General features: G+C 53.9%; 224 protein-coding genes, 4 tRNA genes, 1 other RNA gene, 7 pseudogenes and 4 riboswitches (1 of these 240 running past the window's edge). Of the genes and pseudogenes, 135 read left to right on the top strand and 101 right to left on the bottom strand.

The features are described 5' to 3' along the window. From J3348_RS07290 to J3348_RS07275, 4 genes are all read left to right on the top strand, one after another. A protein-coding gene (locus tag J3348_RS07290; protein ID WP_207698660.1) for a UDP-N-acetylglucosamine 1-carboxyvinyltransferase crosses the window boundary here: on the top strand, window positions 1–1,132 show its 3' portion. Its footprint begins 173 nt before the window's first position; 1,132 of the gene's 1,305 nt are visible here — the last part of the coding sequence; its start codon lies off the left edge, out of view; the stop codon is at window positions 1,130–1,132. Between the two features lie 108 nt (window positions 1,133–1,240). Further along, window positions 1,241–2,413 (top strand): cell division protein FtsZ, encoded by a 1,173-nt coding sequence (gene ftsZ, locus J3348_RS07285; RefSeq protein ID WP_044954030.1) that lies wholly within the window; start codon window positions 1,241–1,243, stop codon window positions 2,411–2,413. Window positions 2,414–2,448: 35 nt separating this feature from the next. Then, window positions 2,449–2,988, top strand: a complete 540-nt coding sequence (locus J3348_RS07280) for a hypothetical protein (RefSeq protein WP_005944431.1) — start codon at window positions 2,449–2,451, stop codon at window positions 2,986–2,988. Between the two features lie 148 nt (window positions 2,989–3,136). Next, window positions 3,137–5,485 (top strand): diguanylate cyclase, encoded by a 2,349-nt coding sequence (locus J3348_RS07275; protein WP_207698659.1) that lies wholly within the window; start codon window positions 3,137–3,139, stop codon window positions 5,483–5,485. Between the two features lie 65 nt (window positions 5,486–5,550). Here J3348_RS07275 and J3348_RS07270 read toward each other — a convergent pair whose 3' ends face one another. The 9 genes from J3348_RS07270 to J3348_RS07230 form a co-directional block, all read right to left on the bottom strand. Next, complete coding sequence (locus J3348_RS07270) at window positions 5,551–6,132, bottom strand: hypothetical protein (RefSeq protein ID WP_005944427.1); 582 nt, start codon at window positions 6,130–6,132, stop codon at window positions 5,551–5,553. Window positions 6,133–6,134: 2 nt separating this feature from the next. Beyond that, window positions 6,135–6,356 carry a PC4/YdbC family ssDNA-binding protein gene (locus tag J3348_RS07265; protein WP_044954026.1) on the bottom strand — a complete coding sequence of 74 codons (222 nt, stop codon included), beginning with the start codon at window positions 6,354–6,356 and terminating at the stop codon, window positions 6,135–6,137. 96 nt (window positions 6,357–6,452) lie between these two features. Further along, window positions 6,453–6,881: a hypothetical protein gene (locus tag J3348_RS07260; RefSeq protein ID WP_242702912.1), complete on the bottom strand. Its 429-nt coding sequence runs from the start codon at window positions 6,879–6,881 to the stop codon at window positions 6,453–6,455. Between the two features lie 66 nt (window positions 6,882–6,947). Beyond that, window positions 6,948–9,752, bottom strand: coding sequence for an SMC family ATPase (locus tag J3348_RS07255; protein WP_207698657.1), 2,805 nt, complete (start codon window positions 9,750–9,752; stop codon window positions 6,948–6,950). Further along, window positions 9,749–10,891: an exonuclease SbcCD subunit D gene (locus J3348_RS07250; protein WP_044954024.1), complete on the bottom strand. Its 1,143-nt coding sequence runs from the start codon at window positions 10,889–10,891 to the stop codon at window positions 9,749–9,751. The genes J3348_RS07255 and J3348_RS07250 overlap by 4 nt, the downstream gene beginning before the upstream one ends. Window positions 10,892–11,104: 213 nt before the next feature. After that, the gene (locus J3348_RS07245; protein ID WP_207698656.1) at window positions 11,105–11,575 is read right to left on the bottom strand and encodes a peptidoglycan-binding protein; all 471 of its coding nucleotides are present in this window, start codon (window positions 11,573–11,575) and stop codon (window positions 11,105–11,107) included. A gap of 51 nt (window positions 11,576–11,626) precedes the next feature. Then, entirely contained in the window at window positions 11,627–12,256 is a 630-nt protein-coding gene (locus tag J3348_RS07240) for a stage II sporulation protein R (RefSeq protein ID WP_242702911.1), read from the bottom strand. Window positions 12,257–12,321: 65 nt separating this feature from the next. Continuing rightward, window positions 12,322–13,689, bottom strand: coding sequence for a PFL family protein (locus J3348_RS07235; RefSeq protein ID WP_242702910.1), 1,368 nt, complete (start codon window positions 13,687–13,689; stop codon window positions 12,322–12,324). Window positions 13,690–13,707: 18 nt separating this feature from the next. Next, complete coding sequence (locus tag J3348_RS07230) at window positions 13,708–13,977, bottom strand: ACT domain-containing protein (RefSeq protein WP_005944416.1); 270 nt, start codon at window positions 13,975–13,977, stop codon at window positions 13,708–13,710. Window positions 13,978–14,209: 232 nt separating this feature from the next. Here J3348_RS07230 and J3348_RS07225 point away from each other — a divergent pair, with 232 nt between their 5' ends. Genes J3348_RS07225 through J3348_RS07210 form a run of 4 tightly spaced genes read left to right on the top strand, consistent with a single transcriptional unit; the run spans window position 14,210 to window position 17,025 of the window. Next, entirely contained in the window at window positions 14,210–14,689 is a 480-nt protein-coding gene (locus J3348_RS07225; protein WP_005935606.1) for an Lrp/AsnC family transcriptional regulator, read from the top strand. After that, the gene (locus J3348_RS07220; RefSeq protein WP_005944411.1) at window positions 14,689–15,873 is read left to right on the top strand and encodes an aminotransferase class I/II-fold pyridoxal phosphate-dependent enzyme; all 1,185 of its coding nucleotides are present in this window, start codon (window positions 14,689–14,691) and stop codon (window positions 15,871–15,873) included. Before J3348_RS07225 ends, J3348_RS07220 begins: the two co-directional genes overlap by 1 nt. Before the next feature lie 10 nt (window positions 15,874–15,883). Next, window positions 15,884–16,759, top strand: coding sequence for a 4-(cytidine 5'-diphospho)-2-C-methyl-D-erythritol kinase (gene ispE, locus J3348_RS07215; protein WP_097781615.1), 876 nt, complete (start codon window positions 15,884–15,886; stop codon window positions 16,757–16,759). Window positions 16,760–16,818: 59 nt separating this feature from the next. Further along, a complete protein-coding gene (locus tag J3348_RS07210; RefSeq protein WP_143405596.1) occupies window positions 16,819–17,025 on the top strand; it encodes a DUF378 domain-containing protein in 207 nt (68 codons plus the stop codon). Between the two features lie 197 nt (window positions 17,026–17,222). Here the strand turns inward: J3348_RS07210 and J3348_RS07205 are convergent, their stop codons facing one another. From J3348_RS07205 to J3348_RS07195, 3 genes are all read right to left on the bottom strand, one after another. Continuing rightward, on the bottom strand, window positions 17,223–17,870 hold the full coding sequence (locus J3348_RS07205; RefSeq protein WP_044954019.1) for an AhpC/TSA family protein: 648 nt from the start codon (window positions 17,868–17,870) through the stop codon (window positions 17,223–17,225). 93 nt (window positions 17,871–17,963) lie between these two features. Then, a non-coding RNA gene (ssrS, locus tag J3348_RS07200) (6S RNA) lies at window positions 17,964–18,168 on the bottom strand. 22 nt (window positions 18,169–18,190) lie between these two features. Next, window positions 18,191–18,502 carry a DUF1292 domain-containing protein gene (locus J3348_RS07195; RefSeq protein ID WP_097776541.1) on the bottom strand — a complete coding sequence of 104 codons (312 nt, stop codon included), beginning with the start codon at window positions 18,500–18,502 and terminating at the stop codon, window positions 18,191–18,193. A 239-nt stretch (window positions 18,503–18,741) separates the two neighbouring features. Here J3348_RS07195 and J3348_RS07190 point away from each other — a divergent pair, with 239 nt between their 5' ends. After that, window positions 18,742–19,485 (top strand): peptidylprolyl isomerase, encoded by a 744-nt coding sequence (locus J3348_RS07190; protein WP_242702909.1) that lies wholly within the window; start codon window positions 18,742–18,744, stop codon window positions 19,483–19,485. 230 nt (window positions 19,486–19,715) lie between these two features. Here J3348_RS07190 and ruvX read toward each other — a convergent pair whose 3' ends face one another. Then, window positions 19,716–20,147, bottom strand: coding sequence for a Holliday junction resolvase RuvX (gene ruvX, locus J3348_RS07185; RefSeq protein ID WP_044954016.1), 432 nt, complete (start codon window positions 20,145–20,147; stop codon window positions 19,716–19,718). A 141-nt stretch (window positions 20,148–20,288) separates the two neighbouring features. Here ruvX and J3348_RS07180 point away from each other — a divergent pair, with 141 nt between their 5' ends. From J3348_RS07180 to J3348_RS07060, 25 genes are all read left to right on the top strand, one after another. Continuing rightward, window positions 20,289–23,645, top strand: a complete 3,357-nt coding sequence (locus J3348_RS07180) for a PD-(D/E)XK nuclease family protein (protein WP_207698653.1) — start codon at window positions 20,289–20,291, stop codon at window positions 23,643–23,645. Further along, window positions 23,642–27,364, top strand: coding sequence for a UvrD-helicase domain-containing protein (locus tag J3348_RS07175; RefSeq protein WP_207698652.1), 3,723 nt, complete (start codon window positions 23,642–23,644; stop codon window positions 27,362–27,364). Before J3348_RS07180 ends, J3348_RS07175 begins: the two co-directional genes overlap by 4 nt. 401 nt (window positions 27,365–27,765) lie before the next feature. Then, a complete protein-coding gene (gene infC / locus J3348_RS07170) occupies window positions 27,766–28,344 on the top strand; it encodes a translation initiation factor IF-3 (RefSeq protein WP_005944384.1) in 579 nt (192 codons plus the stop codon). A gap of 18 nt (window positions 28,345–28,362) precedes the next feature. Then, window positions 28,363–28,566, top strand: coding sequence for a 50S ribosomal protein L35 (gene rpmI / locus J3348_RS07165; RefSeq protein ID WP_005928215.1), 204 nt, complete (start codon window positions 28,363–28,365; stop codon window positions 28,564–28,566). Between the two features lie 54 nt (window positions 28,567–28,620). Next, the gene (gene rplT, locus J3348_RS07160; RefSeq protein WP_005928218.1) at window positions 28,621–28,971 is read left to right on the top strand and encodes a 50S ribosomal protein L20; all 351 of its coding nucleotides are present in this window, start codon (window positions 28,621–28,623) and stop codon (window positions 28,969–28,971) included. A 203-nt stretch (window positions 28,972–29,174) separates the two neighbouring features. Next, window positions 29,175–29,957, top strand: coding sequence for an RNA methyltransferase (locus J3348_RS07155; RefSeq protein WP_207698651.1), 783 nt, complete (start codon window positions 29,175–29,177; stop codon window positions 29,955–29,957). Beyond that, window positions 29,954–31,090, top strand: a complete 1,137-nt coding sequence (dprA, locus tag J3348_RS07150; RefSeq protein WP_207698650.1) for a DNA-processing protein DprA — start codon at window positions 29,954–29,956, stop codon at window positions 31,088–31,090. The genes J3348_RS07155 and dprA overlap by 4 nt, the downstream gene beginning before the upstream one ends. A gap of 128 nt (window positions 31,091–31,218) precedes the next feature. Further along, window positions 31,219–33,303, top strand: coding sequence for a type I DNA topoisomerase (gene topA / locus J3348_RS07145; RefSeq protein WP_097781621.1), 2,085 nt, complete (start codon window positions 31,219–31,221; stop codon window positions 33,301–33,303). 12 nt (window positions 33,304–33,315) lie between these two features. After that, a complete protein-coding gene (gene trmFO, locus J3348_RS07140; protein WP_207698649.1) occupies window positions 33,316–34,689 on the top strand; it encodes a methylenetetrahydrofolate--tRNA-(uracil(54)-C(5))-methyltransferase (FADH(2)-oxidizing) TrmFO in 1,374 nt (457 codons plus the stop codon). Window positions 34,690–34,704: 15 nt separating this feature from the next. Beyond that, complete coding sequence (gene plsX / locus J3348_RS07135; protein WP_207698648.1) at window positions 34,705–35,721, top strand: phosphate acyltransferase PlsX; 1,017 nt, start codon at window positions 34,705–34,707, stop codon at window positions 35,719–35,721. Between the two features lie 18 nt (window positions 35,722–35,739). Beyond that, window positions 35,740–36,414, top strand: a complete 675-nt coding sequence (gene rnc / locus J3348_RS07130) for a ribonuclease III (RefSeq protein WP_005944374.1) — start codon at window positions 35,740–35,742, stop codon at window positions 36,412–36,414. After that, window positions 36,415–39,972, top strand: coding sequence for a chromosome segregation protein SMC (gene smc / locus J3348_RS07125; RefSeq protein ID WP_207698647.1), 3,558 nt, complete (start codon window positions 36,415–36,417; stop codon window positions 39,970–39,972). A gap of 31 nt (window positions 39,973–40,003) precedes the next feature. Further along, on the top strand, window positions 40,004–40,954 hold the full coding sequence (gene ftsY / locus J3348_RS07120; protein ID WP_005944371.1) for a signal recognition particle-docking protein FtsY: 951 nt from the start codon (window positions 40,004–40,006) through the stop codon (window positions 40,952–40,954). A gap of 13 nt (window positions 40,955–40,967) precedes the next feature. Further along, entirely contained in the window at window positions 40,968–41,603 is a 636-nt protein-coding gene (gene rdgB, locus J3348_RS07115) for an RdgB/HAM1 family non-canonical purine NTP pyrophosphatase (RefSeq protein ID WP_207698646.1), read from the top strand. Window positions 41,604–41,860: 257 nt separating this feature from the next. Next, window positions 41,861–42,157, top strand: coding sequence for a YhbY family RNA-binding protein (locus tag J3348_RS07110; RefSeq protein WP_005944364.1), 297 nt, complete (start codon window positions 41,861–41,863; stop codon window positions 42,155–42,157). 2 nt (window positions 42,158–42,159) lie between these two features. Further along, on the top strand, window positions 42,160–42,843 hold the full coding sequence (nadD, locus tag J3348_RS07105) for a nicotinate (nicotinamide) nucleotide adenylyltransferase (protein ID WP_207698645.1): 684 nt from the start codon (window positions 42,160–42,162) through the stop codon (window positions 42,841–42,843). Continuing rightward, window positions 42,794–43,372 carry a bis(5'-nucleosyl)-tetraphosphatase (symmetrical) YqeK gene (gene yqeK, locus J3348_RS07100; RefSeq protein WP_005944360.1) on the top strand — a complete coding sequence of 193 codons (579 nt, stop codon included), beginning with the start codon at window positions 42,794–42,796 and terminating at the stop codon, window positions 43,370–43,372. Before nadD ends, yqeK begins: the two co-directional genes overlap by 50 nt. Window positions 43,373–43,510: 138 nt before the next feature. After that, the gene (locus J3348_RS07095; protein ID WP_242702908.1) at window positions 43,511–44,884 is read left to right on the top strand and encodes an LCP family protein; all 1,374 of its coding nucleotides are present in this window, start codon (window positions 43,511–43,513) and stop codon (window positions 44,882–44,884) included. A gap of 22 nt (window positions 44,885–44,906) precedes the next feature. Then, window positions 44,907–45,290 carry a ribosome silencing factor gene (rsfS, locus tag J3348_RS07090; protein WP_005944348.1) on the top strand — a complete coding sequence of 128 codons (384 nt, stop codon included), beginning with the start codon at window positions 44,907–44,909 and terminating at the stop codon, window positions 45,288–45,290. A gap of 248 nt (window positions 45,291–45,538) precedes the next feature. Then, complete coding sequence (leuS, locus tag J3348_RS07085; RefSeq protein WP_207698644.1) at window positions 45,539–48,088, top strand: leucine--tRNA ligase; 2,550 nt, start codon at window positions 45,539–45,541, stop codon at window positions 48,086–48,088. Window positions 48,089–48,309: 221 nt separating this feature from the next. Beyond that, window positions 48,310–48,486, top strand: a complete 177-nt coding sequence (gene rpsU / locus J3348_RS07080; protein WP_005928271.1) for a 30S ribosomal protein S21 — start codon at window positions 48,310–48,312, stop codon at window positions 48,484–48,486. Window positions 48,487–48,594: 108 nt separating this feature from the next. Then, window positions 48,595–49,098, top strand: coding sequence for a YqeG family HAD IIIA-type phosphatase (locus J3348_RS07075; protein ID WP_207698643.1), 504 nt, complete (start codon window positions 48,595–48,597; stop codon window positions 49,096–49,098). Beyond that, a complete protein-coding gene (locus J3348_RS07070) occupies window positions 49,095–49,961 on the top strand; it encodes a TIM barrel protein (RefSeq protein WP_207698642.1) in 867 nt (288 codons plus the stop codon). The genes J3348_RS07075 and J3348_RS07070 overlap by 4 nt, the downstream gene beginning before the upstream one ends. 119 nt (window positions 49,962–50,080) lie before the next feature. Then, window positions 50,081–50,638, top strand: a complete 558-nt coding sequence (efp, locus tag J3348_RS07065) for an elongation factor P (protein ID WP_005928281.1) — start codon at window positions 50,081–50,083, stop codon at window positions 50,636–50,638. Window positions 50,639–50,726: 88 nt separating this feature from the next. Continuing rightward, the gene (locus J3348_RS07060; protein ID WP_207698641.1) at window positions 50,727–51,335 is read left to right on the top strand and encodes a CD1247 N-terminal domain-containing protein; all 609 of its coding nucleotides are present in this window, start codon (window positions 50,727–50,729) and stop codon (window positions 51,333–51,335) included. Between the two features lie 42 nt (window positions 51,336–51,377). Here J3348_RS07060 and J3348_RS07055 read toward each other — a convergent pair whose 3' ends face one another. After that, window positions 51,378–51,662, bottom strand: coding sequence for a hypothetical protein (locus tag J3348_RS07055; protein WP_097775268.1), 285 nt, complete (start codon window positions 51,660–51,662; stop codon window positions 51,378–51,380). 241 nt (window positions 51,663–51,903) lie between these two features. Between J3348_RS07055 and J3348_RS07050 the strand changes: the two genes are divergently transcribed. Next, a complete protein-coding gene (locus J3348_RS07050; RefSeq protein ID WP_005944322.1) occupies window positions 51,904–52,806 on the top strand; it encodes a GDSL-type esterase/lipase family protein in 903 nt (300 codons plus the stop codon). Window positions 52,807–52,856: 50 nt separating this feature from the next. On the opposite strand, the gene J3348_RS07045 is transcribed toward J3348_RS07050, so the two are convergent. Then, complete coding sequence (locus tag J3348_RS07045; protein ID WP_005944320.1) at window positions 52,857–54,518, bottom strand: formate--tetrahydrofolate ligase; 1,662 nt, start codon at window positions 54,516–54,518, stop codon at window positions 52,857–52,859. A gap of 212 nt (window positions 54,519–54,730) precedes the next feature. Continuing rightward, window positions 54,731–54,817, bottom strand: a riboswitch (ZMP/ZTP riboswitch). Window positions 54,818–55,050: 233 nt separating this feature from the next. On the opposite strand from J3348_RS07045, the gene J3348_RS07040 reads away from it, so the two are divergent. From J3348_RS07040 to J3348_RS07025, 4 genes are all read left to right on the top strand, one after another. Then, window positions 55,051–56,202: a cysteine desulfurase family protein gene (locus J3348_RS07040; protein WP_207698640.1), complete on the top strand. Its 1,152-nt coding sequence runs from the start codon at window positions 55,051–55,053 to the stop codon at window positions 56,200–56,202. Between the two features lie 355 nt (window positions 56,203–56,557). Then, the gene (gene thiI / locus J3348_RS07035) at window positions 56,558–57,757 is read left to right on the top strand and encodes a tRNA uracil 4-sulfurtransferase ThiI (RefSeq protein ID WP_207698639.1); all 1,200 of its coding nucleotides are present in this window, start codon (window positions 56,558–56,560) and stop codon (window positions 57,755–57,757) included. A 7-nt stretch (window positions 57,758–57,764) separates the two neighbouring features. Further along, window positions 57,765–59,084 (top strand): competence/damage-inducible protein A, encoded by a 1,320-nt coding sequence (locus tag J3348_RS07030; protein WP_154259332.1) that lies wholly within the window; start codon window positions 57,765–57,767, stop codon window positions 59,082–59,084. Between the two features lie 33 nt (window positions 59,085–59,117). Further along, window positions 59,118–60,032: a hypothetical protein gene (locus J3348_RS07025; protein WP_097781635.1), complete on the top strand. Its 915-nt coding sequence runs from the start codon at window positions 59,118–59,120 to the stop codon at window positions 60,030–60,032. A gap of 160 nt (window positions 60,033–60,192) precedes the next feature. Here J3348_RS07025 and J3348_RS07020 read toward each other — a convergent pair whose 3' ends face one another. The 7 genes from J3348_RS07020 to J3348_RS06990 all read right to left on the bottom strand — a co-directional run bounded on the left by J3348_RS07020 (window position 60,193) and on the right by J3348_RS06990 (window position 68,493). After that, entirely contained in the window at window positions 60,193–61,413 is a 1,221-nt protein-coding gene (locus tag J3348_RS07020; protein ID WP_207698638.1) for a M20 family metallopeptidase, read from the bottom strand. A gap of 77 nt (window positions 61,414–61,490) precedes the next feature. Next, window positions 61,491–64,331: a preprotein translocase subunit SecA gene (gene secA, locus J3348_RS07015; protein ID WP_207698637.1), complete on the bottom strand. Its 2,841-nt coding sequence runs from the start codon at window positions 64,329–64,331 to the stop codon at window positions 61,491–61,493. Between the two features lie 396 nt (window positions 64,332–64,727). Then, entirely contained in the window at window positions 64,728–65,378 is a 651-nt protein-coding gene (locus J3348_RS07010; protein WP_207698636.1) for an HAD family hydrolase, read from the bottom strand. A 19-nt stretch (window positions 65,379–65,397) separates the two neighbouring features. Further along, the gene (locus J3348_RS07005; RefSeq protein ID WP_005944292.1) at window positions 65,398–65,922 is read right to left on the bottom strand and encodes a QueT transporter family protein; all 525 of its coding nucleotides are present in this window, start codon (window positions 65,920–65,922) and stop codon (window positions 65,398–65,400) included. Window positions 65,923–65,929: 7 nt separating this feature from the next. Then, window positions 65,930–66,030: riboswitch (PreQ1-III riboswitch) on the bottom strand. 224 nt (window positions 66,031–66,254) lie between these two features. Next, the gene (locus J3348_RS07000; RefSeq protein WP_005944288.1) at window positions 66,255–67,145 is read right to left on the bottom strand and encodes a DegV family protein; all 891 of its coding nucleotides are present in this window, start codon (window positions 67,143–67,145) and stop codon (window positions 66,255–66,257) included. Further along, complete coding sequence (locus J3348_RS06995; RefSeq protein ID WP_005944287.1) at window positions 67,136–67,642, bottom strand: tRNA (cytidine(34)-2'-O)-methyltransferase; 507 nt, start codon at window positions 67,640–67,642, stop codon at window positions 67,136–67,138. The genes J3348_RS07000 and J3348_RS06995 overlap by 10 nt, the downstream gene beginning before the upstream one ends. Before the next feature lie 14 nt (window positions 67,643–67,656). After that, window positions 67,657–68,493, bottom strand: a complete 837-nt coding sequence (locus J3348_RS06990) for a bifunctional hydroxymethylpyrimidine kinase/phosphomethylpyrimidine kinase (RefSeq protein WP_242702906.1) — start codon at window positions 68,491–68,493, stop codon at window positions 67,657–67,659. A 183-nt stretch (window positions 68,494–68,676) separates the two neighbouring features. Between J3348_RS06990 and J3348_RS06985 the strand changes: the two genes are divergently transcribed. Beyond that, window positions 68,677–68,880 carry a hypothetical protein gene (locus J3348_RS06985; RefSeq protein WP_044954007.1) on the top strand — a complete coding sequence of 68 codons (204 nt, stop codon included), beginning with the start codon at window positions 68,677–68,679 and terminating at the stop codon, window positions 68,878–68,880. 54 nt (window positions 68,881–68,934) lie between these two features. On the opposite strand, the gene J3348_RS06980 is transcribed toward J3348_RS06985, so the two are convergent. The 4 genes from J3348_RS06980 to J3348_RS06965 form a co-directional block, all read right to left on the bottom strand. Next, complete coding sequence (locus J3348_RS06980) at window positions 68,935–69,408, bottom strand: pilin (protein ID WP_207698635.1); 474 nt, start codon at window positions 69,406–69,408, stop codon at window positions 68,935–68,937. A gap of 208 nt (window positions 69,409–69,616) precedes the next feature. Further along, window positions 69,617–71,167, bottom strand: coding sequence for a 4Fe-4S dicluster domain-containing protein (locus J3348_RS06975; RefSeq protein ID WP_120080052.1), 1,551 nt, complete (start codon window positions 71,165–71,167; stop codon window positions 69,617–69,619). Between the two features lie 250 nt (window positions 71,168–71,417). Further along, window positions 71,418–72,713: a tRNA (N(6)-L-threonylcarbamoyladenosine(37)-C(2))-methylthiotransferase MtaB gene (gene mtaB / locus J3348_RS06970; protein ID WP_097775282.1), complete on the bottom strand. Its 1,296-nt coding sequence runs from the start codon at window positions 72,711–72,713 to the stop codon at window positions 71,418–71,420. A gap of 176 nt (window positions 72,714–72,889) precedes the next feature. Then, window positions 72,890–73,252: a twin-arginine translocation signal domain-containing protein gene (locus J3348_RS06965; protein WP_207698634.1), complete on the bottom strand. Its 363-nt coding sequence runs from the start codon at window positions 73,250–73,252 to the stop codon at window positions 72,890–72,892. A gap of 215 nt (window positions 73,253–73,467) precedes the next feature. On the opposite strand from J3348_RS06965, the gene J3348_RS06960 reads away from it, so the two are divergent. From J3348_RS06960 to plsY, 8 genes are all read left to right on the top strand, one after another. After that, window positions 73,468–74,706, top strand: coding sequence for a D-alanyl-D-alanine carboxypeptidase family protein (locus J3348_RS06960; RefSeq protein ID WP_120080056.1), 1,239 nt, complete (start codon window positions 73,468–73,470; stop codon window positions 74,704–74,706). A 213-nt stretch (window positions 74,707–74,919) separates the two neighbouring features. Continuing rightward, window positions 74,920–76,251 (top strand): glucose-6-phosphate isomerase, encoded by a 1,332-nt coding sequence (locus tag J3348_RS06955; protein ID WP_207698633.1) that lies wholly within the window; start codon window positions 74,920–74,922, stop codon window positions 76,249–76,251. Window positions 76,252–76,302: 51 nt separating this feature from the next. Further along, a complete protein-coding gene (locus J3348_RS06950) occupies window positions 76,303–76,707 on the top strand; it encodes a hypothetical protein (protein WP_005944262.1) in 405 nt (134 codons plus the stop codon). A 141-nt stretch (window positions 76,708–76,848) separates the two neighbouring features. Further along, window positions 76,849–77,349: a YceD family protein gene (locus J3348_RS06945; RefSeq protein ID WP_005944260.1), complete on the top strand. Its 501-nt coding sequence runs from the start codon at window positions 76,849–76,851 to the stop codon at window positions 77,347–77,349. Between the two features lie 26 nt (window positions 77,350–77,375). Continuing rightward, window positions 77,376–77,555 carry a 50S ribosomal protein L32 gene (gene rpmF / locus J3348_RS06940; RefSeq protein ID WP_005920250.1) on the top strand — a complete coding sequence of 60 codons (180 nt, stop codon included), beginning with the start codon at window positions 77,376–77,378 and terminating at the stop codon, window positions 77,553–77,555. Window positions 77,556–77,648: 93 nt separating this feature from the next. After that, complete coding sequence (locus J3348_RS06935) at window positions 77,649–78,980, top strand: DUF512 domain-containing protein (RefSeq protein WP_165852562.1); 1,332 nt, start codon at window positions 77,649–77,651, stop codon at window positions 78,978–78,980. 30 nt (window positions 78,981–79,010) lie between these two features. Continuing rightward, the gene (gene der, locus J3348_RS06930; protein ID WP_005944256.1) at window positions 79,011–80,354 is read left to right on the top strand and encodes a ribosome biogenesis GTPase Der; all 1,344 of its coding nucleotides are present in this window, start codon (window positions 79,011–79,013) and stop codon (window positions 80,352–80,354) included. Between the two features lie 27 nt (window positions 80,355–80,381). Further along, window positions 80,382–81,044 carry a glycerol-3-phosphate 1-O-acyltransferase PlsY gene (gene plsY / locus J3348_RS06925; protein WP_207698632.1) on the top strand — a complete coding sequence of 221 codons (663 nt, stop codon included), beginning with the start codon at window positions 80,382–80,384 and terminating at the stop codon, window positions 81,042–81,044. A gap of 66 nt (window positions 81,045–81,110) precedes the next feature. Here plsY and J3348_RS06920 read toward each other — a convergent pair whose 3' ends face one another. The 4 genes from J3348_RS06920 to J3348_RS06905 form a co-directional block, all read right to left on the bottom strand. Next, complete coding sequence (locus tag J3348_RS06920) at window positions 81,111–81,698, bottom strand: transporter (protein WP_097781646.1); 588 nt, start codon at window positions 81,696–81,698, stop codon at window positions 81,111–81,113. An 84-nt stretch (window positions 81,699–81,782) separates the two neighbouring features. Beyond that, window positions 81,783–82,784, bottom strand: a complete 1,002-nt coding sequence (locus J3348_RS06915) for a substrate-binding domain-containing protein (RefSeq protein ID WP_097775289.1) — start codon at window positions 82,782–82,784, stop codon at window positions 81,783–81,785. 23 nt (window positions 82,785–82,807) lie between these two features. Further along, window positions 82,808–84,427: a DUF5046 domain-containing protein gene (locus J3348_RS06910; protein ID WP_120080059.1), complete on the bottom strand. Its 1,620-nt coding sequence runs from the start codon at window positions 84,425–84,427 to the stop codon at window positions 82,808–82,810. 141 nt (window positions 84,428–84,568) lie between these two features. Beyond that, a complete protein-coding gene (locus tag J3348_RS06905) occupies window positions 84,569–85,951 on the bottom strand; it encodes an MATE family efflux transporter (protein WP_242702905.1) in 1,383 nt (460 codons plus the stop codon). A gap of 373 nt (window positions 85,952–86,324) precedes the next feature. On the opposite strand from J3348_RS06905, the gene J3348_RS06900 reads away from it, so the two are divergent. Then, window positions 86,325–87,134, top strand: coding sequence for an RICIN domain-containing protein (locus tag J3348_RS06900; RefSeq protein ID WP_207698630.1), 810 nt, complete (start codon window positions 86,325–86,327; stop codon window positions 87,132–87,134). A 71-nt stretch (window positions 87,135–87,205) separates the two neighbouring features. Here J3348_RS06900 and J3348_RS06895 read toward each other — a convergent pair whose 3' ends face one another. After that, window positions 87,206–87,856 (bottom strand): Crp/Fnr family transcriptional regulator, encoded by a 651-nt coding sequence (locus J3348_RS06895; protein WP_207698629.1) that lies wholly within the window; start codon window positions 87,854–87,856, stop codon window positions 87,206–87,208. Window positions 87,857–87,942: 86 nt separating this feature from the next. Here J3348_RS06895 and J3348_RS06890 point away from each other — a divergent pair, with 86 nt between their 5' ends. Next, entirely contained in the window at window positions 87,943–88,671 is a 729-nt protein-coding gene (locus J3348_RS06890; protein WP_154260283.1) for a 4Fe-4S dicluster domain-containing protein, read from the top strand. Window positions 88,672–88,734: 63 nt separating this feature from the next. Here J3348_RS06890 and J3348_RS06885 read toward each other — a convergent pair whose 3' ends face one another. The 3 genes from J3348_RS06885 to J3348_RS06875 form a co-directional block, all read right to left on the bottom strand. Further along, window positions 88,735–89,610, bottom strand: coding sequence for a hypothetical protein (locus J3348_RS06885; RefSeq protein WP_242702904.1), 876 nt, complete (start codon window positions 89,608–89,610; stop codon window positions 88,735–88,737). Between the two features lie 116 nt (window positions 89,611–89,726). Continuing rightward, window positions 89,727–89,818, bottom strand: a tRNA-Ser gene (locus J3348_RS06880). A 130-nt stretch (window positions 89,819–89,948) separates the two neighbouring features. Further along, a tRNA-Ser gene (locus tag J3348_RS06875) sits at window positions 89,949–90,040 on the bottom strand. Between the two features lie 247 nt (window positions 90,041–90,287). Between J3348_RS06875 and J3348_RS06870 the strand changes: the two genes are divergently transcribed. Further along, window positions 90,288–91,307, top strand: coding sequence for an alpha-hydroxy-acid oxidizing protein (locus tag J3348_RS06870; RefSeq protein ID WP_005945594.1), 1,020 nt, complete (start codon window positions 90,288–90,290; stop codon window positions 91,305–91,307). A 53-nt stretch (window positions 91,308–91,360) separates the two neighbouring features. Here the strand turns inward: J3348_RS06870 and spoIID are convergent, their stop codons facing one another. Beyond that, entirely contained in the window at window positions 91,361–92,365 is a 1,005-nt protein-coding gene (gene spoIID / locus J3348_RS06865) for a stage II sporulation protein D (RefSeq protein WP_207698628.1), read from the bottom strand. A gap of 246 nt (window positions 92,366–92,611) precedes the next feature. Between spoIID and J3348_RS06860 the strand changes: the two genes are divergently transcribed. The 24 genes and pseudogenes from J3348_RS06860 (at window position 92,612) to J3348_RS06745 (ending at window position 116,979) form a co-directional block, all read left to right on the top strand. After that, a complete protein-coding gene (locus J3348_RS06860) occupies window positions 92,612–93,982 on the top strand; it encodes a citrate synthase (RefSeq protein ID WP_118526256.1) in 1,371 nt (456 codons plus the stop codon). Then, window positions 93,982–94,767 (top strand): hypothetical protein, encoded by a 786-nt coding sequence (locus J3348_RS06855; protein ID WP_154255669.1) that lies wholly within the window; start codon window positions 93,982–93,984, stop codon window positions 94,765–94,767. The genes J3348_RS06860 and J3348_RS06855 overlap by 1 nt, the downstream gene beginning before the upstream one ends. Window positions 94,768–94,965: 198 nt before the next feature. Further along, entirely contained in the window at window positions 94,966–95,997 is a 1,032-nt protein-coding gene (gene gap / locus J3348_RS06850) for a type I glyceraldehyde-3-phosphate dehydrogenase (protein ID WP_005945602.1), read from the top strand. 499 nt (window positions 95,998–96,496) lie between these two features. Next, window positions 96,497–96,895 (top strand): hypothetical protein, encoded by a 399-nt coding sequence (locus J3348_RS14470; RefSeq protein ID WP_207698627.1) that lies wholly within the window; start codon window positions 96,497–96,499, stop codon window positions 96,893–96,895. An 89-nt stretch (window positions 96,896–96,984) separates the two neighbouring features. After that, the gene (locus J3348_RS06840) at window positions 96,985–97,425 is read left to right on the top strand and encodes a glycosyltransferase family 4 protein (RefSeq protein ID WP_347565371.1); all 441 of its coding nucleotides are present in this window, start codon (window positions 96,985–96,987) and stop codon (window positions 97,423–97,425) included. Window positions 97,426–97,828: 403 nt separating this feature from the next. Continuing rightward, window positions 97,829–98,857: a glycosyltransferase family 4 protein gene (locus tag J3348_RS06835; protein WP_347565370.1), complete on the top strand. Its 1,029-nt coding sequence runs from the start codon at window positions 97,829–97,831 to the stop codon at window positions 98,855–98,857. A 90-nt stretch (window positions 98,858–98,947) separates the two neighbouring features. Continuing rightward, the gene (locus J3348_RS06830) at window positions 98,948–100,174 is read left to right on the top strand and encodes a glycosyltransferase (RefSeq protein WP_207698626.1); all 1,227 of its coding nucleotides are present in this window, start codon (window positions 98,948–98,950) and stop codon (window positions 100,172–100,174) included. Continuing rightward, window positions 100,152–101,006: a capsular polysaccharide synthesis protein gene (locus J3348_RS06825; protein WP_207698625.1), complete on the top strand. Its 855-nt coding sequence runs from the start codon at window positions 100,152–100,154 to the stop codon at window positions 101,004–101,006. Before J3348_RS06830 ends, J3348_RS06825 begins: the two co-directional genes overlap by 23 nt. A gap of 50 nt (window positions 101,007–101,056) precedes the next feature. Then, window positions 101,057–101,986 carry a capsular polysaccharide synthesis protein gene (locus J3348_RS06820; RefSeq protein WP_207698624.1) on the top strand — a complete coding sequence of 310 codons (930 nt, stop codon included), beginning with the start codon at window positions 101,057–101,059 and terminating at the stop codon, window positions 101,984–101,986. Between the two features lie 41 nt (window positions 101,987–102,027). Next, window positions 102,028–103,212, top strand: a complete 1,185-nt coding sequence (locus J3348_RS06815) for a glycoside hydrolase family 99-like domain-containing protein (RefSeq protein WP_207698623.1) — start codon at window positions 102,028–102,030, stop codon at window positions 103,210–103,212. Continuing rightward, a complete protein-coding gene (locus J3348_RS06810; protein ID WP_207698622.1) occupies window positions 103,209–104,468 on the top strand; it encodes an O-antigen ligase family protein in 1,260 nt (419 codons plus the stop codon). The genes J3348_RS06815 and J3348_RS06810 overlap by 4 nt, the downstream gene beginning before the upstream one ends. Beyond that, on the top strand, window positions 104,465–105,607 hold the full coding sequence (locus J3348_RS06805) for a polysaccharide pyruvyl transferase family protein (protein WP_207698621.1): 1,143 nt from the start codon (window positions 104,465–104,467) through the stop codon (window positions 105,605–105,607). The genes J3348_RS06810 and J3348_RS06805 overlap by 4 nt, the downstream gene beginning before the upstream one ends. A 17-nt stretch (window positions 105,608–105,624) precedes the next feature. Beyond that, window positions 105,625–107,025, top strand: coding sequence for an oligosaccharide flippase family protein (locus J3348_RS06800; RefSeq protein ID WP_207698620.1), 1,401 nt, complete (start codon window positions 105,625–105,627; stop codon window positions 107,023–107,025). 21 nt (window positions 107,026–107,046) lie between these two features. Then, window positions 107,047–108,246: a Coenzyme F420 hydrogenase/dehydrogenase, beta subunit C-terminal domain gene (locus J3348_RS06795; RefSeq protein WP_207698619.1), complete on the top strand. Its 1,200-nt coding sequence runs from the start codon at window positions 107,047–107,049 to the stop codon at window positions 108,244–108,246. 123 nt (window positions 108,247–108,369) lie between these two features. Next, on the top strand, window positions 108,370–108,945 hold the full coding sequence (locus J3348_RS06790) for an acyltransferase (RefSeq protein ID WP_242702903.1): 576 nt from the start codon (window positions 108,370–108,372) through the stop codon (window positions 108,943–108,945). Window positions 108,946–109,049: 104 nt separating this feature from the next. Beyond that, window positions 109,050–109,947: pseudogene (rfbA, locus tag J3348_RS06785) on the top strand (glucose-1-phosphate thymidylyltransferase RfbA). A gap of 47 nt (window positions 109,948–109,994) precedes the next feature. Next, window positions 109,995–111,014, top strand: coding sequence for a dTDP-glucose 4,6-dehydratase (gene rfbB, locus J3348_RS06780; protein ID WP_207698618.1), 1,020 nt, complete (start codon window positions 109,995–109,997; stop codon window positions 111,012–111,014). A gap of 14 nt (window positions 111,015–111,028) precedes the next feature. Further along, entirely contained in the window at window positions 111,029–111,943 is a 915-nt protein-coding gene (gene rfbD / locus J3348_RS06775; protein WP_207698617.1) for a dTDP-4-dehydrorhamnose reductase, read from the top strand. 15 nt (window positions 111,944–111,958) lie between these two features. Continuing rightward, window positions 111,959–112,567, top strand: coding sequence for a dTDP-4-dehydrorhamnose 3,5-epimerase (gene rfbC / locus J3348_RS06770; protein WP_207698616.1), 609 nt, complete (start codon window positions 111,959–111,961; stop codon window positions 112,565–112,567). A gap of 81 nt (window positions 112,568–112,648) precedes the next feature. After that, window positions 112,649–113,551, top strand: a complete 903-nt coding sequence (locus J3348_RS06765) for a sugar phosphate nucleotidyltransferase (RefSeq protein ID WP_207698615.1) — start codon at window positions 112,649–112,651, stop codon at window positions 113,549–113,551. A gap of 6 nt (window positions 113,552–113,557) precedes the next feature. Beyond that, the gene (locus tag J3348_RS06760) at window positions 113,558–114,169 is read left to right on the top strand and encodes a VanZ family protein (RefSeq protein WP_207698614.1); all 612 of its coding nucleotides are present in this window, start codon (window positions 113,558–113,560) and stop codon (window positions 114,167–114,169) included. Window positions 114,170–114,351: 182 nt separating this feature from the next. Next, window positions 114,352–115,758, top strand: coding sequence for an RES family NAD+ phosphorylase (locus J3348_RS06755; RefSeq protein WP_207698613.1), 1,407 nt, complete (start codon window positions 114,352–114,354; stop codon window positions 115,756–115,758). 73 nt (window positions 115,759–115,831) lie between these two features. Then, window positions 115,832–116,581, top strand: coding sequence for a phospholipase D-like domain-containing protein (locus J3348_RS06750; protein ID WP_207698612.1), 750 nt, complete (start codon window positions 115,832–115,834; stop codon window positions 116,579–116,581). Window positions 116,582–116,604: 23 nt separating this feature from the next. Beyond that, window positions 116,605–116,979, top strand: coding sequence for a DUF5945 family protein (locus tag J3348_RS06745; protein ID WP_347565369.1), 375 nt, complete (start codon window positions 116,605–116,607; stop codon window positions 116,977–116,979). A 69-nt stretch (window positions 116,980–117,048) separates the two neighbouring features. On the opposite strand, the gene J3348_RS06740 is transcribed toward J3348_RS06745, so the two are convergent. Both J3348_RS06740 and J3348_RS06735 read right to left on the bottom strand, forming a co-directional pair. Then, window positions 117,049–117,600, bottom strand: a complete 552-nt coding sequence (locus tag J3348_RS06740) for an ImmA/IrrE family metallo-endopeptidase (protein ID WP_207698610.1) — start codon at window positions 117,598–117,600, stop codon at window positions 117,049–117,051. A gap of 45 nt (window positions 117,601–117,645) precedes the next feature. Continuing rightward, window positions 117,646–118,047, bottom strand: coding sequence for a helix-turn-helix transcriptional regulator (locus tag J3348_RS06735; RefSeq protein WP_207698609.1), 402 nt, complete (start codon window positions 118,045–118,047; stop codon window positions 117,646–117,648). Window positions 118,048–118,331: 284 nt separating this feature from the next. Between J3348_RS06735 and J3348_RS06730 the strand changes: the two genes are divergently transcribed. The 7 genes from J3348_RS06730 to J3348_RS14205 all read left to right on the top strand — a co-directional run bounded on the left by J3348_RS06730 (window position 118,332) and on the right by J3348_RS14205 (window position 122,268). Next, a complete protein-coding gene (locus tag J3348_RS06730) occupies window positions 118,332–118,538 on the top strand; it encodes a hypothetical protein (protein ID WP_097776605.1) in 207 nt (68 codons plus the stop codon). A gap of 408 nt (window positions 118,539–118,946) precedes the next feature. After that, on the top strand, window positions 118,947–119,072 hold the full coding sequence (locus J3348_RS14375; RefSeq protein WP_278251696.1) for a hypothetical protein: 126 nt from the start codon (window positions 118,947–118,949) through the stop codon (window positions 119,070–119,072). Window positions 119,073–119,373: 301 nt separating this feature from the next. Beyond that, window positions 119,374–120,159, top strand: a complete 786-nt coding sequence (locus J3348_RS06725) for a toll/interleukin-1 receptor domain-containing protein (RefSeq protein ID WP_207698608.1) — start codon at window positions 119,374–119,376, stop codon at window positions 120,157–120,159. Between the two features lie 2 nt (window positions 120,160–120,161). Then, entirely contained in the window at window positions 120,162–120,584 is a 423-nt protein-coding gene (locus J3348_RS06720) for a hypothetical protein (protein ID WP_207698607.1), read from the top strand. A 181-nt stretch (window positions 120,585–120,765) separates the two neighbouring features. Then, the gene (locus tag J3348_RS14210; protein WP_242702902.1) at window positions 120,766–120,960 is read left to right on the top strand and encodes a hypothetical protein; all 195 of its coding nucleotides are present in this window, start codon (window positions 120,766–120,768) and stop codon (window positions 120,958–120,960) included. A 143-nt stretch (window positions 120,961–121,103) separates the two neighbouring features. Next, window positions 121,104–121,487 carry a VOC family protein gene (locus tag J3348_RS06710; protein ID WP_207698606.1) on the top strand — a complete coding sequence of 128 codons (384 nt, stop codon included), beginning with the start codon at window positions 121,104–121,106 and terminating at the stop codon, window positions 121,485–121,487. 1 nt (window position 121,488) lies between these two features. Then, the gene (locus J3348_RS14205) at window positions 121,489–122,268 is read left to right on the top strand and encodes a hypothetical protein (RefSeq protein ID WP_242702901.1); all 780 of its coding nucleotides are present in this window, start codon (window positions 121,489–121,491) and stop codon (window positions 122,266–122,268) included. Between the two features lie 131 nt (window positions 122,269–122,399). Here J3348_RS14205 and J3348_RS06700 read toward each other — a convergent pair whose 3' ends face one another. Beyond that, window positions 122,400–123,227 (bottom strand): alpha/beta hydrolase, encoded by an 828-nt coding sequence (locus J3348_RS06700; RefSeq protein WP_207698605.1) that lies wholly within the window; start codon window positions 123,225–123,227, stop codon window positions 122,400–122,402. Window positions 123,228–123,532: 305 nt separating this feature from the next. On the opposite strand from J3348_RS06700, the pseudogene J3348_RS06695 reads away from it, so the two are divergent. From J3348_RS06695 to J3348_RS06680, 4 genes and pseudogenes are all read left to right on the top strand, one after another. Further along, window positions 123,533–123,925, top strand: a pseudogene (locus J3348_RS06695) (ATP-binding protein); the annotation flags it as partial. 33 nt (window positions 123,926–123,958) lie between these two features. Continuing rightward, window positions 123,959–124,216: a DUF6870 family protein gene (locus J3348_RS06690; RefSeq protein ID WP_207698603.1), complete on the top strand. Its 258-nt coding sequence runs from the start codon at window positions 123,959–123,961 to the stop codon at window positions 124,214–124,216. Between the two features lie 302 nt (window positions 124,217–124,518). Continuing rightward, window positions 124,519–126,126, top strand: a complete 1,608-nt coding sequence (locus J3348_RS06685; protein WP_207698602.1) for a recombinase family protein — start codon at window positions 124,519–124,521, stop codon at window positions 126,124–126,126. Window positions 126,127–126,142: 16 nt separating this feature from the next. Beyond that, the gene (locus J3348_RS06680; protein WP_207698601.1) at window positions 126,143–126,604 is read left to right on the top strand and encodes a hypothetical protein; all 462 of its coding nucleotides are present in this window, start codon (window positions 126,143–126,145) and stop codon (window positions 126,602–126,604) included. Window positions 126,605–126,754: 150 nt separating this feature from the next. Here J3348_RS06680 and J3348_RS06675 read toward each other — a convergent pair whose 3' ends face one another. Next, a complete protein-coding gene (locus J3348_RS06675) occupies window positions 126,755–127,099 on the bottom strand; it encodes a helix-turn-helix transcriptional regulator (RefSeq protein ID WP_207698600.1) in 345 nt (114 codons plus the stop codon). A 268-nt stretch (window positions 127,100–127,367) separates the two neighbouring features. On the opposite strand from J3348_RS06675, the gene J3348_RS06670 reads away from it, so the two are divergent. The 16 genes from J3348_RS06670 (at window position 127,368) to J3348_RS06600 (ending at window position 141,730) form a co-directional block, all read left to right on the top strand. Beyond that, a complete protein-coding gene (locus tag J3348_RS06670) occupies window positions 127,368–128,357 on the top strand; it encodes an AAA family ATPase (RefSeq protein ID WP_207698599.1) in 990 nt (329 codons plus the stop codon). Further along, window positions 128,341–128,832 (top strand): hypothetical protein, encoded by a 492-nt coding sequence (locus J3348_RS06665; RefSeq protein ID WP_207698598.1) that lies wholly within the window; start codon window positions 128,341–128,343, stop codon window positions 128,830–128,832. The genes J3348_RS06670 and J3348_RS06665 overlap by 17 nt, the downstream gene beginning before the upstream one ends. Next, a complete protein-coding gene (locus J3348_RS06660; RefSeq protein ID WP_207698597.1) occupies window positions 128,829–130,652 on the top strand; it encodes a recombinase family protein in 1,824 nt (607 codons plus the stop codon). Before J3348_RS06665 ends, J3348_RS06660 begins: the two co-directional genes overlap by 4 nt. A gap of 14 nt (window positions 130,653–130,666) precedes the next feature. After that, window positions 130,667–131,485, top strand: coding sequence for a hypothetical protein (locus J3348_RS06655; RefSeq protein ID WP_207698596.1), 819 nt, complete (start codon window positions 130,667–130,669; stop codon window positions 131,483–131,485). Then, a complete protein-coding gene (locus J3348_RS06650; RefSeq protein ID WP_207698595.1) occupies window positions 131,482–131,871 on the top strand; it encodes a hypothetical protein in 390 nt (129 codons plus the stop codon). Before J3348_RS06655 ends, J3348_RS06650 begins: the two co-directional genes overlap by 4 nt. Before the next feature lie 60 nt (window positions 131,872–131,931). Further along, window positions 131,932–132,246, top strand: a complete 315-nt coding sequence (locus tag J3348_RS06645) for a helix-turn-helix transcriptional regulator (RefSeq protein ID WP_207698594.1) — start codon at window positions 131,932–131,934, stop codon at window positions 132,244–132,246. Between the two features lie 145 nt (window positions 132,247–132,391). Continuing rightward, window positions 132,392–132,802: a BrnT family toxin gene (locus tag J3348_RS06640; RefSeq protein ID WP_223474369.1), complete on the top strand. Its 411-nt coding sequence runs from the start codon at window positions 132,392–132,394 to the stop codon at window positions 132,800–132,802. A 7-nt stretch (window positions 132,803–132,809) separates the two neighbouring features. Beyond that, window positions 132,810–132,983, top strand: coding sequence for a hypothetical protein (locus J3348_RS06635; RefSeq protein WP_223385778.1), 174 nt, complete (start codon window positions 132,810–132,812; stop codon window positions 132,981–132,983). 334 nt (window positions 132,984–133,317) lie between these two features. Then, entirely contained in the window at window positions 133,318–133,542 is a 225-nt protein-coding gene (locus J3348_RS14465; protein ID WP_347565374.1) for a phage antirepressor KilAC domain-containing protein, read from the top strand. Between the two features lie 4 nt (window positions 133,543–133,546). Beyond that, a complete protein-coding gene (locus J3348_RS06630) occupies window positions 133,547–133,732 on the top strand; it encodes a hypothetical protein (RefSeq protein ID WP_207698593.1) in 186 nt (61 codons plus the stop codon). A 41-nt stretch (window positions 133,733–133,773) separates the two neighbouring features. Continuing rightward, on the top strand, window positions 133,774–133,956 hold the full coding sequence (locus J3348_RS06625) for a hypothetical protein (protein WP_207698592.1): 183 nt from the start codon (window positions 133,774–133,776) through the stop codon (window positions 133,954–133,956). Window positions 133,957–134,287: 331 nt separating this feature from the next. Next, on the top strand, window positions 134,288–135,496 hold the full coding sequence (locus J3348_RS06620; RefSeq protein ID WP_005945608.1) for a phosphoglycerate kinase: 1,209 nt from the start codon (window positions 134,288–134,290) through the stop codon (window positions 135,494–135,496). A gap of 107 nt (window positions 135,497–135,603) precedes the next feature. Continuing rightward, window positions 135,604–136,374 carry a triose-phosphate isomerase gene (gene tpiA / locus J3348_RS06615; RefSeq protein ID WP_005945612.1) on the top strand — a complete coding sequence of 257 codons (771 nt, stop codon included), beginning with the start codon at window positions 135,604–135,606 and terminating at the stop codon, window positions 136,372–136,374. Window positions 136,375–136,471: 97 nt separating this feature from the next. Next, a complete protein-coding gene (gene gpmI / locus J3348_RS06610) occupies window positions 136,472–137,998 on the top strand; it encodes a 2,3-bisphosphoglycerate-independent phosphoglycerate mutase (protein WP_207698591.1) in 1,527 nt (508 codons plus the stop codon). A gap of 230 nt (window positions 137,999–138,228) precedes the next feature. After that, a complete protein-coding gene (locus J3348_RS06605; protein ID WP_207698590.1) occupies window positions 138,229–140,829 on the top strand; it encodes a TetM/TetW/TetO/TetS family tetracycline resistance ribosomal protection protein in 2,601 nt (866 codons plus the stop codon). Window position 140,830: 1 nt separating this feature from the next. Continuing rightward, window positions 140,831–141,730: an NAD(P)H-hydrate dehydratase gene (locus J3348_RS06600; RefSeq protein WP_207698589.1), complete on the top strand. Its 900-nt coding sequence runs from the start codon at window positions 140,831–140,833 to the stop codon at window positions 141,728–141,730. 54 nt (window positions 141,731–141,784) lie between these two features. On the opposite strand, the gene J3348_RS06595 is transcribed toward J3348_RS06600, so the two are convergent. Continuing rightward, window positions 141,785–141,940 carry a hypothetical protein gene (locus J3348_RS06595; RefSeq protein WP_005945627.1) on the bottom strand — a complete coding sequence of 52 codons (156 nt, stop codon included), beginning with the start codon at window positions 141,938–141,940 and terminating at the stop codon, window positions 141,785–141,787. Between the two features lie 358 nt (window positions 141,941–142,298). Here J3348_RS06595 and J3348_RS06590 point away from each other — a divergent pair, with 358 nt between their 5' ends. The 6 genes from J3348_RS06590 to J3348_RS06565 all read left to right on the top strand — a co-directional run bounded on the left by J3348_RS06590 (window position 142,299) and on the right by J3348_RS06565 (window position 148,497). Then, window positions 142,299–144,173, top strand: coding sequence for a beta-glucoside-specific PTS transporter subunit IIABC (locus J3348_RS06590; RefSeq protein ID WP_242702900.1), 1,875 nt, complete (start codon window positions 142,299–142,301; stop codon window positions 144,171–144,173). Then, complete coding sequence (locus J3348_RS06585; protein WP_005945633.1) at window positions 144,170–145,624, top strand: glycoside hydrolase family 1 protein; 1,455 nt, start codon at window positions 144,170–144,172, stop codon at window positions 145,622–145,624. Before J3348_RS06590 ends, J3348_RS06585 begins: the two co-directional genes overlap by 4 nt. 39 nt (window positions 145,625–145,663) lie before the next feature. Beyond that, the gene (locus J3348_RS06580) at window positions 145,664–146,500 is read left to right on the top strand and encodes a PRD domain-containing protein (protein ID WP_005945634.1); all 837 of its coding nucleotides are present in this window, start codon (window positions 145,664–145,666) and stop codon (window positions 146,498–146,500) included. 82 nt (window positions 146,501–146,582) lie between these two features. Next, entirely contained in the window at window positions 146,583–147,515 is a 933-nt protein-coding gene (locus J3348_RS06575) for an AEC family transporter (protein WP_005945635.1), read from the top strand. A 52-nt stretch (window positions 147,516–147,567) separates the two neighbouring features. Continuing rightward, window positions 147,568–147,981 carry an SseB family protein gene (locus tag J3348_RS06570; protein ID WP_005945636.1) on the top strand — a complete coding sequence of 138 codons (414 nt, stop codon included), beginning with the start codon at window positions 147,568–147,570 and terminating at the stop codon, window positions 147,979–147,981. A gap of 39 nt (window positions 147,982–148,020) precedes the next feature. After that, a complete protein-coding gene (locus J3348_RS06565) occupies window positions 148,021–148,497 on the top strand; it encodes a pyridoxamine 5'-phosphate oxidase family protein (protein WP_044954198.1) in 477 nt (158 codons plus the stop codon). A 204-nt stretch (window positions 148,498–148,701) separates the two neighbouring features. Here the strand turns inward: J3348_RS06565 and J3348_RS06560 are convergent, their stop codons facing one another. Further along, window positions 148,702–149,604 carry a LysR family transcriptional regulator gene (locus tag J3348_RS06560; protein ID WP_005945638.1) on the bottom strand — a complete coding sequence of 301 codons (903 nt, stop codon included), beginning with the start codon at window positions 149,602–149,604 and terminating at the stop codon, window positions 148,702–148,704. A 185-nt stretch (window positions 149,605–149,789) separates the two neighbouring features. Here J3348_RS06560 and J3348_RS06555 point away from each other — a divergent pair, with 185 nt between their 5' ends. Both J3348_RS06555 and pyrB read left to right on the top strand, forming a co-directional pair. Then, window positions 149,790–151,091: an adenylosuccinate synthase gene (locus tag J3348_RS06555; protein WP_207698587.1), complete on the top strand. Its 1,302-nt coding sequence runs from the start codon at window positions 149,790–149,792 to the stop codon at window positions 151,089–151,091. Further along, a complete protein-coding gene (gene pyrB, locus J3348_RS06550; RefSeq protein WP_347565368.1) occupies window positions 151,088–152,035 on the top strand; it encodes an aspartate carbamoyltransferase in 948 nt (315 codons plus the stop codon). The genes J3348_RS06555 and pyrB overlap by 4 nt, the downstream gene beginning before the upstream one ends. Before the next feature lie 72 nt (window positions 152,036–152,107). Here the strand turns inward: pyrB and J3348_RS06545 are convergent, their stop codons facing one another. The 4 genes from J3348_RS06545 to J3348_RS06530 form a co-directional block, all read right to left on the bottom strand. After that, entirely contained in the window at window positions 152,108–153,040 is a 933-nt protein-coding gene (locus J3348_RS06545) for a carbohydrate kinase family protein (RefSeq protein WP_207698585.1), read from the bottom strand. Between the two features lie 94 nt (window positions 153,041–153,134). Further along, complete coding sequence (gene pyk, locus J3348_RS06540) at window positions 153,135–154,091, bottom strand: pyruvate kinase (protein WP_097775314.1); 957 nt, start codon at window positions 154,089–154,091, stop codon at window positions 153,135–153,137. Window positions 154,092–154,337: 246 nt separating this feature from the next. Further along, window positions 154,338–155,729 (bottom strand): sodium:alanine symporter family protein, encoded by a 1,392-nt coding sequence (locus tag J3348_RS06535; RefSeq protein ID WP_207698584.1) that lies wholly within the window; start codon window positions 155,727–155,729, stop codon window positions 154,338–154,340. 198 nt (window positions 155,730–155,927) lie between these two features. Continuing rightward, the gene (locus J3348_RS06530; RefSeq protein ID WP_097775315.1) at window positions 155,928–157,259 is read right to left on the bottom strand and encodes an MATE family efflux transporter; all 1,332 of its coding nucleotides are present in this window, start codon (window positions 157,257–157,259) and stop codon (window positions 155,928–155,930) included. Window positions 157,260–157,568: 309 nt separating this feature from the next. On the opposite strand from J3348_RS06530, the gene yfcE reads away from it, so the two are divergent. Together yfcE and J3348_RS06520 are read left to right on the top strand one after the other, a co-directional pair. Further along, window positions 157,569–158,114, top strand: a complete 546-nt coding sequence (gene yfcE / locus J3348_RS06525) for a phosphodiesterase (protein WP_207698583.1) — start codon at window positions 157,569–157,571, stop codon at window positions 158,112–158,114. Further along, on the top strand, window positions 158,114–158,950 hold the full coding sequence (locus J3348_RS06520) for a DNA glycosylase (protein ID WP_207698721.1): 837 nt from the start codon (window positions 158,114–158,116) through the stop codon (window positions 158,948–158,950). The genes yfcE and J3348_RS06520 overlap by 1 nt, the downstream gene beginning before the upstream one ends. Window positions 158,951–159,042: 92 nt before the next feature. On the opposite strand, the gene bilS is transcribed toward J3348_RS06520, so the two are convergent. The 3 genes from bilS to J3348_RS06505 form a co-directional block, all read right to left on the bottom strand. After that, the gene (bilS, locus tag J3348_RS06515) at window positions 159,043–159,534 is read right to left on the bottom strand and encodes a flavodoxin family protein BilS (RefSeq protein WP_005945663.1); all 492 of its coding nucleotides are present in this window, start codon (window positions 159,532–159,534) and stop codon (window positions 159,043–159,045) included. A 63-nt stretch (window positions 159,535–159,597) separates the two neighbouring features. Beyond that, a tRNA-Ala gene (locus tag J3348_RS06510) sits at window positions 159,598–159,673 on the bottom strand. Window positions 159,674–159,814: 141 nt separating this feature from the next. Further along, window positions 159,815–160,444 (bottom strand): energy-coupled thiamine transporter ThiT, encoded by a 630-nt coding sequence (locus J3348_RS06505; RefSeq protein ID WP_097775318.1) that lies wholly within the window; start codon window positions 160,442–160,444, stop codon window positions 159,815–159,817. A gap of 82 nt (window positions 160,445–160,526) precedes the next feature. Further along, a riboswitch (TPP riboswitch) is annotated at window positions 160,527–160,626 on the bottom strand. A 110-nt stretch (window positions 160,627–160,736) separates the two neighbouring features. On the opposite strand from J3348_RS06505, the gene J3348_RS06500 reads away from it, so the two are divergent. Then, on the top strand, window positions 160,737–160,985 hold the full coding sequence (locus J3348_RS06500; protein ID WP_005945675.1) for a sporulation transcriptional regulator SpoIIID: 249 nt from the start codon (window positions 160,737–160,739) through the stop codon (window positions 160,983–160,985). A gap of 50 nt (window positions 160,986–161,035) precedes the next feature. Here J3348_RS06500 and sigG read toward each other — a convergent pair whose 3' ends face one another. The 3 genes from sigG to J3348_RS06485 all read right to left on the bottom strand — a co-directional run bounded on the left by sigG (window position 161,036) and on the right by J3348_RS06485 (window position 163,952). Further along, window positions 161,036–161,803 carry an RNA polymerase sporulation sigma factor SigG gene (sigG, locus tag J3348_RS06495; RefSeq protein WP_154255663.1) on the bottom strand — a complete coding sequence of 256 codons (768 nt, stop codon included), beginning with the start codon at window positions 161,801–161,803 and terminating at the stop codon, window positions 161,036–161,038. Window positions 161,804–162,359: 556 nt separating this feature from the next. Beyond that, entirely contained in the window at window positions 162,360–163,064 is a 705-nt protein-coding gene (locus J3348_RS06490) for a sigma-70 family RNA polymerase sigma factor (RefSeq protein ID WP_118526123.1), read from the bottom strand. A gap of 48 nt (window positions 163,065–163,112) precedes the next feature. Further along, complete coding sequence (locus J3348_RS06485; RefSeq protein ID WP_207698582.1) at window positions 163,113–163,952, bottom strand: sigma-E processing peptidase SpoIIGA; 840 nt, start codon at window positions 163,950–163,952, stop codon at window positions 163,113–163,115. Between the two features lie 248 nt (window positions 163,953–164,200). On the opposite strand from J3348_RS06485, the gene J3348_RS06480 reads away from it, so the two are divergent. Both J3348_RS06480 and J3348_RS06475 read left to right on the top strand, forming a co-directional pair. Next, window positions 164,201–164,620 carry a hypothetical protein gene (locus J3348_RS06480; protein ID WP_207698581.1) on the top strand — a complete coding sequence of 140 codons (420 nt, stop codon included), beginning with the start codon at window positions 164,201–164,203 and terminating at the stop codon, window positions 164,618–164,620. 414 nt (window positions 164,621–165,034) lie between these two features. Beyond that, a tRNA-Ala gene (locus J3348_RS06475) sits at window positions 165,035–165,110 on the top strand. A gap of 179 nt (window positions 165,111–165,289) precedes the next feature. Here J3348_RS06475 and J3348_RS06470 read toward each other — a convergent pair. From J3348_RS06470 to J3348_RS06435, 8 genes are all read right to left on the bottom strand, one after another. Beyond that, window positions 165,290–166,888: a recombinase family protein gene (locus J3348_RS06470; RefSeq protein WP_097792688.1), complete on the bottom strand. Its 1,599-nt coding sequence runs from the start codon at window positions 166,886–166,888 to the stop codon at window positions 165,290–165,292. Window positions 166,889–167,026: 138 nt separating this feature from the next. Next, a complete protein-coding gene (locus J3348_RS06465; protein ID WP_015565653.1) occupies window positions 167,027–167,212 on the bottom strand; it encodes a hypothetical protein in 186 nt (61 codons plus the stop codon). Window positions 167,213–167,319: 107 nt separating this feature from the next. Next, on the bottom strand, window positions 167,320–168,138 hold the full coding sequence (locus J3348_RS06460; protein ID WP_112145130.1) for a DUF6551 family protein: 819 nt from the start codon (window positions 168,136–168,138) through the stop codon (window positions 167,320–167,322). Then, window positions 168,129–168,806, bottom strand: coding sequence for a type II toxin-antitoxin system PemK/MazF family toxin (locus tag J3348_RS06455; protein WP_117529634.1), 678 nt, complete (start codon window positions 168,804–168,806; stop codon window positions 168,129–168,131). The genes J3348_RS06460 and J3348_RS06455 overlap by 10 nt, the downstream gene beginning before the upstream one ends. A 134-nt stretch (window positions 168,807–168,940) precedes the next feature. Continuing rightward, window positions 168,941–169,168: a hypothetical protein gene (locus tag J3348_RS06450; protein WP_015565651.1), complete on the bottom strand. Its 228-nt coding sequence runs from the start codon at window positions 169,166–169,168 to the stop codon at window positions 168,941–168,943. Between the two features lie 446 nt (window positions 169,169–169,614). Then, window positions 169,615–170,103 (bottom strand): sigma-70 family RNA polymerase sigma factor, encoded by a 489-nt coding sequence (locus J3348_RS06445; RefSeq protein WP_117529633.1) that lies wholly within the window; start codon window positions 170,101–170,103, stop codon window positions 169,615–169,617. Between the two features lie 519 nt (window positions 170,104–170,622). Beyond that, window positions 170,623–171,948: a BTAD domain-containing putative transcriptional regulator gene (locus J3348_RS06440; protein ID WP_207698580.1), complete on the bottom strand. Its 1,326-nt coding sequence runs from the start codon at window positions 171,946–171,948 to the stop codon at window positions 170,623–170,625. Between the two features lie 207 nt (window positions 171,949–172,155). Beyond that, a riboswitch (cyclic di-GMP riboswitch) is annotated at window positions 172,156–172,247 on the bottom strand. Between the two features lie 12 nt (window positions 172,248–172,259). After that, the gene (locus J3348_RS06435; protein ID WP_117529631.1) at window positions 172,260–172,571 is read right to left on the bottom strand and encodes a helix-turn-helix transcriptional regulator; all 312 of its coding nucleotides are present in this window, start codon (window positions 172,569–172,571) and stop codon (window positions 172,260–172,262) included. Between the two features lie 359 nt (window positions 172,572–172,930). Between J3348_RS06435 and J3348_RS06430 the strand changes: the two genes are divergently transcribed. The 14 genes from J3348_RS06430 to J3348_RS06365 all read left to right on the top strand — a co-directional run bounded on the left by J3348_RS06430 (window position 172,931) and on the right by J3348_RS06365 (window position 189,005). Next, window positions 172,931–174,067, top strand: a complete 1,137-nt coding sequence (locus J3348_RS06430; RefSeq protein WP_181969038.1) for a site-specific integrase — start codon at window positions 172,931–172,933, stop codon at window positions 174,065–174,067. A gap of 209 nt (window positions 174,068–174,276) precedes the next feature. Next, window positions 174,277–174,852 (top strand): FHA domain-containing protein, encoded by a 576-nt coding sequence (locus J3348_RS06425; RefSeq protein ID WP_015565647.1) that lies wholly within the window; start codon window positions 174,277–174,279, stop codon window positions 174,850–174,852. A 22-nt stretch (window positions 174,853–174,874) separates the two neighbouring features. Beyond that, window positions 174,875–176,125 (top strand): DUF975 family protein, encoded by a 1,251-nt coding sequence (locus J3348_RS06420; RefSeq protein ID WP_207698579.1) that lies wholly within the window; start codon window positions 174,875–174,877, stop codon window positions 176,123–176,125. Window positions 176,126–176,135: 10 nt separating this feature from the next. After that, a complete protein-coding gene (locus J3348_RS06415) occupies window positions 176,136–176,978 on the top strand; it encodes a DUF4234 domain-containing protein (RefSeq protein ID WP_117529628.1) in 843 nt (280 codons plus the stop codon). Then, window positions 176,968–177,990, top strand: a complete 1,023-nt coding sequence (locus J3348_RS06410) for a tetratricopeptide repeat protein (protein WP_117529627.1) — start codon at window positions 176,968–176,970, stop codon at window positions 177,988–177,990. The genes J3348_RS06415 and J3348_RS06410 overlap by 11 nt, the downstream gene beginning before the upstream one ends. 21 nt (window positions 177,991–178,011) lie before the next feature. Further along, entirely contained in the window at window positions 178,012–180,171 is a 2,160-nt protein-coding gene (locus J3348_RS06405; RefSeq protein ID WP_207698578.1) for a serine/threonine-protein kinase, read from the top strand. A 14-nt stretch (window positions 180,172–180,185) separates the two neighbouring features. After that, the gene (locus J3348_RS06400; RefSeq protein WP_015565642.1) at window positions 180,186–180,323 is read left to right on the top strand and encodes a hypothetical protein; all 138 of its coding nucleotides are present in this window, start codon (window positions 180,186–180,188) and stop codon (window positions 180,321–180,323) included. 18 nt (window positions 180,324–180,341) lie between these two features. Beyond that, window positions 180,342–181,217 (top strand): PP2C family serine/threonine-protein phosphatase, encoded by an 876-nt coding sequence (locus J3348_RS06395; RefSeq protein ID WP_117529625.1) that lies wholly within the window; start codon window positions 180,342–180,344, stop codon window positions 181,215–181,217. 18 nt (window positions 181,218–181,235) lie between these two features. Then, entirely contained in the window at window positions 181,236–182,309 is a 1,074-nt protein-coding gene (locus tag J3348_RS06390) for an FHA domain-containing protein (RefSeq protein WP_117529624.1), read from the top strand. Between the two features lie 34 nt (window positions 182,310–182,343). Beyond that, complete coding sequence (locus tag J3348_RS06385) at window positions 182,344–183,825, top strand: protein kinase (protein ID WP_117529623.1); 1,482 nt, start codon at window positions 182,344–182,346, stop codon at window positions 183,823–183,825. After that, a complete protein-coding gene (locus J3348_RS06380; protein ID WP_015565638.1) occupies window positions 183,825–184,706 on the top strand; it encodes a protein phosphatase 2C domain-containing protein in 882 nt (293 codons plus the stop codon). The genes J3348_RS06385 and J3348_RS06380 overlap by 1 nt, the downstream gene beginning before the upstream one ends. Before the next feature lie 76 nt (window positions 184,707–184,782). Continuing rightward, window positions 184,783–185,106, top strand: coding sequence for a hypothetical protein (locus tag J3348_RS06375; protein WP_015565637.1), 324 nt, complete (start codon window positions 184,783–184,785; stop codon window positions 185,104–185,106). Window positions 185,107–185,209: 103 nt separating this feature from the next. Next, window positions 185,210–188,506, top strand: a complete 3,297-nt coding sequence (locus tag J3348_RS06370) for a lectin-like protein (protein ID WP_117529621.1) — start codon at window positions 185,210–185,212, stop codon at window positions 188,504–188,506. Window positions 188,507–188,810: 304 nt separating this feature from the next. Next, window positions 188,811–189,005 carry a DUF3873 family protein gene (locus J3348_RS06365; RefSeq protein ID WP_117529620.1) on the top strand — a complete coding sequence of 65 codons (195 nt, stop codon included), beginning with the start codon at window positions 188,811–188,813 and terminating at the stop codon, window positions 189,003–189,005. A gap of 52 nt (window positions 189,006–189,057) precedes the next feature. Here the strand turns inward: J3348_RS06365 and J3348_RS06360 are convergent, their stop codons facing one another. The 8 genes from J3348_RS06360 to J3348_RS06325 all read right to left on the bottom strand — a co-directional run bounded on the left by J3348_RS06360 (window position 189,058) and on the right by J3348_RS06325 (window position 197,237). Then, on the bottom strand, window positions 189,058–190,440 hold the full coding sequence (locus J3348_RS06360; protein ID WP_207698720.1) for a relaxase/mobilization nuclease domain-containing protein: 1,383 nt from the start codon (window positions 190,438–190,440) through the stop codon (window positions 189,058–189,060). Window positions 190,441–190,495: 55 nt separating this feature from the next. After that, window positions 190,496–190,774 (bottom strand): hypothetical protein, encoded by a 279-nt coding sequence (locus J3348_RS06355; RefSeq protein WP_117506243.1) that lies wholly within the window; start codon window positions 190,772–190,774, stop codon window positions 190,496–190,498. Window positions 190,775–190,883: 109 nt separating this feature from the next. Then, window positions 190,884–191,216: a plasmid mobilization relaxosome protein MobC gene (mobC, locus tag J3348_RS06350; RefSeq protein ID WP_207698577.1), complete on the bottom strand. Its 333-nt coding sequence runs from the start codon at window positions 191,214–191,216 to the stop codon at window positions 190,884–190,886. Then, the gene (locus J3348_RS06345; protein WP_242702899.1) at window positions 191,213–192,826 is read right to left on the bottom strand and encodes a helicase C-terminal domain-containing protein; all 1,614 of its coding nucleotides are present in this window, start codon (window positions 192,824–192,826) and stop codon (window positions 191,213–191,215) included. The genes mobC (J3348_RS06350) and J3348_RS06345 overlap by 4 nt, the downstream gene beginning before the upstream one ends. 73 nt (window positions 192,827–192,899) lie before the next feature. After that, window positions 192,900–193,088 carry a transposon-encoded TnpW family protein gene (locus tag J3348_RS06340; protein WP_097779733.1) on the bottom strand — a complete coding sequence of 63 codons (189 nt, stop codon included), beginning with the start codon at window positions 193,086–193,088 and terminating at the stop codon, window positions 192,900–192,902. Between the two features lie 106 nt (window positions 193,089–193,194). Continuing rightward, window positions 193,195–195,060 (bottom strand): AAA family ATPase, encoded by a 1,866-nt coding sequence (locus J3348_RS06335; RefSeq protein WP_207698576.1) that lies wholly within the window; start codon window positions 195,058–195,060, stop codon window positions 193,195–193,197. Between the two features lie 12 nt (window positions 195,061–195,072). Next, a complete protein-coding gene (gene mobQ, locus J3348_RS06330; protein ID WP_347565373.1) occupies window positions 195,073–196,644 on the bottom strand; it encodes a MobQ family relaxase in 1,572 nt (523 codons plus the stop codon). Window positions 196,645–196,913: 269 nt separating this feature from the next. After that, complete coding sequence (locus J3348_RS06325) at window positions 196,914–197,237, bottom strand: DUF3847 domain-containing protein (protein WP_005924694.1); 324 nt, start codon at window positions 197,235–197,237, stop codon at window positions 196,914–196,916. 80 nt (window positions 197,238–197,317) lie between these two features. Between J3348_RS06325 and J3348_RS06320 the strand changes: the two genes are divergently transcribed. From J3348_RS06320 to J3348_RS06295, 6 genes are all read left to right on the top strand, one after another. After that, window positions 197,318–197,857, top strand: coding sequence for a sigma-70 family RNA polymerase sigma factor (locus tag J3348_RS06320; RefSeq protein ID WP_223383315.1), 540 nt, complete (start codon window positions 197,318–197,320; stop codon window positions 197,855–197,857). Next, window positions 197,850–198,545, top strand: a complete 696-nt coding sequence (locus J3348_RS06315) for a DUF4367 domain-containing protein (RefSeq protein WP_005924698.1) — start codon at window positions 197,850–197,852, stop codon at window positions 198,543–198,545. Before J3348_RS06320 ends, J3348_RS06315 begins: the two co-directional genes overlap by 8 nt. A 171-nt stretch (window positions 198,546–198,716) precedes the next feature. Next, entirely contained in the window at window positions 198,717–199,103 is a 387-nt protein-coding gene (locus J3348_RS06310) for a hypothetical protein (protein WP_223383317.1), read from the top strand. Window positions 199,104–199,259: 156 nt separating this feature from the next. Continuing rightward, on the top strand, window positions 199,260–199,652 hold the full coding sequence (locus J3348_RS06305; RefSeq protein WP_223383318.1) for a hypothetical protein: 393 nt from the start codon (window positions 199,260–199,262) through the stop codon (window positions 199,650–199,652). An 11-nt stretch (window positions 199,653–199,663) separates the two neighbouring features. Further along, the gene (locus J3348_RS06300; RefSeq protein WP_015536562.1) at window positions 199,664–200,371 is read left to right on the top strand and encodes a hypothetical protein; all 708 of its coding nucleotides are present in this window, start codon (window positions 199,664–199,666) and stop codon (window positions 200,369–200,371) included. A gap of 210 nt (window positions 200,372–200,581) precedes the next feature. Further along, on the top strand, window positions 200,582–201,523 hold the full coding sequence (locus J3348_RS06295; RefSeq protein ID WP_207698574.1) for a trypsin-like serine protease: 942 nt from the start codon (window positions 200,582–200,584) through the stop codon (window positions 201,521–201,523). 776 nt (window positions 201,524–202,299) lie between these two features. On the opposite strand, the gene J3348_RS06290 is transcribed toward J3348_RS06295, so the two are convergent. From J3348_RS06290 to J3348_RS06130, 34 genes and pseudogenes are all read right to left on the bottom strand, one after another. Next, the gene (locus tag J3348_RS06290; protein ID WP_015536560.1) at window positions 202,300–202,581 is read right to left on the bottom strand and encodes a DUF6061 family protein; all 282 of its coding nucleotides are present in this window, start codon (window positions 202,579–202,581) and stop codon (window positions 202,300–202,302) included. 89 nt (window positions 202,582–202,670) lie between these two features. Next, window positions 202,671–202,988: pseudogene (locus tag J3348_RS06285) on the bottom strand (toprim domain-containing protein); the annotation flags it as partial. A 60-nt stretch (window positions 202,989–203,048) separates the two neighbouring features. After that, entirely contained in the window at window positions 203,049–203,780 is a 732-nt protein-coding gene (locus tag J3348_RS06280) for a DUF4366 domain-containing protein (protein ID WP_207698572.1), read from the bottom strand. Next, on the bottom strand, window positions 203,764–204,036 hold the full coding sequence (locus J3348_RS06275; RefSeq protein ID WP_207698571.1) for a DUF4315 family protein: 273 nt from the start codon (window positions 204,034–204,036) through the stop codon (window positions 203,764–203,766). Before J3348_RS06275 ends, J3348_RS06280 begins: the two co-directional genes overlap by 17 nt. A 12-nt stretch (window positions 204,037–204,048) precedes the next feature. Then, complete coding sequence (locus J3348_RS06270) at window positions 204,049–205,806, bottom strand: C40 family peptidase (RefSeq protein ID WP_207698570.1); 1,758 nt, start codon at window positions 205,804–205,806, stop codon at window positions 204,049–204,051. Beyond that, a complete protein-coding gene (locus J3348_RS06265; RefSeq protein ID WP_207698569.1) occupies window positions 205,799–208,165 on the bottom strand; it encodes a VirB4-like conjugal transfer ATPase, CD1110 family in 2,367 nt (788 codons plus the stop codon). The genes J3348_RS06270 and J3348_RS06265 overlap by 8 nt, the downstream gene beginning before the upstream one ends. Next, window positions 208,140–208,499, bottom strand: coding sequence for a PrgI family protein (locus J3348_RS06260; protein ID WP_207698568.1), 360 nt, complete (start codon window positions 208,497–208,499; stop codon window positions 208,140–208,142). Before J3348_RS06260 ends, J3348_RS06265 begins: the two co-directional genes overlap by 26 nt. Before the next feature lie 15 nt (window positions 208,500–208,514). Further along, window positions 208,515–209,381 (bottom strand): VirB6/TrbL-like conjugal transfer protein, CD1112 family, encoded by an 867-nt coding sequence (locus J3348_RS06255; RefSeq protein WP_207698567.1) that lies wholly within the window; start codon window positions 209,379–209,381, stop codon window positions 208,515–208,517. 226 nt (window positions 209,382–209,607) lie between these two features. Further along, a pseudogene (locus J3348_RS14200) lies at window positions 209,608–209,703 on the bottom strand (Maff2 family protein); the annotation flags it as partial. Window positions 209,704–209,790: 87 nt separating this feature from the next. Then, entirely contained in the window at window positions 209,791–211,398 is a 1,608-nt protein-coding gene (locus J3348_RS06245; protein ID WP_005933734.1) for a recombinase family protein, read from the bottom strand. A 134-nt stretch (window positions 211,399–211,532) separates the two neighbouring features. After that, entirely contained in the window at window positions 211,533–211,724 is a 192-nt protein-coding gene (locus J3348_RS06240; RefSeq protein WP_005946147.1) for a transposon-encoded TnpW family protein, read from the bottom strand. Between the two features lie 12 nt (window positions 211,725–211,736). After that, window positions 211,737–212,576, bottom strand: coding sequence for an ATP-binding protein (locus tag J3348_RS06235; protein WP_207698566.1), 840 nt, complete (start codon window positions 212,574–212,576; stop codon window positions 211,737–211,739). Continuing rightward, complete coding sequence (locus tag J3348_RS06230) at window positions 212,573–213,313, bottom strand: phage replisome organizer N-terminal domain-containing protein (protein ID WP_006573561.1); 741 nt, start codon at window positions 213,311–213,313, stop codon at window positions 212,573–212,575. Before J3348_RS06230 ends, J3348_RS06235 begins: the two co-directional genes overlap by 4 nt. Further along, window positions 213,303–213,497 carry a hypothetical protein gene (locus tag J3348_RS14195; RefSeq protein ID WP_006573562.1) on the bottom strand — a complete coding sequence of 65 codons (195 nt, stop codon included), beginning with the start codon at window positions 213,495–213,497 and terminating at the stop codon, window positions 213,303–213,305. The genes J3348_RS06230 and J3348_RS14195 overlap by 11 nt, the downstream gene beginning before the upstream one ends. 174 nt (window positions 213,498–213,671) lie before the next feature. Continuing rightward, window positions 213,672–215,291 carry a relaxase/mobilization nuclease domain-containing protein gene (locus J3348_RS06225; RefSeq protein WP_207698565.1) on the bottom strand — a complete coding sequence of 540 codons (1,620 nt, stop codon included), beginning with the start codon at window positions 215,289–215,291 and terminating at the stop codon, window positions 213,672–213,674. Beyond that, the gene (gene mobC, locus J3348_RS06220; protein ID WP_008818019.1) at window positions 215,263–215,661 is read right to left on the bottom strand and encodes a plasmid mobilization relaxosome protein MobC; all 399 of its coding nucleotides are present in this window, start codon (window positions 215,659–215,661) and stop codon (window positions 215,263–215,265) included. Before mobC (J3348_RS06220) ends, J3348_RS06225 begins: the two co-directional genes overlap by 29 nt. A 440-nt stretch (window positions 215,662–216,101) precedes the next feature. After that, window positions 216,102–216,527, bottom strand: coding sequence for a hypothetical protein (locus J3348_RS06215; RefSeq protein WP_055155944.1), 426 nt, complete (start codon window positions 216,525–216,527; stop codon window positions 216,102–216,104). A 42-nt stretch (window positions 216,528–216,569) separates the two neighbouring features. After that, window positions 216,570–216,767 carry a helix-turn-helix domain-containing protein gene (locus J3348_RS06210; protein ID WP_005921293.1) on the bottom strand — a complete coding sequence of 66 codons (198 nt, stop codon included), beginning with the start codon at window positions 216,765–216,767 and terminating at the stop codon, window positions 216,570–216,572. Beyond that, window positions 216,745–217,245, bottom strand: coding sequence for a sigma-70 family RNA polymerase sigma factor (locus J3348_RS06205; RefSeq protein ID WP_207698564.1), 501 nt, complete (start codon window positions 217,243–217,245; stop codon window positions 216,745–216,747). Before J3348_RS06205 ends, J3348_RS06210 begins: the two co-directional genes overlap by 23 nt. Before the next feature lie 116 nt (window positions 217,246–217,361). Further along, a complete protein-coding gene (locus tag J3348_RS06200) occupies window positions 217,362–218,066 on the bottom strand; it encodes a zf-HC2 domain-containing protein (RefSeq protein WP_207698563.1) in 705 nt (234 codons plus the stop codon). Next, complete coding sequence (locus tag J3348_RS06195; protein WP_003533443.1) at window positions 218,059–218,571, bottom strand: RNA polymerase sigma factor; 513 nt, start codon at window positions 218,569–218,571, stop codon at window positions 218,059–218,061. The genes J3348_RS06200 and J3348_RS06195 overlap by 8 nt, the downstream gene beginning before the upstream one ends. 257 nt (window positions 218,572–218,828) lie before the next feature. Beyond that, window positions 218,829–218,957: pseudogene (locus J3348_RS06190) on the bottom strand (Maff2 family protein); the annotation flags it as partial. Window positions 218,958–219,092: 135 nt separating this feature from the next. Then, window positions 219,093–219,185, bottom strand: a pseudogene (locus J3348_RS14460) (Maff2 family protein); the annotation flags it as partial. A gap of 90 nt (window positions 219,186–219,275) precedes the next feature. Beyond that, a complete protein-coding gene (locus J3348_RS06180) occupies window positions 219,276–220,892 on the bottom strand; it encodes a recombinase family protein (protein ID WP_207698561.1) in 1,617 nt (538 codons plus the stop codon). 111 nt (window positions 220,893–221,003) lie between these two features. After that, window positions 221,004–221,192: a transposon-encoded TnpW family protein gene (locus J3348_RS06175; protein WP_020995296.1), complete on the bottom strand. Its 189-nt coding sequence runs from the start codon at window positions 221,190–221,192 to the stop codon at window positions 221,004–221,006. Window positions 221,193–221,206: 14 nt separating this feature from the next. Next, window positions 221,207–222,049 carry an ATP-binding protein gene (locus tag J3348_RS06170; protein WP_207698560.1) on the bottom strand — a complete coding sequence of 281 codons (843 nt, stop codon included), beginning with the start codon at window positions 222,047–222,049 and terminating at the stop codon, window positions 221,207–221,209. Continuing rightward, complete coding sequence (locus J3348_RS06165) at window positions 222,046–222,804, bottom strand: phage replisome organizer N-terminal domain-containing protein (RefSeq protein ID WP_102268111.1); 759 nt, start codon at window positions 222,802–222,804, stop codon at window positions 222,046–222,048. Before J3348_RS06165 ends, J3348_RS06170 begins: the two co-directional genes overlap by 4 nt. Before the next feature lie 111 nt (window positions 222,805–222,915). Beyond that, window positions 222,916–223,302, bottom strand: coding sequence for a cysteine-rich VLP domain-containing protein (locus J3348_RS06160; RefSeq protein ID WP_102268109.1), 387 nt, complete (start codon window positions 223,300–223,302; stop codon window positions 222,916–222,918). After that, window positions 223,292–224,920, bottom strand: a complete 1,629-nt coding sequence (locus J3348_RS06155; protein WP_102268107.1) for a relaxase/mobilization nuclease domain-containing protein — start codon at window positions 224,918–224,920, stop codon at window positions 223,292–223,294. Before J3348_RS06155 ends, J3348_RS06160 begins: the two co-directional genes overlap by 11 nt. Beyond that, the gene (mobC, locus tag J3348_RS06150) at window positions 224,892–225,290 is read right to left on the bottom strand and encodes a plasmid mobilization relaxosome protein MobC (protein ID WP_102268105.1); all 399 of its coding nucleotides are present in this window, start codon (window positions 225,288–225,290) and stop codon (window positions 224,892–224,894) included. The genes J3348_RS06155 and mobC (J3348_RS06150) overlap by 29 nt, the downstream gene beginning before the upstream one ends. Window positions 225,291–225,873: 583 nt before the next feature. Continuing rightward, window positions 225,874–226,086 carry a helix-turn-helix domain-containing protein gene (locus J3348_RS06145; protein ID WP_002586615.1) on the bottom strand — a complete coding sequence of 71 codons (213 nt, stop codon included), beginning with the start codon at window positions 226,084–226,086 and terminating at the stop codon, window positions 225,874–225,876. After that, window positions 226,079–226,501, bottom strand: coding sequence for a sigma-70 family RNA polymerase sigma factor (locus J3348_RS06140; RefSeq protein WP_002586616.1), 423 nt, complete (start codon window positions 226,499–226,501; stop codon window positions 226,079–226,081). The genes J3348_RS06145 and J3348_RS06140 overlap by 8 nt, the downstream gene beginning before the upstream one ends. 171 nt (window positions 226,502–226,672) lie before the next feature. Next, window positions 226,673–227,440 carry a class I SAM-dependent methyltransferase gene (locus J3348_RS06135; RefSeq protein ID WP_002586626.1) on the bottom strand — a complete coding sequence of 256 codons (768 nt, stop codon included), beginning with the start codon at window positions 227,438–227,440 and terminating at the stop codon, window positions 226,673–226,675. 50 nt (window positions 227,441–227,490) lie between these two features. Beyond that, a pseudogene (locus tag J3348_RS06130) lies at window positions 227,491–227,945 on the bottom strand (tetracycline resistance ribosomal protection protein Tet(W)); the annotation flags it as partial.

Here is a 227,945-nt window from a genome sequence, read left to right as displayed (position 1 = left end):
GCAGGGTGCGGGCTGCACGGCCCGCTGGCAGGGCAGCGACATCACGGTGCAGGGCGTGCCTTCCACCTGCCGCCTTGCGCCGGAAGCCGCCGCGCGGATGCGGGCATCCATTTTGTTCTGCGCACCGCTTCTGGCACGGCTTGGCCGGGTGGAAACGGTGCTGCCCGGCGGGTGCCGCATTGGTGCAAGGCCGGTGGACCTGCATCTTTCCGGCCTTGCGCAGATGGGCGTGCACTGCCGGGAGGAGGGGGCAAGGCTGATCCTGACAGCGCCTGCCGGACTGCACGGTGCGGACATCACACTTGGGTTCCCCAGCGTGGGTGCTACCGAGACCCTGCTTCTGGCAGCAGCTGCGGCGCAGGGCGAGACGGTCCTGCGCGGGGCCGCACGAGAACCGGAGATCAGCGATCTGGCAGCATTCCTGAACCGCTGCGGCGGCTGTGTACAGGGCGCGGGCACCAGCACCATCCGGGTGCAGGGCAGACGAATGCTGTATAGCTGCAGCTTTGCGCCCATGGCCGACCGCATCGTGGCATCCACCCTTGCCTGTGCCTGCGCGGCGGCAGGAGGCCGGGTGGAACTGACCGGCTGCAGGCCGGAGACCTATGCACCGCTGCTGGAAATTCTGGCACAAATGGGCTGCAGGGTAGAAACAGAGCCGGAAAGTGCGGTCATTACCCGGCTGGGCGCGCTGCACGGCGCGGGCAGAGTGTTTACCGGGGTATACCCGGCACTGGCAACAGACGCAGCGCCGCTGCTTGCTGCTGCCATGCTTGCCGCCGACAGCGCCAGCAGCATCGAGGATGTGGTGTTTGAGCGGAGATTCGGCTGTGCAGAGGGTTTTGCGGCTTTTGGAGCCGCTGTGCAGGTGCAGGGACGCACACTGGACATCCGGCCGGTGCGGCAGCTGCAGGGCGCGTGTGCACGTGCTGCGGACCTGCGCGGAGGCGCGGCACTGGTGGTGGCCGCGCTGGCGGCAAGGGGACAGAGCCGCATTACCGACACCGGTTACATCGACCGCGGATATGCCGGTTTTGCACAGATGCTGGCGGAACTTGGTGCCCAAATTGAGCGGGAAATGCCGCGGGAAAGCGCCAGCGAGAAAAAAACACCTTCAAAAAAGCAAAATTGACTTGCATTCAGGGCAAAAAGATGATACGATACAGTTATATAAGTGTAAGCAGATAATTTCTGTGCGCTATGCGCAGTTTTACGATAAAATCCGATGGAGGACAAAGTTATGGCACTCATGCTCGATGAAGAAATGGACGAAAACGTTACGACGATCAAGGTGATCGGCGTGGGCGGCGGCGGCGGCAACGCTGTCAACCGCATGGTCAGCGACGGCCTGCAGGGCGTCGAATTTATCGCAATGAACACCGACCAGCAGGCTCTGGCCAAGAACCACGCTGCCACCAAGGTGCAGCTGGGTTCCAAGCTGACCAAGGGCCGCGGTGCCGGTGCAGACCCCGAGATCGGCCAGCGCGCCGCTGAAGAGAGCAAGGACGAGATCGCAAATGCGCTCAAGGGTTCCCAGATGGTGTTTATCACTGCCGGTATGGGCGGCGGCACCGGCACCGGTGCAGCACCCGTTGTGGCCGAGGTGGCACATGATCTGGGCATCCTGACCGTTGGCATCGTCACCAAGCCCTTCTCCTTTGAGGGCAAGCGCAAGATGGGTCTGGCAGAGCAGGGCATTGCAAACCTGCTCATGCATGTGGACAGTCTGATCGTCATTCCCAATGAGCGCCTGAAGATGATCAGCCAGGAAAAGATCACCCTGATGAATGCCTTCCAGGCAGCCGATAACGTGCTGCGTCAGGGCGTTGAGTCCATTTCCGCTCTGATCAATGTGCCTGCCTTCATCAACCTGGACTTCGCCGACGTGCGCTCCATCATGAAGGATGCCGGCTACGCACACATGGGCGTGGGCAGTGCCAAGGGCGCAGGCAAAGCCGAGAACGCCGCAAAGGCTGCCATTTCTTCTCCGCTGCTGGAGACCAGCATTGCCGGTGCACACGGCGTGATCATCAACATCACTTCCAGCCCGGACATCGGTCTGGAGGATGTGGAGACCGCAGCAGGTCTCATTACCCAGAGCGCACATCCCGATGCAAACATCATCTGGGGTACTGCGTTCGACGAGAACCTCTCGGACGAGATGCGCGTGACCGTGGTTGCTACCGGTTTTGACAACAAGAGCGCAAGCGACCTGCGCAGCAGCATCAGCAATGCAATGGGCGGCGCACAGTCCACTCCGTCTGCTGTGTTCAGCAGCGAGACTGCAAGCCCGGCAGCTTCTGCCGCAGGCGGCGCTGCACCGGCACCCACTGCTGAAAAGCCCGTGGAAGAGGACAACAGCGATAATGGCTATTACGACCAGCTGATGGCCATGCTGAACAAGCGCAGATAAAAAGCTGGCCGTCATAAGCAGATCAGGCGTATCGGATGGATCGGAGGGACACCATGGCGCAGGGCAGGCAGCAGAACAATGGTTCGCGGCAGCGCTGTGCCCAGTCTGCCGCGGCAAAGGCTCCGGCAGAGCCGCCCAAGGCGGTGTGTGCCCAGCTGGAGCAGATGAACCGAAAGCTGGCAGCGGCCAGTGCGGAAATTTTGCGCTATCAGACTCGTCTGTTTGCCTGTGAACGGCAGATGGCCGCGCTGCGGCAGGAAAATGCCCAGCTGGAAGCGGCCTGTGAGCAGGCGCGGCAGGAGGCTGAGTGCGCGAGCGCTCATGCAGAGCAGCTACGTCAGGAGCTGGCCCGCCATGCGGAAGCTGTGCGGCCTGTGCCGGTTGCGGCACATACGTCCCCGCAGCCGGAACCATCGGCAGCGCAGAGTCCGCGGCCGGAGCCGGAGGCCGAACAGCCCCCACAGCCCGGGCCGGAGGCTCCGCAGCCTGCTCAGCCGGACTGGAAGCCCCAGACCAGATTGGAGCACCTCTCGGTGGAGCTGATGAACTGGTTCGACGATATGATGGGCGCATGACGGAAAGCTGGATGACCTGCAAAAAAAGCAGATATGAGTGAAATGAAAAGCTGCTGCAAAGCGCAAAGCTGTTGCAGCAGCTTTTTTGTGGTCCGGTAGGAAACGGAAGACCCTGCGGCCGGAAGTACAGGAGCGAGGATCGGTTGAGATGGAACCAAAACAGAAAATACTGATCGTGGATGACTCGGAGATCAACCGCGCCATGCTCAAGGAGATTCTGGGCGAGAGCTACGAATATCTGGAAGCCGAGAACGGCCTGCGCGCGATCGAAATTCTGCGCAGACGCACCGATATCGCGCTGGTGCTGCTGGACCTGATCATGCCGGAAATGGACGGCTTTGATGTGCTGCGGGTGATGCAGTGCTATGCATGGCAGGAGGAAATCCCGGTCATTGTGATCAGCGCGGCAGAGGACACCCGAAGCGTCGAGCGCGCCTATGATATGGGCGTGGCCGATTACATCCGCCGCCCGTTCGAGCGGGTCATGGTGCTGCGCCGGGTGAAGAATGCGCTCATGCTTTACGCAAAGCAGAAGCGCCTTACCCGCCTTGTGACCGATCAGGTGTACGAAAAAGAGCACAACGGTGTGCTGATGATCAGCATTCTGAGCCATGTGGTGGAGTTCCGCAACAGCGAGAGCGGCCAGCATGTGCTGCACATCCGCACCCTGACCGGCCTGCTCCTGCATCAGCTGGCGCAGAAGACGGACCGCTACCAGCTGGACGAGAGTGATATCTCGCTGATCAGCACAGCGTCGGCGCTGCACGATATCGGCAAAATCATGATCCCGGAAGAGATCCTGAACAAGCCCGGCCGCCTGACCGAGGAAGAGTACGCCGCCATCAAGACCCACACCACCGAGGGTGCCAGGATCCTGAAGGGGCTTGCCATCGGGCAGGACGAACCGCTGGTAAAGGTGGCACACGCTATCTGCCGCTGGCACCACGAGCGGTGGGACGGCGGCGGCTACCCGGACAGGCTCAAGGGCGACGAGATCCCCATTGCAGCACAGGTGGTGGCACTGGCCGATGTGTACGACGCACTGACCAGCGAGCGCTGTTATAAGCAGTCCTACAGCCACGAAAAGGCCGTTGACATGATCCTGCACGGCGAGTGCGGTAGCTTCAATCCGCTGCTGATGGAATGCCTGAAAGAATCCTCGGAGTTGCTGCGCACAGAGCTGCAGCGCTCGGAGTATGACCGCGGTTTCCGCCACGAGACCCGCCGCCTTTCGGAGGAGATCCTGCACCGCGAAGCTCTGCCCCGTGAGGATCGTGCCCAGCGCCTGCTGGATCTGGAACGGGAGCGCACCGCTTTTTATGCCGAGCAGCGCGGCGGTATTCAGTTCGATTACGATATACTCAGCGGCAGCGTGACCGTGGTGAACCGCTACGAGGACCCGGTCAACCGAACCCAGAAGCTGGACTTTGATAAGGGCATGGGCCTGACATTTCTCCCCGGCAAGGACCGCCGCAAGCTGCTGGATGCCATTGCAGACGCAACGCCGGAAGAGCCGGATGCCGCATTCTTGGTGCTGATCGCGGTGGATCAGGAATACCGGCTGCACCGGCTGGTGATGCACACCATGTGGAGCCGCGCCGGTGTGCGCCACTGCGTAAGCGTGGTGGGCCAGATCACAGATGACCATGCCCGCCTGCAGGAGCTGATGCTGGGCGATGTGAACAGCGACCAGCCGGAAGCACTGCTGGAACGCCTGAAGGGCATTTTTGACATCGTGCGTCTGGTGGACCCGGAAAGCACCAAGGTGCTGAGCCTGGGCAAGGATGGCCGGCTGACCGAGATGCCCGGCACCTGCCACATGGTGTGGAACAAATCGGGCCGGTGCGAAAACTGCATTTCCAGTAAGGCCCTTGCCCGCAAGGAATCCCTGAACAAGATCGAGTTCAAGGACGATCAGGCTTATTTTGTCATGGCAAAGTATGTGGAAGTGGGTGGACGCGGCTGCGTGCTGGAAATGGTGTCCAAGCTTTCGGACGGACGCTGGCTGGATATGGGCGGCCGCCGGATGCTGCTGGACCGCGGCTCCAACTTTGACCGCAGCGCCTTTGTGGATTCGCTGACCGGGGCATACTCCCGCCAGTACTTCGAGTGCTTCCTTGCGGAGAGCGAACAGGTGGAAGGCGTAGTGATGATCGACGTGGATCACTTCAAGGAGGTCAACGACCGGTTCGGCCATCTGGTGGGCGATAAGGCCCTACAGAGCGTGGCACAGTCCATCCTGAGCAACCTGCGCCAGACCGATGTGCTGGTGCGCTATGGCGGCGATGAATTCCTGCTGCTGGTGCCGCACATCCGGCCCGGGGAACATGTGATACAGCGCGTGCGGGAGGCTGCGGCGAGTGCCAGAGTGGAAGGCTACCCGGAGCTGGAGCTTTCGGCCAGTGTTGGCGGTGTGTGCGGTGTACATCCGCTCACCGAGGCCATCCGTCAGGCGGACGCAAAAATGTACCAGAATAAGGCCGAGCGCAAAAATTAAACAAAACAAAGCCCGGACAGGCTGCAGTGTCGCACTGCTGTGCCTGTCCGGGTATTTTTGTTTTTTCAGCGCACAGCGCTGGTGCGGTGCTCCATCAGATAGGTGGCTTCCAGATCAGCGATGTGCAGCTTGACGGCAAGGGGATACTTGTCGTAGGCTTCCGAGATGGCAAAGCAGCCGCCCCGGGCCGCATCGTCAAAGCCGCCCATGTGCCAGCGGATGGCAACGGCCTCCTCGATGTGCAGTTTCATGAACCGCTCGATGAGGAACACGCTCTTTTCGCCGTGGCCGTAGGGGAACAGATCCTCCACGCTGTAGCTGGGCACCTTTTCCCACTGGCCGGTCGCTTCGTTTTTCACGTTGCGGGTGCCGGGCTTGTAGTAGTTGGCCTTGCACAGATCGTGCAGCAGTGCACAGATGGCAAAGGTCTCCTCGCTGTCGCCCTCGGTAAAAAAGGTGTCGTGCAGCGCATGGTAGACGTTCAAGCTGTGCATACACAGCCCGCCCTCACACGCACCGTGGAACCGGGTGGAGGCCGGTGCCGTAAAGAAATCCGTCTTATGGTCCAGCCAGTCCAGCAGCTTTTCGCTGCCGGGGCGGGTGATGTGCTGCTGCCAGATCTGCAAAAACTCTTCGCGGCCGCCCATGCTTACAGCTCCAGATCGTCCAGAAGGCCCTTGAGGATGGCCATTTCGTCGTGGCTCAGGGAAATGCCCTTGCCCATGCGGGTGCCGTCCGGGGACCAGTCGCGGATGTCGTACTTGGGTTCGCCGTCGTTCCAGCTGATGAGGTTCAGCTGACGCTCCCAGCCGCGGGGACGCTCCGAAAGAACTGCAATGCGCTGAACAACTTCATATTTGATCTCTGCCATGATGCAAAACCTGCCTTTATCTTTGTTTGCTACCATAATAAGGGAAGCGGACGCAGATTTCAACAGGTAGAGCAAAAATAATTTGAAAAATTTTTGTTAGCCGTAAGGTGCATCCTCACGCCAGTCCACAAGGCTCAGCACCTGAGAAGCATCCTCCTCCGGGGCCGGATGGCAGGAATGGGTGTGCTGGTCGGTGCTGAACAGTCCGGGTGCATAGTGGGCCATCACGCTGGTCTGCACATCCCCGGCCAAAAATTCCCGGGCGTTCTTCTGGTAACAGGCGGCCGGGGTGCCGTTGGTCATGGGCACACCCTGCGGGGTGCTGTTTGTGTCCGGGTGCGGGGTCTGGCCCGGTGTTTCGATCTGCGGCGGCACCTGTGTGCCGGGGGCAGCGGGGTCGCCTGGCAGCAAGATATCCGGCTCCCTGCCTAGCGGCGGGCTGCAGCGGGTGCAGCTGTTTTCCGGTGCGGCGGCAGTGCCGGGCTGGTGTTCCAGCTCGTGGCGGATAAAGGGCGTCAAGCTCATTGGAAAATCACCTCCGCCCATAGGATGCCCCGGAAAGATGTAACTTATAAAGAGGCCTGCGGTGTTTCACACGATCAATTCTACGGTAGAGCCGCCGGTGCGGGCTTTGCGCACCACAACCTGTCGGTCGATGCGGTCTTTCAGAGCACCTACGTGGGAGATGATGCCCACCAGCCGGTCGCCCTCGGTCAGCCCTGCAAGTACGCGCATGGCCTGTTCCAGCGATTCGTCATCCAGACTGCCGAAGCCCTCGTCGAGGAAGAGCGTGTCCAGACGGATGCCGCCTGCCGCGCTCTGTACTTCGTCCGAAAGGCCCAGTGCCAGCGCCAGCGATGCCTTGAAGCTTTCGCCGCCGGAAAGGGTTTTGACGCTGCGGCGGGTGCCGTTGTAGTGGTCGATGATGCCAAGGTCCAAGCCGGACTGGCTGCGCTGGTTCTCGGCACCAATGCGCTCCAGCTCGTACTGCCCGGCGGTCATCTGCATCAGGCGGGTGTTGGCGTGGCGCAGGATGCGGTCCAGATAGTTCATCTGGATGTAGGCTTCCAATTTGATCTTCTGTTTGCTGGTCAAGGTGCCGCCCGCCGTGGCGGCAAGGGCACTCACCCACTGCCAGCGCTGTTCCAGTTGGGTGCGGGCGGCAGCGGCTGCGCGGTATTTTTCTGCCGCAGCGCAGTTGGGCAGCAGCTGTGCTGCCAGCTGCTGTTCCTGCTCGCGCAGAGCGCTCCGGGCAGCGGTGAGCCGGGTCTGCCGGACCTGTAACTCTTCCAGCGGTTGTGCGGGCACGGCCTGTGCTGCGGCGGTCTGCTGCGCCTGCAGGGCATCCACGGCGGCCTGCGCGGCGGCCTGCGCCTGCTCCGCCCGCTTGAGGACAGCCTGTGCCTGCTCCATGCCGGTGCGCAGGGCGGTGCGGCTGGCTTCCAATGCATCCAGCGCGGCCTGTGCCTCGGCCCGCTGCGGGTAGGGCAGGGCTGCACGAGCGGCAGCGGCCTGCTGTTCCAGCGCATCGGCGCTGGCATTCTGCGCGGCGGCGGTGCTGTCAGCTTCAGCGGCGGCCTGTTCCAGTGCCGGGCGCTGGCGGCTTTTTGCCTGACGGTCGGCCTCCAATGCGGTGCGGCGGGCGCAGTCTGCTTCGGCCTGCCGAAGCGCGGCGACACACTCGGCCTGTGCTGCGTGCAGGGCACAGGCTTCTTCCGTCAGGACAGCGTTCATCCCCTTGAAGGTCAGCTGCACCGTCCCATCCGGGGAAGTGAAGCGCTCTGGCAATAGGCTCTCAGCATCCCGGCGCAGGGAGCGGCGGGCTTCGTCGGCTGCGGCAAGGGCGCTCTGTGCGGCAGTGCTGGCAGTCTGGGCCAGTGCATCGGCCTTTTCGGCTTCCTGCTTGGCGGCATCCACCTGCGCCTGCGTGGGGGCTGTGTGGGGCAGTTGGGCCTTTGCCGGGTGGTGGACGCTGCCGCACACGGGGCAGGGCGCACCCTCGGCCAGCGCCTGCGCCAGCAGTCCGGCCTGTGCGTCCAGAAAGGCTTTGTCCAGCGCATCCCGCCGGGCATGGGCCTGCTCCTTGGCTTCGGCGGCAGTGCGGTAGGCATCCTGCGCACGGTGGGCCTTTTGTGCCTGCTGCTGGCAGGCGGCAAGCCGCTGGTTCAGGGTGGTAAGGGCGGTGCTGCGCTGGGCCAGCTCCTTTTCCCGGTTCTGCAAGGCCAGCAGCCGGGTGGGAGCATCTTCCAGCGCGGTCAGCTCCTTTTCAGCAGCGGCCAGCGCTGTGTCCAGTGCGGCCAGCTGGGTGCGTTTCGCTTTGGCCTTGGCAGCGGCCAGCTGGGCAGCATCCCGCGCGGTCTGCTGCTGATGGCACAGGGCATCCAGCTCATCGTAGGCGGCAAGGGCCGTCTGTGCCTGCGTCACCTGGCCGGCAAGAACATCCAGCTGGGCGGCATCGCCTGCGTGGCGGGCGCTCTCGGCACGGGCAGCTTCCAGCACAGGCAGGGCAGCGGTAAGCTCTGCCTGCTTTGCGGCCAGCTGTGCGGCCAGCTGTCGGGCCTGCTGGGCAGCACCCAGCTGACGTTGTACTTCGTCCAGCTTGGCTTCGGTGTCCTTGAGGGCAGCAGCAACGGTCTCCTGCGCGGCCTGCTGGCGGGCCAGCAGACCTTCCAGCAGGGCAAGGGCCGTCTCCGGCTCGGTCTGGGCGTTCAGTGCGGCAAGGGCATCGGCATCCGGGTCGTCGGGAGAAAACCGGATGCCGGAGAGCAGACTGTCCAGCTTTGCATTCTGGGTGGTGCGCTGCTGGCTGAGGGCGGCGCTTTCGGCCTGCAGGCGCTCTTGCAGCCGGGCATAGCGCTGGGTGCGGAACAGCTTGCGGAAAATGCGGCTGCGCTCCTCGGTGGAAGCGTTGAGCAGCTTTGTGAACTGACCCTGCGCGATCATGGCGATCTGGCAGAACTGGCTGTAGTCCAGCCCGATGATCTCCTGCACGGCGGCAGTCACATCCTTGGCTTTGGTCACCGGCGGACGGCCATCGGAATAGGTGAGGGTGGCATCCGCTTTTTCGGTGGTCATGCCCTCGCCGCGGTTTTTGGGGCGCTGGTACTCCGGGTTGCGGCGCACGGTATAGCGCTGGCCGTTCACCTCAAATTCCAGCTCCACAAAGGTGGGTGTTTTAGGGCCGGCATACTTGCAGCGCAGCATGGTGCCCTCGCGTACGCCGCCGCTGGAATGATCGTACAGCGCATATGTAATGGCATCGAACAGGGTGGTCTTGCCTGCGCCGGTATCGCCGGTGACAAGGTATAAGCCGCCCCTGCCCAGCTTTGCCAGTTCCAGAACCGTCTCGGCGGCATAGGGGCCAAAGGCCGAAAGAGTGAGCTTCAGCGGTCTCATGCGTCCTCACCCTCCTTCCAGATCTCCTCAATGAGCTGCTGGCAGAATGCCGCCTGCTCCGCCGTCAGCGGCTGATTGTTCTGCAGCTGGTAGAACGCCGAGAAGTGTTCCAGCGGTGTGATGCTCTCGGCGCGCTCCGGTGCGGTGATCTCCTGATCTTCCCGGGTGCGGAGATTATCGTAGTCCAGCCGCATCAGGTTGGGGTAGATCACCCGCAGGCGGGCCAGCGCGTCCGGCACGTCCTGCTCATCGGTCAGGGTAATGTGCAGGTAGTCGTCCACCGCAGTGCCGTCGTAATTGCGGCGGTCGGTCAGCTCCATGTAGCTGCCGCGCACTTCCCGCAGGTCGTGCTTCGGGGTAAGCGGCGCGGTGGTGATGGAAACTTCGCCCTTGAGACCGAACTCCACAAAGGTGGCGCTCTTGTGCTGGCCTGCTTCCGAAAAGGAGTATTTCAGCGGGGTGCCGCAATAGCGCACGGCATCGCGGCCCACCTTCTGGGGGCTGTGCAGGTGGCCCAGTGCCACGTAGTCAAAGGCATCGAACAGGTTGGCATCCACGCTGTCCACACCGCCCACCGAGACTTCCTCGCTCTCACAGCAGGCGGCACCGGCTGCGAACTGGTGGGCCACCAGCACGCTGCGGTGGGCCGGGTCCGGCGGGCAGTGGCGCAGCACGCAGGCAAGGGCATCGTTGTAGCTCTCCACAGGCTCGTCCGGCCAGACATGCCGCACCATGGCGGGCTTGAGGAAGGGCAGAAGGTACACATCCAGCGTGCCGTATTCGTCGGTGAGGGGGATGGGCACCGGCGCACCGGAGAACACCGGGCTGACGTACACCCGGCTGCTTTGCAGCAGAGCAGAGCCGAAGGCGATGCGGTCGGCGGAGTCGTGGTTGCCGCTGATGGCGAACACCGGCAGCTGCCGCTCAGCCAGCTGGGTCAAAAACCAGTCCAGCAGGCGCACGGCTTCGGCAGGGGGAACGGGTTTATCGTAGAGGTCGCCCGCCAGCAGCACACCGTCCACGGGTGTGCTGTCCAGCAGGGAAAGGATCTGTTCCAGAATGTACCGCTGGTCGTCCAGCATGGAGAACTCGCACACCCGCTTGCCCAGATGCAGGTCGGAAAGATGCAGAAAACGCAAACGGAAACACCGCCTTTTCAGAGTTTTCTTTATTATACAGCAGGGCGGGGGTGGGGGCAAGGAAAACTCCCCCAGTCATCGCTGCGCGATGCCAGCCCCCTCGGGGATGGGGCCTTTGGCAGTGCGGAAAAGCTTCCGGTTTTGCCAGAGGCTCCCTCTTTGAGGGAGCTGGCACGGCGCAAGCCGTGACTGAAGGAGTTCGCTTCCCTTAAATCAGAACATCTTCTCCCACGTTTCTTCGCCGACCACGCCGTCGGCGGTAAGGCCGCTGCGGCGCTGGAACCGCTGCACAGCCGCTGCCGTTGCTGCGCCGAACCTGCCGTCGGCGTTCAGCCGTTCACCCAGTGAATTGAGCTTCTGCTGCACCAGACGCACCGTGCCGCCGGAAGAGCCGCTGCGCAGGGCAATGCCGGGGTAGGGCACATGCAGGCCGTGCTTGGCCGTGTAGCGGGTGTAGAGCACGTTCCATGTGTTCGCGCCCACCTTGCCGTCCACATTCATCTTGTTTTTGAGTTGGAACTCCTTCACGGCGTTCTCGGTGGAAATGCCGAATTTTCCATCGGCCTTCAGCTCGCCGTACCATGTGCAGGCATCGCGTACACCGTTGAGCCAGGTCTGCACAAGAGCTACGTCCGGCCCGGAGGAGCCGCGCTGGAGCAGGGAATAATAAGCAGGAATCGCCATAATGATCACACGCTCCTTTCGCCACATGCTATGCGGCGAAAGCGCCGGGCGTTACCCCACAAGCACCACATCCTCCCGGCGGGCGGTGCGCTGCTGCACCCATTCCACCAGCCGGAGCCGGAGGATGTACTCCCCGCACACAAGGTCGTTTTCGGCGGGCCGGGCGTAGCTGCCGCAGGCAGAGCGGCACAGGCCCGGGTAGAGCACGCACCACCAGTTGCGGCCTTTTCCGGCACCGAGATCGATGCGCAAAGCGTCGTACCGCCCGGCGGGAAGAGTGCCGGAACCATAGCGCCGGGTGGCAAAGTACATATTTACCAGCTGCACCCGCACCGGCGTGCGGATGTTCAGCTGTGCCAGCGCGTGCCGGGCCGTGAGCTGCAGCTCAAATAGATGCTGCGCCGCCCAGGCGATCGCTTCCGGCTTGCTCTGTGCCGGGCAGGCGGTGTCCAGATAGGCAAGCACGGCATCCCGCACATGGAGCTTTGCGCTCTGGCTGGCAATGGAATCGCTCTCAGCCCGGATGTGCAGGCGCAGGGTGTCGGCGCACACCAGCGCCCCGGTGTCCAGCTGGGTGCGGCCCCATGCAAATGCCTGCCATGCGCCACACAGAGCAAGGGCGAGAAACAGGCCAAGGCAGAGCAGAGCCATCTGAGAACGTGTAAGCATTCTGGATAACATAAAAACAGACCCTTCTTCTGGAAATGTTATCCAGAGGATGGGCCTGTTGGAGTAGATTTATTCTCTTAGTTCTTCAGCGACTGCATGGGGGCAGGCAGGCGGCCGCCGCGGTTGATGAACACGGACGGGTCGTGCTGGTTCACGGCCATGATGGGGCCATAGCCCAGCAGACCGCCAAAGTCCAGCACCTCGCCAGCCTTGCGGCCAATGGCGGGAATGACGCGCACGGCGGTGGTCTTGCTGTTCACCATGCCGATGGCGGCTTCGTCAGCGATCAGGGCGCTGATGACGGCCGGGGTGGTGTCGCCCGGGATGATGACCATATCGATGCCCACCGAGCAGACGGCGGTCATGGCTTCCAGCTTTTCAATGGTCAGGCAGTCGATCTCGGCGGCGTGGATCATGCCGGCGTCCTCGCTGACCGGGATGAAGGCACCGGACAGACCGCCCACGTGGTTGGAGGCCATCACGCCGCCCTTCTTCACGGCATCGTTCAGCAGGGCGAGGCAGGCGGTGGTGCCGCAGCAGCCGCAGGTCTCAAGGCCCATCTCTTCCAGAATGTTGGCCACACTGTCGCCGATGGCGGGGGTAGGTGCCAGCGAAAGATTGATGATGCCGGCGGGCACACCCAGTGCCTGAGAAGCCAGATTGGCCACCAGCTGGCCCACGCGGGTGATCTTGAAGGCGGTGCGCTTGACCAGCTCTGCCACCTCGTCGATGGGGGCATCCTTGGGCAGGCGGGCCAGTGCAGCGCGCACAGCGCCGGGGCCGGAAACGCCCACGTGGATCTCACAGTCCGGCTCGCCGGGGCCGTGGAATGCACCGGCCATGAAGGGATTGTCCTCCGGTGCGTTGCAGAACACCACCAGCTTTGCGGCACCGATGCACTGACGATCAGCCGTCAGCTCACTGGCCTTCTTGACGGCCTCGCCCATGAGCTTGACGGCGTCCATATTCAGTCCTGCCTTGGTGGCACCGATGTTCACCGAGCTGCACACGATATCGGTCTCGGCCAGTGCGCGGGGAATGGACTCGATCAGGCGGCGGTCACCGGCAGAAAAGCCCTTGTGCACCAGAGCACTGTAGCCGCCCACAAAGTTTACACCCACCTTTTTACCGGCGGCGTCCAAGGTCTTTGCAAAGTCCACGGGGTCGGCATCCGGGCAGGCACCCAGCAGCATGGCGATGGGTGTGACACTGATGCGTTTGTTGATGATGGGAATACCGTACTCGGCACTGATATGCTCCACCGTGGGCACAAGGTTTGCGGCCTTGGTGGTGATCTTGTTATAGATGTTCTCGCACGCCTTCTTCGGGTCTGGGTCGATGCAGTCCAGCAGGCTGATGCCCATGGTGACGGTGCGCACGTCCAGATTGTCCTGAGTGAACATCTCGATGGTCTCGAGGATGTCACCGGTATTAAACATACTCATAGCTGTGTACTCCCTCCATCAGATGGTGTGCATGGCATCAAAAACTTCCTGACGGGTAACATTGATCTGCATGCCCATCTCGGCAGCCAGCGCGTCGGTGCGCTTGTGCAGCTCTTCGTGGCTCACATTGCAGTTGCTGATATCCACCAGCATGATCATGGCGAACATGCCCTGCAGGATGCTCTGAGTCACGTCCTCGATATTGATGTTCAGTTCGGTGCACAGACCAGCGACCTTGGCAACAACGCCCACGGTATCGTGACCAATGACGGTAATGAATGCTTTCATCGTTTCCACCCTCGTTTTCCTTTTGATGAACGGTGCCGCAAGCGTTCCGGCACACTCTTACTCTTCCAGTATAGCAGATTTGGCAAAATTTGAACACACTTTTTGTAAAAAAGAACAGACACGAGGGGAAAAAGACATTCTATCCCCAAAATTGGGTGCAATCTTTTACAGCTTGTGCTATACTTATAAATAATTTATTTCCCGATTACGGGCTGAGAAGGAGCAAAATACTATGGAACAGCTTTTGAAGATCCTGGAAGACAATGCGCGGCTGCCCATTGAGGATATCGCCACGATGCTGAATAAATCCCCCGCCGAGGTGGCGGCCATGATCGATCTGGCCCGGGCGCAGGGCATCATCAAGGGCTACAAGACCCTTGTGGACTGGGAAAAGGCTGGTGTGAACCGTGTGGAGGCCGTCATCGAGCTGAACGTCAGCCCCAAGAAGAGCCGCGGCTTTGACGAGATCGCAGCCACCATTGCCGCCTTTGACGAGGTGGAGAGCGTGCTGCTAATGAGCGGCGGCTACGACCTGCAGCTGGTGATCAAGGGCCAGACCTTCCAGGAGATCGCCCTGTTCGTGGCAAAGCGCCTGTCTCCGCTGGACGATGTGCTGTCCACCGCCACCCATTTTGTGCTGCGCACCTATAAAAAGGAGGGCCGCCTGTATCAGGACGAAGAAATCGATGAAAGAGAGTGCACGGTGCTGTGATGGACTACGATAAACTGATCGCGCCTGCCGCTGAGGCCATGCGCCCCTCCGGCATCCGCAAATTTTTCGATTTGGCTGCCGAAATGCCCGAGTGCATCAGTCTGGGCGTGGGCGAGCCGGACTTCAAAACGCCATGGGCCGTGCGCGAAGCCGGCATCGAGAGTCTGGAGCATGGCCGCACCCGCTACACCTCCAACGCAGGCCTGAAGGAGCTGCGCGCCGAGGTGGCAAAGTATCTGGAGCGCCGCATGGGCCTGCACTACGACCCGCTGCACGAGGTGCTCATCACGGTGGGCGGCAGCGAAGCCATTGATATGTGCATCCGCACGCTGGTGCAGCCCGGGGACGAGGTCATCATCCCGGAGCCCTGCTTTGTGTGCTACGAGCCCATCACCACCCTGTCCGGCGGTGTGCCGGTGCATGTGGCTTGCCGTCAGGAGGACGAGTTCCGCCTGCGTGCCGATGCGCTGAAAGCAGCCATCACCCCCAAGACAAAGCTGCTCATCATGCCGTTCCCCAACAACCCCACCGGTGCGGTGATGGAGCGCGAGGATCTGGAAGCTGTAGCTGAGGTGCTGCGCGGTACCAACATCATGGTGCTCTCCGACGAAATTTATGCAGAGCTGAACTATGGCCTGCGGCCTCATGTTTCCATTGCCACCCTGCCCGGCATGGCCGAGCGCACCATCGTGGTGAACGGCTTCTCCAAGACTTACGCCATGACCGGCTGGCGTCTGGGCTATGCCTGCGGCCCGGCACCCATCATCCGGATCATGACCAAGATCCACCAGAGTGCTATCATGAGTGCCCCCACCACCAGCCAGTACGCCGCCATCACTGCTCTGAAGGAGTGCGACGGCGAGATCGACCGCATGCGCGACGAGTACAATATGCGCCGCCGCCTTGTGGTGAAGTCCTTTAACGATATGGGCCTGACCTGCTTTGAGCCGCGCGGCGCGTTCTACGCCTTCCCCTGCATCAAGAGCACGGGCATGAGCAGTCAGGATTTCTGCACGAAGCTGCTGGAACAGAAGCATGTGGCCATCATCCCCGGCGACGCCTTTGGCGCTTCCGGCGAAGGCTATGCCCGCATTTCCTACGCCTACAGCGTGGAGCATCTGAAGGAAGCGCTCCGGCGCATCCGGGAATTCCTGCAGGAAAACGGTATCTATCACGGCATCTGAGGAGGAACAAATGGCAAGGCTGAACTGCGTGACCGTTCTGGCCCCCGCAAAGCTCAATCTGGCGCTGGACGTGGTGGGCCTTCTGCCGAGCGGCTACCATGATCTGGACATGACCATGCAGGCCATCACCCTGTACGAGCGGGTGGTGCTGCGCCGCAGCCCCTACCTGAACCTGCGTCTGCCGGGCAGTCTGGTGGCCCCCAATAACAAAAACACTGCCATCAAGGCAGCGCTGGCCTTTTTTGATTACACCGGCCTTCTGGCGGGCGTGGACATCACCATCTATAAAAATACCCCGGTGCGGGCGGGCATGGCGGGCGGCAGTGCCGATGCTGCCGCTGTTCTGGTGGGCATGAACGAGCTGTACGGTGCGCACCTTTCCATGAGTGAGCTGTGCGCGCTGGGCGCAAAGATCGGTGCGGATGTGCCCTTTGCCCTGATGGGCGGCACCTGCCGGGTGCAGGGTGTGGGCGATTTTCTCAAGGCGCTGCCGCCGGTGCCGGAGTGCTGGTTCACGGTGGTGATGCCGGACTACGGCGTTTCCACCCCGGAGGCCTTTGCGGCCTATGACCGGGTGGGCAGCAGCATCCACCCGGACTGCGGAGCGCAGGAAGCCGCTATCCGTGCCGGAGATCTGGATGCCCTTTGCGCCGCCGCCGGCAATGCGCTGGAAGAGTGCAGCGGAGCAAAGGATACCGGGGCCATCAAGGCCCTGCTGCGGGAGCATGGCGCTGTCACCGCCCTGATGACCGGCAGCGGTGCGGCGGTGTTCGGCGTATTCCGGGACGAAGGGGCCGCACGGGCTGCTGCACAGGCCGCAAAGCGGCGCTGGAAGCAGGTGTACGTGGCGCAGCCTGACCGCGGCGGCGCACGGGTGAGCCGATAAAAATGCATAGACCTCCTTCCCACGGGGCATACTGCCCGCAAAGGAAGGAGGTCTTTTTTGTGCAGACCTTTTATAAAATCTGCCTGATCTTAATGATCGTGGGCGGCATCAACTGGGGCCTTGTGGGGCTGTTCCAGTTCGATTTTGTGGGCTGGCTGCTGGGCGGCAGCGCATCCATCTGGTCGCGCATCGTGTTCACGCTGGTGGGCATTGCAGCCCTGTGCGGCATCCCGGGGCTGTTTTCGGACGATAGTTCTGAAAATTGAAAGCGGCCTCGCCCTCTCAGGCGCTGACGCGCCAGCTCCCCCAAAGTGGGAGCCTTTGGCAGTCAGTGCGGACTTCATCGTTATGCCAAGGCCTCTCCCTTTGGGAGAGGTGGATTTGCGAAGCAAAGACGGAGAGGGCGAGCTCGCTAAAACAAAAGCACCTGCGGTTGATTCTGCAGGTGCTTTTGCTTGTTGACTCAATTACTGCTTCCGTCAAGATCATCCCAGCCTACCAGATCCGGCAGGGTGAGCGTCTCGTCGGAGCAGTGGGGGTGTGCACGCCGCTGGTCCTCGGCCATGGTGCGCACCACCTCGCGGGTGATCTCGCGGATGGCGGCGCAGTCCTCCGGCAGGTCGGTCTGGCTGCGGCCGGAGTGGGTAAACAGGATCTTACCCATGTGGCCCACTACCAGCGTCAGCGGCAGCTGCTGTGGAGCATTGCTGTTGTAGCGGTAGCCCTGCTCTTTGGCCGCTTTGTAGATGCGCTGGGCCGCAAAGCTCCAGCTCAGGATGCCGCGGGCCTGTTCTACGCCAAGGTAGCCGTACAGCACCCCCGGCGCGTCGCAGATGAGGGTGAAGGGAAACTCGGCCCCCTGCGTGGCCTTTGCCACCATGCGGGGCGAGGAACGCACCACGCAGGCCAGCCGCACGCCGCGCAGTCTGGGCAGGGTCTGCAGGTAGCGGGTCAGATATTCCCGGGTGACAGGGTGGTCAAAGGCAGGCAGGAAGATCATGACCAGAGGGTGCTCCCCTTCGCACAGCTTGTAAAAATCATTGCCCGGTGTGGTGGGGGTATCAAAGGTGAAACGGGGGATGGAGGTGCCCACCAGATGTTCTGACTTCATGCCGCAATGCACATCCTTTCAAGATAATAAAAAAATCCACACACTGCATCTCTGCAGAAAGTGCAGAGGACAGCGGTGGATGGATTGCTATAAAAAGATCCCGCCCGGTCGTCTGCGGTCAATCAAACCTACCCTTACGGACAGGTGGGTGCCCTGTCTCCGGGTTCGCGCTTCCTCATCGAGCCTTCATGGTCGCCCCATGACGGGGAGGTCTGCAATCCACCGGGGAACTCCAGGCTCCCGTTGAATGATTAGTAGGATCATATAAACCGCAACAAATCGAGCCGGGCAGGAAGTTTTGCCGGGTAATTTATCTGGAATTATTCTTCGATGTCGTACTCGTCGCTCAGGCGCTCTTCAAACAGCTTGCCCAGCTCCAGCAGCAGCTCGTCGTCGTCCACGACATCCAGATACTCGCCTTCATCGTCTTCGCCGACGCTCAGGATGACCAGCTGAGCGTTCTCAGCCTCTTCCTCGGTCTCAGCGTATTCCACAGCAGCCAGATAATGCACGCCCTTGTAGTCCAGTGCATCGATCACCTCAAATGTGATCTCGTTGCCGTCCTCATCCTCCAGGGTCATCAGGTCGGGCTGATCTTCTTCGGTATTAGGGTTCTTGATTTCGTCAGACATAGATATTGTCTCCTGTATCGTGTCATAAAACGGGCTGTTTGTGCGCCGCCCGCTTGGCCTGCATATAGTGTAGCGTTTTTTTGCCTGCTCGTCAAGATGCTTTTTCGCACAGAAATTGTGCGGCAAATTTTCACGCATTTGCTCTCGCACTCTGCGGCAGAATATGATATACTATCCTCTGAATCTTCTGTGCACGGTGTGTCGTGCAGGTTACTATAGAGTATGGAGCGTGGGCGGAAATGATGCATAAAAAAAGATGGGCGACGTTTGTGCTGGCAGCGGCGCTGGTGCTGACGGGCTGCAGTGCCGGGAGCTTTCTGCACTTTGGCAAAGGCAGCGGCGGCAGTACAGCCCAGAAAATCGACCGCCCGGCAGTGGAATCGGCAGAGCTGCAGTTTGCCCACCCTGCGGCGGGGGACACCATTGCGGTGTTCGATACTTCGGCAGGCGTGTTCAAGGCGGTGCTTTTCCCGGACAAGGCCCCGCAGGCCTATGATAACTTTGCAGGCCTTGTGCAGGCAGGCTACTACAACGGCCTGACCTTCTCCCGCGTGGAGAGCGGCTTTGTGGTGGAAGCCGGGCAGGGGGCCGACGGCAGGGGCAACACCATCTGGAACGGCAGCCGCTACCCGGCTGAGACCACCGACAGCCTGCACCATTATTCCGGTGCCCTGTGCATGGGCACGGATGCTTCCGGCGAGTGCGCCAGCGTTTTTTACGTGATGCAGACGCTGCCGGGAGACCAGTCGGTGACGCAGGAGCTTGTGGACCAGATGAACAGCGCCGGCTACCGCGCGGAGGTGGTTTCGGCCTATCAGACCGCCGGCGGCGCGCCTTATCTTGACTACACCGATACCGTGCTGGGGCAGGTGTACGAGGGCATGGACGTGGTGGATGCCATCGGCCAGACCGCCGTGGACGAAAACCAGAAGCCCTGTGAGGACATCACCATCAACAGCGTGAGCATCGAGACATATCAGTGAACCAAAAGGCACCCGCAGCGTTCAAAACTGCGGGTGCTTTTTTATAACTCCTTCAGTCGCCTGCGGCGACAGCTCCCTCAAAGAGGGAGCCCTTGGCAGTGCGGCAAAGTTTTCCTTTTCGCCAGAGCCTCCCTCAATGAGAAAGACTTCCCCCGGCCGGGGGAAGATGTCACGCAAGTGACAAAAAGGGGAGCAGTGGCATCGCGCCAGCGATGACGGAAGGAGTTGAATCAGATCTCCCCCGGGTGCTCCTTCCGCCACGCCAGATAGTCATCCAGAATGACCGTGGCGCTCACAGAGTCCAGAATTTCCTTGCGCTTTGTGCCAAAGGTGCCGCTTTCGTCCAGAATGTCGGCGGCGGCGCAGGTGGTCTGGCGCTCGTCCCACATGCGCACCGGCAGGCCGCTCCAGATCTCGACCGTCTTTGCCAGCTTGCGGCTCTTGATGGCGCGTTCGCCCTCGGTACCATCCATGTTCAGCGGCAGGCCGATCACGATCAGCTCGGCTCCGATCTCCTTGGCCACTTCGCACACCCGTGCCGCCACCTTGTTGCGGGCTTTCAGGGTGATCTGCGGTGTGATGGCCGTTGTAAGGAACTCGGTGCGGTCACAGGTGGCAAGGCCGGTGCGGCTGTCGCCGTAATCAACAGCTAAAATTTTCATACAGGCTTCCTCTCTTGTGTGGAAAAGTTTGTCGGTTCAAGTGTACCACAGCTGCAGGCTAAAGGGTAGATAATAACACTTTTTTTGAGAGGATTTTCGTGTTACAATAAACACAGATCGTTTTCAAGGAGGAAGTGCCCCATGCTCAAACTGGTTTTAGGCGGCTCCGGCAGCGGCAAGACCACCCTGCTCTATTCCCGCATCAAGGCCCGGGCCGAACAGGGCCGGCGCAGCATCCTTCTGGTGCCGGAACAGTTCACTTCCAGCACGGAGGGCCGCATCTACCGGGAGCTGGGCGATGCTCTTTCCGGCATGGTGGAAAGCTTTTCCTTTACCAGTCTGGCCGAGCGCATCCTCTCTGCCGAGGGCGGCGCGGCGGTGCAGACCCTTTCGGACGCGGGCCGCGCCGTGCTGGTGCGCCGCGCGCTGGAAGAGCTACAGGATCATGTGCATTACTACTACCGCCACCGCCGCAGTGCGGCCTTCTGCCAGATGGCGGCCCAGACCATCGACGAGCTGAAAAGTGCCGGCCTTTCCGGCGCACAGCTGGCAGAGCTTGCGCCGGACTGCGGGCCGGAAAGCGGCAAGCTGAGCGAGCTGGCACTGATTTTTCAGGGGTACGAAACGCTGCTGGCGGGCACCGGCATGGACCCCGCCGACCGGCTGGAGCTGGCGGCTGACCGGCTGGAAGCCGCTCTTGCCCGGGGCGAACTGCCGGACTTTCTGCGGGAGCGGGAAGTGTTCATTGACGAGTTCGATACCTTCAACGCACCCAAAAAGCGGCTGATGGGCGCGATGCTGGCGGCGCTGCCCACCGTCACGGTGGCCCTGTGCGACGACGGTGCGCCCATGGTGCCGGGGGATATGGGGCTTTTTTCCGGCGCAAAGCAGGTGGCCGCACAGCTGCGGCAGCTGGCCCGCAAAAACGGTGCTGATGCGGCAGTGCCGGAGCTGCTGCGCCGCGACCTGCGCCATAAGGATGCGCCCGGCCTTGCGGCTGTGACAGAGCTTTTGGAGACTGGCACCTGTGAGGTGCCGCCCGCTGCGCCGGAGGTGCGGCTGTTTGCCGCTGCCAGCCGGGAAGAGGAAGCCCGCTGCACCGCTGCGGCCATCCGCCGCCTGATGCGGCAGGGCGTGCGCTGCGGCAAAATGGCCGTGGTCTGCCGCAATATTCCGGATTACCGTGCGGCCATCCGGTACGAGTTCCGCATGGCAGATATCCCGCTTTACTGCGATGAACCCACCACCCCGGAGTTCAGCGCTCCGGCTACGGCGGTGCGTGCACTGCTGGCACTGCTGCGCGGTGCGGATATGACCGAAAACCTGACCATTCTTGCCAAGACCGGCCTGTGCGCTCTGGCCGAGCCGCAGGTCTGCGCGCTGGAAAACTATGCCTATACCTGGTCACCCAATGCGGCGGCATGGCGCACAAAATTTGAGAAAAGCCCCAAGGGCTTCGGCGAAAATGAACTGTCCGATGAGGATGCAAAAACGCTGGAGGATGCCGAGACTGCCCGCCAGCTGCTGGTAACAGCCGTGGACGAACTGCGCAGCAAGGTGCGGGGCGGCAGCGCCGAACAGATCAGCCGGGAACTGTATTTCTGCCTGAAAAAGCTGGGTGCAGAAGAGCAGCAGGCAGCGCTGGTGGAAGCCGTCCGCACTGCCCGGGGCATCCCGGCAGCAGAGGAAGCGGCCCGCGAGTGGAACGTGGTGATGCAGTTGCTCAATGAGATGGCCCACCTGCTGGGCGGGCAGGGTGTGACCTTTGCAGAATATGAGGACCTGTTCAGCCTGCTGCTGCGCTCTTCGGACCTTGGGCACATCCCGCAGACGCTGGATGCCGTGGTGCTGGCAAGCGCGGGCAAAATGCGTCTGGACGCGCCGGACTATGTGTTCGTGCTGGGCCTTGCGGAGGGCGAATTTCCCTGTGCACCGTCCGAGACGGGCCTTCTGACCCACGCCGACCGCGATGTTCTGATGGCAAAGCAGATCGATCTGCCGGACTGCTTTGAGAACCGCGTGGTGCGCGAGCAGGTGTGCGTTTACAAAGCCCTCACCGCACCGGCAAAGGGGTTGTGGCTCAGCTGGCCCAAGGGGCAGGGCAAGACCCTGTGCGCAGCGCTGGAACCCATCGTGGAGGCCCTGCACCCGGCGGCACCGGAGCTGGAGCTTCCCGACCTTGCAGCCACCCCCGCCGATGCACTGGATACGCTGGGCGGCTGGCCGCTGACCGACACGGAACGCGCCAGCCTGACTGAGGCGCTGCGTCTGCCGCAGACGGATGCGCCCCGGGGCCTTGCTCTGCTGCGCCGCATGGAGGAGGACCCGCCCCGGCAGGTGAACGACCTGTCCGCGTTGAGCGGCCTGCTGGGGCAGCGGCTGCGCATCTCGCCCAGCCAGCTGGAAAAATACTATACCTGCCGTTACGGCTATTTTTTGCAGTATGTGCTGGGCCTGAAGCCCCGCAGACGGGCCGAGCTTTCTGCCGACCAGAGCGGCACCCTGATGCACTGGGTGCTGCAGATGGCGCTGGACCCGCACCCGGATGCGGATAATCCCTGCGCCGGGCTGGCCCCATTTCTGGAGCTGGACGATGATGCCATGGCAGAGCTTGCCAGCCTGCTGGTGGATAAATATGCAAAGCGTTATCTGCCGGAGGATACGGCCCGGTTCGCCTATCTGCTCTCGCGGCTCAAAAAAAGCATGACAAGCCTTTTGTGCTACCTGCGGGACGAACAGAAGCAGTCCTGCTTCCACCCGGCAGCCTGTGAGCTGCGCATCGGCTCCGGGGAGGATGCCGTGCCCGGGCAGGTGTATCATCTCTCGGACGGGCGCACCGTGCAGCTGGTGGGCACGGTGGACCGTGCCGACGAGTGGGTGGAGGAAGACGGCACCCGCTGGGTGCGGGTGGTGGACTATAAGACCGGCACCAAAAAACTGAACCTGAAAGAGGTATACTGCGGGCTGGACTGCCAGATGCTTTTGTATCTGTTCAGCCTGACGCGGGATAAGAGCGGCCGCTTTACCGGTGCGGAACCGGCAGGCGTGCTGTATCTGCTGGCAGACCCGGCCCCCAAGACCACCAACCGCCAGCAGGCACAGCAGGACGTGCAGTACGAGCTGGACGGCCTTGTGAGGGACGAGCAGAAGGTGTTCGATGCCATGGATGCGGATGAGACGGGCCGCTACCTGCCCTTTGGCTACCGCAACGGTGCACCCAGCCCCAGCCAGAAGGATAAGCGTGCCGATATTGCAAAGCTCAACCGCATCCAGCTGCATCTGGATGATCTTGTCACCCAGATGGGCCAGCAGCTTTACGATGGGCAGATCGCTGCAGAACCGCTGGTGGCCGGGGCGGGCAGGAACCCCTGCGTCTGGTGCGACTACAGCTTTATCTGCTGCCACGAGACCGGCATCGGCGAGCGGGCACTGGAAGCCCCGGCCAAACCCTTTGAGCCGGAAGAGACTGAGAACGAGAAGGAAGGTGAGCAGGCATGAGTGAACCCAAATGGACTCCGGCCCAGCGCGCTGCTATTGAGGACCGGGGTGGTGCGCTGCTGGTGAGCGCAGCGGCGGGCAGCGGAAAAACAGCCGTGCTGACCGAACGCGCCGTGCGGCTCATCACCGATCCGGACCACCCGGTGGATGCGGACAAACTGCTCATCGTCACCTTTACCAATGCGGCGGCGGCAGAGCTGCGGGCACGCATCGGGCAGGCACTGCTGCGGCTCAGCCAGCAGCAGCCCCACAACACGAGCCTGCGCCGCCAGCGGATGCTTTTGCAGCGCGCACCCATCTGCACCATTGACGCGTTCTGTCTGGACCTGCTGCACAAGCACTTTCAGGCACTGGACATCCCGCCGGATTTTGCCCCGGCAGATCCCGGCAGCGTGGAGGTGCTGCGGGCTTCGGCGCTGGCCGAAACGCTGGAAAATGCCTACCGCGACCCGGACTTCTGTGCCTTTGCAGACCTTTACGGAAAGGGCCGCACCGATCAGGCCGCAGGCAATACCATCCTGCATGTGTACGATTTTCTGCGCGCTCTGCCGGACTACGACCGCAGGCTGGACGAATATCTGACACCATGGCAGCGGGAAAACGGCTTTGCTTTTACCTGCTGGCATGATCTGCTGCTGGCGGAAGCGGCCCGCTGCGCAAAGGCCGCGCGGGAACTGCTGACGGCAGCGCTGGCAGACTGTAAGGAAGATTTTGTCCTTGCACAGGCACAGGCCGAGGAAAAAGGCAAGACCGCTGCGTCCAAGGCAAAGGCCGTGGCCGGTGTCAACGATAAATTTGCAGAGCCGCTCTCCCGGCTGGAAAGCGCCGCCGCCCTGCTGGGCGAGGTGGAACGGCTGGCTGCGGCAGGGCAGTGGACACCGCTGTACGATAAGCTGACACCCTATGTGCTGGGCATGGAGGAGATGCCCGGCTTCAAGGGCATGAAAAAACGGCTGACCGGCGATCATAAGGCGGCGGTCAGGACCCGCGCAGACGAAGCCGCCAAGCTGTTTGAGCACATTACAGAGCTTGTCTCCTGCAGCGAGGAGGAAGCCGAAGCGGACCGCAGAGCGGCCCTGCCCCGGCTGCGGGCGCTGTTTGCCGCCGTGCGGGATTTTGATGCCCGCTTCTCGGCAAAGAAAAAGGAGCGCAAGCTGCTGGAATTCAGCGATTTTGAGCATCAGGCCCTGCGGCTGCTGCGCACACCGGATGGCGTGTGCACCCCGCTGTGCCAGAGCATCCGGCAGAACTATGCCGCTGTGATGGTGGACGAATATCAGGACACGAACGCTTTGCAGGATGCCATTTACCGCTGCCTTGCTTCCCCGGCGGGGGATGACCTGTTCCTTGTGGGCGACCTGAAGCAGAGCATCTACCGCTTCCGTCAGGCCGACCCAAGCATCTTCCGGACGAAGCTGGATGTCTGGGCCCCTCTGCCCGGCGGCACGGCACGGCCCCGCCCGGCAGAGGGAACGCCGGGCAACGATGCTCTGCTGGCGCTGGATGCGAACTTCCGCTCCGCCCCGCAGGTGGTGGCAGGCATCAACTTTATCTTTGAACAGCTCATGACCCCCCAGCTGGGCGATACGGCTTACGGCGACGGCCAGCGGCTGGTGTGCGGTGCACCCGGCGAATACGCCGGCAGCGTGGAAGCGCACTTCCTGCCCGACGACACCGCTGAGACCGACGCGGCGTGGATCGCCCAGCGCGTTGAAGAACTGGTGAAAAACGGCGAACCAGTGCGGGACGGCAGCTCCACCCGCCCGGTGCAGTACGAGGATTGCTGCATCCTGCTGGCGGCGCGCGGCGACTTCCTCGCTTATGAGGAAGCGCTCACGGCCCGGGGCATCCCGGTGTATGCGGATGCGCGCGAAAACTTGATGGAAGCAGCGCACATCCGGCCGCTGATCTCGCTTTTGAAGGTCATCGACAACCCGGCGCAGGATATCTACCTTGCCGCCGCCATGCTGGGGCCGATGTTCGGCTTTACGGACGACGACCTTGTACGCCTGCGTGCCCAGAGCGCCGCAATGCAGAAAAAGGCGCAGGAGGAACAGGGCGCGAAGGAAACGGGCAAAAGGGCTTCCCGCATGAGTCTGTACGGCGCAGTGCTGCAGGTGGTGCAGAATGGTGATGAAACTCCGTTTACCCGAAAGGTGAAAGACTTTTATGACCGACTCACCGCACTGCGGCGCATGGCCCGCAGTGCCCCGGCAGAACAGCTGCTGGAAGAGATCTTTGTCTCCACCGGCTATCTTGCTGCGCTGGGCGTACTGGAAAACGGTGCGCACCGCCGGGAAGATGCCCGGCGCTTTGCGGCTTTCTGCGCACAGACCGGTGCAAACGGCATCTCGGCGCTGGTGCGTGCCATCGACGCGGCGGCGCAGGCCGGTTCTACCGGGCAGGACACTGTGCCCGGCGGTGCGCGGCCTGGCTGTGTGACCATTATGACCATCCATCGCTCCAAGGGTCTGCAGTTCCCGGTGGTGTTCGTGGGCGACACGGCCCGGCACTTCAACCTGAGTGACACTTACCAGCCGGTGCTGCTGCATCGGGAATACGGCGCGGGCCTGCGCCTGCGCCCGGAACAGGGCGAGAGCATGTACAAGACTGCAGCCTACGCAGCCCTTGCCAGCGTCCATGCGCAGGAAACGCGCAGCGAGCAGATGCGCCTTTTATATGTGGCGCTCACCCGTGCACAGGATAAGCTGATCCTCACGGTGCCGCTGGGCATGACCAAGACCGGCAATCCCTTTGCCAAGGCGGCAGCATTCCTTGCTGCGGGCGCGGGAGAAACGCTGAACCAGCAGGCGGGCAGCTTTGCCGACTGGCTGCGTGCAGCGCTGCTGGTGCATCCCTTCGGCGGGCCGCTGCGGCGGCTGGCAGGAGATCTGGAACTGCCCTTTGTGTTTACGGAAAGCGAGATCATGGTCACGGTGCAGGAAGCTCAGCCGGAGCCGGAAACACCGGAACAGGAACCGGAAGCGGCAGAGCCTGTCCCGGCAGACCCGGCATTGGTGGCTCAGCTGCAGGAGGGCTTTGCATGGCGATATCCGGCGGCAAAACTGGCCGCGGTGCCCGCCAAGGTCAGCGTGACCAGCATCGTGCACAAGGCCGAGCAGACCACGCTGGAACGGCCTGCTTTCCTCTCCAAAGACGGCCTGACCGCCGCCGAGATGGGCACGGCTCTGCACGCTTTTCTGGAACATGCGGACTTTGCCTCCCTTGCTGCTGCCAAAGCGGCGGGCACGCTGGAGGAAGCCATCCTTGCAGAGCGCCAGCGGCAGGTGGACACCCAGCTGGTGGCCCCGGAAATTGCGGAAAAACTCAATGCAGGCCGCATCCGCCGCTTTGCCGAGAGCGAAGCCTTTGCAAAGATCTGCGCAGCCGAAAAGGTGCTGCGGGAGCTGGCCTTCATCACGGCGCTGCCCGCGTCGGCCGTGCTGACGGCACAGGGAGCTTCCGCGCAGGAAGCCGCTGCCGTGCAGGATGAGCAGGTGCTGGTGCAGGGCATTGCAGACCTTGTGCTGGTGTTTCCGGATCATCTGGAACTGCTGGATTACAAGACCGACCGCCGCAAGACCGAAGCGGACTTCCTGAGCGCCTACCGCCCGCAGCTGAACCTCTATGCCCTTGCCATCGATAAGCGCTTTGCACCGAAGAAGGTAACGTATAAGGGCATCTACTCGCTGGAGCTGGGGAGGCTGATCGAGGTGTAAACTCCTTCCGTCATCGCTGCGCGATGTCACTGCTCCCCTTTTTGTCACTTGCGTGACATCTTCCCCCGGCCGGGGGAAGTCTTTCTCATGGAGGGAGGCTTTGACAGTCCGGCAGGCTTCCCGTTTTTGCCAAAGACTCCCTCCTTGAGGGAGCTGGCGCACGAAGTGCGACTGAAGGAGTTGATTCATATTTTTCCCGCAAAACGCATAAAAAGTGCTTGACAGCGCTTTCTGCCTGTGGTAAAATAACCGGGTAAAGAAAGCAGCTACGGCCTGTGCCGCGCTCGCCTTGCGAGGGAAAGATCCCCCGGGCTATACCTGAAGGCAGTTCATTGTGAGTGGACTGCGGCTTTGAGTGAATTTTTGCGCGGCTGTCCTGAAAATGGGCGGCCGCGTTTTCTATGCCAAATATTGCAACAAAATGGATTTTGTTTGGAGGTGCATTCATTATCGCTACCGCTGGAAAGTCGAAGGAACTGGAGATCAACGGTCAGATCCGTGACCGTGAGGTCCGTCTGATCGGTGCAGACGGCGAGCAGAAGGGCGTTGTGTCCATTCAGGTGGCCATGCGCGCTGCTGAAGATGCTGGTCTGGATCTGGTCAAGATCGCACCGCAGGCTGTTCCGCCTGTGTGCAAGGTGCTGGATTACGGCAAGTACCGTTTTGAACAGCAGAAGAAGGAGAAGGAAGCCAAGAAGAACCAGAAGGTGGTCGAAGTTAAAGAGACCCGCCTTTCGCTCAACATTGACACCAACGACTTCAATACCAAGCTGAACCAGACTGCCAAGTTCCTGGCAGCTGGCCACAAGGTTAAGGTTTCGATCCGCTTCCGCGGCCGTGAAATGGCGCACAGTGCTCTGGGCGCAGACGTGCTGAAACGTTTTGCCGAGGCTCTGCCTCAGGCATCCACCGATAAGCCGCCGGTGCTCGAGGGCCGCACGATGTCCATTCTGCTGATCCCGAAACCCAATAAGGACTAATTTTAGGAGGAAACTAAAATGGCTAAGATGAAACTGAAGACGCACTCCGGCGCTAAGAAGCGCTTTAAGCTGACCAAGAACGGCAAGATCAAGCGCGGCCACGCATTCCGCAGCCACATCCTGACCAAGAAGACCACCAAGCTGACCCGTGGCTACCGTCAGCCCAGCTACGTTGATAAGACCAACGCAGCTACCATCAAGAGCATGCTGCCCTACGCCTAAGAGCGAGCCGCAGGCAAACACATTCTATTGAGACAACTAAAGGAGATATAAAAAATGGCACGTATCAAGGGCGCAACCATGACTCACAAACGTCGTAAGAAGATGCTGAAGCTGGCCAAGGGCTTCTACGGCTGCAAGAGCAAGCACTTTAAGATGGCCAAGCAGCAGGTCATGAAGAGCGGCAACTACGCTCTGGCTGGCCGCCGCATGAAGAAGCGTCAGTTCCGCAACCTGTGGATTTGCCGCATCAACAACGCAGTTCGTCCTCTGGGCATGAACTACTCCACCTTCATGGCTGGTCTGAAGAAGGCTGGCATCGAGCTGAACCGCAAGATGCTGTCTGAGATGGCTATTAACGATCCCAAGAGCTTTGCAGCTCTGGTCGAGACCGTCAAGAACGCCTGATTAGGAACTTGAATCGTGACGCCCGCGCGTATACGCGGGCGTCCGTTTTGTATCCGGGGTTCTTACGGCAGGGGAACATGTTTTTCAGGGCAGCGCCCTGCCGCAGGAACGCTTTGTGGCAGACGCTGCCCTTTTTGCATTTTTTGAACAAGACGGCAGACTACTTTTTGAACGACAGTACAGCGAAAGGTTGAATACACACGATGGACGAAAAAATCACCAGCCGGGAAAACGCAAAGATCAAATACGCCTGCCGCCTTTCTTCCAGCGCGGCATTCCGCCGCAGCGAGGGCCGCTTTCTGGCCGAGGGCCGCAAGCTCTGCCCGGAGCTTGCCCGCGGTGCGCAGCTGGAGACCTTATTTTATACGGAGAGCGCTATGGCAAAGTGCCCGGAGCTTGCCGGGCTGCCCGGTGAACACTACCTTGTGGAAGACCATGTGGCCGATAAGCTGGCCGATGTGGGCACCCATCAGGGAGTGTTCGGCGTGTTCCGCACCCCGGTGCACACACTGGACGAGGTGAAGACCGGCGGGCGGTATCTGGCGCTGGAACGGGTGCAGGACCCCGGCAATGTGGGCACCCTGCTGCGCTCTGCTGCGGCCTTTGGTTTTGACGGTGTGATCCTGAGCGACGGCTGTGCCAGTGTGTATGCCCCCAAGACCCTGCGCGCTTCCATGGGAGCCGCCGTGCGCATCCCGGTGATCGAAGCCGGTGCCATGCCCGATGCCATCACCCAGCTGCGCGCAAAGGGTATCACCTGCCTTGCTGCCGCGCTGTACAAGTCTCAGCCGCTGAGCGCGGCGCAGGCAAGCTGCCCCGGCGGCGTCTGCGTCGTCATCGGCAGCGAGGGGCAGGGTCTGACCGATGAGACCATTGCTGCCTGCAGCAGCACGGTGCGCATCCCCATGACCGACCGGGTGGAAAGCCTGAACGCCGGCATTGCGGGCAGCATTCTGCTGTGGCATTTCCGGGAGGAAAGCCTATGAGCGGCCTTGCAGGGCAGACCAGCCTTTTCCCGCCGGAGCCTGCCCCGGACCCGCTGCTGTGCTGGCTGTGGCTGGCCCATGTGCTTGGCCCGGCCAGCGTTCACGCGGGCCGTGTGCTGGATGCCTTTGGCGGTGCACAGGAAGCATGGGAAGCGCGGGACACCGCTGAATTCCGTGCTGCAGCCGGGGATGCTGCCGCGCTTCGCGCACAGCAGCTGGACCCGGAACAGTATCACGCACTGGTGATGCGGTGCGATGATCTGGGTGTGCGCATCCTGCCGTTTGACGATCCGGACTATCCGCTGGCGTTTTCCCGCATCCCGGATATGCCGCTGGTGCTCTACTGCACCGGCGATCCGCTCTGGCTCAACGAGCCGGGCTCGGTGGGCATCGTGGGCAGCCGCAAGCCTACCGAATACGGTCTGAACGCAGCGGCGGACATTGGCGGGGAACTGGCCCAAAGCGGCGCTTTGATCGTCAGCGGCCTTGCGGACGGGCTGGACAGCGCCGGGCACCGCGCTGCTGTCAAAAACAATTGCCCTACCATTGCTGTGATGGGCGTGCCCATCGACCGCACCTATCCTGCGGCCAATGTGGTGCTGCGGCACAAGATCGAGCAGAAGGGCTGCGTGATCAGTGAGTACCCGCCCCGCAGTGAGGGCGTTGGCCCAAATGGATTTTTGCAGCGCAACCGGCTCATTGCGGCGCTCAGCTCTGCATTGCTGGTGGTGGAAGCGCAGGAAAAAAGCGGCACCATGTCCACCGTGTCTCACGCCGAACGCTATGGCAAGCCGGTGTTCGCGGTGCCGGGCAGCATCTACTCGCCCAATTCCGCAGGCACAAACGGCCTTTTGCGGGACGGCAGAGCGCGTGCCGTGTGTTCTGCTGCGGACCTGCTTGGCCCGCTGGGCCTGCGCCGGCAGAGCGCAGCGGCGGTGACGGCAAAGCAGCCGGAGCCTCTGAGCGAGAATGAGCGGAAGGTGCTTTCCTGCATTGGGCCGCAGCCCCTTGGCATTGAGGAGCTTTGCGTGCGCAGCGGCCTGCCCACAGCGGTGCTGCTGGGCACCCTGATGAAGCTGGAGCTTTCCGGCCGGGTGCTGTGCATGCCGGGCAAGCGGTATGTGATAAAATAGTATAATTTCTGCTGGCGCAGCACACAACAGCTGTGGTATGATATAAAAATAGAGAATCCCGTACTGTGCAGTTGCACGGTGCGTTCCTGATAGAGAAGAAAGAAAATTTGAAATGGGAGTAAACTCGAATGGCGAAACTGGTTATCGTGGAGTCGCCTGCTAAGGCGAAAACCATTGGCAAGTATCTGGGCGATGATTACGAGGTCACCGCAAGCATGGGCCATATCCGTGACCTGCCCGCTTCCCAGCTGGGCATCGATGTGGAGCACGGCTATGCCCCACAGTACATCAGCATCAAAGGCAAGGAAAAGCTCATCAAGGAATTGAAGAGCAAGGCCAAACACGCAGACGGCGTGCTGCTGGCAACCGACCCGGACCGTGAGGGCGAAGCCATCAGCTGGCATCTGGCAAACATTCTGGGGCTGGACCCCCACGAGCCGAACCGCGTGACCTTTGACGAGATCACCAAAAAGGGCGTGAAGGAGGGCATGGCCCATCCCCGCGCCATCGACGAAGATCTGTTCAACGCACAGCAGGCCCGCCGTGTGCTGGACCGTCTGGTGGGCTACAAGCTCAGCCCGTTCCTCTGGCGCAAGGTGCGCCGGGGCCTTTCCGCAGGCCGCGTGCAGAGCGTGGCCGTGCGCCTGATCGATGACCGCGAAAAGGAGATCGAGAGTTTCAAGCCCGACGAATACTGGAACGTGGATGCCACCCTCGGCGCAGGCCACAAGAGTTTTACCGCCCGGCTGGCCACCGATGCCAGCGGCAAAAAGCTGCTGCCCAAAAGCGAAGCCGAGGCCCGCGCCATTGAAAAGGGTCTGGAAGGGGCCGAGTACGTGGTGGCAGAGCTGAAAAAGGGCAAGCGGGCAAAGCAGCCCACTCCGGCTTTTATCACCAGTACCCTGCAGCAGGAGGCATCCCGCCGCTTGGGCTTTACGGCCACCCGCACCATGCGCGCTGCCCAGACCCTGTACGAAGGCGTGGACATTGCGGGCCACGGCACCATGGGTCTGATCACCTACATGCGTACCGACAGCCTGCGCATCTCGGATGAAGCCGTTGCCGCCGCAAAGGAATATATCGCAGGGGCCTACGGTGAAGCCTATATCTGCCCCTACAAGCGCACATGGAAGACCAAGAGCGCCACTGCCGCACAGGATGCCCACGAGGCCATCCGTCCCTCGGTGCCGTCCCTGACACCGGACGAGGTGGACAAGAGCATCAGCGGCGACACAGCAAAGCTCTACCGCATGATCTGGAGCCGCTTCATGGCCAGCCAGATGGCAGACTGTCAGCAGGACACCGTGTCTGTCACGGTCAGCGCGGCGGACTACCGTTTCAAGGCCAGTGGCTATACCGTTACCTTTGACGGTTTCACCGTCCTGTACGAGGAAGCCACCGACGAAAAGGAAAAGAAGGAGACCGCCCTGCCTCCGCTGGAGCAGGGTCAGGTGCTGAAGCTGCGCGACCTGAAGAGCGAGCAGAAGTTCACCCAGCCGCCCGCCCGCTACACCGAAGCGACCCTCATCAAGGCACTGGAAGAAAACGGCATCGGCCGTCCTTCCACCTACGCACCCATTATCACCACCATCATCGACCGCGGCTATGTTGAGCGCGACCAGAAAAAGCTCAAGCCCACCCTGCTGGGCCGGGCGGTGGATGGCCTGATGCTGGAACAGTTCCCCCACATCGTGGATGTGGACTTCTCCGCCCAGATGGAAAAGAATCTGGATAAGATCGAGAGCGGCAAGGCCGACTGGCACAAGACGGTGGATGACTTCTATCAGGGTTTTGCGGCAAGCCTCGAGCAGGCCGAAAAGAACATGGAAGGCAAGAAGGTCAAGGTGCCGGATGAGCCTTCCAGTGAGGTATGCGACCTGTGCGGCCGGCCCATGGTCATCAAGGTGGGCAAGTACGGCAAGTTTTTGGCCTGCAGCGGCTTCCCGGAGTGCCGGGGCACAAAGCGGCTGGTCAAGGATACCGGCGGCATCTGCCCCAAGTGCGGCAAAGGCCGTATGCTGGAGCGCAAAAGCTCCAAGGGCCGCATCTATTATGGCTGCGAGCGCTACCCGGACTGCGACTTTATGACATGGGACATGCCGGTGCCCACCAAGTGCCCCAAGTGCGGCAGCACCATGTTCCGCAAAGGCTCCAAGCTGTATTGCGCAAAGGAAGGCTGCGGCTACGAGATGCCGGTGCCGAAAAAGGACTAAAAGGATAAAACTATGAACTATAAAGTAACCGTGCTGGGCGCGGGTCTTGCGGGCTGTGAAGCCGCCCTCTGGCTGGCTGGCAAGGGCGTGCAGGTAGACCTGTACGAACAGAAGCCCGTGCATTTTTCGCCCGCACACAAAAGCGCAGGCTTTGCAGAGCTGATCTGCTCCAATAGCTTGAAAGCTGAGCGGCTGGACTCTGCTTCCGGCCTGCTGAAGGAAGAAATGCGCCGGATGGGCAGCCAGCTGTTGACCGCCGCCGAGACAGCCCGCGTGGCCGCTGGCGGTGCGCTGGCGGTGGACCGCGACGCATTCAGCGCCGAAGTGACCCGCATGGTGGAAAGCTGTGAAAATATCACCGTCCACCGGGAGCAGGTGGAGCACATCGATGCATCTGCCCCCATTCTGGTGGCTACCGGCCCATTGACCGATGGCGCACTGGCCGATGAGATCGGGGCCTTGACCGGGGACGAGCGGCTGCACTTCTACGATGCTGTGGCCCCCATCGTCACCGCCGAAAGTCTGGACTACAACAAGGTGTTTGCCGCCTCCCGCTATGACCGGGGCGAGGCCGACTACCTGAACTGCCCTTTCAACAAGGAAGAGTACGAGAAATTCCACGCGGCTCTCGCGTCTGCCGAGCGCGCCCCGCTGCACGACTTTGACACCGGGGCCGAGCAGTCTGCTCAGCCCGACCCGGATGCCCACGGCAAAAAGGCCGATACCGTCACGGTCTACGAGGGCTGTATGCCCATCGAAATTATGGCCGCCCGGGGTGCCGACACCATGCGCTTCGGCCCGCTGCGCCCGGTGGGCCTTGTGAATCCCAACACCGGCCACCGTCCATGGGCCAATGTACAGCTGCGCGCCGAGAACAAGGAGCGCACCCTGTATAACATCGTGGGCTTCCAGACCAACCTCAAGTGGGGAGAGCAGAAGCGGGTGTTCAGCATGATCCCGGGCCTTGAGAATGCCGAGTTCGTGCGGTATGGCGTCATGCACCGCAACACCTTCCTCGATGCGCCCCGGGTGCTCAGCGCCCAGCTGTGCCTGAAAGAGCACCCCAATGTGTTCTTTGCAGGGCAGATCACCGGCTTTGAGGGCTATATGGAAAGCGCTGCCTGCGGCCTGCTGGCGGCCCGCAGCCTGTATGCCCGGCTGGAAGGCAAAGAGCTGCCCGCCCCGCCTGTGGATACCATGTGCGGTGCGCTGGTGCAGTACCTGACCACCGAGAACAAGCACTTCCAGCCCATGGGCGCAAACATGGGCATCCTTCCTCCGCTGCCGGAGGAGAGCCGCCCGCGGGACAAGCGCCTGCGTTACATGGCACAGGCTCAGCGCGCTGTTGCCAGCTTCCAGCACTGGCTGGATGAAACTTCTCTTTAAGAAGGGAGAAAAGCTATGAAGATTATCGTGGACATGATGGGCGGCGACAACGCCCCTCTGGCTGTGCTGGAGGGTGCCGCACAGGCCGTGAAAGAGTACGGCATCACCGTCGTAGGTGTGGGCGACGAAGCGCTGGTGCGCAGGACCGCACAGGAAAACAGCATTCCGCTGGACGGCATTGAGCTGGTGAACTGCACCGAGGTCATCGACATGTGTGATGAGCCTGCCCGCGCCATCCGCCAGAAGAAGGATTCCTCCATCGTGGTGGGCCTGAACATGCTCAAGGACGGCAAGGGTGATGCCTTTGTTTCCGCCGGCAGCACCGGTGCGCTGCATGTGGGCGCAAGCCTGATCGTGCGCACCCTCAAGGGCATCAAGCGCCCGGCTCTGGCTACCATGGTGCCCGCCAAAAAGCAGGCCTATCTGCTGCTGGACTGCGGTGCCAATGTGGAGTGCCGCCCCGAAATGCTGGCAGCTTTTGCCGTGATGGGCAGCTGCTATGTGAACAGGGTGGAGGGCCGCCGCAGCCCCAGCGTGGCGCTGGCCAACAACGGTGCGGAGGAGAGCAAGGGAACCCCCATGCTCAAGGAAGCCCACCAGCTGCTCAAGACCACCCCCGGCATCCGCTTTGTGGGCAACATCGAGCCCCGCGATGTGCCGGGTGGCGAAGTGGACGTGGTGGTGTGCGACGGCTTTACCGGCAATGTGATCCTCAAGCTGACCGAGGGCGTGGCAAAAATGCTGCTGGGCATGCTGAAACAAATGTTCCTCGCAAACCTCGGCGGCAAGCTGGCCTACCTGCTGCTCAAGGGCAGCGTGGCAGACCTGAAGCACCAGATGGACAGCGAGGAGTACGGCGGCGCACCCTTCCTGGGGGCCAAGCAGCCGGTCATCAAGGCCCACGGCTCTTCCAAGGCCAAGGGCATCAAGAACGCCATCCGTCAGGCAAAGATCTGCGTGGAGAACGATCTGTGCGGCACCATGCAGTCTGCGCTGGACGAGCTGGCTGCGGCACAGAAAACTGAGGAATAAAAGGGAGTAAAAACGACCATGAGCCATCAGTTGGAAACAATTATTGGTTATAAGTTCAAAAACCCGGAGCTGCTGGAGATCGCGCTCACCCATACCAGCTATGCCAACGAGAGCCGCACCCCGGTCAAGCACAACGAGCGGCTGGAATTTCTGGGCGACAGCGTGCTGCAGATCGTCTCGGCAGACTATCTGTTCCACGCCTATGCCGACCGGCCGGAGGGCGATCTGACCCGCATCCGCGCCAGCCTTGTCAGCGAGGGTGCACTGTTCCAGTTCGCGCAGGAGATCGATCTGGGCGAGTACCTGCGCCTTGGCCGCGGCGAGGAGCGCTGCGGCGGACGCACCCGCCCCAGCGTGGTGTCCGATGCGTTTGAAGCGCTGATCGCGGCTTTGTATCTGGATGGCGGCATGGATGTGGCCCGCAGCTTCATCCTGCCCTTTATCACCGAGGGCAAGCACGCCGAGGCCGACTACAAGACCCGCCTGCAGGAGATCGTGCAGCAGAACCCGGAAGAGCGGTTGAGCTATGTAGTAGAAAGCGAGTCCGGCCCGGATCACGACAAGCATTTCGTGGTGGCGGTGCGGTTCAACTCTGACCGCGTGGCCCGTGGCGAAGGCCGCAGCAAAAAGGCCGCTGAGCAGTGCGCCGCAAAAGAAGCGCTCAAGCTGCTGGGCGTGATAAAGGAAAAGTAAATGGTATTCAAGGAACTGGAGATCCAGGGCTTCAAGAGCTTTCCCGATAAAGTCAAAATTCGGTTCGACGCAGGCGTTACCGGTGTGGTGGGTCCCAACGGCTCCGGCAAGTCGAACCTTTCGGACGCAGTGCGCTGGGTGCTGGGCGAGACTAGCTCCCGCCAGCTGCGCGCGGCAGGCAAGATGGAGGACGTGATCTTCGGCGGCACCCGGCGGCGCGGAGCCATGGGCTTTGCGCAGGTGCGGCTGACGCTGGATAACGCAGACCACACCTTTGATGTGGATGCGGACGAAGTGACCATTGGTCGCAAATATTACCGCTCCGGCGACAGCGAGTATACCATCAACGGGCAGGTGTGCCGGTTGAAGGATGTGTACGAACTTTTGCTGGATACCGGCATTGGCCGCGACGGCTACTCGGTCATCGGGCAGGGCCGCATTGCGGAGATCGTGGCCGCAAAAAGCAGTGAGCGCCGCGAGATCTTTGAGGAAGCCTGCGGCATTGCCAAGTACCGCTACCGCAAGACCGAGGCGGAACGCCGCCTTGCTGCGGCGGGCGAAAACCTTGAACGCCTGCGGGACATCCTTGGCGAGCTGGAAAGCCGGGTAGGCCCGCTGGAAAAAGAGAGCGCCAAGGCAGAAAAGTTCCTCGAGCTGGCCGCACAGCGCAAAACGCTGGAAGTGACCCTGTGGACCGACGGTGTGCACCGCGCGCGCGAAGCCGTGCGCCAGCAGGTGCGGGACTACGAGACAGCACAGGCCGACTACGAGCGCTTTGACCGGGAGACGAAAGCCGCCGAGCAGGAGGCTGAGGAGATCCGGATGCAGGCACAGCAGCTTACGGTTGCTGTTGAGCGCCTGAATGGGGATATCCGCAGCATCACCGAGCAGATCAGCGGGTCGGAGAGCCGTATCGCTGTGCTGGAAAACGACATCCTCCGCAACGAGGAGAGCGCCGCATCCCTGAAGGAAGAGATCAGCGCCGGGGAACAGGACAGCACCGAGGCACAGGCCGCCTTGCAGCGCCACCGTGCCGTGGCAAAGACCATGGAAGCGGAGGGCGAAAAGCTGGCGGCAGAGATCGAAGCGTTAAACGCGGAGATCGCACGTCTGACCGATGCCAGCAGTGCCAGCGGTGCCCGCAAGGATACCCTGAAAGCGGAACTTGCCGGCCTGACAGCCCGGCGCACCGAAGCGCAGGTGGCGCAGGCCGCTGCCGAAGCTGCCGGGGAAACAGCCCGCCAGCGCCTGCCTGCCCTTGAGCAGAGCGTGCAGGAAAGCACCGCCCAGCGGGACGAAGCAAAGCAGGATCTGGACGACACCATCAAGTATCGCCGGATGCTGGAAGAAAACGAGAAGCAGCTGGCAAATGTCCGTTCCGGCGTGGAACTTAAGCTGAAAGGCCGCAAGGCTGCGCTGGACGATGCCGACGCAGCAGAGCAGTGCCTTGGCCGTGAGCTGGATGCGGCCCGCCAGCGCCTTTCCGTGCTGCGGGAACTGGAAAAGAACATGGACGGCTACCAAAACTCGGTCAAGGCCGTCATGCGTGCTGCCGGTGCACGCCGCCTGCGGGGCATCATCGGGCCGGTGTCCGCCATCTTAAAGGTGGAGCCGGGCTGTGAAGTGGCTGTGGAAACGGCTCTGGGCGGTGCGCTGCAGAACATCGTGGTAGAGAACGAAGCCGCTGCCAAAGCGGCCATTGCCCTGCTGCGCAATGACAATGCAGGCCGCGCCACCTTCCTGCCGCTGGATACCGTCCAGCCCGGCGTGTTCCGTGGCCGACTCTCCGGTACGGCACGGCTTGCCTCCAGTCTGGTGCAGGCCGACCGCCGGTATGACAACATCGTATCGAACCTGCTGGGCCGCATCATCGTGGTGGACGACATCAACGAAGCTTCTCGCGTGGCGCGGGACAACGGCTTTCGCAGCAAGGTCGTGACCATGGATGGTCAGGTGATCAATGCAGGCGGCAGCTTTACCGGCGGCAGCGTCCAGCGCAGCGCAGGCCTGTTCACCCGCAAGCAGGAGATGGAAGAGCTGCGGGTGAAAGCGGCCAAGTTACAAAAAGACTGCCTTGCTGCACAGGAAAAGACCGACCGCTGCAAAGAGCAGGTGGATGCCCTTCAGGCAGAGCTGACCGCCACGGCCAGTGAACAGATCACCGCCGCCAACGACAAAGTGCGTGCCGAGGCAGAGCAGAAGCGGCTGGAAGCTGCTGCCGCCCAGCTGGAAACGGCCCGCAGCAACGGCCAGCAGCAGATCGATGCTTTGCAGGCGGCCTTGACAGAGAGCCGTGGCAAAGCAGAGGAAGCTGCCAGCCTGCAGGCCCGGCTGACGGCAAAGATCGACCTGCTGACGGCGGAGATGAACCGAATTGCCGAAGGTGACGACAACTTTGTGGCCCAGCAGACCGAACTGAGCCAAAAGCTCAGCGCAAAGCGGCTGGAACAGGTGACCCGCCAGAAGGATGCAGAACTGGCCTACAGCCAGATCGCAGCGCTGCAACAGCGGGCACAGGATGCCGCTGCCCGCCGCGCCACGCTGGAAGAAAGCCTTGCGGCACTGGCACAGCGCAGCGAGAGCTGCCGGGCAGAAATTGCAGCCATCCGGCAGGCAAAGTCCGACAGCCAGACCGAGATCGCCCAAAAAGAAAAGGCCATCCGGGAAGCCACGGAACAGCGGCTGGAACGCCAGCAGGCTGAAACAGCAGCATTGAGCCGGGCGCGTACTTCCTCCGACAGCCGCGAGGAAATGGGGCGCGAGATGGCCCGCCTTGCAGAGCGCAAGGCCGCTGCCGAGACCGAGTACGACCAGACCGTGGCAAAGCTGTGGGATGAATACCAGCTCTCGGTCAGTCAGGCAGAGAACCTTTGCGTGGAGTTTGAAAGCCTGACGGCCCTGCGCGCACAGGTGGCCGACCTGCGCGGCAAAATTCGCGCCCTTGGCAGCGTGAATGTGAGCGCCATCGAGGAATACAAGGAGGTCAAGGCCCGCTACGATGCCCTGATGCATCAGGTGACCGATGTGGAGGAAAGCCGCAATGAGCTGACCCGCATGATCTCCAAGCTTTCGACACAGATGCGGGAAATCTTCTCCGACAGCTTCCGTGCCATCAACGAAAACTTTGGCCGCGTATTTACCGAGCTGTTCGGCGGCGGCGAAGCCAGCCTTGTGCTGGAGGATGAAAGCGATGTGCTGTCCTGCGGCATCGGCATCCGGGTGGCACCGCCGGGCAAGGTGATCAAAAATCTGGAAGCGCTTTCCGGCGGCGAGCAGGCGCTGGTGGCCATCAGCATCTACTTTGCCATTCTGGCGGTCAACCCGGCCCCGTTCTGTATTCTGGACGAGATCGAAGCCGCTCTGGACGATGCCAATGTGGTGCGTTTTGCCCAGTACTTACGCCGGGTGAGCGACAAGACCCAGTTCATCGTCATCACCCACCGCCGCGGCACAATGGAAGCCGCGAATGTGCTTTACGGCGTTACCATGCAGGAGGACGGCGTGTCCAAGCTGCTCAAGCTTGATCTGGAACAGGTTGACGCAACGCTGGTTTCCTGATATATATTAAAGAAAAAGATAGGAGGACACCATGGGGTTCTTCGGATTTGGCAAGAAAAACAAAGAAAAAGAACAGGAAAAAATGAAAACGGGTCTGGAAAAGACCCGCACCGGTTTCTGGGGCAATATCCTCAACACCCTCACCGGCAGCGTCATCGACGATGATATGTACGATGATCTGGAAGAGCAGCTCATCCTTGCAGATGTGGGCGGCGAGGTGGCCGTGCGTCTGGTGGATAAGCTGCGCGACCGTGTGCACGAAAAGGGCCTGAAGACCGGCGAAGAGGCGGCGGATGCCCTGCGCGACATCATTGCCGAGGAAATGACACCGGATGCCGAGATGGATCTTTCCGGCAAGCCGGCCGTCATTCTGGTCATTGGCGTGAACGGCGTGGGCAAGACCACCAGCATTGCCAAGCTGGCCGATCACTACACCCGCGAGGGCAAAAAGGTGATGCTGGCCGCAGGCGATACTTTCCGTGCCGCAGCCAGCGAACAGCTGGAGATCTGGGCCGACCGCGCCGGTGTGCCCATTGTGAGCGCAGGCGAGGGCGCAGACCCGGCGGCTGTCATTTTCGACACCGTAAAGTCTGCCACCGCACGCGGTTATGACATGGTCATTGCCGACACCGCAGGCCGTCTGCACAACAAGGCAAACCTGATGGCAGAGCTTTCCAAGATCAGCCGCAGCGTCAAGAAGGCCAGCCCGGAAGCCAGCCTTGAAACGCTGCTGGTGCTGGATGCCATCACCGGTCAGAACGCCATCAGTCAGGCCAAGGAATTCTGCAAGGCTGCAGATGCTACAGGCATCATCCTGACCAAGCTGGACGGCACCGCCAAGGGCGGCTGCGTGGTGGCGGTCAAGCAGCGTCTGGGCCTGCCGGTGCGCTTCATCGGAGTGGGCGAGGGCATCGACGACCTGCTGCCCTTTACCCCGGAGGGCTTTGTGGAAGAGCTGCTCCCGCGCCAGTGGAAGCACTAAGGAGGATCGCAGCATGAAAATTTGTGCAGCTACCGGCAACGCCGGAAAGCTCCGCGAACTGCGCCGCATTCTGGAAGCGCAGGGCCACGAGGTGGTCAGCCAGAAGCAGCTGGGCATCACCATCGAGCCGGAGGAGACCGGCACCACCTTTGCCGAGAACGCCCTCATCAAGGCTGAAACCATCTGCAAGGCATGCGGTCTTCCCACCATCGCCGATGACTCCGGCCTGTGCGTGGATGCGCTGGGCGGTGCGCCCGGCGTCTACAGTGCCCGCTACTGCGGCCGCCACGGCGACGACGAAGCCAACAACGACAAGCTTCTGGATGTCATGCAGGCTGTGCCTGCCGGGCAGCGGGGTGCAAAGTTCGTGTCCGCGGTGTGCTTCATCCTGCCGGATGGGCGGCATCTGACCTGCATGGGCGAGTGCCCGGGCAGCATCGCCTTTGAACGGCTGTGCGGGGACTACGGCTTTGGCTACGACCCGCTGTTCATCCCCGCCGACTGCGGCGTGGGAAAGCACGATAAGCGCCCCAACACCGAGGGCCGCAGCTACGCCCAGCTGACCCCGGATGAAAAGGACGCCATCAGCCACCGCGGCAATGCGCTGGCGGTGCTGGAACAACAGCTGCCGGGATTTCTGGCAGAATGAACTCCCCCAGTCTGCTTCGCAGACAGATTCCCCTTTTTGTCACCTACGGTGACATCTTCCCCCGGCCGGGGGAAGTCGTCCTCGGAGATGGGGCCTTTGGCAGTCCGGCAAGCGTTTCGTTTCTGCCAAAGGCTCCCTCTTTGAGGGAGCTGGCAAAGCCGCAAGGCTTTGACTGAAGGAGTTTCTCACCACAAGCGGAGACAATTCTAAATCGTTTCTTTATCGAAATATCAACCTCAAAATAAAGGAGAAAAACTATGCTGACAAGCAAACAGCGCGCCATTCTGCGCGGCAAGGCAAACACCATGGACCCCGTTTTCATCGTGGGTAAGGGCGAGATCGACGAGACCATGATCCAGGGCGTGAAGGACTGTCTGGATGCCCGTGAGCTCATCAAGCTCAAGGTGCTGGAAAACAGCATGTACAATGCCCGTGAAGCTTCGGTCAAGCTGGCTGAGGCCACCGGTGCCGACTGCGTACAGGTGATCGGCTCCAAGTTCGTGCTGTATCTGCAGAAGAAAAAGGACAGCGCTTACGCCGACCTGCTGAAGTAAAAATGAAAGTTCTTCTCTACGGCGGTACATTTGACCCGCCCCATAACGGCCACCTGAACAATCTGCGCGCTGCCGCTGCCCGCGTGCAGCCGGATAAGGTGGTGGTGATGCCTGCCGGGCTTTCGCCCTTCAAGCAGAAGACCTCTGCGCCGGGCGCACTGCGGCTGGAAATGTGCAGCTGCTTCCATGCACTGGAAGAGGATGCGGACACCATCCCGCAGCTGGAGGTCAGCGGCTGGGAGATCGAGCAGGCCGCTGCCGGAAACCGCAACTATACGGTGCTCACGGTGGAAAAACTGGCTCGGGAAAATCCCGGGGCACAGCTGTACCTTGCCATTGGCAGCGATATGCTGCTGAGCTTTGACGGCTGGCACCGCTGGCAGGATATCCTGCGCCTTGCCCATCTGGTGGTCACCAGCCGCCATCTGGGCGACGACCCCGAGCTGCACGCAAAGGCTCTCCGGCTGGACCCCACCGGGGCACGCATCCTGTTTGCACCGGTACAGGCGCTGCCCATGGCCAGCAGCGACATCCGCACCCGTCTGACTGCAGGCGAAGGGTGTGAAGCTGAGCTGCCGGAGGCGGTGCGGGCGGTCATCCGCCGGGAGAAACTCTACAAAAAGGAAGTATCAGCCAATGAACCTCAAACAGGCAAAGGAGCTTGTGCGCGGCCGCTTGAGCGATAAGCGCTATGAGCATACCTTGAATGTAAAAAAAATGGCCGTCAAGCTGGCAAAGATCTACGGTGAGGATGAGGAGCGCGCCGCGCTGGCAGCCCTGCTGCACGACTCCGCCAAGGAAATCAGCAAGGATGAGATGCGCGAGATTCTGCGCGCTTACCCCCAGTATGCCGAGGGCGGCGAAGAGCGCCCGGCCCCGGTGTGGCACGGCGTGTGCGCCGCCATTCTGGCCCGCACCCAGTGGGGTGTGACCGACGAAGCGGTGCTTAGCGCTATTGCCTGCCACACGGCGGGCAAACCCGGCATGACCCGGCTTGACAAAATTTTGTATCTGGCCGATATGACCAGCGCGGAGCGGGATTGGCCCGGCGTGGAAAAGCTGCGCAAGCTGGAAAAAAAGAATCTGGATGCCGCTATGCTGGCCGCGCTGAAGCAGACCAACGATTTTGTGCTCTCGCAGGGCAAGCCCCTTGACCCGATGTCCAAGGCTGCCTATGAGGATATCCTTGCCCGCAGCGGGAAGAATGAACGGTGAGAGCACAGCTGCTCTGAAACAAGCGGAAACAGAAAACGGATTGCAGATTTCGTCGGATAATGCTATACTTAAGAGCATGACAGGTCTGCAGGAACATTTTTTTGCAGGACCGCGAAAATCTGGAGGATACAAAAAAGCATGAGCCAGACGCCACGCCATATCAATACTTCGCGTTCTCTGAACCGGCCGGATCCGGCAGCAGCCGCACCGCGCCACGCTGCATCCAGCACGGATGCAAAGCAGAGCGCAGGCGGTGCACACAATGAGCCGCCGCGCCGCCCGGCACAGGGAGCAGGGCAGAAGCCGCCGCGCCGCCGCAAAAAGAAAAAGAAAATGCCCCTCTGGCTGCCTTTTGCAGTGGTCATGGCCATCATCGCGGTGATCTCCGGTGTGGTGGTGTACGGAGTCAGCCTTGTAAACAAGGTGGAGGACAGCATCCGCCCGGACGACAGCACCCCTACCATTGAGGAAGAGGTCAAGACAGCCGAGGAATACAAGGGCGATGTGGTGAACATTCTGGTCTGCGGCATCGACTATGAAGAGGGCCGCAATTATTCCAACGACCCCACTTCCAACGACGGCATGACCGACATGATCCTGTACGTGCAGTTCGACATCAAGAACGGTGCACTGCGGATGCTGCAGATCCCCCGCAACAGCCTTGTCACCACCAAGAACAAAAAGATCACCCTTTCCAATGGAAAGACCTACGCCGCCACGAATTATCAGATCAACTCGGTGGCAATCTCCAACGGCGGCAGCATCGCCGCTCTGGCCGATGTCATCTACGATCAGTTCCGACTGCCCATCGATTACTATGTGACGGTGGATATGCAGGCACTGGTGGATATGGTGGATAACTTTGGCGGCATTGAGGTGTATATCCCTCATGATATGTCCTACGGCGGCAGCAAGCTGCTCAAGGGCTACCGCAATCTGAACGGTGCATCGGCAGAGTTCTTTGTGCGCTGCCGCCACGGCGACGGCTACGCCAATTCCGATATCGACCGCCTGAACATGCAGCGCTATTTCTATGCCGGCCTGTTCAAGCGTGCCCGCGCCATGGGCGTTACCGATATCCTGAACCAGCTGCCGCTGGTGTTCAAGAACTATATCAAGACGGATATGGACATTTCCACCATTGCAAAGCTGGTGGTGTCTTTCCTCAAGCTCGACAGCTCCAACATCATTCTGGCGCAGACGCCGGTATTCATGGGCGTGCCCAACGTGGGCAAGACCGACACCTTTGCCGGTTACTCCTGCGTGGTGCCGGATGCGGGTTCCATTGCAAACCTGCTCAACCAGTATTTCTGCACCTACACCGGCCCCATTGATGTGAGCGAAATGAACCTTGTCACCGACGAGTGGCCCCACGGCAGTGCATCCACCGATGCCAACGTGCAGTATATGGGCCGCATCGATAAGGAGTCGGACGATGCCATCCTGAGCGGCGATACAGACCTTGATGGCGCTGTTACCACCGACGGTCAGGCCGCAGGCTCCGCAAACTGAAACTGACAGAAAGGAAAAACATATGGAGAACTTCAACGACAGCAAGGCGCTTGCCATTGAGATCGCAAAGATCCTGGATAAGAAAAAGGCCCACGATGTGCGCGTGCTCAAGGTGGAAAGCCTGACCGTGCTCACCGATTACTTTGTCATTGCCTCCGGCACTTCCACCACGCAGGTGGCGTCTCTGGCCGACGAGGTGGAGTACGAGCTTTCCCAGAAGGGTCTGGAGCCCTACAGCACGGAGGGCTACGACTCCAAGAACTGGGTGCTGCTGGATTATTCCAACGTCATCGTGCACGTATTCGTGCCCAACACCCGCACCTATTACGATCTGGAGCACCTGTGGGCAGATGGTGAGCCCATTGATATCTCCGAGTACCTCACCCCCGACAGCACCCTTGAATGATTCAGGCAAACAGCTGTCTACCTGAAAAAAGAACCCTCTCAGTCAGGGCGTCCGCCCTGACAGCTCCCCCGAAAGGGGGAGCTTGCGCAAAAGAGGGAAGGCTGCGGTCTGCACAAAACCTCTCCCCTTCGGGAGAGGTGGCATCGCGCAGCGATGACGGAGAGGGTTTTCTGGCAAAGGCAGATAGCTTGAAAGCATACGCCCCCAAGCAACGGTATTTTGGATAAAGTCTGGAGCTGATTAACAACATGAAGTACGATTACAAGGCAGTTGAAGCCAAGTGGCAGAAGGTGTGGGAGGACGAAAAGACCTTCCATGTCGAGATCGACCACAAAAAACCCAAGTTCTATGCACTGGTCGAGTTCCCGTATCCGTCGGGTGCCGGCCTGCATGTAGGCCATCCCCGCAGCTACACCGCGCTGGATGTGGTCAGCCGCAAGCGCCGTCAGAACGGCTACAATGTGCTGTATCCCATGGGCTGGGACGCTTTTGGCCTGCCCACTGAGAACTTTGCCATGAAGAACCACATCCACCCGGCCATTGTCACCAAGAACAATGTGGACCACTTCCGCAGCCAGCTGAAGGCTTTGGGCTTCTCCTTTGACTGGGACCGTGAGATCAATACCACCGACCCCGAGTACTACAAGTGGACCCAGTGGATCTTCCTGCAGCTGTATAAGCATGGTCTGGCTTACAAGAAGGAAATGAACGTTAACTGGTGCACCGGCTGCAAGTGCGTGCTGGCCAACGAGGAAGTTGTCAACGGCGTGTGCGAGCGCTGCGGCAGCGAGGTCGTTCACCGCGTCAAGAGCCAGTGGATGCTCAAGATCACCGCTTATGCCGATAAGCTGATCGATGGTCTGGACGGTCTGGATTACATTGAGCGCGTTGCCACCCAGCAGAAGAACTGGATCGGCCGCAGCCACGGCGCAGAGGTCAACTTCGGCACCACCGCAGGCGATACCCTGACCGTGTACACCACCCGCTGTGACACCCTGTTTGGTGCCACCTACATGGTCGTTTCTCCGGAGCACGCTATGGTCAAGGAGTGGCTGGACAAGGGCATCCTCAAGAATGCCGATGCCGTCAAGGCCTATCAGGCCGAGGCAGCCCGCAAAAGCGACTTTGAGCGCAGCGAGCTGAACAAGGAAAAGACCGGTGTCAAGCTGGAAGGTGTCATGGGCATCAACCCGGTCAACGATACCGAGATCCCCATCTTTATCTCGGACTACGTTCTGTCCACCTACGGCACCGGTGCCATCATGGCTGTGCCCGCCCACGATACCCGCGACTGGGAGTTTGCCAAGAAGTTCGGCCTGCCCATCATCGAGGTGGTCAAGGGCAATACCCCGTCCAATCTGGACGAAGCCGCCTTCACCGATGTGGCCACCGGCACGCTGGTCAACTCCGGCTTCCTGAACGGCCTGTCCGTCACCGATGCAAAGAAAAAGATGATCGACTGGCTGGAGGCAAACGGCAAGGGCTGCGATAAGGTCAACTACAAGCTGCGCGACTGGGTGTTCAGCCGTCAGCGTTACTGGGGTGAGCCCATCCCCATGGTCAAGTGTGAAAAGTGCGGCTGGCAGCCCCTGCCCGAGAGCAGCCTGCCCCTGACCCTGCCGGACATCACCGATTTTGAGCCGGGTCCGGACGGAGAATCTCCGCTGGCCCGCCACAAGGACTGGGTCAAGACGACCTGCCCCTGCTGCGGCGGCCCCGCTACCCGCGAGACTGACACCATGCCCCAGTGGGCCGGTTCTTCCTGGTACTTCCTGCGCTACATGGACCCCCACTGCAAGGATGCCATTGCTTCCAAGGAAGCTCTGGAATACTGGTCTCCGGTGGACTGGTACAACGGCGGCATGGAGCACACCACCCTGCATCTGCTGTACAGCCGTTTCTGGCATAAGTTCCTGTATGATATCGGCGCTGTGCCTTCTCCGGAACCCTACCAGAAGCGCACCGCTCACGGCATGATCCTGGGCCTGAACCCCCACAGCTTTGTCAACCTGCCCGCTGAGGAGCAGGAAAAGCTGCTGAAGGAGTACGGCAGCCAGAAGGCCGCTGAAAAGGCTCTGGAAGAAAAGTACGGCGAAATGTCACGCCACCCCATCGTGAAGATGTCCAAGTCTCTGGGCAACGTCATCAACCCGGACGAGGTGGTGGACCAGTACGGTGCTGACACCATGCGTCTGTACGAGATGTTCATGGGCGACTTTGAGCAGGCTGCACCGTGGCAGACCTCTGCCATTGCAGGCTGCAACCGCTTCCTGGACCGCGTGTGGACGCTGAGCGACAAGCTGGTGGAGGGCGAGGGCTATCGCCCGCAGGTCGAGACCCTGATGCACCAGACCATCAAGAAGGTGGGCGCTGACATCGAGACCCTGAAGATGAACACCGCCATTGCCCAGCTCATGACGCTGGTGAACGCCCTGTACGACAACGGCGGCGCGACCAAGGCCGAGCTGGAGACCGTTGTTCAGCTGCTGAACCCGTTTGCTCCCCACATGACCGAAGAGCTGTGGGAGAAGCTGGGCCACAGCCACGACGAGCAGCTGGCTTACTACCCCTGGCCCAAGTACGAAGAGGCCAAGTGCGTGGAAAGCACAGTGGAGATCGCTGTGCAGGTGAACGGCAAGGTGAAGGCCCGCCTGAAGGTGGCTGCCGACATTGACGCTGCTGCCGCCATTGCTGCCGCCAAGGCTGACCCCGCTGTTGCTGCCGCTCTGGAAGGCAAGCAGCTGGTCAAGGAGATCTACGTCAAGGGCCGTCTGGTCAATCTGGCTGTCAAGGGCTAAACCAACCGATACCCTGCCGAAAGGCTGGATATACAACTACCCGCAGAGGCGGACTGGCGCATAAAACACCCGGGAACGTTTATTCAAAATCTTTTCAAAGATTTTGCGCAAAAAACTTTCAAAAAAAGGTTGACGAACCGGAGAAAATGCGCTATACTGTCTACTGTTAGTTACCATGTAACAACGAAATTCCTGCCTCACGGTCCAAGGGAGGGAATAAGATGTCGGAAATTCGTGTTAAAGAGGGCGAGTCGCTGGAAAGCGCACTGCGTCGCTTCAAGCGCAGCACCGCTCGCAGCGGTGTGCTCGCAGAGGTCCGTAAGCGCGAGGCTTACGAGAAGCCGTCTGTCAAGCGCAAGAAGAAGTCCGAAGCAGCCCGCAAGCGCAAGTTCAAGTAATTGATCACTTGAAGTCGCTGTTGCTTTAGATTTCATACGCGTTGCTAACGCCGATGTAGGGGAGCCTGTATTGCAGGCTCCCCTATTTTCATTGCAGGGAGAAATACTATGCTCATCACCCCCGAATACGTTTTCAAGGATGTCACCCACATCACGCCGGAATGGCTGGCGGCAAAAGGCATCGCTGCGCTGGTGCTGGATATCGATAACACCCTCACCGCCGACCGCAGTCAGGAGCTGCCGGAAGATGTGGCCGTGTGGCTGGACACTATGCGCAGGGCGGGTGTCAGGCTCACCATCGTGTCCAACGGTGCGGAAAAGCGGGTGCGGCCCTTTGCCCAGAAGCTGGGCCTTGCGTACCTGTACCGCTCCGCAAAGCCGCTGCCCTTTGCTCTGATGGCGGCGCAGCACCGCATGGGCGTGAAGCACCGTCAGATGGCGATGGTGGGCGACCAGCTCTATGCCGACCGCATGGCGGCAGCGCTGTACGGCATTCCGGGCCTGATGGTGGTGCCCCGCGGCCCGGACCTCGGTGCGCAGGTCATCCTCAAGCGTAAGTGGGAGAAAAAACACTGGCAGAAATACTATGACCGGGGAGGCAAGACTCTGTGAGCGATTGGAAGATCCGGTTCGGCACCGCAGGCACCAGCGACAGCTTTGCCGCCCAAGGCTACAAAAGCAGCTTGGATGTGCCGGAGTACACCGCAAAGATGGGACTGAACGCCTTCGAGTACCAGTGCGGACGGGGCGTGCGTCTGGGGCTGGACAAGGCTGCAAAAATGGCCGCACTGGCCGCGCCAAAGGATATCCTGTTCAGCGTGCATGCACCGTATTATATCAGCATGTCCAGTCTGGAAGAGGAAAAGCGGCTCAACAGCATCCAGTATCTGCTGCAAAGTGCGGCGGTGTGCAAAGCGCTGGGCGGCAGACGCATCATCTTCCACTCCGGCAGCTGCGGCAAGCAGAGCCGGGAAGCGGCCCTTGAAAAAGCGCTGGATACCATGCGCCGTGCCGTGGAAGCGCTGGACGAAGCAGGCTTTGCCGATATGACTCTCTGCCCGGAAACCATGGGCAAGATCGGCCAGCTGGGCACACTGGACGAGGTGCTGGCGCTGTGCAGCGTGGATAAGCGCATTATGCCCTGCATCGACTTCGGCCACCTGAATGCCCGCACTCTGGGCGGCATCCGCTCGAAAGAGGACTACGCTGCCATCCTTGACCGCATGGCGGAAAAGCTGGGGGACCAACGGGCAGAACGGTTCCATGTGCATTTTTCCCGCATCGAGTATTCGGCGGGCGGCGAAAAGCGCCACTGGACCTTTGCCGAGACCCAGTTCGGCCCGGAGCCGCAGCCGCTGATGGAACTGCTGGCTGAGCGGAAGCAGCAGCCGGTTATCATCTGTGAGAGCGCAGGCACGCAGGCTGAGGATGCCGGGACTATGCAGCAGATGTACCATGCAGCGTGCAAAACGTAAAAAATTTTGTGTTTTTATCGTCTTTTTTGCCGAAACCCCTTGCCAAATGCAAACGGATTGGGTAAAATAAATAGAGATATGCGTTAAGCATTTGAGATTAAACTAATGGAGGAATTCCTATGATTTCTGCAGGCGAGTTTCGCAATGGCGTGACCTTTGAGCAGGACGGCCAGGTTCTTCAGGTCGTTGAGTTCCAGCACGTGAAGCCCGGCAAGGGCGCTGCCTTTGTCCGTACCAAGACCAAGAACGTGATTACCGGCTCTGTGGTTGAGACCAGCTACAACCCGACCGCAAAGTTCCCGCAGGCTTTCATCGAGCGCAAGGACGTGACCTATAGCTACGAGGATGGCGATCTGTACCACTTCATGGACAACGAGACCTACGATGACATCCCCGTCAACGCAGCCGATGTGCCCGATAATTTCAAGTTCTGCAAGGAGAACGAGCTGTGCAAGCTGCTGAGCTACAAGGGCAAGGTGTTCAGCGTCGAGATCCCCAACTTCATCGAGCTGGAAGTTACCCAGACCGAGCCGGGTGTCAAGGGTAACACTGCCACCAACACCCTGAAGCCCGCTACCGTCGAGACCGGTGCTGAGATTCGTGTGCCTCTGTTCATCAACGAGGGCGACCACATCCGCATCGATACCCGCACCGGCGAGTATATGGAGCGCGTCTGATCCCTTTAACGCCAAACCGGGCTGCGGGCAACCGTTTGCCCGGTTTTTTTAAAACTCCGATTTTTCTCATTTTAAGGAGGGCATTCGTATGGAACTGAACAAAAAGGCAGCTTATCTGCAGGGTCTGGTCGATGGTCTGGGCATTGATGATACCACCAAAGAGGGCAAGATCATCAAGGCCATGAGCGCACTGCTGGGTGAAATGGCTGAGGTCATCGAGAGCGTGGACGAAGATCTTTCCCGCGCCTACGACCAGATCAACGACCTGAGCGATGAGCTGGAAGATCTGGAAGCAGATCTGTACGAGGAGGAGGACGAAGACGGCGAAAGCGAGGACGCTGAGGATGAGGACTCCGACGGCGACGACGATGACGATGCCAAGGATGATGACATCGCCAGCGAGCCGTTCTATGAAGTGGCCTGCCCCAACTGCGGCGAGACCGTTTACGTCAGCGAGGATGATCTGGATGCAGGCGAAGCCAACTGCGCGCACTGCGGCGTGACCTTTGAGGTCGCTCTGGAAGGGGATGGCGAAGAGGATGCCGAAGAGGATGCCGAGGATGGCCCCGTGCAGTACGAAGTGACCTGCCCGGACTGCGGCACCACCGCCGTGTTTGAGGAAGACGAACTGCTGGACGGCGCACCCAAGTGCCCGAACTGCGGCAAGCCACTCGACTTTGAAGTGACCGAAGAATAAGCAAAAAAGACCGCTGCACTCCGGTGCAGCGGTCTTTTTTGTTTACTGTGCGTTTGCCTTCTGCAGCCAGATGCTGCCGATGTCCAAAGCGTTGTACAGGCCGATCTTGGTAGTCTGACGCATCACGCGCTCCTGCGGAGCCTTGGTGGTGTCGGTAGAGAGCAGCATCAGGTGGACCTTGTCTGCAACCTGCTGATCGCCCACAGGCTTGGTGGTCGTGATCTGCAGATAGAGCACATATGGGTCGGTCATATTGCCGTAGTACAGCTCATTGTCCTTGCGGACGAGGGGCTTGCCTTTATAAGTCAGTTTTGGAGTAAATGCCATCGTGAAAGCCTCCCTATCAATAGTAGTTCAGTTCAGTATAACACATCTATGGTACAGGATGCAAGCTTTTGACCCGATAGAAGGCGGGCTTTTTGCACACAATGGCATGCCTGCGTGCAAAATAAATCTGCAATTTTAGGCACTCTGGCAGAAAACGGGTCTTGCCGGAATGCACAGATATGGTATACTAAGAACGAGAAAGCCCGCAGCATAGCCCGGGCAGAAAAGTGAGGGAGACAGCATGGCAGACTATCAGGAATACCGGCGGCGCGTGTTGCGCAAACGCTGGCGCAGGCGGTTCATGGCGACAGCTTTGCTGCTGCTGCTTTTGCTGGTGGGAGCCATCGGGATGTTGTGGAAGAGCCTGCACCGGGAACAGCGGCCCTCCGGCGTTGGGCAGAACACCATCCTGCAGGAGGTAACACAGGATAATACTTGGAACACGGCCTCCTACGCGGTGGCGCGGCAGCTCACGGTGCAGACGCTTGCAGACAGCGCGGCCACTGCGCTGGATTTCCGTATGGCGGCGCTGCCAAAGAGCAGCACGGCTGTGGGCAAGGAATGGTTCAATGACGTGAGCTTTGTGGGCGACAGCCTGACGCAGGGCATGCAGCTGTACGAAGAAGGAATGCAGAACGCCATGTTCTGTGCGTACAAGGGTGTTGGGCCGAACGTGATCGTCAACGGCACCACCTGCAAGCGTACCGACGGCGTGGCTGAGGTGCCGCTGGAAGCGTTGACCGCCCAGCAGCCCAGAGCTATTTATGTTCTGTTGGGCACCAACGTGCTGGGCCGCGATACCGATTATAGCAGCTTTTTGACCTATTACCGGCTGATGCTGGACATGCTGAGCCAGACACTGCCAAATGCAAAGATCTATGTGCAGTCCATCACGCCGGTGCGGCCGGAAGTATGCCAGAAGTCCGGCCATGAGGGCTTGAACCGCGACCGCCTGTGCCAGATCAACAATGAGCTGGCAGCCATTGCGCTGGAAAAGAACTGCTATTTTCTCAACTTGTGGGAAGTGCTGGCAGATGAAAACGGCGACCTGATCGAAAGCTACGCCCAGCCGGACGGCTACCATTTGAGACCCGCCGGGTATGCCGTATGGACGGATTATCTGTGCAGCCACACAGAAGGATAAAAAATAAGAGGTTCGTTCACTGAGCGAACCTCTTATTTTTTACTTGAAACTTAGAACAGGCCGGTGATCTTGCCGTTGGCATCCACATCGATGCCCACAGCGGCGGGCTTCTTGGGCAGGCCCGGCATGGTCATGATATTACCGCAGATGACCACCACAAAGCCTGCACCGGCAGCAAGGCGCACCTCGCGCACCTCCATGGTAAAGCCGGTGGGGGCACCGATGAGCTTGGCGTTGTCGCTGAAGCTGTACTGGGTCTTGGCGATGCAGACAGGCAGATTACCGTAGCCCATGTCGGTGAGCTCGGCCAGTGTCTTGCTGGCGGCGGCGCTGTAGTTCACGCCGTCGGCCCGGTAAATTTTGGTGGCGATGGCGTTGATCTTGTCCTTCAGGGGAATTTCCAGCGGGTAGGTGTACTGGATGGGACGATCCTCCAGCACCTCCAGCACCTTCTCGGCCAGAGCTTTGCCGCCCTCGCCGCCCTTGGCGAACACCTCGCTCAGCACGCAGGGAACACCCTGCTCGGCGCACACCTGCTCCACATAGGCCTGCTCTTCGGCGGTATCGGTGGGGAAGGCATTGATGGCGACCACCACCGGCAGGCCGAAGCCATTTTTCAGGTTGTCGATGTGGCGGATGAGGTTGGATGCACCGGCCTTGACGGCTTCGAGGTTGGGCTGGCTCAGGTCGGCCTTTGCCACGCCGCCGTGGCTCTTGAGGGCACGCACAGTGGCCACCAGCACGCAGGCAGAGGGAGCGATACCGGCGTAGCGGCACTTGATATCCAAAAACTTCTCTGCGCCCAGATCAGCACCAAAGCCTGCTTCAGTGATGGTATAGTCGGCCAGAGAAAGGCTCAACTTGGTAGCCAGCACGCTGTTGCAGCCGTGGGCGATGTTGGCAAAGGGACCGCCGTGGATGATGGCGGGGTTGTTTTCCAGCGTCTGTACAAGGTTCGGGTCCAGCGCGTCCTTCAGCAGGGCGGTCATGGCACCGGCAGCACCGATCTCACCGGCGGTGACAGGCTTGCCGTCGTAGGTGTAGGCGCACACGATCTTGGAAAGACGCTCCTTCAGGTCGGAAATGCTGGTGGCGAGGCAGAAGATCGCCATCACCTCGCTGGCAACGGTGATATCAAAGCCGTCCTCGCGGGGGGTGCCGTTCACCTTGCCGCCCAGACCGTCCACGATGAACCGCAGCTGACGGTCATTCATGTCCATGCAGCGCTTCCATGTGATGCGGCGGGGGTCGATGTTCAGCGGATTGCCCTGCTGGATGCTGTTGTCGATCATGGCGGCCAGCAGGTTGTTGGCCGTGCCAATGGCGTGCAGGTCGCCGGTGAAGTGCAGGTTGATATCCTCCATGGGCACCACCTGTGCGTAGCCGCCGCCGGCTGCGCCGCCCTTGACACCGAACACGGGGCCGAGGGACGGCTCACGCAGGCAGAGCATGGTCTTTTTGCCCAGAGCGTTCATGGCATCGGCCAGACCCACGCTGGTGGTGGTTTTGCCCTCGCCCGCCGGGGTGGGGCTGATGGCAGTGACAAGGATCAGCTTGCCCTGCTTTTTGGCATCGTGGATCAGGCGGTGATCGATCTTGGCCTTGTAGCGGCCATAGGGGATCACGTGCTCATCGGAAAGGCCCAGCTGGGCGGCGATCTCGGTGATGGGTCTCATTTTGGCTTCCTGTGCGATCTCGATATCGGTTTTCATCAGACATCCTCCTTTGGAAGTCGTTTTTACAAGCATTGCATGCTGCCTGAACGGCCTTTTTGCTCGCATCCTGCGTTGCTTTCCCTTGCAATCTGTCAGGATTGCTGCGGAAAATCGCCTTGTCTGCGGGCAAAAAATCCCGCCATTCAACGCACCCTGCTTATAAAAACAACTTCCGACAACAAAAAAGGCAGCTTTGCGCAGCAATTGCGCAAGGCTGCCCAGACGGTCGGCATTGACTCTCCCGCCATCCCTGCACTGTGGTGCTCCACAAGGTTCCGTCAGCAGAGATACGGTCTCTATGCAGTAAAGATAGCACAATGCCGGGGTGTTTGTCAAGGAAAAACATATACGAACTTGTCGGGGCGAGGCCCCTCCATCTTGCTGCGCAAGACCGTTCTGTCGCTTAAAAGCCCCACTGGGGCTTTCATTGCTGCGCTGCGCTCGCAAACGCGAATATTTTGCGTTCTACAGCTTTCTGTGCTATAATTAAACTGGATTATTATAAAAACAGAAAGCAGGAATCCCTTTTATGCTGCAAAACCCTGAATTGCATTATCTGGATAACGCCGCTACCACCATGGTGGCTCCCGAGGTGGCGGATGTCATCGACAAGGCCATGCGGGAACACTGGGCAAACCCGTCCAGCCTGTACGGCCCCGGTGCCCGCAGCGAGGAAGCGCTGAACGCCGCCCGTGCCGCTGTGGCCCGTACACTGGGCTGCAAGCCAAAGGAGCTGTACTTTACCTCCTGCGGCAGCGAGAGCAACAATCTGGCCCTGCTGGGCGCGGTGCGCACCCGCACTTTCGGCAAGGGCATCGTGGTGTCCGGCTTTGAGCACCCCAGCGTCCAGCGCCCGCTGGAAGAGCTGGCGCAGCAGGGCTACAATGTCACGGTGGTCAAGCCCCGCCCGGACGGCACATTGGATATCAACGAAATGCTGGAGCATGTGGACAAGAACGCCATCCTCGTGGCCTGCATGATGGTGAACAACGAGGTGGGCACCCGCAACGATGTGGAACGCCTTGCCGCCGAGGTCAAGCGCCGCAACAGCCGCACCATTGTCCATGTGGACGCAGTGCAGGCGTGGATGCGTGTGCCCATCAAGCTGACGAACATCGACACCCTGTCGGTGAGCGGCCACAAGATCCACGCTCCCAAGGGCATTGGTGCGCTCTACCTTTCTGACCGTCTGGTGCAGGCGTTCCGGCCGCCGTACCTCGGCGGTGAGCAGGAGCGCGGCCTGCGCCCGGGCACCGAAAACCTGCCCTACGCCATGGGTCTTGCCGCAGCCGCCACCCGTCTTGCCAAGACCATGAAGAGCCGTGACACCGCTATGAAGGCCCTGAACCAGCGTCTGCGGGACGGCCTGAAAGCTTTTCCGGAGGTGGAGCTCAACAGCCCGGAAAACGCGGTGCCCGAGGTGCTGAACTTCAGCGAGATGTGCATCAAGAGCGAGACCATGCTGGCGTGGCTGGCTGAAGCACAAATTTACGTTTCGTCGGCCAGCGCCTGCGGCCGCGGCCAGCCCAGCCATACGCTGGCGGCAATGGGCAAAGACCCGCTTGCCATCGACACGGCCATCCGCGTGTCCTTCTGCGGCGACAACACCCCGGAGGATGTGGATGCTTTCCTCAACCGCTTTGAGGACGGAATGAAGAGCTTGCAGAGGATCCGGAAGTGATTCCACAGGCAGGACCATCTGGAATGGCCGCCGCTTTGCTCTGGCCATGTTTAGAGGAAGGATCATTCTGATTAGGGCGTTTGTCGTGCCCTGCGGGGCACTCCAAACGCATTTTTACGGAAGGGGTCCGGACCGGCAGATGCAGCAAATTGTTCCTCTGTATTTTTCGTCAGGATACTTTCGCGAATAGGAGGATGGATGCCGCTGACCGTTACGACCCTGCCCGTGAAAAAGTGTTCTGGAAATGACCGCAGTCATTTTCAGAACACAAATATAAATATTAAAATTTCCGCTGAGAATGGCCAGAGCGCAAGCGGAGGCCATGTTAAATCGTAACCTAGGAGATACAACATTTATGCATGAAATTATCATGGGCTATCAGGGTGAAATGTCCCTGAAAGGCCTCAACCGCAACCAGTTCGAGTCGGCGATGATGAAAATTCTGCGCTACCGGCTCAAGACCGTGGGCAAGTTCAAGGTCTACTGCACCCAGTCCACCTTTTACATGGAGCCTGAGGAAGAGGACGTGGATATGGACCTCGCCTTTGACCGGGTGAGCAAGGTGTTCGGCCTTGCGGCGCTCAGCCGCGCCGTGGTCTGCGACAAGGACTTTGACACCATCTGCCAGACCGCTGAGGATTACCTCGGTGCCAGTCTGCACGGCATCCGCACCTTCAAGGTGGAAGCCCGCCGCTCCGACAAGACCTACCCCATGACCAGCCCTGAATTGATGCGGGAGCTGGGTGCCTATCTGCTGGGCAAACACAACTACCTCAAGGTGGATGTGCATAACCCGGATTTCAAGGTGATCGTAGAAATTCGTGATTACGGTGCCTACATCCACGGCCCCAAAGTGCCCGGCGAGGGCGGTCTGCCCGTGGGCACCAGCGGCCGTGCATTGAACATGCTGTCTGGCGGCATCGACAGTCCCGTGGCAGCTTACCGCATGGCAAAGCGCGGTCTGGCACTGGACCACATCCACTTTGCGTCTCCGCCGTACACTTCGGAGCGTGCAAAGCTCAAGGTAAAAGCTCTGGCGCAGCTCACCAGCATCTATACGGGCAGCTCCAATCTGTTCGTCGTGCCCTACACAAAGCCGCAGGAGTACATCCGGGATAATGCTCCGGATGTGCTGTTCACGGTGCTGATGCGCCGCAGCATGATGCGCATTGCCAACGTTATTGCCAAGAAGCAGGGCTGCGAAGCCCTTGTTACCGGCGAGAGTCTGGCTCAGGTAGCCAGCCAGACCGTCAAGGCCCTGCAGTGCACCGATGCTGCGCAGGATCTGCCCATCCTGCGCCCGCTCATCGGCATGGACAAGACCGAGATCGTGGAGACGGCACGCCACATCAACACCTTTGAGACCAGCATCCTGCCCTACGAGGACTGCTGCACCATCTTCACCCCGCCGCACCCGAAGATCCGCCCGGAGCTGGCCGAAATTCTGGAAGCCGAAGCCGCCATGCCCGGTCTTGCCGCGCTGGAAGCCGAAGCCGCAGAGAACGCCGAGCGCATCCGCATCCGTATCACCGATCAGGTAGAATTTGAGGGTTGATTTATCCATGACAGCAGAGATCATCAGTGTGGGTACCGAGCTGCTGCTCGGCAACATTTTGAACACCAACGCCCAGTATCTGAGCCGCGAGCTGGCGGCACTGGGCATTACGGTCCAGCGCGAGAGCACCATCGGCGACAACCACGACCGTCTGGCAGATTTTGTCAACGAAGCAAAGCAGCGGTGCGACCTGCTGGTGTTTACCGGCGGGCTTGGCCCCACCGCAGACGACCTGACCAAGGAGACGGTTGCCGGCTGCTACGGCGACACGCTGGCCTTTGACCCGGAAGAATGGCAGAAGATCGTGGATTTCTTCACGCGCACCGGGCGCAAGACTACCCCCAACAACCGCAAGCAGGCCATGGTGCCGGTGCACGGCCACAAGATCATCAATAACCACGGTACTGCCCCCGGGGCATGGTTCGAGCAGGATGGCCACTGCGCTGTGCTGATGCCCGGTGTGCCTCACGAAATGAAGGCCATGTGGGAGGAGAGCGTGCGCCCGCTGCTGCTGGCCCGCCAGAACTGCACCCTGCATTCCATAACGCTGCGGGTGCTGGGCGGTGAAAGCGCTATTGAATACCGTGTGCGGCATCTGCTGGAAAATGCAAACCCCACCGCCGCCATCTACTGCAAAACCGGCGAATGCGAGATCCGCATCACGGCCCGGGCAGAAACCGACAGTTCAGCCGAAAAAATGTGCCGCGCATACGCCACAAAGTTCTATGATCTGCTGGGTGATGCGGTGTATGATGAGGATGTGACCGGTCTGGAAGAGACTCTGGTGCACACCCTGAAGAAAAAGGGGCTCACCATTGCCACGGCAGAAAGCTGCACAGGCGGCATGATCGCCCAGCGGCTGACCAATGTGTCCGGTGCAAGTGAGGTGTTCGGCTTCGGCTTTGTTACCTACTGGGAGCAGGCCAAGGCAAAGATGATCGGCGTAGACCCGGCGGCGATCGCAAAGTACAATGTGGTGTCCGCACCGGTGGCAGCACAGATGGCACTGGGCGCAGCTGAAGCTGCCGGGGCCGATATCGCTGTCAGCGTCACCGGTCTGGCCGGCCCCAACGGCGGCGATGCCGTCCGCCCGGTGGGCACGGTGTATCTGGGTGCGGCCTGCGGTGAGACCGTCTATGTAAAAAAGCTCTTCGTCTCCCGCCCCGACCGTGCGCTGGTGCGTGCCCGCGCGGCACAGGCGGCACTGGAACTGGCGCTGCGTCTGGCTCAGGGCAAAGTTCCTGCAGATACACAGGCACTGGCAAAAAGCGCCCGGCATGATGCTGCAGCTCTGACGGCACTGGACAGCACCTTCCTCAAGGGTTAATACGAGCGGCCCCGGGCCGCGGGGGTGAAGCAGTTGATACACGAAGAAAAAACGCAGACCACCTGTGTGCTGCGGTTGTTTGGCGCACCGCTGTGGGAGGTACAACAGGCAGTGCAGCAGACAGGACTTGCTGCCCAGTGCCGTGGCCGTGGGGCAGAGGTGCTTGCGGCCCTGCAGGCCGAAACGCCTGCCGGGCTGGAAAAGGCCCGCAAGGCCCTGAACGGCCGCTTTGCGGCAGAGCTCTATGGAGAAGGGGAGATGACCCTTGTTCATGCAGCGGTGCAGGCGCTGGAAACGCACCACAGGCTGCTGGTGTGCTGCGATGCCGACGCAGGCACTCTGCTGGAAGCCCGGATGGAAACGGTGGCCGGCGCAGAAAAAGTGTTTGATTTTGGAGCCATGAGCTATGCCGATGCAAAGGTGCGGGAAAAGCTGAGTGCAAAGGTCTGCCGGGTCAAGGGCGGGCCGGTGCCGGCAAAGCTTACCCGTGTGCGGGCAGCGCAGCGCCTTGTGGGTGCAGACTTTGCAGCCGGGTGTCTGGAGCGCGCCGAGGACACGGTGCTGTTTCTGGGCAGCCGGAAAGGCTGCTGGGTGCGCACAGTGGCCAATGCAGATACGCCTGCTTTGTGGCTGCTGGATATGATCCGCCGGGCGGCCTCCGGTCTGCCGCAGGCGGCGGGGACAAGCTGGCAAAAATACGGCAGGGCCATCCCGGCAGATGCCCTGACGGCGCAGCGCCTGCCGGACAAGCCGGAGCCGGATGCACCGACAGCAGCGCCGCGCAAACGGCACAGGGTGCGGAATGCCCTGATTTTTCTGCTGATTCTGGCACTGGCCGCGTTTGCCGCTGCGTGGTATTACACCGGCGGCGACCTCGCCGCCCTGCCGCAGAGACTGCAGAGCCTTGGTGCCGACAGCCTGCCCCATGCGGGGGCAAAACTGATATAAAAAAGACCCCGGAGGGTGCGAACCTTCCGGGATTTTTTGTTTATAAAGGCGTTTTTTTAAGAGATGCAGTGTGCTGCTCCGAACCCATCCGTGAAAAAGAACCTCCGGAAAATCCGCAGATTTTTCGGAGGTTCAAATAAATGATAAATTTTCCGAATGGTTATGCCTTGTGGTCGCTCAGCCACCGCAGAGCCATATAAACATAGGCTGCAGAGCCCACGTACAGCACGCTGTCGTCAAAGCGTACCTTGGGGTGGTGCTGGCCGTAAACATAGCCCTCCTTGGCGTTGCCTGCGGAGAGAAACATGCTCACGGTAGGCACTTCATGACTGACAAAGGCAAAGTCCTCGCTGCCGCCGCCGGGCTTGCCGCCGGTGAGAACGGTCATATCCATGGCACCACGGCCCAGCAGTTCGGTCATATAGGTCAGGGCATTCTTGGCAAGAGGCGTATCCACCACCATGCAGGGGCAGTGGTCGCTGAACTCCACATCAGCAGTGCAGCGATAGGCTGCCGCCACGCCCTGCGCGATCTCGGTCATGCGCTGGTGGATCTGCTCGCTCACGGCACCTTCGGGGTCCACCGTGCGGATAGTGCCCCACATATCGGCAGAATCCGGGATGACGTTGGATGCCTTGCCAGCTTCAAACCGGCCCGTGGTGAATACGCCAAACTTGGCGGGGTCCAGCTCACGGCTGTTGATCTCCTGCAGGGCAATGTGGATGTGGGCCGCTGCGGTGATGGGGTCGATGCAGGCGTTGGGCATGGAGCCATGGCCGCCCTTGCCGTGTACGGTGATGTGGTACTGCTCACAGCTTGCCATGGTGATGCCGCCGCCCGGCACCAGCACGGTGCCCACGGGCAGAGGCATCCCGGCCAGAACATGGAACATGACCGCGGCGTCCACCTTCGGGTTTTCCAGCAGGCCGTTTTTCAGCATGTCCAGCGAACCCTGAAAGATCTCCTCTGCAGGCTGGAATTCCAGCTTGATGGTGCCCTCGATCTCGTCCTCGTGTTCTTTGAGCAGCTTTGCCGCACCCAGCATCATGGCGGTGTGCATATCGTGGCCGCAGCCGTGCATCCGGCCCGGGATCTCGGAAGCAAACTCCTCACCGGATTCTTCCTGAATGGGCAAAGCATCCATGTCACCGCGCAGCAGGATGGTCTTGCCGGGGCGCTTGCCGCCCGCTAGCGCGAGTACGCCGCACTTGCCGCAGTCCTGCGGGGTGTAGCCCATCTCGGTCAGGGCTTTTTTGACCAGCGCTTTTGTCTCGGGCAGGTCAAAGCCTACCTCCGGGTGGCGGTGCAGGGTGCGCCGCCATGTGCGCAGCTGGGTTTCCAGTTCCTTTGCGGATTCGAGCAGTTTTTCTGGTGTGATCATTCCAAAATCAACTCCCTCTATTTTATCAAAAACCTCCCAGACCCTGCCTTATGGCAGAGTCTGAGAGGTTTTTTTACTTAGTTTTCGTTCGTCGATGTGCCTTCGGGGTGGTACTTGGCGCAGGTGCACTTTTTCCACTTCAGGCCGCTGCCGCAGGGGCAGGGGTCGTTGCGGCCAATTTTGATGACACGCACAGGCTGGCCGTGGGGTGCACCCTTGGCACCGGGTGCACCGTTGCCGGGCACAAAGCCTTCGCCGGTGGGCTTTGCCACCTGCTCACGCTTGGGGGCAGCACCGGCCTGACGGATCTCGATGGTCAGCAGCATCTTCACACTGGACTCACGGATGGAATCCACCATCTGGTCGAACATGTCAAAGCCCTCGATGCGGTACTCCACAACGGGGTCCTTCTGGCCGTAGCCGCGCAGCGCAATGCCCTGACGCAGCTGGTCCATGTTGTCGATGTGGTCCATCCACATGCGGTCCACGCACTTGAGCAGGCAGATGCGCTCCAGCTCACGCATGATGGGAGTACCGTAGCGCTGCTCCTTGTCGGCGAGGATCTTCATGCCGCGGTCATAGAGCTGGTCGGCAATGCCCTTGCGGGAGATAGCGTCAAAGTCGGCCACGGTGTAGTGGAGGTCTTCCTCGGTGGTCAGCCAGCCCAGATAGTGGCGGCGCAGGGCACCAAAGTCCCAGTCGTCCTTCACATCACCGGCCAGGAACTGGTCGCAGCTGGAATCGATGTTCTCGCGCAGCATCTTGTGCATTTCGGTGCTGATATCCTCGCCATCCAGCACCTTGCGGCGCTGACCATAGATGATCTCGCGCTGCTGGTTCATCACGTCGTCGTACTTCAGCACGTTCTTGCGGATCTCGAAGTTGCGGCCTTCCAGCTTTTTCTGGGCGCTTTCCAGCGTGTTGGTGATCATGCGGTTCTCGATGGGAGTGTCCTCATCGATCTTGAGGGTATCCATCAGGCTGGAGACGCGGTCGCCGCCGAACAGGCGCATCAGGTCATCTTCCAAGCTCAGGTAGAAGCGGGAAGCACCCGGGTCGCCCTGACGGCCGGCACGGCCGCGCAGCTGGTTGTCGATGCGGCGGCTCTCGTGGCGTTCGGTGCCGATGATGAACAGGCCGCCTGCAGCGCGCACCTGCTCAGCTTCGGCATCGATCTGGGGCTTGCACTGGGCGTACAGATCATCGAAGCGCTTGCGGGCAGCAAGGATGTTGGCATCCTCGGTATCGCCGTGGCCGTTGGCTTCGGTCAGCAGCATTTCCACTGCAGCCGGGTCGGCATCCTCGGGCTTTTCCGGGTTCAGCAGGTTTTCGCAGAAGTGTTCCTTGCGCATCTGGGCCTTGGCCATGAACTCGGCGTTGCCGCCCAGCATGATATCGGTACCACGGCCTGCCATGTTGGTGGCAATGGTAATGGCACCCTTTTTGCCGGCCTGCGCCACGATCTCGGCCTCGCGCTCGTGGTTCTTTGCGTTCAGCACGTTGAAGTCGCGGGTGTATTTCTGCAGCATCTTGGCAAGGGTCTCACTCTTTTCCACGCTGACCGTACCCACCAGCACGGGCTGGCCCTTCTGGTGGCATTCCAGCACCTGCTGGATAACGGCATTGTATTTGCCGTTGACCGTCTTGTAGATGGCATCCGGATAATCGATGCGCTGACGGGGGCGGTTGGTGGGCACCGTAACGATGTTCAGGCCGTAGATCTCGGTGAACTCGGTGGCTTCTGTCTTGGCGGTACCGGTCATACCGGACAGCTTTTTGTACATGCGGAAGTAGTTCTGGAAGGTGATGGTAGCCAGCGTTTTGCTCTCGGCGGCGATCTTCACGCCCTCCTTGGCTTCGATGGCCTGATGCAGGCCTTCGTTGTAGCGGCGGCCGATCATCAGACGGCCGGTGAACTCGTCCACGATGATGACCTGACCATCCTTGACCACGTAATCGATGTCCCGCTGCATCACGCCGTAAGCCTTGATGGCCTGATCGATGTGATGGGCAAGGGTCATGTTCTCGGCGGCGGCAAGGTTTTCGACCTTGAAGTAGGCTTCCGCTTTCTTGATGCCGCTGGCAGTCAGGGTGCAGGTCTTGTGCTTTTCGTCCACGACGTAATCACCGTCGGTCTGCTCGTCGGTAGAGACCTTATCCTCCAGCTCTACCACCACGCTCTTGCGCAGGGTGCGCACAAAGCGGTCCACCTGTGTGTACAGGCTGGAAGAATCCTCGCCGCGGCCGGAAATGATCAGGGGCGTGCGGGCTTCATCGATCAGGATGGAGTCCACTTCATCGACGATGGCATAGGCGTGGCCGCGCTGCACCATGTTGGCCTTATAGGTCACCATGTTGTCGCGCAGGTAGTCGAAGCCGAACTCGTTGTTGGTACCGTAGGTGATGTCGGCAGCATAGGCGGCGCGGCGTGCATCGCCGTCCATGCCCTGTGCGATCAGGCCGACAGAAAGGCCCAGCCAGCGGTAGAGCTTGCCCATCCACTCGCTGTCGCGCTTGGCAAGGTAATCGTTGACGGTGACAACATGCACGCCCTCACCGGTGAGGGCATTCAGGTAGGCGGGCAGGGTAGCCACAAGGGTCTTGCCTTCACCGGTCTGCATCTCGGAAATATCGCCGCGGTGCAGGGCAATGCCGCCGATGACCTGCACAGGGAAGTGCTTCATGCCCAGCACGCGCCATGCGGCTTCGCGGCAGACGGCGAAGGCATCGGGCAGGATATCATCGGTGGTCTTGCCGTCGGCCAGCTGCTGCTTGAACACAGCGGTCTGTGCCTGCAGGTCGGCATCCGGCATGGCGGCATATTTTTCTTCCAGAGCCAGCACCTGCTTGGCAATGGGGTTGATCTTTTTCAGCTCCCGGTCCGAGAAGCTGCCAAAGAGTTTTTCAACAAGGGACATTGGTAACACCTCATAGATCAAATTCGGGAAAATGCTTCCCGGAGATAGACATAAATACACACATATATGATACACCAAAGCGGCAGACGCGTCAAACCTGCAAGGTTATTTTAGCCGGATTTTGAATGAATTTTCTGTAAATTTGCGCTGGAAGGGGGTTCATAAAAGGAAAAGATATGTGGTGGAGGCGAACAGCCTCGCCCTCTCCGTCTGCTCCCGCTGGTCGCATCCACCTCCCCCAAAGTGGGAGGCCTTGGCAATCCACGCAAAGTTTCCGGTTTCGTCAGAGGCTCCCCCTTTGGGGGAGCTGGCGAGCGAATGCGAGACTGAGAGGGCGAGCCAGCTAAAACAAAAAACACCTCTGATTTTTGCAAATCAGAAGTGGTCAGATGTACATTATAAGGTTTCCAGCAGCTGCGGCAGCTGTGCCAGATCGTCGATGACATTCGGGCACACAGCCTCGAGCCGCGCGCGGGACTGGTGGCCGCCGGTGTAGAGCACGCATTTTGTGCCAAGGGCCTTTGCAACTTCGGCATCATGCTGGGTGTCGCCCACCATCACGCAGGCAGCAGGGGCGATGCTGCTTTGTGCAAGCCACTGTTTGCCCACCTGCACTTTGCTTACGCCATAGATGTCTGCAAGGCCGAGCAACTCAGTAAAATAGCCCTGCAGGCCCCGTGCGGCTACCTGCTCGATCAGGTAGTCCCGGCGGGAGGCGGAAAGCACGCTCTGCCGCCAGCCCCGGCGCGAAAGTTCGGCCAGCGTTTCGGCAGCGTGTGCAGAGGGGGGACAGGCATCCACGCCTGCGTTATAATGTTCCATAAAGCGCTCGGCCAGCTCTGCATAAGGGTGCTTTGCAAAGTTGAAACCGGCGCGGATGTAATATTCCTCAATGGGAAAACCGAAAATTTCCCGATAAGCGGCAAGATCGTACCGCTGCGGATAACCGTGGGTCTCCAGCATCCAGTTGAGACAGCTGTGGGTGAAATCAACATCATCCATCAAAGTGCCGTTCCAGTCCCAGAAGATCATACCGTTTGCCTGCATGGAAACCTCCTTGCGGTCATTAAGCTGCAAAAATTTTGCGCAGGGCCTTGCTGCTCTCGATGATCTTCACCAGCAGCACACCCAGAACGGTGCAGCTGATGAGCTCGCCGATACCTACGGAGATGCCGTTGGTGATGCAGGCCAGCCAGATGGGAGCGCTGGAGGTGGGGTCCGGGAACATGACGGCAATCTCAATGCCGATGATCACGGCATTGAACAGCACCGGCGGCAGGGAAGCCGCCACAGCCAGACCCTTGATGCGGATGTTCCGCAGCTTGTAGGTGACAAGGCAGGCCAGCAGGGTGGCAAGGGTGCCAAAGATGACATCCACGATGGTAGAGCCCAGCAGGTTTGCCAAAAAGCAGCCCAGTACCACACCGGCAATGTACTCGGCACCGAACACCGGCAGCAGGCAGAGCGCCTCAGCCACACGCACCTGTACCGCACCATAGGAGAGCGGCTGCAGAGCCATGCAGAGAACAACATAAATGGCTGCGACCACGCCGCAGCGCACCAGTTTACGGACGGAAGGATTCTGATTCATGATAATACTCCAGCGGGATGATTTTGACCGCACAGGGCCGCCAGCCCCTGTGGGTTTGGCCCGGCATGGTTCGAGACACGCCGGGGAGCCTAAAATCCTAAGTTGCTCTGAAAGGATGCCGCACAAAAAGCACAGCAAAAGGCAGTATAGCATAATTTTTGGCAGATTGCAACGAATTTTCGCGGAATCAGGTACAGATGCAGTTTTTGGTTTGGACTCTTCCGGTGAAAAAGAGGTTCCGAAAAGCCCGCAGGCTTTTCGGAACCTCAAAATAAAAATAAAATTACCGCTGAAATAGCCAGAGCGAAAGCGGAGGCTATTAAAATCGTGTGTTACCCTCTGGGGTGTCCGGTGTATACCAGAGCCACCGTGTCGGGGCCGGTGTTGGCGGAAACGACGCCGCCCAGCTCAAACACCAGCAGCGGCGGCTTGCCAAAGGCCTTGCGGCAGGCCTTTTCCAGATCGGCGGTCTGCGGGATGTTGGTGTGGCCGATCATATAATCAAAGTTCTCCACGCCTTCGCTGCGCTGTTTGCACAGCTCCACCATGGCGGGCACCACCTTGTCATCGCCGCGTACCTTGGCTTCCACCTTGGTCTTGCCGTCGATCAGGGTGATGATGGGACGAATGCCCATCAGCTCGCCCATAACAGCAGCAGCGGCAGAGATGCGTCCGCTCTTTTTCATCTGCTTCAGGCTGTAGGGGCCCAGAACGATCTCCATGCAGTCCATCTGCTTTTCAAACTCCCGGATCACATGGCTGATCTCTGCGCCGTTCTTCAGCTTGCGGGCCATTTCGCACAGATACCAACCGAACACCATGGAATAGGTGTGGGGGTCCAGCAGATGGATCTTCAAGTGGTGCTCCGGGCGCTCTTCCCGCAGCATCCCCTGTGCCATGAGGGCGTTATTGTAGGTGGAAGAGCCGGATTTGTTGATGGGTACATGAATGACATCCGTATAGCCCTCGTCCACGTACTGGCAGTATTTTTCGCAGAACTGGATGGGGGTGATGGCGGCAGTGGAGGGCACGCCCTTAGCGGCACGCATCTTATCGTAAAATTCGGTGTTGGTGCAGCTTTCACGCTCCACGTAGTCCACATCGTCCAGCAGGATGTGGAAGCTCATGATGTCGATGCCGTATTTTTCGGCCATCTCCTGCGGGATATCGCAGGAGGAATCGGTCAGGATCGCAATCTTGCTCATAATGTCCCTCATTTCCATTCGTAGTCTCGTAAGTGTCCGTGGTCCAAAAGCTCCGGAAAGTCCCACTGGCGCAGCACTTCATACACGCCCACGGCCACGCTGTTGGAAAGGTTCAGGCTGCGGCAGGTGTCGCGCATGGGCATTCGGATGCAGTGCTCCTGATTGGCGGCAAGCAAGGCTTCGGGCAGGCCGGCATCCTCGCGTCCGAACACGAGGTATGCACCGTCCGGGTAGCTCACATCGGTGTAGCGCTGCGGTGCCTTGGTGGTAAAATAGTAATAGGGGCCGCTGTTTTTGGCAAAGAACTCGTCCAGACTGTCGTAATAGCTGATGTCGAGGTAGTGCCAGTAATCCAGACCCGCATGCTTGAGCTTTTTATCATCGATGGCAAAGCCCATGGGGCCTACCAGATGCAGCCGACAGGCAGTGCAGGCACAGGTGCGGGCCACATTGCCGGTGTTCTGCGGGATGCGCGGCTCCACCAGAACGATGTTCAAGGTTGGCTTTTCGTTCATCGGTGTACCTCCCCTTATTCTGCCGAGCTTGCCGGGCACAGGCGCGGCAGAAGCGGCTCGAACCAGACCCCGTAGCGGGTATCCTGCGCGGCGGGCGTGTTCTGGATGGAAAGCGCCACGAACTCGGCAGCGTTGTCGGCGGCGGCACTCAGGGCGTTGCCCTGCAGCAGCGAGCCGATGAGCACCGCACCGTACAGGTCGCCGGTGCCGGGAAAGCTGCGGCTGATGTGCAGCTTTTTGATGAGGAAGCGGTCTTTTCCGCTGCCTGCACAGCCGATGTATTTGCCCAGCGGCAGGCCGGTGACGACAGCCCCGGGGGCCAGAGCGGTCAGCTCGTCAGCCAGAGCCTGTGCGGCTTCATCGGTGAGCAGCTCGGTCTGCGGCTGGCGCTGCAGCAGGATCTGTGCCTCGGTGTAGTTGGGCAGGATCAGATCGGCAGCACCGCACAGTGCACGGATGCGGTCGATCAAAGCAGGCGTTACGGTGGAGTAAGCCTTGCCGTTGTCGCCCATGACCGGGTCAACGATCTTTTTGGCTGCGGGCCAGAGGGCAAAGGCTTTTTCGGCCAGTGCCACCTGATCCTCACCGCCCAGATAGCCGGTATAGATGCAGTCAAACTCCACGCCGAGCGCATGGTAATGCTCCAGCGCCTGTTCGCCGTAGGCGCAGCCGTCCAGCCGTGCAGGTGTGCCAAGCCCGCCTGTGTGGGTGGAAAGCACCACCGTGGGCAGGGCTACCGGCTGCACGCCCATGACCGACAGCACCGGCAGGATCACTGCAAGGCTGCAGCGGCCCATGCCGGAAAGATCGTGGATGCAAAGGACTTTTTTGGGTTCAACAGGGTGTATCAAATAAGGAACCTCCTTACCAGTATGCGGAATGAGCAGTGCGCTTTTTAGCCGGGCACACCCGCCCATTAAAACATCGTAGAACAGTATACCACAAATTTCTGCATAAAAAAAGCGGATACCAGATAGTTTACAGGAAATAATAACGCCGGAGACCGGATCTTTTTCACCGAAAGGAGTTTTACTATGAAACATGAATCCACCAGTTCTTCCGGGATGCTGCTTGGCATGGCCGCGGGGGCGGCACTGGGTGCCGTGGGCGTGATGGCCGCCACCCAGAACCAGCGCCAGCTGCGCCGCACCACCCGCAAGGTGATGAAGGGTGCCGAGAACGCTGTGCTGCAGCTGGACAAAATGGTTGGCGACTTTGTGGAAAAGCACATGGAGTGATAAAAGCAAAGAACGGCGTTCCGGTGGGGAACGCCGTTCTTTGCTTGAAAAAGCTTACTTGTTCCAGATGCACATGCGGGCCGCGGTGTTGATCTCGCCCAGCACGCTCAGATCCATCTGAATGTTGCAGGTAACGGTGAGTGCCTTGTTCACATCACTGCCGGTCAGCACCGAGGCGGGCATGTTCTTGATGGTGAGCACGCCGGTGCCCTTGGCAACATCGCCGGAGACGGTGCCGGTGTAGGTCACATCACCAATGGTCAGGCCGGACAGACAGCCGGTGACACCCATCTTGCTTACCTGCTGGATGGGCAGGGTGAGCGTGTAGGTGCCGTTGGACTGGCGGGTGAGGGTGACATCACGGCTGGCATCGATGCCGGTGTTGGCCATGGATTCCTTATCGGATTTTTCTTTCCAGAATTTAATGCCTACGTTCAGGCTGGAAGCAGCGCTTGCACCAAAGGTGAACATGCACAGCAGCAGCACTGAGAGCAGGGCGGCGCTTACGCGCTTATAAGTGTTCGTCATGAATGATCTGCCTTTCCTGCCACAGAGGCGGCGTTGAACAATTGCGGTAATACCGGTTTGTCAATGCTAAAATAGCATGGCTGTGCAAAATTGTCAATCCGCTTCGTGAAGCTTTCACAGAAATGTTGCACATTGATAAAATATGGTGGGCGAAAATGACGAAGAACCGCCCCTCCGGCAGGAGAAGCGGTTCTTGAAAAATCAGCGCTTAAAGTTCAAAGTCGGGGTCGTCCTTCAGCACATGGATCTCGCTCATAAAGGGGCTCTGCTCCGGGTCGGCGAAGGGAGCTTCCTTGACGTACTTGTTCAGCTGGATGGCCGTGCGTGCGGGGTCGGCAATGGTGCCTGCGCCGCCGATGCAGCCGCCCGGGCAGCCCATGCCTTCCAGCAGGTAGCCATTGTACTTGCCGGCCTTGGCCAGCATGAGCAGCTTCTTGCATTCGGCAAGGCCCTGTGCAGATGCGATCTTGACATCCATATCCGGGTGCCATTCCTTGATCTTATCGGCAACAGCCTTGGCAACGCCGCCGGACTGTGCAAAGCCGCGGCCTGCTGCGGATGCAGCGTGCAGAGCTTCGGCCTCGTCCACTTCCAGCAGGCTGGTGTCCACGTCCTTGGCCTCGATGATACCGGCCAGCTCTTCAAAGGTGAGCACGAAGTCCACATCGGAGCGGACGGTGCGGCGGGAAGCTTCCAGTTTCTTTGCGGCGCAGGGTCCAATGAAGCACATACGGGCCTCGGGGTCCTTTTGCTTCATCATGCGGGCGGTGAACACCATGGGGGTCATGGTCATGGAGATGTTCTTGGCAAGATCCGGGAAAGCGGTCTTTGCCATCATGCTCCATGCCGGGCAGCAGGAAGTTGCCATGAAGCTGAGCTTCTCGGGCACTTCCTCCAGGAAGTCGTGTGCTTCGTCCACGGTGCACAGGTCGGCACCAATGGCAACCTCCACCACATCGTAGAAGCCGACGGCCTTCAGGGCGGCCTTGAGCTTGCCGGTGGAAGCCAGACCCGGGAACTGGTTGATGAAGGCGGGAGCCACCAGCGCGTAGATGCGGTCGCCGCGGTTGAAGCCCTGGATCAGCTGATAGATCTGGCCCTTGTCGGCAATGGCACCGAAGGGGCAGTTGACCAGACACTGGCCGCAGGAAACGCACTTGCTGTAATCGATCTCGGCGCGGCCCAGCTCATCGGAGTGGATGGCACCCATGCCGCAGGCTGCAGCGCAGGGACGCTCGGTCTTGACGATGGCGTTGTAGGGGCACACGCCGACGCAGCGGCCGCACTTGATGCACTTGTCCTGATCGATGATGGAACGGCCGCTCTCCCATGTGATGGCCTTCTTGGGGCACACTTCCATACAGGGGTGGGCAAGGCAGCCCTGACACAGGTCGGAGACCTTGACCAGCTTTTCCGGGCAGCGGTTGCAGGCAAACTTGATCACGTTCACCAGCGGGGGATCATAATACTTATCGGCGATGGAAGCATCCTCCAGACCGGAGACGACGCTGTTGTGCTCGTCCATGCGGCGGGTGGGCAGGCCCATGGCCAGACGCACGCGCTCCTCAACGATGGCGCGCTCCAGGAAGATGTCCTTGCGCAGCTTGCCTTCCTCGCCGGGGATGATGGTGTAGGGGATCTTGCGCATCAGGTGGTTGGCCTGCTCGCCCTTGACGTTGGCGTAAGCCATGCGTGCCACCTCGGTGAACACCTGACGGCGGATCTGGATGACCGTGGTATTGATTCCTCTGAAACTCATTCCAATTCTCTCCTTGCTTTGCTAAAAACAAACGGGCTGCACCCGGCTGCCGACAGCGTTCTGCCGCGCAGGGCGGGCGCGTTACAGGGCACATTGGTAACGCACTGCTGCAAACAGCGCTGTGCCCGGGATGATCCACTTTCATTTTAGCATAAAGCGTGCCGGATGAAAAGGGATAAAACGCAAAATTTGTTAAAAATTTGTTGTATTCGTCCTCGTGTACAGAATCAACAGTTTTTTGCGCGTAAACTCAGCAAAGTGCTGCACGGACGCGCTCGCCGTCGTATTCGCCCAAGCGTACATGCACGATCTGCCCGCTTTCGTGGCCGGGGGCGGACACCACCACCGGAATGTACAGCCGGGTATAGCCGGTGAACAGCGTGCCGGAAAGCGGGGTCTCCAGCAGCACATCGTCCTCGGTGCCCACATAGGCGGCCAGCACTTCGCGGCGCACCTCCTCGGCAATGCCGTTCATCACGCGGCTGCGCTCCTGCTTTTCCCGCTCGTGCACCTGCTCCGGAAAATCGTAGGCCGGGGTGCCGCTGCGGCGGGAGTAGGGGAACACATGTACCTTGAGAAAGCCGATCTTTTTCAAAAATTCGCAGCTCTCTTCAAAATCGGCCTGCGTCTCGCCGGGAAAGCCGCAGATGCAGTCGGTGGTAAAGCTGACCGGGCGCTCCCCGTAGGCGGCGCGCAGCTGGTCCACCACCTGTGCATACTGCTCGGCAGTGTAAACGCGGCGCATCCGGCGCAGGGTGGCAGTGCAGCCGCTCTGCAGGCTCAGGTGGAACTGCGGGCAGAGCTTTTCCACGGCGGCAAGGCGGGTGATGAACTCCGGCGTGAGCATATCCGGGTCCAGACTGCCCAGACGGATGCGCTGGATGCCCTCCACCTGAGCGCAGTGCTCCACCAGCTCCACAAGGTTGGTGCCGGTATCCAGACCATAGCTGGGCAGGGAGATGGCACTGAGCACCACCTCGCGGTAGCCGGAAGCCGCCAGCTGGCGCAGTTCGGCAAGGATGCTGGCTTCGTCGCGGCTGCGCACCGGGCCGCGGGCGCGGGGAATGACGCAGTAGGCGCACTGGCGGTTGCAGCCGTCCTCTACCTTGATAAAGGCACGGGTGTGGGTCTCGAACCGCTCCACGGGCAGCTCTTCAAATTTTTCGCCGCGCTGGTGGGGCGTGATGGCCACAATGCGCTCATGGCCGTCCAGCAGCTTGAGAACGTTATCTAAAATGGCCTTGCGGTCGCCGTTGCCGCACACAAGGTCGGCCTCGGTGAACTGGGCGGCTTCCTCCGGGAAAGCCTGCGGGTAGCAGCCGGTAAGCACCGTGACCGCGCCGGGGTTCTCGCGCTTTTTGCGGCGCAGCCACTTGCGGCTTTTCTGGTCGCCAAAGTTGGTCACGGTGCAGCTGTTCACCACAAAAACATCCGCAGGCTCGTTCTCCTGCGCAATGGTAAAGCCGTTGGCGCGGAACATCTGTTCCAGCGCACCGGTCTCGTTCAGGTTGACCTTGCAGCCAAGGGTATAAAAACAAACTCGCATGAGGGGGTATCCTTTCGACAAAAACGGGGTGGTGTTTGCATTGCTCTTTATTATATATCACAGCGGCGGTGCGGCGCAAGACCGGATGCACAGCAGCAGGCACTTTTTTGCTGGAAAGCGGGCAAAACAAAAAGAGACGGGCAAACGCCCGTCTCTCAAAGAGAACTTTGGTGGGATTAGTGCTGGGTCTTGGCTTTGACAGTGATCTCCACGTGAGCGGCAGCCTTCTCAGTGGCTTCCTTGTACTCAACGGTGTCAAACTCAATGCCGCTGATGTCGATGTGATAGTAGGTGGTCATCTGGGTAGCAACATTCTTCTTACACTTATCGGCATTCTTGTAAGCGTCGCCGGGCCACAGCAGGACGTTCAGATCCTTGGTTGCATTGATGAAAGTGGTGGTAACTTCTGCCGGATCACCAGCAACGAACTTGACGGGGGTGAAGGTGGTCAGGCCACAGCCGGTGAACATGGAAGCGCTTGCAGCAGCAACAACGGTCAGGCCAGCCATCTTCAGGAAAGAACGACGAGACAGAATCATAATAGTATCCTCCTAAAAAATAATTCCACAAATTAAAGCAATACGGCCTTTTTGGGCCATCTCCAATTTACACTATAAGGGGGACAAAAGTCAAGACCTTTTGTAGAAAAAGACAAAATAAAAAATGCGGGCTGCGGTGCGGGCGCAGGATATTCTAAACAAAAAGGCCCCTGCATACTCTCTCAGCAAGAGACATTGCGCAGGGAGGGACCGAAATGGAGCGGAAAAACTTGGCGCTTTTGTGTGCAGGGGTGGTGTGCTTCTGGCTGTTTGCGCTGGCCTTTGGCACGGCGCAGGGCAATGGGCTGCGGCAGCAAAACCCGGCGGTGCAGGCGGCTGCAGACCAGACCCAGCCGGTGCAGCCCGCGGCGGCACAGCCTGCCTTGGAGCTGCCCTGCCGCGCCGCCTGCCTGATCGACCAGCAGACGGGCACCATATTATATGAAAAGAACGCCGACCAGCAGATGCCCATTGCATCCATTACCAAGGTAATGACCCTGCTGCTCACCTTTGAAGCCGTGCACGACGGCCGCATTGCCATGGACACGCTGGTGCCGGTAAGTGAACACGCCTACCACATGGGCGGCAGTCAGATCTGGCTGGAGCCGGGGGAGCAGTTCACGCTGGACGAAATGATCAAAGCCATTTGTGTGTCCTCTGCCAATGATGCCGCTGTGGCTGTGGCAGAGCTGGTGGGCGGCAGCGAGCCGGGCTTTGTGCAGATGATGAACGCCCGCGCCGCAGAGCTGGGCATGGTGAACACCACCTTCCACAATGCCTGCGGGCTGGACACCGAAGGACATCTTTCCACCGCCCACGATGTTGCCATCATGAGCCGCGAGATTTTGAACACCTGCCCGGAGGTGCTGCACTATACCGGCATCTGGACGGACACCCTGCGCGGAGGTGCCACCCAGCTGGTGAACACCAACAAGCTGCTCAAGCGCTACAACGGCATCACCGGCCTGAAAACCGGCACCACCAGCGGCGCGGGCGTGTGCATCAGCGCCAGCGCCACCCGCGACGGGCTGGACCTCATCGCCGTGGTGCTGGGGTCGCTCTCCAGCTCGGAGCGGTTCACAGCGGCTACCACCCTGCTGGACTACGGCTTTGCGGCCTACGCCGCCGTGCCGCTGCCCGCCATGGAGGACCGGCCTCTTCTTATAAAAGTAAAGGGCAGTGCAGAGGAAAGCGTACCGCTGGACTACACCGCTCTGCCCGAAACGCTGCTGATGCCCAAGGAAAACGCCGCCGCCCTTACCGCGCAGCTGGATCTGCCGCAGGAGCTGGAAGCACCGGTGCAGCTGGGCCAGACCGTTGGCACGGTGCGCATCCTGAGCGGGGAGACCCAACTGGGCGAGTACGAGGTGCGCGCCGCTGCCGATGCTGAAAAAATGGACTTTGGCACCGCTTTCGGCCTGTTGTGGGACGCTTTGACCGGCTGCGAAAGCTGAATGCACGCTTCAGCGTACAAAAGCGCACTGCGGTAAGCTGCGTGGAACTGTCTGTGTGAACAATTCTGGATGAAGAAACAAAAAAACACTATTAAAATTGTATGAAATCCAAGGATTTTGACCTTGACTTTGCCCGGAGGGAACGGTACACTTATACCAAGATATTTCCTCGCAGGGCAAAGGCCCGGCAAATCGTTTGGAGGTTATAATAAAATGAGCGTCGCACTGAACACAAAACACCTCTCCAGCTTTATCAGCGAAGAGGAATATGCAGCCATCTATCCGCAGGTGGAAGCTGCCCATAACCAGCTGGAAGCAAAGTCCGGCCCGGGCAATGATTTCCTCGGCTGGATGTATCTGCCCCGTGATTATGATAAGGAAGAGTTCGCCCGCATCAAGGAAGCCGCCGCAAAGATCCGCGAGGATTCCGATGTGCTGGTGGTGGCCGGCATCGGCGGCAGCTATCTGGGCGCACGCGCTGTCATCGAGGCCGTCAAGGGCCAGTTCCACAACGAGATGGAAAATGGCCCCAAGATCTACTTCTGCGGCAACAGCATCAGCCCCACCTACCTGAACAACATCATCAGCCTGTGCAAGGGCAAGCGCTTCTCCATCAACGTCATTTCCAAGTCCGGCACTACCACCGAGACTTCTCTGGCATTCCGCGTACTGCGTGAACTGCTGGAAAAGGAGATGGGCGTGGAAGAAGCCAACAAGCGCATCTACGCCACCACCGACCGTGCCAAGGGCACCCTGAAGCAGCTGGCCGACGCACAGGGCTGGCCCACCTTCGTGGTCCCCGACGACGTGGGCGGCCGCTACTCCGTGCTGAGCGCTGTGGGCCTGCTGCCCATTGCTGCTGCCGGTATCAGCATCGACGACCTGATGAAGGGCGCTGCCGATTCCATGGAGCGCTTCTCCGTTCTGAGCAAGGACAACGATGCTTACAAGTATGCTGCCATCCGCAACATCCTGTACCGTAAGGGCAAGAGCGTTGAAATTCTGGAATGCTACGAGCCGGACTTCGCCCTGATGAACGAGTGGTACAAGCAGCTGTTCGGCGAGAGCGAGGGCAAGGACAACAAGGGCCTGTTCCCCGCAAGCTGCATCTTCTCCACCGATCTGCACTCCATGGGTCAGTTCATTCAGGAAGGCTCCCGCACCATGTTCGAGACCATCGTGGACGTGAAGAAGCCTGCACAGGATCTGTTCATCGACCCGCTGGAAGGCAACTTTGACGGCCTGAACTTCCTGGCAAACCAGAACATGAGCATTGTCAACCGCAAGGCCATGGAGGGTACCATTTTGGCACACACCGACGGCGGCGTGCCCGAAGTGCTGATCGAGGTGGACGACCTGACCGCTTACAATGTGGGCTACCTGATCTACTTCTTCTGGCGTGCATGTGCCTGCAGCGGTTATCTGCTCAGCGTCAATCCCTTCAATCAGCCGGGCGTTGAGAGCTATAAAAAGAATATGTTTGCTCTGCTGGGCAAGCCGGGCTACGAAGGCCTGACCGCCGAGCTGGAAGCAAAGCTGAAGTAAATAAAAATGATCTCCCGCCGCAAGGCGTGGAAAATACAGGAGGACTGAACTATGATTAAACTGATTGTTGGTACCAAGGGCTCCGGCAAGACCAAGGCTATGATCGACCAGATCAATGATGCGGTCAAGACCTCCAAGGGCAACGTGGTCGTCGTTGAAAAGGGCATGAAGCTCACCTACGACATCGCTCCTGCTGCACGTCTGATCGACCTGGACGAGTACAAGATCTCCGGCGGCGAAATGCTGTACGGCTTTGTTGCCGGCCTGATGGCAAGCAACTACGATATCACCGACCTGTACATCGACGGCATCCTGAAGGTGCTGGATCATGACATCAACCGTCTGGGCGTTGTGCTGGACGAGATGGCAGCCATTGCAGGCGACAGCGTGAAGGTGACTGTTACCGTCAGCGCTGACGAGGCTGCACTGCCCCACGATGTGAAGAAGTACCTGTAATTCCGGAAAATCGGGATCTGAACCACTTTGAACAGGCAGAGAACCGGGAAATTTAAATTTTTTCGGTTTTCTGCCTGTTTTGGTGTTGACAAAGGGCTGCGTTGGCGCTATACTAACAAAGCAGCCTTTTAGAGGTGTACTATGCAATTTGACCTGAGAAAGTTTATCGCCACCGGCAGACAACCCTATCATGCAGAGTTTCAGTGTGATTTATCTGCACATGATTATGCCGGGGCAAGGATCCCGCAGCCGGTCACCGTTGTTTTTGAAGCGGAGACGGACGGCGACGAGGTCCGGATGACACTGCGGGCAAACGCATCGGTGCACGGAGAGTGCGCCCGCTGTCTGGACCCGGTCATTCGGGAGGAGACGGTCGATACGGAGTGGACGGTAAAGGAACGGGATCTGGATGACCCGGATTTTGACCTTCCGCTGGACGAAAAAGGACATCTGGATGTAGATGAATGGCTCAATCAGGAGTTTATGTTCCAGATTCCCACGGTGCTGCTTTGCAGTGCCGACTGCGCCGGGCTTTGCCCCGTGTGCGGCAAAAAGAAGGCGGAATGCACCTGCCAGCCGGCAGAGCATGCCGAAGCTCCCGTAGACACAAGGCTCGCAATCCTTAAATCACTGCTGAACTGATAAACCCATCAAGGAGGTGCAAAAATATGGCAGTACCTAAGAGACATCTTTCCAAGGCCCGCCGCGACAAGCGTCGCAGCAATGTTTGGAAGCTGGAGGCCCCCGCACTGGTCAAGTGCAGCAACTGCGGCTCTCTGAAGCTCCCCCACCAGGCATGTGGCAACTGCGGTTACTACAAGGGCGAGGAAGTCATCAAGAAGGCCTAATTTGCGCGTAATTGGTGGCATAATGGTGTTATGTACAGAAGGGGAGGGCGCATGCCTTCCCCTTCTTGTTCTGTCTGAAAGGAGGTGGATGCGGTGGCAATGAAGATCGCACGGGTGGAACCCGGCAGCGAAGCGGAAGTGCTGGGCCTTGGCCCGGGTGACGAGCTTCTGAGCGTGGACGAAAACGAGCTGAACGACAGTCTGGACTACGATTTCTACACCGACAGCAAAAGCTTCCACCTGAAAGCAAGGGTGGCAGACGGCATCCGCGAGTGGGATGTGCAGCGCACGGAGCGCGGCCCCTTTGGCTGCGATTTCCAGACCTATCTGGGCGATCAGAAGCACTCCTGCTCCAACCACTGCATGTTCTGCTTCATCGACCAGCTGCCCCCCGGTATGCGCGAGAGCCTTTACTTCAAGGACGATGACGAGCGGCTTTCCTTTTTGTTCGGCAACTATATCACCATGACGAACATGCAGGACCACGAGATCGACCGCATCATCAAGATGCACATTTCGCCCATCAACATTTCAGTGCACACCACGAACCCGCAGCTCCGTGTGCGGATGCTGGCCAACAAGCGCGGCGGCGAGGTGCTCAAGTATCTGCCCCGTCTGGTGGAGGGCGGCATCGCCGTCAACTGTCAGCTGGTGCTGTGCCGCGGCATCAACGACGGCGACGAACTGCGCCGTACCCTCTCCGACCTTTTGGAGCTGACCCCTATGGTGCAGAGCATCGCTGCGGTGCCCTGCGGCGTGACGGATTACCGCGAGAAGCTGTTCAAGCAGACACCGTATGATGCAAAGACCAGCGCCGAAGTCATCGACATCATGGAAGAATTCGGCGATGAGTGCAAGCGCCGCCACGGCAAGCGCATCATTTATCCCAGTGATGAATGGTACCTCAAGGCAGGCAGGCCCATCCCGCCGGAAGAGTTCTACGAGGACTTCGACCAGCTGGAAAACGGCGTGGGCATGATGCGCCTGTACGCCTCGGAATTTCTGGCGGAGCTGGAAAAGCCCCACCGCATCTACGGCACCAAAAAGATGGACGTGGTCACGGGCGAAATGGCTTCGCCGCTCATCCACCAGATGATGGCTGAGCTGCACCGCCAGTACCCCATGGTCGAGGTGACGGTGCATACCATCAAGAACAAATTCTTCGGCGGCAATGTGGGTGTGGCCGGGCTTGTAACGGCGACCGATATCATTGCTCAGTGCGAGGGCAAGCTGACCAGCGGCACGCTGGGCGTGCCCGCCGTGATGCTGCGGGAGGAAAAAGACACCTTTCTGGACGACATCACCACTGACCAGCTGGCCCAGCGCCTTGGCGTGAAGGTGGAGGTGCTGCCGACCTCTGGCGGCGACGAAGCCCGCGCCCTGCTGCGCAGCGGCCTGCACATTGCAAGGAGAAGAAGAGCATAAAACCTTTTGTTATAGAAAGGAGGAACCCCTATGAGCAAACCAATCGTAGCAGTGGTGGGCCGCCCCAACGTGGGCAAATCCACCCTGTTCAACAAGCTGTGCGGTCAGCGCCTTGCCATTGTGGAGGACACGCCGGGCATTACCCGTGACCGCATTTTTGCCAACTGCGAGTGGAACGGCCATGACTTCCTGCTGGTGGACACCGGCGGTATTGAGCCAAAGGCTACCGAGGGCATTCTGGCTCACATGCGGGAGCAGGCCCAGATCGCCATTGACACTGCAGACTGCATCATCATGGTGGTGGACGTGCGCGACGGCCTGACCGCCGCGGACGAGGATGTGGCCCACATGCTGCGCCGCAGCCACAAGCCCATCATTCTGGCCGTGAACAAGTGCGACAAGGTGGGCGATGCCCCCATGGAGATGTACGAGTTCTACAACCTCGGCTTTGACGAGGTGATGCCCATTTCGTCCGTGCACGGCCACGGCACCGGCGACCTGCTGGACGCTGTGTGCGCCCATCTGGACTTCAGCGAGACGGTGGTGGAAGAGGACCGCATCCCGGTTGCCATCATCGGCCGCCCGAATGTGGGCAAGTCCAGCCTGACCAACCGCATTCTGGGCGAGAACCGCATGATCGTGGCAAACGAGGCGGGCACCACCCGTGATGCCATTGACACCCCGGTGGACAACGCTTACGGCAAGTTCATCTTTACCGATACCGCCGGTCTGCGCAAGCGCAGCAACATCACCGACGGTCTGGAGCGTTATATGGTAGTGCGCGCACTGGCCGCTGTGGAGCGCAGCCGCGTGGCGCTGATCCTTGTGGATGCCACCGTCGGTTTTACCGAGCAGGACAGCAAGGTGGCCGGTTATGCCCACGATCAGGGCAAGGCGTGCATCATCGTCGTCAACAAGTGGGACGCGGTGGAAGGCAAGGAGACCAACACCATGGAGCTGCAGCGCCGCGATTATGCCGAGTGCTTCAGCTTTATGGGCTATGCTCCTATCATCTTCATCTCGGCTCAGACCGGCTACAACGTGAACAAGCTCATGCAGCTGATCCGCGATGTGGACAGCCAGAACGGTGCCCGCGTGCCCACCGGCGTGCTGAACGAGATGCTGGCCCGCGCCACAGCCCGGATGCAGCCGCCCAGCGACAAGGGCCGCCGCCTGAAGATCTTCTATCTGACGCAGGCATCCACCCGCCCGCCCACGTTCGTGGCCTTTGTGAATTCGAAGCAGCTGTTCCATTTCAGCTACCAGCGGTATCTGATCAACCAGATCCGCGAGAACTTTGGTCTGGAACACACCCCCATCCGTCTGGTGATCCGCGAGCGCGGTTCCGGCGAAGTGGGCGCAAAGGACGTGTAAGCGCCCGCAAAGGAGGCATCCGTTTCTATGATGAAAGCGATCCTGATCGCCGCAGCCACCATCTTGCAGGCGTACCTGCTGGGCAGTGTGGATACCGGCATCCTCGTCAGCAAATTCGTATATCATGACGACGTGCGCAATCATGGCAGCGGTGCGGCCGGCATGACCAACATGCTGCGCACCTTTGGCAAGAAGGCTGCCGCCATGACCGCGACAGGCGATGTGCTCAAGGGCGTGCTGGCCGTGTGCATCGGCCGGTGGCTGTTCCACATGCTGCCCGCCGATACCGGCGTTTCGCCGTATCTGGGTGTCTATCTGGCCGCTATCTTTGCAGTGCTGGGCCATCTGTACCCGCTGTACTTCGGATTCAAGGGCGGAAAGGGTGTGCTGGTGGCAGCTGGTGCCATTCTGGCCATCCAGCCGGTGCTGCTGCCGTTTCTGGCCATTATCTTTCTGGTGTGCCTGATTCCCACCGGCATGGTGTCGCTGGGCAGCGTGGCCATGGCAGTACTCTACCCGGTGCTGACCATCATTTACGGTTCCCTGCAGGGCTATGCCGCCGGTGATATGCTGGTGTGCGCCATTGGCTCCGGCTTTATGTCCGGCATGGTGATCTATATGCACCGCGCCAATATCCAGCGCATCCGTGAGGGCAAAGAGTACCGCTTCGGAAAGCACAATAAAAAATAAAAGCATTATAAAATGCCCCGCAGCCTGCTGGTTTTCCGGCAGTGCTGCGGGGCATTTTTGTTTATGTTATTTTGGTTCCGGGGCGGCCTGCTCAAAATCGTACTCGTCAAAAGTCTCTTCTTCGGAAGGAATGGCCTCGGCCACCTCGGCCTTGGCGCGCTCCTTCAGGCGGGAGAGAAACGCATCGGCGGGGATGCCGCTCTGGCGAGGTGAAAGATCCGGTGCCGGATGGCCGTCCGGCAGGTGGGCACCAAAGGCCGGCACAAAGAAGAACTTGCGCACAATAAAAATCAGGGCGATGGCTCCCACGCTGAGCAGGTTTTCTACTGCCGAGTCATGGCCCACTACCAGATGACGGGCAATGGCGTAGAGCAGCACTTCCAGACTGCTGCCGGGGCTGTGCTTGGCCAGCATTTTGATGAACTCGATGCCGATCACGATGTCAAGGCTCCGCTCCAGAAAAATGCGGATCTCCACTTCGTTGCCGTCAAACAGCAGGCCAGGCATCCACTTGATGAGCGGCACAGCGCTGAGCAGCAGGCCGATGAGCACAAGGCCGGAGAGCAAAATTTCCAGCAGACTGGACGCCTGAATGATGCGGTTGCGCAGCTGGGTGCGCCAGCGGCTTTCCACATGGGAGGAGGAATTGTCCATATTGAGCCTTCCTTTGCAAAAAAGTTTCAACATTCATGTGTAATATTGTAACAGAAATGCAGAAAGCTGTCAATTGCTGGAAGATCAGACGGCACTGTTCGCTGCAGTGGCGGGTGCCACCGCTACATAGCCGGATTTTTTGATGCAGTCCTGTCCGGCGGCGGTATCCAGCCAGTCGTAAAGCTGGCGTTCCGGGCTGTCGGCGGCAGCGTCCGCATGGAGAACGGCATAGAACTCGTTGCACAGCGGGTAGCTTTCGCTGGCGATGGTGTCGTTGGAAGGGGTCACGCCGTCCACGGCCAGCAGACGCAGGCCGGGCTGGGAGTACATCTGGTCGATGTAGTAGTAGACCGAGAAGCCGATGGCATTGGCGCTGTTGTTGTAGGCGGCGATGCTGTCCACCAGCTCACCCATGGCGGCGGGAGCCAGCTCGGTGGGCGGGTCCATCAGTTCGCCGCCCTGAATGAGCAGCTTGCGGAACAGGGTCTGGCTGCCGGAGTCTTCGCCCCGCTGGAAGGGCACGATGGCAAGATCCTCGCCGCCCACTTCCTTCCAGTTGGTGATCTTACCGGCATAGATATCCTTCAGCTGCTGCCGGGTCAGGCTCTTGACCGGATTGTTCTCGTTCACGATGAACACCAGTGCGTCCCGGCCAATGGGTTTCTGTTCCAGCTGGGCGTTTGCTTCTTTCAGCTCTTCCTTTACGTAGTCCGGCGCTTCGTAGACCACCAGCATCCTGGCAGTGTACTCCTCATCCGGGTACAGGCCGAAGTTTTCCCACGCATAGGCCGTGGTGCTGACCGAAATGCCGCTCTGGGCTACTTCCAGATCGATGCCGGTGGTATCGGCCATCATCTGGGCCATCAGCGGGATGCAGGCAGTGCTGCCGTCCAGCTTGGGAAAATCTTCCACGGTAAACAACCCGATGGGTTCAAGCTCGCTCACGGAAGAAGCGGGTGCTTCCGGCGAGGTGGAAGCGCTGCTGGCGGGGGTGTCATCCCCCTTGCAGGCAGTGAGAATGCCTGCGGCAGAGCAGGCGGCAAGGCCAAGCAGAAAGCTGCGGCGGGAAATTTTAGCATTTTTCATAAGGCGTTCCTCCAAAGTCTGGCTCAGTAGCCCATTTCATCGTCGGCGTTGATGGAAGAGAAGATGCTTTGGCAGTAAAGCCATTTGCCGTTCGTGTCCATCCAGCCGTAGTAAAAGCCGCGTTTTGCAACGAACACGTGTTCTGGCAGCTGGTTCAGGCTGTTGTCGTAGTAGCTGTAGCAGCTGCCAAGGCCATAGAACACAATGTTGCCGTTTTCATCCAGCACGTCACACATTGAGCCGTTGCTGCTGGGCGCATTGGCGTTGCCACAGTACAGCGGCCTGCCCTCCGGTGTGGTGATGAGATAGTTCAGGGCATAGTACTTGTCCTGCAGATGGGTCAGGTCGGAGACAAGGCCCTCGGGGCCGTACACGCGGGTGGCGGTGGTCTCAAAGTTATCGTTATCCCGCAGCTCCAGCCAGACGTAGCCGTCACCCTTGTTATCCATCATCACGCTTTGCTGGCCCTCCACTGGCTCCACGGTGGTATCAGTGATCAAATCGCCGGTTTCGGTGTTGAACACCTTCAACCGTCCGTCCTCATAGTAAAGGGCGATGGTGTCGCTCATGACGCTGGAAGCGTACAGCGGCGTCACCTCACCGGTAACAAGGTCGTGCAGATCATAGCCGAAGTCGCCGCTCGTGCGCCATGTGACCACATAGCCCGGGAAATAGCTGCTGGGCTGGTCGTCGAAGGTGCCAATGAGGGTGCGGTCCACGGTGGCGAGATCCCGCAGCTCGTAGCGGCCATCGCTGGTCTCGAAGCAGGCGGTGCCGCTGCCGCATACCTGTCGGAAGCCGGTGAAGCCTTCGCCGGTGGCGGGGTTATAGAGCGTTTCGTCCGTTGGTTCGCCGCTGGCGTGGCAGGTGTCCAGCTCCACCCAGTCGGTCAGGTTGTCCGGTGCATAGGAAAGGCTCAGGGCAGTAGTGGCATCTGCGCCGTAAGTCTGTGTACCGTCCTTCGTCTGTATAATGACCCAGCTGTGCAGGGCGGGTTCATCGTCCCATGCGTCCTCGGCAAGGTCTGCTGGGCGGGCATAGCAGGTGAACACCAGCCTGTCCCCGCACACGATGCAGCGGTATGCGCCATCCGGCACGGGCAGACGTTCGCCGGTGGAAAGGTCGATCACCTGACAGGTGCCGTAATCGTCGTAGCCGTTTTCGTAGCTGCCGTTCACGGCGTGGGCTTCCTGCAGCACCAGCAGACCGTTCTGCATGGAGGCGTTCTGCTCCCCCTCAAAGGTCATGACTTCATTGCCGTCTTTGTCAAACAGGCCGCTGCGCCGTCCGCAATAAGCGTCCGGGTCGGCCCAGGTGCGGAACCAGTAGTTGGTCTCACCGGTCACGGTGTCCTGCAGAAGGTTCACGTTCTCGCTGCGGAAGGACTGGTACAGCACCTTGCTGCCGCACAGAACGGTGCAGGCACCGCCGGAATTGTCGTAACCGTAAAGCATCCGCAGCTTTCCGTCGTCCAGCCGGGAGCTGTCGTAAAGCGGATCCCCGTGTGCATCGGTGGGCACTGAGGAAGCAGGAGCAGCAGGCTTGCCGGAAGCGGGCGGCAGCACGCTGCAGCTGCAGCCAAGGGTAAGGCACAGGGCAGCGCATACAGCAGAGCTGCCTATGCGGCAAACGTTACGCTTCATAAAGATCACTCCTTACAGTATGGAAAGGAACAAAGTTTAAAAGAAAGCCGGAAAGGTTTTCCAGTTCAATTATAATACGAAACAGCCGCGCATTCCATTGCAGGAAAACGCGGCTGTTGATTACAGTTTTATGACAGACTTTCAGGACTGTGCTTTGGCTTTTTCAGCATCGTCCATCCGGTCCAGCTGCTTGAGGAAGGCCAGCAGGAACGGCAGGGAAACAATAAAGGTGAGCGCATCCGCAATGGGCTGGCAGATCTCTACGCCTACAAGGCCGAAAGTGCGGGGCAGAATGAGGATGAGCGGGATAAAGAACACGCCCTGACGGCAGCAGGCCAGAAAGGTGGCGCGTCCGGCTTTGCCCACGCTCTGGAAGGTCATGTTTGCCACCACAATGACCGGCTGCAGCAGAATGGCAAGGCACTGATAGTGGAAGGCGGGCAGCGCCACGGCGGTAACATCCGGGTCATCACGGAACAGGCGGATGAGGGCATCACTGTTGACCCAGCACAGGCTCACCAGCACCACCAGCATACAAAAGGCTGCACCCATGGTGAAGATGGCCGCCTGCCGCACCCGGCGGAACTTGCGTGCACCATAGTTGAAGGCAGCTACCGGCTGCAGGCCCTGTCCTACGCCGATGGCGACCGAAATGATGAACATGAAAATGCGGGAAACGATGCTCATGCCGGCCACAGCGGCATCGCCGTAGCTGCGGGCGGCAATGTTCAGCAGCATGCCGCCGATGCTCTGCAGGCCCTGACGGCCAAAGCTGGGCGCGCCGCCCACCAGGATCATACCGAACTCCCGCGCTTCACGGGTGACGGCAGCAATACGGAACTGACTGACGGTTTTGCCCCGCAGGAACATGGACAGCAGGATGCAGAAGCTGATGCTTTGGCTGAGAGCCGTAGCAATGCCTGCACCGGCGGTGCCAAGGCCCAAGCCGAACATAAAGATGGGGTCCAGCACAATGTTCAGCACGCCGCCGGTCACAAGGCCGATCATGGCAAAGTTCGCCTTGCCCTCATAGCGCAGGATGTTGTTCATCACAAGGCTGGAGATCATAAGCGGGGCTGCAATGAGGATGGGCCGTGCATAAGCGCAGGCGTGGGGCAGAATGGTCTCGGTGCTGCCCAGCAGCATCATGAAGCTGGGCAGAGTGGCAAGGCCCACAACGGCCAGCACCACGCCAACGGCCAGAGCAGTAAAAAAGCTGGTGGAAGCAAAGCGGGTGGCAGCCTCAGTGTTCCGGCTGCCAAGGCTGCGGCTGATGATGGTGCCGGAGCCGTGGCCCAGTGTAAAGCCAAGCGCCTGAATAATGGCCATCAGGCTGGAAACAATGCCCACCGCACCGGAAGCGCTGGTGGAGATCTGGCCCACAAAAAAGGTATCGGCCAAGTTGTAGATGCTGGTGATGAGCATACTTAAAATGGTAGGGGCGGCAAGACCGAGGATCAGCTTTGGAATGGGTGTCTCGGTCATTTTTTTGTATTGCTGAATGTTGAGCTCGTCTGCTGACATGAAAGAACCTCCTTTTATCATAAGGAATAGGTCAAGAAAAGCCGCCCAGCAGCAGAGCGGCAGATAATTTGAATGTGTGCACGGGATGCACGTTCCATAGTATAACGCAGCTGCGGCAAAAAGTCGAGAGCCGAACCGGTACAGAATGGTGCCTGAAATGCCCATGGAGCGGGAGAAAAACGGACGGAAAGCTTGACTGTTTTTGTCTGTTTTGCTAAAGGCTGGTCGAATTGCTTGTAGAAAATCACGATATGTGGTATCATTTACCATAAGGGAAACAAAAGAGCCTGTGCATCTGTACAGGCTGCATACAAAATACAAGCGGCAGCCGCAGGCAGAGCCGGGCGGCTGCGATCCATAGGAGGAACAAACCATGAAAACTGTTGCACAGACCGTGATCGAAGCCGATCACTTTTACACCATTGCCGCGCACACCGGCAACGTCATTCAGGCCGTGGAGGGCACCAAGGAAGCCGGTACCGTCCGTCTGGGCAAGTACGAGCATAAGCCTGAGCAGGAGTGGAGCTTTATCCGCGTGGGTGACGGCGTTTACCGCATCCGCAACCGCGCATCCGGCAAGCTGCTGGACCTGACCATGACCGGCACCGCCAACGGCACCTGGCTGCACCTGTGGGAGGATGTGGGCGGCACCTCTCAGATGTGGACCGTTCAGCCCACCCCGGAAGGAACTGTACGCCTGCGCTCTTCCTGGGCCGGCGGCAAGTGCGTGGACACCGTTGGCATGGGCGCTGCGGTTGGCACTGTGCTGCAGATCTGGCAGGAGGTGTCCGGCGCAGATGACCAGCTGTGGACCATTGCCGAGGTGAAGGAGCGCGCAAAGCGTGCCGCAAAGAAGGCCGAGGCGCCTGCTGTGGAGGCTTCCGCTGAAGCTGCACCCGCTGCAGAAAAGGCACCGGCCAAGAAGACTGCGGCCCGCAAGCCCCGCACCACCCAAAAGGCGGCTGCCGCCAAGGCAGAAGCTGCAGAAGAGGGGAAGGCAGAGACCGCAGCACCGGCAGAAAAGCCCGCAAAGCCTGCCCGTAAAACCGCTGCAAAAAAGACCGCCGCCAAGGCTGCCGAAAAAGCAGAGCCTGCAAAGGCAGAAGTACCTGCAGAGGAAAAGCCCGCTGCGGAGAAGCCCAAGCGCAAGTGCGCACCCCGCAAGAAGAAGGAGACGGTCTGATCTCGTTCTGTTGACCTGTTAAAATGAAAGCGCCCGCCGGAGGTCCAGCCCTGCCCGGCGGGCGCTTTTGGTTATTCTGGAAGCTGCTTTAAAACAAAGCGGTTTTTATCAAATTCCAGCAAACCTTCGTCCCGCATTTTGCACAGCTCTTTGGAGAGGGCGCTGCGGTCCAGATTGAGGTAGTCGGCCATCTGCTGGCGGTTGAAGGGCACCTCGAACGCCATCCTGCCGCAGCGTGCTGCCTGTGCGGAAAAATAGGTCAGCAGCCGTCCGCGCACAGTCTTGGGCGTTGTGCAGAAGATGCGCTGCGAAAGGCTGAGGTTCTTGCGCATGGACACCGCCAGCAGGCGGCGCAGCAGCTTGTCCTGCAGTGCTGGCTCGATCCGCGCATCGGTAAGGGCGGCAGTGTGCAGGAACAGTATTTCGCAATGTTCGGCCGCAACAGCATCCACCATCAAGGCCTCACCGCAAAAGGCGTAGGTCTCGGCAAAGGCCTGCCCGGCACCTACGCTGCTCAGGATGCTTTTGGTGCCCCAGAGATCCAGATTTTCAATGTGCACGGAACCACGCAGCACAATGCCGATCTCCCGCACGCAGCTTCCGGCGTGGAAGATGACCTCGTGCTTTGCAAACTGCCGGGTGCGCAGGTGCCCGGCAGCGGCAAGGGTATCCAGCTCGGCTTCTGAAAGATCCTGAAACAGGGGCGACGCGATCTTTTTCATAAAAATCCTCTTTCTGTGGTTATAACAACCGAAAGCACGGTCTGATTATAGTATACTCAGAACATCAAAGCAAGGAGGATTTTTCCATGATCCGCAAAATCATTCATATAGACGAAGAAAAATGCAACGGCTGTGGTGCCTGCGTCACCGCCTGCCACGAGGGTGCCATCGGCCTTGTGAACGGCAAGGCCAAGCTGATGCGGGACGACTACTGCGACGGCTTTGGCGACTGCCTGCCCGGATGCCCTACCGGTGCCATCACCTTTACCGAGCGCGAAGCCGCCGCTTATGACGAGCAGGCTGTGCTGGAAAACAAGCAGAAAAAGGCCGCTGCCGCCCAGCAGCAGGCACAGCCCGCCGCACCGGCGTTCCATGGCTGCCCGGGCAGCATGATGAAACAGTTCCACCGTGAGCAGACCGCACCTGCCGCAGCCGCAGTGCCCATGCAGTCCCAGCTGGCACAGTGGCCTTGCCAGATCAAGTTGGTGCCGGTGAACGCGCCCTACTTTGACGGTGCCAAGCTGCTGATCGCCGCCGACTGCACCGCCTATGCCTACGCCAATATCCACGAGGAGTTCATGAGTGGCCATGTGACCATCATCGGCTGCCCGAAGCTGGATGCTGTGGATTACAGCGAAAAGCTGACCGAGATCATCCGCAGCAATGATATCAAGAGCGTGACGGTGCTGCGCATGGAGGTGCCCTGCTGCGGCGGGCTGGAGCACGCTGCCATCACTGCTCTGAAGAACAGCGGCAAGTTCATCCCGTGGAATGTAGTCACCTTCTCCACCGATGGCCGCATCCTCGACCGGTAAAATGACAGAACAAAAGCCAGAAACGACTGCTGCCGTTTCTGGCTTTTGATGTTTGCGGAAAGATCAGCCCGCGTTCTGTACGCTGTTGGCAGCGGTCTGCACGAACTGCAGCACGCTCTGGATGGTATCGCGGATCTGCACCAGCGTCTGGATGTCTTCGTCCTTCATGCGGGATGTGGGAGCAGTGAGCACCACGGTCTGGGCACTCACGGTGCCAGTGAGCTGGATGCTGACCCCGTGTTCCGGGATGGTGAGCAGGATGTGCACCGGGATGGCATCCGCAAAGAACCTGCTCTTTTCCAGCCCGATAACAAGTACCGGTGCATTGGCGCTGGCATCACCGGTATCCAGCTGAAAATAAAGGTAGCCGTCCTTTGCGCCTTCCGGCTGTACGCGCTGCAGCTTTTTCTGCGGCAGCTCAAACTCGGTCATGTCCTGCAGGCTGGTGGCTGTGGTGTCCACACCCAGCAGGCTTGCCAGCTGGGCCTGCGAGATATAACTGCCAAGGCTCCAGTCCGGCAGCAGAAGGCTCGCCAGCGGGTAGCTGCCGGTGATGGAAGAGCGGATATTTTTGTACAGCTGCCCGACATCGTATAAGGTCTCGCTGCTGCTGATATACACCCGGGTGAGCGGGCCTGCCGGGATAACGGCATCCGGGGCCGAGATGCTCAGCTGCAGTGCGTCCGGCGCATACAGGCCGTTGACGGTGCCCTTGGTGGAGCCTGTCTTTTGCAGGATGGTGTAAAGGGCAGGGGAATCGGCTGTGGATGTGATCTCATAATCAAAGGTAAAGGCCGCGCCTGCCTGCAGCGCTTTCACCCGGCGGGCTATCAGACTGTACCCGGTTGCAGCGGCCACGACTGCAAGCAGTACAAGGATGAGCACTGCAATCAGGACCACATAGCCCACGCCGTGCTTTTTTCGTTTGGAAGATGCCATAAAAAATCCTCCCTCAGATGTTTTATTCAGCATAGCGGAACAGCGGACAAAAGTCAAGGCAGAACAGGGAAGCGCTGGAAAAACAAAAAATCCGAAACCGTAAGGTTTCGGATTTCTGGCGGAAAGATGGGGATTCGAACCCCAGAACGCTTTTGACACGTTACACGATTTCCAGTCGTGCGCCTTAGACCAACTCAGCCATCTTTCCATATTCGGTTGTACGCCGCAGCGCCACACTATAATACCTGAAAGGTGCGCATTTGTCAAGCACTTTTTTTTTTAAAATGAAAAATGAGAAGATAAAACAAAAAATCCGAAACCGTAAGGTTTCGGATTTCTGGCGGAAAGATGGGGATTCGAACCCCAGAACGCTTTTGACACGTTACACGATTTCCAGTCGTGCGCCTTAGACCAACTCAGCCATCTTTCCATATTCGGTTGTACGCCGTAGCGCCACACTATAATACCTGAAAGAACCGCTTTTGTCAAGGATTTTTTGAAAAAAATGGTTTTTTTCAAAACGACATCTCTGTGCAGGCAAAAAACGGCAAAAAATTCAGGGATGCAGCAAAAACCCTTGACGAAGCGGTTGAACCGGACTATGATGAAGCAGGAGAGTACTGCGGCGGGAAATCTTTGCGGCCGCAGAGTGGAATAAAAAAGGAGGATGCTTTCTTATGACTTATCCTGAAGTGCTGGCCAATGCCCGTGAGTGCATTGGCAAATACTGCAAGGCCTGCCCGGTGTGCAACGGCGTGGCCTGCAAAAACCAGATCCCCGGCCCCGGTGCCAAGGGTGTGGGCGATACGGCCATCCGCAATTATAATAAGTGGGCCGAGATCCGCGTGAACATGGACACCCTGTGCGAGGGCGGCACCCCGGACACCCATATTGAGCTGTTTGGCAAGAGCTTCAAGTACCCGTTCTTTGCAGGCCCGGTGGGTGCTGTGAACCTGCACTACTCCGAAGCCTATACCGATATGACCTATAATGATGTGCTGGTGCGCGCCTGTGCAGAGAACGGCATCGCTGCATTTACCGGCGACGGCACCAACCCCACCGTTATGGAGATGGCCACCAAGGCCATTGGCGCAGCAAACGGCTGCGGCGTGCCCACCATCAAGCCCTGGAACATTGATACCATTAAGGAAAAGATGGCCGAGGCCAAGGCCAGCGGCTGCTTTGCCGTGGCCATGGATGTGGACGCAGCCGGTCTGCCCTTCCTGAAGAACATGACTCCGCCCGCAGGCAGCAAGAGCGTGGCAGAGCTTGCCGAGATCGTCAAGCTGGCCGAGCGCCCCTTCATCGTCAAGGGCGTTATGACCGTTAAGGGCGCACTGAAGGCAAAGGAAGCCGGCGCGGCTGCTATCGTGGTGTCCAACCACGGCGGCCGCGTGCTGGATCAGTGCCCGGCCACTGCCGAGGTGCTGCCGGAGATCGCAGCAGCCCTCAAGGGCACCGGCGTGAAGATCCTGGTGGACGGCGGCATCCGCACCGGTGTGGATGTGTTCAAAGCACTGGCACTGGGTGCAGACGGCGTGCTGATCTGCCGCCCGTTCGTCACGGCTGTGTATGGCGGCGGCGAGGAAGGCGTGAAGTGCTACATTGATAAGCTGGCCGGTGAGCTGGCTGACACCATGCAGATGTGCGGTGCGCATTCTCTGGCCGAGATCACCCCGGATATGGTGCGGGTATAAGAAAAAGAGTGAATAGAAAAGCGGTCTGTGCCTTTGCGGTGCGGGCCGCTTTTTCATCCTTGCAGCTGCGTGCCGGGGTAGTAGTGCGCCAGAATATCGGCATAGCTTTTGCCCTGCTCCGCCATGGCCTTTGTGCCCCACTGGCTCAGGCCCACGCCGTGGCCGTAACCCCGGGTGGTAAAGCTGAAATTCCCGCTCTGGTACTGTACCGTAAAGCATGTGCTGCGCAGGCCCAGCGCCCGGCGCAGGGTCGTGCCGGAAACGGTCTGCCCGCAGACCGTGACGGTTTTTGTGTATCCGGCGCTGGTCAGCGCTGCCGGGCCGAACCAGCCCTCCGGCGCGGCGAGGTCGGCAGAAATGCCAAGGCCTGCAAGGGCCTGCTGCACCTGCTCTGCGGAAAAGGTGACGGTGTATTCGTAGTTGTCAGCGGAACGGTCGGTGCTGCTGTCCACTGAAATGAGGTAGGGCAGGGCGGAACCCCATACATTTTCGCTGGCCTCGGTCTGCCCATTGGAAATGGCAAAGTAGCTGGCGCAGGCAGGAGCGTTCTCATAATAAAGTATCTCATCCAAGACCTCGTCCACAAGGGCGGAGAGGCGGGCGTAATTCTGCTCGTAGGCGGTGCCCCAGTAGCTGCGCAGCACCGGCTCGGTCAGGCAGCCCTGCCGCCGGGCTGGGTCGGCAGTGAGCCAAGCGCCGCTTTGCAGGGTGGTGTGGTCCCGGCAGTAGAGCGCATAGCTGTGGGCGGCAACGGCCTGTGCCTTGAGCGCTTCGTCCGGCCAGCTCACCGGCATCTCGGCGGCGACAGCACCCAGAACGTATTCCTGACGGGAAAGCTCCAGCACCTGTCCGGTGGCCTGATCCTCCACCAGAAAGGTCTCGGCATCCGCAGAAGGCACGGCACTTGGCGGCTGCGCAGATGCTGCAGGCGAAGATACGGCAGAAGATGCGGGCTCTGCCCCGCTGAGCACGGCGCGTGTGACCCGGTAGGCAGCCAGCGGCAGAATGCTGCCCAGCACCAGCAGGACCGCAAAGATTGGCAGAAAAAACTTTTTCATAGTCCCAAACCCTCCGACAGCGGTGTTTTTTTAATCAGAATACCGGATATACCCTGAAAAAAGATGCGAAACAGGGAAAAAACCTTTTGTGGTGCAAGCGCAAAAAAGCACCAAACCGGCTTTTTGTGCGCTGAACGGTGAAGTTAATGCTTGAATTTACTCGTCAAAAGCGATAATATAGAATTATACCCATCATTGAGGGTGGGCGGGAAAGTATATAAATAGGATGAAAGGAGAATTCCCCTTATGAATTTTGCACATTCGGAGGTGGCAACGCTGGACCCGAACACGATGCGGACTTTGTGTGAGGAATATGTTGCCAACAACTACATCGATCCGGAGACGAGCGAACGTCTGGGGGTCAAGCGCGGCCTGCGCAACCCGGATGGCACCGGTGTGCTGGCCGGCCTGACCAACGTCTGCGACGTTGTGGGCTATAAAAAGGATCAGGAAGGCCATGTGATCCCCACTCCCGGCAAGCTGATCTACCGCGGTGTGAACATCAACGAGATCGTGGACGAGGCCTACCGCAATGACCGCTTTGTGTTTGAAGAGGTGATCTGGCTGCTGCTGTTCGGCAGTCTGCCCAACCGGGAGCAGCTGGACGATTTCTGTGAGATCCTGGCAGAGCACCGCGCCCTGCCGGAAGGCTTCATGGACACCATGAACGCCCCCTCGCCCAATATCATGAATAAGCTGCAGCGCTGCGTGCTGGGCCTTTACTCTTATGATGAGCACGCCGAGGATCTGAGTCTGGAGAACATCCTGAGCCAGAGCATCAATCTGATCGCCAGCATGCCCACCATGATGGTGAACGCTTACCAGATGAAGCGCCGCTACTACGATAAGCAGAGCATGTTCTTCCACCTACCCAAGCCCGGCCAGAGCACGGCAGAGCACATCCTCAGCACCTACCGTCCGGACCAGAAGTTCACCCACGAGGAAGCAAAGCTGCTGGATATGTGCCTGCTGGTGCACGCCGACCACGGCGGCGGCAACTGCTCCACCTTTACCACCCGTGTGTTGTCCTCCTCCGGCACCGATACCTACTCTGCAATCGCGGCGGCCATCGGTGCACTGAAGGGCCCCAAGCACGGCGGTGCCAACCTGATGGTGAACCGTCAGCTGAAGGATATCCTCAAGCATGTGGAAAACCCCGAGGACGACGATGAGGTGCGCGAGTATCTGCGCCGCATCCTGCGCAAGCAGGCGGGCGATGGCTCCGGCCTGATCTACGGCATGGGCCACGCGGTGTACACCATCAGCGACCCTCGTGAGGTGATCCTGAAGCAGCGCGCCCGCCATCTGGCCTACGACAAAGGCTTTGAGGAAGAGTATAATATGCTGTGCAGCATCGAACGGCTGGCCCCCGGCATCTTTGCCGAGGAAAAGGGCAGCACCAAGCCGGTGTGCGCCAACGTGGACCTGTTCAGCGGCCTGATCTACAACATGCTGGGCATCTCTGAGGATATCTACACCCCGCTGTTCGCCATTGCCCGTGTGCCCGGCTGGTGTGCACACCGCGTGGAAGAGGTGGTATTCGCCAACCGTATCATTCGTCCCGCTTACAAGTATCTGGGCGTGCGCCAGAAATATAAGCCGATTGAGGAACGCTGATGAATCCTTCTGTTTTGTTCGTTTTTATCCTGAGCATTCTGCTGGGCGTGCTGCGCGCGGCAGACCTTGCCTTTGGCACCGATGCCGTTACCGGTCTGTGCGTGGTCGGCTCGGTGTGGTGGCGCTATCTGGCACTGGGTATCGTGGTGCTGGCTGCAGTGCTTGTGGGCCGTACACAGCCTTCCCGCTCGGAAGCGGTGCGTAGCCGCAGGCCGCTGGCCGGTATTCTGGCTTTTGTCGGTGCAGTATGTTTTCTGGCCGCAGCGGGTGCACAGATCGCGCTGGGCGCAGCTTCCGGTCTGGGCGGCTTTGTGCGGTGCATTCTGGAATGCCTGTGCTCCGCGTGGCTCAGCACCATGGGCCGCTGCTGGCTCAGCCCCAACGAGTGGAAAAAGCCCTTTGGCGGGCTGTATCTGGCCGTGGCGGGCAGTCTGCTGTTCTACTGGAACGTGCTGCTGCGCTTTATGGAGAACAGCTCCAGCTGGCACCGCGTGACCCCTACAGCGGCGGTGTGGCAGGCGCTTGCGGCACTGGTGTTTTTGGCAGCGCTGGCCCGGGCGCTGCATGTCCCGCAGCCGGGCAATGGCAAAACACTGTGCGCAGCCGGGCTTGCCGCATTTGCACTTTGCCTGTGCTGGCAGCTGCCCTATGTACTGGTTTTGATGAGCGGCCTGAGCTGGGCCGCACCGGCTGTCTGGCCGGAGATCTTTGCCGGACTGGGCCTTTGCTGCGTGGGCGGCATTGGCGGAGCGTGCGTTACAGCCTGCTTGAACGGGGAGAGCTGACAAAAATGTTGGCACTCTGTTGGCGCAATTGCCGAAAAGCAGGGAATGAAAGGAATTAAAATCGTACAAAAGCAAAAAATGCAGTGAATGTCTTGTTAATTTTTTGGCAGACACTTGAAACTTTCTGCGTTTTGGTCTAAAATAAAGATACCGTGATTTATCCGATTATGGGTAAAATAATTAGGAGGTACTATTAACATGGCTGTTAGAGTTGCTATCAATGGTTTCGGTCGTATTGGTCGTCTGGCTTTCCGTCAGATGTTTGATGCTGAGGGTTATGAGGTCGTCGCAATCAACGACCTGACCAGCCCCAAGATGCTGGCTCACCTGCTGAAGTACGATACTGCTCAGGGTTCTTTCTGCGGCAAGATCGGCGAGGGCAAGCACACCGTCGAGGCTACCGAGGACTCCATCATTGTTGACGGCAAGGAGATCAAGATCTACGCTGTTAAGGACGCAAAGGACGCTCCCTGGGGCGAACTGAACGTTGATGTCGTTCTGGAGTGCACCGGCTTCTACACCAGCAAGGAGAAGAGCATGGCTCACATTCAGGCTGGCGCAAAGAAGGTCGTTATCTCTGCTCCCGCAGGCAACGATCTGAAGACCATTGTCTTCTCCGTCAACGAGAAGACCCTGACCGCTGAGGATCAGGTCATTTCTGCTGCTTCCTGCACCACCAACTGCCTGGCTCCCATGGCTAACACCCTGAACAAGACCTACCCCATCGTCTCCGGTATCATGACCACTGTTCATGCTTACACCGGCGACCAGATGATCCTGGATGGTCCTCAGCGCAAGGGCGATCTGCGCCGTGCTCGTGCTGGCGCACAGAACATCGTTCCCAACACCACCGGCGCTGCTAAGGCTATCGGTCTGGTCATCCCCGAGCTGAACGGCAAGCTGATCGGTTCTGCTCAGCGTGTGCCTGTTCCCACCGGCTCTACCACCATTCTGGTTGCTGTCGTCAAGGGCAAGGATGTCACCAAGGAGTCCATCAATGCTGCTATGAAGGCTGCTACTTCTGAGTCCTTCGGCTACAACGAGGATCAGATCGTTTCTTCCGATGTCATCGGCATGCGTTACGGCTCTCTGTTCGATGCTACCCAGACCATGGTCGCTAAGATCGACGATGACACCTATCAGGTTCAGGTCGTGTCTTGGTACGACAACGAGAACTCCTACACCTCTCAGATGGTCCGTACCATTAAGTACTTCGCTGAGAACTGCTAATCACAGCTCTACGCTCAAAAGTGCTTGAGATGCCGTGCTGAAGGACAACTAGTATTGGCTTTGCTGATACGAACATGCTGTGATTGGTACGACAACAGGATAACGAGTTCAACACCCTTCCTTTTGCGGGTTTCCGTGAGAAGAAGGGTGTTTTTTTGCTACAAAAAAGCAATGGAACGAGTTCCTTTCTAAAATGAATAGGTTGCAACAAAAAGACGGAATAAAGTACGGAAATCTTAGCCATGATGCAGGCAATGATACAGCTGCAAAGTATTGTACCCCAGAGGAAAAAATGGTAAAATATTTTTAGTGTCAATAAATACATTTACGAAATTGATATTGATGATTCTGGAAATAAAATGTCAATGAATTGCGGCGTAAATCAGTCAAAAACCTGGGCGTAAATGCGTCCGGGCTTTTTCTGATGTAAAGGAAACCGGGCCGGAGTTTGGCACGGTATGGGGATGAGATCCCTAAATGGGGAGACAGGAAAGGGAAAATGAAAGAGAAATTGAGGCTTGCTGTTTTTGGCCACAAAAGGTGGTCGAGAGAGAGCGGCGTGGAGATCGTGGTAAAAGAGCTGTGCACACGGATGGCGCAGCAGGGCTGTCAGGTGACATGCTACAACAGAGCAGGCCATCATGTGAGCGGTGCGGAATATGACGATGCTGGTAAAACGGAGTACGAGGGAATCCGTCAGAAGTCTGTTCCGACCATTGAACGGCGCGGGGCTAGAGATATAATACGCGGCTGTCATAATAGGGACAAGGGTACGGCAGAGAATGAAAGGCTCCGCAACCCGAAGTTCATATTTTCTTACCCGAAGAATGAACGACTGATCTTTCTGTGCGGCAGAAATGCCACGCAGGAAGAAATCTCGACCATGAGGGTGGGGTGACAGCCAGCGGACAGGCAAGCGAGCCTATCTGCTCTTTGTGTTAGCTGAAATATAGATGAAGAAATTGAGTGGGATTGTGGGAAAGATTTATGAGTAAGAAACTTGCGATTGCAATGTTCGGACAGAAGCGATTATCGAGAGAAGGCGGAGTAGAAATCGTTGTCAAAGAGCTCTGCACCCGAATGGCACAGAATGGCTGTGACGTGACCTGTTACAACAGAGCAGGCCATCATGTGAGTGGTGCAGAATATGATGATGCTGGTAAAACGGAGTACGAGGGAATCCGTCAGAAATCTGTTCCGACCATTGAACGGCGCGGACTTGCTGCAGTCAGCTCCTCCGCATTTGCGGCACTTTATAGTGCATTTGGAAAATACGATGTGGTGCACATCCATGCCGAAGGGCCGGCGTTCTTTGCATGGCTGCCGAAGATGTTTGGAAAAAGAGTTGTTGTTACCGTCCATGGGGAGTGTGAAATAATATGGACAACCAGAGAAAAGCCTGATTTCATGCGGGTTTGCGCGGCTTGACCTTTTCACCTCAACCTGTTTCTGCCTGTCGTGGTGCGTTATGGCCAGCGTGTTTTCAGGGGTTAATGGCTTCTGGTTGCGCTCTATACTTAACCCACCACAGCGAAAGCTGATAGAGCAGAAAACAGAATAAGAAGGTACGAAGGCAAGCCTGCGTATAGATTGTTGCTGCAATCTGTATACAGGCTTGTTGTTGTGCTATGAAGTAGGAAAGGTGAATAGTGAAAGACGAGCATGACAATTTAAGGAAAAGAACTGCTGGGATTGTGTATAAGCCTAGGACAAGAATAGAAACTATGGAATGACGGTTGGAGAGAAGTAATGGAAGAAAAAATCAGACTTGCGGTTTTCGGACAAAAACGAAGGCGGGATAGAGATTGTTGTAAAAGAGTTATGCACCCGAATGGCACAGAATGGTTGTGATATAACTTGCTACAATAGAGCAGGCCATCATGTGAGCGGTGCAGAGTATGACAAAACAATTGAATATGATGGCATCCGTCAAAAGGTTGTTCCGACCATTGAGAAGAAGGGACTTGCAGCGGTAAGCTCTTCCTTTTTCGCAGCACTTTGTAGTGCATTTGGAAGATACGATGTGGTGCATATCCATGCAGAAGGTCCTGCCTTTTTCTGTTGGATACCAAAACTTTTTGGCAAGCGTGTAATCTGCACTATCCACGGTTTGGACTGGGATCGCGAGAAGTGGCGCGGAAGCGTTGCATCCAAGTTCATTCGTGGCGGCGAAAAGAATGCTGTGAAATATGCGGACGAGATCATTGTTCTAAGCAAAGACGTGCAGAAGTATTTCTTGGAGACCTACGGAAGGGAGACACATTTTATCCCTAATGGTGTCAATCGGCCAGAGGTTCGGGAAGCAAAGCTGATCACGGATCATTTTGGATTGGAGAAAGATTCCTACATATTGTTCCTCGGTCGTCTGGTGCCAGAAAAGGGGATTCGATATCTGGTTGAGGCCTTCAAGAATGTCAAGACGGATAAAAAGCTGGTTATCGCAGGCGGCTCTAGTGATACGGATTCCTTTATGGAGGAATTGAAAGAACTGGCGAAGGGTGACGATCGGATTCTCTTTACCGGGTTTGTGCAGGGAGCAATGCTGGATGAACTATACAGCAACGCTTACATCTACACGCTGCCGTCTGATTTGGAAGGAATGCCGCTAAGTCTACTGGAAGCAATGAGCTACGGCAACTGCTGTTTGGTTTCGGATATTCCGGAGTGCACAGAGGTTGTGGAAGATAAGGCATTGATTTTCAAAAAGTCAGATGTAGAGGACTTGCGAGAAAAATTGCAAGATGCCTGTGACCATCCTGAAATGGTTATGAAAATGAAGAATCAGGCAGCTGACTTTATCTGCGAGAAATATAACTGGGATGAAGTTGTAAGGGAAACGATGAAGTTATATAGAAAATGATGAAAAAATTTGTTGATAAATATTTCTGCTATTTTTTATCTGAACAGGAGATATGAAATAAAGCAAACTCACAGAAAAGGAAATTAGGATATGCGGATTTTACTTGTAAATAAATTTATATTTCCCAAAGGTGGAGCGGAAACGTATACATTCGATGTAGGAAAAATGTTAGAAGAACATGGGCACGAAGTTCAGTACTTTGGCCTTGAGAATGAGAAAAATATAGTAGGAAATCGAGTAGGCTCATATGTGACGAATATGGATTTCTCTCAAGGAATAAAGGCAAATTTAAATGCACCTTTTCGTATTATCTACTCAAGAGAAGCGCGTAAAAAAATTCGTGCGGTTTTAGATGACTTTCAGCCGGATGTTGTACATCTCAATAATATACAGTATCATCTGACCCCTTCTATTATTTTGGAAATTAACAAATGGCGTAAAGAAACAAAAAAGGAATGTAAGATTGTTTACACGACACATGACTATCAGCTTGTTTGTCCCAGCCATGGAATGTTCGATGTGAACATGAAGCCGTGTGAACGATGCTTGGATGGTCATTATATTCATTGTCTTCAAACTAAATGTTTGAAAAATTCCAGAGCAAAAAGTCTCCTTGGAACGTTGGATGGATATATGTGGAAATATAGCAAAGTATACTCATATGTAGATGCCTATATTTGCTGTAGCTTTTTTCTTAAATCAAAACTTGACACGCAGAAAAGATTCCGTGATAAAACCATTGGGCTGCATAATTTCAAAAAAGAAATGCCTCACTTGGATAACATTCAAAAAAAGGGTTATGTATTAGAGTTTGGACATCTTTCACGAGATAAAGGAACGGATACGTTGCTTGAAGTAGCCAAGAAGATGCCCAATACCGAATTTGTGTTTATTGGCTATGGTCCGTCGGCTGATAAAATGAAGGATATTCCAAATGTGAAGTATCTGGGATTTAAGACTGGAGAAGAACTTTATCGCATTATTGCTGAGGCAGCAATCAGTGTCTGCCCGTCTGAATGGTATGAAAACTGCCCGTACTCCGTTATGGAGTCTGTACTTTTGGGTACGCCTGTTGTTGGATCTAAAATGGGAGGTATCCCCGAATTAATTGAGCCTGGTAAAACCGGAGAATTGTTTGAAGCGGGTAATGTGGAAGAACTGATGAAGGCGATAAAGAAGGTTCTTCAAACACAAGATGTACTGGAAAGATATACAAAGAATTGCAGTCAGGTGAAATATGAAACGACAGAGAGCTACTATATAAAACTGATGAAAATTTATCGAGGAGAAAAGAATGTGGAACAAATTTCTTCGTAACCCACTTCATATTGTCAAGGATTATGAGCTGAGAAAACTGCTTTGGCAATCGGGGGGTGGCACAGCGGTTTGTAAAAAATATCTGAAGTTCAGAGATACCGCTCCTGAAAAACTGACGTTCCCAGAAACCCAAGTAGATGAACCTATTTGGTTATTCTGGAATACAGGGCTGGATAAGGCACCTGAGATGGTAAGGACTTGCTATCAATCTGTAAAAAAATATGCCGGCAGACAAGTTGTTTTGCTTACAGAAAACAATGTGCAGAACTATATAAATATGCCGGATTATCTGAATGAGAAATTAAAAAGCGGAGTCCTTCCATTAGCGATTTATACAGATTTGATGCGTGTAGCATTATTAGAGCATTATGGTGGGACATGGATGGATGCAACAATACTGCTAACAGATGAAATTCCACAGGAAATATTAAATAGTGATTTTTTTGTGTTTCACAATTCACTCGGCGAAATTGATAATCCCGTATTGTATCCGGTCTGGTTCATCCACGCCAAGCAACATAATAGAACGATTTGTGAGATTCGTAATGTTCTATTTGCCTACTGGAAACGAAATAATCATGTACCAGAATATCTGTTTTCAAATATTGTAATTACACAAATAATAAGGTCATCACCAGAGGTTGAGAAAAAGATGCCTTATTTGAATAGTGACTACAGCGAATATCTGGTTAGAGTATTAGGAGATAAATTTACAGAGGAAAAATTTAATTGGATTAAGCGGCTTACTGGGATACATAAACTAACCTATAAATTAGAACCATCAATTGATAAGGAGGAAACAGTTTACCATTATCTGGTGCGGAATCTATGAGCCTTTTGAATAGTGGTTTCTGCAAGATAAAGGGAGACAATTAAATTATTATGCTGAATGACTACTATCAAAATATTGGCATGAAAGGCTTTATTCAAAGATATGGAATTGTGAATGCCGTCAAACGAGGGGCATTTATGTTTATCAAATTACATCTTGTCAAGGATTATGAGGTGCGGAAGGTATTGTGGCAGGAACATGCTTCATCCAAGATAAAACCATATTTAAAGTATAAAGACACAGATGTTCAGGGGCTTAGCTTTCCCAAAAATGATGTGGAGAATCCGATCTGGATTTATTGGAACAAAGGTATTGAACAGGCACCGATCATTGTTCAGAAGTGCTACGAATCTGTATGTAAACATTCCAATCAAAAAATCATTTTGCTGAACGATCAAAATCTTGCAGATTACATTCGATTGCCAGATTACATTGAAAAGAAAAAGGATACTGGACAGATTCCGATAGCGAGATATGCGGATCTAATGAAGTTCGCATTACTGGAGCATTATGGTGGAACATGGATTGATTCCACAGTGTATCTTACAGATCCTATTCCAGATATGATTTTAAATAGCGACTTTTTTGCAGTACGAAATTCACTGCTGCTGATAGATAACCCTGTGCTATATCCGGCATGGTTTCTTCATGCAAAAAAGGGAAACAAAACAATTCGAGAAATAAGAAATGTTGCTTTCGCATATTGCCTCAAAAAAGAACATGTAATTGAGTATCTGCTACCGAATTTGATTATCACTTTGGCGGTGAAGAGCAACCCGGAAGTTGAGCAAGCAATTCCATATATGAACAGTGACTATAGCGAGTATCTTGTTAAGGCATTAGCCGATGATTATTCAGAAGAGAAATGGAATTGGATCAAAAAACTTACAGGTATTCATAAGTTGACATATAAATTGGAGACTGCAATTAATCGAAAGGATAGTTTTTATCAGCACATAATAGCAGAAAAGAATAAATAAAAGAAAGCTTATTAACAGTTTAACAAAAGGAAGGATCAATCATGAAGATTATTGCATTTTATTTGCCGCAGTTTCATAACATTCCGGAGAATGATGAGTGGTGGGGAAATGGTTTTACAGAGTGGACTAATGTAAAAAAGGCAAAGCCACTATATGAAGGTCATATGCAACCACGTGTTCCGTTGGGTGGAAACTACTATAATTTGTTAGATGACAATGTTAAAATATGGCAGGCTGATTTGGCCAAAAAATATGGAGTGTATGGCTTTTGCTATTATCACTACTGGTTTAATGGAAAAATGCTTTTGGAAAAGCCGATGGAACAGATGTTAGCAAATAAAGAGGTGGATATACCGTTCTGTATTTGCTGGGCAAATGAACCATGGACAAAAGCATGGGTTGGAGATGAAAGAAAACTGCTTATAGCACAGGAGTATGGGCAAGAAGAAGAATGGAAACAGCATTTTATGTATCTTTTACCTTTCTTTAAAGACGAACGATATATTACAAAAGATGGGAAGCCATTATTTGTGTTTTATAGACCGGATATTGTGCCTTGCATGAAAGAAATGATTGAAACATGGGATAAACTTGCCAAAGAAAATGGGTTGAGCGGTATTACATTTGCATTTCAGAGCGGAGATTATGACTGGAATAATAGTAAGGAGGCAAAGCTATTTGATTATGATATTGAGTTTCAACCTCCTTATGCAAGTCACTGGCTCTATTCTAATGATGGAAAAATTGTATCGGCGTTAAAAAAATGTCGTAGACTATTAGCCGGCTGGGCAGGTAAAAAGTTTGGCATTGACCTATACCGATATGGAACTGCTCAATATAAAAAAATGACCGGACAAACCGTGGCAAATTATGATTCCATGTGGCAGAAGATTATTGAGGCAAAGCCAATGCGTAGTAATAGCATCCCTGGTGCATTTGTCAAGTGGGATAATACTCCTCGGCATGGTGAACGAGGACAAATTAATGTGGGAACTCCAGAAAAGTTTGAGTATTATCTTTCTAAGCAAATCAAGCATGCAAGGGAAGATTATCACGAGGATATGATTTTTATGTATGCGTGGAACGAATGGGCAGAAGGTGGTTACCTGGAGCCAGATGAAGATGACAAATATGGATACTTGGAAGCAATTAAGAGAGCGTTGGAAGAAAATAACGAATTTCCAGAGTTTCAAAATAAAAAAAATGAGAATGACGAGGTAAAATGAAGAGAGAAAATCAGATTGGATGGATTGCAATTTGTGGGACTTTTTTGTTATACCCAATATTGCCACAGTATATCTATCTTTTTAAAGGATTAAATATCGTTAATTTTTGTGGTGCGTTGACAATTATAGGTGTTATCATAGGCGGAGTGATTTACAAGTGTAAAATCCCGTATTTGATTTTTCCATACATATTGTACGCAACTTACTATTCTATATCATACTGTGCAGAGGGTGCGTGGTTAAGTGCACTCTCGCTTGCTATGATGATGGTAGTTATTCCTTTACTTATCGTAGGATTTGTGAACACGAATAGAAGATTTGAAACAGCGATCAATCTATTGATTGATGGCGGCTTTATATTGTCATTATTGGGAATAGTAGAATCAATTACAAAGATAAATTTATTTCAGTTGTTTTCGAATGCGAATGGTTTGACATTTTTTCATGAAGTTAGATATGGCTTCTTAAGAATAATGGGAACTTTTGGACAACCAATTTCTTATGGATTATATCAGGTCTTTATCATTGCATTGATTATTTATAGGATGAAAAATTATACGCAGCATTCACAAAAACATACGTTTCTTAAAGTGGCATATTTACTTAGTGTTATCAATATCCTACTAACGGTTTCGAGAATTCCCATTATAGCTTGCATACTTTTGCATATCCTACTTTTATATAAAAAGTCAAAAAAAGAGTTTATAAATTATGCAGTTGCCATTTCTATATTGCTTTTGTTATTGATAATATTTAACGATACAGTAGGAATGAAAATTCCTTTGATAAGTGATCTACTATCTTCAATTGGAACTGTGACATTTGATAATGAAATCAATTCTGGAGGTGTAGGAGATAGATTTGTTCTTTGGCAGTGGGTGGCACTCTCTGTAGGAAATAAGTGGTTACTCGGAAAAGGAGTATCTACAGAATTTGCGTATAAAGTGTATGAATGGCAAACAAAGACATCAATTGAAAATCAGTATTTAAATGTGTTCTTTCATACGGGAGTAGTTGGAGTTGTTCTTTTATTATTTAGTTATGTTGCTGTATTAGTATATGCAAAAAGGAAGAATTCAAGCTGCTCAGGAAGTTGCTCGTTTAATACAATTTTTTTCTCAATGATGTTAATTTACTTTGTTTGTGAATTGGGTGTTCAAGAAACTGATTTGGCCAGAATGTATTGCATATGGATTTCACTACTTATTTCTTATAATAAAATTGATCAAAATAATAGAATGGAGAAAGATTTATGATAAAGATAGGATTGCTTGGATTTGATTTCAAAGCCCCTAATAAAGGGTGCGAAGCGCTTTCATATGCTTTTATCGAAATGCTAAGTGATATTTCGAATGAAAGTATGGAAATTCACGTGTTTTCTTATGGAGAATTAGGTGATATTCCCAGACAATATCCAAAATTTAGTTTTGTATGGCACAGGCTAAATATGAAAAATCCTATTTTTTTAATTAAAATGAAACAAGTATTTGATGATTGCAAATGTGTATTTGACATTACTTATGGAGATGGATTTTCTGATATTTATGGTAAGGTTTGGAATGCCAATACAGATCTTGCAAAACAAATTGCTATTATGTCAAAGGCACCATTAGTTCTAATGCCACAGACATATGGACCGTTTTATACGAATGTGTTAAAAAAATGGGCGATTCATCTTGTTAAAAAAGCAGATTTGGCTTTTTCGAGAGATACACAATCAGCACAAGAAATGCACGAATTAGGAGTAGGAAATCTTGTGGTGGCAACAGATTTGGCTTTTGCACTGCCATATTATAAAGAAAAATACGACTTAAATTCAAGCAAAAGAAAGGTGGGAATCAATGTTTCTTCATTACTTTGGGACGGCGGACATAATATTAAGTTGAAAGTAAATTATAGAGAGTACTGTCGTCAAATCATAAAGAAATATAGTGAGGATGATAAAACGGAGATACATATTATTCCGCACGTTATTGATGAAGATAATTACGATTCGTTAGAAAATGACAGCAGAGTATGCAAGTTGTTAAAAGAAGAATTTCCATGTGTAGTTTTAGCACCGGATTTTAAAAATCCAATTGAGGCAAAAAGCTATATCAGTAATATGGATGTTTTTATCGGTGCAAGAATGCATTCGACAATTGGAGCAATTTCCGCAGGTGTTGCTACAATACCATTTTCATATAGTAAGAAATTTGAAGGTTTGTTTGGAAATTTAAATTATCCATTTGTAATATCTGCAACGAGAATTGATACTGATGAGGCCGTTCAACAAACAGTACGCTATATAAATGATAAGGATGTTCTGAGTAAAGCGTATGGGCGAATGATGCCTGAAATTAATGAAAAGTTGGAAAATGTGAAAAAACAAATAAAAGGCATAATGATGCATTAAGGGAGAACAGACAATAGATGGATGCAGGTGATTATAAGAAGGCAAGTACATGCTACTTAATAGGTAATGTGTTTAACAAGGGCATTGCTTTTTTGACAGTACCGATTTTTACAAGAATTTTATCAACGTCTGATTATGGCATTGTTACGACTTATAATTCATGGATAGGAATTGTGACAATGCTGTTAGGATTTGCATTGCATATGGCGATAAGATCCTCGTTTATTGATTACCGTGCAAAAGTGGATGAATATCTGACATCGACTTTATTATTCACTGTTTCTTTCTCTGTAAGTATGACAGTGATTGTTTGCTCTGTGTCAGTTTTGTTAAATTTACCTATTCCTTTTATACTCATTCTTCTATGTATGCTTCAGTCAATGTCTGCAGCTATAATTGAAGATTATAGTTATTACTTGATGATGAAGTTTAACTATAAATTTAGAACAATGTTAATGATTGTTCCAAATTTGCTGTCAGTAGTACTATCAGTACTGGCGATGTTATACGTTTTTAACACAAATCGCTATTTGGGACGAGTAATTCCAACGGCTATTGTAACTTTGTTTTTTGGCATATTTCTTGTATTTTTAAGCATTAGAAGAAGTGGATTTGTTTTCAACATCGAATTTCTAAAGCACGGTCTCAAAATATCCACTCCTTTGATTTTGCATGGTATTGCTTTAAACATTTTATCCCAGTCGGATCGAACGATGATTACTTGGTTGGCAGACGCGTCACAAACGGGAATCTATAGTTTGATTTACAATTTTAGCATGATTGCAACTGTTATTACGACATCTTTAGATGGTGTTTGGGTACCGTGGTTTACGAAACAAATGAGTAATAAAGGGTACAAGGAGATTAATAAGGTTGCAGTAGATTACGTTAATTTGATGACTTACGCAATGTGTTGCTTGATTATGGTGGCACCTGAGGTAGTGAAGATTCTTGCAAGTAAGCCTTATTGGGAAGGAATAGTGATTATTCCTCCTGTTGTCTTATCAAATTACATTATTTTCGTATATACGATGTACGTAAATGTAGAACATTATTACAAGAAAACAGTTCGTATATCTTTTTATACGGCAGTTGCGGCTGTAATAAATTTAGTATTGAATTATATATTTATTCCTTATTTCGGCTATGTAGCTGCTGCGTATACAACGATTGTGTCGTATGTTGTTGCATTGATTTTACATACTTCTTATGCTAAAAAATTGAGGCCTGAGATATATCCGATTAAAACATTCTTTGTCGCTTTAATGCATATTAGCTTATTTACGGTTGCTTTTTACGTCTTAATGGAACAGGCAGTTATGCGGTGGGTACTTATGATTGTGTACTTCTTCGCCATGTTATTTAAGGAAAGAAATAGAATTGTGGAATTCTTTCCGCATTTAAAAAGAAAAAGATAAGATGAAGGAAAGGGTCAATCTATGAAGGAGAGAAAGCTAAAAAGGAAAGAGAAGTTCTATTCTGAATATTGCTCTGGATGTGGCTTGTGTAAAGCGGCGAAAGATGTTCAATATGTGGATTATAATGGATTTTCTTATCCATTGTCTTTGACTGAGGATCAAGTTGAACTGTGTGAGAAAATATGCCCAGTAAATGGTATTAATTACAACAAGCGACAGGATAAAGAGTTATGGGGGCCTAGTTATGGAATTTATAAAGGCTGGTCCCTAGACGATAAAATAAGATACGAAGCTGCATCGGGCGGAGTTATTACCGCAATGGCTTGTTTTCTTGTGGAAACGGGAAAATGTGATGCCGTAATTCAAATTGGTCCATCACCGGATGATCCTTGCGAGTTGAGACTTTATGCCAATGAAAAGAGAGAACAGATTATTTCATGTGCGTCTTCTCGCTATATAACTGGAATTACATACGATACTATTTTGAATATTATCGACTATGATAAGGAATATGTGGTGATAGGGAAACCATGTGATATAGAAGCTCTTATCAATTATAAAAAGATTGATGAGAAACTGAAAAAATGCATTAAGTATACGATGACATTTTTCTGTGCGGGAGCGCCAAGCAAAAATGCAACATTGAAATTGGCAGAAAATCTAGGAGTGCAGGCAGATCAGATAGATAGTGTCCGCTATAGAGGAAATGGGTGGCCCGGTAAAGCTACGGTAACACTTAAGGATAAGTCAGAAAGACACATGGACTATATTGATTCATGGAATCATATATTAGGACGTAATATAAGAAAAATGTGTAAGTTTTGCGTGAATGGCGTAGGAATGTATGCAGATATATCCTGTGGTGATTTGTGGAATTTAGATCAAAATCAAAAACCAGAATTTACAGAGGGAAAAGGGCAAAATATAATCTTTGCAAGAAGTAAAGCGGGAAGAGATTTATTAATAGAAGCAAGTAATAAAGGATATCTATATTTAGAAAATTATACAAAAATGAATGACTTAAAATACATCCAGCCAAACCATTATAATATGCAGACAACAATGAGTGGAAAAATAGTTGGGATGAAAATAGTGGGTTGCAATCTGATTCCACAATATAATATTAAAAAATTATTTGAAGCATCTAAAGAAATATCGAAAGTTAAATTGATGCGGACAGCGATGGGGACAATAAAAAGAAAAATTAAAGGCTCGATTTGACTACTGCTTTTATACTTTTTATATATGTCTCGAATTGAATTTTTTCGAATAATAGATGGAGATGAAGGTAACTTCGCTGTTAAATGATACCAAATAAATGATTTGCTGTTGGAGGGAAAAAATTTGAATATTGCAAAGAAGAGAAAGGAATATCGACTGATAAATATTTTATTTAAAACGATTTATAAGAAGAAGTCTGCTAAATGGAGAGGAGATTATCTTCGAAAGAAACATATTTTTCACCATATGGGTGAGAATGTTCATTTATGGGGAGGAATCCCATCAGATCCGTATCTGATATCTATTGGAAATAATGTTATAATTGCTGTTTCTGTAGAGTTTGTAACACACGATATTTTTTATCATGCACTTAATCAAACCTATAGTGAATTGGGAAAATTCTATCCGCACTTTGATACAATTACTATTGAGGATAATGTATGTATTGGTGGTTTCTCGAAAATTATGCCCGGTGTAGTGATTGGTGAAGGTGCAATTGTAGCCGGAGGTAGTGTGGTTACTAAGGATGTCCCGAAAGGCGCCATCGTTGGAGGAAACCCAGCTAAAGTAATAGGATGGACAGAGGAATTGGCAAAAAGACGGATTGCAGAGAACCGAATAAATTATACGGTTTCAAATGATGTGGAAGAAGTTGAAAAGTATTATTGGGAAATTCTTTCACGCAATAACAATTTGTGAATGTAGCCCTAGTAGGTAGGATTGACTGACAGAAAAATTACTACAATCATTGATAGAGCGTAGCAATTTAAATTAATTTGGATTGCTTCGGAGAAGGAAGAATGATGAAAGGCATTATTTTAGCAGGAGGTTCAGGCACACGCCTGTAACCTTTAACAAAGGTAACAAGTAAATATCTTTTGCCAATCTACGATAAACCGATGATTTATTATCCGATGTCCGTTCTGATGAACGCCGGCATCCGTGATATTTTGATTATTTCCACACCGCAGGATACACCTCGTTTCGAGAACCTGCTGGGTGATGGACACCAGTTTGGTGTGAATCTGACCTATGCTGTTCAGCCTTCTCCGGATGGATTGGCACAGGCCTTTATTATTGGTGCCGACTTTATCGGTGACGATTCTGTGGCTATGGTGCTGGGCGACAACATTTTTGCGGGTCATAGTCTGAAGAAGCGCCTGCAGGCAGCAGTCCAGAATGCAGAAAACGGCAAGGGTGCAACGGTGTTTGGCTACTATGTGGACGATCCAGAGCGTTTTGGTATCGTTGAGTTCGATAAGAACGGTAAGGCTATTTCTATCGAGGAGAAGCCAGAACATCCGAAGAGTAACTACTGTGTGACTGGCTTGTACTTCTATGATAATCGTGTGGTCGAGTTTGCCAAGAACCCGAAACCGTCTGCCCGTGGTGAATTGGAAATTACCGATTTGAACCGTATTTATCTGGAAGACGGCACCCTGAATGTAGAACTGCTGGGTCAGGGCTTCACTTGGCTGGATACAGGTACACATGAGAGCCTGGTGGATGCCACCAACTTCGTAAAGACTGTCGAGCAGCATCAGCATCGTAAGATTGCCTGCCTGGAAGAAATCGCATATCTGAACGGTATGGATCAGCAAGGATGAGCTGATGGAAGTCTATGAGGTCATGAAGAAGAACCAGTATGGACAGTATCTGAAGGACGTCATGGATGGCAAGTATCAGGAACATCTGTATTAATTAAAAACGAGTAAAAATATATAGATAAGTGTAGAGGAGATTAAACCATGAATATTATTGTTACCGGCGGTGCGGGGTTTATTGGTAGTAACTTTGTGTTCCACATGCTGAAGAAGTATCCGGATTATCGAATCATCTGTCTGGACAAGCTGACCTATGCAGGCAATCTGTCCACACTGGCCCCTGTTATGGATAATCCGAATTTCCGCTTCGTGAAGGCTGATATCTGCGACCGCGAGGCTGTGAACAAACTGTTTGAAGAAGAACATCCGGACATCGTGGTCAACTTTGCGGCAGAGTCTCATGTTGACCGTTCTATCGAAGATCCTGGTATCTTCCTCCAGACAAATATTATCGGCACCAGTGTGCTGATGGACGCTTGCCGCAAGTACGGTATCCAGCGTTATCATCAGGTTTCTACCGATGAGGTTTACGGTGACCTGCCGCTGGATCGTCCTGACCTGTTCTTCACTGAGGAGACTCCGATCCATACTAGCTCTCCGTATAGCAGCTCCAAAGCAGCCGCTGACCTGCTGGTTCTGGCTTACCACCGTACATACGGCCTGCCGGTGACCATTTCTCGTTGCTCCAACAACTATGGACCATATCACTTCCCGGAGAAACTGATTCCGCTGATGATTGCTAATGCTCTGGCTGACAAGCCGCTGCCTGTTTACGGCGAGGGTCTGAACGTCCGTGATTGGCTGTATGTGGAAGATCACTGCAAGGCCATTGATCTGATTATCCACAAGGGTCGTGTTGGTGAAGTCTACAACGTCGGCGGTCACAACGAGAAGCAGAATATTGAGATCGTGAAGATTATCTGCAAGGAGCTGGGCAAGCCGGAAAGCTTGATCACTCATGTTAGTGATTGCAAGGGTCACGATATGCGCTATGCTATTGATCCGACCAAGATCCACAATGAGCTGGGCTGGTTGCCGGAGACCAAGTTTGAGGACGGCATTAAAAAGACCATCCAGTGGTATCTCGATAATCGTGAGTGGTGGGAGACCATAATCAGCGGTGAGTATCAGAACTACTACGAGAAAATGTACAGCAACCGCTAATAGGAGAAAAGAACATGAAGTTTTTTGTAACAGGCGTTGGCGGTCAGTTGGGTCATGATGTGATGAATGAGCTGCTGAAGCGCGGCCATGAAGGTGTTGGTTCTGATATTCAAGAGAGCTATAGCGGTGTTGCAGATGACTCTGCAGTAACAAAAGCACCGTATGTGGCTCTTGATATTACTGATAAGAATGCCGTTGAAAAAGTAATTACAGAAGTAAATCCGGATGCCGTGATCCATTGTGCAGCATGGACTGCTGTGGACATGGCAGAGGATGATGATAAAGTAGCGAAGGTTCGTGCTATCAATGCAGGCGGCACGCAGAATATTGCAAATGTATGCAAGAAACTGGATTGTAAGATGACCTATATCAGCACGGACTATGTGTTTGATGGTCAGGGCACAGAGCCCTGGCAGCCAGATTGCAAGGATTATAAGCCTTTGAATGTATACGGTCAGACAAAGCTGGAAGGTGAGTTGGCAGTCAGCCAGACACTGGAGAAGTATTTCATCGTCCGCATTGCTTGGGTGTTTGGGCTGAATGGTAAGAACTTTATCAAGACTATGCTGAATGTCGGCAAGACACATGACACTGTCCGTGTGGTCAATGACCAGATCGGCACACCGACCTATACATACGATTTGGCTCGACTGCTCGTTGATATGAATGAAACCGAAAAATATGGTTATTATCATGCAACCAACGAGGGCGGCTATATCAGCTGGTACGATTTCACGAAAGAAATCTATCGTCAGGCTGGATATAAGACGGAAGTCCTGCCGGTGACCACGGCAGAGTATGGTCTGAGCAAGGCAGCTCGTCCGTTCAACAGTCGCTTAGATAAGAGCAAGCTGGTGGAAGCAGGATTTACTCCGCTTCCGACTTGGCAGGATGCACTGAGCCGTTACCTGAAAGAAATCGAGCAGTAAGAGGAGATAGAGAAGATGGGACAGATTAAAGTTGAGAAAAATGTAGGCGGCATCGAGGGCCTTTGTGTTATTGAGCCTGCTGTTCACGGTGATGCTCGTGGCTATTTCATGGAAACCTACAACGAAAAAGATATGAAGGAAGCTGGCATTGATATCCACTTTGTACAGGATAATCAGTCAATGTCCACGAAGGGCGTGCTGCGCGGTTTGCATTTCCAGAAGCAGTATCCGCAGTGCAAGCTGGTACGCGCTGTGCGCGGAACTGTGTTTGATGTCGCTGTTGATCTTAGAAGTGATTCTACGACCTACGGCAAATGGTATGGTGTTACCCTGTCGGCCGAGAACAAGAAGCAGTTTCTCATCCCGGAAGGTTTTGCGCATGGATTCCTGGTTCTGAGTAATGAAGCAGAGTTTTGCTACAAAGTCAACGACTTCTGGCATCCGAACGATGAGGGCGGCATGGCTTGGAACGATCCTGAAATCGGCATCGAGTGGCCGCAGCTGAAGGGCGAATACAAGGGAAGTGCAAGTGCAGAGGGCTACACTCTGGAAGATGGAACTGCGCTGAACTTGAGTGATAAAGACCAGAAGTGGCTGGGACTGAAGGATACCTTTAAATTTTAACAGGAATTGGTAAGAATAGCGCCATAAGTGTTACTAAAGGCATATCTACATAAAGCGGAAAGAACGCAGTAAGGAGAGAGTATGAAAACAACATTACTTATCATGGCCGCTGGTATCGGCAGCCGATTTGGAACAGGAATCAAGCAGTTGGAGCCGGTGGATGCTTCTAACCATATCATCATGGATTACTCAATCCACGATGCAATCGAAGCCGGGTTCAATCATGTAGTATTTATCATCCGCAAGGATATCGAGAAAGAGTTCAAAGAGGTCATCGGTGAGCGCATTGCCTCCATTTGCTCTTCTCATAATGTAACTGTTGACTATGCTTTCCAGGATATTAACGATATTCCGGGAACTTTGCCGGAAGGTCGTACAAAACCTTGGGGAACCGGTCAGGCTGTGCTTGCTGCAAAGAAAGTTCTTGATACACCGTTTATTGTGATCAATGCAGACGATTACTACGGCAAGGAGGGCTTTAAGGCTGTCCATGAGTATCTGGTGAATGGCGGAAAGTCCTGTATGGCTGGCTTCGTGCTGAAGAATACTCTGTCCGATAATGGTGGTGTAACCCGTGGTGTTTGCAAGATGGACGACCAGAACAATTTGACTGAGGTTGTGGAAACCAAGAATATTGTAAAAACTGCAACTGGGGCAGAAACAGACGGCGTAGCTGTTGATGTAAATTCTCTTGTTTCCATGAATATGTGGGGCTTGACACCGGAGTTTTTGGATGTGCTGGAAGATGGCTTTAAGGAGTTCTTTAAGAAAGAGGTCCCGGGTAATCCTCTGAAAGCAGAATATCTGATTCCCATCTTTATCGGTGAACTGCTGGAGCAGGGAAAGATGTCTGTAAAGGTTCTGAGAACCAATGACACTTGGTATGGTATGACCTATCATGAGGATGTCGCAGCTGTAAAGGACAGCTTCAAGAAGATGCTGGAAAACGGCGTGTACAAGGCTGACCTGTTCAGTGATCTGTAAACGACGATGAAAGAAACGATTGATTTACTCGGGAAGATTCTCACAAACATTCTGACGGCTCTCTACGAGCCGTTTGGATTCTCGCTCCTGATTTCCTTCCTGGCCTTGTTTTTCTACCTATATGCATATGAGCCTACACATGCTGGCAAGGGCTGGAAGGGCGCCATAGTGACTTGGTATCAGAAATTTAAAGAGAGTGCGTTTTTCCGGAAGTTGTTCCTATTGGTTTTCGTGACTTCGATGATCCTGTTTAGAACTCTGCTAAACCGTGATCTGTGGATGAATCCGTTGTCCAATGTCATGGGCGGATGGAGTATTTGGGAGACCGTGAACGGCGAGCAGAAGCTGACCACCGAGTGCATCGAGAACGTGATCATGATGGTGCCGTTTTCAGCAGTAGTGATGTGGACGTTCGAAGAAAAGGTGGGTCACGGTTGGAAGAAGAAACTGTGGCAAAGCAGTAAAATAGCATTTATCTTTTCTGTAAATATTGAGATGCTACAATTATTGCTTCGCTTGGGAACATTCCAGCTATCAGATATCCTCTATAACACAGTCGGCGGAGTAGTAGGTGGTTTGGTGTACTATGCGACGATAAAGGCAAGAAAGCGTCTGTAAAACTGGCTGAAATTGTGATATACTGGGAGCGGTAGCTCCCTACGCTGCTCGTAATAATCACACACCTCTTCGTGGTGAGCAGCAGGCAACGATCAAAGAATCAGGAATTCGGTAATCGGCGAAGATGTGAGAAAACTATAGAGAAAAAGGAAAAACCTTTGAAAATAAATAGAGGGATATGAATGACAAAAAAATCAGATGAGGATTCCATTCATCCTTCAGAAACAGCCTATGATAAAGCCATAAAAAGAATGGAAGAACGGGAAGCATGCATTCTGAGCACTCCAACAATGCAGGTGACGGCCAGTGTTGCAGAACAAATAAGAGTACAACAGGCACCGCTTATTCAAGCATTGCAACCATTGCAGGATGCCATGCAACCATATCATAATTTGATGGAGCAAAATAGTTTGGGGCTTGCCGCTGCAAACGCATCTTTATCTTCTGTGGCGCAAACATTAGTTCCAGATGATGCCATGAGTTCTATGACAGGAACATTGAATGCTGTAGCTACGGCTATGCAGCCCTATCGAGATATAAAGCCATTTAGCTCAGATGTTCTTGCTGCATTGGAGGCGGCAACAATAACACCTGAATTGCGAGAGTTTCGGACACAGTTTGAAGGTAATGTTCAAGCAATGGGCAGCGGATTGTCTGCCATTTCTGATTATATAGGTGGATTGACATCACAGTGGGATAATGCGCTTGCTTTAAATGATGTGCTAGAGCGTAGTATTGCAGCACAGAATTTTGCTGTAGTAAGGATGCTGCCAAATTATGCTGACTTGGAATTGCCGTTAGGCAGTAAAAAAGTATTAAAGTCTTTGACCAAAACGACTGCCAAAAAGCTGTTGCAGTCTGATAAAATTTGGTTTGATCCGAAAGAAAAGGACTTTTACCATAAAGACTCTCCAGACGTTAAGTTATCAGCGGATCAGATTACTGTGGTAGAAAGCTCACTGGAACTGTTTGAAGAATTTTCGCTTGATAGCTTAGTATCTTTTGAAAGTAAACTGGAACAGAATTATGCATTTGCGTTACAACATCCGGTAGGTGCCAGGATATTTGAAATGCTTAAGAACTGGAATCATTTCATCAGTTTTGAGGACATTACATATTACCATGCAAGGATATTAGGCGAACATCAGCGTCCATATTATGATTCTGAGATGATGAAAGCACCTACAAATGTTTCAGCACACGGTCGCTATAATGAGGTAGGAAGAAGTTGCTATTATATCGCCGAAGATAAGGAAGGTGCATTAAAGGAAATCTATAAGCACAGTGGAGGAACAAAACCTCGTGTGCAAGTAATCGGGCTCAAAGCTGTAAAACCTGTTAAATTATTGGATTTGTCAGGAGAAGCAAAGGAAACAAATCGTTTCATTGAGCATATGAGATTTACCGTAGAAAATGAAACGGGTAAAACAGTACATGAATATCTACTTCCTAATTATGTTGCATCATGTTGCAAGGAAATAGGAATTGATGGAATCAGATATAGAAGCACTGGGTATAACTGCTGTGTTCTTTGGAAGGATGACTATTTTGAATATGCAGAAGGCAGCAGAGAAGTAATACCAGAGTAAGAAGAATATATATATAAGCGAATATAGAAAGGAACCTTGATATTAAAAAATCTGAAGGATTGGAGGATAAGGTATGAATTCAGGTGCACTGAAACGAACATTAGTTGCAGATTTACAATATGACCCTAAGTTTTCGGATTGTAAAGAAAAATTGTTTCCGATAATTAGCAGAAGTACAATTAACTGTGTTCCACAATGGAAATTTGCAACAAGATCAAATCAACACTGGGAAAATGTTGAAATTCGAGTGCCAATTCCTTTGATGACTAAAGCAACAGAGCTAAAAGATAAAATCGATAGACTGGTATATTATGTTTACGAAGAAGATGATGAATACGCCATTCAAGATGTGGAACTCAGACCACAGATAATATATTCTGATATTGAGCCGGAAGTATCAAATGATGTTGAGTTCGATAGAATTCAGGATGTTTTAATACAAGGAATTAGAGATGCGAAGTATTTGATTTGGGTTGCTGTTGCATGGTTCTCTAATGAGGTTTTGTATCAGGAATTATTAAAGAAGAAGCAAAACGGTATACACATACGGATCATTATTTCAGATGAAGATTCAAATCAAAACCTATTGCAAGGATTAAAAGAAAACTTTGAATGTGTTGTTGTTCCACGTTCTGGTGTGTGGGGAACAAATCGTATGCATGATAAGTTCTGTATTGTGGACTTAGATTATATTATGCATGGATCTTATAATTGGACGAAGGCCGCTAATTATAATGGAGAAACATTGGTAACAACGGTTGACCGTGATTTGGTAAAAAAATTCGCAGATGAATTTTTGAAAATATATAATGAAAATAAATGAGATATTAGTTCAGTATCTCTACAGTGCTATACTTAAACCACAATAAAAGGAAAGAGGTTATCACAATGCCCAGAACGAAAGGCAGCAAAAACCGTCCTAAAACCAATATCACCAAAGACTACGCATCCCAGATCGTAGAGAAGCAGGAGACTATTGCATCTCTGAATACCGAGATTGCATCCATCCAGAAAGCGATTGAAGAGCAGAAGAACACACTGAAAGAAAAGAAGACTGCTCTGAAGAAGGCCGAAAAAGAAGTGGCCACTCTGGAAGCAAAGAAGGCAAAGGCAGATGCTAAGGCTGCAGAAGAAGCAAAGAAAGCAGAAGCGGAATCCGTTCTGAAGAAATTGCTTGCCGAGGGTATGAGTGCCGATGAAATCCTCGCTAAACTGAAATAACGGAAAAACCCGTAATGAACGTTTGCTGTGCCTGTTCATTACGGGTTTTAGGATTACAGGAATACGGATTCATCCGGCAGCATCAAATCGATAATATTCCGGCAGGTTGAGCTGCTTGATAAATGCATGGTGCTGGGTGTGGTAGTGCCGAAGATCATACCCCAGATGATGCAGTTCAAGAAGCTTTACCAACACCAGATTGATATGAATGCGTTTGGCATTGGCAATCTGAGCAGCATCCATCTTGCGTTTCGTCATCTGATAGACTTCCTCACTGTCCAGCATCAGGTGGGATGTGAAAGCGTTATGCTCATAAAGAAGGATGTGCTTATCCTTAATGGTCAGAAACTTGTTCAGAGTATGCAAGTCCATAAGAAGCTGATGCTCCAGATAATGTCCGAGCGCATAACCGCACACCATCTGCTTTGTCTGTTTGTCCAGCTGGCGATTGATAAGGATCAGTGGCTTATCAAAATAGAGTGAAAGCAAACCCAACATATCTTTAATACGAGATGTTTCACTGATGTCCAGACTGCAACTGCGCGCGATCTGTTTGATGTTGCGAGTTCCGGCATTTTTGACAAGTTCGTTGGCAGCTTGGTAAATAAATGCAGAATCCATAATGTTATCTCCTTCCGGGGATGGCATAGTGAATGGAACAGTGATTTACAGGTTCATTATTCGTTCCTTTTCTCGTTTTTGTTCTCGGTACTTAAAATAGGCTTTGTGCATTTCATACATAATGCCGTCCATATCCTGCGGGGTCAACTCTCCGCTGGCAAATAGCTCAGTAAGCTCAAATGCGAGATGCTGGGCTTCTGTTTTGCCCTTTTTTCCGTAGGCTTCGGCGGCACGTTCGATAAATAAAGACTGATCCGGCTGTAAATAGGTCAAAGGTACATGGAATATATCAGCCATCTTTTCGAGCATTTCAACACTGCGAGGATAACGGCCATCACGTTCCCATCCGATGATCGTTCGTTTGTTGATACCCAGGCATTGCGCCAATTCGTCTTGTGTTAAAGAATGTTTCTTTCGTAGATCGCGAACCTTCTCCCCAAATTTCATGTTTACAACCTTTCTATGGAGCAGTTATCGTGCTGTAACAATGTGCAATGGAATTTGTAAATATTCAATCAGTAAGATGCAATAAATTTTCACATTTTCCTCTTGACACAGCGATATGACTTGCTTATAATATATGCTATATTCTATCATCTTTTGGATTATTATACCGTAAAAATTGTGAATATGCAAGCCGAAAAAGGTGAAAAAAGAGCGGAAGTTCAAAAGGTGAAATTGAATAGAAGAAAAAAAGAAACTTAAACCAACACAAAGGAGGCCGTGAGAAGATGAGCAACGGAGAACATGAAATCCGCACCCCAAAGGGGCTGCGGATCGGAAATCGCAGTGTCGTTGATGGAAAGAATATGCTTCAGATCAAGCGTGGTGGCTGTGAAGATTATATTTCTGCTGAATCTCTGGTGGAGTGCATTCACGGCCTTCCCGTGAAGAGTATCGAATTTTTTACAGCAGAGAACCAACGGAAAGAAGCCTGAAGCAGAGTGCTTCATCGACACTGAAAGCGCAGAGGTGGAATCTTAGGCGGCACCTAGTTAGCCGACCAGCTCCATCAGATGTTCTTTTGGGTCTACAATATAATATCTGTTTGTTTAGAGCGATACCGTAGCAATATGTGATATTGGCCGGAACAGAATGAACGAATGCAGCGCAGAAGTGCGCCTGCAAGTAGTTCATCCTGTTCCGGCCTTTTTTGTTTTTCAAAAAAATTTTTAAAACTGTATTCCAAAATGCCCCTGCGGATTCCTATTAGTATAGGGACTTCCCAAAAGTAGAAAGCAGCAAGAGGAATCTTAGATTCCCGTTTAAAAAAACGGGTGAATCTGAGACGATTTTTGCTGCTTTTTTCAGTTCACCCGGAGCCGAACGGCAGAAAGGTGGACAAAATGCTTACATTGAAAAAGGTCAAGGAACTGGTAGAAGCACCTGTACATACCAAGCGCGTACCTTCTCCGAAGGCGCTTTTGGAAGAAGGTCTGATTCTGAAGCGTAAGGAATTTGATAAGCATTGAGATGTTGCGCAGTTATTAATGCGGCTAGGAACGTTCCAGCTATCAGACATTTTCTATAACACGGTCGGCGGAATGATCGGCGGATTGATGTATTATGCGGTGATGAAGGCAAGAAAACGTCTGTAAAAAGGGTTGAAATTGTGATATACTGGGAACGGTAGCTCCCTACGCTACTCGTAATAATCACACACCTCTTCGTGGTGAGCAGCAGGCAACGGTCTTACAATCGGCGAAGATGTGATGTGAAATACGTTAAAATCGTTTTTTAAAATGCAAGCGAGATAGAGGAGGTGCTTACAATATGTTTGCGACTTTTAAGATAGCTTTACCAGATATGAATGAAACGATTTGGAAACAATACTATGAAAAGGGATTGGCAGTATACAGTACGCACAAACAAAAAATAAAGGAGTCCTTGGATAAATATCTTTCAGTCGATGGAGAACTGAAGGCATCGGAAATCGAAAAAGATTGGTTTCCATCCTTTAAAGCAGATGTGTTTTTATCCCATTCACATAAAGACGAAAAGGATGTTATTGCATTCGCAGGATTATTAAGTGATATTGGTTTGAAGGTTTTTATTGACTCTTGTGTTTGGGGGTATTCAGACGATCTTCTAAGGCAAATTGATAATGAATATTGCGTATCAAAAACAAACCCAGATGGTTCGATTGACTCTTATAATTATCAAAAAAGAAATCAGTCTACAGCTCATGTTCACATGATGTTAAACGGTGCATTAATGAAGATGATGGACAGTACAGAGTGCTTGATTTTTCTTGACACACCGAATTCTTTAAAAGCAAAAGATGTGTCTAATGGTACAACTAATTCAGGATGGATATATAGTGAATTATTGATGTCAAAACTTCTACGGAGGTTAGATCCGATTAGAAAGAGCATGAATTTTGCTTTAAACGAATCGGTAAGACATGATGGACTTTCTGTAGAGTATGATGCAGATATTACACATTTGATAATTATATCGCTAAATGATATTATTCATGCAACGAGAGACGGTAAGTATTTAGGCAAGGGTGTTTTAGATTATCTTTATTTTGACAAGGGACTTTGTAAGGAAAATTAATTATGCCAGAAAAGAAAATTAAGCATCTTGAGATGATTGAAGTCATTATTGAAAGAATGGCTAAAAATTCATTCCAGTTAAAAGGATGGTCGATGACATTGATTGCCCTTGTTGGGGCGATTTCAGCACAAGGGTCGGATAAAAGGTTTATTTTGCTTGCATTTATTCCGATTTTTGGATTTTGGGCATTAGATTCTTTTTATTTGCAACAGGAACGAAAATATAAACAATTGTATAAAAACGTTGCAAAAAAGGACGAGGCTCAGATAGATTTTAGCTTGGATACAAGAAAAGCAACTGGAACGACAGAAGAAATGAAACGGCTTTGTATATGTAGTTGTTTCTTCTCAATAACAGAATTGTGCTTTTATCCAATAATTGCTGTGGCACTTATTATCCTAGTGATTGTGCTTAAGGTATTTTAACATTCGAAAGATAGAGAAATGAAGTCTACATATTATGCCCAGAACCAAAGGAAGCAAGAATCGCGTCAAGACCGACTTTGATGCACAGATTGCAAAGCTGCAGAAGGACAAAGCTCTCTTAGAAGAGGGTGTAGCCAAGACGGTCGCTTAGATCGAGGAGTTAAAGACAGACATTAAGTCTATGCGTGAATCGCTGAAGTCGCAGAGAGCTGAGGTCAAGCAGGTCGAAAAGGAAATCACCAAGCTTGAAGTGAAGAAGGCAAAGGCAGATGCTAAAGCCGCTGAAGAAGCTAAGAAGACCGAAGCAGAGAGTATGGTTAAGAGATTATTAGCCAGCGGCATGAGTGCGGATGAGATTCTGGAAAAGCTGAAATAAACAAGAACCCCTAGACCTGAAGAAGAAAATAAATGCCGTGTGGACAAACTGAACTCCAGGAGTTCACACGGTATTTTTTGAAAGTTAATGTATAGTTTATAACGGAAATAAAACGGAAATAAAAGAAATGGAGCGTAAGCAAAATGAATTTATCAAAAATACACCACATTGCAATCATCGTATCTGACTACGAAGCTGCAAAGAATTTTTATGTGAACAAGCTGGGCTTCTCTGTCATCAGAGAAAACTACCGCCCGGAACGCGAGGATTGGAAGCTGGATCTGCGTGTCAATGAGCACACAGAACTGGAGATTTTCGCTGAGAAAAACCCGCCGATGCGTGTGAACCGTCCGGAAGCATGTGGGCTGCGGCATCTTGCTTTCTGTGTAGAGAGTGTAGAGCAGACGGTGATGGAACTGACAGAAGTTGGGATTGAATGTGAGCCAATCCGCGTGGATGATTACACCGGCAAGAAGATGATTTTCTTCCACGACCCGGATGGACTGCCGCTGGAGCTGCATGAGTAAAATGAAGAAAACAAGAAAACCAGGCGGTGGCCGGAAGAAGCTGAAACCGGAGTATGATGCTGGGAAGAATCTGAAAGAGCAGATGAAAAGTGCTGTGGCATATTATGATTCTGAGATGTCCTTGCAGGCCATCGGAGATGAGTTGGGATTAAATCCCATCAAGGTACGGAAACTGCTCATCACGGCCGGTGTGTATGAATCGGAAGTGGCGCAGAAGGTACAGGATACTTTTGAAGAATATAGAGAAATACAAGACTACAAAACGTCCATACTCTCAACCGCAAATGCGCTTCAACTCTCCAAAGCCTCCGTTACTTCGTACCTACCATATCAGAAAGGCGTGTATTTCCCAAGTACTGCATCAAAAGAGAAAATCAGTGTAGGAGCAGAGCGGCAGCGGAGATACAGAGCGATGAAGCGGTGGAGGGCTGATCCGACAGAAGAAAACTTCTGGGGTGTGGTCTTGGCCTATACTGGAGTAAAATTTAAGACCTACTCCGGGTTGCCATTCTCTTACGAAATTAAAAAGGGCAGGAACGGCGAGTACACAAAAGAACTGTGGATCGATCGCAGAGAGAATAGTAAAAGCCTGGCGTGGAGTTCCGTGCGGCTAGCTCTGGGCCATATTAAAAAGGTAGGAGAAGTAGTTGAACGACCGAAAGCACTGGGCGATATCCGGGGTGTGACCTATATATACGGAATGTTCTATCGGTTCGGACTGATCAACGTGCCGGATGAAGCAAAAGAAAAGATGAAGAAAGCATTCGACAAATCGTTCTGACACGGATGCCGCAGAGGGGGCGGGAAAGAAGCATCACCCAATGTTTGAGTCACTGCGTGAACTCCTGGAGATTATACAAAAATTATACAAAAAAGCGCCTGCGGAATGAACCACAGGCGGCTGAAATCACATTATAGCTTATTCAAAAAGTCTTCCAGAACACGGTTCCACTTTTCGGGGTACTCATAGAACATCAGGTGACCGCCCATGACGTAGGTGTCGTAACCGGGAAGCTGTGCTTCGACAAAGGGCTTTGCAATGTCCTGCCAGTGTTCTGCAATGAACATCAGGCTGGGCATCGTTGCACCGACATCTTTTGCGATTTCAAGATAGTTGGAGAACACAGCGTCGCAGAACAGCTGACGGCAGATCCAGTATGGTGTGCGGCCGGAAATATCCAGCAGATACTCCAGCTCATCAGGCTCCATCTTATGCTGGATCATGACGCCAGTCGCATACTCGCTAAAGAACTCACGGCATCCCTGAGAAGAGGTCAGCACCTGCGTGGCGACCTGAGACAGCTCTTCAATCGTGCCCTCAGTCCACCACTTCGGGTCAGGGGAGAGCGGGAGCGGAGACATATCGATAGTCACAACGCCGCGCAGCTTGTCTTTGCCGAACTGCTGCACGTAGCTCCATGTGTCAAGGTTGCCCGTGCTCCAGCCAATCAGGACAATATCTTTGAGACCCAATGCATCAATCAGACCAGCTACATCGCGACCGTGGGTCAGGTAGTCGTTGCCATCCACGGTTTTGGCAGAAAAGCCTTGGCCGCGAGGATCGATAGCAATGACACGATATTCAGAGGAGAAATACTCCAGTTGGTTCTTGAAAATCTCACCAGAGAAGGTCAGGCCGGGAATGAAGACCAACGGTTTACCTTCGCCTTTTTCCAAGATATGTAACTCCACACCGGGGGCTACAGTGACATACTTGCTTTCAATACGATCTTTTGCCATGAGAAAACCTCCCAACAAAATCTATAAATCGAATTGGCTTGTCTGAATTATATATCTGAAAAAAGAGAAACGCAATAGCTTGATAGAAACTGCACTGCTGTAATCTGCAAAAATTTTCAGTGCATGAATATCAGTGACAGTTACACAATGTTAAAATAGCAATATGTCCACGATGAGCAGGCGCAACACCTGTCTGCCGCAGTATTTTTACTTTATAAGACATCTCTATGGATGACGGTAAGGTTCGATTTTGAACTTTGCCGTTTTTCTTTTTGTCCAAATTTGTAAAATTTTCAAAACTGTATGCCCTGATGGAACAGGAAGTGGCCGTCTGCATGACGAATTTTGCCCGAATCATGAATGAACTGAATAACGCCTTTTCCGGGCGGAATGAAGTCGTGGACAGGCTCTGCGGCTATCCGTTGCTTGTCATTGACGATTTCGGCATGGAGCGGGGCACGGAATATGCGCTGGAGCAGATTTACAACATTATCGACAGCCGTTACCGCAGCAGGAAACCACTGATTGTTACCACGAACCTGACCCTGACGGAGTTGAAAAACCCGCAGGATACCGCTCACGCCCGTATCTATGACCGTCTGCTGGAACTGTGTACCCCGATTGCCTGCACAGGCCCCAGCATGAGAAAGGATATAGGACAGGCAAAATTGAACTTGCTGAAAACACTTCTGGCTTGAATGGGAGGAACGCGATTGCAAGAAAACGGCAGAATGAATTGGCTGGCGCAGATCCGCCAGATGAAGAATCGGGACATCCGCACGATTGAACAGTCTGAACTGCAGGAACTGCAGCAGGATGCAGTGGAACACGGATTGCCACAAGAGGAAAGGCTGAAAAATCTGCTGGATAAGGTCCGAAATCCTTATTGCTATCTGGACAACGGAATCATTGTGAAGCTGAACTTTGCACCGAGAGGGAGCAGTACACTGTCTGAGCGCATTGGCAGATGCTTTCAGTCTGCCGGCTGAAAAGGCAGAGAAACTTTCGGCAAGCTGCTGAAAAATCACACAGAAAATTTCGCACTTTAATGCGATAAAGCACTGGACAAAGGATGATGATTCTGGTAAGCTGTTTGTGGGTAAGAAAATAGGAATGTGCAAACTGAGCAGAACTTGCTCGGTAGGATTGTTCTACATAGAAAATGTGGAGCCTTTCGCTTCTCTGACGAACAGTATTGCCGATTCGTTAAGGAGGTGGAAGGCTTTTGTTATACCCTGATATGAATTTGCAGAAGAGAACACAGCAAAATACAACCCGATACCGTACAGCCTTGTACTTACGCTTGTCTCGTGAGGATGGCGATAAGACAGAGAGCGACAGTATTGCAAACCAGCGCACACTACTGGAAGCCTATGCCATAGACCACCCGGAACTGTGCATCGTGGATGAGTTTGTGGACGATGGTTACTCCGGCTCGAACTTTGAACGGCCTGCGTTCCAAAACCTGTTCAGGGAACTGGAGCAGGGGACCATCAACTGTGTTCTGGTGAAAGATCTGTCCCGCTTTGGACGAAATTACATTGAAGTGGGGCGTTATTTGGAACGTATTTTCCCGGTCATGCGGGTCCGGCTGATTGCAGTGACGGATAATTATGACAGCCAATCTGCGTGGAAGACCAGCGATTCCATCATGGTTCCGATGCGGAATCTGCTCAACGATGCCTACTGTCGGGATATTTCCGTCAAAATCAAGAGTCAGCTTGCGGTAAAGCGGAAGCGCGGCGATTTTGTGGGAAGTTTTGCAGCGTATGGATACCAAAAGGACCCTGCCAATTATACCAAGCTGATCGTGGACGAACTGGCAGCGGAAACAGTGCAAGATATTTTCCGCTGGAAGATCAGTGGCATGAATAATCAGAGCATCGCAGACCGATTGAATGCGAAAAAGGTGCCGTCCCCGGCTGCACGAAAGTTGCAGAGCGGTGCAAAGCTGAGCCTGCATTTCCGCAAGAGCGATGAGCCTCCATGGTCCGCCAAAGCAGTGGACCGCATTCTGCACAACGAGGTCTATATTGGAAAACTGGTGCAGGGAAAGACAAGGAGACTGGACTATCGCTCCAAAAAGAAAATGAACGTGCCGATGAGGGACTGGGTAATCGTGGACAACACCCATGAAGCAATCATTCCGGCAGAGCAGTTTGAACTGGTGCGGCGGATTCTGGAAACAGAAACTCGCAGGCCGAACGATGCCGAAACGGTGGCCCTGTTTGCAGGCTTTCTCTACTGTGGGGACTGCGGCAGTCGGCTGGTACGCAGGTCGGCCAGCTATAAAGGAAAGCGGTACATCTATTATCAGTGCTCCGGCAGCAAACAGAACAAAGGCAGTTGCACGAGCCATAATCTGCGGGATGAAAAGCTCTATAACATTGTGCGGAATGCGCTCCAGATGCAGATCCAGATCGTGATGGAGGAAGCAGAGTTTGTAGAAGGCATCCGGCAGGCCCAGCAGGAACCCTACCGTGTGCGGCGCATCGAACGGCAGATTCGGCAGCTGACTGCAGAAAAGGCCCATACACAGGGCATTAAGGAAAAATTGTATGGGGATTACGCAGAGGAAATCCTCACACGGGAGGATTTTTTGAACTACAACGAACTGTACAGCAAGCGGATCGAAGAGTATGACCGCAAAATCACAGAACTGGAAGCAGAACGGCAAAACCTACAGACTACTCCAAACGCTTATCCGTTTCTGGATGTGTACCGTAAGTATCGAAAATTGGAAGAAATCACCCGCCCGATGATTGTCGAATTGATTGAGAAAATCGAAGTGTATGAGGGCAATCGGGTGGAAATTACGTTCCGATTCCAGGATGAAATTGCAGACCTGCTGGAAGAACTGCATCAAAAGCAGATGGGGCAGCGTGAAGTGTCTGCTTAAAAGGAGGCTGTGACTTATGGCAAGAGTGAGCAAGAAAGTAAGTGCGGCGCAGCGTGAAGCAGAGAACGCACAACACCGTATTTGCTTTTCCGCACTGGAACGGCAGGAAGAAAAGCTGAGTGCAGAAAAGGCAGAGATCGTAAAACAGCGCGTTGCACTGTATGAGCAATACGCCGACGGGAATATGAGTAAGGAAGAGTTCATCCGGCAGAGAGATGCCTACAGAGTGCAGGAAGATGATAAAATGGAGCAGATTCAAAGGCTGCGTACCGAGAAAGACCAAATTTTCCTGCCAGTAAGGAAAGATGCTGATAATTTGCAGACTGTCGTAAGCGCGGCAGAAGAAGCAGGCGATGTGATGCACTTATCACAGAATGTGGTGGAAACCTTTATTGACCGCATTGAGGTTTTCAACGATGAACGCGTGAAAATTCGCTTTACATTTGAGGATGCATTGAACAGTTATGAGGAAAAGTAAGTGCAGCGATTTCCTGATTTAAGGTAAATACATTGTTCCGGCAATAAAAGCGAAGCTCGCATAAACCACAGACAGCACCCAAGATGATTCGAGGGTGCGTCTGCGGCTTATGCGGGCCTTTTTATTTTGTGATTTTAATACGGATGGATGTTAAATTCCAAGGCTGACAAGAGTGGCCTTTAACTCCTTCGCCGTGCGGATAATGATTTCCTGCTCAGTTCCGTTGCAGTCCAATAACAGACGATGCAATTCGGTGTTGGAAGTTGAAACGGAATAGTGAAGACTGTCTATCAACAAATCATCAATGGAAATGCAGAGGGCGTCGGCAATATCGACCAGAGTGGCAACGCTGGGGTGTTCTGTGCCTTTTTCAATTTTGGCCAGAAATTCACGACTGCGATTGATTTTGGAGGCTAAGGCTTCCTGGGTGATATTACCACACTGCATTCTGAAATAACCAATACGTTTTCCCAAAGCAACATAATTGACGGACATAAGTAAATCTTCCTTTCGAATGCCCGCATAAGAGTACTTTTATTATCTGGCCTATGGAAAAACGAATCAAGAAGAACGAAAAGAGCAGCCAACATAGAAGTCAGAATTTTCGTTTTTCACCTCTAGCGGAGATGGCTTCTGAGGCAAAAATGTGAACCAGTAGTTCACATTTTAGGGTACAAGTGAACTGCTGGTTCACAGAAAAATATATCTGACAAGCGTATAATAAAAGCGTGAAACCAAACTACAAAAAAGTGAGGAAAACGAAATGGAAAGGCTGCTGACACTGTATAGCGAAGTTCAGTCAACGGATGTACGGTGGCTGTGGTATCCCTTTATTGCAATCGGGAAAATCACACTGCTGCAGGGTGATCCCGGCGATGGAAAGTCTAGCATGATGATGAATCTGATTGCGGAACTTTCAACAGGAGGTAAGACCCCGGATGGCTGTAAGATCGGTGCGCCGCAAAAGGTGATTTATCAGTGCTCCGAGGATGGCGTTTCAGACACGATAAAGCCCCGTCTGGAACGCTGCGGAGCAGATTGCGGGAAGATCGCTTTCATCAATGAAGAAGTCTATAACGGCCTTACATTGGACGATGAGCGCATCCGTCAGGCAATCATTGAATTCCGGCCGCGCTTGGTCGTGATCGACCCAATTCAGGCCTATCTTGGCAGTGATTCAGATTTGCAGATCGCAGGCAGGGCACGGAAACTTATGCGCCGCCTTGGAATGTGGGCTGCTGGCTACGACTGCGCTATTGTTCTGATTGGGCACCTCAATAAAAAAGAAGGCTCCAAAGGGCTGTACCGCAGCCTTGGCAGCATTGATGTTGTGGCAGCAGCACGAAGCGTCCTGCAGGTGGAGCGAGATACAGAGAACCCTGATATAAGAATCGTACATCAAATCAAAAACAGTCTTGCGTCTACGGCAGAAGACATCCGTTTCTCTATTTCTGCCGAAAGTGGTTTTCAGTGGCTTGAATGTAGGCCACAGCTCTTTGAGAAACAACAGCCGGACACCGAACCTGAATTTGATACCGAGCAACAGAAAGCTGTCTACTGGATTAAGCATTTCCTTGAAAAAGGCGATATGAGCGCAAATGAAATGTATTGTCGCTTAGATAATGAAGGTGTCAGCAAACGAGTAGCGCGGATGGTAAAAACAGAAATGGGAATCCACTGCTACCAGAAAAAGCGGAAATGGTATTGGAGCGTTCAGCCGGAAGAAGGTGCTATGAATGGATCGCAAGTATAAGGTTGGCGGCTATGTGAAACTTGCAAAACTGTGGGAACGCGCTAAGGATGCAGCAGTAGCCTATCACAGTTCCTACTATGCTGAAAAGTTTAAAACTGATAGCGATAAAAAGCTGGTTGGTGTCTATATTGACATCACAGGGAATAAGGAAATTTATAAACGCCCGGAAATGGTGCATCTGCTCAAAGATTGCAAAAAGGGTGCCGTCAATCTGATTTTTTCACAGACAAGGGCCTATCTTGCAGCGAATACCTGTGATTTCTGTTTTCTGCTGAAATATCTGTTTGATTTGCCGATGCGGGTGGACATTGTTACAGATGATGACGACCAGAGAATTGACACGATTCTTGATGTTGAGAATCAGCGTCAGAACTTGAAAGAATTGGCCGAAAAATACACATCAATCCGAAGGAAAGATTATCTTGAGTGGAGAATTCGACTGGAAGATGAAATGACAAAGGCTGAAGAAAAATGAACGTAGAACATATCCCAGCAGAAGATGTGGACATGCTGCCGTGTGGAGCAGACTGGCAGAGTAGGCATTTGGAGTCCGAAAAGAGAAAAGCTGAAATTCGAGACAGAATCCATAAGCAGGCAGAACAGGGCCAGAAAACGGCAAAAGACTACTTTCGTCCGGCGAAACCGACACCGTCGATTTACGACAGTGACCTGAAGCGTGTAGCGGTTTATGCCCGTGTCAGCACCTCTAGCGAAGAACAGATTTCTTCCATTGAAAACCAGACTCTATATTACACCAAAAAGATTGCAGAAACGGAAAACTGGAATTTGCAGGACATTTACAGCGATGAAGGAAAATCCGGCACATCGCTGCGGAAACGTGATGCGTTTAAACGCATGATGCGAGATGCCAAAGACCAGAAGATGGATTTGATTATCTGTGCCAGCATTTCACGTTTTGCTCGGAATTTTTCAGATTGCATGACGCAGATCGCGGCCCTGAAAACCATGCACCTGGCACATCCCATTGGCGTGTACTTTGAAACTGAAAACATCTACACGCTGAATCCAAGCAGTCAATACAGTCTTGACATTCAGGCTCTTTTGGCAGACTGGGAATCGGGCAACAAGAGCCGCCGGATGATCCTTTCGTATGATCAGCGCATTATGACAGGTCAGTACCCGGTGGCTGACCTGATGGGGTATCGGCATACTAAGGATGGCCAGTTGGTGATCGAGCCGGAAGAAGCAAAGACGGTGCGGTTTATCTTTCTGGCATTTATTCAAGGGTATAACTACGATCAGATTGCAATGATCCTGACGCAGAAAAAGCGCAGCACCCTGCGCGGCAGGCAGGAGTGGAACGGTGTGATGGTAGCAAACATCATGAAAAATGAACGCCGCTGGGGTGATCTGGAAGCCCGGAAGAGCATCGTGGTGGACTACAAGCTGGGCAAGGTCACAAAGAATAATGGGAATCGCTGCTCTGCCTATGTCCCGGAACATCACGAAGCGATTGTTTCGCCGGAGATTGCACGGGCTGCACATCTTGTGGCATCCAGCAGCAAAAAGTGCGGTGTGCAGGATATTGTGGTAATCCGACAGGGAGCATTGAAAGGCTTTGTGGGTATCCATCCGAACTGGAACGGTATCAATGCCGAAAGCAACCGCAGCCTTTGCCTGAGCACCTATCTGCCGGAAGAGGTGGCGAAACTGAACAAGATGGCAGAAATGCGGTCTGGAAAGAAGTTGGATATGGCATTGCCATCTGATTATTTGACTGTATCTGGCATATGTTTTATCAATCAAAGCAGCCCGGTTATGACGATTTCTAAAAATGGAATCCGTTTCAGCAAGGCTTGCCACACCCGGCTGGACAACTGCGAATATGTGGAACTGTTCTATCATCCGATTCTGCAGGTCGTGATTTTACGAAAGAGCGATCAGGGCTCTTCAACGGCGATGCACTGGCAAGATGACAATGACGTTCATAGTGCCTTTTCAGCCAGAGCGTTTTCTGGCCTGATTCTTCAAACGTTGAACTGGAAAATGAATTGCCGTTACCAGTGCCGTGGTATCTGCCGGGGTCAGGGAAATGCAAAATTTCTGATTTTTGAATTAGATGAGTCCCGGATTTTGACTGGGAAAAATCAGTATGAACAAGAAAATTGTTCGATGAATCTGAAATGCCGGTTATATCGGAGTAAATGGGTTCAGAGCATTACAGTTAGTGATGTGATGGAATCTGGCCAAGTCGTAGAAAATCCCATGATTGGTGCAATTCCAAGCAGAAATGAAGTTCAACGTGAACTGGATGATCTTTTGATGTCGATGTAGGAGGAACTTATAGAATGGAAGAAAAAAGCAGGGCGCAGGAACTGAGCGTTCGGGAAATCTCCTTGATTCGTGAACTTGCACAGATACGGAAAGAACATAAAAGAGAACTGGAGTACGAAAAGTTCGATGGCTATGAACTTCCGCCGCGCACCCAGTTTTCCATGCTGAATAAACCTGCAGTGAGCATAAAATATGGTGTTATGAAATTTAATATGGCGTGCATTCGGCTTTTTGAAGGAATCAAGTATGTCCTTCCGATTTTGCACCCCAATAAGAAGCGGCTTGCGTTGATTATGTGCCCGGAAGAGGACAGCGCGTCTGTTGAATGGGCACGACAGAACGACGAAAATTGGGTGAATAAGGATATTACATCATTGGAATTTGTGGAAAATATCTTCAGGCTCATGAACTGGAATCGGGAATGCCGTTATAAAGTGCTTGGACGGGTGGCTAATTCAGATCAGGGTCTTTGTATGTTGTTTGATTTGGAAGAAGCAATCATGTTCACCCCGAAGCCACAGGAATATACGGATCCGCTTACTGGTGAAATGAAGAAAAAGCAGATGAAATTCTTCCCGGATGCCTATAAGAACCGTATCGGAAAATCTTATAATGACTATATTGCAGATCATCAGATGAACATGTTTGAGGACTTCATTGGGTATCAGAGTTCTACTGTATTGGATGAGCCCGAACGGGAAGCAGGCACTACTTCAATACCGATTCCGCAACGTGAAGAATCTGAAAATATACCTTCGCCAGATTTACCGGAACAGCTTGAAAACGTACAACAATCAGGCAATGAGATTGCTGAGAGAGGAATGCAGACATGAATTCGGGACGAATTATGAATTTGCTGGTGACAATTCCGGCTGAAAGTCGGAGAATGAACGTGGGAAAAGATGTTATTCGTGTTCTTGGAAGTCCAGCCTATATCTGCGTTTTGCAGAGGAAAGATCGGAAGGCTATTGCAATCACGCCGTGTGCTGCGGAGCATCCCATGTCCTTTAAGGTCCCGGGTAGGCTACTGACCGATGGGCAGTGTCGGATGATGATTAACGGAATACAGTTCATTCAGGTATTGCTGGAAGCAAATGGTCTGGCGGCAGGAAAAGACCATCAGTTTAAAGGACGGTATGATGCCGAGAAAAATGCAGTTATCATTTCGCTTGAAAAAGATGAACAAAGTGCCCTCTTGCCTCAAAAGTGTACAACTTGACATCACGTCCATTTGGTCGTATAATACGTCCAAATGGACGTGATAAAGGGAGCTAATACTATGAGTGCCGGAATTTTAGATGGCTTTCAAACGATAATTCCAACGGCAGCGGCTGTCTTATCGGAAAAACGACAAATATTAAGGCTGACGCAACAAGAGGTTGCTGATCGCGCAAAAATAACATTACGTCAATATCAAAGGCTGGAATCTGGGGAAAGAAATATTTTGACTTCTTCTTTTGGCTTGGCGTGTCGAGTAATTGAAGCTCTTGATATGGATGTTTCTAAATTCTATCATGGTGACTATTACCTTGAAGAAGAAGTGAAGACAACGAGAGGCAAAGGGATTGCCAGTAGAAAAAAGTCATCGATTTAAAGGACAGCATGATGCCAAGAAAGAGCAATATGGACAAATCTATGTTGAAAAGTTTACATCTGCCAGCTTGATATGCAAGGCGTTTTATGGTAAGATGAAAGCATAATAGGGAGATTATGAAGCTCGGAGAGAGGCGGTGAGGCCGATGGAAGATAACAGGATGGTTAGTTTCTCACTGGGAGGAATGGCCTTTGAATACGATGATAATAAAAATCAGATAAATATTAAAAAACACGGAATTTCATTTAAGAGTGCAGCGCGTATCTTCTTTGACTATGACCGAATCGAGTTCTATGATGAGGATCATAGCTATGACGAAGATCGATATAACACCATAGGCGATACTTCTGCTGGACGGATTTCTCAAAAAGCAGAGGGTGCATTGATTGGCAATATAGACCAGTTCATCGGAAAGGTGAATGAAATACTATTTGTTGTATATACTGAACGAGTAAGAATTGAAGAAAGCGGTACAAAAACAGATGTGACAAGATTGATTTCGGCACGAATGGCTACCGAATTTGAAAGGGGGCTTTATTATGGTAAAAACGAGTGAAATGTCTATGGAACTGAAACAGGAACTTGCATTTACAAAAGAAGAACTCGCAGAACTGGAAGCGGCAAAGAAAATGCCAATCACGTTTGATGCGGATTGCCCTGAAACCACACCTGAGCGGGCGGTTAAATTTAGAAGAGTTAATCCGCCGCGTAACAGAATGGATGCCCATGGAGCATAATCATAATCAAGAAAAGAACGTATAGAGCGCAAGTAAGCCCTACAAGGCTCAGATCGGTTCGGAACCGACTGAAACCCTTGTAGGGCTTATTTTTTTGTAAATTTTTTGTTCCTTGCTTGACAACCGCATAGGGTCAACCAAGAAAAACTACGATAACTAAAGGGTTTTGACAGCTTGAGTTGTCCTTCAAAAGTTTATTTGTTGAAAAGACTGCAAGAAGCGGGAAATCCTGGGGGTTATATGTAGGAGGCTTTTGGAAGCTCTGTTTTGACCCACAAAAAGGAGCAGCAAATAAAGATTGAAGGAGAGTTCAAGCCTACGGTGGATTGCCTTTGTGCGACCCGCCGTAGGCTTATTGCTGTTTTATAAAGAGAAAAGTGAGGAGAATGTAAAGCATCAAGACAAGGGATATACTGCAAACCTTGGTTTCCGGCTCCATCGGAGTGATGGCAGTGCAGTGGAAAAGCTGCATACGGCATGGACGCACAAAGGCAGGAAGTTCCTATACCATGAACTGAAACGGCGTGGGATTCTTCCGATGGCAGAACAGGAGAGTTGAACCTATGAACTTTACGAATAGCTCGTTTGAACGTATGATGCGCCAGCGTCCGGGAACGGACAGTGACCATCCCTGCATTTCCTGCCGATACCGTAGGGAGTGCGGTTACATGATGCACCAGTGCAGAAAGAAATTCCGCTCGGTCTTTGGCGATAAGGCTCCTCCGGTATCAGGCACAGTCAGTGTCTGATGCCTTTGGAATAAAATCATTGGTCGGAAAGGAGGGCGCAGGTGCAGGATGAAGTAAACGAAAAAACGATGGCACTGTGCATCAAAGGCGGAAAAATCTCGGCACAGATTCTGAAAGCAGCACTGACAAAGCTGCTGGCAGAGATTGAGAAGCAGAAACAGCAGTCGAAGAAGATGGGAGGACAGAACCGATGTAAGAGAGGAAAGCAGAGCATAATCCTCTGAAAGCAGAATATTTTCAGGAAGTATAAGGCGAGCGGCTATGCTGGTGTGGAAGCAATTTTTGAGCGGGATCAGCGGAACCAGAAGTTCATATGGGGAATGTATGACCGCATTTGCGGAATGTTCTGCCGGAAAACACGGTAAGGCTGCGGCTTTCGGTCAAAATACACACATTTCCGTGCATCAGCGGCAAATGTTTGTTAAACTATTATCTATCTTGCTACCTTGCAATGTGCACGGTTTTTGTTTATAATAGTAGAGTAACGGGGCAAGATCCCCCGAATGCGAGCGAAACTCTAGTTCAGAAATTAAAACTTGAGAGGAGTTTATTACCATGGGTTTAGGTAAGAAGACGATCGACGATCAGAACTACTGCGGCAAGAAGGTGCTTGTCCGTTGCGATTTCAACGTCCCGATGAAGGACGGCGTGATCACCAACGAGAACCGCATCAATGCAGCTCTGCCCACCATCCAGAAGCTGGTCAACGATGGCGCAAAGGTCATCCTGTGCAGCCATCTGGGCAAGCCCAAGAACGGCCCCGAGGCAAAGTTCAGCCTGGCACCCGTTGCTGTGGCTCTGAGCGCAAAGCTGGGCAAGACCGTTGTGTTTGCTGACGACGACAACGTTGTGGGCGAGAACGCAAAGGCTGCTGTTGCTGCCATGAACAACGGCGATGTCGTTCTGCTGCAGAACACCCGTTTCCGCAAGGAAGAGACCAAGAACATGCCTGAGTTCAGCGAAGAGCTGGCTTCTCTGGCTGATGCATATGTTGACGATGCATTCGGCAGCTGCCACCGTGCACACTGCTCCACTGCAGGTGTCACCGACTTCATCAAGGATACCGCTGTCGGCTACCTGATGGAGAAGGAAATCAAGTATCTGGGCAACGCTGTGAACGATCCCGTTCGTCCCTTCACTGCTATTCTGGGCGGCGCAAAGGTCGCAGACAAGCTGAATGTTATCTCCAACCTGCTGGAGAAGGTCGATACCCTGATCATCGGCGGCGGCATGGCTTACACCTTCGTCAAGGCTCAGGGCTACGAGGTCGGCAAGAGCCTGTGCGACGATTCCAAGCTGGATTACTGCAAGGAGATGATGGCCAAGGCTCAGGAGAAGGGCGTGAAGCTGCTGCTGCCCGTTGATGCTGTCTGCATCAAGGACTTCCCCGATCCCATCGACGCTCCGGTTGAGACCACTGTTGTTCCCGTCACCGCGATCCCGGCTGACATGGAAGGCTGCGACATCGGCCCCGAGACCATGAAGCTGTTTGCCGATGCTGTCAAGGCATCCAAGACCGTTGTGTGGAACGGCCCCATGGGCGTGTTCGAGAACCCCACTCTGGCAGCTGGCACTCTGGCAGTTGCCAAGGCTATGGCTGAGAGCGATGCTACCACCGTGATCGGCGGCGGCGACAGCGCAGCAGCTGTGCAGCAGATGGGTCTGGGCGACAAGATGACCCACATCTCCACCGGCGGCGGCGCTTCTCTGGAGTATCTGGAGGGCAAGGAGCTGCCCGGCATCGCAGTCATTCAAAACGCATAATCTGATCCCGGCATCATAATGGGTGCGGCGGCTTTAGCGCCGCCGCATCTTTTTGTTTGTGCAGAGCTTTCTGCACGATAGAAGGTAAATAAAGGAGATAGAGTATCATGGATAAGGCAAAGCGTAAGGCTATCATTGCAGGCAACTGGAAGATGAACAAGACTGCCTCCGAGGCTGCTGTTCTGGTGGATGAGCTGGTCCCCGCCGTGCAGGACGCAGGCTGCGAGGTGGTTATCTGCACCCCGTATACCGATCTGGTCACCGCTGTGGAAAAGACCAAGGGCACCAACATCCATGTGGGTGCTGAGAATGTTCACTTCGAGAAGTCCGGCGCTTTCACCGGCGAGATCAGCGCTGACATGCTGGTAGATCTGGGCGTGGAGTATGTCATTGTGGGCCACTCTGAGCGCCGCCAGTACTTCGCCGAGACCGACCAGACCGTGAACAAGCGCGCTCTGGCTGCTCTGAACGCCGGTCTGAAGGTCATCATCTGCGTGGGCGAGAGCCTGCAGCAGCGCGAAGAGGGCGTGACCGAAGAGCTGGTGCGTATGCAGACCAAGATCGCTCTGCGTGATGTGACCGCTGAGCAGATGGCAAATGTCGTGATCGCTTACGAGCCCATCTGGGCCATCGGCACCGGCAAGACCGCTACCGCCGATCAGGCTGAGGAAGTCTGCGGCCAGATCCGCAAGGTCATCGGCGAGGTGTACGGTGAGGCAGTTGCCGAGGCTACCACTGTCCAGTACGGCGGCAGCATGAACGCCAAGAACTGCGAAGAGCTGCTGAGCAAGAAGGACGTGGACGGCGGCCTGATCGGCGGCGCATCCCTGAAGGCTCCTGACTTTGCAGTCATCGTCAACGCAGCCACCAAGGGCTGATCGACGGTTTAAATCAGCTGTTTCAGCGCCCGGCTGCGCCGCATTTCCAGCGCTGTGCCGGGCGCTGATTTGTTAAATTCAAAGGAGATTCAATTTTATGGCAAAGAAACCTGTTCTTCTGTGCATCATGGATGGCTTCGGCTGGGTGCCGGGCGAGACCTACGGCAACGCCGTGGTGGCCGCCAAGACCCCCCATCTGGATGCTCTGATGGAAAAGTACCCCATGACCACCATCGAGGCTTCCGGCATGGCAGTCGGCCTGCCCGACGGCCAGATGGGCAACTCCGAGGTTGGCCACACCAACATGGGCGCTGGCCGCATCGTGTACCAGCAGCTGACCCTGATCACCAAGTCCATCAAGGACGGTGAGATGCTCCAGAACCCTGTTCTGGTCAAGAACATGCAGGCTGCCATCGATGCCGGCAAGGCCATCCATCTGATGGGCCTGGTGGGCACCGGCGGCGTGCACAGCCACGCTGACCACTGGTTCGGCGTGCTGGAAATGGCAAAACATCTGGGTGCAAAGAACGTTTACCTGCACTGCATCACCGATGGCCGTGATACCGACCCGCACTCCGGCAAGGGCTTCCTGGCCGACCTGCAGGCCAAGCTGGACGAGCTGGGCATCGGCAAGATCGCCAGCGTCTCCGGCCGTTACTACGCCATGGATCGCGATAACAACTGGGATCGTGAAGAAAAGGCATACGCTGCCTTTGTCTACGGCGAGGGCAATCATGCCGCCAACGCTGCCGAGGCAATCGAGGCATCCTATGCAGCAGACAAGACCGACGAGTTCGTTCTGCCCTGCGTCACCTGTGAGGGCGGCCGCGTGCAGGATGGCGACACTGTGATCTTCATGAACTTCCGTCCCGATCGTGCCCGCCAGATGACCCGCATCTTCTGCGACGATGCGTTCACCGGCTTTGAGCGCCGCGGCGGCCGCAAGCAGGTGAACTATGTCTGCATGGCCGAATATGATGCCACCATGCCCAACTGTGAGGTCGCCTATCCGCCTGTGGAGCTGAAGAACGTTCTGGGCCAGTACCTGTCCGAGAATGGCAAGACTCAGCTGCGCATTGCCGAGACCGAGAAGTACGCTCATGTCACCTTCTTCTTCAACGGCGGCGTGGAGGCTCCCTACGAGGGCGAGGACCGCTGCGTGATCCCCAGCCCGAAGGTCGCCACCTATGACCTGAAGCCCGAGATGAGCGCCCCCGAGGTTGCTGCCGAGTGCGTCAAGCGCATCGAGAGCGGCAAGTACGATGTGGTGATCCTGAACTTCGCAAACTGCGATATGGTGGGCCACACCGGCGTGTTCGATGCTGCGGTCAAGGCCGTTGAGGCTGTGGATACCGCTGTGGATCAGGTGGTGTCCGCTGTGCTGAAGGCCGGCGGTTGCGCCTTCATTACCGCCGACCACGGCAACGCCGAGAAGATGATGAACCCGGACGGCACCCCCTTCACCGCACACACCACCAACGTGGTGCCCTTTGTGGCTGTTGGCTGCGGCGATGTGAAGCTGCGCGAGGGCGGCTGTCTGGCAGATATCGCTCCCACCATGCTGCCGTATATCGGTCTGCCCGTGCCTGCTGAAATGACCGGCAAGAGCATCATCGTGGAGTAATTGACCGTTAAAATGGCCGACGCGTTCGCTTTGGCTATGAATAGCGGAATTGTTATTCTTATATTTACAGCTCTGGAAAATCTGCGGATTTTCCAGAGCTGTTTTTTCACGCGAAAAGCCGATAAGATAAATTGCGTTTTTGGGTTTCGAACCCATTCTAAATCAAAAACTTTTCTTTTTTCCCCATCCGTGCTACAATAAAAATGAATTTTTGATTGTAGGAGAAGCGGATGGAAACAACGCATAAACAAATCGTTCTGGGCATCCTTGCCCATGTGGACTCCGGCAAGACCACCCTTTCGGAAGCCATGCTCTACCGCTCCGGCGCGATCCGCAAGCTGGGCCGCGTGGATCACAAGGATGCCTTTCTGGATACCGACACGCTTGAAAAAGCGCGCGGCATCACCATCTTTTCCAAGCAGGCCTTGTTGACGGCGGGCGGAACGGATATCACCCTGCTGGACACCCCCGGACATGTGGATTTTTCCACCGAGACAGAGCGCACCCTGCAGGTGCTGGACTATGCTGTGCTGGTGGTAAGCGGCACCGACGGCGTGCAGAGCCACACCGAGACGCTCTGGCGGCTGCTGCGGCGCTACCATGTGCCCACCTTTGTGTTCGTGAACAAGATGGACCTGCCCGGCAAGAGCAGGGAAGAGCTGCTCGCCCAGCTGAACCACCGTCTGGGCGAGGGCTTTGTGGCCTTTGATGTGCCGCAGGCCGACCGGGACGAAGCACTGGCCCTATGTGACGAAAACCTGATGGATCGGATGCTGGATGCCGGGCAGTTGACCGATGCGGACATCATCCCGGCCGTTGCACGCCGGCATGTGTTCCCGTGCTGGTTCGGTTCGGCGCTGCGGCGTACCGAAAACGATGCACTGGAAAGCGTGGACGCTCTGCTGGACGGGATTGACCGCTATACCCGTCCGGCTCCCGCGCTGGATGCCTTTGGTGCCAAGGTGTTTAAGGTGTCGCAGGATGAGCAGGGCACGCGCCTGACATGGCTGCGCGTGACTGGCGGCGAACTGAAGGTAAAGGCCCAGCTCTCCGGCGAAGCAGATGGTGAGCCGTGGGAGGAAAAGGCAAACCAGCTGCGGCTGTACTCCGGCGTAAAGTATACGCTGGCGGAAGCCATCGGCCCGGGGCAGGTGTGCGCCGTCACCGGCCTGACTAAGGCGCGCCCGGGCGAGGGCCTTGGCGCGGAACGCGACAGCGATGTGCCGGTTCTGGAACCGGTGCTGAGCTATCAGGTGCTGCTGCCGGAGGGGGCTGATGTGCACGCGGCACTGGGCAAGCTGCACCGGCTGGAAGAAGAGGAGCCGCAGCTCCATGTGGTATGGAACGAGACTTTGGGCGAGATCCATGTGCAGCTCATGGGTGAGGTGCAGCTGGAAGTGCTGCGCAGTTTGCTGGCAGAGCGCTTTGGCCTGAACGTGGAGTTCGGCCCCGGCGGCATTCTGTACAAGGAGACCATCACGGAGCCTATGGAGGGCGTGGGCCACTACGAGCCGCTGCGCCACTATGCGGAGGTGCATGTCAAGCTGGAGCCCCTGCCCCGCGGCAGCGGGATGCAGTTTGCCGCCGACTGCCGGGAAGAAGTGCTGGACAAGAACTGGCAGCGCCTTGTGCTGACCCATCTGGAAGAAAAGCAGCACCTTGGCGTGCTGACCGGTGCGCCGCTGACGGACGTGAAGATCACCCTCATTGCGGGCCGCGCCCATCTCAAACACACGGAGGGCGGAGATTTCCGGCAGGCCACCTATCGCGCGGTGCGGCAGGGCCTGATGCTGGCCAAAAGCCAGCTGCTGGAGCCATGGTATGCCTTTCGGCTGGAAGTGCCGGTGGAGAACCTTGGCCGTGCCATGACCGATATCCAGCGCATGGAGGGCAGCTTTGACCCGCCAGAAAGCGGGGAAGAGGCTGCTGTGCTCACCGGTTTTGCACCGGTGGCCACCATGCGCAGCTACCCCATGGAGGTGGTGGGCTATACCCGGGGCCGGGGACACCTGACCCTGACGCTGGACGGCTACCGGCCCTGCCACAATGCGGCGGAGATCATTGAAGCTGTGGGCTACGAGCCGGAGCACGACCTTGACAACCCGGCAGATTCGGTGTTCTGTGCCCATGGCGCGGGCTTTGTGGTGCCTTGGGATCAGGTGCGCAGCCACATGCATGTGGACAGCGGCTGGGGAAAAAGCAAAAGTCCGGAGCAGGAGACGCAGGCCGTGCCCCAGCGCCAGACAGCGGCTTACCGCGCAACACTGGAAGAGGATGCTGAGCTGCTCAAAATCTTCGAGCGCACCTATGGCCCCATCAAACGGGACCCGCTGGCGGCATTCCGCCCGGTGCAAAAGCGGGAACGCCCGGATTTTGATGCCCAGCAGTGGGAAATCCTGCCCGAATATCTGCTGGTGGACGGATACAATATCATCTTTGCGTGGGATGAGCTGAACGCCCTTGCAAAGGACAGTCTGGAAGCGGCCCGCCACAAGCTGATGGATATTCTGTGCAACTATCAGGGCTACCAGAAGTGCAATCTTATTCTTGTATTCGATGCCTATCGTGTGCCGGGCAGCCCCGGCAGCATTGAGCAGTACCACAATATCCATGTGGTCTACACCAAGGAAGCTGAAACCGCCGATATGTTCATCGAGCACGTTACTCATGAGATCGGCAAGGGGCGGCGGGTGCGTGTGGCTACTTCCGACGGCATGGAGCAGATCATCATTCTGGGCCACGGCGCGCTGCGTGTCTCCGCCCGCATGTTCCATGAGGAAGTGCAGAATGTGGAAAAGCAGATCCGCAAACTGGTGCAGGGGGAAGCATAAAATGTCAACCGAGATCACATCCGAATTTGTCTGGCACAACATCCCGCCGCGCCCGCGCGACAGCCACAAGGGCAGCTTTGGCACCGTGTTGGCTGTGGCAGGCAGCGCATATTACCGAGGTGCGGCCCTGCTTGCTGCCGAGGGTGCGCTGCGCACCGGTGCGGGCATGGTAACGCTGGCCAGCGTGGAGCCGGTATTGGCAGCTGCGGTGGCCCGCCTGCCGGAATGCTGCCTGTGTCCCTGCGTGGCGGGGGCCGAAGGCGGCATCTCACCGGAGAGCATTCCACAGCTCCAGCGCCAGAAGGCGACGGTGCTGCTGCTGGGCCCGGGCCTTGGCGGTACAGCCCAGAGCACAGGCCGCGCGGCAGAGACACGCACGCTGGTGCAGAAGCTGCTGCCCGGCTTTGCAGGCAGCGCGGTGCTGGATGCGGACGGCCTGAACGCCGCCGCGCAGCTGCTGGCTGAGGGCAAAACGCTGCCACACCCGGCGGGAGAGCTGATCGTGACCCCGCACCCCGGCGAGATGGCCCGGCTCACCGGGCTTTCGGTGGCGCAGATCAATGCGGACCGTGAAAATACTGCCTGCCAGTATGCAGAAAAATGGAACGCCGTGGTGGTGCTCAAGGGCTGCCGTACCGTGGTGGCTGCACCAGATGGCCGCGTGTGCACAAACTCTACCGGCAACCCCGGTCTTGCCCGGGGCGGCAGCGGAGATGTACTGGCCGGTATGACGGCGGCCCTGCTGGCTTGCGGCCTGCCTGCATACGAAGCTGCGGCCTGCGCGGTGTATCTGCACGGTGCCGCTGCCGACCGTGCCGCTGCTGCGCTTGGCGAGTACGGAATGCTGCCGCATGATATCTTGTCCCAGCTGGGCCGGATATTTGCGGAAAACCACAGATAAAAAGAAAAGGGGTGTCTCTCTGTCTGCCGAAGAGACACCCCTTTTAACATTGCATCACATCGCCAGCACTTCGGCCCACTTTTCCTCGGCTACCGGGATGCCAAGCTCCATGTTCTCCTTGCGGCTGCGGTGCTCGCCCATGCCGGGGCAGCGCACCTCACGGCCCGGCTCTGCAGGCTCACTGGATGCCACATCGGCGGCAATGCGCAATCGGCATCAGTGCAGGCGGTGAAAGGAGTACACGAGCACACACCGACAGCTATGTGAAAAAACAAATGAATGTGCGAACTTCATAATTTTTTAAGAGTTATTTTGTGAAAAAGTCATATTGAAAAACGAAAAGAGGATTGATATACTAATACCACAATATCCAGTTGGACATGTTACTGGTAATGCAGGCAGGATCTGATGGAATGACAAATACCTTTTCTTTTGGGTGAATTGTAGCCAGATACTATGATTCCGGGAGAAATTGTACACGGGGTCATTCTGTTGGGTCTTTTTTCTTTTGTCCGCTTCGGCCGGGCGCCAGGGAAATGCCACCACACACAAGATAAAGGAGAACAAAATGAAGAACTACAAGCAGACTGCCTCCGACGTGCTGCGTCTGGTTGGCGGCGAGAAGAACGTTGTGCAGGTCGAGCACTGCTCCACCCGCCTGCGCTTCACTCTGGCAGACACCTCCAAGGTGGATGCTGCAGCCCTGAAAAAGACTGCCGGTGTTATGGGCGTTATTTCCAGCGGCCCGCAGTGTCAGGTGGTCATCGGCAACGATGTCATCGAAGTGTACGATGAGCTGCTCAAGCTGGGCACCTTCAACGCAGGTCAGGCTGCAGCTCCCGCTGCCCCCAAGGGCAAAAAAGAGATCGGCGGCATTATTCTGGACTACATGGTCGGCATCTTCCAGCCGCTGGTCCCCGCCATTGCAGGTGCAGGCGTTCTGAAGGCTCTGATGGTGCTGCTGAGCACTCTGGGCCTGATGAGCAGCGGAGATATCGCCTATAAGGTGTTTGTCGGCGTGGCAGATGCAGCTCTGTACTACCTGCCCGTTATGGTCGCCTTCACCACTGCAACCAAGTTCGACTGCAACAAGCTGGTGTCGGTGGCTCTGGCTGCTGCCATGATCCACCCCAGCGTTTCCGCTCTGCTGGCTACCGAGGGCGGTGCTTACTTCCTCGGCATCAAGCTGCAGAACATCGCTTATGGCGGACAGGTATTCCCGGCTATCCTGACCGTCATTTTCATGTCCTTTATTGAAAAGTGGGCCAACAAGTGGTGCCCCAAGGCCATCCGCGTGTTCTTTGTGCCCATGCTGTGCTTCGGCATTGGCTTCCCTGTGGCACTGGTCGTCCTCGGACCTCTGGGCTACAACATCGGTGCTCTGCTGACCACCGTGATCCTGGCTCTGTACAACACGCTGGGCTGGCTGGCCGTTGCTCTGCTGGCTGCCGTGCTGCCCTTCATGATCTCCATGGGCATGCATAAGGCTCTGGTCCCCTACGCAGTTGCTTCTATTTCCGACCCCGGCTTTGAAATGCTGTACATGCCTGCTTCTCTGGCACACAACATTTCCGAGGGCGGTGCCTGCCTGGGCGTTGCACTGAAGACCAAGGACGAGAACCTGCGCGCTACCGCGATCTCCGCTGGCATCTCCGGCCTGTTCGGCATCACCGAGCCTGCTCTGTACGGTGTTACCCTGCAGCACAAGAAGGTCATGATGTCCGTTGTGGCCTCCAGCTTCATCGGCGGTCTGTTCGTTGGCCTGATGAAGGTCAAGGCATTCGTTGCCATGGGTCCCGGTCTGGCTGGCATGGCCATGTTCGTTGACCCGGATAACGGCAAGAACATCCTGTGGGCTGCAGTTGGTCTGGTGATCTCCGTTGTTGTTTCCTTCGCACTGTCCTTCTTCCTGTATAAGGACGAGACCCCCGCAGAGGATGAGACCGCTGCACCCGCTCCCGAGACTGCTGCAGACGCAGCAGCTGCGGATTCCACCATCAGCAGCCCCCTGCAGGGCAAGGCCATTGCTCTGGAAGAGGTCAAGGATGAAGTTTTCTCCCAGAAGATCCTGGGCGACGGCATTGCCGTGGTGCCCGAGAAGGGTGAGCTGTACGCTCCCGCTGACGGCGTGATTGAGTCCGTGTTCGGCACCAAGCACGCCATCTCCATGAAGACCAATGCCGGTGCTGAACTGCTCATGCACATCGGCATGGACACCGTCAAGCGCGATGGCAAGGGCTTTGACCCGCAGGTCAAGGACGGCGAGACTGTCAAGAAGGGCCAGCTGCTGATGAAGTTTGACCTTGACGGAATCAAAGCAGACGGTTATGATGTAACTACCCCCATCGTCGTGACCAACGCCGATGAGTTCACCATCAAGACTGTGGCCGAGGGCGCTGTGGTGCCCGGTGCCGCACTGCTGAAACTGGAGGCAAATAAATGAGTTTCCCCAAAGGCTTTTTCTGGGGCGGCGCTGTTGCCGCGAACCAGGTAGAGGGCGCATGGAACGTGGATGGCAAAGGCCCCAGCGTGGCCGATGTTGCCACCTACAAGCCCAACACCGACGTGAAGGATTACAAGTCCCATGTTGCCATGGACGACGCACACATTGCTGCCGCCATGGCCGACCCGGATGATACCTATTATCCCAAGCGCCGCGGCATCGACTTCTACCATCATTACAAAGAAGACCTGAAGCTGTTTGCCGAGATGGGCTTTACCATGCTGCGCGTTTCCATTGCATGGACCCGCATCTTCCCCACCGGCGAGGAAGCAGAGCCGAACGAAAAGGGCCTGCAGTTCTACAGCGACCTGTTCGCTGAGATGCACAAGAACGGCATCGAGCCGCTGGTCACGCTGAGCCACTACGAAATGCCGCTGGCACTGGCCACCAAGTACAATGGCTGGGTGGATCGCCGCGTGATCGACTGCTTTGCAAAGTTCTGCCATGCGTGCTTTGAGCGCTACAAGGATCAGGTCAAGTACTGGCTCACCTTCAACGAGGTGGACAGCGTGATCCGTCACCCGTTCACCACCGCCGGCATCATCCCCAGCCGCGTGCCCGAGGATAAGATGCTGGAGACCTGCTATCAGGCCCTGCACCACCAGTTGGTGGCCAGCGCTATGGTAGTAAAGGACTGCCACGAGATCATCCCCGGCAGCAAGGTGGGCTGCATGCTGACCAAGCTCACCACCTATGCCCGCACCTGCGCACCCGATGATGAGCTGGCTACTCAGGCAAAGAATCTGGAAAACCTGTTCTATGCCGATGTGCATGTCTGGGGCGAGTACCCCCGCCTGATCCTCAAGATGTTCGAGCGCAAGGGCATCCATGTGGAAATGCTGCCCGAGGATGCCGCCACCCTGAAGGCAGGCTGTGTGGACTTTGTTTCCTGCAGCTACTATATGACCATGACCGAGTCTGTGGACCCGAACGCAGAGCGTACCCCTGGCAACACCGTGCTGGGTGTCAAGAACCCGTATCTGCCCTCCACCGACTGGGGCTGGCAGATCGACCCCAAGGGCCTGCGCTACAGCCTGATCGAGCTGTACGACCGTTACCGCAAGCCGCTGATGGTGGTGGAGAACGGCATGGGTGCCAAGGACGTGGTGGAGGCCGACGGCTCCATCCACGACCCCTACCGTGTAGAGTACTTCCGCCAGCACATCAGCGAAATGGGCAAGGCCATCGATGAGGGTGTTGAGATGTGGGGCTACACCACATGGGCACCCATCGACCTGATTTCTGCATCCACCAACCAGATGTCCAAACGCTATGGCTTTATCTATGTGGATCAGGATGATATGGGCAACGGTACTCTGGCCCGCAGCCGTAAGGACAGCTTCTACTGGTACAAGAAGGTCATTGCTTCCAACGGCGAAGATCTGGACTAAGCGGCAGTCTTAAGGTTTCAACGGAAGGAGGAGGGACCGATGCACATTCAGAAGGTGCTGAACAGCAGTGTTGTGCTGGTGCAGGATGACAGCGGCGAGGAATCCATCCTGCTGGGCAAGGGCATCGGCTATGGCCGCAAGGCGGGCGAGCCCATTGAACGGCAGCCCTCAGACCGCGTGTTCCTTCCATTGTCCAACCCGGACGCACAGCCTATGCTGGAGCTGTTTTCCAGCATTCCGGCATCCTATCTGGAACTGACGCAGGACATTGTGGACGACGCAGAGCAGTCGCTGGGAGTCAAGCTTTCGGCGCACATCTATCTGCTGCTGACCGACCACCTGCATTTTGCAGTGGAGCGCCAGCAAAAGGGTCTTGTGGTGACCAACCGCATCTTCTGGGAAATCAAGCATTTTTATCCCAAGGAGTACGCGGTGGGCCAGCGCGGCCTGCAGAAGGTAAAGGCAAAGCTTGGCATCGAGCTGCCGGACGAAGAGGCAGGCAACATCGCCTTCCATATCGTCAACGCCCGGCAGGACCCGCAGGCCGGCTACGATGCCATGCGGGCAGCGCAGCTGATCGGTGAGCTGTCCAACATTGTCACCTACAGTATGCACTGCCCGGTGAGCACCGAGAGCATCCACTATGCGCGGTTCGTGAGCCACCTGCAGTATTTTGCCGAGCGGTTCTTCTCCGGCAAGCTGATGGACAGCGAAGACGACTTTTTGTTCCAGCAGATGCAGCAGAATTATCCGGCAGCGGTGACCTGCGCGGAAAAAATACGCACCTTTGTGCTGCGCAAGTACGGCGTGTTTTTGCCCAACGAGGAAACCGCCTATCTGGCGCTGCATGTGGCGCGGCTGACGAGCGGCAAATAAAATCAGAAAAAGGGGAGAGCTGCCTTGCGGAAGGCGGCTCTCCCTTTGGGTTTTGAAAAAGGGAAGGGGAAAGGAAAAAACAATGGAGATAAGTCTGTTATTGATGCAGCAGATCGCACAGCTGTTCCTCATTCTGATCATGGGCTATGCTGTGGTCAAGGTAGGGCTGCTGAAGGCCAGCGACAGCCGGGTGCTCTCGGTGGTCATGGTGTATCTGGTCACGCCCTGCGTGATCATCAACGCATTCCAGATCGACGATACGCCGGAGATCCGCAAGGGACTTTTGTACTCCATGGCTATTGCGGCGGCTATCCATGTAGTGCTGCTGGTGCTCAGCGCCCTGCTGAGCCGCCCGCTCAAGCTGGATGCCGTGGAACAGGTGAATGTGATCTACAGCAACGCCGCTGCACTGGTGATCCCGTTGGTCAAGGCTCTGATGGGCGATGCGTATGTCATTTACTCCTGCGCATTCATCATTGTGCAGCTGGTGCTGCTGTGGACCCACGCCAGTTCCCTTTTGCAGGGCAGCAGTGCGCTGGACTGGAAAAAGGTGCTCACCAATATCAACATGATCGCCATTGCAGCCGGTGCACTGCTGTACTGGTTCCGTGTGGTGCTGCCTGCACCGCTGCAGAATACCATGAGCACAGTGGGCAACATGATGGGACCGATGGGCATGCTGCTGGCCGGTATGGCCATTGCAGAAAAGCCGCTGCGGGAGGTGTTCTGCACCCGCCGCAACTATCTGCCCACAGTGCTGCGTCTGGTGGTATGCCCGCTGGTGGTTCTGGTGCTGCTGTGGGTCTGCCATGCATCCAGCTGGGTGGCCGACGGCAAGAACATCCTGATGACGGTCTACCTTGCCGCCATCACCCCTGCCTGTGCTACTGTTACCTCCATGGCTCAGCTCTATGACCGCGATGCGGCGCATTCCAGCGCGCTGTATGTGCTGACCACTCTGCTTTCCATTGTGTCTATGCCGGTAATGATCGGCCTGTTCGATCTGCTGCTGTGATGAGCTGCGCTTATTCCCTCTGCCAAAATACAATAGAAAGGAACCAACCTCAATGAATCAACCCAGAGACAAGGGCCTGAACGGCAACGAAAAGATCGAGCAGGCGGTAGCCGCCCTGCAGCAGGAGCCCACACAGGAACAGCTGGCCCACACCCTTACCGTGATCCGGCGGCGCATAAAGGAGCATGGCCAGCTTGTCGTGGCGGTGGAGCCCAATTTGGGCAGTGAACAGATGCAGCTGCGGGCCATCCGGACGGCCGATGGCGCAAGCTGGTGGTATGCATTCACCAGCTTTGACGAGGAAATGAAGGGAGCCGAGCCGGTGCAGTCCACCTTTCTTGTGGATATGGACAAGCTGTTTGATGCAGCGCTTGCCGTGCCGGAGATCAGCGGCATCATCCTGAACCCGTGGAACCGCACCATCCAGCTGGATAAGACCCTCATCCGCATTATCAAGGGTGCATGAGTGCGCACCGCAAACCTGCGATACATGGAGGAAACAAAAATGTTCAGACCCATGAGAAGAGCCAGCCGCGCCATCCCGGAAGAAGCTGCAAAGCACCTGCTGCAGCAGTCCCGGCGGGGCGTGCTGGCAGTGAACGGCGACAACGGCTATCCCTTTGCGATCCCGGTAAATTATTACTACGATCAGGAGCACGACAAAATCTACTTCCACGGTGCAAAGTCCGGCCAGAAGGTGGACGCGCTGAAACAGAATGATAAGGTATGCTTTACCGTTTACGGTAACGAACACTTTGAGCCGGGCGACTGGGCACCTTATGTGCAGAGCACCGTGGTGTTTGGCCGCTGCCATCTGATCGACGATGCCGCTGCTACCGAGGCCCGCGTGCGGGAGCTTGGCATGAAGTATTACCCCGGCAAGGAAGAGGTGGAAAAGGAAATTGCGCTGGACATCAAGGCCGTGCAGCTTTACGAGATTACCATTGAACACCTCACCGGCAAACAGATCCAGGAAAAGTAAAAATAAAACAGGGGACTGTTGCAAAATAAAAATGCGATAGCAACTTGCACAAAGAAATAGCACAAAATCAAAAACCCGGAGCCTTTTTTAAGCCGATTTGGCTGTGAAAAGGTTCCGGGTTTTGTGCATTGTTTTTTCAGAGAGCTATTTTGCAACAGTCCCGTATAGATCAGTTTGCAGGGAAAGGCCCGGCGGTTATCTGTGTTACGGGCGCTTGGGGGCCGCCTTGGTCAGCATCTGCTGGAACTTGCGGGCTGCCGTGTTCAGCGGGCGGTGATGGTCGTACACAAGGCAGATAGAGCGCTGAGGGATGATCTCCTGCAGATGCAGCTGCACGATCTCACCGCGGGCCAGTGCATCCTGTGCCATGGTCTGGGGCAGGAATGCAATGCCCAGCTCACTTTTAACAAGGGTCAGCATCTGGTCGGTGGTGGCAGCCTCGGTATCCGGCTTCAGCACCGCACCGTGATCCAGAAAGAACTGCCGGTAAAAGGCGCGGGTCATGCTTTCGTCGCTCAGGGAGATCAGCGGATAATTGTTCAGCTCCTTCAGCGAAAGGTTCTGGCTGGCAAGGGCAGTAAAGGTCCTGCCGCCCACAAGCACCTCATAAAAGGGCTTCAGCTCCACCATTTTCAGGCCGCTTTCCACCTCGGCAGGGGTGGTGATGATGGCAAAATCCACCTCGCCGTTTTTCACGGCCTGCAAAGCCTGCGGCGTGGAGTGGTTGGAGATGCGCAGGCGGATGCCGGGATAGTCCGTGTGGAAGGCGCGCAGCTTTTCTGCAAGGTAGATGTTCAGCGCAGTTTCGGTAGCGCTGATGCTGATCGCACCGTGTTCCAGCGTGGCGCTGGCGCTCAGCTCTTCTTCTGCATCCTGGATCTGCACCGCCGCAGATGCAATGCGGGAGTAAAGCAGTTCACCCTCCGGGGTAAGGGTAACGCCGCGGTTGGAGCGGATGAACAGCACGCAATTCAGCTGGCTTTCCAGCCGGTTCATCGAGTGGGTGATGTTGGGCTGGTTGTTGCCCAGCACCCGCGCGGCTTTGGTGAAATTCTGATATTTCGCGACATAATAAAAGATTTTGTAATATTCCCAGTCCACATACATGGCGGCGTGCCCTCTTTCATGTCAATTTTGTATCGTGATCATGTGCAGGATACTTTTTACACATTCTCTGCTTGCTAGTATAATAACACCGCAATCAAAAATTGCAAGAGGGAATTCAAAAGTATGGTCTGCCTACCAAGGTACAGGCTATTGTAAACAACGAAAAAGAAGGTAAATAAGAAGTTATGCTTACCGCAGTTACTGGTATCAATTGGGGCGATGAGGGCAAGGGCCGCGTCATCGATCTGTTAGCCGAACATGCCGATGTTGTTGCCCGCTATCAGGGCGGCAACAATGCCGGCCACACCGTTGTAACGGAGCAGGGCAAGTTCATCCTGAACCTGCTGCCCTCCGGCATCCTGCACCCGGACGTTGTCTGTGTACTGGGTGCGGGCATGGTGATCGACCTCGACCATCTGGCCGGAGAAATGGATGCCATTGAGGAGCGCGGCGTAAAGGTAGGCTCAGAAAACCTGAAACTTTCAGATAAGGCCACCATCTCCATGCCGTGGCACAAGGTGCAGGACGGCTTGGAAGAGGACCGCCTTGCCCAGAAGGGTGCGGCCTTTGGTTCTACCCGCCGCGGCATTGCCTACGCCTACAGCGACAAATACCGCAAAAAGACCCTGCGTCTGGGCGATCTGCTGCATCTGGACGAAAAGCGCGTGCAGGACCGCCTGCACATGATCCTGGAATCCAAGAATCTGGAGCTGGGTGGCTGCTATCATCAGGAACCCATGAGCTACGATGCTCTGCTGGAATGGTGCCGGATGCAGGCCGGACAGTTTGCACCGTATATCTGTGATGTGGGTGCATTTTTGAAGCAGGCTCACGACAGCGGCAAGCGCATCGTGCTGGAAGCCCAGCTGGGTGCCATGCGCGATATCGATTATGGTATCTTCCCGTTCACTTCCAGCTCCAACACGCTGGCAGCCTATGCGCCGCTGGGCGCAGGCATTCCGAACTGCCGTCTTGACCATGTGGTGGGCGTGCTGAAAGCCTACTCCACCTGCGTGGGTGCAGGCCCCTTTGCCGCCGAGAACGCCATGAGCGAGGACTGGAATGAACAGCTGCGCAAGGCAGGCGGCGAGTATGGTGCGGCCACCGGCCGTCCGCGCCGTGTCGGCCCCTTCGACTGTGTGGCCAGCCGCTACGGCCTTACCTGTCAGGGCGCAGACAAGATCGCCCTGACGAAGCTGGATGTGCTCAGCAGCATGAAAGAGATCCCGGTGATCACCGGTTACACATTGGATGGCGTGCAAGTCCCCAGCTTCGACCCGCTGTCCGACCTTGACCGTGTAAAGCCGATGGTCACTATGCTGCCAGGCTGGAACAAGGATATCTCCGGCTGCAAGAGCTGGGATGAGCTGCCCAAAGAGGCCAAGGCTTACGTGGAATTTCTGGAAAAGCAACTGGGCCATGAGATCCAGTTCGTCTCCACCGGAGCCGAGCGCGAGAAGTTCGTGCTGAAAGGAGAATGGCTGTGAGACACTTTATTGAGCCCAACAGCTTTTCTCTGAAAGAGCAGCTGGCCCTTCTGGATCTTGCCGACCGGATGGAGGCCGACCCGGCACCCTATGCCCACCTGTGCGATGGGCGCATTCTGGCAACGCTGTTCTATGAGCCTTCCACCCGCACCCGCCTTTCGTTTGAATCGGCCATGCTGCGGCTGGGCGGCAAGACACTGGGCTTTGCAGGGGCACAGCTTTCTTCCGCCAGCAAGGGCGAGACGGTGGAGGACACCGCCCGCGTGGTGAGCAACTACGCCGATGTGATCGCCATGCGCCACCCCAAAGAGGGCGCACCGCTGCGGGCATCCCTTTCTGCACGTGTGCCGGTGATCAATGCAGGCGACGGTGGGCACGCGCATCCCAGCCAGACCATGATCGACCTCATGACGATCCGCCAGCGCAAGGGGCGGCTGGATCATTTGACTATCGGCTTCTGCGGCGACCTCAAGTTTGGCCGCACGGTCCACTCCCTGACCGCTGCGCTGAGCCAGTTTGAGGGCAACCGGTTCGTGTTCATCTCGCCGGAAGATCTGCGCCTGCCGCAGTATGTGAAGAATGAATCGCTGGAGCCGACCCATCAGATCTATAAGGAAACGGCTGACCTTGAAGCCGAGCTGCCGCATCTGGATGTGCTGTACATGACTCGTATCCAGCAGGAGCGCTTTTTCAACGAGGAAGAATACCTGCGCCTGAAAGGCTGCTACCAGCTGGACGAAGCGCTGCTGCAGAAAGCACCGCAGGATATGCCGGTGCTGCATCCGCTGCCCCGCATCGACGAGATCAAAAAGGATGTGGATGACGACCCGCGTGCCGCCTACTTTGATCAAGTGCACAATGGCGTGTATATCCGCATGGCCATCATTCTGGCGTTGCTTGATATCCCTGATCCAGTTACCGGCAAAAAGGTGCTGGAAGCATGATATAAACCTCTTCCCCGAATCCTAAAAAGAAAGCCGGGCAGACTGCAGTCTGCCCGGCTTTCTGATATTACTTTAATCCACCACCGGAATGTTCAGCCCGAATTCCAGCGGGCGGAAGCGGGGGCAGACGTTCTCGGTGATGCAGATGACCGAGGCGGCCAGTCGGCTGCCGATTTCGCAGGACTCGGCCAGCGTTTTGCCGTAGGTCAGGCCGATGATGGTGCCGGCAAAGAAGGCATCGCCTGCGCCGGTGGTGTCGATCACATCCACCTTCTTGGCAGGCACCACGCCGCACTCGCCGTTGGCGCGGGCATATACGGCACCCTGACCGCCCATGGTGATCACCATACTGGGAATGTTGGCGCTGTGCACATTGGCGGCCAGAACCCTGCACATCTCGTCCGGAGTCAGATGGCCGTAATCATCGGAGAACAGCAGCCCGGCTTCCTGCTGGTTGCACACAAAGCAATCGATCTGCTGCAGGAAATCCCGGCGCTCCATGGCAATACTCATGTTGGAAATGGCCGCAAAAACCTTTTTGTTGTACTTTTTGGCGTAGTGCAGCACCTGTTTTACAGTATCTTTTTCCAGATCCAGCTCCAGCGCAATGGCATCGCAGTCGGCAAAGATCTCGTCGCCCTTTTCCTTTAAAAGGCCGGTGAGGGGAGTGGTGTCCGGCCGCTTGGAAATGGCTGCATGCACATCGCCGTCGTTGTCAAAGATGGCCAGCCAGGTGCCCATGCCGTCCGGCACGCGCTGGATGTACTTGGTGTTCACCTTGTGGTTCTCCAGCTTGTTGATCACATCCTGTCCCATGCCGGTGTCGTCCACCAGACTGACAAAGGTAGGGCGCAGCTCTACATTGGCGATATCCTCCACCACGTTGCGGCTCACTCCGCCGTGTACCTGCTCAATGCGGCCGGCATTGCGCCCGCCCGGAATATAGGCGGAAAGGGGATAGCCTTTGATATCCACAAAAACAGCACCGAGCACAACGATTCCCATAGCAAAAAACCTTTCTGAACAAGAAATATTTACGTCTATTATACCGTATTCTGACACAATGCGCCATCCCTTTTGCGCAAAAACTCCGCAAAGGTCAGGCAAGGGCTGTCTGCGCTGTGCGCACCAGATATTCCATGGCCTGCATCGGGTACTGTCCGGCAGCAGTCTCACCGGTCAGCATCACGCTGGCCGCGCCGTCCAGCACGGCGTTGTAAATGTCACTCACCTCGGCACGGGTGGGCACGGCGCGGGTGCACATGCTGTCCAGCATCTGGGTCACTACCATAAAGGGCACGCCTGCAGCCCGGCAGGCGGCGGAAAGCTGCTTCTGGCAGCGGGGCAGCTCCCACAGCGGCATGGCATTGCCAAGGTCTCCGCGGGCGATCACCACCTCATCCACAAGGTGGATGAATTCCGGCAGGGCACGCACACCGGTCATGTTTTCAATTTTGGCAAAGATACGGATATCCGCAGCCCCGGCTTCTTCCAGCGCATGGCGCAGGGCCAGAATATCTGCTTTGCCGCGCACAAAAGGCAGCATCACACCGGTAACACCGCACTGCTTTGCAATTTTCAGGTTCTGCAGGTCTTCCTCCGTCAGGGTAGGCGAGGGCACCGCAAGGCCCGGTGCAGCAATGCTTTTGCGGCTCTGCAGGGTGCCGCCGCGCACCACGGTGCACACAAGGGCTTCCGGCAATGCCTGTGTGACCTGCACCAGAAGCTTGCCGTCGTCCAGCAGAAGTTGCTGTCCGGGCGCAGCCGCCTGTACCAGAGCTGCCGGGCAAGGTACGCCGTCTGCGCCAAGGCGTACAGAGCTACCCTCAACCAGAGCAACAGGTTCTGCCAGCGTGCCGATGCGCAGTTCCGGCCCCTGCAGGTCGATCAGCAGCTGGCGGATGCCGGCTGCGCGGATCATGGCCAGCCAGTCGGTGTGCGCCGCCAGCGGCCCGTGGGAAAGATTCATGCGGATGCCGGTCATGCCGGCTTCCACCATGTGCTGCAAGATCGCCGGCTGTGCGCAGGCCGGGCCGATGGTACCATAAAAATCCAAGGTTCATTCCCTCGATTCATTTTTTATTTCTAATGTATATTGTAACATGAACTGTCCGGGTTGAAAAGAGCCGGACGCGGGCAGAATAAGGGGATTGAAAAAATGCGGTAGCAGCCTGCGCGGGGAAATTGCGAAAAATCAAAGACCCGGAACCTTTTGGAGCCGTTTTGGCCCTGAAAAAGTTCCGGGTTTCGTACAATGTTTTTGGAGAGCTGTCTTGCAACAGCCTCTTTTTGTTGTGGGCAATCAGCCCTCCGATGCAAAAAATTCTTTGGTCAGCCTGACCACTGTGCCGGAAAGCAGCAGCAACGCGAGCAGGTTCGGAATGCTCATCAGGCCGTTGAAGGTATCGGCGATGCTCCACAGCAGGCCCAGATCCATCGTTGCGCCCAGAATGGACACAAAGGAGTAGACCAGAAAGAAGGGCTTTGCCACCTTATCGCTGCGGCACAGGAACACCAGGAACCGGGAACCATACAGGCCCCAGCCGATGATGGTGGAAAAAGCAAAGCAGCACAGGGCCACGGCGGTAAAGATGGAAGCCCAGCCGCCGTAGGTGGTGGTAAAGCCGCTGATGGTCAGCTCTGCACCGGCGGCGGTGCCGTAGTTCACGGTGGTGCCGCTGCACAGAATGACCATGGCAGTCAGGGTGCAGATGACGATGGTATCGGCAAACACTTCAAAGATGCCGAACATGCCCTGCTTGACCGGCTTTTTGGTGTCGGCGCAGGCGTGGGCAATGGAACCGGTGCCAAGGCCGGCCTCGTTGGAGAAAATGCCGCGGGACACACCCTTCTGCATACTGACGAACAGGCTGCCGATGGTGCCGCCGGTGAACGCTGCCGGGTTGAACGCACCCGCAATGATGGACTCGAACACATAGGGCAGGCGCTCAAAGTTCAGCACCATAACGCCCACGGACAGCACGATGTAGAACAGAGCCATAAAGGGCACCAGCTTTTCGCTCACGCTGCCAATGCGCTTGATGCCGCCCAGCAGCACCATGGCCACCAGCATGGCCACTGCGATGCCAACCACGAGGTTCAGGGTAGAAAGCGCACCGCCGCCCACCACGCCGTACTCCAGCAGAGCGGTATCGATAGCGGCAACGATGGTATTTACCTGTGTGGCATTGCCGGTGCCAAACACGGTCAGCACGCCAAACAGGGAATACAGCACAGCAAGAAACTGCCAATGCTTGCTCAGGCCGTTTTTAATGTAGTACATGGGGCCGCCTACCCATTCGCCAGTCTCGCTGCGCTCACGGTAGTGCACCGCCAGCGTGACCTCGGCAAACTTGGTGCACATGCCAAGCAGGGCAGAACACCACATCCAGAACACGGCACCCGGTCCGCCAATGGCGATTGCGCCTGCCACACCGGCAATGTTGCCGGTGCCCACGGTGCCGGCCAGCGCGGTGCACACCGCCTGAAAGGGGGTCATGGCGCCATCGGAAGCGTCTTTTTTGTGGAACATGCGTCCGATGGTAGTCTTGATGGCGTAGGGAAATTTGCGGATCTGCAAAAAGCCCGTGCGAACGCTCAGGAGCAGGCCTACGCCGATGATGCACACCATGGCGGGCACGCCCCAGATGAATTGGTTGACCGCCTGATTGACGGCCGTGATCGTCTCGATCATATTTTTCCCACATCCTCTGTTAAATTGCGCTTTTCCAGCCGAAATGCCGGAAAACAAACACCTTATTTTACCGCAGTTTTTGCGTACTGTCAAATAAAATGCACAAAAAAGAGGGCGGATTTTTGGCAAACTCTCCCTCAACTGCTTGAAACTATTTTATTTTACTTGTCCTTCGCCGTCCAGCGCTTTCAAGAAGGCTCAGCACTTTCCAACTGCCTTGCGGTACACCGGGTAAGCCACGATGGCGGACAGCACTTCGGTGATCCAGAATGCATGCCACACGCCGTTGGCACCAAGGAAATGGCACAGCACAGCGGCCAGCGGCATGATGAATACGATGTAGCGGCACAGCGAGATGACCAGCGATTCTGCGCCCTTGCCAAGGCCTTCCAGTGCACCGGAAGAGGTGGTGGATACGGCAGAAACCACAAAGCCCAGACAGATGATGCGCAGGGCAGTCTGGCCGATGGCGACGGTTTCGGGGTTGGAAGTGAACAGCTGCATCAGCGGGCGGGAAGCGAACAGGCAGATGACCGTGCCCGCAGCCATGATGGCAGCACTCATGATGAGGGTGAGTTCGTAGAGCTTTTTCACGCGGGCGTGCTGTTTGGCACCGTAATTGTAGCCAATGAGCGGGCGCATACCCTGCACGATGCCATTGGCGGGCAGATACAGGAAGGTCTGCAGCTTGTAGTAAATGCCCAGCACCACCACGTAGCTCTGGGAAAAGCCCGCCAGCAGGCCGTTCAGGAAGGTAACCAGCAGAGAGGGCAGGGCCAGATTGAGGATGGCCGGCACGCCGATGGCATACAGTTTGCCGTCCAGTGCAGCATCCGGGCGCAGGCAGCTGCGGCGCAGTCGGATAGGCAGCTCAGTACGGACGTAAACGAAAAGGTAAACGCACAGGCTCAGCAGCTGGCCGATGCCGGTGGCAAGGGCCGCACCCGCAATGCCCATGGCAGGCACCGGGCCAAGGCCGAAGATCAGGATGGGGTCCAGAAGGATATTGCACACACAGCCAAAGATCAGCGCCGCCATAGTCACCTTCATGCGGCCCACGGCCTGAAACATCTTTTCAAAGGCCAGTGCCGCCATGTTGATGGTGGCAAACAGGAATACGATGGTGGAGTAGGTGATGCCGGATGCGATCAGGCCTGCGTCGCTGGTGAACCGGCGCAAAAAGCCCGGCATGATGACAATGCTGACAATGGTGATGAGAATGCCGTGCATCAGGCTCAGCGCCATACCGTGGGTGGCGGCAGTCTCGGCCTTTTTGTGGTCGCCCGCGCCAAGGTACAGTGCGATCATGGCATTGATGCCGATACCGAAGCCGATGGCGATGGCGTTGGCAAAATTCTGGATCGGGAACACCAGCGACAACGCAGTCATGGCGTCTTCGCTGATGCGGGCCACGAACAGGCTGTCCACGATGTTGTACAGACTGTTCACCAGCATGGAAATAACATTGGGCAGCGCCATGGATACCAACAGCGGCAGCACCGGTTTTTCTTTCATAAAGGTCTCGTTCATAGTGTTTGCATTGCTCCTGTAGAGAAAAGGAATGAATTACTGCAGCCGCGGAATCGTCAGGGCGAGACTGCTCGAAGATAAAAGCAGACGCAAAAAAGCCACACAATGGCTTTTTTGAAGTCATTGTGTGGCGAAAAGTAGCATACTGCTGTAAAAATCCACACGAATTTTATTAACTGTAGGATAACACGGCTTCCGGCAGATGTCAAGAGGTCAAACAGATAAAGTATGACTTTTATAGACTTGACCATTTTTCACCGGGAGGCTAAAATAAAAATAGATACTTTATAAAATAAGGAGAATCCTGCCATGAAATGGATGATCGCATCCGACCTGCACGGGTCGGCGTTTTATTGCAAAAAAATGATCAAAGCGTTTGAGCGGGAGAGAGCAGACCGGCTGCTTTTGCTGGGGGATCTTTTGTATCACGGCCCCCGCAACGACCTGCCGGAGGGCTATGCCCCGAAGGAGGTCATCCCGCTCCTGAACGGGCTGAAGCCGGCGCTTTTGTGCGTGCGGGGCAACTGTGACGCTGAGGTGGATCAGATGGTGCTGGATTTTCCCATTCTGGCCGACTATGCGGTGCTGCCGGTGGGCAGGCGGCTCGTTTACGCTACCCACGGTCATGTGCACAACCTGAAAAACCTGCCACCGCTGGTTCCGGGGGATGTCCTGCTGCATGGCCACACCCACATTCCGGCGTGGACAGAGTTCGGCGAAGGCAATCTCTACCTGAACCCCGGTTCTGTGAGCATCCCGAAGGAGGGGAGTGCACATAGCTATATGACACTGGAAGGGGAGACTTTCCTTTGGAAAACGCTGGAAGGCGAAGTGTACCGGGAGCTGGAGCTGTGATGGGGGCAATGGAGCTGGAAGAGAAAACGGTTCAGATCCGGGATGATTTCGACCCGGACAAAATTCTGGAAAGCGGCCAGTGCTTTCGCCCCCGGAAGCAGGCGGAGGGCTGGTATCGGTTTGTTTCCGGGAGACAGCTGCTTTACCTCAGACCACTGCGCAGCGGAACCTACACGGTGCGGTGTGAGCCGGGCACATGGGAAACCTTCTGGCACGGTTACTTCGACCTTGGCCGCAGCTATGCCGCCCTGCGCGGAAAGCTGGACAGCCGGGACGACTTTCTGCAGCGTGCCATGGAATATGGCCGGGGCATCCGGGTGCTGCGTCAGGATGAGTGGGAGATGCTGGTCAGCTTCATCATCTCGCAGCGAAAGAGCATCCCGGCTATCCGCAGGGCGGTAGAGCTGCTTTCGGAGCGGTTTGGCGAGCGGCTGGGCAGCGATAGCGAAGGGCCGGTGTATGCGTTCCCGACGGCAGAAGCGCTCTGCTGTGCCGGGGAGCAGGCGCTGCAGGAGTGCGGTCTTGGCTACCGCACCCGCTACGTGCTGCATGCGGCGCAGCAGGCGGCAGAGGGCACACTGGACCTGAAGAAGCTGGCTTCCCTGCCCGATGAAGCACTTTTTGCCCGTTTGATGGAACTGGACGGTGTGGGCAAAAAGGTGGCAAACTGCGTGTGTCTGTTCGGCTATGGCCGTGTGGGCCGTGTGCCGGTGGATGTCTGGATCGAACGGCTCATCCGGGACGAGTTTGCCGGGCAGGACCCGTTCCCGCAGTTCGGGCTGGAAGCAGGCATCGTGCAGCAGTACCTGTTCTTTTATAAAAGAAGCGTGGGATAAGAACCGCGGAGCCGCAGGCAGGAGCGTAGGACCATCCGCTAAGCAAAAAAGGCAACGGCTTCCTCTGTTTGAGGAAAACCGCTGCCTTTTGATCATTTTACTGCCTGCTTTAACCGTTCCAGATCTTCTGCATCCGGGTGAGAAAGGGCGTTGTCAAAATTCTCGATCAGTGCATCCAGATTGGGCAGATGGATCGGCTGCTTTTTCATGCCCTCATACCGCTGGCGTACCGAAAGCGGCATCTTGCCCTGACACATATAACGGCCGAAGACCGTGTTGCTCCTGTCCAGTGAACGCTCCACCTTTTTCAGGATCTTGTTGAAATACTCCTCACTGCCGCCAAAGCCGGCGGTGCCAAAAAGGAAGATATTTTTGCCGTGCAGCTGCTTCAAAAAGTCCAAAGTGCTTTCGTCAGCGTTTCCCTTGTCTGTCCAGAAGCCCACATAGAGGTCGTCTGCTTCCATGGCAGCAGGGTCCGGGGTGCCAAAATAGCAGCAGTTTTCCTGTGGCAGACAGGCGTGCAGCGTGTCTGCCAATAATTTTGTGTTGCCTGTTTTACTGCTGAATACGATCGCGTAGCTCATAGTTTCTCCTTTGGTCGGTAACAACAAAAAACACCACACGTTTCCGTGCGGTGCTTTTCCTTCTGGTGGAGAATACCGGGATCGAACCGGTGACCTCTTGCATGCCATGCAAGCGCTCTCCCAGCTGAGCTAATCCCCCAGATGTTTGTGCCGTGCCTGACGACAGGAGTAATTATACCAGCGCTTTGCCGGATTGTCAACAGCTTTTTTGGGATTTTCTGCAAAAAAATTCCCGCCGGGGAAATGCCCTTCCCGGCGGGAAAAATGACTGCGAAAAAACTTACGCTCTTGCGTTCTGCGGGTCGAAGATCTGCGGTGCGACACGGATCAGGATCACCACAAGGACCGTGGTCAGAATGGCTTCGGGCAGCATGTAGGTGGCGTTGTACACGGCACTGTACAGCCAGCACAGACCGTCCACGCTCATGTTGGAGATGCCGGGAAAGCCGATTTCGGTCATCCAGCTGAAAGCGTAGTCGTAGTCCTTCCAGACGATGTAACCGGACAGAAAGCTGCACAAAAAGCGCAGCAGGCACACCACAAAGGCGCTGACACCGACACCCACGGTGCGGCTGCGGAAAGGCTTTGCGATCAGGCAGGCAAAGCCCAGAACCGTGAAGGCCAGAAGGTAGTCCAGCAGCACGCAGCCCACCTGTGCCGTGAGGGTCTGGCAGTATGCCAGATTGCCAAGGCCCTGCACAAGCTGGATCAGGCTGTTGACGAAAGCGGTCATGATGCCCCACTTTGCGCCGTGGCGGTAGCTCATTACCAGAATGGGCACCATGCTGAACAGGGTGATGGAACCGCCGTGGGGCATGAGCGGGATCTGGATCATGCTCAAAACGGTGGACAGGGCGATCATCAGCGCACCCTCCACCAGAATGCGGGTTTTGGAATAGGTTTTGGTCATAGGGATTCCTCTTCTCAGAACAATAGTACACAAAAACAAAATGCGCCCGCTTTCCAGCAGGCGCACGGGGTTTGTGAAAGAACGGACAGTTCTGCAAACTCCCACGCCGGCATTGTCCGGTCAGGTAAAAGGGTACTCCGCAAAACGCGGATCTCAGCCTTTCGGCACCCCTGTTTTTATGTCCATGCAAAAGTATAGCGCGTCCGGCGCAAAAGTCAAGCCCCGGCGGAACATATCTGCCCCGGCCTGTGCATAGGCTGTACCATAAGTTCACAATGGGAGGAGTCTGGATATGAAGGGAGACCCCGAACAGAGGGCGGTACAGCTGGGCGAATATATCGCGGCCAACCGGGCCACAGTGCGTGCGGCGGCAGCGGTGTTCGGGTGCAGCAAGTCCACCGTGCACAAGGATGTTGCGGTGCGGCTGCGGACGCTGCAGCCGGAGCTGTTCCGGCAGGTGCGGGCGGTTCTGGCCTGCAATAAGGCAGAGCGGCATCTGCGCGGCGGTGCGGCCACCCGGCGCAAATACAGCCGCAGATAAAAGACGGCACACTTCCGAACAAAACGGAAGCTGTGCCGCCTTTTTTAGGTTCAGTCCCGGGTGCGGAACTGGCTCAGTGCGCCTTTTTCCAACCGGCTGACCTGTGCCTGACTGATGCCGATCTCCTGTGCCACCTCCATCTGGGTCTTGCCCTGCAGGTAGCGCAGCTCCATGATCCGCTTTTCCCGCGGGGTCAGCCCGGCCACGGTCTGCCGGAACTGCAGCCCGCTGATCCAGCTGTCCTCGCCGTCCGGGTCCCGCACCTGATCGATCACATACATCGCATCGCCGCCATCGGTGTACACCGGCTCTTCCAGACTGATCGGCTCCACCACCGATTCCAGCGCCGCCGTCACTTCCCGGCGGGTGAGCCCGGCGCTCTGGGCAATCTCGTCCATGGTCGGCTCGCGGCCAAGCTGCTTTTCCAGCGCTTCGCGGCTCTGCATGGCCCGGTAGGCGGTATCCCGCAGGCTGCGGCTCACCCGCAGGGCATTGTTGTCCCGCAGAAAACGCCGGATCTCGCCAATGATCATGGGCACGCCGTAGGTGGAGAAGCGCACCGGCTGGGCGGGGTCAAAATGATCGATGGCCTTGATCAGGCCGATGCACCCCACCTGAAACAGGTCGTCCAGATTTTCGCCGCGCTGGGCGAACCGCTGCACCACGCTGAGCACCAGCCGCAGGTTGCCTTCCACCATTTGTTCCCGGGCTGCTGCATCACCGGCGTGGGCGCGGGCCAGCAGCTCCCGTTTTTCGGCTTCGGTCAGCACAGGCAGCTTTGCAGTGTTCATGCCGCACAGCTCCACTTTGTTGTACATCCAAACGCCCCCGGTCTGTTTTGATCTTCACCGGGAGTATGGGATGCGCAGCGGCATTGTATGCGTGGAAAAAACTGTGCGCTTTCCCGTTTGGCAGGAAAGCGCGGCAAAATATTGTTTTTTGTGCGGATCTATGATATGCTGTATTTGCGGCGGCAACGCCGCCATCAGGCGCTGTGCCCACAAACGCAGGCGGCTAGTCCTTACCGGTACTTGGGTGCCGGCTAAAGACGATTTTTTCTTGAAGATCTCGTTCTCCCCGGATGTCCAAGGGCGGAAAGGGGGGATGCACCATGACGTTCGAACAGGTCGTGCTTCTGCTCACGCTTCTCGGCGGAGCAATCTACGTTACGTTTGAAATTACATGGACTGTTTCTCACAGTGATGACAAAAAGAAAAAATGACCGCCTCGAGTCCCAATCCGAGCGGTCATCTTTTCTTGACTAATCCGGTAAGGAACTAGCCGTTTGCAGGGCCAGCGCCTTTTGTAGCTTTATTATACGCGAATCAGCGTGGATTGTCAAGCCCAGCGGGCGGCAGTCCGCGTTTTTTCACCTCACTCGTTTTCCAATTGTACTTTTAAGGTGTGGATGATCCGTTTTTCCAGCCGGGAAATGTAGCTTTGGCTGATGCCCAGTGCGTCGGCGGCCTCCTTCTGGGTGCGCTCAATGCCGTCCGCCAGACCAAAGCGCAGCTCCATGATCTGCCGTTCCCGCGGGGACAGGCTGTCCACGGCCCGGCGAAGAACGGCGCGCTCCGCATCTTGTTCCAGCCGCTGGCTGATCTGGTTCTCATCACTGCCCAGAATATCAGAAAGCAGCAGCTCGTTGCCGTCGCCATCCACGTTCAGCGGTTCGTCGATGCTGGCTTCCTGACGGCGGTTGGAGCTTTTGCGTAAGTACATCAGAATTTCATTGCCGATGCAGCGGCTGGCGTAGGTGGCCAGCTTGATGCTGCGCTCCGGCGTGAAGGTGTTCACCGCCTTGATCAGCCCGATGGTGCCAATGCTGATCATGTCCTCGGCAGGCACACCGCTGCTTTCGTACTTTTTGGCAAGGTACACCACCAGCCGCAGGTTGTGGGTGATCAGGTCGTCCCGGGCAGCGGCATCGCCTGCAGCCATACGAGCCAGCAGGACCTTTTCCTGTTCCGGGGTCAGGGGCGGGGGCAGGCTGGGCGCGCCCGCCAGAAAATGTGCGCCGCCGCAATAGCCCAGCCGTGCAAGGAGCCAACGCCAGAACCGGTGCAGAACATGAAACATGAATACCCCTCCTGTACATCTATAAGTATCGATCGCATCAAACGCTTCTCAGCGGATGCCCAGCTGTACGGCCAGTTCGCTGCCCAGCAGAGCTGTCCATGGCTGCTGTGTTTCCGGGCGGCAGAATGCGGCCAGAATGCCCGCTGCACTGCCTTTGCTGGTGCGCAGGGCCTTGGCCGGAACGGCAGGCAGCACGCAGTGCCCGGCAATGGTGGTGCAGGGCACCAGCCGCACCCGCAGCTCCGGCGGCGGTGCCGTGCCGCAGGCAAAATAACGGTCCAGAAATGTGCGCAGCTCCTGCGGCAGGGCACTGCGCACGGCGGGATAATAGACCAGAACCACTGCCTGCCCGGTCAGCGGGTCCTGCACTGAGAAGCCGGTGTCGCAGAAAGCCTGTACGGAGAGGGCTGCACCTTCCAGCTCCAGCACGGCGGCAAAGCAGCGGGTGCCTGCACGGCCAAAACAGAACAGTACACCGCGCAGCACGGCAAGCACTGCACCGCAGCATAGCAGCAGCCGGCCCGGAGACAGCGGCAGATAGACGCAGAGATTTGCGCTTTGCACTCCGGGCAGCAGCACGGCTCCGCACAGCAGCAGGTTCAGCAGCAGATACCACATACACAGCTGCACAAAATTGCGCAGGCCCGGCACACCGTAAGCCGCAGCTACAGCAGCACAGCAGGTGAACACCTTATAAAGGAAAGCTGCAGGGCCGGGCAGCTCCGGCAGCAGAATGCCCAGCGAAGCTGCTGCCGCTGCCGCACTGCCCGCCATCAGCCGCAGGCCGCTGCACTGCCGCGCACACAAAAGCCCTGCGCCCAAAAGCAGTGCTGCTGCGGCCAGAAAGTTCGTCAGCAGCAGTTCGTCCAGATAGATCACGGTTTTCATACACGATCCCTTTCAAATTCCAGTATCTTCCAATTCTGCAAAAAACCATGTCGCTGTGTGCAAAAAAGCGGCTTCTGTAAGAATTTTGAGACCGGATTTTCACAGTCTATCACATTTTTCACATTTTTTTCAAAAAAGTACTTGAACATTTCTGGAAAGTGTGGTATATTATTGCCATCCTAGTAAGGGACGTAAGCCAAACAAATGGCTTGCAAATATCTTTCTAAATTTGAAGGGAGAAATTCATTATGATGATGCCTGCAAACTTCTCTGCTGTTGCAGAAAACGAGATGACCTACGTTGTTGGTGGTAGCCTGGTTGATGTCCTGGCTCCTGCTATGACCACTGCTAACTGGCAGAACGTTTCCGCTAACGTGATCAAGATCGTTGGCAACGCTTTCCTGGCTAAGCACACCACCAATCTGCTGGGCGAGCTGTTCGATGGCAACTATGTTCCCGGCGATGTGATCGGCTACTCTATTAAGAATCTGGATAAGGCTTACAACAAGGGCTACGGCACCTTCGAGAACAACGCTTGGGGCCTTGCTGTTGGCGCTCTGAACGCTGGCATGCAGATCCTGGGCGGCCTGTCTGCTATCTACACCCTGGGCAGCAGCTCCATTGGTCTGGAAGTCAAGGGCAATAGCCAGGCAGACAAGCTGCTGTAAGCCTAGCCTGTTCTGAATGAGCTGGAGGGCTTGATTTGACATAGCGTTTGCTGTGTCAGATAAAAAGAGCTAAAGACCCCGCACAAGACAAGCAATTGTTTTGTGCGGGGTTTTTGTTTGCATAAAAACTTAGCAGGCTGTGGGAAAACGGCGCAGGGATGGAATGAGAATAACCCGTTCAAAAACAATTTCCCGATGGCAGACAAACTGCTGCAGAATTTTTCAAAAAACAGTTGACAACTCCCGGATGTGCTGATATAATAAATCACGTCGTCAGGCACGGCACGAACATCTGGGGGATTAGCTCAGCTGGGAGCCCGGTTGGTATCAAAACACACCCCCAGTCAGATAGTCCTGCGACAATCAATTCCCAACAAAAAACTCCATCCAAGAGGTTCGCTTCTTGGATTTTATGGGGGATTAGCTCAGCTGGGAGAGCGCTTGCATGGCATGCAAGAGGTCACCGGTTCGATCCCGGTATTCTCCACCAAAAAAGCACTGTACTTCGTTTGAAGTATGGTGCTTTTCTTTTTGATTTCTTGGAGGCTACGGAAAAAATCAGTCAAAAGTCTGATTTTGCAGGCGCATGGACGGCAACCCCCAATTCTTGCTGTTTCGTTGTTTTTGAAAATACTTGTTCGATGCCCGACTGTTTTGCAGGCGGACGTATCACTCCCCCTCGATGTACGGAGTAAGGTCGAAGTTGAACGAGATGTTGATCTGGTATCCGCGATATACGTCTACCCTGCGGATGAGCTGGTTGACGATCATCTTCTTCGCTTCAAAATTTGCACTGTCGTACAGGTCAGCATAAGAAATCAGTTCATCATACAGCCGCGACACTTTATCCATCAGCTCAGCCGTTTTCTCCAGTTCTTCACTGGCCGCTTCGCAAAGGTTTTCCAGCTCCGTGAGTTTCTCTTCCTGCGCTGTAATCATTTCGGCAAGGGTTTCTCTCGGTAACACGCTTTCACCTTTGATGCAAGCTAAAACCTCGGTTTTCAGTGCCAACAGGTCTTTTTCTGCCTTGTTCCGCTGTGTCTGAAGGTCTTGCAGATGATTCTTGCGTTCCGCATTCTCTTTTTCATAGCGTTTTGTAACGATCTGCTCTTTGGGGATACCCCTCATCTTGGAGAAAATCTGGCGGACAGCTTTATCAATGATCTCATCCAGAATGTGGACGGTATATCCCGTCTGCCCGGTGCAGTTGGTCTGCTTGCGGAGCTTTCCGTAACAGGTATAGCGAATACGCAGCGTATCGTCTAACGAACCATCTGCCATTTTTCGCCATTTACGGCTGCTGGTCAGTTCCAGCTTTGCACCGCAGTGTCCGCAGTAAGCGTTGCCGGCAAGCAGCGACTTCCCATGGATGTTCAAAGGAAGGCGATTTTCGGCTTCCGCAGTTGAGCGCACAGAGCGTTCATTCCGAATGCGCTGTGCGTTTTCAAACTGTTCCTGCGGGACAATCTGCAAATCCGGCATCAATTCTGACCGTGCATCCCCACAACGGAGAACGCCGGTGTAGGTCAGGTTTTGTACCATCCCCCGAATACTGGATGGGTGCCAGCACTTTCCAGACCTTGCGCGATAGCCAGAATTGTTCAGATAGGTAGCAATGTGCTGCGGGCCGTAGCCCTCATACACATACTTGTCAAAGACAATCCGCACTACGGCAGCTTCCTGTTCGTTGATGTGCAGTTCGTACAGTTCATGCTTGCGCTTGTTGATACGCCCACTCCGTACAAGGTCATAGCCATAAGGCGCATTTCCGCCCTTGAAGTGACCTTCTTCTACAAGCTGGCGCAGACTGGTGCGGGTACGGACGGAAGTCTTTTCGCTTTCTCCGTCCGCCTGCCAGAATCGGATGTAGTTCAGCAGTTTGTCAGTGTGGTTGTCGAAACGCTGCTCACCCTCTTGGGTACTCCATACCCGGATGCCGTTCCGTACAAACCATTCCACAACAAAGGGAGTTTCATCTGCGATACGACCGATACGGTCGAACATGAACACCAGCAGGATGTCAAACTTGCCCCTCCGGGCATAGTCCTTGATGATTTGCAGCTTGTCGCGGGCGGCGGCCCGGACTTTGTGGCCGGACACGCCTTCTTCCTGTTCTTCATGGACGATGACCCAGCCCTTCGATTCAGCGAACTTATGGCAAGCCTTTCGCTGCATGGGCAGGTCAGCTTCATGGTTGGAAGTGAAATCCACCTGCTTATCGGTGGAAACGCGGTACAAGCAGCAGACGCGGTTGTTGTTTTCTGTCATTGTAAATTCCTCACTTTCATAACAAAAGTGGGGACAGGCTTTATTTCGTTGTCAAAGAACGTCCGGCAATGGTTCGGCTTGTAGCACCGCCCGTTACCGCACTCAGTATAGCGTTTGGTTTTGCATTCGTCCATGATGTCAACCTACCTTCTTCGTATAGCTGGTGGCAAGCAGGATGTTCCGAATGCGCTCAAATGCTTCCGGGTTGGGTTCTTTGGAAAAACTGAAAACAACAGGATAGCCATTGATTACATGATATTGCCGGTCGGCATCACGGTCAGCCGCAGGAAGGTTCTCTGCGACCTGTGAAAATTTATCGATCATAAGATTGTAACTCCTATTATGAATAAATGCTGTTGTCTTAATATGTAACAATGGGCATCTGCGTTGTGCGGATGCCCATTGTCTTTAAGGAGAGATTCCTGTAAATGTCAGAACTTCATCGGCAGGGCATCCTTACGGGATTTGCCGTTGTACGCCGCATAGATGGGGAAAACGTATTTCTTCCATCCGGGCAGCTTTGCCGGGTTGTCCATCCCGGTGCGGTAGATTTCCATGGGATGGACGCTGCGCAGGGCACGGATCAGCCGTTCCTCGTTGAACTCACCGTGATACACTTCCACGAAGTACATCACACCCTTCAGGACTGCGGCACGGAAGGAATCGGGTTTGCCCTCCCATGCGTCCACAATCAGCCGCAGAGCCTCGCAGTAGATTTTCTCGCCCATCTGGTTGTACAGCTTGAGTGCAGTGCCTACGCAGCTGATGCGGTAGTCGCTCAACTGCAAGCTGTCATAGTTGAAGTCCAGACCCACCCGGTTGGTGGCTGCGAGGAATGCCATGGAAAGAGCATCCTCGCCCACGACCTTGGCACGGAGCTTGATGCCCGCCGTCAGCGGTGCAGCGTGACCGTTTTGCTCTGCGAAGAACAGGGCTTCCTGCTGCATCGTCAGACCCGTATACACCTTGCAGAGAATCGGGAGGTCTTTGCCACCGTTGCGCAGGATACGCGCTTCAATGGTGTGCTGACCGTCCGTTACATAATACCGGCCATTGCGAAAGCTGACCTTCGGCTCATTCGCCGTATATTCATTGAAGTCTCTTGCAATCAGCTCAACGCGCTTACGCTGGATGCCCCGCTGATAAAGCTCGCGCGGGTAGATTAGCTTGCTGCTGTGAATGACCACCATCTGATAAGGAGTGGCCACATTGAAAGATGCGGAAAAGTTGTTGGTGTTGCTCAGTCGCATTGCATTTCCTCCCGGATTCTCCAGATGTATTTTTCGGCTTCTGCTAAAATCTCACTGACCTGCTGCTTACGCTTCGGGATGGTGAGCAGGCTGGGATTAAAGGTAAAGCTGTATTCGAGCCGCTGTATCATGGCATGAACAGCGGATTGCAGCTCGGTGTACAGCATCATTTCCTCCACGCTCCCTGCGTCCTCAAAGGACGATTTGATGGGTGTGTAGGGATAGATGGGTGGCTTTCCATCCACTACTTCCGGCGGCGCATACGCTGCCGTGGAGCGGATGATGGGCTTGAGCTTCCGAATGCTGCCCAGTGGGTTCAAGGCAAGACTGTTCTTCAAGGCATAATCGAGCCGCTGCATATCTTCCGGGGCGAGATGCCCTAAGTATTTCAAAATGCGGCTTTTGTCGATGGTGAAGATCTGTTCTGCCAGAGCCATAGAGGACATAGACAGCCCTTCGTTTTCCAACAAGCAGTGTGTCGGCTGAGTTACTTTCTTTTCCGTATTGCTTGTCAGAGGGACAACGATGAGGGTCGGTGCGTAGGTATTGCCCACATCATTCTGAATGATGACCGCAGGGCGGTCGCCGTGCTGTTCCGAGCCGGTACTTGTGTTTCCGAATTGGACGTAGTAAATGTCTCCGCGCCGGAACTTCCAGTTTTGCTGCAAATGTTTACCTCCATGTTTTGTTATGTACAAAGCCCGCTGCTTTTTCTTGGCAGCGGGCTTCGTTCAATTTATGGTGGCATTCATTTTAATGGGGTGTGTTATCACCTCCCCGGTGACAAAGTGCAGTGCCGGACTTACCGGTGCATAACAACATAGTCATGCCCACGGTTGGTCTGGCAGACCGTGCAGGTGTCCATGCTCTTGTCAGGGCTGGGCACGAGCGCAATTTTGAAAGCCTTAGCTTCCACGAAGTGCCGGAGGCAGGTCGCGCAGAGGGTTCGGATGGATTTGACCATTTCCGGGGTCAGCTCCATTTCCTCGTAGATCTCCTGCTCCCGCACGGTAGGATTCAATTCAACCATAGAGATGTCCTCCTATGTCGGGTAGTTGTTTTGCGGATAGATATGGATAAGTAAAAGTAACAGGAGTTGTCGGAGACCGAAAACGGCATCCGACCGCTCCTGCTTTATTGCAAACCAACGTGTTATTCGTTGGGGAATCGTGTTGGGATTGCAGATCACTGCTCTGCCGATTTGGCAGTGCGATGAAAATATGAATAAAGTTCTCTCATATTCGCCCTCGGCTCCCTGAGAGTGGGGAATCATCTGGCGGCGGGCTTGTACCGCTCCATTGGCATCTCAGCCACCCCGCCTAACGCTGACCGGGCTGCGTTGAACAGAAGTATCATTATCTTGAAGTACCAGATGATTGAACTATTCAGCTTTCAAGGTCCGTGAGTGTGGACATATCACCAGCGGCGAGAGCCGTCTGGTGAATTGTCCCCTCACTTACGAGCCATCGAGAAGCCTCAATCTACACCTAAAAATCCAAACTTCTTCAAAAATTTAGTAATTTTCAAGATTCGCTTGCTAATATTTTGCTGTGCAATGCCATAAACTTTAGATAATTCTACGGTACTATATTCGTCGCGGAAATACAGCGTGATAAGCCGAAGTTCTTCATCGGAGAGTTTTTCTAACCCTTCTTGCAAACGCTTGTCTTTGATTTCGCCTACCCATGCAAACCGAGTCCGGGTCTCGTGGTAAGTATCGGTTACAGTAATTGCCTTTTCATACTGCTTAAAGTCAGAAGATTTCCTTCCCGTGTTGTCATCACCATCGTCAACGATTGCCAGTGTGTTTGCAACGTAGGAACGCTCACTATTGAGAACGCCCAAATCAAAATCATACATGGCTTGGATTGCATCTTCACTCATTCCCGCCTGTTGGTACTGCACACGCAGCCGTTCCCACTTTTTGTTCAGTTTTCGACGTTCGTTGCCGTTATTAAATTCCATTGTTGACCTCCAAATTTTCGATAATTCGTAAAAAATTGAAAATTTGGAGATTCTAGGGATACTTTGCGGCCAGTTCCAGCCACGAAAAGAGGGCAAAAAGAAACATGAAGTGTCCTTTCCGCTGGATGCGGAGGATGAGGACACCTCACTGCTGGACAGGGCACTGGCTTTTCTTTGGGCGCAAAAAAAGAGACGCATTAAAGAAAAGGGTACAGACACTGTTTTCCATCCGTAGATGGAAAGCAATATGAGTATCCTCAGCCTTTAATGCATCTCAGGCTTTCGATATATTTTTCTTCGTTACAGGTCAAAAGCGGTTTATCCGGCTAAAAAAGGACAAAAAATAAAGCCTTCGCAGCCAGACAACAAGGCTTTGCCTTGCTATCATAGCACACGAGGGTCTTACAGAAGTCACATGACGGTCTTATGAAAGTCACATGGGGCGATTTTTGAAAAAATCGGGTCACGCAGAAGTCGCATGAAGGTCACATGAAAGTCATATAGCGAAACTACGTTGTTTTATCGTTCGAGCGAAATGAGCAGTTTCTGATACTCATCTTCGGGCAGTTTCTGCTTTGCAGCCGCAAGCTCGCCCGCTGCCATCTCGTCCATGTGCTGCTTCTGGTACGAGCGAATAAGCCAATAGTAGGCTTTTGTGTTTTCCGGCGCGATGGTCAGGGCCAGTGCAGCATCCCGATGAAGCAGATCGTATGCGTGGAAGTCCATCAATTGCTTCAGCAGTTCATTAACTGTACTCATAAATGCGAGGTGGTATCGGTTTGCGTAGTGAACCAGCCAATGTTCGCCATTGGCAGCAGAAAGAAGTTTGCCCTGATACAATGATGCCGCTTTTTCGAGCAATCTCACCTTATTTATAGCAGAAGTGGCTTTTGCGGCTGCAATGCACAACTCATCGAACCGCTGAAAATCGGTCGTGATATGGAGGTCGGGGTTGAATTGGTAGCCAGACGGCGTGGAGAGAATCAGCTGCTCATCCGAGATAATGCTGAATGCTTGCCGCAGCCGGTAAACGAGCTGTTTGACCTTTTTTCCGGGTTCGTCCTTATCCTCCAGTTCTTCTGGCCAGATTTCCTGTACGATTTCCAACGATGAAAGGGCTTTCTTATTGGAAAGCAGCATAAAGGTCAGCAGACGGCTGATTTTAGGAGATTTCAGGTCAGACTCCGGCAGGACACCGTGGGAAGTGTGGATTTTCAATTCTCCGAACAAGCTGATGAAGACATCATGGCTGCTCTTGATATTTTCTGGCGAGAATGCCATGCTCAGACTGTCAGCCATTCGCTTATCGTTGTATGCCGCCAGTAACACATAGGCCAGAAGTTTAAGCATACTGGTCTGATGGGTGTACCGCTGAGGGTTGCGCACGGCAATCAGGGCGATTTGCCGTGGTTCCAGTGGAATCGCAAGGACGGACTTAATACCTAAGCGCTCATACAACCGGTATTCGTCCGGGTAGGTGTCCTTGACATCTTCTGCATCAGAAACGACCATCGGGGTTCCTCTGCGCACTGCCTTTACCCAGCGGTCGAGAAATTCAGACGATTCAAACTCATTTGTAAGGATAGTGGTTTTATCTTCTTGGCATTCATTGTGCCACCAGAGCGGCTTCCACAGCCCCAAATCCAGATCAACCTGAATTAGACCGCACCAGTCGGCATCATAGAATTTACAGGCCGCTTCCATGACCCGCAGAGCAACTTCCTTCGGCGGCAGATGGCGATAGTATAACTGTGTCTCCAGCTCATTCATTGTGTTCTCAAAATCAAGCGCACACTGAACGTTCTCCGTGTCAAGTTCTTCGCTCACCGAATCAGATTGCCGCATAACAGACACCTCCTGAATAAAAAGCAGCATCCGGGCATTCTTCCGCTTAATACGGTGAATCCCGGATGCTGCTATGTAAAGCTATCTCTCCACCGCATAAGCTGAAGAATGCCCCATCATTTTGCTTTTAAATAACAAAAACCGCCTGTGAGTTGAAATCTTCACAGACGGTTCTAACATGGTAGAGGGATAAAATTATCCCATTCAAAAAGCAACCAGCTGCCATGACCTCGTATATGAGATTTTAGACTCATTTGGCTTTGTTGCCCTATCTTTCGGTAGGTTTACCAAGTATTAAGTTCTTTGATAATTTACTTTTTTACGATTGTTTTTATAAAAGCCGTAAGTGCATTGATCTGCTCGGCATCGAACTGTTTTAGCTGGTCAACAAGTGCATTCATTCCATTGGAGGTTTCCTCGCCGAAATTAAAAAATTCTTGTGGAGTAATGTTGAAATATTCGCAGATGTAAAAGAAATTTGCCATCGTCGGAAAGGCAGTACCACTTTCGATTGCACGAATATAGCCGGGATTCTGCCCGATTGAGAGGCTCATGTCTCTTGCAGACACACCCTTCTGTGTGCGCAGCTCAGTAAGCCTCTTAGAAAACTGTTCTTCGTACATGGCCACCACCATCCTTCTCAACTCTATTGTAGTCGAGAGCATAGCTGAAACCGAATGATTAAATCTATTATTTTTAATTGATATAATCAACTACCTGTGATAGACTAAAAGAAAATGGAAAAAATAAAAACCATGAATTTTTACATTCATGGTTTATGTTTCCTGTCGCAGAGTAGCCCACTCTGCGACAGGATGATTCAATTGAATTTTACCGCCGATTACACGGATGGTCAAGAGAAAGCAATCTGAAATTCTGAAAAAAAGAAAATAATGTCGTACTTACTCGACAATTTCAACAAATTCGATACAATCCGATTGTATGCTCCGTCAAATAAGCCGTCAACGAAAGGAAGGTTTTTGTGTCAAGAAAAGGATTGAACATTTATAAAAGGAAGGATGGCCGCTGGGAAGCACGCTACATAAAGTCGCGAAATGCGCTGGGAAAGCCCAAATATGGTTATCTGTATGCTTCCTCCTACCGCGAAGTGCGATGTGATCTACAGCACACGCTCCAGCTCCAAGGTAAACCATCCGGAAGCGAGGAAAGAACCAGAAACAGTACATTTGAACTTGTTTCCATGGAGTGGCTTGACGCCTTTTCCATTAACTTCAAGGAATCCACCTACATTCGTTATCGGACGCTAATCGAATGCTATCTCATGCCATCATTCCAGACAGTAAAAATCGAGAAGATCACAAAAGAAATGGTAAGGAAGCTTTGCAAACACCTTGAACTGCACGGAAAAAAGGATAAAACCGGTCTTTCTCCCAAGACAATCTCGGATGTGCTCTCTGTTCTGCGTCGCATTCTGAATTATGCAGGAACACTCGGTATATTCGTAGATTCGAAGGTTCTTGATATCAGGGTCAAGCAGACGCAAAAGTCGTTGCCCATTTTAAGCCTCCCAGAGCAGATGATTTTGCAGCAATATCTAGAGGAACATCCCGATGCTCTGAATCTGGGGATTCTTCTTTGTCTACTGACAGGAATACGTATCGGGGAGCTGTGTGCGTTGACGTGGGAAAAGATCTCGATTTCGGAAAGGAATATCTATATCTGTCAGACGATGCAACGTATCCAGAATCGGGTACCTGGGAGCAAAAAAACACATATCGAGATTGCATCTCCCAAAAGCAGCTCCGCTAATCGGAATATCCCAATCTCAAATTTGCTGTTCGGTTTTCTGGAGCGCTATTCCCTGAGTCACACCGGATTCTTTTTGAGCGGTTCTCCTTCGAAGTTTATCGAACCGCGGTGCATTCAGCGAAGATTCCACAAGATTTTGGATGCCTGTGGATTGGAAAAAAGGAATTTTCATGTTTTAAGGCACACTTTTGCCACACGCTGTGTGGAAGCAAAAATCGACATCAAAACTCTGAGTGAGATTTTAGGACACTCATCTGTTACCATCACAATGAATCGATATGTTCATCCTTCGTTGGAGCTGAAGCGGGAAACGATGGAACAGCTGGCAGATTTTATTTCCGTCAAATAAGCCGTCAATCCGAATTGCCAAACGAATTACCGTTGCTTTTTCGCCATTATCGCAGAGTGGGCTACTCTGCGACAGAAAATAATCCCAACAACTCACCTGTGCATTGTTGTACACCGTATAGATTCGGGTGTAAAGGGAACTTTTGATTCTACGGCAGAAATTCGTCTGCTGAGAATATAACAAACTTTTTACTTGAGGAGGACTTTATTATGAATTTGATGAAATGCCCCAACGGCCACCACTACGATGCTTCCCGGTTCAGCAGCTGCCCCTTCTGCGGCATGGAAGGTGTGAACGTTGGGCCGGATCAGACGACGGTTCCTTTGGACGTCCCGGTGTCTCAGCCGGGTCCCAGCGTAGCGACTGAACCTCTGAGCACTGCAATCCCCGATGACGATGACCGCACGCTCCCTGTAACTGCAGATATGTTGGACGGTGCTACAGAAAAGTCGGCACCAGTTGTTGGTTGGCTCGTCTGCACGGAAGGTGTGAATAAGGGAACCGACTATCGTCTGCATCAGGGCCGCAATTTTGTGGGTCGTTCTTCGGAGATGGATGTCTGCATCCTTGGCGACAACACGGTTTCCCGCAGCTCTCATGCGATTGTTGTGTATGATCCGCGTAGTAATGTGTATCTTGCGCAGCCGGGCAGCTCTAAAGAGCTGTTCTATGTGAACGATAAGCTTGTGCTCAACCCAATTGAGCTGAAGGCCATGGACCAGCTCAGCATCGGCGACACGAAACTGATGTTTGTTCCCTTGTGCAGCGAAAAATTCCACTGGTAAAACGAAATAAGGGGGAATCGTTGTGATAAATCGGGCTGGAAATAAAGAAAAGGCAAAACGTGTTCTGAATGAAAACGGAAATCTGTCCGGAATGGTCGGCATGGAGATTCTGTATCGGGTGATTGCGGCAATCACAAGTGTCCTGCTGGGTGCGATGATCGCAGGCGGCATTGGGGTCGTGTCGGCGGTTGTGTCGGCACCGTTCAAGCTGTTTGGTCTGGCGGGAATCATCATTGCCTATGTGCTGATTACTCCGATTGCAACGCTCGTCGGTGCTATCGCCGGTGGAGCAGTTGCCGGGCCGTTTGAAGTGGCACGATACCGGTACTATCTTTCTCTGCGGAAGAATGGAATCCGACCAAAAGTCACCTGCATCTTTGATGCATTTGATTTCTTTATGCAATTTGCCCTTGTTACAGGAGTGCGGATGCTGACGATCATGTGGATCCCGGTTCTGATCCAGTTTGCTACGCTGTTGCTGGCGGCTGTTGTTGCAGCGGCTTCTCGGAGTTATCTGGCGGCAATGCTGCTGGTGATGATCGGCATGATTGCAGCTCTCGTTGTTGCGGCCTACCGTTCATATCAGTTCTGGCCTATGGCTCTGGTGCAGGCAGATCATCCGCAGCTGAATGCAGAACAGGTTATGGAACGCTGCAAGGTAATGACGGAAGGTCATAAATTCGACCTGTTTGTCTTTGACCTCAGCTATCTCGGCTGGAATATTCTGAGTCTGCTTACCGGCGGTATTCTTTCTGTCCTGTATGTTGCACCGTACAAGATGATGGCAACTGCTTTTGTTTATGAAGAAATGAAGGGCCGCCCGGTCATGGTGGATGACATCAAACCGTCCACTGACGGCAACGGAATGACGATTGCTGTAGATCCGAAAAAATTGATGGGGATTGGCAGCACCGGTGGAAAGAAGCCGACTTCTCATATCCCGGCTGCTTCCAGAGCTGCGGGAGCAGCTCTGGAGGGGGTCGCCGGTATGTATGCGGGCTCGAGCTATCCGCTGGAGCCGAACCAGCCGGTCATTCTGGGCAGAGACCCTGCCTATGCGAAGATCGTTTTTTCTCAGGGTGCGCAGAAGATCAGCCGCCGCCACTGTGAGGTCATGTTCAACAGTCAGGTTCAGAAATATCGTGTTACCGATTTTTCCAGCAACGGCACCTACGTAAACGGAAGCCGCCTCCCTGCGAATTCTCCGGTGCTGCTGACCCGGGGAACGGAGCTTGCATTGGGCGATAACAACAATATCATCCGGCTGAGCTGAGTGATGCAGTATGCCTGAGAGACGCAGAAAAAGAACGAATCAGGATCGCGGAACAGATGAGGTGAAGCAGGATCGGAGCTTACTGTTGTATGTGCTGCTGTCTTTCGTGACGTTTTCGGTCTACCATTTTTATTTCATGGACTTGTGGGCGAAGGATGTCAACATTCTGTGCGAAAAGGATGGAAAACATACGGTGGGCGTCGAAAAAATGATGCTGTTCAGTGTCCTGACATTCGGCGTGTACAAATATGTGTGGCTTGCGGAGATCGTGGATCGCATTTGTGACAATGCGGCGGAATACGATGTGGAGGTCCGGCAGGACAGCGAAACCTTCTTTGTATGGATGATCCTGGTTCCGGTTCTTGGATATCTCGTCGCAATGTATCGAGCAATTCAGGATACGAACCGACTGGCTGAGGCATATGAGCGGAGCAGGCAAAAGCGCACGGAAGTGCACGACAACCCCAACACGAAACCTCCCCCGCCCTGTATGCGGGGGAGACTGTCTGGGTTGACCGGAAGTTTGGCGGGCAGAAGCTTTGAGCTGATACCCGGACGATCGGTGGAACTGGGTCGGAACCCAGCGGAGGTGTCGCTTATCGTAAGAGGCGAAAAAATCAGCCGGATTCACTGTACGGTTCAATATAATGGAAAGGATCTTGGGTTTAATGTTACCGACCATTCCCGGAACGGGGTATTCGTCAATGGGGTGCGTATTCCTTATAATGTGCCGACTTATGTGTCCGGGAAAAGTATTGTCGCACTGGCAGATGGTGCAAATAAGTTTCAGCTGATAGAAGCGGCGGACGAAGATGATAGGAGTCCGGCTTTAGGAGCAGACAATGAAGAGTAAAAAAATCATCGTTGCAGCACTGGTGGCAGTGGCTGCAATAGTACTGGCAGGATGCAGTCCGAGAAGCTCGATGGCAACATTATCCACCGATTCAGATTCGGAGACGGCAGAGGTCTTTTCGCTAGCCAAGGTCTTGAATCTTGGAACGAACTACTTGACCTCGCTGGATTATGATAACGCAATCTTGCAGTATATCGATATCATCCAGCACGACCCGACGAACAAGGAAGCCTATGCGGGCCTGTATGCCGCTTATGCAGCACAGGGAAAAGCCGATGAGGCAAACAAGGTCTTTGAACAGGCGCAGGAAGTGTTTGATGACGAGGCGGACTTTCTTCCAGGATTTCTGGATGATGCAAAGCTGGTCTTTGAAAGCGGTGGTGGAAACGTTCCCTTCCAGATGCTTTCGGAACACTTTTGGAATGACTTGAATTCGGTCTTTGCAAAAGACGTGGGCGAGGCGTGGATTGCGGCAGACCCGCAGAATGCCGACCCCTATGCCCTGCTGGGAGCACACTATGCGGCACTAGACGATGAAATCGGCATTGAGAAACTGCTCCAGAATGCGGAAACAAATGGCGTCGATTTCAACACCATCGATACCAAGATCAAAACGAACTCGGATGGAACCTGCACGCTGACGGTACAGATTAATGATTTCCTGAAGGATGAATCGGGGCAATCGGCATCTGTAAGTGTCAAGGTTGATGCGAAAGACAACGCTAAGACGGTCACCCAAAAGGTGGCCGAGAAAGCAGCGGACAGCGCAGCAAGCAAGGTCGTGGAAAAAAGCGGACTCACCGGCGAAGCGGCCGGCATCGCAAATTCGATGGCTCAGGAGGCTCTCCGAAAGGGCCTCGGCAGCGCGGGAAGCGGACAGGGAACCGAATCGTCCGGGACAGTGACGGCGCCTACCTATGACCCGTCGCAGGACAGCGGCGAAAGCGATGATTTTGACTGGTCGCAGATTCAATCGGAGTTTGATAGTCTGAAAGACGAATTTCCGTCTTAAAAGTCGTGTGGAGGAATGTGCATGAATTATAACGAAACCAGTCAATGGGCGGCGGATCTTGGAAGCGGCTACAGTTCGATCCGACCTCTTGGCGAGGGCGGGATGGGCACACTGTACCGCGCGCACAAAGACAGTCTGGATGTTGATGTCGTCATCAAGCGTGTAAAACAGAAGTTCAAGGGACGGATGGACGAGCGCGCGGAGGCCAATATCCTCAAAACGTTGAAGCACAAGTATCTTCCGAGAATCTATGACGTGATTGAAAGCCCGAGCGGCTATGTCTATACTATCATGGACATGATACCGGGCGAGAACATGCAAAACTACGTCAAAACGCACGGCTCGGTCAGTCAGAAGCTTGCATACCGGTGGGCCTGCCAGCTCTGTGAGGTAATCGCCTATCTGCACTCGCAGGTACCTCCGATTCTGCACTGTGATATCAAGCCCAGCAATATTATGATAACGCCCAACGAAGATATCTGCGTCATCGATTTCAACACATCACTTGTTTTTTCAAAAGGCGTACTGGCAATTGGCGCAACGCCGGGCTATGCGGCACCGGAACAGTATACCCGTCCGGGAGCATCGCCCGATACGATCGAGACGGTTCCGCTTGAAGAAACCATGCCGCTGCGAGGATACAAAGATGCGTTCGCCTATCAGAATGTCAGATCCAACAAGGGCCCGTCCGGCAGAGGTGTGAGCAATTCTGTCACGGCGGCGCAAGCAACCAATGCGGGTGGTTATGGCACTATCAGCAAGAGGACGGACGTTTATGGCATCGGTGCGACTCTATACTATGCAATCACCGGGCAGCAGCCCGGCCATTCGCTGAAGGATGTTCGGCCCATCACGAGCTATAAACTCAAATTCAGCCGTAGCTTTTTGCTCATCATCGCCAGAGCGATGAAGAAAAGGCAGGAAGAACGCTTCTGCGACGCACAGGAAATGCTCCGGGCGCTGCAGGATATCCATGCAATTGACGGACGCTATAAAAAGGTGGTTCATTCTCAACGAGTTGTGGCGGCGGTCTCTCTTGTCCTTGCGGTATCAGGAACTTTGGCTATCCTGTTTGGCGTACAGCGAATCGGCGTGGAACGGTACGCCGCTTATGACGCCCTCGTGCGGAAAGGCCGGACGGCCGCCGATGAAATGCGCTTTGATGAGGCGGAGCAGGACCTGCAGCAGGCTATCGCGATTTACGATGACCAGTTGGAAGCATATGTGGAACAGGCAGTCCTTCTCTATCGGCAGGGAAAGTATCAGGAGTGCATCGATGCAGTGGAAACGACGCAGTCGCGTGAGCTGAAATATTACAGCAGACAGAGCGTGGCAAACCTGTACAACGTGGCAGCGGAGGCCTACTACGAGCTGGAAAGCTATGAATCGGCTGCGACGATGTACCAGAAAGCGATAGGATACTCTCCTGATATCCTGAGCTATTATCAGGGTGAGGCGACCGCCCTGATTCAGCTGGGCGATTATTCTGGCGCGGATGAGGTCCTTGCAGAGATGGCGAAAGCTGTCCCTGACGCCGAACAAAGCGGTGCCTATCAGGTCGTTCAAAGCGAGCTTCTGAGAAAACAGGGAGACCTGCCGGATGCGCTGGATGCCGCCCGTAAGGCAATCGGCTCGGCGGACGGCAACGACCAGCTTGCACGCGCGTACCGTCTGGCAGCATCGATCTGTGAGGATATCGGAGACTCCATGCTTTCGGAGGAAATCAATCTCCTGAATCAGGGCATTGATCAGCTCCCCGATGGATATTACAACGCGCTGGCCGGACAGCTGGCGTCCGCATATATTCGTCAGGCGGAAGCGACCGGGAATCCCGGCTATCAAAAAGATGCCTTGCGAACCTATCAGCAGCTGGAGAAAAACGGAAACACCACGCTGGAAGTCCGGCTGAATATCGCAATGTTGCAATATCAGCTACATGATTTCTCCAAAGCGATGGAGATGCTTCAGGCACTGAAAAACGATTACCCCAAGGACTACCGGGTGTATAAATGGCTCGCCTTTGTTCAGGGCGAACTTGATTTGCAGAACGGAGCATCCTACACGAAAACGCTGGGATATTACGAAACGGCTGCTGAACTCTATCGTGCAGAGCAGGCATCCGGCGTGTATGACCCGCAGATGGATGAGCTGGACCGCATGGCACGGAACAACTGGCAGTAAAAGAGGTGGAGAAAATGACGGTTGGACAAATCATGGTGGTGTGTGGTATCTGTCTGGTGCTGGTTGCTGTTTTATTGGCCGTGGTCGGGAGCGTTCTGCTGCACAAAAAGAAGAAAATGGTTCTTCTTGAAATCGAACACGAATACCGCTGAGAAAGCAGGAAAAGGAACATGAAATATTGTGCCGCATATTATTCCGATATCGGAATACAGAAGGAAACGAATCAGGATTCTCTCCTTCTGGTGCAACGAGGTCAGACTCAGGACGATGAAGCTGTCCTCGCAGTGATCTGCGACGGCGTAGGTGGACTGAAAATGGGCGAGCGGAGCAGCGCAGCGGTCGTGACAGCCTTCCGGGACTGGTTCGATGAGCGTGTCGAGGAACTATATGAACAGGAAGAACCGGAGACGGAGCTGTTCGATGACTGGGACAATCTTATCCAATCGCTTCATATCCGGTTGAAAGACTACTCCGAAAAGGCCGGATTCCGCAGCGGAACGACAGTGGAAGCTGTTCTTTTTATGAAAGGTCGGTATTACATCTGCCATGTCGGAGATTGCCGGACATATATCATTTCGGATACCCTCACGCAACTTACGACAGATCATACCATCGTCCAGCGTGAACTTACCGAAGGAAAACTGACACCGGAACAGGCCCGGAAAGATTCGAGACAAAGCCTCCTGCTTCAGTGCGTGGGAGCGGGCAAAGACGTGAAACCGGATTATCTTTCCGGTGAGGTTCTGCCGCACCGGACGTTTCTGATCTGCTGCGACGGGTTTCGCCGCAAGGTGACAGAGGCTGAAATAAAAAAGAGCTGCAGGTATTCTTCCAAGGAGAAAAAGTTACATGAGGCTCTGGAAGAAACAGCACAGCTCTGCATGAAACGAAAAGAGACGGACAATATCACAGGCATCCTTATCAGCGCGGTCAGAGAGAAAAAAGGTCTTTTCCCATTATGGAAAAAGGCTACGCAGACTGCGGGGAAAAAGGTAATAAAGGATATCTTGCTGGAACACTCTACTCCGGCGGATAAAATATTGTAAAACAAAGGAGACATTATTATGGAGGACAACAGAAAATTTGCAACATTCTTTGCGGATGCCCCCAAGGGCAAAAAAATTGGAGCGGTTCTTTCGTGGATTGCAACGGTGATTTTGCTTGTGGCACTTTTTGTGCCGGGATATCAGCTGAGATACCAGATGAAAACGGAAAAGGGGACCTTTAAGGATATCCCTGCAACCATGACTTCTGAGCTTAAACAGATGAAAGAAGAAGCAAAGCTGAATTTTCAGTTCGGTGCGGGCACTACCTCCGATAAGATCGATGAATTCGTTGAAAAAGGCAGTACGAGTGTATTTTCCTATCTTGTCAGTCCCGATTTGCAGAAGGCAAGGCTGGTAAATCTTGAAACCATGAGTGATGCCCCGGATGATATCTCTAAAATTTGCGTGGCACTGTTGGTACTGTTCTTCGTGCTGGTCGTCGTAGCGGCTATTGCCAGTGTGTTCACGATAAGCTGGTGCGCACTGGCGGCGAACCTGATTGGCATCATCGAGTTGCTGGCAGTGTACTTCTTTGTGTTTGCGGGTAAATTTTCCATCGATCCGACGGACACTTCGATAACCAGCCGTGTTGCCCCTGCACTGACTATGATTCTGATTGTGCTCCTCGTACTGACCGCAATCATGTCCGTGGCTTCCGTGATCGTTAGCTATGCGGTGCATGAAGACGAGGAAGCGTTCGTGGACGACTGGAACAGCAACGATCCGAGTCGGGATGCCGAGACGAATCTGGTCGATGACGGCAATGCCACAACCGTGCCGGCAACGGACAACTCGATGACAGTCGTGGCCTCTTTGATCCAGATGAACACGAACCGGAGTTTTGCAATCTACAATAACACAGAGGTTGTGATCGGCAAGGGTTCTCAGGCAAACATCATCGTCTCCAACCCGATTATCAGCCGTGCCCATGCGAAGATTAGCTGCCGTAATGGTGTCTGCACCATTCAGGACCTTGGCTCCAAAAATGGCACGTTCGTGGGCGACGAGAAAATTCTGGGCAGCAATACAGTGACGCTGGCGAATGGTATGTATATCACGCTCGGAAACGAAATCTTCCAGTTCAAAATCTGAGCCGGGAAAGTATTAGGACGGGGTGAGATAAAAGATGGCGGGTCTGGAAGAAAAACTTTGTCCCGTTTGCTTTCAGGAAGCGATGGAGCATGGGGAGTGTCGGAACTGCGGGTATCATGCAGAAGAATCTTCTGCAGTGAAAGACTATCTGGCACCGTTCACCATTCTGAAAGAAAAATACCTGTTGGGCAAGAGCTTGGGACAGGGCGGTTTCGGAATTACGTATCTTGCTGAGAATATGCAGAGCGGCCTACGCTGCTGCATCAAAGAGTACTTCCCGTCCGGTCTGCTTCAGGGGAGGACACCAGATGGTGCCCTCATCCTGGCAGATGAAGAAAACCGGCCTGAGTATGAAGAGGGAAAGCAGCAGTTCATTGAAGAAGCATGCGCCCTTCAGGAGCTTCGAGAAAATATCTCTGTCGTTGACATTCGGGATTTTTTTGAAGAAAACGGGACGGCATATTTTGCAATGGAGCTGATTGAGGGTTGCAATCTGCGGGTGTTCCGAAAAAATCATAATCCGAAGCAGACGCTCAAGATGGCACTCCAGATGCTGTTCCTGCTCGGAAGTTCACTGGCAGAAGTCCATCGTTTCGGCATGATCCACGGGGATATCAGCCCGGAAAATATCCTTATCACACAGGACGGTGAAATAAAGCTCATCGATTTCGGCGCGGCACGCTCGTTCCGTCAGGGGAGCGATAGTAAAGAAAGAAAAATTTACCTGAAGCCGAACTACGCCCCTTACGAGCAGTATACGCAGAAACCGTGTCAGGGACCGTGGACGGACATTTACGCACTGGCCGCAACTTTCTACTTTATCGTGTCAGGGCGCAAGATGCTGGACGCACTGAGCCGTGCGAAAGGAGCCTCCTATCCCCCGTTGCACGAGCTGTGTCCCGCTGTCTCCCGGCAGCTGTCGGACGTGATTGACAAGGCGTTGGCGTTCGACTACCACGACCGTTATCGCAGGATGCTTGATTTTCTGGATGCACTGGAACAGGTCGTCCGGCCGGAGGACTACGACATCGATCTGGGGGCACTGATGCCGAAATCAAAGGCATCGAAGCAGGCTGAAATTCATGTCGAGACTTCCGACGACTCGGAGAAGATGTGTCAGGTTGAGGAGCAGAATATGCCAGAGCCGAAGGGCCTGGCCGCATTCTTCCATCCGAAAAAACGCAGGCTGGCATATCTGGAGCTGACGATGCGGAAATCGGGTGGTCACATTTCCAGACGGCGGTGGATAATCGAGCCGAATCGCACGGTGAAGGTCGGGCGTCTGGCGACGAGCGACGTGATGATGCCAGCGGATAACCAGATCAGCCGGAATCACTGCGAGGTGTTTTACAACGAGCCCAAGCGGGAATTTATCGTCAGGGACCTGTCCAAATATGGCACCTATCTGGCGGACGGAAAGCCAATGGAAAAAGAAAAATCGTATACACTGAAAGATGGCGATATTTTTTGTGTCGTGTCGCCCGAGTACACATTCAAGGTGGTGATTGAAACGTGATGTCCCTGTTCAAGCGAAAAAAGGCAGGCGAGGAAGCCAATACCATTCCCGAAGCGATGGATGATATCACACAGACTCTTCTGATACCCGTAAAAGACGAAGGAGAAAAAACGATGTGTGCCGACGCCTATGAGACGAGTCAGGCGGAGATCGCCAGCTATACGTCGATTGGAACCCGGAAAAGCCAGCAGGATTCGATATGCTTTGATTTTGGGGATTTCTGCACAGTCTGCGCTGTGTGTGACGGTATGGGCGGGCTTACCGGGGGCGAACGTGCCAGTGCTTTGGCGGCGCATGGGGTAACGAGATACCTGCTGGAACACGCTCAGGCGGAAGATATTCCTACGGAGATGGGACGCGCAGCACTACGACTGAACGAGGAAGTCAAGAATCTCCGGGACCCGGCCAACCAGAAAATCGAAGCGGGGACGACTCTGACGACAGTGTTTCTCCGTAACGGGAAGCTGTTCTGGTGCAGTATAGGAGACAGCCATATTTACCTGTATAGAGATGGTACGCTAGAGCAGTTGAACATCGATCACAATTTTGGTGCCCAGCTTGACCAAATGGCACTGGAGGGCAGCATAACACAGGATGAGGCACTGCATCATCCGCAGCGTGCTGCTCTGACAAGCTATCTTGGGATTTCGGAGCTGACATTGATCAGCGGAAACCGGATGCCGTTCCAGCTTCGGAAGGGAGATGTGCTCATTCAATGCACGGACGGGCTGTACCGCTATCTGCCGGACAGCACTATGTGCAGAATTTTGGCCGTGACGGGAAATCTGAAACAGGCGGCGGAACAGATGGTCAAAACGGCACTTGCTGTTCCCGGAGGGCACGATAATACGTCGGTTCTATTGGCAAGATATAAAGGCTGAGATCAGAAAATTATAGAAAGAAAGGGGTGCAATAAAAAAACTGGAAGAAGGCACAAAATAAAAGGAGTGTTGCTTTATGGCAAACAGCAAACTTCAGATGCCCGCTAATTATATGGCACTGAACGAAAGTGAAATGTCTTGTGTTGAGGGCGGCGGTATCATTTCTCAGGTCTGCTATGCTTTCGGACGTATGTTCCGTAGCACCTACTACGATAAATGGGAAAGCGAATCCAAAACGCTTGAGCAGTCCCATGGTGCTGTCGTTTCCAAGAAAAACGGTGTATATACTTACTCCGATGGTTATACCCACACAATGTCTGGTGGCAGCAACTGGGGCTTTACCAGTCTCGGTGACTTCTTCTATGGAATCGGCGATCTGTTCGCTGCATTCTATCTGTAAATTCTAGGCTTCTGCGAAGTATCGCAGAGCTTTAACTTATGGCATTCTTCCAGTTTTTTTATTGCATCGCAAATTTCGGTAACTCAAGCAAAGGAATATCATTATGAAAAAATCTACTGCGGACCATATGCACAGAAAACGCCGTAAGAACAACTTGGTATGGCTCTTTGCCCTGCTTGGCATTCTTGTACTGTTTCTGGGAACGATTTTGGCTTTTTTGATTTTCAGCAATTTGTCGTCTAAGCCTACTGAAACTGTTCAAGAAGTCTCTGCGGTGAATGGAACAGGAATTGTTCTGCCGTCCCATTTTACGGAGCGAAAGATCACAGATCCTTCCACTGCAAGAGACGCAATCAATGATGTGGCGGATACTCTTGGAATTGTTTCAGTAGAGGATGAGCTTGGGACTGCGGATTGCAGCACAGTATTGGGAGATACATATTACAGCTTTCCGCAGGTGTACCGGGGAATACCGGTGTATGGCAGAAAAGTTACCGTATCGGCTGACGCAGACAGTGAAGCTGCACTTTTGACTTCCGGATTTTATCCGATTGAAAATCTTTCCGTTGAAGCTAAAATTACCCAAAATGACGCTGAAAAAATAGTTGCAGGGTTATATCCGGGAGAAGCGGATATCTATGTAAACAATTTGGTGATATTTTCACTGGACAAAACAAATCCTGAATTGGCATGGAAAATATCGGTTCATCAAAACAATTCGTGGGAGTCAGTGTTTTTATCAGCTGTAGATGGAAGGGCTCTAAAGACCTTTTCGAATGAATTGACAGATAATGAATCCAGCAGCAATCGCTTTACAAATGTGTACTTGTATAATGCTGAGAATCGGGATATTGAGGTGGATTTTAGAATAATTTTTGATGATGGAACGACAGCAATATATGATGGGGATGATGATGACGAATGGGTTTCACTGAATAATCAAAAATATACAACGAGCGGAAGCTGGAGGCAAGTCGTATTGACTGCCCAGAACGGTGAGCGTTATAAAAAAATCGGGAAAGGCGGAATTTCAATCTCTACAGAGGCATTGGGTGGTATGCCTGCAACGGAACTTTTGCCGATTGATATTGCCTCTTTGACGGATGGCATGGGAACACCCATCGTAGCACTTGCAAAATTGCTGGCCGTCAGCAATTTTTATCGTGACGTGCTTGGATATGATGCCTTTGGCGATGACAATAAGGCAGTGGCAATCGTTGCAAATGATCATAGAGGAGGTAAGGATTCGAATAATGCCTCAGCAGGTTATGGGAGAAGCAAGATTTTCACGCGAATTTCTGTTGGAGCAACCTGCTCGCCGACAATAGATACTTTAGGACACGAAGTCACACATGCAGTTGAGCAATCCATCAGCCGGATGACATATGAAGGAGAATCTGGTGCCTTGATGGAGGCGATTTCGGATATTATGGGAGAAATAATTGAAGATTGGTATAATGACTCTCCTAAAAGATTATATCCGGATATTCTCAGGCATTGGGATATCCCACTTGAAACCAGTTTGAAGTGGCTTGACGGAGATATTTCATGGATTTTTGGGACTGTGGGTGAGCTTGAGCGGAATCTGGCTGACCCATCCAGCGTACTTCAGGGGGATGGACTACCTTATCCGACGAAATACAAGGATGAAAACTGGCGCAAGTCACAAAATTATGATCCCGAAGCACAGTTTTCTGATCATGGGGGAGTGCATTCTAATTGCACAGTAATTTCTCACGCAGCGTACCTTATGACGCAGCCGTCTGTGGACGAAACAAAGTATGAACCTCTTTCTACCTATGATTTGGCACAGCTTTTTTACAAATCACTATATGGGATTTCAAAGTCTGATATCAGCTTCAGTGAATTCCGTAATGTGCTTGTCTATACTGCTTACTCTATGTGCCAGACAGGAATGCTGACAGCAAGGCAGGTTGCAACGGTGGATTGGGCTATGGGCATCAAAGCAGGTATTCCAAATTCTTTATTTCTTGACGAAAACGAGAATAGTGTGGTATCGATTGATGGTCAGGCTAAACTTTATGTCTATGCATGGGATGGAACATTATGTGATAATTATGATTTGCATATTGCTCAGTTGGATACGGATATATTACCACGGGAGTACGATGAAAATGTGCAGAAAATTGTAGCGTATGATTACACTATTCGAGAAGCAGAGGCATTTCAAATCGATCTAACACCGGGAATTTACGAATTTAGATTAACCGACCCAAATGGAAGAAATCAGGAAGAAGTAGAGTACCTGAGAGTTGTAGAAAACAATGGGTTAAAGGGGTATCCTTTTTATCCGGGATTCGAAAATGCCAATGTGTTAGAGGTCGATATTTCACAGGAGCCGAAGCAACACTCTTATGGTATTTTTTATGATACCCTCACGTGGGAACAGGCAAAAGCTGCCTGCGAAGCAAAAGGCGGCCATCTTGTGACCATTACCTCGCCAGAGGAACAGAAACTGATTGAAAGTCTGAATACTCAGAACAGTAAGCTTTGGATCGGCGGCTATAAAAATTCTGCCGGTCAGTGGTGCTGGGTGACAGGTGAACCATGGGAATATCAGAACTGGGGCGATGGAGAGCCGAACAACTCCAGCAATGTTGTGGCAGACGAGAGTTGTGTGGCTGTGTGGCCGGTAAAGTGGAACGACTTGGCAAACAGCAATACATATGAACAGAGCGGCTACATTTGTGAATGGGAAGCATCCGATGCAGCCGAGGAAACACAGGTCGAAGGTTACACAGGACACCTTTATGAGTTCTATACATTGCCCGAATCGGAATGGGAGTCTGGCCCAATCACATGGCAGCAGGCAGAGAAACGCTGCGAGTGGAAAGGAGGTCATCTAGCGGTCATTGAATCGTCAACGGAAAATTTCCTTCTCTACAGCGCAATGAAAGCGAAAGGGTATGAGAATGCCTACTTTGGATTCAGCGATGAAAGCTCTGAAGGAAACTGGAAATGGGTCAATGGAACCAGCACATCTTATACAAACTGGCATTCTGGTGAGCCGAGCAATCAGGATGGTATTGAGCACTATGCAATGTTCTATGAAAAGTTTCAAGATGGAACATGGAACGATGCAGATGGAATAATTGATGCCGGATGCGCCTACATCTGCGAATGGGACGACCCCACAGATAAAATATCTCAGGGAGATAGCTTTACAGATCAGCAACTGCGAATCATTGCAAAAGATTTGGGAGTTCCGGATGACCTTAATGTAGAGATTCGTCAATCGCCGAAAGCATATTGGGAGGCTGCTGGCCTTTGGGATATTTATGTTGAGATAACTCATAACGGAAAACTAGTGGCATCGGGAAGCTTCGATGTTGAAACGGGAGAGATGGGACGCAACATTTATATCTATACTCCCGTCTGATACTCTTTTTCTTCAAAGCTTCTGCAAGCAGTGCGCCGTGGTACCACGGCACGATTTTTGAATCCGATTTCTAAAAATCAAATTCAAAATGCTTGTTGGGCTGTGCCCAAACCCCTTATGTTCTGCATCCGGTGGATGCAGGCTGCGCATTCCTGCGGAACGCTTCTATTGCGTGTCAATGCACACTCTCCCTGAAAATTCCGAATGCTTTTTGGTGTAAGCGTCAATGGCGCAGTCATGGCATCCGTGGTAAAATGAATGCGTTGTGTGCCTGACACACGAAAAAGAGAGGACGGATGCAGAGATGGAACAGCTTTACCTGATGCCCGGTGAGGAACGCTACACGAAATTTCAGGACGAAAACGGCGTACCGAAAGTTCGGTATACTTACTGTTCGCTGCACGGCAGACTGTTCAATTGCACTTGCAAAACCATGGATGAAGCCCAGCGGTTGTGCGAGGACTGGCTCGTAACACAAGATCGCTGCTATATAAACTAAAAAAGACCGCCGAGAACCGACCATAAAAGGTCAGGCTCTCGGCGGTCTTGGCTTATCGGATTTGCTCTTTTTCTTTGCTGTCCTTTTCCTCCGCAAAGAACAGTTCCACATTCTTCTGCGCTTTTACGATGTCCTGCATCTCATCCCGCGCCTTTCGGTACTCTGGGTAGAGTGCTTTTTTCTTGGTGAGCAAAGCCGAATACTCTGCATTCAGGTCTTTCACTTTGGGCAGCTTTTTCAGGCCAGATTCATTGAAAGCGGCTTTCGCCGTCTTATGCAGCGTGACTTCTTCCCGGTGCGCTTCCAAAAATTTGGAGCAGTACCCGGATTTACGGTAAGCATCGTATACAGGCCGGGTCTTGGCATAGTTGACGATGTGCGCCCGGAGGACGGCGATTTCTGCCATACGCTTCTCGGCGGCCTTGATGGAATCGCCCAGTTTGTGATGGCGAGAAAGTGCAGCATCAGCACGCTCTTTCAGCTCATCCGCACTGCCGATTTTCTGCTCCTGCAAAAAAATCAGCGTTTTGGACATCTCTTTCAGGTTATGCTTCTTCGCCCAACGCTCGTATCCACCGCCCTTGCCCTCGGCAAGTTTTGCTTGAATGTCAACCAGCAACTGGAACGGCTGCTCTTTGGGAGGTTGCTTCTGATGTGGGCGGTGTTCGGCTTTTCCGGCAATGACTGCTTTGATTTCATCCTCGCTGTACCCGGCACCCAGTGTCTTGAACCGGATAAAGCGTTTCTGCCGTGCGCCTTTAACGGAAGTGTATTTGCCGCGTTTGATTTCATAGCCCTGCTGTTCCAGTTTTTGCAGAAAATCTTCGTAGTCGGTGGGCTTCTGCTGCAAAATCTCGTCGATTACACTGCACAGCCGGTCGCGGTTGCTTTCCTTTGGGGGGTAAGTGATGCGCTTCTGCCGTTCCCGGTAAGGCTTCTTTTCAATGACTGACAGCTGATGCTCCAGACAAATCAGGTCGCTCAACCGCTGCACTGCCAGACCGGAAAAGAAAAAATCCCGGAATTTTCTTGTGCCGTCCAGAGTGGTCGAGTTATAGATAATGTGATTGTGGATGTGTTCCCGATCGGTATGCGTTGCAACGATAAAAGCGTGTTTGCCTTTCAGAAACCGGGAGGCCAACTCATAACCGATGCGGTTTGCTTCTTCAGCCGTAATTTCACCAGGCCGGAAAGATTGCCGTATCTGATAGGCGATAATGTTACTTTTTTGGCTGCGCCCGGTGGCCTGCTCGTACAGCTTTTTTGTGAGCATGAACTCCTCGTCCACAGTAAGCGGGCTGCATTGATAGCTGCTGACAAGTTCGCCTTTTTCAGTCTTGTCAGGATTCTGTGCATAGTTGGTGCGGTCTTTCAGGCAGGCGGCAATAGATTTTCCTTTGTGCTGATGCAGTGCGATCAGACGAGTAGCAGCCAGAGCAGATCACCTCCTAAATGAAAAAGCCGCCCGAAGGCGGCAAGAAGATTCAAAATCAAATCAGGTCCCGGAGCCAACCGCTGAATTTCTCAACGCCCTCCACCATTGCAGTTGCGCCGACAAAAAGGACAAAGCAGAGAAATTCGGCAACCAGCAGAATCAGAAATTGATCCCAAGTCTGGCGGTAGACGGTGTAGATGCCGCAGCCAAAGATATACAGCATCAACGGCGCGACAACATAGCTGGACAGAGTAAGCAGCCACTTTGCCATCAGAGCCAGAAAAGCCACGAACAGAGAGATCGGGGCAAGCATCATCTTGAATAAAAACCTCATATCAAACACCAGCCTTTCTTTTTCGCCCCTATTATAAAGGTATCGCCCCTTGCCTTGCAAGGATGTCAACCGTTATGTAAACCCGCAGCCTCCTACTGCGGGAAATTTTTTAGAGTTCGGTGAGTTTGGCGAGAAGTTGCTTGCCAATAGCTATCAGCTCATCCAACCGACTACGCAAGTCCTCTAAATCGGCGGCATAGAACTGCCCGCTTTCATTGGCCCGTTTCGCCACCTGATTCAGGTTGTTGCTGCAATTCTGAAGAAGGTACGCCATCCGACGCAGCTGTGGTAAATCAAGATTCAGGCAGTAACCATCCAGAGCCATTTTTCGCAGATAAGAGCCAATGCTCAAAATACCGCAACTTTCCATCTTCTGACGAATGCGTTCCAGTTCGACTTTGCTGACCCGGAAATGGAGCTGCTGGTCGCGACGGTCGTTCACCGGGCATCACCATCCTTATCCAAGTAAGATTTGAATGGTCGGACAGGCTCCACTTTATCAGCCTTTTCTTCCAGAGCTGCCAGCACAGAGGGGCGGGCATCCGGCTTTTCTTCCGCTTCGGGTTCTGTCCGGCTGGACTGATGCTCCATGTTCAACAGCGCATCCAATTCTGCAAGGCGGGCAGACTTGGTTTGCAGTTCTTCCTCCTGCGCAAACGGCTTGGCGATTTCAACCTCTGCGGCCTGCTTTTGCTGTTCCAGAGAATCCAGTGCGGCCTCAGCATCGGCAATGCGGTCGGCAAAATTGCCGATGGCATTGTCCAGACGGACGATGTTGCCGCGAGGGTCATCGCCCAGCGGTACCGGATAACTCAGCTCGCCGCGGAGAACGATTTGATGCTCATTCTTGAAACTGTCAAAGCGAATGTTCAGCTCAAAGCCGCGATAGGTGCCCAGCAGCATCATATCCGCATTCGGCATCTCCTTGCAGGCGAGCATCAGCCGCTCACCAGCTGCTTTTTTCTCATCGAACACCATGCCCTTGATCGTCATGCCGCAGAAGTTCTCCTTATCCTGCGGGTGTGCGTCTGCGATTTGGGCATCGTTTTTCAGAGCCGCAATACGGTTCTTCGCTTTCTGAATTTCCTCCGGGTAATGCTTGAGCAGCTTATCTTCCAGACGATATTTTTGGTTCTGGTAATCCGAGCGCAGCACCTTGAGCCTTGCTACCTGCACATCCAGATCCATCTTTTCCCGGATGCGCGGGTCGCCTGCGCATAGGGCCTTGACCTCGGCATACGAAAGAGCCTGCTCATCCACATCATCACAGGAGCGCATCGGAGATTTGCTCGTCATGATCTGCGAAATAAACTTCTGCTTGTTTTCCAGCGTTTGCCAGAGGTAGGCGTCGAATGTCCCCTCCGTGACGTAATTATAGACGTAAACTTGTTTGTTTTTGTTGCCCTGACGGATGATTCGGCCGTTGCGTTGGGTCATATCGGACGGTCGCCAGCCTACATCCAGATGATGCACGGCCACCAGCAGGGTCTGGACATTGGTGCCTGCGCCCATCTTTGCAGTGCTGCCCAGCAGGACACGCACCTTGCCGCTGCGGACTTTGGAGAACAAATCCGCTTTCTTACCTTCAGTATCAGCGTTGTGGATGAACTCGACCTCCGATTCCGGCACCCCGGCGGCAAGCAGCTTTGTGCGAATATCATCGTAGACATTGAACGAGCCGTCTCCCTTGGGCGTGGACATATCGCAGAAAATCAGCTGCGTCAGATTATCCTCTTTGGTTTCGTTCCAGATACGCAGAACATTGTCGACACAGGCATTCAGCTTGCTGTCCGGGTCATCCGGGGTGAGCGGATTCATCAGCCGCTGGTCAAGGCCGATTTTACGTCCGTCCGAGGTGATCTTCAGCATATTGTCCACCGAGGGGTCAACCGCACCGCTATGCACCTCAGCAGCACGTTCGCTCAGGGACTTCACCATGTCCTGCTGGATTTCCGAAGGTTTGACCACGACAGTTTCAAACTTGGCTTCCGGAACAGGCAGATGCAACTGGTCGGAAGTCTTGATGTCCGCTGCCTCCTTGAACATATTCATCAGCTCCGGCAGGTTAAAGAACTTGGCAAAACGTGTGCGCGCACGGTAGCCGGTTCCTTCGGGCTGGACTTCGTCAAGAGGTTTTCGGTAATTTTTCTAAATTCATCAGGTTGTCTGCAAGGAAGTCCCGTGTGACCTCGTGTCTGCACATATCCTTGAACATCTTTTCAATCGGCTTTTTGGCAGTTTCGGACTGCTTCACGCACACAATAAAGGTGGTTTTACCGATCTGCACCGAATAACTCGAATTCTGATTTTCCATTGAATTTCTCCTTTTATCGTCATTTTCTGAATTTGGCTGGCAGACTGGCAACTGTGGGTGTACCATGATTTTCTTGCCAGCCAAATTTTTCTGCCAGTCAAATGGCTTATTCCATCCAAAAGACCTTCTTGCGGCCTTCCACGATCTTGCTTTTCAGGGCATCGCCCAGTTCCCGTTTTGCATCCCGGACAGTTCTGCCGGGGATGCCCCTTTCCAGTGCAGCCTTGTCGATGTCCTCGCTGAGCACCTGCTTTCCTCCGGCAAGCAGGGTGCAGATCAGGTCTTTGGCTTGCTGGGTCTTGGTTTCCCGTTGCGGCTCGATGCCGGACAGCATCTCGTCTGCGGTAATGTCGTACTCGCCGACCCAGCGGAAGCCACCCTCGTCCCCCAGAGAGAACGCCAGTGACGCTCCCGGCGGGGCAAGAGAACTTTTCTCGTGGGTCAAGATGCGCATGGTGGGGTCGTGCTTCAGCTTGCCGATGAACATGACGCTGCGCACGGCGGCAGCAATGTCGATGGAGCCGAGGCCCCGCTGCAAGCTCTGCATTCCAGCGGCCTTGTTCAGATGCCCAATCAGCAAAATAGCGCAGCCTGTTCGCTGCGCTACCTGTCCCAGCCGCATGAAGATGGGGCGCACCTCGTTCGCCCGGTTCATGTCCACATCGGCACCGAGATACGCCTGGATTGGGTCGATGATGACCAGTCGGGCGTTGTTCTCGACAATGGCTTTTTCAATTCGTTCATCGGAGAGTGTCAGCTGCGCCTCGCTGTCGTCAATGACCAGCACCCGGTCAAGGTCTGCACCTGCTTCGATCAGGCGGGGCTTGACCGTATCGCCCAGACCGTCCTCTGCGGTCTGGTAGATCACGTTGAAGGGCTCCATGCGCTCCATGTTGGGCAGCAGCTTTCCGTTGGTGCAGGCAGCGGCAAGGTGCATGGCAAAATAGGTCTTGCCCTCACCGGGATTGCCTTGCAACACGCTGAGCTTTCCAAAGGGCAGATACGGTTTCCAGAGCCATTCCACCGGGGTCAGCTCCACATCGCTCATGCGGATAATCTTCACAGTTTCCGGTTTTGACGGCTCTTTCAGCACGATGCTCTTGAAATAATTGCGGTTCGGGATCTCTGCCCGGTGCACCAGAACATCGTTCCAGTCTTTCATACAGGGCTGGATGCGGGTCACGCTCACCGTGTCCGGCAGCAGCGCCGTCAGCCGCTTGCAGGCATCCTCTCCGGCTTTGTCGGCATCCAGACAGAGGAACACCCGCTCCACGTCCGGGCGTTCCGAGAGGAATTGCCGCAGCGCCTTGCCCGACACCCCGCTCAGCGACAGATAATTGTGCTGCTGCCAGTTTTTCGGGAACAGTTCGATGAAGGACAGCAGGTCGATGGGGGCTTCAAAGACCAGCAACTGCTTGTCAGTGCCACGGTGGGCAAAGCCAAACGCCTTTTCTGCACCGGTCGCATCCTGCCGAAACTTTTCCCGAATCCCACGGCTGCTTGCGTAGTGGGGATGCCCGTCTGCATCCCGCCCCACAAAGACCACGTTGTGGTGGGCGGCGTCCTCATAAATATCTCCGGCAGCGATAAAGAAGTTCACCAGCGAGGGGCTGAGTTTCCGCTCCTGTGTCAGATAGTTCAGGATGTTGGCGTTGGTGACGTTCCGCAGCGGCAGACGAAACGCCGGAGAGGGGGCGGGACCAGCCTCCGGCTGGGCTTCGCCCGGCTCTCCGGTCAGCATCTGCACCGCTTCGGGGAAAGACTTGCCGTAAAATTCCATCACGAAATCCACCGGCAAGCCGCCCTTGCTCTGGCTGTGCCGGAACCATTTGTTTCCGCAAATGGTCAGGCTGTCGTGGGCTTTCCAGCGATATTCTTTTCCGCTGCGCACCAGCGTTTCGCCCTGTGCCCGGAGAAATTTTTCCAGATCCACCGCATTGGCTTTGTCAATCTGGGCTTGGGTGTAGGTCATGCTGCTCCCTCCTTAAATCTCCTGTGTGTGATTTTTCGTTTCCGTTTTCTTTGTGGTCTGCGCCGCCTTGGCTTCTTCCAGCTTTTTCAGCACCGATTGCTTCTCCGGGGTCTTGCCGCCCGGTGCGGAAAGCTGTTGCTTATTCAGCACCATGTCAATATACTTGCGGATATTTTTCAGGGCAGAGACGTCCGGCTGCAAGGTTTCCAGTTTGGTACGCAGTTCTGCGCTGCCGGATTGCAGCGCAGAAAATTCGGCATCCAATGCCGAAACATCCACCGCGGTGCTGCCGTTCAGCTTCATCAGGGTGCGGACGGCTTTGTTGAATGATTCCAACTCGTCCTTGTGCTGGGCGGCATAAGCGTCCTTGGTCAGCTTGAAGTTCTTCTTGATAAAGGTATCATGGACAGGTTTCAGCTTGGCATGGACGGCGGCAGCATCCTTGATCTGAGCGATTGCCCGCATACGGTTTTCGTTCTGCTTCAACTGTCTGCGGAGTGGAGCGGCGGTCTGGTTCAGGTTAGAAATTGCAGTGTCCAAATCCTCGATGGTGTTCAGGGAATGGGCTTTCAGGTAGTCCACCGCCTGTTTGACTTCTTCAAAGTCTCGGACAGTGCATTTCAGTTTTGCCCTGCCAGACCAATCGCTGCGCTGCTCGTTGCGGAGGTTGAGGTAGTTCACCAGCAAATCGGACAGCGTGGGTTCCTTCGCCTTTTCCAGAGCGTCCAGAAGAAGTTGCTTCTTTTCATTCAGGTCTGCGATCCAGCGTTGCAGCCCACGAATCGCACTGCGGATGGACTGCATCAGGCTATTGGCGGCGCGAATATCCCGGTTCAGGTTGCCGAGAAAAGTTTCCACTCCACGCTTTTCCATCTGGTGTGCGGCGGGACCGAGATGCACGGTCGGTATCTGCTGGATGCCCTGTCGCTCAAAGGAGCGCAGGTCAACACGTTCCGGGCGGCCAGCCGCTTCCAAATAGCGGTTGGTAATGGTCTCCCAGCCATGCCGCCAGACCTCGGCATACTTCTGGTCGTTCCAGTCCACCGTGTTTTCCTTGTGGCACTTCCAGTTGCCGGAAGCGAGCCGGATGCGCTCACCGTTCTCGTCAAGGTCGTACACCTTTCTGGCTTTCGGGAGCCACTTGCCGTGTTCATCTATTGCCCGGAGCGTCAGCAGAATGTGAGCGTGTGGGTTTCCATCTCCCTTGTCGTGGATGGCAAAGTCGGCAATCATCCCTTTGGAAACAAACTGCTCCTGACAAAACTCTTTTATCATGGACAAATACTGCTCCTTCGGCACCTCCACCGGGAACGCCAGCACGATGCGCCGGGCAAGCTGGGAGTTCCACTGGTTCTCCACAGCTTCTACGGCGTTCCAGAGGGTCGCCCGGTCTGCATATCCGGGCGGCGCATAGGATGGCAGCATGATCTCAGCGTGGACAAGCTCTTTCTTCTTGTTGTAGAATTTTGTTCTCTGGTCGTACTCGCTGAACAGCCGTTCGCCGCTTTGGTAAGCGGCCCCGGCAACAGCGGACTGCCCTTGGCTGCGCTTGACGATGGTAATTTTGAAATGCGGACACGGAATAGGCATCACCCCCAAACAAAAAGACCGCCCAGCAAGATTGCTCTTGGTGAACGGTCTGGAATTGTATTCGGTTTTGCTCGCCGCCTTAGAACGGAGTGCCATGCGCTTCGATCTCAGGCGGGAGCCGCAAAAGGATAGCTGCAAAGCAGCGCAAGGAAAATGCAGTTTTCCTTGGGATGGAATCGGGCTGGCGCACAAACGCCAGCTTCGATTTCATCGAGCCGTCTGCAAGACCGCAATTTCACCGGAACGGTGTATAATTGCGCCCTTTATTCTAAAGGGTGCGGAACGCTGCGGCTTTCGTGCAGGTCGTGAATCATCTTTGCAAGAGCCAGCGCAACTTCCGGCTGACGGAACGCAATTTTCAGCAGCTCCATCACCTGATCGTTGGTGAGTTCTTCCGGCGCAATCAGAAAACTTTCCAGCATTCCGGCACGGGTACACAGCCGATGCACACGGGCCTTGCGGGTCAGCTCCGGTATCTGGTGTTCCAGAATTTTCTCCCGGTGCTGGTAGTAGCGCAGCTGCTGTTCTGCTTTGGCTTTCTCGCTGCGGAGATAGGCGAGATCGGTTTTCGGTTGGGTCAATGGCATCACGCTCCTTTTCAAAAGTTGGTTGTATTCGACATTTTTATTGGTTCGTGGTACACTACACACAATCAATGTGAATAGAGGTGACTGCGTTGCTTGCGTTATATCTAAGTGTGCTTGATGATCGAAACTTTGAAGAAGATTTTACCGAGGTGTACAATACATACAAACGGCTGGTTTACCATACCGCTTACAAAATCATGGATGATTCGTATCTGGCAGAGGATGTGCTACAAGAGGTATTTTTGTACGTTGCAAAAAATTTTTCTAAAATTCATCGAGAAAACTGTCACGAACTCGCTGCTTATCTCGTTAGTTGTAGTAGAAGCCGTGCATATGATATGCTTCGCAAACAACGAGAAGAATTGCTGGAAGATGTCCCAAACGAACCAGATGCCGCTCCGGTGCCGGATGATGCAGCAGTTAGCACCGATAACATTGAACGTCTAACAGAACTGATTGGCCAAATGAAACCGATGTACCGTGATCCGCTACGCCTTTTGGCAATGGGATATACAAACCGTGAGATTGCAAAATCGCTGGGATTAACGGATGAAGTGGTACGAACACGGCTCTTTCGAGGACGAAAACTATTATGGAAGGAGATGAACAGCCATGAGTGAGCGGACAGACATTTCATTTGATGCGGCTTTGATGATGGCACTTCGTGCAGATGCGCAAAGAGAACTGGATTCGCTTCCAACGCCAAAGCAGTTTGAGGAAATCTACCCAGATACGTCCCAATGGGACGAACGAATGACAGAGGCCTTAAAGAAGAAAAAGCACCACCCAGTGTTGAAACGAGTACTAATTGCGGCATTGACACTCGTAATGCTGACGGTTGGTGCTCTTGCGGTCAGCGCTGATTTCCGCAGGGCAGTCTATACGATGATTCAAAAATTTCTGCCCATTGAGATGCAGCTGACTTATCAGGTGGATGGCGAACCGCTGGAGTGGCTCCCGGATGGATACAGCGACCATTATGTGCCGAACGGCTTTGAAATGGACGATGTGCAGAAATTTGAGCGAGCAGAAAACTTTTTACATGTTTACTCGTCAAAAGAAACAGAGGAAAGCTACACAGTCCGTTGCTCAATTATCCAGCCAGGGCAGCAGTCCCTGTTTGATAATGAGCATACAGTGTACGAAACCGTAAAGGTCGGAGAAGCAGATGGTGTACTTGGAACCAGTACGGATGAACATGGAAAGAATGTTTATACTCTAAGTTGGGAACATCGGGGGATTACACATACCGTTATGGGAAACATTCCATACGATGAGATTATGAAAATTGCGGAAGGTATCCGTTAAGAAAGCTGGACACTTGTGAGAGTTCACAAATGTCTGGCTTTCTTTTTGTCTGAACTTACAAAGATGGAAAATTTGAAAAATTTTCTCCTGAAAATTGAAACGAAGCGAATGCGAATTGCGTTGATTATACAAAGGCTCTTGATGGGAGCAAAAAAACGGAGGTGTATGTCTATGTCGAAAAAGCGTTTGTTGTCCATTGTTGTTTCAGCGGTGATTCTCTTGAGCTTTGCCTGCACCGCAATGGCCGCTGAAAAGTCTGAACGGTATGTAGGCGATAGTACGGTCAACGGATCTATTTACCAAACATACTATCAGGTTGATGCCCAGACTCGAACTGGAGTAAAGAAAATCAGCGTTTCAGGCGTTCTCTATGAAAAGGGGACAATTGGAACATGGCAAAAAGTAAGTAGCTGCTCAAACAGCAGCACGACCTCAACCTGCATGGTGAGCAGTAGCTTTAACACTAAGCCCGGAAAATCTTATAGGCTTGAGTATTCTGCGACCTTTAGCTATTCCGATGGACGGAGCGAAACCATTACCGGAAGTACCAGTAGATAAGTGGAGTTTGTTATATATTTCAGCAAGTTAGAAAGGTGTGAGGTAATTATAAAGGCGAGACCAACGCGAGTTATCCGATACCTAGCTATAGTCGCACTGTGCTTGCTTTTGGGCTTTATGCTTGGAAGAAAAAGCAAATATGAAAAACGAGATTATTTGAAACAATTCAAAATTGGAAAAGCAACATACTCTGAATCGTTGATATATGAGGCTTATGGCGGATTGCAAAATGATGGGATAATGTTAGCGGTATACTACGATGTGGATGCAGCCAAAATTATTCATCAACTCGATTCATGGGAGAAAATTAATGATTCTCCAACCATATCTTCTATATTAAAAAATGTGTCGTCATATTTTGGATTAGATTTTGTGATTCCTGAAATTGCAAGTGGAAATTTTTTTCTTTATGATAATAGTCAGCATAAGGAACTACGCTCGGAAGCCGAAATGAATACATTGCTTTTACATTCTGAAGATGTGAATTTTAGTCTCGTTGTCTGGGATGATGAGAAGCACACAATTTATATAGTAGAGTACAGAATTTAAGGAGGTTCGTTATGAAGAGGTTCGTATCATTAATTCTTTCAGTGTGTTTTTTGTTTTCGATAAATACTGTGTCTTATGCTGCTAACATAAGCAGCCGTAAAGCTAGCAATCCTGTTATTCAAAGCATGAATGATAAGTATCATGTTGATTTTTCGGGAATGTCGATAGATGAATTAAATAAGTTTATCGATAAGATGAAAGATGAAGATCAAACACGTGCATCTGGAAATTTGTTAAATAATACACAGCTTGCATGGTTGGCAGCTGCGCAAATTGCACGGGATAAGGGATATGAATGTGCGGCTCTTATGGTTGAATTCTCTGTATATAATATTGACTATTCTGAGAGTGTGACGGATTCTTCGACGCCATTGCTTGACAAGTTAAACACGACAACAGTTTTTAATAATTATAAAAACAAAGTACTTAATAGTGGCTTGAAAGATTTTAGTGGAGGAAGTTGGTCTTTTACAATTCAAAAGTCTGATAATGCAGATTTATTCTATGCATTGCATAGGGTAAGCACCTCTGGAACAGGCTTCATGATTGGTAATTCTATAATGTATTACTTGATTACCGTTCATGACACATTTGATTTTGCATATGACAACAACTATGACGACTTGTTTACTACTACAGTGAACAATTGGGCTTGGTTGTGCCAGCAGACGCATGTGTTGAATCCCATAGAGATAAATCTTAGCACGGCTATTGGATAAAAAATCAGTGGTATTTATTTTTTTGCGAAAGTAAAAGTTGAAATCTAAAATAAGGATGGCTCTAACGTATGAAAAATTTTACGGAGGTGTTTCCAATGCAGAGCAACTGATGTATAAGAAATCTTGTGTATACTCTAAAAGTAAAGAAGGAAAATTAAAATAGCTAGTGAAAAAATATCTCGTAGAATTTTTTTGAAAGCAAGTGGGATTGTGGCTCTTTCTTCAATGGAGCTTAACTCTGGGCTGACTGCTTTTGCAGATAATCAAAGTGATGGAAGCAAATCTCATATCGAGAGATACCATAGATACGATTTTGATACAAAAGAAGAATCTATAGAGGAAATTATAGTTGAAACCAATTCCTTCACGGATGGAGAGACAACTGCAGGCTATTTTCCAAATGGAAAGATTTCGGATATTGATCTATCCGATCTGTATGCGATTATCGGAAGCAATGATATCACTGTTGTTGATAATCCAACGGCAACACCATATTGTAGTACGGTATGCCTACAGATAACGACCAATAATGGAGGGACAAATTATGGTTCTGGATTTATGATTGGGCCTAATGCACTTGCAACAGCAGCACATAATCTATACAGTATAAATCTATACAGTATAAAGGAAAAAGCCTACGTTAAGTCGGTAAATGTCGCACCTGCTCGATCTGATAATAGTAAACCTTTTGGAAGCGAAAATGTATCGGCAAGTTCGATGATTGTTAGTGATTCTTATCTTGCTGGAACAAGTTCGGAGGATTGGGCGATTATTACGCTCAAGAATAATTTAGGAACGAAAACGGGATGGCTTGGGTTACATTGGCAGTCTAGCAATTATTCATCATCACAGTTGGTGTATGCTTATGGCTATCCGAGCCAAATAAATGGTGCCGATGCGAGATATCGGATGTGTAAATCTTCTGGGTATATTAGAAGTCAGACTTCAAAATATCTCAAGGGCGATTGGGATTTGACAGGTGGCTTTAGTGGTGGTCCTCTTGTAGAATATATTTCTGGAGCTGGGTATGTAGCTATCGGAATCCATAAAGATGGAAGCACAATTGATGGTTCTTCATATCCAACTTCTTATACAGGGGCATTGAGAATAACACAATCGCTTTATACGCTGTTCCTTTCATACAGAGGTTGATAAAATGAAATGCAAACGGAAGATTATGGTTGGCATAGCATTTGTGGCAGTGGTTCTCTGCATTCTATTTCAATCGAATACATTCGGAAGAAAAAAATCGGAACTTATAATTGAAGAAGTTGACCTGAAGAACAATTGTATTTATGCGACTGCAAAAAATCAATTATATGATACGGATGACAATTATATAATTTATGGCGTATCAAACTACTTGAAAGGAAATCTTCAGTTGTCGTATCTTAAAGAAGGCGAAAGCATTCTTGTGATATCAAACGGTAAGGTGTTGCTATCAGATCCGTATCAATTTGATAAAATATACAGTATTCAACTGTTGCAATAGCGTTTCATTTTCTCAATAAATAATATAAGCTATTTACAGCTGCCTCCTCTGTTAAGTGGTGGTGCAGTGCTTATTCTCAATAACGATGCGATTGATGAAAATGATAGACCTTTTTGGAATTTAGAATTTTCTCAATAATCAAGCCCCCAAAATGGCAAACTTGAAATCATCGAGAGATACATAAAATATAGGGTTAAATCGACTTTCGTGTCGAAAAAACAAGTGCTAGAAATAGCAAAATCCATTGAATTTTAGAATGACATTTATAAGAAACCAGTAGATTTGCCTGATATTTGTGATTTCTTTGACCGTTGGGCCATTGATTTTGCACTACATTGATTTTGCACTACTATGAGCAAAGGAAAAACTTAAAATAAGCAAACAACCCGCCATTTGCAGCGACTGCAAGTAGCGGGTTGTTTGGCCTATTTAGAGGTTAGTCTTTCAGTTTGCCATGGTCACAGCCAAGTGAGAGATAATGCTCAATCTCACCACTCAGCACAAGCTGGACGCACTCCAAGGGCTTGTTGTATAGTAGCCAATCAAGTTCAGCTCGCTGTGCCGGGGTATTGCCGTATTCGTCCTCGATGGCAAGGCAGTCAATGGCAATGGCAGAGCCATCAGCGAACTGGGCTTCCGCTCGGTTGGTGTCCATATTATAGTGCCAAGAACGTGCTTTTTGAGAACTATTCTGGTCAAAAATTCGATTTTGTTTCATTTGAATGCCCTCTTTGATGCTTTTATGATTTAGTTTTTTGACGAGATGAGGTCTCTTTTTTCTTTCTCTTGAGTCACCCAACCGCACTATCCTGCATCGCAACTGTTCACGATGCTATCCACATCCGGGCGGTGCATCAGCTTTTGCAGGACACCAAATTGCTTTTTGGTGGACGCAGACACCAGATACTGCCACTTTTGCGGCAGGATGGGCAAGTCTGCAATGCTCCACTTGACGTATTTGGCATCGTAGACATTGGGCGGTGCCAGCTCTACCAGATGACCCACGCACCAGCTTACCAGATAACCGTTGCCCTCAAGGTATCCATCCTGACGTTTGGTGGCACCGAGAACCTTGGCGTAGGACATGGCTACGGACGGTTTTTCCGCCACGATCAATTTTGCGATAAGAATCCCTCCAATCTGTTTCTGATTGCAATATGTACGGCGGCAAACGCCGCCTTAAAATCAGATGGGTTCGGTATCTTCCTCACCGGCTTCTTCCGGTTCATCCTCCACAGGAATTTCAAAATCGCCCTTGTCCTCGGTGTAGTTTGCATCGGGGTCAAGGGCTTCTTTTTCTGCCTGCTTTTTCTGCTTCTGCTTCATAAAAGCGTAGATGCTACCGCCAGCAGCTAGACCGACCAGAGCCAGAACGCCTAAGAATGTGGCAGCATACTTCGTAACTTTGCTGCCACCAGCCTGTTCCGTGCTGGATGCCGCCGCTTCTTCCGCAGCGTTTTTCGCATCTTCCTCGGCCTGTTTGCGCTCCTGCTCTGCCTGCGCCGTCGCTTCCTTTTCAGCGGTATAAGCATCAGCGGCATCTTCTTCCATCAGTGCCAGCAGGTCGGCTTCGTCCACCAGATTCATAAAGTGAACAGTCTGCTGCCCCTTGGCGTTGCGGTCGATGACCAGATAGAACGTATTGCCGGACTTACTGACCAGCGTGATGAACTGCTGCCCGGAGCCGTCCGAATAATTGGTGTGGTAGTCATCCACCAGCGTCAGATTGCCCTCCGGGGTCAGTGCGCCGGAAGTTTCGTCCGTGACGGTAACAGCATCTTCTTCGCTGCTGTCCGTCAGGACAGGCTGCTCGACTTCTTCAACAGGCTCGCCGCCATAGGCAAATGCGGGAGCCGCCATACCGACACACAGCACTGCCGACAGCAGCAGTGCGCCGACCTTATTCATCATCTTCATCCGAATCTTCCTCCTTGCTGAATGTGGCACCGACTGCGGACAGCGCAGCCGGGTTCGGGGTGGTGGTGGCTGACTGCCGCAGCAGGGCGGCGAGCTGTTCCGGCGTGACCTTGGCCGTGCGCACCATCTCGTTGACCTCGGCGGCTTCGGCCTCCTGAATCCGCCGCTCCAGACTTTCGATGCGATTGTTGATCTTGATGCGCCGTTCCTTCTCTTTTTCCAGTGAAGCGCGCAGTTTATCGAGTTTTTCGCTCATATTGTCCTCCTGTTATTTGGATAGCCGCCCGAATCCTGACAGGTATTTCTGCCAGTAGGACGAGTGGATATTGGCGTACTTGATGGGGTCTCCGGCACTGACCATCATACCGTTTCCGAGATATATTCCAGTATGGCTCATGCCGGGGGTGTCGTAGGTGCCTTTGAAGAAAACCAGATCTCCGGGCTTTGCTTCTGCTTCGGAGATGTGCTGGCATTTATTCCAAAGACCGTTGGCCGTGGTGCGCCCGACATTGTAGCCGTTCTGGTTGTAAACCCAACAGACGTAGCCGCTGCAATCGAAGCCGGTTTCCGGGGTGGAGCCGCCCCACACATAGGGCGTACCCACATACTTTTGGGCTTCCTTGTAGATGGCGGCAAATTCGCTGTCGGTCAGTGCTTCTGCCGGCACCTGATAGTCGATGCCCGGTGCGCCGGAGCCATCGGAGCCACCGGGCGGCAGACCGCCGTTGAACAGGTAGGGTCTGCCACCCAAGGTATCCTGAAAGATCTCGTACCGTTTCCACTGGTCGTTGTCCAGTTCCTCCCGGATGACTACCTCCAAGCCACGGTTCACCAGCTTGGTGTGGAAGATGCGGTACTCATAGGGCACCTGCGTAGGAATTGGGATTCCTGCCGGGCTGATGACCCACACGGTCTTATACCGTATCTGCACCTCCACCCATGTGGTCAGCTTGTACTGCTTCTTGAAGGTTTCCTTCAGCTTGCCCTGTACCTCCGACCGGGTGTAATCGTCATACAGAGTCGTGAGAAAAGAGGTCAACTGCCACGGGTCATGCTCGATGGCATCCAAATGATACTGATACTCGTTGTAGCCGGGGTGGTCGGTGGGGATGCGCTTGATCTTTTTGTCCAGTTCCTTTTCCAACTTCTTGTAGTCCTGTTCTGCACCACGAATATCCCGGTCCTCGGCAGAGTACATGGTCTGCCCGGATACCTGCGTGGTGCCAGAGAACAGAATGGAACAGGACGAAAATGCCGACATGACCAGCAGCAGGAGCAAAAGAAAAACGCCCACGATCACCAAAACGTGTGCGTTGCTCTTTGCAAAATTGGCAATGCCGTTGACGGCAGTGCTGACAGCCGACTTGCCCTTATCAATGACCTGCTCTACACCGGACTTAGTGGCAGATGCACCGCTGGATGTGGTCTTTTGCCCGCCAGCGGTCTGTGCTGCGGTGCCGCCCGACCGGGCAGCAGCATAGTAGCTTTTGCGAACGTCCTGTTTCTGCCGCCACCGGGAAAGCCAGTTGGAACCACCCTCGCCGCTGTCACTATGAATGACGTTGGCCTCTCCTGCATTTTGTACCTTGTCCGGCTCATGGGCAGAAGATTTTGTAGCTCTGAGCTTCTTTTTTGCTTGGAGCTTGGCTTTCTTCTTGAGCTTACGAGAATAGCGGCTTTTGGAAAAATCCGCAGCAGATTCTTCTGTTTTCAGTCCCTCGTTGAGAGCCTGCGTGCCGACATTATCATCCTCATACTGGTCAACTTCCCGGTGAGCCGCAGACCGGGCAATGGCCGAAGCGTACATCTCTCGTTTCTGGGCTTTTGTCATGCGGGATGCTTCGTCCGGAGTGATCTCGGCTTTGCCAAAGCGTAGATGTTGTGCTTTTTCGGCAGCTTTGTCGGCATCCAGTTTCAGTTTCTTTCGGGGCTGGGTCTGCTCCATCTTTTCCTTTTTCGGAGGGGAGCGTGTTGCAGTGCGCTCCTTGTCCTCCTCAAATTTCAGTTTCGGCTGTTTCTTATTCATGTTTTGCCTCCACAACTTCCGACAGGCGGGTGGTCAGGATGCGGTACAGCTCAAGGTCTTTCGGAAAATGATCCACAAAAGGAAGAATGACATTGCCAAAAAACAGCAGCCCTTCGCCCTCGCCGGAGTGGGTCACATAGGAAAGCTGATGGGGCGAAATATTAAGCTGTTTCGCAAGAATCTGCCGGTCGCCGTTGGCCTGATTCAGCATATACACAAAGTCCGAGTTCTCGAAAATGTTCGATACTTCGGGGCTTGCCAGCAAATCTTTGACGTTCTGCGTTAGGGCTGTCGGGATGCCGCCCCACTTACGGAAACGTTTCCAGATCTCCACGGAATAGGCGGCTGTCTGCTCGTCTTTCAGCAAAAGGTGGAACTCATCGGCGTAGTATCGGGTCGATTTGCCAACGGAGCGATTGGCGGTCACACGGCCCCAGACCTGATCCTGCACGATGAGCATACCGAGCTTTTTCAGCTGCTTTCCCAACTGCTTGATGTCATAGCAGACGATGCGGTTGTCGATATCCACGTTGGTGCGGTGGTTGAAGATATTCAGACTGCCCTTGACGTAGATTTCCAGAGCAGCTGCAACATGATGGGCTTCCGGCTCATCCTGCGTCAGCAGAGCATTGTAGAGATCTTCCAGCATCGGCACGGTTTCAGGACAGGGGTGCTCAAAGTAAGGAGCATAGATTTTGTGGACGCAGCGGTCAATGACCGTTTTCTCCACAGGCTTCAACCCCTCTTTGCCGCCGACTACAAGTTCGCAAAGGGAAAGAATAAAATCGGCTTTCAAAGCCAGCGGATTATCTTCCTCGGAGTAGTTGGCATTGATGTCCATCGGGTTGATATACTGGGTGCTGGAAGGGCTGATATGGATGACCTGCCCATGCAGACGTTCCACCAGTGGAGCATACTCCGACTCAGGATCGCACACAAGAATATCGTCATCCGTGACGAGAAAAGCATTGCAAATTTCTCGCTTTGCGCTGAACGACTTGCCAGAGCCGGGAGTGCCCAGAATCAGACCGTTGGGGTTTTTCAGCTTTTTGCGATCCACCATGATAAGGTTGTTGGACAGGGCATTCAGGCCATAATAGAGGGCTTCTTTGCCATTGTCGAACAGTTCCTGCGTGGTGAACGGAACAAAAATCGCTGTGCTGCTGGTGGTAAGGCCGCGCTGAATTTCGATCTGGCAGTCAGCCAGCGGCAGCGAGGACATAAGCCCCTGCTCCTGCTGAAAATCCAGCCGGCACAGTTCGCAGTTGTGCTTCTGGGCAATGCTGACTGCCTGAAACACGTTGGTTTCCAGTTCCTGCTCGGTCTTGCCGGTGTTCAAAACCAGAAAAGTGACAAGGAACATCCGCTCGTTCTGGCTCTGCAGCTCCTTCAAAAGTGCCTTGGCATCCCTGCCGTAAGTCGCCAAATCGGACGGAAGCACGTCCATATCGTATCCGGCGCGGACGGCTTTTTTCTGCTCTTCGATCTTGCTGCGGTCGAGTTCGGTGATGGTGTGCTTGATGGTTTTGATGGCCTTGTTCTGGTCAACAGACTGGATGTGCATGGTAACGATCTGGCTGGAATCCATGTCCAGAAAATCCTTCAGCAACTGGTCACTCAGGTCAGAAGCCGTGATATTCAGGAAGCTGACCGCCCCGAAGATGCCGCCCATCTGAAAGGTACGGCTGTTCTTAAACGCCAGTGCAGTGGGTGCAATGGCATCCTTTACGGAAAGGCCGCTTTTTACAAGGTCTTTCCAGTTGAAGTGGAACTTGTTGGCACCGTCCATGTTCAGCATCCCGTGCATCAGCCGCAGGCGCTCCGTACCGTCCAGCGGCTTTGCCAGAACGCCCAACCTGTGAAAGTTGTTCATCAGGTCGTTCTGGATGTGCTCCAGCCGCGGCTTGACCTGCGCCATGCTGTCGCCCTCGATGCCGTAGGTCAGGAACTTGGTCTTTGTCAAGCCGTTGTTGCCCTTGGAAAGCTGCTGCCGCAGCATCTGGCTGTACTCGGCGCGCACATCGTCAAAGCCATCCTGCTGGTACGGGATGCGGATGGACTTCTCGAAGTCTGCCGAATCGGTGGCGGTATTCACAAAGGACAGCTCAAAGTGGATAGAGCTGTCGAAAAAGTTGAGAAAACTGCACCATTCCTCAAAAATGGCGGTCTTATCCTCCTGCTGCGCCAACTGATAGTTGATATCCTGATACTGGATGGTGCGGGTGTAGTAGCCGGGACGGACACGGCAGGTGCCGTCCTCAAACATCCGCTGGAACGGGATGCTCTCCTGTGCCGTGCGGGGCACCGTGGACTTGGGCGGCTTTTTGCCATCCTTATTCTTTTTCAGAAACGGAATCACTGGAACCCTCCTTCATCAAAATCGAATAATAGTTATTAGTTTGGTACGGACGTACCTTCGGGCGAACAAAGCGCGCCTGAAAGTAGTACCGCAGAATCTTTTCGGCGGGCTGACCGTTCTTCTGGTACATGGCCAGAAAGAACATGGGCAGCATCACCGCCATCATGCCAAGTGTAGCGCCAGAGTTGCCTGCGGTATCCCGCAGAATAAAGAACAGCGGCACGCCAACGACTGCCGCTGCACCAAAACAGACGAGCTGCCGGGCGGTCAGGTTGAAGGCCACTTTGGACTTCACCTTGCTGAAGTCACGCGGCACGGAAATATAAGCTGCCAAAATTTCACCTCCGAATCAATGGGCACCCAGCAGAGTTTTGGCGACAGAGCTGGTCTTGAACAGCGAGAAGCAGAGCAGCACGGTATACCCCACGATGCTCCAGATCGAGTTGATGGCATCCCCGGATATGGCGACATTCTGAAGCAGAACAGCGTAGATCGCCACGCAGATCAGGATCAGGAACCCCTGAAATCCCAGCGCAAACAGAGAACGAAGATAATTCTGCCCTACATGGGATTGTTCGTGGTTGCCCCATGTTGCCATGGGCACCGGGGCAAGGCTGACCATCATGTAGATTTCAATCATTCTTCCGTAGACGATGACAAAAATCACAATGGACAGGATGCGCATGGTGATACCGATAAAGAAGGACTGCAAGAATAACCCGAACAGGGGGCCTACGTCCATGCTCATCATGCTGGATTGCAGCATGGAAAGACCAATGTCGTTGACCCTTGTGTTGCCGCTGATGATGCCGCTGGAATTTGCCACCACCTGCTGCGTCACATCGAACACCGCCATGATGATGTCGAAAGTGTTGGAGATCATCCAGACCGAAATGGCAGTTTTGAAGATCCATTTCATCAGCAATGCAGGCTCAAATTGTGCCATGTTGTTGTGCTCTGTTATGAGCTGAATCAGCTCATAACAGGCAATAAAGGTCAAAATCACGCCTGCAATGGGCAGCACCACATTGCGGGACAACGCCTCGATCATAGCAAAAACGCGCGGTTCAAAACTGGATGGTTTGGTGCCCACCTGCTGGGCGATACTGCCCACTTGGGTGTTCACATCATCGAACAGGCCGTTGAGATTGGACATGATTGCCGCTGTCAGCAGTGACTTGATCCAATCGGAGATTGCTTTGAGAACTGTTTCCACTCAGTGCCACCACCCATCAAGAAAAATGATTGATCAGGGTCTTGAGCAGGTTGAGCAAAAAGATAATGTGCGTCAGAAACTGCATAAAAATCGCCTCCATTTCAAGTAACAGTGAATATTCGTTTTGCAATGAGCTTCCTTTGTAATAAAGAATCCGTTTGCCACGGTGGGGCTGAAAGCTGCTTGCAAGTAATATGTAAGGGCGGCAAACGCCGCCCGGAAAAGATCAGCCGAACAGACCGCTCAGCAGGGGCACCAGAGTGATACCGATGAGTGCAACGCCGCCGCCAGCCATCAGCTGCTTCATACCCTGACTCTTTGCTTATGTGTGATAAAGAAGTAATAGAAGTGTAAAAAATTTTGCCTTTCCTATCCGATACTTGCCTTTGATATCGGATAGGGCGGGCGGTCATTCGGGCAAGTCCACTTTGCCGACGAAAGAATAGTAAATCTCAATATCCTGTCTGCGTGTGCCGTTTTCATCGTAGCTGCACTCATGCACAACGATTTTCTCTACAAACTCACGCAAGAGGGTGTGGGTCAGTTCTTCAAAGTTCATGTGCTTGCGGACAATGTTCATAAACTTTTCTGCGTTTACGGTAGCTTCCTGTGCTTTGGAAAGCTCCGCCTGTATTCTGGCAACACGCTCTTTCAATTCCTGCTGTTCGGCTTCATAGTCTGCCGAAAGCTCCGTGAAACGCTCGTCAGAAATGCGACCGCTTACGCTGTCCTCATACAGCCGCTTGAAAATAGCGGAAAGTTCACCGATACGCTTTTCGGCAGCTTCCAGTTCCTTTTTCTTGGCGGCGTTCCGGCGTTTGCCGCCGTCCTCGTTCTGCTCGATCAGCAGCTTCATAAACCGGGCTTCATGCTTTGCCGCATAGCTCGTCACTTTCCGTAGATTGGAGAGAACGCCCGCAGTCAAAAGGTCGGTGCGGATAAAATGTGCGGTGCAGTCATGGGTGCGCTTCTTGTAGTTCCCGCAGATATAGCAGTCCTGTTTCCGCTTATCGGTCTGGTAACGCTGCTGATACATGACGCTGCCGCAGTCCGCGCAAAAGAGCATACCAGAGAACAAGCCCACTTCATCATAGCGGTTCGGACGCTTGCGCTGTTTGCGTAATTCCTGCACACGCTCCCATGTCTGGGTGTCGATGATAGGCTCATGGTGGTTCTCGAAAATTGCCTGTTTCTCAATGGGATTTTCTATGCTGTGCTTGGTCTTGTAGGACGGTTTCTCCGTCTTGAAGTTCACCAAACAGCCCATGTACTCCCGGTTTTCAAGGATATGCACCACGGTATTTGTCGCCCATTTGCACTCATAGCCGGGGTGATAGCGGCGTGTGCTGCCCGTCCTGCGGTATTCCAGCGTTCCCGGCGTTGGGATTTCCTGCTCGGTCAGCATACGGGCTATCTTGGTCGGACCGTTCCCGGCAAGGCACAGACGGTATATCTGCTTGACCACGGGTGCGGCTTCCTCGTCAATGATGAAGTTTTCGTCCTCGTCCATGAGGTAGCCGTACACGGGTTTGCTCGTAACAGGCTTGCCGCTCATGCCTTTTGACCGTTTTACAGCTTTGATTTTCTTACTCGTATCTCTCACCAGCCATTCGTTGAAAATGTTCCGCAGAGGGGCAAAATCATTGTCGCCCTGTGCGCTGTCTACTCCATCGTTGATGGCGATAAAGCGGACGCCTTTTTGTGGGAAAATCATCTCGGTATACATTCCCACCTGCAAGTAGTTTCGCCCTAACCGTGACATATCCTTTACGATAACAGTAGCCACTTTCCCGGCTTCAATATCCGCAAGCATGGATTGAAAGCCCGGTCTTTGGAAGTTCGCACCAGAATAACCATCGTCCGTGTACCAGCGCAGATTGGAAAAACCGTTCTGCTTTGCGTAGGTTTCAAGAATACGCTTCTGGTTGGAAATGGAATTGCTTTCGCCTTGCAGCTCGTCCTCATGGGATAGTCTTGGATAAAGGGCAGTGATTTTCTGGGTGGTCTGTCTTAACATAAAATCCTCCGTTTCCGACAGCCAGCCCCACTATTCCGTATTTCGATTATACCACATGGGGCGGCTGTCTGTATAGCGGCTTCTGCTTCTTTACCGCCCGGTAAAATGACGATTTTTCTGTGCGGCTTGTAGCGTTAGGGCGAAAGCTGGGCTTTGTGTCCTGCGGCGGCTTCCGCCTCCAGCACTTTCATCATCTTATCGGCTGCGGTGTCGGTGGTATCTTTTTTGAAAAAGCCGGAAACGACAAGGACGGTGTTGCCCATGCGGATCTCTGTCACGCAGTCCGGGCGGCGTTCCGGGGTGGTGTTCTGCTTGTTCTCTGCCATAGGCAACTCCTTTCATTTCATCAATTCTTTTAGTCTGTTCAGCTTGGCTTGCGCCGTTTCACGGCGGAAGTTCTCTCCCGTAAAGAGGATAGGGGCGCACATTTCCAAAAGGCGGTCATAAATCCGGGCATGGGCGGTGTCCAGCGGATTTTGCAGGCTGTCCAATGTCAGATTGGTGGTAACGATTAAGGGCTTGCGGCTGCGGTAGCGGCTGTCAATCACATTGTAGACCTGTTCTAAACCGTACTCTGTGCCGCGCTCCATTCCAAAATCATCAATGATAAGCAGAGGAAAACGGCAAAGACGCTCGATATACTCGTTGCGCCCCTCAAAGCTGGCGGTCAGGTCATTCAAAATCGCAGAGAAGTTCGTCATGCGGACAGCGACTTCCTGCTCCATGAGGGCATTAGCGATACACCCGGCAAAATAGCTTTTTCCTGTGCCGACCTTGCCCCATAGCAGATAGCCGATATTTTCCTCGCGCATGATTTCCCAATGCTCCACATAGAAGTGTGCAATCTCCATTTGCGGGCATTTCCCGTTGTCGTTGGCGAAAGTCCATTCCTGCATGGTAGGATTGGTAAATCCCCGGCGTTTCAAGTCCTCCACGGTGTCAAGGTGCTTTCTGCGCTGTTCGGCGGCTTCACGCTCCAAACGCTGGGCTTTCTGGCAGTCACATTCTGCCGGGTGGCGGTCACGCCCAAACAGGGCGGCTTGCTTTTCCGGGAAGTAGACTTCTTTCGGAGTGTGACACTTGCCGCAGTAAAGCAGTCCGTCCTCGCCCGTGTAGTCCTCCGGCTGTGGGGTAACAGCCGTCATATTCAAAACTCGTTCTGTAAACAGATTACTCATAAGCTCTCGCCCTCCTTGCAGGTGTATTCGGGTATGCCCTGTTTCGGGGCAGCCTTTGCGGTATCGTCTGCCGCCCATCTGCGGATAGTGGCGGCGTGGTTTTTATATTTCTTGCCCGTGGACGCGATATAGCCGGAAAGCCGCTCAATGTAGTACGCCCATTTTTCGGGTAGCTCCGCTTGCAGTTCGGAAAGCTCCGTATCAGTCAGAAATACATTCTCATATCTGCCACAGCTGCGGGCGAGGGCTTGTCCCTTTAACTCTCCCTCTTTTTCTAACTCTATATCTATCTCTTTCTTTATCTCTATCTCTGGTGGACGAATGTCGGACAAATGTCCGCCATTTGTCCGCGGCGGCAAAAGTGCCTTATTTTCAAGCCTTGCGGCGCGTTTCCGTTCCGCTTCGGTAGAGGATTGACCGATCATCAGTTCGATGTCGGTCATATAAAGCAGCCCGCAGTCAAGCTGCTCCACAAGCCCTAACTGCTGGAAGATGGCTAATGCCCGTTCCACCGTCCCGATTTGGTGACGGGTCAGCGTGGCTATCATCTGGGCGGTATAGGGGATATGCTCGTCAAGCTGCAATCTGCCGCCATTTTTCAGCGATTTTAAGTACAGCTTCAAGAGGATATTGGAATACAAAATCCCGTCTTTCATGTCCTCCAACAGCACAATGGAATCGCTGTCGAAGAAGTTTTCTTTCAGTTTGAGGTAGTAATATTTGCGGTTATCTGCCATTGGCGGTGTCCTCCCTGTGTTTCCATCTCTTAGAGAAATACCGGGGGCAGAGGACGATAATCGCCCGGAAGCTCTGCTTGCAGCCGTGTGTGCAGCCCCGGCAAAGGTCATTGTAGGTAATACGGTTTCGGTGGTTGAGGAAAAAGCTCCATTCCAACCGCCGCTTTTTGCTCATGCGTGGCATTTCTCGCTCCTTTCTGCCGTTTCCGCTGGTATAAGCGGATAGGTCGGTAAAAATGTAGTTTCTCGGTGTCATTTTCGGGGATTTCCTGCGCTGTGCGCCCCGTTTCAAAGGTGGGCAGTATTGCGGATAGGGTGCAGGGCATATCCCTGTTTTGGTATCGTTTCGGGGCGGTTTTTAACGCTCATGTTCGTGCTTTTTCTCTCTGTCTTTCTCGCCTTGCAGGATTTGAGAAAGATTGCTTTTCACGGTATGCAGCTCCTTGACACGGGCTTTTTTCTCCCGGTATTCGTTGTAATGGGCGTTCTTTTCGGCGGTAAGCTGCTCGATTTCCGCTTGCAGGGCTTTATGGCTTGGCAGCTTGGAAACGCCATGCGCCCGGAAATAACGGGCGGCAGCGTCCGCTATGATAAAATCGCTTTCGTGCCGTTCCCGATAGGTGCTGCGGGCTTTCTCCGTTTTCTGTGCTTTCAGACCGTCACGGGCAGGCTTGGTCTTGGCATAGGCAAGCACCTGTGTCTGAAGCTCCTTTTTCTCCCGGATAGCAGCGTCCAGGGCTTTCAGCTTGGCGGTGCTGTCCTGTAAATCCGCATTGGCAGATACCAGGGCTGCGTCCAGCTCCTCCGGCGAATAGCCGTACTGCCCGTAGGCGGCAACGGTAGCCGCCATTTGTTTCAGATTGTGGACTGCCGCCCAGCGGTCATAGCCCGCGCCCTTTCCCTCCGCTCGCTTCGCTGCCCGGTCAACCATGCGCTGAATACCGTCCTTTTCCGGGGTGGTTTGGACAGCTTTTTTGCCCTGCAAACGCTCCCTTATGTTGCGGGGGTATTCGGGTACGGTTGCGGTCTGCTCGGCGGCTCTGTGGGCGTTCTGTTCCAAAAGGGCAAGAACGGCAGCGCGGTCAAAATCATCTCCCAGCTTGCGGGCGGTAATGGGCATTGTCCTGTCCGGCGTGAGGTAGGATAGCCGCCCTCGGCTCTCCTTGACAGTCACGCCCTGTTGCAAGAGAACGGCGGCGAACTCGCCATAGCTTGTGGCAGAGGACAGCGCGGTGCGTATGGCCTGCCGCAATTTTTCCTTGTCTGTTTCAAACTTCGTGGGCTTGGCTGGCTGCTCCTCGGCTGGCAAGGCGGCAGCTTCCTTGTCCAGCTTTGCCTGCCCTTTCCGCTGCGCCCAATACTCACGCTCGGTAATGCGGTTTTTGCTGCCATGCAAAAGGTCGATTTGATAGAGATTTTCCCGGTGGCACAGCTCCATGACTTCGACTTTGAAGTATTCCATCGCCGCGTCTGTGCAGCGGTGTTTGCACCCGGCGCGGGTGTCTGCCGGTCTGTCCATGTAAGGCAGGAACGGAACTTCCTCTATCCGCAGAGAATTGATAACGATATGCACATGGATATTGCCGCTGTGGTTGTGTCCGTCCGGGTGGGTGCAGACAATGGCTTGGTGTCCGGGAAACTGCTTCCGGCAAAATTCCTCGCCCAACGCCTGCGCCCGGTCTACGGTCAAACCGTTGTCCACCGCGTCCCGTGGGTCAAAGCTGATAATGTAGTGGTGGCTTTTTACATCTTCCCGCTTCTGGTTCTTCCCATAGCGGAGATTGGAGCGCATACAGGCAACGGCAAAATCCTCGTCGCCGCAGTTCAGCGTGGCTATTCGATAGTCCTCTCTGAGCATGAGCCGCCCGTTTTCATCAAGGGTGGGCTTCATGGTAAACTCGTCATGTTCAAAGGTGAGGTACTGCTCGGCTGCGCCATAGTCCGCATTTTTAGAGCTGATATGTTTGAATGTTGCCAACAGCGTCACCTACCTTTCGCAGGACTTCAAACTTCAAGGCAGCAAGGTCAGAAATGGCGGCGCGGACTTCAACGGACAGGGCGTTGTATGGTGTGCCGTACTCGTTGAGGGCGCGGGCAATCTGATTGAGGTTGCCACCGATTTTTCCGTATTCGGCGGTCAGCCTGCCAACGGCGGACAACAGTTCATCATTGACCGGGGAAACGGTAACGATGGGGCGAATGGTCGCCCGTGTAATGGCTTGCCGGATAAATTCGGATTGGCTCATGTCATAGTGTTTCAGCCGCTCGGTAAAGTCGGCGTATTCTTCCTCGGTCATGCGGGTTTTGACCACATGGCAGCGGTGGGGCGTGTTGTATTTTTTCTTCAAGCGTCGACCTCCTTTCTCGCCCGACAGGGCGCATGAGCAGGGTTTGGGGAAGGCACTCCCCAACAAGATTTACCAAAGGGGGCAAAACCGCAGATATGCGGATTTTGGCACCGTGGTAGAATCTTGCTCTAAAAAACTACCGCTTTCCTCTGCGGCTCTGGTTTGCGGATATACTGGCTTGCTCCACCAATATAGCGATTGCGGCGGCGTGTTCTGCCCGCTGTTCACCACTACAACGGTGAAAAGGGGTCGTTTTGGCAAACGCAGCGGAAATTTTTTTGTTTTCCCTGTCTGCTCCCTACAACAATCCGGCGGTGTGGTTTGCCAAAGATTTTTGAAAATGGGCGCAAAAAAAGCAGTAAACCTTTTCAAGATTTACTGCTTATCTGCCGCTGTGATGGGCGGCGGTATTAAATTGTCAGCCGTTTTTCAAATGGAATTTATCTGCAATCGCTTTCTTTCTGCTTTCCAATTCCTTTTCTGTAATCTTCCATAATCCTAACGCAATGATCTGCTATCTTTTGCATTCCGAGTTCTTCAAAAAAGGCAATTTGTATTTTCATCAGTTCTTCACAAACAGTCAACTTCTGCTCATCCATATTGCTAATAGCAAGCCATGGGAACGCTTTATATTTCTTAGTGTCCCCAATGAGAAAATTGTACCCTATCAACTCATTTTCACGGAAAACGAAATAGAATTGTGGGCCTGAACCTGGAACTGACTTTTCCATAATTTGCTGCATTGTTCTCACGCCGCCGTATGCCGGAAAAAAACCTATTCGCTCAAGAGCATTTAATATGTCAATCCTTTTATCTGTGGGTATGTCTCTATAATTGATAATCTGTTCCATTTGCTCTACCCTCATTGAAGTTTAATTTGTCAGGCTCTAATTATACAACTTTTCTGTTTAGCGGTCAAAGCGGAACTTCAACAGGCTTTCTATCAGTTGCCTGACGATATGCTCCTGCATATCCGTGTTAATCTGTCCGTCCATTTTCGCACAAGAGCGGACATATCCCGCATAATGGGATAAGACGGCGGCAACAGCTTCCGGGTCGCCCTCGCTTGCCTTAACGATTGTCTCATAGGGAAGTAGCTGGCTCATAGGACAAACCCTCCAACTCTGCCCGTAGCCGCCGTAAAATCATCTGAATACGCCGCCCGGTTGTGTTGCCAGCCCGTCCATATCTCCGTCCAATCGCCCTATGCGTCAATCGTTGGAAGTAGTACAAGAAAATGATTTCCTGTTCCATCTGTGATAGTGCGGACAGGGCTGCGGCAAGCTCTGGACTTTCCAAAAGCACCATCTGACCACAGACGAAAAGCGGATAGCTGGTCATGCCGGATTGCTCCGCAAAGTATTTTTCTGTGGTACTGAATGGATAGTGTTTTTCTTCTATCAGATATTCAAGCGAGATTTCCCGCTTGCGGCGGCTCCGTATGCTCCGGGCTGCGTCTATGGCAGCGTGGCGAATAACAGTCTTGCAAAAGGCATCGTGTGTATGCCGGATATGTTCTTGATACTTTTCGTGTTCGGTCATGGAAAATCCCCCTTTCTGAATAATGGCAGAGGGCGGCAGCATCTTGTGCTGTCGCCCTCTTGATTACCGAACAGCAAAGACGGGCGGGGCTGTCAACGGCGGCGCATTTGCGCCGTTCATCTTGACCGTTGACAGGCTCGGCTGGGTTTGCTATCTGCTCACGGCAATTCACTCTCATTGATAGGAATTGCCTCAAGTTCCGTATTCAAATTGTTCCAATAAGAGCCGATATCCGCACTTGTGAAATACTTAAAACCGCCTGCTGATGACTTCAATTCGCCGTTTTTAACCCCATAGCAGGAGTAAATCAAATCGTAGCTTGTTCCATCTGAGAGGTTAAATCTAAAGCTGGTCACATCTGCTCCGGCAGTTTCCTCAGTCGTTTTGTCTTTTAGGGATAAGCCCTTGAACTTATCATACAGGGTCTTTATATCATTTTCAGCAACAACTACTTTCTTTTCTGCTGATGCAGGCACTCCGTCATAGTGGTACATTTCAACGTTTTCGACATCTTCAACCTCAAATGGGAAGTCGATTTTGACAGGCTCATAAGCAATGTTTATAGGTAACAGAAAGAGAGCTGTAAAAATTGCAATGATACAAAGAGCGATGGAAATGAGAACAGCAATCGTTATCTTTTTTCTGCCTCTCTGCTTTTCTTTTGCCTCATGGCGCATAATAACGCTTTCGCTTTCTTCGTGAAGAACATCTTCGCTCGTGTGAGAAAGCAATTTCTGATAAATTGCGTTACAGTCAGCACAGGCGTTCAAATGCTCTTTTACCATCTCTGCGCTTGCTTCGCTGCAAGCACCGTCAACATACAGCGGAAGAATATCTCGAACAATATCGCATTGTTTACTCATGCTTTTCATCCATCCTTTCTTGAATTTTTAGCTTTGCACGATGATAAGTAACTCTCGCCCATGATTCTGTTTTTCCAAAAATTGCAGCGATTTGTGAAAAAGATAGTTCCCCGAATACGCGAAGCTGAAAGACTTCTTTGTATGGTTCTTCCAAACGGTGAAGAACGAGGTGTATGCGGAACGCCATGTCAGAATCTGCAACTGAGTTCTCAACATTTTCATTTGATGGCAAGTCATTGATTTCACTCACATCAGCTACTCGCTGACGGCTTCGCATTTCATCATGGTAAAGGTTTTTTGCTATGGAGCAGAGCCATGTCAATTCATCTGACTTACCTTTGAATTGTGATGTTGTAGAAACAGCCTTATAGAATGTGTTCTGCGTGATTTCCTCTGCTATCTCACGATTTTTGGCAAGAGAAATAGTATACGAGTATACCTGTAAATAGTAGGCTTTATAGAGCTTTTCATAGTCCATACTTGTCATCACCTCCTTCAGCTTCATAGGTTAGACGGAGAAATCGGAATTTCGTTACAAAGAAGTTTGAAATTTTTATACCTTTACGCTACTCTTGCTTTGTGCGGACTATTGGTAGACGCGCATTAACGGCAAGTAAAGAGATTGCTGTGTCAGCTTGATATGTTCAAATGCTAATTAAGTATAGCATACAGCTATGAATTTTTCTATTGCGTTCCCCTGACTTCGGAATAGTGGCAGGGCTGGCTATCCTTGTTTTGCTTTGTGCTTCTCTACCGTACATGAGCATTGGCAGAGGGGTTATCGCCGCCGTAACCTTCCATGAGGTTCACGGCACCCCACACACCCAGACCAGCGCCCAGAGCCACGACCAGAGTTTTCAGAACGTCCACTGCGCTGTTAAAGAATTCCATAGTAAAATCTCCTTTGGTTTGAAAAAAGCGACCCTGTACACACCTGAAATCCATTTGTTAAAGCGCCATAAGCTGCGGCGAGAGTTAATTTACTGGTGTACTTATGGATCAAACTGTGTTTATTGCGAGAGCGAATTAGCCGAACAGACCGGACAGCAGGGGCACCAGAGTGATACCGATCAGGGCAACGCCGCCGCCAGCCATCAGCTGCTTCATACCCTGACTCTTTATTGATGTGCGATAAAGAAGTAATAGAAGTGTAAAAAATTTTGCCGTTCCTATCCGGCACTTGGCCATTGTGTCGGATAGGTCGGGCGGTTATTCTGGCAAGTCAATCTTGCCGACAAAGCTGTAATAAATCTCAATATCCTGCCTGCGGGTGCCGTTCTCGTCATAGCTGCACTCATGCACGACGATTTTCTCAATCATTTCCCGCAAGAGGGTGGGGGTAAGTTCCTCAAAGGCAAGGTGCTTTCGGACAATCCCCATAAACTTTTCCGCGTTGACGGTGGCGGCCTGCGACTTGTCCAGTTCCTCCTGCAAAGCGGCGGCGCGGTCTTTCAGTTCCCGCTGCTCCTGCTCATAGTCTGCCGACAGTTCCATGAAACGCTCGTCGCTGATTTTGCCGTTCACATTGTCCTCATACAGCCGCTTGATTATGCGGCTCACTTCGGAAATGCGCTCCTGCGCCTGTTCAAGCTGCTTCGTGGCTGCGGCGGTCTTTCTCTTGCCGCCGATCTCGTTCTGCTGGATAAGCAGCTTCACAAAGCGGCTCTCATGCTTGGCGGCGTATTCGGTCACCTGCCGGAGATTGGAGAGGACACCGGCGGTCAACAGGTCGGTGCGGATAAAGTGCGCCGTACAGTCGCGGGTGCGCTTCTTGTAACTGCCGCAGATGTAACAGTCCTGCTTGCGGTTCTTGTTCTGATACCGCTGCTGGTACATCACATGGCCGCAGTCGGCGCAGAACAGCATACCGGAGAACAGCCCCACTTCATCATAGCGGTTCGGGCGTTTGCGCTGCTTGCGTAACTCCTGCACGCGCTCCCATGTTTCCGTGTCGATAATCGGCTCATGGTGGTTTGGGAAAATGGCCTGCTTCTCGATGGGGTTCTCTACGCTGTGCTTGACCTTGTAAGAGGGCTTCTCCGTCTTGAAGTTTACCAGACAGCCGGTGTACTCCCGGTTTTCGAGGATATGAACAACGGTGTTTGTCGCCCACTTGCACTCATAGCCGGGGTGGTAGCGGCGGGTGCTGCCCGTCCTGCGGTATTCCAGCGTCCCCGGCGTGGGGATTTGCTGCTCCGTAAGCATACGGGCAATCTTGGTCGGGCCGTTCCCGGCAAGGCAAAGCTGGTATATCTGCTTGACTACCGGCGCGGTTTCCTCGTCAACGATATAGTTCTCGTCCTCGTCCATGAGGTAGCCATATACCGGCTTGCTGGTAACGGGCTTGCCGCTCATGCCTTTTGCTCTCTTAACTGCCTTGATTTTTTTGCTCGTATCTCTCACCAGCCATTCGTTGAACAGATTTCGCAGAGGGGTAAAATCGTTGTCCATGCCGCCGTTTGCGCTGTCCACATTGTCGTTGACAGCGATAAAACGCACTCCCTTTTGGGGGAACAGCATTTCCGTGTAAAATCCCACCTGCAAGTAGTTTCGCCCTAACCGGCTCATGTCCTTGACGATGACCGTACCCACTTTCCCGGCTTCAATGTCTGCAAGCATGGCTTGAAAACCGGGCCTTTGAAAGTTCGCGCCGGAATAGCCGTCGTCGGTGTACCAGCGCAGGTTGGTAAAGCCATTCTGTTTTGCAAAGGTTTCGAGTATCCGTTTTTGGTTCGATATGGAATTACTCTCGCCTTGCAATTCGTCCTCATGGGACAATCGCGGATAAAGGGCGGTAATGAGGTTTTGGGTGGCTTGTCTTAACATAAAATCCTCCGTTTCCGACAGCCAGCCCCACTATTCCGTGGTTTCATTGTACCACGGAACAGGGCTGGTTGTATAGCGGCAAAAGTGTCAAATCCGCTTCTTTACAGCTTGTCAAATCGCCGGTTTTTGTGTAGCAGCGGCTTCCGCTTCCAGTACCCGCGCCATTTTGTCGGCGGCGGTGGTGGTAGTGTCTTTCTTGAAATAGCCGGACACGACAAGGACGGAATTGCCCATGCGGATTTCCGTCACGCAGTCGGGGCGGCGGGCGGTGCGGGTGTCGTGCTGCTTGTTATCTGCCATAGGCAATACTCCTTTCAGTCGGTAATCAGTTTCTTCATGCTCTCCATTTTCCGCTGCGCGGTTTCCTGCCGGAAGTTGTCGCCGGTAAAGCGTACCGGGACGCACATGGAAAGCAGGCGGTCATAAATCCGGGAATGGGCGGTGTCCTCCGGGTTCCGCAGGTCGTCCAGCGTGAGGTTGGTCGTGACGATCAGCGGCTTGCCGCTGCGGTAACGGCTGTCAATCACATTGAAAACCTGTTCCAGCCCGTACTCGGTTCCGCGCTCCATGCCGAAGTCGTCAATGATAAGCAGCGGATAGCGGCAAAGGCGGGAAATGTACTCGTTGCGCCCCTCAAAGCTGGCGGCAAGGTCACCCAGGATAAGGGCAAAATTCGTCATGTGGACGGGGATTTCTTTCTCCATGAGGGCGTTCGCGATACAGCCCGCAAGGTAGCTTTTCCCGGTTCCCACGCCGCCCCAGAACAGGCAGCCGATATTGTCGGCTCGCATATCCTCCCAGTGTTCCACATACCGGCGGGCAATCCCGGCCTGCGGGTTCCTGCCGTTGTCGTTCTCAAAAGTCCAGTCCCGCATAGTGGGGTCGGTAAAGCCCCGGCGTTTCAGTTCTTCCACGGTGTCAAGGTGCCTGCGCCGTTTCTCGGCGGCCTCCCGTTCCTCGCGGGCGGCTCTCTGACAGTCGCACTCTGCCGGGTGGCGGTCGCGGCCAAAAATAGCGGCCTTATCCGGCGTAAAATAGGCTTCTTTCGGCTTGCGGCACTTGCCGCAGTACAGTAAACCGTCCTCGCCGGTGTAGTCCTCCGGCTCCGGGGTGGTGGCCGTCATATTCTCCAAAACAGCGTTGATTTCGTTCTTCATAAACTCTCGCCCTCCTTGCATGAGTAGTCTGGTATGCCCTTTTTCGGGGCTTTCTTGGCTGCGTCCTCCTGCGCCCATTTGTAGATTGTGGCGGCATGGCTCTTGTATCGCTTGCCGCTGGACGCGATATGGCAGGATAGCCGGTCAATGTAGTAGTTCCATTTGTCGGGCAGGTCTGCTTTCAGCCCGTCCAGTTCTGATTGCGAAAGAAAGACATTTCCATACCGGCCATAGGCGGCGCGGGCGGTCTGTCCCGTATCTAACTCTCGCTCTCTCTCTTTTTCTATCTCTATCTCTTTCTCTATCTCTATCTCTGGTGGACAAATGTCCGCTTGATATGGTGGACATTTGTCCGCCCCGGCCTTTGGCAAGGCTTTCTGCTCCTGCAAAGCCAGCCTTGCCCGCCGTTTCCGCTCCCCCTCGGTAGAGGATTGGCCGATAAGCAGTTCAATGTTGCTCATATACAGCGCACCGTTCTGTAACGGCTCCACAAGCCCCAGCTTCATAAAAATCTGCAAGGCTCGTTCTACGGTGCCGACTTGCTGGCGGGTAATGGTGGCAATCATCTGCGCGGTGTAGGGGATATTTTCATCAAGCTGCAACTTCCCGCCGTTTTTCAGCGATTTCAAGTACAATTTCAAGAGAATGTTGGAATAGAGGATGCCGTCCTGCATACTTTCCAGCAGCACGATAGCGTCCTCGTCAAAGTAATTCTCTTTCAGCTTGAGGTAGTAGTATTTTCGGTTGTCTGACATGGTTCCTCCTTTGGGTGGATTTGGAGCGTTTGTACGCATTTAGAACGCCGTTTCCGGGGAAAAGGATAAATGTATCGCGCACCCTTTGACACCCACGAAAAAAGCCTTGATTTATGCGGGTTTGAAAGGCTCTAAAGCGTGACATTTATGCCTTTGTTTCCGCTTTCGCTCGGCAGCTTTGATTTTCTTCATGCGCCCGGCGCAGCTGGGGCAGTATTTCCCCCGGTTGGATTTGGGGGCAAAGGCCGCGCCGCAGACGGCGCAGCGTTTCCGGCTCCCCCGGTACAAGAGGGCTGCGGCCAGCTCCCCGTCAAGGGGCAGGACAGCCACACGGAACCACCGGCACATGAGGGAAAGGGAAATGCTCTGGACGCACACGCAAGGCTCCCCGTCGTCTAACAGCAGGCAGTTCCCCCCGTCGTAGTTACAGCACTCATGCACCAGCCGCCGCGCCCGCCGGTGCTGGCGGTAGTCCATGCGGGGCAGGTTATCGCTCATGGCTCTGCTCCTTTCTGCGGTGGGGTTCCTCCCGGCGCAAAATCTGGTCGATATTCCGCTTGACGGTCTGCAACTCCGTGTACCGCTGTTTCTGTTCGTGATAGGTGTTATACAGGCCGTCTTTCTCGGAGATAAGCTGCTCGATCTCGGCCTGCAACGCTTTCCGGGCGGGCAGCTTGGTAATGCCATGCGCCTTGAAATACCGGGCGGCGGCTTCGGCTATAATAAAATCGCTCTCATTTGCCTGCCGGTAGGCGGTGCGGGCTTTCTCGGATTTCTGCGCCCGCAGCCCCTCGCGGGTGGGCTTGGTCTTAGCGTAGGCAAGTACCTGTTGCTGCAACTCCTTTTTCCCTTGTAGCTTGGTTTCCAGCGTTTTCAGCTTGCCGCTGGTCTGGCGCATTTCCTGATAGGCGGTATCAACGGCGGCTTCTAACTGCTCCGGGGAAGTGAAACCGTATTCCTGATACACATTCAGCGTCGCGGCCATTTGTTTGAGGTTGTGCATGGTCGCCCAGCGTTCATAGCCCCGGCCTTTGCCCTCGGCTTTCTTCTGCTCAATGTCCACAAGCCGCTGCACACCGTCTTGTTTCGGGGCGGTTTGAGGGGCTTTTGTGGGCTGTATGCCAGCTTTCCCACGCCGGGGGTATTCGTCGGGTATGGCCGCGGCCTTTTCTGCGGCTCTGGCGGCGTTCTGCTCCAAAACGGCAAGGACAGCGGCGCGGTCAAAGTCGTCGCCCAATTTTCGGGCGGTAATGGGCTTTGTCCTGTCCGGCGTGAGATAGGACAGCCGCCCCCGGCTCTCCTTGACGGCCACGCCCTCCCGCAGCAGCAGAGAGGAAAAGTCCTCGAATGAGGTCGCCGCAGATAGCGCGGCGCGTATGGTCTGCCGCAGCTTCTCTTTGTTCGTTTCAAACTTGGTCTGCCGGGGCGTGATACCGCCTGCAATCATGGGGGCGTTCTGCTTGTCCAGCGCGGCCTGTCCCTTTTTCTGCGCCCAATACTCCCGGTCTGTGACGCGGTTCTTGCTGCCGTTCAAGAGGTCAATTTGGTAAAGCCCCTCCCGGTGGCACATCTCCATGACTTCGGACTTGAAGTAGCGCAAGGCCGCGTCGGTACAGCGGTGCTTGCACCCGGCTTTCGTGTCGGCTGGCCTGTCCATGTAGGGCAGGAACGGGACTTCCTCTATCCGCAGCGAATTGATAACGATATGCACATGGATATTGCCGCTGTGGTTATGCCCGTCCGGGTGGGTGCATACAAGGGCTTGGTGGCCGGGGAAATGCTCGGCGCAAAACTTCTCGCCCAATTCCTGCGCCCGGTCTACGGTCAGGCCGTTGTCCGGGCCGTCCCGTGGGTCAAAGCTGATGATATAGTGGTGACTTTTCACATCTTCCCGCCGTTGGTTTTTCTCATAGCGGAGATTTGCCCGCATACAGGCAACGGCAAAATCCTCCCCGCCGCAGTTCAGCGTGGACAGCCGGTAGTCCTCGCGGGGGATAAGCCTGCCGGTTTCATCAAGGACGGGCTTCATGGTAAACTCGTCATGCTCAAAAAGCAGGTATTGTTCGGCGGCTCCGTAGTCGGCGTTTTTAGAGTTGATATGCTTGAGTGTTGCCAACCGCGTCACCTACTTTCTGTAAGACTTCATACTTGAGGGCGGCAAGGTCGGCTATGGCGGCGCGTACCTCGCCGGACAGCGCATTGTAGGGTACGCCGTACTCGTTCAGATACCGGGCAATCTGGTTGAGGTTGCCGCCGATCCTGCCGTACTCGGCTGTGAGTTTCCCGACAGCGGAAAGCAGCTCGTCATTGACCGCCGACACATGGATAATTGGGCGTATGGCGGTGCGCCGTATCGCCTGCCGGAGAAATTCGGACTGGCTGATACCATAGGGCGCAAGCCGCGCTGTGAAGTCGGCGTATTCATCTTCGGACAGCCGGGTTTTCACAACGCGGCTGCGGTGGGGCGTGTTGTATCGCTTCGGCATGGGCTGTAAACCTCCTTTCACTTATCACAAAAAATAGGCTGGTCTGTTAGGTATTTCCGGGGCAGTTCTCGCAAAAAAACGGCCTGCCGAACGGAAATCTTTTTGCGGCGCAAGCCGCCATAGCAGGGTTTGGGGAAGGCACTCCCCAACAAGTTTCCCGCGAGGGACAAAACCGCAGAATTGCGGATTTTGGCACCGTGGTAGAAACTTGCTCTCCGTGACTGCAAACTTTCTCTCACTTCCGTCCGCCACTTTTTTGGAAAACTGCAACCACAAAAGTTTGTTTCTCTTTTTCTGCTACTACTAATCCTGTAAAGGGCATTCCTGCCCGCTTTCGCTAAAATGACACCGGACGCAGTGGTTTCTACCCGGTGTTGGAGAAATCCTTTCTCTTTGCCCTCTACTACGGGTAAATGCTCCAAATGCCAAACACCAGGGCAGAAAAATTCCCTCCTCGCTTACTACTACAACCGGCAGGGGGCAAAATGGCCGGGAGCGGAGCCGGACAACAAAAAAAGCAGTAAATCTTTTTCAAGACTTACTGCTTTCGCTGGCCGCGTCGGTGGCGGCTGGTATTCAGTTTTTATGACTTGTCCGGTGGTTCGTCAAGCCGGAACTTGAATTGACAGTCAATTAACCGCTGCTTTACATAGTCCTCCACCTCGGCGTTGACCTGCCCGTTCACTTTTGAGAAATAGCGGATATATCCGGCGTAGTGGAGCAGGACAGCGTTCACGGCTTCTGGGTCGCCCTCACGGGCTTTGAGGATTGTTTCATAGGGGAGAAGTCTACTCATACCGGCTCACCCCCATTTCTTCGCGTAGCCGCTGCAAGGCAAGCTGGATATGCCGCCCCGCTGTGCTGCGTGACCGGCCAATACACGCGCCGATCACGCGCTGCGGCTGGCGCAGAAAGTAATAGCGCAGGATTTCTTCCCGCGTCTGCTCCGGCAAAACAGAGATCGCGTCGGCAAGGGCGGCGTTGCAGAGCAGGACGGTCTGACCGCAGACGGTAAATGGGTATTCCTCGTCCGGCTCCGACGCGGCAAACTGGACAAACTTCTCGTTCATCAGATAGTCAAGGGAAACTTGCCGTTCCCATTGCCGTTTAAGCTTCAAAATCTTGTCCAAGGCGGCACAGCGGATAACAGTCTTGCAAAAGGCGTTGTACCTGCGCTGGATATATTCTTGATAGGCTATCTGGTCGGTCATGGAAATTCCCCTTTCTGAATAATAGTGCGGGGCGGTGGCACTTCTTGCTGTCGCCCCTTGATTGCCTACCAGCAAAGGCGGGCGGGGCTGTCAACGGCTGCGCATATGCGCCGTTCATCTTGACCGTTGACTGGCTCGGCTGGGTTTGCTATTTACCCGACAAACTTGAATTTATTTTAAGCTATCACGTTTTACCTTCTTAAGCCTTACTATCATTACCATAGGAATTTCTTTGTTGGTTTTAAAACATTCTTCATAAAATCCATCAATGACAAATCCAGCTCTAAAACAAAGGTTAAAAATATCTTGTATGGAACGATGATAATAAATCTGCTCTTTCGGTTGCCCTTCAATCGCTATATCATAGTAACTGTGCGGTGTCATATATTTTTCAGTCAACGTGACAAAACAAGGGTGTTGCGTTGCAAAGACAAAAATTCCGCTTTCCTGCAACAGTTCATAAACAGCCATAAGAAGTGGTTCAATATCCGTAATATCCATAATTGCCATATTAGAAACTGCTTTCGTAAAGGCTCGATTTCTTTTTAATTCTAATATACTTTTTCTATCGGTCGCATCCGCCACACAAAATTCAATTTGTTTTGCATATTGTGATTGCCGTCTTTTAGCCAATTCTATCATTTTTTTGCTGTAATCAAAAGCGACAACCGAAGCGCCTCTTTGTGCAAGATACGAAGAATAATTTCCATTGCCACACGCAATATCCAAAATGTAATCCGCAGGATTAGGAGATAGAAGTTCCGTTACTTTGGGACGCACTACCTCTCTGTGAAATTCATTAGATTCGTCACCCATTGCATTATCCCAAAATTGTGCGTTCTCCTCCCAGATTTTTTTACTTTCCTCTGTTCCCATGTTCTCTCCCACTCCCCAAATTTGCTTTTTTGCTTCCATTAAATCTTCCTTACTATATTCCATTGTTACCCTCCATAACTTCTGATTGTTGCCGTCTTGACGATTATGTATCTTTACATTACCTTCTGAAACATATGGCGCACCTTGTCCAGGCGGCTGTTTGGACGGCGGGGCTGGATGACCGGCTGACCGACAGCGGCCTGATATCCTTTCAGCTCTGTAAGGCATACGCTCCGCCCGTTGGTGTAAAAGGCCAGATCAGTACGGTATGCCTGTATACAGCGGGCGGGAATCTCGCCAGTAAAGACAACTTCATCCTTTTTTACCTGGGCCGTTTCGATGGTGGCACAGTATTTCGGTGCATCATGATAAGCCCTGGAAAGGTATTCCTGGGGCGCATAGAGGATGAAGGAGAGATAAGGTTCCAGCAGCTGCGTCCCCGATTCCTTCAATGCCTGTTCCAATACAATCGGGGCCAATGAGCGGAAGTCCGCCGGCGTGCTGACCGGACTGTAATAAAGCCCGTATTCAAAGCAAATCTTACAGTCCGTTACGTTCCAGCCGAACA

Origin of the sequence: Faecalibacterium sp. Marseille-Q4896, from assembly GCF_017377615.1 — a bacterium.
Lineage (GTDB): Bacteria > Bacillota > Clostridia > Oscillospirales > Ruminococcaceae > Faecalibacterium > Faecalibacterium taiwanense.
This window is presented reverse-complemented; position numbering and strand designations above follow the sequence as displayed.

What these genes read in the sequence shown, in the direction of transcription:
- ftsZ (WP_044954030.1), top strand. Translation starts at nt 1,241, where the DNA reads ATGGCACTCATGCTCGATGAAGAAATGGACGAAAACGTTACGACGATC.
- J3348_RS07280 (WP_005944431.1), top strand. Translation starts at nt 2,449, where the DNA reads ATGGATCGGAGGGACACCATGGCGCAGGGCAGGCAGCAGAACAATGGT.
- J3348_RS07275 (WP_207698659.1), top strand. Translation starts at nt 3,137, where the DNA reads ATGGAACCAAAACAGAAAATACTGATCGTGGATGACTCGGAGATCAAC.
- J3348_RS07270 (WP_005944427.1), bottom strand. Translation starts at nt 6,132, where the DNA reads ATGGGCGGCCGCGAAGAGTTTTTGCAGATCTGGCAGCAGCACATCACC.
- J3348_RS07265 (WP_044954026.1), bottom strand. Translation starts at nt 6,356, where the DNA reads ATGGCAGAGATCAAATATGAAGTTGTTCAGCGCATTGCAGTTCTTTCG.
- J3348_RS07260 (WP_242702912.1), bottom strand. Translation starts at nt 6,881, where the DNA reads ATGAGCTTGACGCCCTTTATCCGCCACGAGCTGGAACACCAGCCCGGC.
- J3348_RS07255 (WP_207698657.1), bottom strand. Translation starts at nt 9,752, where the DNA reads ATGAGACCGCTGAAGCTCACTCTTTCGGCCTTTGGCCCCTATGCCGCC.
- J3348_RS07245 (WP_207698656.1), bottom strand. Translation starts at nt 11,575, where the DNA reads ATGGCGATTCCTGCTTATTATTCCCTGCTCCAGCGCGGCTCCTCCGGG.
- J3348_RS07240 (WP_242702911.1), bottom strand. Translation starts at nt 12,256, where the DNA reads ATGTTATCCAGAATGCTTACACGTTCTCAGATGGCTCTGCTCTGCCTT.
- J3348_RS07235 (WP_242702910.1), bottom strand. Translation starts at nt 13,689, where the DNA reads ATGAGTATGTTTAATACCGGTGACATCCTCGAGACCATCGAGATGTTC.
- J3348_RS07230 (WP_005944416.1), bottom strand. Translation starts at nt 13,977, where the DNA reads ATGAAAGCATTCATTACCGTCATTGGTCACGATACCGTGGGCGTTGTT.
- J3348_RS07225 (WP_005935606.1), top strand. Translation starts at nt 14,210, where the DNA reads ATGGAACAGCTTTTGAAGATCCTGGAAGACAATGCGCGGCTGCCCATT.
- J3348_RS07220 (WP_005944411.1), top strand. Translation starts at nt 14,689, where the DNA reads ATGGACTACGATAAACTGATCGCGCCTGCCGCTGAGGCCATGCGCCCC.
- ispE (WP_097781615.1), top strand. Translation starts at nt 15,884, where the DNA reads ATGGCAAGGCTGAACTGCGTGACCGTTCTGGCCCCCGCAAAGCTCAAT.
- J3348_RS07205 (WP_044954019.1), bottom strand. Translation starts at nt 17,870, where the DNA reads ATGAAGTCAGAACATCTGGTGGGCACCTCCATCCCCCGTTTCACCTTT.
- J3348_RS07195 (WP_097776541.1), bottom strand. Translation starts at nt 18,502, where the DNA reads ATGTCTGACGAAATCAAGAACCCTAATACCGAAGAAGATCAGCCCGAC.
- J3348_RS07190 (WP_242702909.1), top strand. Translation starts at nt 18,742, where the DNA reads ATGATGCATAAAAAAAGATGGGCGACGTTTGTGCTGGCAGCGGCGCTG.
- ruvX (WP_044954016.1), bottom strand. Translation starts at nt 20,147, where the DNA reads ATGAAAATTTTAGCTGTTGATTACGGCGACAGCCGCACCGGCCTTGCC.
- J3348_RS07180 (WP_207698653.1), top strand. Translation starts at nt 20,289, where the DNA reads ATGCTCAAACTGGTTTTAGGCGGCTCCGGCAGCGGCAAGACCACCCTG.
- J3348_RS07175 (WP_207698652.1), top strand. Translation starts at nt 23,642, where the DNA reads ATGAGTGAACCCAAATGGACTCCGGCCCAGCGCGCTGCTATTGAGGAC.
- infC (WP_005944384.1), top strand. Translation starts at nt 27,766, where the DNA reads ATGCCAAATATTGCAACAAAATGGATTTTGTTTGGAGGTGCATTCATT.
- rpmI (WP_005928215.1), top strand. Translation starts at nt 28,363, where the DNA reads ATGGCTAAGATGAAACTGAAGACGCACTCCGGCGCTAAGAAGCGCTTT.
- rplT (WP_005928218.1), top strand. Translation starts at nt 28,621, where the DNA reads ATGGCACGTATCAAGGGCGCAACCATGACTCACAAACGTCGTAAGAAG.
- J3348_RS07155 (WP_207698651.1), top strand. Translation starts at nt 29,175, where the DNA reads ATGGACGAAAAAATCACCAGCCGGGAAAACGCAAAGATCAAATACGCC.
- dprA (WP_207698650.1), top strand. Translation starts at nt 29,954, where the DNA reads ATGAGCGGCCTTGCAGGGCAGACCAGCCTTTTCCCGCCGGAGCCTGCC.
- topA (WP_097781621.1), top strand. Translation starts at nt 31,219, where the DNA reads ATGGCGAAACTGGTTATCGTGGAGTCGCCTGCTAAGGCGAAAACCATT.
- trmFO (WP_207698649.1), top strand. Translation starts at nt 33,316, where the DNA reads ATGAACTATAAAGTAACCGTGCTGGGCGCGGGTCTTGCGGGCTGTGAA.
- plsX (WP_207698648.1), top strand. Translation starts at nt 34,705, where the DNA reads ATGAAGATTATCGTGGACATGATGGGCGGCGACAACGCCCCTCTGGCT.
- rnc (WP_005944374.1), top strand. Translation starts at nt 35,740, where the DNA reads ATGAGCCATCAGTTGGAAACAATTATTGGTTATAAGTTCAAAAACCCG.
- smc (WP_207698647.1), top strand. Translation starts at nt 36,415, where the DNA reads ATGGTATTCAAGGAACTGGAGATCCAGGGCTTCAAGAGCTTTCCCGAT.
- ftsY (WP_005944371.1), top strand. Translation starts at nt 40,004, where the DNA reads ATGGGGTTCTTCGGATTTGGCAAGAAAAACAAAGAAAAAGAACAGGAA.
- rdgB (WP_207698646.1), top strand. Translation starts at nt 40,968, where the DNA reads ATGAAAATTTGTGCAGCTACCGGCAACGCCGGAAAGCTCCGCGAACTG.
- J3348_RS07110 (WP_005944364.1), top strand. Translation starts at nt 41,861, where the DNA reads ATGCTGACAAGCAAACAGCGCGCCATTCTGCGCGGCAAGGCAAACACC.
- nadD (WP_207698645.1), top strand. Translation starts at nt 42,160, where the DNA reads ATGAAAGTTCTTCTCTACGGCGGTACATTTGACCCGCCCCATAACGGC.
- yqeK (WP_005944360.1), top strand. Translation starts at nt 42,794, where the DNA reads ATGAACCTCAAACAGGCAAAGGAGCTTGTGCGCGGCCGCTTGAGCGAT.
- J3348_RS07095 (WP_242702908.1), top strand. Translation starts at nt 43,511, where the DNA reads ATGAGCCAGACGCCACGCCATATCAATACTTCGCGTTCTCTGAACCGG.
- rsfS (WP_005944348.1), top strand. Translation starts at nt 44,907, where the DNA reads ATGGAGAACTTCAACGACAGCAAGGCGCTTGCCATTGAGATCGCAAAG.
- leuS (WP_207698644.1), top strand. Translation starts at nt 45,539, where the DNA reads ATGAAGTACGATTACAAGGCAGTTGAAGCCAAGTGGCAGAAGGTGTGG.
- rpsU (WP_005928271.1), top strand. Translation starts at nt 48,310, where the DNA reads ATGTCGGAAATTCGTGTTAAAGAGGGCGAGTCGCTGGAAAGCGCACTG.
- J3348_RS07075 (WP_207698643.1), top strand. Translation starts at nt 48,595, where the DNA reads ATGCTCATCACCCCCGAATACGTTTTCAAGGATGTCACCCACATCACG.
- efp (WP_005928281.1), top strand. Translation starts at nt 50,081, where the DNA reads ATGATTTCTGCAGGCGAGTTTCGCAATGGCGTGACCTTTGAGCAGGAC.
- J3348_RS07060 (WP_207698641.1), top strand. Translation starts at nt 50,727, where the DNA reads ATGGAACTGAACAAAAAGGCAGCTTATCTGCAGGGTCTGGTCGATGGT.
- J3348_RS07055 (WP_097775268.1), bottom strand. Translation starts at nt 51,662, where the DNA reads ATGGCATTTACTCCAAAACTGACTTATAAAGGCAAGCCCCTCGTCCGC.
- J3348_RS07050 (WP_005944322.1), top strand. Translation starts at nt 51,904, where the DNA reads ATGGCAGACTATCAGGAATACCGGCGGCGCGTGTTGCGCAAACGCTGG.
- J3348_RS07045 (WP_005944320.1), bottom strand. Translation starts at nt 54,518, where the DNA reads ATGAAAACCGATATCGAGATCGCACAGGAAGCCAAAATGAGACCCATC.
- J3348_RS07040 (WP_207698640.1), top strand. Translation starts at nt 55,051, where the DNA reads ATGCTGCAAAACCCTGAATTGCATTATCTGGATAACGCCGCTACCACC.
- thiI (WP_207698639.1), top strand. Translation starts at nt 56,558, where the DNA reads ATGCATGAAATTATCATGGGCTATCAGGGTGAAATGTCCCTGAAAGGC.
- J3348_RS07030 (WP_154259332.1), top strand. Translation starts at nt 57,765, where the DNA reads ATGACAGCAGAGATCATCAGTGTGGGTACCGAGCTGCTGCTCGGCAAC.
- J3348_RS07020 (WP_207698638.1), bottom strand. Translation starts at nt 61,413, where the DNA reads ATGATCACACCAGAAAAACTGCTCGAATCCGCAAAGGAACTGGAAACC.
- secA (WP_207698637.1), bottom strand. Translation starts at nt 64,331, where the DNA reads ATGTCCCTTGTTGAAAAACTCTTTGGCAGCTTCTCGGACCGGGAGCTG.
- J3348_RS07010 (WP_207698636.1), bottom strand. Translation starts at nt 65,378, where the DNA reads ATGCAGGCAAACGGTATGATCTTCTGGGACTGGAACGGCACTTTGATG.
- J3348_RS07005 (WP_005944292.1), bottom strand. Translation starts at nt 65,922, where the DNA reads ATGAATCAGAATCCTTCCGTCCGTAAACTGGTGCGCTGCGGCGTGGTC.
- J3348_RS07000 (WP_005944288.1), bottom strand. Translation starts at nt 67,145, where the DNA reads ATGGAAATGAGGGACATTATGAGCAAGATTGCGATCCTGACCGATTCC.
- J3348_RS06995 (WP_005944287.1), bottom strand. Translation starts at nt 67,642, where the DNA reads ATGAACGAAAAGCCAACCTTGAACATCGTTCTGGTGGAGCCGCGCATC.
- J3348_RS06985 (WP_044954007.1), top strand. Translation starts at nt 68,677, where the DNA reads ATGAAACATGAATCCACCAGTTCTTCCGGGATGCTGCTTGGCATGGCC.
- J3348_RS06980 (WP_207698635.1), bottom strand. Translation starts at nt 69,408, where the DNA reads ATGACGAACACTTATAAGCGCGTAAGCGCCGCCCTGCTCTCAGTGCTG.
- J3348_RS06975 (WP_120080052.1), bottom strand. Translation starts at nt 71,167, where the DNA reads ATGAGTTTCAGAGGAATCAATACCACGGTCATCCAGATCCGCCGTCAG.
- mtaB (WP_097775282.1), bottom strand. Translation starts at nt 72,713, where the DNA reads ATGCGAGTTTGTTTTTATACCCTTGGCTGCAAGGTCAACCTGAACGAG.
- J3348_RS06965 (WP_207698634.1), bottom strand. Translation starts at nt 73,252, where the DNA reads ATGATTCTGTCTCGTCGTTCTTTCCTGAAGATGGCTGGCCTGACCGTT.
- J3348_RS06960 (WP_120080056.1), top strand. Translation starts at nt 73,468, where the DNA reads ATGGAGCGGAAAAACTTGGCGCTTTTGTGTGCAGGGGTGGTGTGCTTC.
- J3348_RS06955 (WP_207698633.1), top strand. Translation starts at nt 74,920, where the DNA reads ATGAGCGTCGCACTGAACACAAAACACCTCTCCAGCTTTATCAGCGAA.
- J3348_RS06950 (WP_005944262.1), top strand. Translation starts at nt 76,303, where the DNA reads ATGATTAAACTGATTGTTGGTACCAAGGGCTCCGGCAAGACCAAGGCT.
- J3348_RS06945 (WP_005944260.1), top strand. Translation starts at nt 76,849, where the DNA reads ATGCAATTTGACCTGAGAAAGTTTATCGCCACCGGCAGACAACCCTAT.
- rpmF (WP_005920250.1), top strand. Translation starts at nt 77,376, where the DNA reads ATGGCAGTACCTAAGAGACATCTTTCCAAGGCCCGCCGCGACAAGCGT.
- der (WP_005944256.1), top strand. Translation starts at nt 79,011, where the DNA reads ATGAGCAAACCAATCGTAGCAGTGGTGGGCCGCCCCAACGTGGGCAAA.
- plsY (WP_207698632.1), top strand. Translation starts at nt 80,382, where the DNA reads ATGATGAAAGCGATCCTGATCGCCGCAGCCACCATCTTGCAGGCGTAC.
- J3348_RS06920 (WP_097781646.1), bottom strand. Translation starts at nt 81,698, where the DNA reads ATGGACAATTCCTCCTCCCATGTGGAAAGCCGCTGGCGCACCCAGCTG.
- J3348_RS06915 (WP_097775289.1), bottom strand. Translation starts at nt 82,784, where the DNA reads ATGAAAAATGCTAAAATTTCCCGCCGCAGCTTTCTGCTTGGCCTTGCC.
- J3348_RS06910 (WP_120080059.1), bottom strand. Translation starts at nt 84,427, where the DNA reads ATGAAGCGTAACGTTTGCCGCATAGGCAGCTCTGCTGTATGCGCTGCC.
- J3348_RS06905 (WP_242702905.1), bottom strand. Translation starts at nt 85,951, where the DNA reads ATGTCAGCAGACGAGCTCAACATTCAGCAATACAAAAAAATGACCGAG.
- J3348_RS06900 (WP_207698630.1), top strand. Translation starts at nt 86,325, where the DNA reads ATGAAAACTGTTGCACAGACCGTGATCGAAGCCGATCACTTTTACACC.
- J3348_RS06895 (WP_207698629.1), bottom strand. Translation starts at nt 87,856, where the DNA reads ATGAAAAAGATCGCGTCGCCCCTGTTTCAGGATCTTTCAGAAGCCGAG.
- J3348_RS06890 (WP_154260283.1), top strand. Translation starts at nt 87,943, where the DNA reads ATGATCCGCAAAATCATTCATATAGACGAAGAAAAATGCAACGGCTGT.
- J3348_RS06885 (WP_242702904.1), bottom strand. Translation starts at nt 89,610, where the DNA reads ATGGCATCTTCCAAACGAAAAAAGCACGGCGTGGGCTATGTGGTCCTG.
- J3348_RS06870 (WP_005945594.1), top strand. Translation starts at nt 90,288, where the DNA reads ATGACTTATCCTGAAGTGCTGGCCAATGCCCGTGAGTGCATTGGCAAA.
- spoIID (WP_207698628.1), bottom strand. Translation starts at nt 92,365, where the DNA reads ATGAAAAAGTTTTTTCTGCCAATCTTTGCGGTCCTGCTGGTGCTGGGC.
- J3348_RS06860 (WP_118526256.1), top strand. Translation starts at nt 92,612, where the DNA reads ATGAATTTTGCACATTCGGAGGTGGCAACGCTGGACCCGAACACGATG.
- J3348_RS06855 (WP_154255669.1), top strand. Translation starts at nt 93,982, where the DNA reads ATGAATCCTTCTGTTTTGTTCGTTTTTATCCTGAGCATTCTGCTGGGC.
- gap (WP_005945602.1), top strand. Translation starts at nt 94,966, where the DNA reads ATGGCTGTTAGAGTTGCTATCAATGGTTTCGGTCGTATTGGTCGTCTG.
- J3348_RS14470 (WP_207698627.1), top strand. Translation starts at nt 96,497, where the DNA reads ATGAAAGAGAAATTGAGGCTTGCTGTTTTTGGCCACAAAAGGTGGTCG.
- J3348_RS06840 (WP_347565371.1), top strand. Translation starts at nt 96,985, where the DNA reads ATGAGTAAGAAACTTGCGATTGCAATGTTCGGACAGAAGCGATTATCG.
- J3348_RS06835 (WP_347565370.1), top strand. Translation starts at nt 97,829, where the DNA reads ATGGCACAGAATGGTTGTGATATAACTTGCTACAATAGAGCAGGCCAT.
- J3348_RS06830 (WP_207698626.1), top strand. Translation starts at nt 98,948, where the DNA reads ATGCGGATTTTACTTGTAAATAAATTTATATTTCCCAAAGGTGGAGCG.
- J3348_RS06825 (WP_207698625.1), top strand. Translation starts at nt 100,152, where the DNA reads ATGTGGAACAAATTTCTTCGTAACCCACTTCATATTGTCAAGGATTAT.
- J3348_RS06820 (WP_207698624.1), top strand. Translation starts at nt 101,057, where the DNA reads ATGCTGAATGACTACTATCAAAATATTGGCATGAAAGGCTTTATTCAA.
- J3348_RS06815 (WP_207698623.1), top strand. Translation starts at nt 102,028, where the DNA reads ATGAAGATTATTGCATTTTATTTGCCGCAGTTTCATAACATTCCGGAG.
- J3348_RS06810 (WP_207698622.1), top strand. Translation starts at nt 103,209, where the DNA reads ATGAAGAGAGAAAATCAGATTGGATGGATTGCAATTTGTGGGACTTTT.
- J3348_RS06805 (WP_207698621.1), top strand. Translation starts at nt 104,465, where the DNA reads ATGATAAAGATAGGATTGCTTGGATTTGATTTCAAAGCCCCTAATAAA.
- J3348_RS06800 (WP_207698620.1), top strand. Translation starts at nt 105,625, where the DNA reads ATGGATGCAGGTGATTATAAGAAGGCAAGTACATGCTACTTAATAGGT.
- J3348_RS06795 (WP_207698619.1), top strand. Translation starts at nt 107,047, where the DNA reads ATGAAGGAGAGAAAGCTAAAAAGGAAAGAGAAGTTCTATTCTGAATAT.
- rfbB (WP_207698618.1), top strand. Translation starts at nt 109,995, where the DNA reads ATGAATATTATTGTTACCGGCGGTGCGGGGTTTATTGGTAGTAACTTT.
- rfbD (WP_207698617.1), top strand. Translation starts at nt 111,029, where the DNA reads ATGAAGTTTTTTGTAACAGGCGTTGGCGGTCAGTTGGGTCATGATGTG.
- rfbC (WP_207698616.1), top strand. Translation starts at nt 111,959, where the DNA reads ATGGGACAGATTAAAGTTGAGAAAAATGTAGGCGGCATCGAGGGCCTT.
- J3348_RS06765 (WP_207698615.1), top strand. Translation starts at nt 112,649, where the DNA reads ATGAAAACAACATTACTTATCATGGCCGCTGGTATCGGCAGCCGATTT.
- J3348_RS06760 (WP_207698614.1), top strand. Translation starts at nt 113,558, where the DNA reads ATGAAAGAAACGATTGATTTACTCGGGAAGATTCTCACAAACATTCTG.
- J3348_RS06755 (WP_207698613.1), top strand. Translation starts at nt 114,352, where the DNA reads ATGACAAAAAAATCAGATGAGGATTCCATTCATCCTTCAGAAACAGCC.
- J3348_RS06750 (WP_207698612.1), top strand. Translation starts at nt 115,832, where the DNA reads ATGAATTCAGGTGCACTGAAACGAACATTAGTTGCAGATTTACAATAT.
- J3348_RS06740 (WP_207698610.1), bottom strand. Translation starts at nt 117,600, where the DNA reads ATGGATTCTGCATTTATTTACCAAGCTGCCAACGAACTTGTCAAAAAT.
- J3348_RS06735 (WP_207698609.1), bottom strand. Translation starts at nt 118,047, where the DNA reads ATGAAATTTGGGGAGAAGGTTCGCGATCTACGAAAGAAACATTCTTTA.
- J3348_RS06730 (WP_097776605.1), top strand. Translation starts at nt 118,332, where the DNA reads ATGAGCAACGGAGAACATGAAATCCGCACCCCAAAGGGGCTGCGGATC.
- J3348_RS14375 (WP_278251696.1), top strand. Translation starts at nt 118,947, where the DNA reads ATGCTTACATTGAAAAAGGTCAAGGAACTGGTAGAAGCACCTGTACAT.
- J3348_RS06725 (WP_207698608.1), top strand. Translation starts at nt 119,374, where the DNA reads ATGTTTGCGACTTTTAAGATAGCTTTACCAGATATGAATGAAACGATT.
- J3348_RS06720 (WP_207698607.1), top strand. Translation starts at nt 120,162, where the DNA reads ATGCCAGAAAAGAAAATTAAGCATCTTGAGATGATTGAAGTCATTATT.
- J3348_RS14210 (WP_242702902.1), top strand. Translation starts at nt 120,766, where the DNA reads ATGCGTGAATCGCTGAAGTCGCAGAGAGCTGAGGTCAAGCAGGTCGAA.
- J3348_RS06710 (WP_207698606.1), top strand. Translation starts at nt 121,104, where the DNA reads ATGAATTTATCAAAAATACACCACATTGCAATCATCGTATCTGACTAC.
- J3348_RS14205 (WP_242702901.1), top strand. Translation starts at nt 121,489, where the DNA reads ATGAAGAAAACAAGAAAACCAGGCGGTGGCCGGAAGAAGCTGAAACCG.
- J3348_RS06700 (WP_207698605.1), bottom strand. Translation starts at nt 123,227, where the DNA reads ATGGCAAAAGATCGTATTGAAAGCAAGTATGTCACTGTAGCCCCCGGT.
- J3348_RS06690 (WP_207698603.1), top strand. Translation starts at nt 123,959, where the DNA reads ATGAATTGGCTGGCGCAGATCCGCCAGATGAAGAATCGGGACATCCGC.
- J3348_RS06680 (WP_207698601.1), top strand. Translation starts at nt 126,143, where the DNA reads ATGGCAAGAGTGAGCAAGAAAGTAAGTGCGGCGCAGCGTGAAGCAGAG.
- J3348_RS06675 (WP_207698600.1), bottom strand. Translation starts at nt 127,099, where the DNA reads ATGTCCGTCAATTATGTTGCTTTGGGAAAACGTATTGGTTATTTCAGA.
- J3348_RS06670 (WP_207698599.1), top strand. Translation starts at nt 127,368, where the DNA reads ATGGAAAGGCTGCTGACACTGTATAGCGAAGTTCAGTCAACGGATGTA.
- J3348_RS06665 (WP_207698598.1), top strand. Translation starts at nt 128,341, where the DNA reads ATGGATCGCAAGTATAAGGTTGGCGGCTATGTGAAACTTGCAAAACTG.
- J3348_RS06660 (WP_207698597.1), top strand. Translation starts at nt 128,829, where the DNA reads ATGAACGTAGAACATATCCCAGCAGAAGATGTGGACATGCTGCCGTGT.
- J3348_RS06655 (WP_207698596.1), top strand. Translation starts at nt 130,667, where the DNA reads ATGGAAGAAAAAAGCAGGGCGCAGGAACTGAGCGTTCGGGAAATCTCC.
- J3348_RS06650 (WP_207698595.1), top strand. Translation starts at nt 131,482, where the DNA reads ATGAATTCGGGACGAATTATGAATTTGCTGGTGACAATTCCGGCTGAA.
- J3348_RS06645 (WP_207698594.1), top strand. Translation starts at nt 131,932, where the DNA reads ATGAGTGCCGGAATTTTAGATGGCTTTCAAACGATAATTCCAACGGCA.
- J3348_RS06640 (WP_223474369.1), top strand. Translation starts at nt 132,392, where the DNA reads ATGGAAGATAACAGGATGGTTAGTTTCTCACTGGGAGGAATGGCCTTT.
- J3348_RS06635 (WP_223385778.1), top strand. Translation starts at nt 132,810, where the DNA reads ATGGAACTGAAACAGGAACTTGCATTTACAAAAGAAGAACTCGCAGAA.
- J3348_RS06630 (WP_207698593.1), top strand. Translation starts at nt 133,547, where the DNA reads ATGAACTTTACGAATAGCTCGTTTGAACGTATGATGCGCCAGCGTCCG.
- J3348_RS06620 (WP_005945608.1), top strand. Translation starts at nt 134,288, where the DNA reads ATGGGTTTAGGTAAGAAGACGATCGACGATCAGAACTACTGCGGCAAG.
- tpiA (WP_005945612.1), top strand. Translation starts at nt 135,604, where the DNA reads ATGGATAAGGCAAAGCGTAAGGCTATCATTGCAGGCAACTGGAAGATG.
- gpmI (WP_207698591.1), top strand. Translation starts at nt 136,472, where the DNA reads ATGGCAAAGAAACCTGTTCTTCTGTGCATCATGGATGGCTTCGGCTGG.
- J3348_RS06605 (WP_207698590.1), top strand. Translation starts at nt 138,229, where the DNA reads ATGGAAACAACGCATAAACAAATCGTTCTGGGCATCCTTGCCCATGTG.
- J3348_RS06600 (WP_207698589.1), top strand. Translation starts at nt 140,831, where the DNA reads ATGTCAACCGAGATCACATCCGAATTTGTCTGGCACAACATCCCGCCG.
- J3348_RS06590 (WP_242702900.1), top strand. Translation starts at nt 142,299, where the DNA reads ATGAAGAACTACAAGCAGACTGCCTCCGACGTGCTGCGTCTGGTTGGC.
- J3348_RS06585 (WP_005945633.1), top strand. Translation starts at nt 144,170, where the DNA reads ATGAGTTTCCCCAAAGGCTTTTTCTGGGGCGGCGCTGTTGCCGCGAAC.
- J3348_RS06580 (WP_005945634.1), top strand. Translation starts at nt 145,664, where the DNA reads ATGCACATTCAGAAGGTGCTGAACAGCAGTGTTGTGCTGGTGCAGGAT.
- J3348_RS06575 (WP_005945635.1), top strand. Translation starts at nt 146,583, where the DNA reads ATGGAGATAAGTCTGTTATTGATGCAGCAGATCGCACAGCTGTTCCTC.
- J3348_RS06570 (WP_005945636.1), top strand. Translation starts at nt 147,568, where the DNA reads ATGAATCAACCCAGAGACAAGGGCCTGAACGGCAACGAAAAGATCGAG.
- J3348_RS06565 (WP_044954198.1), top strand. Translation starts at nt 148,021, where the DNA reads ATGTTCAGACCCATGAGAAGAGCCAGCCGCGCCATCCCGGAAGAAGCT.
- J3348_RS06560 (WP_005945638.1), bottom strand. Translation starts at nt 149,604, where the DNA reads ATGTATGTGGACTGGGAATATTACAAAATCTTTTATTATGTCGCGAAA.
- J3348_RS06555 (WP_207698587.1), top strand. Translation starts at nt 149,790, where the DNA reads ATGCTTACCGCAGTTACTGGTATCAATTGGGGCGATGAGGGCAAGGGC.
- J3348_RS06545 (WP_207698585.1), bottom strand. Translation starts at nt 153,040, where the DNA reads ATGGGAATCGTTGTGCTCGGTGCTGTTTTTGTGGATATCAAAGGCTAT.
- J3348_RS06535 (WP_207698584.1), bottom strand. Translation starts at nt 155,729, where the DNA reads ATGATCGAGACGATCACGGCCGTCAATCAGGCGGTCAACCAATTCATC.
- J3348_RS06530 (WP_097775315.1), bottom strand. Translation starts at nt 157,259, where the DNA reads ATGAACGAGACCTTTATGAAAGAAAAACCGGTGCTGCCGCTGTTGGTA.
- yfcE (WP_207698583.1), top strand. Translation starts at nt 157,569, where the DNA reads ATGAAATGGATGATCGCATCCGACCTGCACGGGTCGGCGTTTTATTGC.
- J3348_RS06520 (WP_207698721.1), top strand. Translation starts at nt 158,114, where the DNA reads ATGGGGGCAATGGAGCTGGAAGAGAAAACGGTTCAGATCCGGGATGAT.
- bilS (WP_005945663.1), bottom strand. Translation starts at nt 159,534, where the DNA reads ATGAGCTACGCGATCGTATTCAGCAGTAAAACAGGCAACACAAAATTA.
- J3348_RS06505 (WP_097775318.1), bottom strand. Translation starts at nt 160,444, where the DNA reads ATGACCAAAACCTATTCCAAAACCCGCATTCTGGTGGAGGGTGCGCTG.
- J3348_RS06500 (WP_005945675.1), top strand. Translation starts at nt 160,737, where the DNA reads ATGAAGGGAGACCCCGAACAGAGGGCGGTACAGCTGGGCGAATATATC.
- sigG (WP_154255663.1), bottom strand. Translation starts at nt 161,803, where the DNA reads ATGTACAACAAAGTGGAGCTGTGCGGCATGAACACTGCAAAGCTGCCT.
- J3348_RS06490 (WP_118526123.1), bottom strand. Translation starts at nt 163,064, where the DNA reads ATGTTTCATGTTCTGCACCGGTTCTGGCGTTGGCTCCTTGCACGGCTG.
- J3348_RS06485 (WP_207698582.1), bottom strand. Translation starts at nt 163,952, where the DNA reads ATGAAAACCGTGATCTATCTGGACGAACTGCTGCTGACGAACTTTCTG.
- J3348_RS06480 (WP_207698581.1), top strand. Translation starts at nt 164,201, where the DNA reads ATGATGATGCCTGCAAACTTCTCTGCTGTTGCAGAAAACGAGATGACC.
- J3348_RS06470 (WP_097792688.1), bottom strand. Translation starts at nt 166,888, where the DNA reads ATGACAGAAAACAACAACCGCGTCTGCTGCTTGTACCGCGTTTCCACC.
- J3348_RS06465 (WP_015565653.1), bottom strand. Translation starts at nt 167,212, where the DNA reads ATGATCGATAAATTTTCACAGGTCGCAGAGAACCTTCCTGCGGCTGAC.
- J3348_RS06460 (WP_112145130.1), bottom strand. Translation starts at nt 168,138, where the DNA reads ATGCGACTGAGCAACACCAACAACTTTTCCGCATCTTTCAATGTGGCC.
- J3348_RS06450 (WP_015565651.1), bottom strand. Translation starts at nt 169,168, where the DNA reads ATGGTTGAATTGAATCCTACCGTGCGGGAGCAGGAGATCTACGAGGAA.
- J3348_RS06445 (WP_117529633.1), bottom strand. Translation starts at nt 170,103, where the DNA reads ATGGAATTTAATAACGGCAACGAACGTCGAAAACTGAACAAAAAGTGG.
- J3348_RS06440 (WP_207698580.1), bottom strand. Translation starts at nt 171,948, where the DNA reads ATGCGGCAATCTGATTCGGTGAGCGAAGAACTTGACACGGAGAACGTT.
- J3348_RS06435 (WP_117529631.1), bottom strand. Translation starts at nt 172,571, where the DNA reads ATGTACGAAGAACAGTTTTCTAAGAGGCTTACTGAGCTGCGCACACAG.
- J3348_RS06425 (WP_015565647.1), top strand. Translation starts at nt 174,277, where the DNA reads ATGAATTTGATGAAATGCCCCAACGGCCACCACTACGATGCTTCCCGG.
- J3348_RS06415 (WP_117529628.1), top strand. Translation starts at nt 176,136, where the DNA reads ATGCCTGAGAGACGCAGAAAAAGAACGAATCAGGATCGCGGAACAGAT.
- J3348_RS06410 (WP_117529627.1), top strand. Translation starts at nt 176,968, where the DNA reads ATGAAGAGTAAAAAAATCATCGTTGCAGCACTGGTGGCAGTGGCTGCA.
- J3348_RS06405 (WP_207698578.1), top strand. Translation starts at nt 178,012, where the DNA reads ATGAATTATAACGAAACCAGTCAATGGGCGGCGGATCTTGGAAGCGGC.
- J3348_RS06400 (WP_015565642.1), top strand. Translation starts at nt 180,186, where the DNA reads ATGACGGTTGGACAAATCATGGTGGTGTGTGGTATCTGTCTGGTGCTG.
- J3348_RS06395 (WP_117529625.1), top strand. Translation starts at nt 180,342, where the DNA reads ATGAAATATTGTGCCGCATATTATTCCGATATCGGAATACAGAAGGAA.
- J3348_RS06390 (WP_117529624.1), top strand. Translation starts at nt 181,236, where the DNA reads ATGGAGGACAACAGAAAATTTGCAACATTCTTTGCGGATGCCCCCAAG.
- J3348_RS06385 (WP_117529623.1), top strand. Translation starts at nt 182,344, where the DNA reads ATGGCGGGTCTGGAAGAAAAACTTTGTCCCGTTTGCTTTCAGGAAGCG.
- J3348_RS06380 (WP_015565638.1), top strand. Translation starts at nt 183,825, where the DNA reads ATGTCCCTGTTCAAGCGAAAAAAGGCAGGCGAGGAAGCCAATACCATT.
- J3348_RS06375 (WP_015565637.1), top strand. Translation starts at nt 184,783, where the DNA reads ATGGCAAACAGCAAACTTCAGATGCCCGCTAATTATATGGCACTGAAC.
- J3348_RS06370 (WP_117529621.1), top strand. Translation starts at nt 185,210, where the DNA reads ATGAAAAAATCTACTGCGGACCATATGCACAGAAAACGCCGTAAGAAC.
- J3348_RS06365 (WP_117529620.1), top strand. Translation starts at nt 188,811, where the DNA reads ATGGAACAGCTTTACCTGATGCCCGGTGAGGAACGCTACACGAAATTT.
- J3348_RS06355 (WP_117506243.1), bottom strand. Translation starts at nt 190,774, where the DNA reads ATGAGGTTTTTATTCAAGATGATGCTTGCCCCGATCTCTCTGTTCGTG.
- J3348_RS06345 (WP_242702899.1), bottom strand. Translation starts at nt 192,826, where the DNA reads ATGAATATGTTCAAGGAGGCAGCGGACATCAAGACTTCCGACCAGTTG.
- J3348_RS06340 (WP_097779733.1), bottom strand. Translation starts at nt 193,088, where the DNA reads ATGGAAAATCAGAATTCGAGTTATTCGGTGCAGATCGGTAAAACCACC.
- J3348_RS06335 (WP_207698576.1), bottom strand. Translation starts at nt 195,060, where the DNA reads ATGACCTACACCCAAGCCCAGATTGACAAAGCCAATGCGGTGGATCTG.
- J3348_RS06325 (WP_005924694.1), bottom strand. Translation starts at nt 197,237, where the DNA reads ATGCCATTGACCCAACCGAAAACCGATCTCGCCTATCTCCGCAGCGAG.
- J3348_RS06315 (WP_005924698.1), top strand. Translation starts at nt 197,850, where the DNA reads ATGAGTGAGCGGACAGACATTTCATTTGATGCGGCTTTGATGATGGCA.
- J3348_RS06310 (WP_223383317.1), top strand. Translation starts at nt 198,717, where the DNA reads ATGTCGAAAAAGCGTTTGTTGTCCATTGTTGTTTCAGCGGTGATTCTC.
- J3348_RS06300 (WP_015536562.1), top strand. Translation starts at nt 199,664, where the DNA reads ATGAAGAGGTTCGTATCATTAATTCTTTCAGTGTGTTTTTTGTTTTCG.
- J3348_RS06290 (WP_015536560.1), bottom strand. Translation starts at nt 202,581, where the DNA reads ATGAAACAAAATCGAATTTTTGACCAGAATAGTTCTCAAAAAGCACGT.
- J3348_RS06280 (WP_207698572.1), bottom strand. Translation starts at nt 203,780, where the DNA reads ATGAAGATGATGAATAAGGTCGGCGCACTGCTGCTGTCGGCAGTGCTG.
- J3348_RS06275 (WP_207698571.1), bottom strand. Translation starts at nt 204,036, where the DNA reads ATGAGCGAAAAACTCGATAAACTGCGCGCTTCACTGGAAAAAGAGAAG.
- J3348_RS06270 (WP_207698570.1), bottom strand. Translation starts at nt 205,806, where the DNA reads ATGAATAAGAAACAGCCGAAACTGAAATTTGAGGAGGACAAGGAGCGC.
- J3348_RS06245 (WP_005933734.1), bottom strand. Translation starts at nt 211,398, where the DNA reads ATGTTAAGACAGACCACCCAGAAAATCACTGCCCTTTATCCAAGACTA.
- J3348_RS06240 (WP_005946147.1), bottom strand. Translation starts at nt 211,724, where the DNA reads ATGGCAGAGAACAAGCAGAACACCACCCCGGAACGCCGCCCGGACTGC.
- J3348_RS06235 (WP_207698566.1), bottom strand. Translation starts at nt 212,576, where the DNA reads ATGAGTAATCTGTTTACAGAACGAGTTTTGAATATGACGGCTGTTACC.
- J3348_RS06230 (WP_006573561.1), bottom strand. Translation starts at nt 213,313, where the DNA reads ATGGCAGATAACCGCAAATATTACTACCTCAAACTGAAAGAAAACTTC.
- J3348_RS14195 (WP_006573562.1), bottom strand. Translation starts at nt 213,497, where the DNA reads ATGCCACGCATGAGCAAAAAGCGGCGGTTGGAATGGAGCTTTTTCCTC.
- J3348_RS06215 (WP_055155944.1), bottom strand. Translation starts at nt 216,527, where the DNA reads ATGAGGGTAGAGCAAATGGAACAGATTATCAATTATAGAGACATACCC.
- J3348_RS06210 (WP_005921293.1), bottom strand. Translation starts at nt 216,767, where the DNA reads ATGAGCCAGCTACTTCCCTATGAGACAATCGTTAAGGCAAGCGAGGGC.
- J3348_RS06205 (WP_207698564.1), bottom strand. Translation starts at nt 217,245, where the DNA reads ATGCTGCCGCCCTCTGCCATTATTCAGAAAGGGGGATTTTCCATGACC.
- J3348_RS06200 (WP_207698563.1), bottom strand. Translation starts at nt 218,066, where the DNA reads ATGAGTAAACAATGCGATATTGTTCGAGATATTCTTCCGCTGTATGTT.
- J3348_RS06195 (WP_003533443.1), bottom strand. Translation starts at nt 218,571, where the DNA reads ATGAAGCTGAAGGAGGTGATGACAAGTATGGACTATGAAAAGCTCTAT.
- J3348_RS06180 (WP_207698561.1), bottom strand. Translation starts at nt 220,892, where the DNA reads ATGTTAAGACAAGCCACCCAAAACCTCATTACCGCCCTTTATCCGCGA.
- J3348_RS06175 (WP_020995296.1), bottom strand. Translation starts at nt 221,192, where the DNA reads ATGGCAGATAACAAGCAGCACGACACCCGCACCGCCCGCCGCCCCGAC.
- J3348_RS06170 (WP_207698560.1), bottom strand. Translation starts at nt 222,049, where the DNA reads ATGAAGAACGAAATCAACGCTGTTTTGGAGAATATGACGGCCACCACC.
- J3348_RS06165 (WP_102268111.1), bottom strand. Translation starts at nt 222,804, where the DNA reads ATGTCAGACAACCGAAAATACTACTACCTCAAGCTGAAAGAGAATTAC.
- J3348_RS06160 (WP_102268109.1), bottom strand. Translation starts at nt 223,302, where the DNA reads ATGAGCGATAACCTGCCCCGCATGGACTACCGCCAGCACCGGCGGGCG.
- mobC (WP_102268105.1), bottom strand. Translation starts at nt 225,290, where the DNA reads ATGCCGAAGCGATACAACACGCCCCACCGCAGCCGCGTTGTGAAAACC.
- J3348_RS06145 (WP_002586615.1), bottom strand. Translation starts at nt 226,086, where the DNA reads ATGAGTAGACTTCTCCCCTATGAAACAATCCTCAAAGCCCGTGAGGGC.
- J3348_RS06140 (WP_002586616.1), bottom strand. Translation starts at nt 226,501, where the DNA reads ATGACCGACCAGATAGCCTATCAAGAATATATCCAGCGCAGGTACAAC.
- J3348_RS06135 (WP_002586626.1), bottom strand. Translation starts at nt 227,440, where the DNA reads ATGGAATATAGTAAGGAAGATTTAATGGAAGCAAAAAAGCAAATTTGG.